The following is a 179,676-nucleotide window of genomic DNA, read 5'->3' as shown; positions in this document are numbered from 1 at the left end:
ACCGCGGCGGCGAACGGCGCGATCTTCGCCTCCGCCAGCGCCCGGACCGTCTCCCGGAGCATCTCGTGCTCCTCCGACGGGCGATACAGATCGAAATCGGTGGATCCGGCCACGCTCATTCACTCCCAGGCTTGCTAACTACCGTTAAGTAACCCAAATGGTAGGGCGTGACAGGGTCCCGATCCAGGCCCCGACTATGCTCGGGCAGGCATTCCGACCGACGCACAACGGAGCCCTGGAGTCCGCATGGCCCTCAAGATCACCGTGATCGGCACCGGCTACCTCGGCGCCACCCACGCCGCGGCCATGGCGGAGCTCGGCTTCGAGGTCCTCGGCCTCGACGTCGTACCCGAGAAGATCGAGCTGCTCGCGGCCGGCCGGGTCCCGATGTACGAGCCGGGCCTGGAGGAACTCCTCGCGCGGCACGTCGTCGGCATCGAGGGCTCCAGCGGGCGGCTGCGGTTCACGACCTCCTGGGAGGAGGTCGGCGCCTTCGGCGACGTCCACTTCGTCTGCGTGAACACCCCGCAGAAGCACGGCGAGTACGCCTGCGACATGAGCTACGTCGACGCCGCCTTCGCCTCGCTGGCCGGTGTGGTGCGCGAGGGCGCGCTCGTCGTCGGCAAGTCGACCGTGCCGGTCGGCTCGGCCGCGCGGCTCGCCGCCGTCCTGCCCGAGGGCGTCGAGCTGGCCTGGAACCCCGAGTTCCTGCGCGAGGGCTTCGCCGTGCAGGACACCCTGCACCCGGACCGGATCGTGGTCGGCGTGCCCACCGGCGCGAGCGGGGAGCGAGCCGAGAAGACGCTGCGCGAGGTGTACGCGGTGCCGGTGGGCGAGGGCTCGCCCTTCGTCGTCACCGACTACCCGACCGCCGAGCTGGTGAAGACCTCCGCCAACTCCTTCCTCGCCACCAAGATCTCCTTCATCAACGCGATGGCGGAGGTCTGCGAGGCGGCCGGCGGCGACGTCGCCAAGCTCGCGGAGGCGATCGGGCACGACGAGCGGATCGGGAGCAAGTTCCTGCGGGCCGGGATCGGCTTCGGCGGTGGCTGCCTGCCGAAGGACATCCGGGCGTTCATGGCCCGGGCCGGCGAGCTGGGCGCCGACCAGGCGCTCACCTTCCTGCGCGAGATCGACTCCATCAACATGCGGCGCCGCGCGTCCATGGTCGAAATGGCCCGCGAGGCGCTCGGCGGGGGCTTCCTCGGCAAGCGGGTGGCCGTGCTCGGCGCCACCTTCAAGCCGGACTCGGACGACGTCCGCGACTCGCCCGCGCTGAACGTGGCCGGCCAGATCCACCTCCAGGGGGGCCAGGTCACCGTCTACGACCCCAAGGGCATGGACAACGCCCGCCGTCTCTTCCCGACGCTCGGGTACGCGGACTCGGCGCTCAACGCGGTGCGGGGGGCGGACGTGGTGCTGCACCTCACCGAGTGGCGCGAGTTCCGCGAGGCGGTCGATCCGGCGGAGCTGGCGGGGGTGGCGGCGTCGCCGGTCATCCTCGACGGGCGCAACGCGCTGGATCCGGTGCGGTGGCGCGAGGCGGGCTGGACCTACCGCGCCATGGGCCGCCCCCGCGCCTGACTCCGCGCCCGCACCCGGTGCGGCCTACCGGGACTCGCACCTGGCCCGCCCCCCGGTGCGGCCTACCGGGCCTCGGCCCGGGCCCGTCCCCCGGTGCGGCCCTGCGGGCCGGTGGGCTGGGGCGACGCCCTCTCCCCGCACCTCCGCGTGGCCTGCGGCCCGCCCGTGTGGGCAATCGTCCCGCTGGGGCGGGACGGGTGGGCACACGGGACGGCGCCCATGCGGGCGCGTTCCGCACCTGCACCTGCCCGCACCACGACGGGGGCCGCGCTGGTGGTGCGGGTCAAAGCACCGGGAGCCTAGGCCCGGCAAAGGGCGCCGTTCCGTTGTGCCCACCCGTTCCGCCCCAGCGGAACGAATGCCCACAACGGAGGTGGCGGAAGGGCACCACCCCAGCAGGGCGCTAACCCGCGACGGAGGGGCGGGAGGGCACTGCCCCAGCAGGGCGCTGGCCCACAACGGAGCGGGGCGAAGGCCCAGCACGGGCGGGCACCGCGCCAGCGGGGCCAAAGCCCTGGCGCGCAGCGCCGGGAGACGGGCGGGCACCGGCCCAGCAGGGCGCTGGCCCACAACGGAGTTGCGGTAGGGCACCGGCACGGCGGGCGGGGCGGGGGGGTCAGGTGGGGCGGGAGGCGCGGGCGCGGAATTCGGTTTCTCGGAGGACCCGCGTCACGTTGCCCTGCGCCAGCGCCGCCAGTTGATCCGGCAGCCACCCCCGGCGCAGAAGCTCGCCGAAGAGCGGGGCGTAACCGGCGGACGGGGACTCCGCGTGGGAGAGGCCGAGGGACCACGGCCCCGCGAGGCCCCGCACCCGGTCCAGGTGGTCGGCCGTGGCGGCCTCGTCCGTGGTGACCGGCACCATGCAGACGCCGCCCTTCTCCCCGAGCAGACGCAGCACGTCGTCCGGCAGGCCGTCCGGGTCCGCGCGGGTCAGCAGGACCGGGGCGCGGCTCACCGCGAGGGCCTGGCGGACGGTGTCCGCGTCGGCGCCGGCGAGGTCCACGAGGAGACCGAGGCGGTTCATCTCCCGTACCGCCTCGCGCGCGAAGCCGTCGAAGCGGGTGAGGCCGACCGCACGGACCCCGAGCGCGTGGTACGCCCGGAGGGTCGCGGGCGAACCGGCGACCGCCGACCAGCTCACCGGACCGAGCAGCACGGCGACCCGGCCGCAGTTGCGCGCGTGCGCCATCTCCGAGGTGGTGTGCGCGAGGCGCAGTTCCTCGGGGAAGGCCGCCACGAGCGCGCGGACCGCGTCGATCCGGCGCAGGGTGCCCAGCACGACGTCGCCGGTGTCCACGCGGAGCGACCAGAACTGCGCTCCCGCCTCCGCGGCCCGTACCGGCGGAAGATCCTCCGGGTCGGGGTCGGGGTCGAGCGGCAGGTCGAGGTCGATCACGCCGGGCGGTTCCGTGTGCCCCTCGACGACCGGCCGCGCGGCGAGCAGGGCCCGCGCGCGGGCCGGCTCGTCGACGGGCCCGGGGCCTTCGGGGGGATCGAGGTCGCCCGCGGCGGCCGGTGCGTCGGCCGCTTCGCCGCCGAGGGCGGGGGCGGGGGCCGTGGTGGTGGGGTCGTCCAGCAGATCTGCCATGGGTGACTCACTCCGTACTCCTGAGGCAGTACGGTTCACCGTCCCACCGGGCCGGGGCGGGGGCGCGGCGGGCTGGGCCGTTCGGGCGACGGGCCGAGGACGGCCGTACGGGCCCCGCGATGCGGCCGACGCGGGGCCCTCGCCCCCCGATGTCCCGTCGGTCGGTTCCCTCGGCGGTCTTACGCGTCGAGGGACGCGATCGTCGCGACGGACGGGCCGCGCAGCGCCTGCTGCTCGCGGGCCACCGCCTCCGCGTCCCGCAGCACCCGCACCGCGTTGGACCAGGTCAGCTTCGCCAGGTCGGCGCGGGACCAGCCGCGGGTGAGGAGCTCCGCGATCAGGTGGGGGTAGCCGGCGACGTCGTCGAGGCCGGCCGGCGTGAACGCGGTGCCGTCGTAGTCGCCGCCGATGCCGATGTGGTCGATGCCGGCGACCTCGCGCATGTGGTCGAGGTGGTCGGCGACCGTGGCGGCCGTCGCGATCGGGCGCGGGTGCTCCGCCTCGAAGGCGCGGTGAAGCCGCATCGCCTCCGGGGTCGTGTCGAGGTGGTCGAAGCCGTGCGCGCGGAGGTTGTCGTCCGCCCGTGCGGTCCACTCGACGGCGGCGGGGAGGATGAACTTCGGCACGAAGGTCGCCATCGCGACGCCGCCGTTGGCGGGCAGCCGCTCCAGGACGTCGTCCGGGATGTTGCGCGGGTGGTCGCACACGGCGCGCGCCGAGGAGTGCGAGAAGATCACCGGCGCGGCCGTGGTGTCCAGCGCGTCCCGCATCGTCGAGGCGGCGACGTGCGACAGGTCGACGAGCATGCCGCAGCGGTTCATCTCGCGGACGACCTCGCGGCCGAAGGCGGTCAGACCGCCGGCCCGGGGCGCGTCGGTGGCCGAGTCCGCCCAGTCGTTGTTGTCGTTGTGGGTGAGCGTCATGTAGCGGACGCCCAGGGTGTGCAGCGCGCGGAGGGTGGCGAGGGAGTTGTTGATCGAGTGGCCGCCCTCGGCGCCCTTGAGGGACGCGATCCGGCCCTCCTCGCGGGCCCGCTCCATGTCGTCGGCGGTCAGCGCGGGCGCGAGGTCGGCGGCGTACCGCACGAGGAGCCGGTCGACGGCGTCGATCTGCTCCAGGGTGGCGCTGACGGCGTTGTCGCCGGTGAGCCGGCAGGGCACGTACACCGACCAGAACTGCGCGCCGACGCCGCCGGCGCGCAGCCGGGCGAGGTCGGTGTGGAGCGTGCCGCGCTGGTCGCGGGCGATGTCGAGCCGGTCGAGGTCGTAGCCGCAGTGCTCGCGCAGCGCCCAGGGCAGGTCGTTGTGACCGTCGGCCACGGGCGCGGAGGCGAGGAGCTCCCTGGCCTCGGCGAGCCGGTCGCCCGCCGCGGCGGGGACGGGAGAGCCCGAGGAGCCAGCCGGGCCGCCGGAGGCCACCTGGCCCACCGAGCCGCCGGAGCCCGCCGGCCCCGAGGAGCCGCCCGCGCCGCCGGAGCCAGCCCCGCCCGCCGAGCCGCCGGAGCCCGCCGGCCCCGAGGAGCCGGCCGGACCGCCGGAGCCCGCCGGACCGCCGGAGCCCGCCGAGCCGCCGGAGGCCACCTGGCCCGCAGGGCCCGCCGAGCCCGTCAGGCCCTCGGAGGCCACTCGGCCCGCCGAGCCCGCCGAGCCCGTCGAGCCCGCCGGGCCCGTCGGGCCCCCGGAGGCGGCTGCCCGGCCCGCCCCCGCCTCTTCCGAGCTCACCGCGCGAACCCGAAGGAGGACGAGCCCTCGACCTTCTGCCGCAGCCGCTTGCCCTTCTCGGTCGCCTGGTCGTTCAGCTCCTGCTGGAAGTCCCGCATGCGGCCGCGCAGTTCGGGGTCGTGCGCCGCGAGGATGCGGGCGGCGAGCAGGCCCGCGTTGCGGGCGCCGGCGACGGAGACCGTGGCGACCGGGACGCCCGCCGGCATCTGCACGATGGACAGCAGCGAGTCCATGCCGTCGAGGTACTTCAGCGGTACGGGGACGCCGATGACGGGCAGCGGGGTCACGGAGGCGAGCATGCCCGGGAGGTGGGCGGCGCCGCCCGCGCCCGCGATGATCGCCTTCAGGCCGCGGCCGTCGGCCTGCTCGCCGTACTCGATCATCTCGCGCGGCATGCGGTGCGCGGAGAGGACGTTGACCTCGTACCCGATCTCGAACTCGTCCAGGGCCTGCGCCGCGGCCTCCATCACGGACCAGTCCGAGTCGGATCCCATCGCGATGCCAATGAGCGGGTTACTCAACGATCGTCCCTCGCAGGTAGTCGGCGGCGTGACGGGCGCGCTCCAGCACGTCGTCGAGGTCGTCGCCGTAGGTGTTGACGTGGCCGACCTTGCGCCCGGGCTTCACGTCCTTGCCGTACATGTGGATCTTGAGCTGCGGGTCCCGGGCCATGCAGTGCAGGTACGCCGTGTACATGTCCGGGTAGTCGCCACCCAGCACATTGCACATCACGGTCCACTTCGCACGCGGGCGCGGGTCGCCGAGCGGAAGGTCGAGGACGGCCCGGACGTGGTTGGCGAACTGCGAGGTGACCGCGCCGTCCTGGGTCCAGTGGCCGGAGTTGTGCGGGCGCATGGCGAGCTCGTTGACGAGGATGCGGCCGTCGCGGGTCTGGAAGAGCTCGACGGCCAGGTGACCGACGACGTCCAGCTCCTTGGCGATGCGAAGCGCCAGCTCCTGCGCCTGGCCGGCGAGCTCGTCGTCGAGGTCGGGCGCGGGCGCGATCACGGTGTCGCAGACGCCGTCGACCTGGCGGGACTCGACCACCGGGTAGGCCACGGCCTGGCCGTGCGGCGAGCGGACGATGTTCGCGGCGAGCTCGCGCGCGAAGTCGACCTTCTCCTCGGCGAGGACCGGCACGCCCGCGCGGAACGGGTCGTGCGCGTCCGCCTCGGAGCGGACGAACCAGACGCCCTTGCCGTCGTAGCCGCCGCGGACCGTCTTCAGGATGATCGGGAAGCCGCCCACCTCGGCGGCGAAGGCCACCGCGTCGGCCGGGTCGGCCACGATGCGGTGGCGCGGGCTGGGCGCGCCGATCTCGTCGAGCCGCGCCCGCATCACCCCCTTGTCCTGGGCGTGCGCGAGGGCCGCGCGGCCGGGCCGGACGACGACGCCGTCCGCCTCCAGGGCCGCCAGGTGCTCCGCGGGCACGTGCTCGTGATCGAAGGTGATCACGTCGCAGCCGCGCGCGAAGTCACGCAGCGTGTCCAGGTCGCGATAGTCGCCGATGACGACATCGCTGACCACCTGGGCCGCCGAGTCCTGCGGGGTGTCACTGAGCAGCTTGAACTTGATGCCGAGGGGGATGCCCGCCTCGTGGGTCATACGGGCGAGCTGACCGCCACCGACCATGCCGACTACCGGAAACGTCACCCTCTTAGGGTATCCGCACAAGTGCCGAACCCTCGTCCGGCTGTGCGTTGTGACAGTGGGAGTGGGCTCGCACACGGATCGCACACGGATCGGGAGCATCTCGGGCGGTCCGGAGGAGCGCTGGTTAGCATGGCTGGGTTGACGCCATCCGGGCGTCGGCCGAACACATCCGGAACGGACGGGGCAGAGCCATCACGATGAGTGAACCCGGCGCGTTGCGCATGCGAGTGGAACGGCTCGTCCGCGAGGTCGCCAAGTTCGGCGTGGTCGGCGGACTGGGCGTCCTGGTGAACCTGGCCGTCTTCAACCTGGTCCGCCATGTCACCGAGCTCCCCGTGGTACGGGCGAGCCTGATCGCCACGGTCGTGGCGATCCTCTTCAACTACGTGGGGTTCCGTTACTTCACGTACCGCGACCGCGACAAGTCCGGCCGCACCAAGGAACTGGCGCTGTTCCTGCTGTTCAGCGTCATCGGCATGGTCATCGAGAACGGTGTGCTCTACACGGCGACGTACGGCTTCGGCTGGGACGGCCCGCTGCAGAGCAACTTCTTCAAGTTCTTCGGCATCGGCGTCGCGACCCTGTTCCGCTTCTGGTCGTACCGGACGTGGGTCTTCAAGGCGCTCCCGGCGAAGGAGGCGGTACAGACCGCCGAATCGTTCCTGGAGCAGACTCCCCGCCAGGCGACCCGTAAGCAGCCCGACCGGGTCTGACCCGGGGCGTCAGCGGACCGGGCGCTCCGCGTCCCGTTCCGTACGGCTCCTGACCTCGCGGCTCAGGAAGAGCGCGAAGACCGGCGGCTGCTGCTGGAGCAGCTCCAGACGGCCGCCGTCGGCCTCCGCGAGGTCCCGGGCGACCGCGAGGCCGATGCCGGTGGAGCTGCGGCCGCTGACCGCCCGCTCGAAGATCCGCGCCCCCAGGTCGGCGGGCACGCCGGGGCCCTCGTCGGTCACCTCGATCACGGACTGGTTGCCGGTCACGCGGGTGCGCAGCGCGACGGTGCCGCCGCCGTGCATGAGCGAGTTCTCGATCAGGGCGGCCAGGACCTGGGCGACCGCGCCGGGGGTGCCGACGGCCCGCATGCCCTGCTTGCCGGAGTGGACGATGGCCCGGCCGGCGCTGCGGTAGGCCGGCCGCCACTCCTCGATCTGCTGCTTGATCACCTCGTCCAGGTCGAAGGCGACGGCGGAGCCGGTGCGCGGGTCGCGCGCGTTGGTCAGGAGCCGCTGGACCACGTCGGTGAGCCGCTCGACCTGCGTGAGCGCGATCGTCGCCTCCTCCTTGACCGTGCGGAGGTCGTCGGCGACGGCGACCTCCTCCAGGCGCATGGACAGCGCGGTGAGGGGCGTACGGAGCTGGTGGGAGGCGTCGGCGGCGAGCCGGCGCTCGGCGGTGAGCATGCGCGCGATCCGCTCGGCGGAGGCGTCGAGCACGTCCGCGACCCGGTCCAGCTCGGGCACCCCGTACCGCTTGTGCCGGGGGCGCGGGTCGCCGGAGCCGAGCCGCTCGGCGGTCTCGGCGAGGTCGGTGAGCGGGGAGGCCAGCTTGTTGGCCTGCCGTACGGCGAGCAGGACGGCGGCCACGACGGCGAGCAGGGCCACGGCGCCGATGATCAGGAGCGTACGGCCGACCTCGGCGGTGACGACGGAGCGGGACTCCTCGACGATCACCGTCTCGCCGCGCTCGCCCTCCGCGATTCCCCGGATGACGTCTCCGGTGGGGCGGGTGCCGATCTCGATGGAGGGGCGGCCGGGGATGCGGATCTCCGCGAAGCGCTTGGCGCCGCTCTGGTCGGCCAGGATGTCCGGGTTCACCGGCTCGCCGCCGATCAGCCGGCTGTCCACGATGGAAACGATCCGCAGCGCCTCCGAGTCCACGCTCTCCTGGGCGCTGGTGGAGATCGTGCGGGTCTCGACGATCACGAGCGAGACGCCGAAGACGGCGATGACGACGAGGACCACGGCGAGCGTGGAGCTGATCAGACGGCGGCGCACGGATCCTCCGGGGCGGGGCGGCTGGGTGCTAGCTCTTCTCGAAGCGGAAGCCGACGCCGCGGACGGTGGCGATGTAGCGGGGGTTCGCCGCGTCGTCGCCGAGCTTCTTGCGCAGCCAGGAGATGTGCATGTCGAGGGTCTTGGTGGAGGACCACCAGGTGGTGTCCCAGACCTCGCGCATGAGCTGGTCGCGGGTGACGACCCGGCCCGCGTCGCGGACCAGCACGCGCAGCAGGTCGAACTCCTTGGCCGTGAGCTGGAGCTCCTCCTCGCCCATCCAGGCGCGGTGCGACTCGACGTCGATCCGCACGCCGTGGGTGGTGGGAGGGACGGCGGGCTCGGTCGCGCCGCGCCGCAGCAGGGCCCGGACGCGGGCGAGGAGCTCGGCGAGGCGGAAGGGCTTGGTGACGTAGTCGTCGGCGCCCGCGTCGAGGCCCACGACGGTGTCGACCTCGTCGGCGCGGGCGGTGAGCACCAGGATCGGCACCGTGTGGCCGTCGGCGCGCAGCCGCCGGGCGACCTCCAGGCCGTCCATGCCGGGCAGGCCGAGGTCGAGCACGACCAGGTCGATCCCGCCCTGCAGTCCGGCGTCGAGAGCGGTGGGACCGTCCTCCCGCACCTCGACCTCGTATCCCTCCCGCCGCAGGGCGCGGGCCAGCGGTTCCGAGATGGAGGCGTCGTCCTCGGCGAGCAGTACACGGGTCATGAGGCGATGGTAGTCCGCACGGCGGCGGCGCCGGGGCATGATCCACAGGGCCGGGCGCCCGGCGCGGACGCGGCGGTCGCGCGGCGGTCGACGGGCGGCCACCTCATGATCGCCGGACGGTGACCGGACGGTCGCCGGATGATCACAGCACGATCACCGGGCGCCCGCACCGCCTCCGGAAGGTGGCGCGTAACCTCGATACGACCTTCGAATGAAGGAAGTTGGTTCCGGCCCCGCCTGTGATCCATCTCTCAAGTCCTTCCATATCCGGCACTGTCGTGTCGTATGGTGTCGAGAGTTCTGTTGCGGTAATCGGGGACCTTTGGCCGTGTTCGACGCGCCAAGGGTCTCTTTTCTGCACGAGACCGCCCTCGGCAGTCTTGAGGACGGTGAATGACCTGTGGGCCGGGTCCTACGGCGCGAGACGCGTCAGGGCGTGGATCCCGGAGGAGCGCGACCGCTCTCCCCCGGTGCCGGCCTCCCCCACCGGGCGCAATCCGCTCACGAAGCGAGGCGTCCCGACAGAGCAAGGATCGACATGGCGTCCAGCCTGACGACGGCTTCCTCCGGAACCCCCGGTTCCGAGAAGACGTTCTTCGGCCACCCTCGGGGCCTGGCCACTCTCTTCATGACCGAGATGTGGGAGCGCTTCTCCTGGTACGGGATGCGCGCCATCCTGGTGCTCTACCTGGTCGCCGCCGTTCTCGACGGCCCCCTGGAGGAGCGCGAGGCGCTGGCCGCCTCCATCTACGGCGTGTACAACGCGGTCGTCTACATGGCCGCGATGCCGGGCGGCTGGGTCGCCGACCGCCTGTGGGGCGCGCGCAAGGCCGTCCTCGTCGGCGGCATCGTCATCGCCGCGGGCCACTTCACCCTCGCCATCCCCTCGGACGCGGCGTTCTTCGCGGGCCTCGCGCTCATCGCCGCCGGTACGGGTCTGCTGAAGCCGAACATCTCGGCCATGGTCGGCGGCCTGTACGAGGGGCAGCCGAGCGCCCGCCGCGACGCCGGCTTCACGCTCTTCTACATGTCGATCAACATCGGCGGCATGGTCGCGCCGCTGGTCGTCGGCTACCTCGGCGAGAACGTCAACTGGCACCTCGGCTTCGCCGTCGCCGGCATCGGCATGACGCTCGCCGTCGTCCAGTACGTCCTGGGCTCCCGCCACCTCGGTGACGTCGGCAAGGAGCCGGGCACCCCGGCGACGCCCGAGGAGAAGCGCAACGCGCTGCGCAAGGTCCTGCTGTGGGGCGGCCTGGCCGTCGCCGCACTCGCCGTCGACATCGTGCTCGGCACGTACGACATCGAGCACATCGTGAACGTCCTCGCGATCCTCGGCATCGTCGTGCCGGTCATCTACTTCGTCGCGATGTACCGCAACCCGGCGCTGACCGCCGACGACAAGCCCAAGATCAAGGCGTTCGCGTGGTTCTTCGCCACCGCCGTCCTGTTCTGGATGATCTACGACCAGTCGGGCTCGCTGCTCACGCTCTTCGCCGACGGCAAGACCGACCGCATGATCGGCGGCTGGGAGTTCCCGGCCTCCTGGTACCAGTCGGTGAACCCGATGATGGTCATCGTCCTGGCGCCGGTCTTCGCGGCCCTGTGGGTCAAGCTGGCCAAGCGGAACCGCGAGCCCAGCACCCCCATGAAGTTCGCCCTCGCGATGCTGCTCATCGGCGGCTCGTTCGCCATCATGGGCCTCGCGGGCGCCGCCGCGGCCAACAGCGAGACCGGCAAGGTCACCGTCTTCTGGCTGCTGAGCGTCTACCTCGTCCAGACCATCGGTGAGATGTGCCTGTCCCCGGTCGGTCTGTCCCTGTCGACGAAGCTCGCCCCCAAGCAGTTCGTCGGCCAGATCATGGGCCTGTGGTTCCTCGCCACCGCGACGGGCAACGCCCTGAACGGCTGGACCACCAAGCTCAACGAGCCGCTGGGCGACGCGCTGTACTACTCGCTGTGGGCCGTCGTGGCGGTCGCGGCGGGACTCACCTTCATGATGGCGGGCAAGAAGATCCGCGCGCTCATGGGCGACGTCCGCTGAGGTCCTGACGGACCGTCGGCGTCGACGACACCGTGTGAAGGGCCTGGCCCGGCACCCCTCTCGGGTGCCGGGCCAGGCCCTTCGTCATGCCCGCGCCTCACCGAGTACGGCGCCCCAGGCGGCCCCACGGGGTGAAGGTGAAGACGGCACCGCCGAGCAGGATCACCGTGCCCGCGACCAGGGCGAGGGCACGCAGGGCGCCGTCGTCGCCCGCTCCGGTGTCGGCGAGGCCGCCGCCGGAGCCGCCGCCTGCGCCGCTGCCGCCGGAGGTGGAGGAGCCGCCGGAGGTGCCTCCGGAGGCGCCGCCCTCCTGCTTGCCGGTGTCCAGGGTGAGGGAGGCCCGGACGGAGCCCTTGACCTCGCAGGGGATCACGATGGGCGAGCCGCCGAGCGACACCGTGATGGTCAGCTTCCCGGGGCTGAGCGTGGACTTCCCCGTCGCCCCCGGCTTGTACGTGCCCTTCATGTCGGGCAGGTCGACGGGCTTGCCCGCCTCCAGGGGAGCCGGATTGCCGGGCCCGGTGACCTTCACGCTGCCGGAGTCGGCGCCGCCGAGCTTCACGTCCATGGAGGGCTTCAGGGCTCCGGCGGGAAGCGCGGCCGGGCTGTTCATGACGCCCTTGGCGGTCTTGACGGTGAGGTCGTAGGAGCCGCCGTTCTTCTTGGCGTCGATGGTCACCTTGGAGTTGATGGAGGCGGGCCCGGGGGCCTGACAGGCGAAGGTGACGGCCACCTGCGTACCGCGGAAGTCGGTCTGTCCGCCGCCTCCGCCGGAGGTGGAGCCGCCGGACGCGGTGCTGCCGCCGGAGGTCGTGGTGCCTCCTGACGTACTCGTACCGCCGGAGGTCGTGGTGCCACCGGAGGTCGTCGTACCGCCCGACGTACTCGTACCGCCGCCGCTGCCGCCTCCGCCCTCCGTGACCTTGATCGTGGCGCCGACCGCGACCGTCTCCTTCGGGGAGCACTTCGTGTCCGTCGACATCGGCTTGGACACGTTGATGTTGTACTTGTCCGGCGTCAGCGTGATCTCGCCCGCCTTCTCCAGCTTCAGCTTGCCCTTCATGTCCGGCAGGACCATCGGGCTGTTCTTCGGGATCGGCGGGTTCTGCCGCGGGCCCTCCATCGCCAGCGTGCCGCTCGCCGCGCCGCCGAGCCTGATGACACCGGTGGGCTTCACCGTGTCCTTCTCCAGGTCGAGGACGTCCGGGTTCTTGGACGCGGCCTCGACCGTCTTCCAGACCACCTCGACCTCGTCGCCGACCTTGGCCTCCGTGGGCGCGGTGATCAGCACCTTGGTGGTGCCCTGCACCGGCGGCATGCCGGAGATGGCGGGCGGGATGCACTCGGTCCTGTACGCGACCTCGGCGGCCAGGGCGGGGCTCGCGGACAGCAGGATCCCCGCGCCGCCGAGCATCAGCGCGATCCCGGCCGCGCTCATCCTCCGTTGCGTGCTCACGACATTCCCTTCGTCGTCGGGCTGTTCTCTGACGGTGCGGAGTCGGTGGTGAACCACGGCAGGACCGCGGTCGGTTCGTCGGGTGCCGGCCCGGGCGTGGGTGTGGGTCCGGGTGTGGGGCCGGGTGTGGGCACGAGGGCCCGGCGCGGGCGGCGGCGACCGGCGGCGGTCCCGGGTGCGACCCGGTCGACGACCGCCATGCCGATACGGAAGAGGGCGGCCGGAACGACGACCGCGAGCAGCACCCAGAAGAGCGTCACGCCCCACGGCCTGCCGACGCCCCAGGGCTGCTCCACCAGGACCTTCCCGCCGTACCGCACGGACACCTGGTAGTCGCCGTGGGCGCCCGCCGCGAGCTCGACGGGGAGCCGCACCAGGGCCTTGCGGCCCGGCTCGATCGTGCCGCGCCACTGGCGTTCCTCGTACTGCGGCGCGAACACGCCGTGGCTGGTGCCCACCTCGAAGACGGGGTCCTTCACCGGGTTCTGGCCGAGGTTGCCGACGGTGACGACGATCTCGCGGCGGGCGGGCGCCCCGAACCAGACGAGGACGCCGCTGGAGCCTTCCAGTCGGGCCGAGGCGAGCACGGCGAGCCGGCCGGCCGCCGAGGACTCCGGCAGCGGGGCGGTCGGATGCCCGGCGACGGTGAACGCGACGTCGACGACGTCCTGTTGGCCGGTGACGCCGGCCACGTGGATCACGCAGGGGCAGGGTTCGGGCGGTTCGGCGACCGGCAGCTTCAGGCTGAAGGCGCCCTTGGCGTCGACGGTGGCGGCGCGGCCGTCGGTGTTGGCGCAGGAGTTGGTGCCGCCGATGACGCCCTTGCCGGGCGCGGCCTGCCCGCAGACCAGCAGCATGAGCAGGGCGCCGGGCTTCCAGCCGGAGCCGCTGACGGTGATCTCGCCGCCCTTGCCGCCCTCGCTCCGCGACAGCGCCACCGTGGGGCCCGTCTCGGCGGCGGCCGGGGCGGCGGGCAGCACCAGGAGGAGCGGTACGGCGAGGAGCGGTACGGCGAGGAGCAGGACGGTGAGCAGCGCGCCCGCCGCCGTACGCAGGTGCGTCATCGCTTCCTCCGGATCGCGTACGTGGCCGCGCCCGCCGCCGCGAGGAGGGCGGCCGCGGCGGCGCCGAGGCCCGCCGGCGAGGCGAAGGCGGCGTCGGCCCGGGCGGTCGCGGCCGTGGCGCCGGGGGCGCCGGCCGTGAGGTGGACGGTGACCGCGTCGAAGGCGGGCGGGTCGGGCCAGGGCTCCGTGCGGGTGGCGCGCTCGCCGGGGCGCAGCACGAGGGGCAGGGCGCGTTCGGGGCGGTCCAGGACCGTGCCGAGCACCCCCTCGGCGCGCACGGCGAGGCGGGGGGCGAGGACGGTGTTGCCGCGGTTGACGAGGGTGTAGCGCAGGGTGCCGGAGCGGTCGACGCGGACGTCCTCGACGGTGAGCGCGGCGAGCCGCGGCCCGCTGACCCTCAGGTGGAGCGCCACGTCCGTCTCGCGTCCGGCGGCGCCGACCCGTACGGAGCCGCGGTGATCGCCCGGCGGGGTGTCGGGGCCCACGGTGACGGCGAAGGGCACGTCGGCGCGGGTCCTGGCGGGCACGGTCACCGTCGGGGCGGCGAAGGCGACGGGCGCGCCGCCCCGGCCGCTGAGCCGTACGGTGAGGGGCCGCGTGCCGGGGTTGGTGACGGACAGGGTGTCCTGGAGGACGCTCCCCGGGGCGCCCTCCAGGTACACGTACGGGCGCCCGGCGGCGGGCGCGGCCGTCCAGGAGGGTGCGGGCGCGGCGGCGTACGCGGGGGCGGGCGTCCGGGCGTGGGTGTGGGCGTACGCGGCGGCGTACGCGGCGGCGCGGGTCTGGGCGTGCGCCGGGGACACGGTCGCCAAGGCCCCCGGCCCCACCAAGGCCGCCGCCAGGAGCGCGGCGCAGGCGGCGGTCCCGCGCCCGGACCGGGCCCCCCGCATCAGCGTGCCGTGGGCCGGGACGTGCGGCGGGTGAGCCAGAGCACTCCGGCCGCGCCGGTCAGCAGCACGGTGCCGCCGAGGGTGGCGAGCGCGGGGGCCGCGTCGAGGGGGCCGGTCTTCGGCAGTTCGCCGCCGCCCGATCCCGTACCGCCCGAGGAGCCGCCGGAGTCACCGGAGCCGCCGCCGGAACCGCCGGACGACGCCGCGGTCACGTCCAGTTCGAGCGAGGGCCTGGGGTTGTTGGTGGGTTTGCAGACGGCCGCGTCCATGCCGAGCGCGTGGACGGTGAGCGTGCCGGCCGTGAAGGTGACCTTGCCGGACTTCTCCGGGGTGTAGGTGCCGGTCAACCGCCCGATCTTGATGGGGGTGTTCGCGGGGATGAGCGCCGCGTTCGGCACGCCCTTGACCTGCAACCTGCCGCTCGCCGCGCCGCCGAGGACGAGTTCGGCGCGCGGGGTCATGACCCCTTTGGGCAGGTCGACGGGGCTGTCGGAGACGCCCTTCTCGAAGGACATCGTGATCGTGTACGAGCCCGAGCCGCCGTTCTCGACGGCCTTGATGTCGACGGGCGAGACGGCGCTCTTGGGGCCGATCTTGGTCTCGCAGGCGTAGTTCACGTCGACGACGGCGGCCTGGGCGACCGGGGCGGCGAACAGCAGGACGGCGGCCGAGCCCGTCACCACCGCCGTGGCCACCGCCGTCGCGGTCGCGGTCGCCGTCGCGGACGCGGACGCGGTCGCGGTCGCGGTCAGCGCATGGGCTGTTCTCCTCCGGTACGGCACGTCGAGCACCCCTCACCGCAAAGTCCTGACGGTCTTTCAGATTGGCCGTCAAGGTACGCCCGAGGCGTGATGGAGGGAAGAGAGAGGGTTGTGAAAGTCCTAGGCGGGTGCGGCGACTTCGGCCCAGACCGTCTTTCCGGCGGCGCCCGGCGACCGGTCGATGCCCCAGTCGCGGCAGAGCCGCTGCACGATGAACATGCCGTGTCCGCCCGGCCGTCCGGCCCGGTGCGGGGTGCGCGGGGCGGGCTGGCCCGCGCCGCGGTCCGCGACCTCCAGGCGCAGGCCCCCGTCGAGGCGCAGCACGCGCAGGCTCTCCGGGCCCTCGGCGTGCAGGCAGGCGTTGGTCACGAGTTCGGAGACGACGAGCAGGACGTCCTCGGCGGCGGCCCGGCGGTCGGCGGTCGCCGCGGGCAGCCAGCCCCAGTCGTAGAGCGCCTGCCGGGTGAAGTCGCGGGCGAGCGGAACGGTGCCGCTGGCCGCCCCGAGCGCGAGGGTGCGGACGTCGGCATCGCCGGAGGCAGTCTCCATCAGCGCTTCTTCACCTCACCGGTTCAACCGATTGACGGGTAACGGACGACAGGGGCGGACGAGCGGGGCGGGTCCGGGCGGGGCGGGTTCCGCGGCGGGCCCGGGGACGGGCCGCGGAGTGGACCACGGGGTGGAGCGTGGAGCGGGCGGGGGGTCGACTCACTCGGCTCGGCCGGGAAGCGCCGAGTCGAGCGAGTCGTGGACCGTGAAGACGGCGTCCGCCCCGGTGATCTCGAAGACTCTCGCCACCGGGGGCCGCATCGCCACCAGGTGGACCCCGCCGCCGGCGGCCTCGGCCCGCAGCCGGGCTCCGAGCAGGACGTTGAGCCCCGTCGAGTCGCAGAACTCGAGCTGTGAGCAGTCGAGTACGAGGCGTGTCCGACCCTCATCGAGCGCGCGGTCGAGTGGCGCACGCAACAGTTCGGCGGTGTGGTGATCGAGCTCACCCACCGGGGTGAGCACCTCGCTCGCTCCCACGGTGCGGACGTCGACCCGGAACCGCTCGGGTGCGCTGCCGATGTGCTGCCGGTACATGCCCTGAACCATACAAGCGCTCGGGTGTCCGCCGCACACAAGCTCCACCCCATATCTCACCAAACGGGACAATTGCCACTTGCAACCATCGGGGAAGAACCGATAGGGCTAGGAAGGACACATTCCCCATGCCGGCTTCGGAGGCGCCGCAAACCGCAGCGAGACATTCACGATGGAGGAGACCATGTCACCCCGGCTCGACGTACCGGATCTCGTGGAACTGCCGACGATCCCGCCCGTCGACGAGATCGCGCCGCAGGATGCGCGCGCCCTCTCGAAGACCCTCTTCGCCCGCCTGGGCGACCTCGAGGAGGGCACCCACGAGTACGCGTACGTCCGCAACACCCTGATCGAACTCAACCTGGCGCTCGTCAAGTTCGCCGCCTCCCGCTTCCGCACCCGAAGCGAGCCCATGGAGGACATCGTCCAGGTCGGCACCATCGGCCTCATCAAGGCGATCGACCGCTTCGAACTGGCCCGCGGCGTCGAGTTCCCCACCTTCGCGATGCCGACCATCATCGGCGAGATCAAGCGCTTCTTCCGCGACACCTCGTGGTCGGTGCACGTTCCGCGCAGGCTCCAGGAACTCCGCCTCGACCTCGCCAAGGCCGGCGACGAGCTCGCCCAGAAGCTCGACCGCGCCCCCACCGTCGAGGAGCTCGCCCGCGAACTGGGCATCGGCACCGACGAGGTCGTCGAGGGCATGGCCGCCGCCAACGCGTACACCGCGAGCTCGCTGGACGCGCCGCCCGAGGAGTCCGAGACCGACGGCGCCACCCTCGCCGACCGGCTGGGCTACGAGGACCACGGGCTGGAGGGCATCGAGTACATCGAGTCCCTCAAGCCGATGATCGCCTCGCTGCCGGCGCGCGAACGCCGCATCCTCTCGCTGCGCTTCACCGCTGGGCTCACCCAGTCGGAGATCGGTGAGGAGCTCGGCATCTCGCAGATGCACGTGTCCCGCCTGCTGTCCCGGACGCTGACGCGGCTGCGCAAGGGCCTCACGGTCGAGGAGTGACGTCCCTCACGGGCGCGCGCGTACAGTGGGCGCCCGTGAGCGAGGGAGAGCCGATCGGGCCGACACCGGTGGAGCTGATCGGGCGGGGGCGGTCCGCCGACGTGTACGCGCTGGCCGGCCCCGACGAGGGGCGGGTGCTGCGCCGGTACCGCGACGGCGGCGACGCCGGCCGGGAGGCCGCGCTCATGCGGGACCTCGCGGCGGCCGGCTATCCGGTCCCGCGCGTCGCCCGTGCCGAGGGCCCCGACCTGGTGATGGAGCGGCTGAGCGGACCGACCCTCCTGGACGCGGCCGTCGCCGGGACGGTCACCCCCGAGACGGCGGGCGTCCTGCTCGCCGACCTCCTGAGGCGGCTCCACACCACGCCCTGGATCCACCTGGACCTCCACCCCGGCAACGTCGTCCTCGCACCGGCCGGCCCCGTCGTCATCGACTGGCGCACGGCCCGCGAGGGCCCCGCGGGCCTCGACCGCGCGATGAGCGCGCTCCTGCTCGCCGAGGCGGCCCTCTCCCCCGCCCCCTACGCCCCGGGCGCCCACACCGCCCTCACCACCCTCCTCCACCACCTCCCCGCCCCCGTCACCCCCCACCTCCCCGAGGCCACCACCCTCCGCACCTCGGACCCCCACCCCTCGACCCCGGAACGCGCGGCGGTGACAACGGCCGCCGCGCTGGTGAAGGAGCTGGCGGCATAGCGGGGTGCCCTGCTCGGCCGCGCCTGGCAGCCCGCCTGCTCCTCGCCGAGGACGCGGCTCCCGTATCTCCCTGGACGGGACGCGTAGGCGCTCCGAGAATCACCCCATGAGCCATCGACGCGCGCGGGCGGCCGGGCCGCTCGGCTTTCGGTAGCGCGCCGGGAGAGTCCCGGCGGTCGCCGTCGACGGAGCCTTCATGTCACGCACCGCCCATCACGTCCCCCCGTCCCACGCCCGCGCCGCGGACGAGTCCCGTCGTCCCGGGGCTCCTTGGCATGCCGTGGTGCTCCGGGGGCTCCGCTATGACGCGGCCTGCCTCGACGCCGCGCGCCGGGAGGGCCGCAGGGCCGTGCCGCGGGCGGTACGGCGGCGGGTCGAGGTGTACGCGCCGGCACGGCACCACCGGGATCCCTCCGTCGCCCGGTGGGCGCGGGCGGGCGAGCGTCGGGCGCGCCGGGAGCTGCGGTGGCGGGTCGGTGGGCTCCGGCGCCTGGTGAACTCCCCCGCCGGGCCCCTCCACGCGTACGCGTCGGACACGGTGGACGTGCCGCCGGCGCGGCACCGGCGCGGGGCGCTGTGGCTGGCGTAGGGAGCGGCGGTTCAGACCGTGCGGACGCCCTTCCGCCAGACCTCCGCGACCAGCGGCACGCCCGGGCGGTAGGCCAGGTGGACGTGGGACGGGGCGTCGAGGACGGCGAGGTCCGCGCGGGCGCCGGGGACGAGGCGGCCGATGTCGGTGCGGCGCAGGGCCGCCGCGCCGCCGGCGGTGGCGGACCAGAGGGCCTCGTCGGGGGTCATCCGCATGTCGCGGACGGCGAGGGCGATACAGAAGGGGACGGAGGAGGTGAAGGAGGAGCCGGGGTTGCAGTCGGTGGACAGGGCGACCGTCACACCGGCGTCCAGCAGGCGGCGCGCGTCCGGCCACTCGGCGCGCGTGGAGAACTCGGCGCCCGGCAGCAGCGTCGCCACCGTGTTCCCCGAGGCCAGCGCGTCGACGTCGGCGTCCGTCAGGTGGGTGCAGTGGTCGGCGCTCGCCGCGTCCAGTTCGACCGCGAGCTGGACGCCGGGCCCGTACGAGAGCTGGTTGGCGTGGATCCTCGGGTGGAGGCCCCTGGCCTTGCCGGCGGTGAGGATCGCGCGGGCCTGGTCGCCGTCGAAGGCGCCCTTCTCGCAGAAGACGTCGATCCAACGGGCGTACGGCGCGCAGGCGTCCAGCATCTCGCCGGTGACCAGGGCGACGTACGCGGCCGGGTCGTCGGCGTAGTCCGGGGAGACGATGTGCGCGCCGAGGTACGTGACCTCGTCCGTGTGCTCGGCGGCGATGCGCAGGGCGCGGGCCTCGTCCTCGACGGTGAGGCCGTAGCCGGACTTGGTCTCGAAGGTCGTGGTGCCCTGGCGCAGGGCCTCGCGTAGATAGCGGACGACGTTCGCGGACAGTTCGGCGTCGGTCGCGGCGCGGGTCGCCGCGACCGTCGTGCGGATCCCGCCCGCCGCGTACGCCTGGCCGGACATCCGGGCGTTGAACTCGGCCGTGCGGTCGCCCGCGAAGACGAGGTGCGAGTGGGAGTCGACGAAGCCGGGGATCACCGCGCGGCCCGCCGCGTCGACCCGGTTGTCAGTGGCGGGTGCTTTGCTGGTCTCACCGATCCAGACGACCCGGTCGCCCTCGATGACGACGGCCGCGTCCTGGATCAGGCCCAGGGGGGTTCCATCACCGAGGGAGGGATCGTTGGTGACGAGGCTGGCGATGTTGACGATGGCGGTGGCGGTCTTCGCCACCGCGCTGTTCGCGCTCGTGGGGGCGGAGGTCGCCGCCGGGGTGTTCGTCGCCGCGGGACTGGTGTCCATGGTGAGGGGTGTCTCCTTCAGCCGCTTCAGCCGCGCAGGGCGGCGATCGAGTCCGCGAGGGCCCGGGCCACGTCCGGGACGGACCGGTGGGCCCCGTCCCGTACGACATGGCGTCCGCCCACGATCGTGTGCCGCACGTCCGCGGCCGACGCTGCGAATACCGCCGTCTCGGCTGCCAGACGCGGCACCGGTCCCGCTGTCCTGACCGAGTCCAGTGCGAGGGTGGTGAAGTCCGCCAGGGCGCCGGGCTCCAGGACGCCCGCGTCGGTCCAGCCGAGGGCCGCCTGACCGTCGGCCGTCGCCGCCCGCAGCAGGGCCGCGGCCGTCCAGTGGCCGCGGGTGCGGGTGCGCAGGCGCTCGTTCAGCTCCATGGCCCGCGCCTCCTCCAGGAGGTCGATGACGGCGTGGCTGTCGCTGCCGAGCGACAGCGGGGAGCCGGCCCGCTGGAGGGCGACGGCCGGGCCGATGCCGTCGGCGAGGTCGCGTTCGGTGGTGGGGCACATGCAGGTGCCGGTGGCCGTGGAGCCGATCAGCGCCACGTCCGCGTCCGTCATGTGGGTGTTGTGGACGCCCGTGGTGCGGGCGCCCAGCACGCCGTGGTCGGCGAGCAGTCGCGTCGGGGTCACGCCGTGCGCCGCGAGGCAGGCGTCGTTCTCCGCCGTCTGCTCGGAGAGGTGGACGTGCAGGGGCGCCTGCCGGTCCTCGGCCCAGCGGGCCACGGTGGACAACTGGTCGGCGGGCACGGCCCGTACGGAGTGGATCGCGGCCCCGATCCGGACGCCCTCGCGCTCCTTCAGGGCGCTCGCCCGCTCGGCCCAGGCGTCGGCCGTGCCGTCGCTGAAGCGGAGCTGGTGGGATTCGGGGGCGGCGCCGAAGCCGGAGGAGAGGTAGGCCGTGTCGAGCAGGGTGATCCGGATGCCGGCCTCGCCGGCGGCGGCGATCAGGGCCTCGCCCATGGCGTTGGGGTCGGCGTACGGGGTGCCGCCGGGCGCGTGGTGCAGGTAGTGGAACTCGCCGACGGAGGTGATGCCGGCCAGCGCCATCTCGGCGTACGTCGCACGCGCGAGCGAGTAGTAGGTGTCCGGAGTGAGCTTCTGGGCTACGGCATACATGACCTCGCGCCAGGTCCAGAATGAATCGGGCGCCCGCCCCCTGTCGTGTCCCCGCCCGCGCGGGGATGATCCGGCGTGCGAGTGTGCTTTCGCCAGTCCGGGGATCGTCACACCAGCCTGGACGGTGCCGCGCAAGGCTCGATGAAAAGCATGACTGTGGCTGTTGGCCAGGCCCGGAATCGTCAGCCCACGCAGCACCTCCGCGCCAGGGGGCGGCGGCTCCACGTCCTTCCGTACGTTCGCGATGCGTCCGTCCGTCACGTCCAGGGCGACGCCCGGCTCGGCGTGCGTGCCGAGCCAGGCGTGCTCCAGCCAGTACGTCGTCGTCACCTGCACGCCAGGCCCTCCAGTACGTCGGCGAGTGCGCGGACCCCGGCGAGGCAGTCGTCCTCGGCGGCGAACTCGGCCGGGGAGTGCGAGACGCCGGTGGGGTTGCGGACGAACAGCATGGCGGTCGGGATCGAGGCGGACAGGATACCGGCGTCGTGGCCCGCGCCGGTGCCGAGGACGGGCACCTTGTCGCCGGTGGCGGCGCCCAGGATCCGGCTCATCTCGTCCCGCAGCGCGTGCCCGAACTCGACCACGGGCGTGAAGGACTCCCGTACGACGGCGAGGTCGACGCCCTGCCGTACGGCGTGGTCGCGGGCGGCGGCCTCGATGCCGGCGACGACCGTGTCCAGGGCCTCCTGGTCGGCGGCGCGGGCGTCGAGCCAGCCGCGGACCAGCGAGGGGATGGCGTTGACGCCGTTCGGCTCGACGGCGATCTTGCCGAAGGTGGCGACGGCGCCCGCGAGTTCGGCCTCGCGGCGGGCGGCGAGGACGGTCTCGGCGTACGGCAGCATCGGGTCGCGCCGGTCGGCGAGCCGGGTGGTGCCGGCGTGGTTGGCCTCGCCGTGGAAGTCGTACCGCCAGCGGCCGTGCGGCCAGATGGCGGAGGCGATGCCGACGGCGTCCCCGGACAGGTCCAGGGCGCGGCCCTGCTCGACGTGGAGTTCGACGAAGGCGCCGATGCGGGCCAGCCGCTCGGGGTCCGGGCCGATGGCCTCGGGGTCGTATCCGGCGGCCTCCATGGCCTGCGGGAGGGAGATCCCGTCGGTGTCGCGCAGCTCGAACGCCTTCTCCTTGGTCAACTGCCCGGCCGTGAGGCGGGAGCCGACGCAGGCGAGGCCGAAGCGGGCGCCCTCCTCGTCGCCGAAGTTGACGATGGCGAGGGGCCGTTTGAACGAGACGCCGCGGGCGCGGAGTTCGTCGAGGGCGGCGAAGGCGGAGACGACGCCGAGGGGGCCGTCGAAGGCGCCGCCGTCGGGCACGGAGTCCAGGTGGGAGCCGGTGACGACGGCGTCGCCGGCGGCCGGGTCGCCGAGCCAGGCCCACTGGTTGCCGTTGCGGTCGGTCTCGACGTCGAGGCGCCGGGCCTCGGCCTGCATCCGGAACCAGAGCCGGCAGTCGGCGTCGGCGGCGGTCCAGGCGTAGCGGCGGTAGCCGCCGGAGGCGTCGCTGCGGCCGAGGGGCCGCAGCGACGTCCACAGGGCGTGGAAGGTGGCACTCACGCGGAGACGCCCTCGCCGTCGCCCTCGCGCATCGGGACGCGGACGCCGCGCTCGTCGGCGACCCGCTCCGCGATGTCGTAGCCCGCGTCGACGTGGCGGATGACGCCCATGCCGGGGTCGTTGGTGAGCACGCGGCGGATCTTCTCGCCGGCCAGCGGGGTGCCGTCGGCGACGGTGACCTGCCCGGCGTGGATGGAGCGGCCCATGCCGACGCCGCCGCCGTGGTGGATGGAGACCCAGGAGGCGCCGGAGGCCACGTTGACCATGGCGTTGAGCAGCGGCCAGTCGGCGATGGCGTCGGAGCCGTCGAGCATGGCCTCGGTCTCGCGGTACGGGGAGGCGACGGAGCCGCAGTCGAGGTGGTCGCGGCCGATGGCGAGCGGGGCGGCGAGGGTGCCGTCGGCGACCATGTCGTTGAACAGGGCGCCGGCCTTGTCGCGTTCGCCCTGGCCGAGCCAGCAGATGCGGGCGGGCAGGCCCTGGAAGTGGACGCGCTCGCCGGCCATCGTGATCCAGCGGCGCAGGGACTCGTTCTCCGGGAAGAGGTCGAGGATCGCCTTGTCGGTCTTGTGGATGTCGGACGCCTCGCCGGACAGGGCGGCCCAGCGGAACGGGCCCTTGCCCTCGCAGAACAGCGGGCGGATGTAGGCCGGGACGAAGCCGGGGAAGGCGAAGGCGCGGTCGTAGCCGGCGAGCCGGGCCTCGCCGCGGATCGAGTTGCCGTAGTCGAAGACCTCGGCGCCGGCGTCCATGAAGCCGACCATGGCCTCGACGTGCCGCGCCATCGACTCGCGGGCGCGGGTGGTGAATCCGGCCGGGTCCTTGGCGGCGGCGTCGGCCATGTCCTCGAAGGCGACGCCGACCGGCAGGTACGACAGCGGGTCGTGGGCCGAGGTCTGGTCGGTGACGATGTCGATCGGGGCGCCCTCGGCGAGCATCCGCGGCAGCAGCTCGGCGGCGTTGCCGAGGAGGCCGATGGACAGCGGGCGGCGGGCGTCGCGGGCCTCGGTGGCGAGCTGGAGGGCGTGGGCGAGGTTGTCGGCCTTGACGTCCAGGTAGCGGTGCTCGATGCGGCGCTCGATGGCGCGCGGGTCGCAGTCGACGCAGATCGCGACGCCGTCGTTCATGGTGACGGCGAGCGGCTGGGCGCCGCCCATGCCGCCGAGGCCGGCGGTGAGGGTGATGGTGCCGGCCAGGGTGCCGCCGAACTTCTTCGCGGCGACGGCGGCGAAGGTCTCGTAGGTGCCCTGGAGGATGCCCTGGGTGCCGATGTAGATCCAGGAGCCGGCCGTCATCTGGCCGTACATGGTGAGGCCGAGCTGCTCCAGGCGCCGGAACTCCTCCCAGTTGGCCCAGTCGCCGACCAGGTTGGAGTTGGCGATGAGGACGCGCGGGGCCCACTCGTGGGTCTGCATGACGCCGACCGGGCGGCCGGACTGGACCAGCATGGTCTCGTCCTGCTTGAGGGTCTTCAGCGTGCGGACCATGGCGTCGAAGGAGCGCCAGTCGCGGGCGGCCTTGCCGGTGCCGCCGTAGACGACGAGCTTGTCGGGGTGCTCGGCGACCTCGGGGTCGAGGTTGTTCTGGAGCATGCGGAGGGCGGCTTCCTGCTGCCATCCCAGGGCGCTCAGTTCCGTACCGCGCGGGGCCCGTACGGGGCGGGGTCCTGACATGGCGATGCCTCCTCGATCCTTCGGCTATTCATTCAGATATTCACATCCTGGCCCGCTGAATAGACTTAGTCAACCGCTGCGGCGGCATCCCCTCCGGTGGTGGGATGGCCCCATGGACGCACCCATGGCTTCCTCACTCGGATCCGACCGCCGGGAACGGGCCCGCGACCAGGCCGTCCGCGCCGCGGTCCGGCACGGGCTCCTCTCCCCCTCCGAACCCGTCGTCGCCCTCCTCGACACCGACGGCATCCGTGCCTCCGCCGCCGCCCTGACCAGCGCCTTCGCCTCCGTCACCGACGCCCCCGTGCTGCACGCCTTCGCCGTCAAGGCCGCCCCGCTCGTCCCCGTCCTGCGCCTGCTGTACGAGGCGGGGCTCGGCGTCGAGGTCGCGAGCCCCGGCGAGCTGGCGCTGGCCCGCGCGGCCGGGGTGCCCCCGACCCGTACGGTCCTCGACTCGCCCGCCAAGACCCCCGCCGAGCTGCGCCAGGCGCTCGCGCTCGGCATCGCGGTCAACGCCGACAACCTCCAGGAACTGACCCGCCTCGACGCGCTCGTCGCCTCCGCGCCCACCGCCTCACCCCTCGGACTCCGGGTGAACCCGCAGGTCGGAGCCGGTTCCATCGGCGCGCTGTCCACCGCGACCGCCACCTCCAAGTTCGGTGTGGCGCTGCGCGACGAGGGGGCGCGGGAGGCCGTCGTCCGGGCCTTTCTGGAACGCCCCTGGCTCACCCGGCTGCACGCCCACACCGGCTCCCAGGGCATCCCGCTCGCCCTGATGGCCGAGGGCGTGGGCGCCGCCTACGCGCTCGCCGAGGAGATCAACACCAAGGCCGGCCGGCAGCAGATCGACACCCTCGACATCGGCGGCGGCCTGCCGGTCAACTTCGCCTCCGACGAGGAGACCCCGACGTACGCGGAGTACGCGGAACTGCTCGCCGCGACCGTCCCCGGCCTGTTCGACGGGCGGTACGCGCTGGTCACCGAGTTCGGCCGCTCGCTGCTCGCCAAGCACGGCACGGTGCTGGCCCGCGTCGAATACACCAAGACCTCCGGCGGCCGGGCCATCGCCGTCACCCACGCGGGCGTCCAGCTCGCCACCCGGACGGTCTACGCCCCCGAGTCCTGGCCGCTGCGGATCCTCGCGTACGACGCCGAGGGGCGGCCCCGCGGGCGCGCGGAGGCGGCGGGGGCCCCCGAGCGGGACGCGGTCCAGGAGGTCGTCGTGGACGTGGTCCAGGACGTGGCCGGGCCGGCCTGTTTCGCCGGGGACCTGCTCGCCGTCGGCCGGTCCCTGCCGCTGCTGCGGCCCGGCGACCTGGTCGCGGTGCCGGACACCGGCGCGTACTACTTCGCCCACCACTACGCGTACAACAGCCTGCCCCGGCCCGCCGTCCACGGCTTCACCCGGGCGGACGACGGCGGCATCGTCTTCTCGACCGTCCGCAGGGCCCAGACCCTCGACGAGATCGTCGCGGAAGCGGGCGGCGACCGGCCGGACGCGCTGCTGCGCACCGCGCCGCCCGGTGGTCCCATGGGGGCATGACAGCACGCGCCTCCGTCGTGGTGGACCACCGGATCGCCGCCTCCCCCGGCCGGGTCTGGGAGTCGATCACCGACCTGCGGGACCTGCCGCGGGTGCTCTCCGGCGTCGAGAAGGTCGAGGTGCTCACCGAGGGCGGCTTCGCGGTGGGCACCCGCTGGCGGGAGACCCGGCGGATGCTGGGCAGGACGGCCACGGAGGAGATGACCGTGACGGTCTGCGAGCCGCCCGAGCGCTATGTGACCGTGGCCGACTCGCACGGCATGCACTACGTCTCCGAGATCGCCCTCCTGCCGCAGGGGCCGGCCGTCTCGGCCGAGGCGACGGTGCTGCGCATGACCTTCACCGCCCGGCCCGCCCACGACCGCGCCCCGGGACTCGTCATGCGGCTGCTCGGCCGGCTCGGCTCGCGGGCGGTGGCGCGGGCGCTCGCCAAGGACCTGGACGAGATCGCCCGGGCGGTCGAGAGCCGGAGCTGACGGCACGTCGGCGGGCCGGCCGACGCCATCCGCTTCTCCCGCTCCCCCCGCTTCTGACAAATTCCCTTGGAAAATGCCAGAAGCCCCTCCGGCGCTCACGACGTTGAGTAGCGTCACCGTTACTGCCGTTCGTCCGCACGCCGCATCGGGAGGGGATCTCGCGTGCCCGGAATCGACGAGTGCCTGCTGGAGGCCATGAGCCTGCCCGGGGCGCGCGGGGCCTGGCTGGTCGACTGGACCAGCGGACTGGCCCTCGGGGCGGCGGGCGAGTCCCCGGTCGGCGACCACGAGACGACCGCCGCCGAGAGCGCCGAACTGGCCCGCTCGGCGGCCGAGTTCGAGTCCGCCGAGTTCGGGTCCGCCGACGCCCCGCCCTCGCCGCCCTCCCCGCCCGGCTTACCGGGCGCCCCCGGCACCCCGGCCGCCCCGGGAGCCCCTGGAGCCACGGGAGCCCCGCCCGTGGAGGACCTGATCGTCACCACCCGCACCGGCTACCACGTGATCCGCTTCGTCGAGACCGCCTTCGACAGCAGCGTCTTCCTCCACCTCTGGCTCGACCGCACCAACGGCAACCTCGCCCTCGCCCGGATCCGGCTCGGCGACCTCGCCCAGAGGCTGGTCCTGGGATGACCGCCGGCGTGTCCCCGATGCTCACCCGCCTCGCCGCCGAGAAGGCCACCGGCGCCCTGCTGCGCGACCACGGCACCCTCTACCTCGTCGACGGCCGCGTCGTGCACGCCGAGAGCCCGAGCGCGCCCGGCGTCGACGTGCTCCTCACCGCCGCCGGGCGGCTGCCCCGCGAAGGCTGGGAGGAGGCCGTGGACCGGGCCGGGGCGCTCGGCGCCGTCGGCCGGTTCCTCGTCGACAGCGGCCGGCTGCACGGCGGCGAACTGGAGATCTGCCACCTCGGCGCCCTCTTCGACGCGGCCTTCTTCGCCCTCGCGCCCACCACGGGGCCCACCCGCTTCCGCTACGGCGTGGGCCACTGGTTCGGCACGGTGCGGCCGGTCGACGCCGAGGCCGTCGAGCGCGAGACCCTGCGCCGCCGCGAGCTCCTGGACGGCGTCTGGCCCTACCCCGCCGTCGACGCCGCGCCCGTGGTCCCCCGGCCGGCCGCGCCCGGGCAGCCGGTGGGCGCCCGGCACCGGGCGCTGCTCGCGGCGGCCGACGGGACCCGGACGCCCGCCGACCTCGCCCGGCTCCTCGGCCGGGCCGCCTTCCACACGCTGCTCGACATACGGCGGCTCGCCGCGGCCGGTCTCGTGGAGACCCCGCACGAGGCGCCGCCGCCCGCGCCCGCCGTCCCCGCGTGGGTCGGCGAGGTCGCCACCCCCGACCCCGACATCGCCCTGCTCCGCCGGCTCCGTGACGCCCTGGAGGCAGCGCTGTGATGAGGCGTGCCCTGCGCCTGCGCGCCGAGAGGAGACAACTGATGACCGCAGAAGCCGAGGTCCTCGTCGAGCTGAGACGGCTGCGGGCCCGGCTGCCGCAGCTCACCGGTGCCCTCGCGGCCAGCGCCGACGGCCTGGTGCTCGCGCAGGACGCCGTGGACGGCGAGGCGGAGAGCGTCGCCGCGCTCACGGCCGCCGCGCTGGGCGTCGGACAGCGCCTCACCGACACGACCGGACAGGGCGGCTTCCGGGAGCTCCTGGTCCGCGGCGAGCACGGCTACGTGGCGACGTACGCGGCGGGGAACGCGGCCGTCCTGACGCTGCTCGCCGAACCCCGCGTCAACGTCGGCCGGCTCCACCTGGAGGCCCGCCGGTCCAGCGCCCGGATAGGCGAGCTGGTGGACGGCGCCCTGGAACGCAGAGACCCGAACTGACCGACGCCCCCCTGCCCGAGAACCTCACCGAGACCCTGAACCGAGACCCTGAACCGAGACAAGGAAGAACCATGGCGAACACCGAGACCTCCCTCAAGGAAGCGGCCCAGATCGAAGGCGCGATCGGCGCCGCCCTCGTCGACTACACGAGCGGCATGGCCCTCGGCACCATCGGCGGCGGCCAGGAGCTCGACCTGAACGTGGCGGCGGCCGCCAACACGGACGTGGTCCGCGCCAAGGTCCGCGCGATGGAGGCGCTGGGGCTCAACGACGAGATCGAGGACATCCTGATCACCCTCGGCACCCAGTACCACCTGATCCGCCTGCTCAGGTCCCGTGGCGGGAGCGGCCTCTTCCTCTACCTGGCCCTGGACAAGACCCGGGCCAACCTGGCGATGGCCCGCCACCACCTGAAGAGGATCGAGGCGGAGCTGGAGGTCTGAGCGGGCCGGGTCCCGTCCGCGAGACGGGCCCGGGTCCCGGTCCGCGAGACGGGCCCGGGGCCTAGTCCACGAACAGGCCGCGCGCCGCCGCCTTCACGTCGAACTCCTCCAGGCGGGCCTGCGCGTCCGGCAGTTCGTCCGCCATCGCCTCGAGGAGCACCCGGCCGAGCAGCATCGGGGCGCACGCGGTGTCGAAGGCGAGGCCGGTGCCGACGGCGGCCGGGATGAGCAGGTCGCTGTGCGCGGCGACCGGTGCGAAGGCGGACTCGGCGACCGTCACCACCGTGAGGCCGGTGGCCTTGGCGTACGCCAGGGCGTCGACGACCTCGCGCGGGTGCCGGGGCAGCGCGAAGCACAGCAGTGCGGTGGCCCCGGCCCGTACGGCCGCGTCGATGCGGTCGTCGAGCATCGAGCCGCCCTCGTCGAGCAGCCGGACGTCCGGATGGACCTTGCCGGCGAAGTAGGCGAAGCCCCGGGCCTGCGAGGAGGCGGCCCGCAGCCCGAGGACGGGCAGCGGCCGGGAGGCGGCGAGCAGCCGGCCGGCGCGCTCGACGGGCGCGGGGTCGGCGAGCAGGTCGGCGAGGTGCCGGAGGTTCTCGATCTCGCCCAGGACGGCCTGCTGGTACGCGTTGTGCTCGGCGAGCTCCTCGGCGACGGCCGGCACGCTCTCGCGCAGGTGCTTGCGGAGCGCCGGGTAGCCGTCGAAGCCGAGGGCGACGGCGAAGCGGGTGACCGAGGGCTGGCTCACCCCGGCCAGCTCGGCCAGCTCCACGCTGGACAGGAACGGCACGTCGGCGGCGCGCCGCACCATGCAGTGCGCGATCCGCCGCTGGGTCGGCGTCAGCCGGTGCCCCTCGAAGAGCGTCTGCAGCCGTCCGGCCGGGCTGTCGCTCATGCCGTCCCCCTTCCACTTATTCATCCACCTGAACTCTGCATGAGAATATGCAGCCAGGCAAGGGAAGAGGACCCGGGGGGCCGACAGGGTCCAGCGGCGACCGGCGGCGACTGGGGAAGGATTGCGCGGGGACCGCCGCACCCCCGTGACCGGGGGGCGGGACGACGGCGGTCCCCGCGAGGGACACGGGCCCGGGTCAGGGCCGGTCCGCGTCCGTGGCGTCGGCGGAGTTCCGGGAGCCGCTCCGGAGTTCCGTGGCGCCGATGAGGAACACTCTGCCGGACCGTTGTTAAGCGGGTGCTGCGGGTACGTGTCGCGCTCGTACCGTTTGCGCGAACGTACCCGCCCGCACCCGACGGCCCGTCAGTCCCCCGTCACGCGGCGGACGTCAGTGCTGCTTCGTACCGCCGTTGGCGGCGAGGAAGGCCAGCAGGTCCTGACGGCTGACGACATCGGTCGGCTTGCCCTCGACCAGCACGATCGCCGCGTCCGCCTCGCCGAGGACGGACATCAGGTCGGCGACCGGCTCGCCCGAGCCGACCTGCGGCAGCGGGGCGGACATGTGGTCCTCCAGCGGGTCCTCCAGGGACGCCTTCTGCGTGAAGAGGGCGCTCAGGAGCTCGCGCTCGACGACGGAGCCGACGACCTCGGCGGCCATGACGTCGGGGTGGCCGGCGCCGGGCTTCACGATCGGCATCTGGGAGACGCCGTACTCGCGGAGCACCTCGATGGCCTGGCCCACGGTCTCGTCCGGGTGCATGTGGACGAGCGAGGGCATGCCGCCCGACTTGCGGCGCAGCACGTCGGCGACGGTCGCGGAGGAGGTGTCCTCCAGGAAGCCGTAGTCGGCCATCCACTCGTCGTTGAAGATCTTGGACAGGTAGCCGCGGCCGGAGTCCGGCAGCAGCACGACCACGACGTCGTCGGGGCCGAGCTCCTTGGCGACCTCCAGCGCGGCGACGACCGCCATGCCGCAGGAGCCGCCGACCAGCAGGCCCTCCTCCTTGGCGAGGCGGCGGGTCATCTGGAAGGAGTCCTTGTCGGAGACCGCGACGATCCGGTCGGCGACGTTCCGGTCGTAGGCGGTGGGCCAGAAGTCCTCACCGACGCCCTCGACCAGGTACGGGCGGCCGGAGCCGCCGGAGTAGACGGAACCCTCCGGGTCGGCGCCGATGACCTGGACCTTGCCGCCGGACACCTCCTTCAGGTAGTTGCCGGTGCCGGAGATGGTGCCGCCGGTGCCGACGCCCGCGACGAAGTGGGTGATCCTCCCGTCCGTCTGCTGCCACAGCTCGGGGCCCGTGGTCTCGTAGTGCGAACGGGGGTTGTTCGGGTTCGAGTACTGGTCCGGCTTCCAGGCGCCCGGGGTCTCGCGCACGAGGCGGTCCGAGACGTTGTAGTACGAGTCCGGGTGCTCGGGGTCGACGGCCGTGGGGCAGACCACGACCTCGGCGCCGTACGCGCGCAGCACGTTGATCTTGTCCAGGGACACCTTGTCCGGGCAGACGAAGATGCACTTGTAGCCCTTCTGCTGGGCCACGATCGCCAGGCCGACGCCGGTGTTGCCGGACGTGGGCTCGACGATGGTGCCGCCGGGCTTGAGCGCACCGCTCGCCTCGGCCGCCTCGATCATGCGCAGGGCGATGCGGTCCTTGACCGAGCCGCCCGGGTTGAAGTACTCGACCTTGGCCAGGACGGTCGCCTGAAGGCCCGCAGTGACGTTGTTGAGCTTCACCAGCGGGGTGTTGCCGACGAGGCTGATCATCGAGTCGTGGAATTGCACCGTAATCTCCGGGGTCTCCGTAATGGTGCAGCCAGCGTATTCCGTGGAATGCGTACGCGGTGCCGCTTACGGGGCAGTGAGTAACCACGAGGCGGCCCGAGACGGCGGCCCGAAGACGCGCGAGGACGCTCGAAGGAGGTGCGTGCACCGATGTCCAGGGCGAGGGTGGCACGGCGGATCGCCGCGGGCGCGGCGTACGGCGGCGGGAGCATCGGCCTGCTGGGCGTGGCGGCCGTGGGGGTGCTGCTGGCCGAGGTACAGCTTGCGAAGCGGACCGTGGGGGGCGGGGTGGCGCCGCTGCCGCCGGGGGCGGACGGCCGATACGGCGGCTCCTACGGCGGGGAGGTGCCGCTGCGGCTCGCCCTTCTGGGTGATTCCACGGCGGCCGGCCAGGGCGTGCGGCGGGTGGGCCAGACGCCGGGCGCGCTGCTGGCGTCCGGGCTCGCCGCGGTGGCCGAGCGGCCGGTGGACCTGCGGAACGTGGCCCTGCCCGGGGCGCGCTCGGACGACCTGGAGCGGCAGGTGTCGCTGCTGCTGGCGTCGCCGTCGGGGGCCCCGGACGTTGCCGTGATCATGATCGGGGCGAACGACGTCACGCACCGGATGCCGCCGACCCAGTCGGTGCGCTGTCTCGCGGCGGCGGTGCGGCGGCTGCGCACCGCGGGCGCGGAGGTGGTGGTCGGCACCTGCCCGGATCTGGGCACGATCGAGCCGGTCTACCAGCCGCTGCGCTGGCTGGCCCGGCGGGCCTCGCGGCAGCTCGCGGCGGCGCAGACGATCGTGGTCGTCGAGCAGGGCGGCCGGACGGTGTCGCTGGGCGATCTGCTGGGGCCGGAGTTCGCGGCCAATCCGCGCGAGATGTTCGGGGTGGACAACTTCCACCCGTCGGCGGAGGGCTACGCGACGGCGGCGATGGCGGTGCTGCCGACGGTCTGCGCGGCGCTCGGGGTGTGGCCGGAGGCCGACCGGCTCGACGCGGCCCGGCACGAGGACATACTGCCGGTGGCGAAGGCGGCGGCCGAGGCGGCGAAGCAGGCGGGCACGGAGGTCACCGGCGCCCGCGCCCCCTGGGCCCTGCTCAAGCACCGCAGGCGCCGCCGCCTGCCCGTGCCCGCCGCCCCGGAGCCCGGCGACGACGGCACGGACACCCCGGACCCGCGCCAGGCCGCCGACCCGGCCTGAGCACGGCCCGACGGGGCGGGCGCGGCGGGGCGGGCGCGTCCCGCCGCGGCAGCGGGCGGCCGCAGTCGACTGAGCGAGCGCTTAGAAAAGAGGTCCGCGTCACATGCCGCGCCCGGTGACCCCGTGCGGTACGTGCAGGTAACTTCCCTTTGAGTCCGTCCACCCAGCACCCTCCTGGAGCCGTGATGCCCGAAGCCGTCATCGTCTCGACCGCCCGTTCTCCGATCGGCCGGGCCTTCAAGGGCTCCCTGAAGGACCTTCGTCCCGACGACCTGACCGCCACGATCATCCAGGCCGCCCTCGCCAAGGTCCCCGAGCTGGACCCGCGCGACATCGACGACCTGATGCTCGGCTGCGGTCTGCCCGGTGGCGAGCAGGGCAACAACCTGGGCCGGATCGTGGCCGTACAGATGGGGATGGACCACCTCCCCGGCTGCACCGTCACCCGCTACTGCTCCTCCTCGCTGCAGACCTCCCGCATGGCGCTGCACGCCATCAAGGCCGGCGAGGGCGACGTCTTCATCTCGGCCGGCGTCGAGATGGTCTCCCGCTTCGTGAAGGGCAACTCCGACTCGCTGCCGGACACGCACAACCCGTTCTTCGCCGAGGCCGAGGCCCGCACCGCGGCCGTCGCCGAGTCCGAGGGCTCGACCTGGCACGACCCGCGCGAGGACGGCCTGGTCCCCGACGCGTACATCGCCATGGGCCAGACCGCCGAGAACCTGGCCCGCTGGAAGGGCGTCAGCCGCCAGGAGATGGACGAGTTCGGCGTGCGCTCGCAGAACCTCGCCGAAGAGGCCATCAAGAACGGCTTCTGGGAGCGCGAGATCACCCCGGTCACGCTGCCCGACGGCACGGTCGTCTCGAAGGACGACGGCCCGCGCGCCGGCGTCACCCTGGAGGGCGTCTCCGGCCTGAAGCCGGTCTTCCGCCCCGACGGCCTGGTGACCGCCGGCAACTGCTGCCCGCTCAACGACGGCGCCGCCGCGCTCGTGATCATGTCCGACACCAAGGCGCGGGAGCTGGGCCTGACCCCGCTGGCCCGGATCGTGTCCACCGGCGTCTCCGGCCTTTCCCCCGAGATCATGGGCCTCGGCCCGGTCGAGGCGTCCAAGCAGGCCCTGAAGCGGGCCGGTCTGACCACGGGCGACATCGACCTGGTCGAGATCAACGAGGCGTTCGCCGCCCAGGTCATCCCGTCCTACCAGGACCTGGGCTTCGACCTGGACAAGGTCAACGTCAACGGCGGCGCCATCGCCGTCGGCCACCCCTTCGGCATGACGGGCGCCCGCATCACCGGCACGCTCATCAACAGCCTCCAGTTCCACGACAAGCAGTTCGGCCTGGAGACCATGTGCGTCGGCGGCGGCCAGGGCATGGCCATGGTCATCGAGCGGCTGAGCTAACCGTCCCGCGTCCAAGCCGTGACCGAATCTCCCCCAGGATGTGACATACATCCCGGGGGAGAGTCGTTTTCCCAGGTCACGGCCGTTTCGGGCCCAAACGCCAGGCAGAAATACCTGTCCATTTCGTGACGTAATGCACTGACAGGCGATGCCACCCCACGACAAGCTGATGTAGGAAGTCGGGGGATCGACTCGGAATCGGGAGTACGTCAGTGAGCGCACTGTCTCTTGCCCTGCTGGTGACCACGGCCGCTGCCACGGCCGTGGGCGCCGCCGCCCTGCACGCCGCCCACGGTCTCCGCAAGCAGGTCACCGCGCTGCGTGGCGAGCTCGCCGCGACGCACGGCGTGACCGTCCCCCCGGCCCGGACGCCGGTCGACGAGATACGGGCCGCGGTGGCCGACGCCCTGGCCGAGGAGCGTGAGCGCGAGCTCGCCGAGGCGCGGGCCTTCTGGGCCGCGCAGGAGGCCCGGGACGCCGCCGACGCCCCGTCGCTGCTCGGCGGCCTGGCCGGACCGGCCGAGGAGGGCCCGTTCTTCGTGCCGCGCCAGGCCGACTTCGTGGGCCTGGAGGCGATGGCCCTGGAGGCCATGGAGGCGGAGGCCGCCGCGCTCGACGGCCGGGAGATCTTCGACGGCCGTGAGTCCTTCGAGGCGACGCGGGAGACCTTCGACGGCCGCGACCCGCTGGACACGTTCGACACCTTCGACAGCTTCGAGGCCCTGGAGGAGCTCCCCGAGCTCGCCGGGCCGACCGAGTACCCCGAGGACTCCCCCGAGCTGGCCGCGGCCCGCCGCCGCCACCCCTCGCACCCGGACTTCGTGCCGGTCCAGACCCCGGTGGTCACCGACCACGAGCGCACGGTGGCCCGCCTGGAGGAGCTCGCCGACACGCGCACGGCGCTGACCGACGTCCGCCCCGGCCCGCTGGGCACGCTGGACGTGTACGTCTTCGCCGACGGCACCACGCTCTGCATGACCCCCGGCCACCGGGAGACGGCCGAGCGCCTCGCCGAGGCCCTCCGGGCCGGCCGGGCCCCGGTGCTCCTGGGCGGCTCGGGCGTGTCCGGCGCCTACGCCCTGACCTTCTCGTGCGGGGAAGCGGCCGAGGACAACGTGTACATCCTCGCGGACCGCGTGATCGCCAGCCTGTAGCCCCTCGGGGCCCCGGGACACGGCCGCTACAGCCCCGAGCGGGCCTCCGCCTCCCGTACCAGCCTCACGGCCTCGCGCAGGTCCCCCTCCGGGGAACCGGCCGGGCCGTCCGGGACGCCCTGGGCGTCCGAGGCGTCCGAGGTGTCCGAGGCGTCCGGGACCGACCGCAAAGTTTCGGCCAGATCCGTGGCGGCGACCACCAGTTGGTCGGCGACCGCGAAGACACCCGCGTCCGGCATGATCACCGGCTCCCGGCCGGGGAATTCGAGGCGCTGCGCCCGGACGGCCAACTCCCTTGCCAGGGCGAGCCCTTCGGCGGCGGCACCGCGCTGGAGGCGGCTCTGCGGGGCGGCCCGCAGCCGGTCGGCGAACCGCTCTGCGGCGGCGGTCAGTTCACTCGTATCGCGCACCGTGCGACCCTATGCGCCGTCCGGGGGCCATTGCCAACAGGCGAACGGTCGGGCACGGTGGCGTGAAGGAGCACACGGCACAACGCGTCCGGAGGCGCCGATGTCCCACGCATTCTCCGAGGAAACCCACCGCAACCTGCTCGCCCGCATCCCCCATTGCACCGGTCGTGAGATCTCCGACTGGCTGAGGGCCGTCGAGGAGGGCCCCTCCCTGATCCGCTTCGAGGAGAAGGTCCGCTGGCTGCGCGGCGAGCACGGCCTCGCCTACGGCCACGCCAAGGCCATCATCCACGAGTACGACCTCCGTCGGGCGGCCCGCCGCATGCTCTGACGGCTCAGCCCTTCACGTGACGGCCGAGGAAGTCGCGGACCAGGTCCGCGATCTCCTCGCCGTGCGTCTCCAGGGCGAAGTGCCCCGCGTCGAGGAGATGGATCTCCGCGTCCGGCAGGTCCCGGGCGAACGCCTCGGCACCGGCCGGGCCGAAGATCTCGTCGCCGCGGCCCCAGGCGGCCAGCAGCGGCGGCCGGTGGGTGCGGAAGTACTCCTGGAAGGCCGGGTAGCCCTCCAGGTTGAACTGGTAGTCCCAGAACAACTGGAGCTGGATCTCCTGGTTGCCGGGCCGGTCGAGGCCCGCCTGGTCGAGGGTCCAGGTCTCGGGGCCGATCCGGTCGAGCCGGTCGGCCGGGACGCCGTGGGTGTACTGCCACCGGGTGGCCTCGGCGGTCAGCAGCGCGCGCACGCCGGCCTCGTGCGCCTCCCGGTCCTCGGCATGGGCGAAGAGGACGTCCCAGAAGGGCGTGAAGCCCTCCAGGTAGGCGTTGCCGCTCTGGGTGACGATCGCGCCGACCCGCTCGGGGTGGCGGGAGGCGATGCGCAGGCCGATGGGCGCTCCGTAGTCCTGGAGGTAGAGGGCGAAGCGATCGAGCCCGAGCCGGTCGAGCAGGGCCAGCGTGATCCCGGTGAGCCGCTCGAAGCTGTAGTCGAAGGCGTCCACGGCGGGCGCGGCGGAGGCGCCGAAGCCGATGTGGTCGGGGGCGATCAGGTGGTACGCGTCGGAGAGCTCGGCCATCAGTCCCCGGTACATGTGCGAGCTGCTCGGGAAGCCGTGCAGCAGCACCAGGGTGGGCCGGGCCGGGTCGCCGGCCTCTCGGTAGAAGACCTCCAGGCCGTCGATGGTCACGGTGCGGGAGCGCAGGGCGAAGCCGGACATGGGTATCCCCTCGAAGACAGGGAGAACGCTCGTTCTCCCGATGGCCTGTAGAGTAGGAGAACGATGGTTCTCGACGCAACGGGCTTTTCCGAGGGGTGACCGGTGATGGACGCGGAGACCGCGGAGCTGAAGCTCCTGGAGACGGCCGAGGCCCTGTTCGACGAGAAGGGCGTCCAGGCCGTCGGCATGGACGCCATCCGCGGCGCGTCCGGCGTCTCCCTCAAACGCCTCTATCAGCTCTTCCCGTCCAAGGACCATCTGGTCTGGGCGGTCCTCAAGCGGCGCGACGCGGCCGTGCGCGAGGCCATCGCCGCCCACGGCGCCACCCACGCCACCAGCCCCTATCAGCGGGCGCTCGCGGTCTTCGACTACCTGGGCGACTGGTTCGCCGCCCCCGACTTCCGGGGCTGCGCCTTCATCAACACCTTCGGGGAGATGGGCGGCATCTCCCCGGACATCGCCGAGATCGCCCGCAGCCACAAGCAGGCCCTGCGGGACTACTTCGCCGAGCAGACGGACGCCCTGAACGCCCCGCCCGCCCTCGCCGACCAACTGGCCCTGCTCGCCAACGGCGCCATGGCGGTCGCCGGCATCCGCGGCAGCTCCGAGCCCGCCGCCCAGGCCAAGGACGCGGCCAGGGTGCTGCTCGACGCGCACGTCGACTGACGGCCGTCCCGCCGCCCCGCCCCACGCGGAAGGGCCCGCCCGGCGGATGCCGGACGGGCCCTTCCCATGTCACGCGAGGTGTCACGCGATGCGTCAGTCGTCGCCCTGAAGGATCGAGAGCAGACGCAGGAACTCCATGTAGATCCACACCAGGGTCAGGGTGAGGCCGAAGGCCGCCATCCAGGACTCCTCGCGCGGAGCGCCGTAGGTGATGCCGTCCTCGACCTGCTTGAAGTCCAGGGCCAGGAAGCAGGCACCGAGGATGATGCCGATGACACCGAACAGGATGCCGAGGCCACCGCTGCGGAAGCCGAGGCCGTCACCGCCGCCGAAGACGGCGAACAGCAGGTTGACCGCCATCAGCAGCACGAAGCCCATGGCGGCCGCCATCACGAAGCCGTAGAAACGGCGGGTGACGCGGATCCAGCGCATCTTGTAGGCGATCAGCACACCGGCGAAGACCGACATCGTGCCGAGCACGGCCTGCGGGACCACGCCGTCGGCGATGTACGTCGAGACGGCGGCGGAGATCACGCCGAGGAAGACGCCCTCGAAGGCCGCGTAGGCCAGGATCAGCGCCGGCGACGGCTTGCGCTTGAACGACTGGACCAGCGACAGGACCAGGGCGATCAGACCGGCGCCGATGGCGATGCCGTACGACTTGCCCAGGTTCGCCGGGTCGACCGGCAGCAGCAGCCAGGCGAGGACGGCGGTGACCACGACCGTGCCGAGCGTCATCGCCGTACGGCTGACGACGTCGTCGATCGTCATGACGTTGCCGCGGACCTGCTGCGGCGCGCCGAGCGTGTCCTGCTGCGCGTACGGGTTGGTCGCGTACGGGTTCGCACCGCCCTCGGCCTGCGGGGCACCGGTGGCGTACGGGTTCGTTCCGACGGCGGGGCCCCCGGCCTGCGGCTGCTGCGCGTTGAAGCCGGCGTAGCCGTTGTCGCGGCTGAACCCCCGTCGCGAGAAGACCGGGTTGCTGCTCCTCATCTCACTCCTCCATGGCCGCACTGCGCGGCCTTGCGTCAAGAGTAATGCGAAGGCAAAAGAAACTCCCTCGTGCTGGGGGAGGATCTTTATACGATCGTGCCCGGAAAGCCCGAGGACACGCGGCCGGGAGGGGCGGGGACGGAGGGGGAGGAGTGTGCCCGGAACCGGATTCGAACCGGTACGGCCCGAAGGCCAGCGAGGTTTAAGCTCGCCGTGTCTGCATTCCACCATCCGGGCGTCACGCGATGGTCCGCGTTGGCACAGGAGCCTATCGGGGCGCGTCGCCCGTTCAGCGGAACGGCGGCCCGATGTTGTCTTATTTTATTGACACATGAGGGTGCGTCAGCGCAGGTGGGGGCTGCTGGGGCGAAGGGCGACGGGGGTCGCGGCAGCAAAGACCCGGCCGCCTGATTGACGAAAACTCGCCGCCGGATCCGACCCGACTTCGTCACCTCTGTGCCGCGCTCCGCGCCCCCTCCGCGGAGGCCGCCGGGCGGGCCGGACGCGGGCCTCTTCCGCGCCTCGTCTCTCGGGGTCGCCGTCATACCTCAGGATGACGGGACGTCCCGGCGGTCCGACTCCAGTCGCCCCCGGGAACGGGCACGTGGACGGACGCCGGGCGCCATAACGCTCGACACGATGGAGTGGTTCCCGAACATCCGCAGTGACAGGAGTCGCCGTCGTGACCACCAGCTTCACCGTGCCCCGCACCACCGCGGTGGCCGCCCGCGCCACCGACCTCTCGAAGGTCTACGGACAGGGCGAGACCCAGGTGGTCGCTCTGGACCGGGTCAGCGTGGACTTCCGGCAGGGCGAGTTCACCGCGATCATGGGCCCCTCCGGCTCCGGCAAGTCGACCCTGATGCACTGCGTCGCCGGCCTGGACTCCTTCAGCTCCGGCTCGGTCCGGATCGGCGAGACCGAGCTCGGCAGCCTGAAGGACAAGCAACTGACCCAGTTGCGCCGGGACAAGATCGGCTTCATCTTCCAGGCGTTCAACCTGCTGCCCACGCTGACCGCCCTGGAGAACATCACGCTCCCCATGGACATCGCGGGCCGCAAGCCCGACAAGCAGTGGGTGCAGCAGGTCATCGACATGATCGGCCTGTCCGGCCGGCTCAGCCACCGCCCCGCGCAGCTCTCCGGCGGCCAGCAGCAGCGCGTGGCCGTGGCCCGCGCGCTCGCCTCCAAGCCCGAGATCATCTTCGGTGACGAGCCGACCGGAAACCTCGACTCCCGCTCCGGCGCGGAGGTGCTGGGCTTCCTGCGCAACTCCGTGCGCGAGCTCGGCCAGACGGTGGTGATGGTGACCCACGACCCGGTCGCCGCCTCCTACGCGGACCGGGTCGTCTTCCTCGCGGACGGCCGGATCGTCGACGAGATGCTCCACCCGACGGCGGACGGCGTGCTCGACCGCATGAAGGCATTCGACGCCAAGGGCCGCACGAGCTGACCCCGGGGCCCCGCCCCCGGCCCCGGGCCGACGCCGCCCCACGAGGCGCGCCGGTCCGCGGGCCCCCGTGCCCCGATCCAGACCTCCTCCTCCAGGACTCACACCCATGTTCCGTACCGCCCTGCGCAATGTGCTCGCGCACAAGGCCAGGCTGCTGATGACCGTCCTCGCCGTCATGCTCGGCGTGGCCTTCGTCTCCGGCACCCTGGTCTTCACCGACACCCTTTCGAACGCCTTCCGCGCCCAGTCCTCCAAGAGCTACGACGACATCGCCGTCGCCGTCAGCGCCGCCCCGAACCAGCGGGACCCCAACGCGACCCCGGGCCTGTCCGAGCAGACCCGGCAGAAGATCGCCGCGCTCGACGGCGTCGCCGACGCCACCGGCCGGGTCAACGGCTTCGCCGGTGTGCCGGACAAGGACGGCAAGCTGATCGGCGTCGGCTGGTCCAACAAGGGCACCAACTTCGCCCCCGGCCGCGACGGCAAGGACACCGCGTACGCCTTCACCTCCGGCAACGGCCCGGTGAAGGACGACCAGATCGCGCTCGACAAGGACACCGCCGACAAGGGCGGCTACAAGGTCGGCGACCGCGTCCGCGTCGCGACCAACGGCCCGGTCGAGACCTACACCCTCTCCGGTGTCTTCACCACGGAGGACGGCGCCGTGAGCGCCGGCGGCAGCCTGGTCCTGTTCGACACCGACGTCGCCCAGAAGCTGTTCCTGCGGCCCGGGCACTTCATGGACATCAACGTGCGCGCCGAGGCCGGCGCGGACGCCGACAAGATCCTCGCCGCCGTGAAGCCGGTCGTCGGCGACACCGCCGACGCCCAGACCGGTCAGGCCCTCGCCGACCAGCAGGCCAAGGACATCGAGGCGGGCCTGAGCAGCCTCAACCAGATGCTGCTCGGCTTCGCCGGCATCGCCCTCTTCGTCGGCGTCTTCCTGATCTCCAACACCTTCACGATGCTGGTCGCCCAGCGCACCAAGGAACTCGCGCTGATGCGCGCCGTCGGCGCCTCCCGCAAGCAGATCACGCGCTCGGTGCTCGCGGAGGCCGGTGTGGTCGGCCTGGTCGCCTCGCTGGTCGGCTTCGGTCTCGGCATCGGTCTCGCCGCCGCCCTGCGCGCCGGCATGAACGCCTTCGGCCTGAAGATCCCGGCCGGTGACCTGGTCATCGGCACCACCCCGCTGCTCTCGGCGCTCGCCGTCGGCATCCTCGTCACCATGCTGGCCGCCTGGCTGCCCGGCCGCCGCGCCGCCAAGATCCCGCCGGTCGCCGCCATGAGCAGCGTCCACGCGGTCGCCACCACCAAGTCGCTGGTCGTGCGCAACACCATCGGCGCGCTCATCACCGCCGCGGGTCTGCTGGGCATCGTGCTCGGCGCCGGCACGGGCGGCGACGACGGCCGGATGCTGATCGCCGGCGGCGCGTTCCTCGCCCTCATCGGCGTGATCGTGCTGATCCCGCTGCTGTCCCGCCCGGTGATCGCGCTGGCCCGGCCGTTCCTGAAGCCCTTCGGCGTCGCCGGCTCCCTGGCCGGGCAGAACGCGGTCCGCAACCCGCGCCGCACGGGCGCCACGGCCTCCGCGCTCGCCATCGGCCTCACCCTGGTCACCGGTCTGTCGGTGCTGGGCGCAACGGTCGGCTCGGCCGTCGACCGGATGACGACCGACCAGATCAAGGCCGACTACATGATCACCATGGCGAGCGGCGAGGGCCTCAACCAGGCCGCGCTGGACGCCGTGCGCACGACCCCGGGCGCCACCGCGGTCTCGCCGCAGCAGGCCGGCTACCTCCAGGTGAAGGGCGACTTCAGGTCCGTCTCCGGTGTCACCCCCGGCGACGTCGAGAAGGTGCTCAACCTCCGTGTGATCGACGGTTCGCTCGGCTCGCTCGCCCAGGGGCAGGTCGCCGTCGCCGAGAAGACGGCGAAGAAGCAGGGCTGGAAGGTCGGCTCGGCGCTGCCGGTCGAGTTCTCCGACAAGAAGAAGGGCGAGCTGAAGGTCGGCGCGGTCTACGAGGACAGCGAGTTCGTCTCGCCGCTGCTCCTGGACGCGAAGATCCTCAACGTCCACGAGCCCAAGCCGTACATCCCGCAGATCTTCGTGAAGATGGACGGCGGCGCGTCGGCCGCGGCCGAGAAGGCCGTGACGAAGTCGCTCGGCGACAACCCGGCCGTCACGGTGATGGACCAGAAGGACATCCGCGACGAGTTCGGCGGCGTCATCAACATGATGCTGAACATCATGTACGGCCTGCTGGCGATGGCGCTGATCATCGCGGTGCTCGGGGTGGTCAACACCCTGGCGATGTCCGTCTTCGAGCGGCAGCAGGAGATCGGCATGCTGCGGGCGATCGGTCTGGACCGGCGCCGGGTGAAGCGGATGGTCCGCCTGGAGGCCGTGGTCATCTCGCTGTTCGGCGCGGTGGTCGGCATCGCCCTCGGCTCCTTCCTGGGCTGGGCGATCGGCGAGACGCTGCGCAGCAGCCTCCCCGGCTACGCGCTGGTCCTGCCGTGGGGCCGGATCGGGGTCTTCCTGCTCCTGGCCGGGCTGGTCGGCGTCCTGGCCGCCATGTGGCCGGCCCGCAGCGCGGCGAAGCTGAACATGCTGGCCGCGATCAAGGCCGAGTAGCCGCCCGCAAGTGACGAAGAGGGCCGGTCTCCCCGAGCGGGGGGACCGGCCCTCGGCATGCGGTACGGGTCAGTTGCCCGCGCAGTACGCCATCAGGTGCTCGTGGTTGGCCTTGTACTGGGCGAAGAGCGCCGGGTTGTCGATCTTCAGCAGGGTCTCGTCGTTGGCGCGCAGCGCCGGGTACGTGTAGTTGTGGCTGCCGGTCCACACCAGCTTCCTGCCCGCCACGCCGTCGTACGTGCCCTCCACGAGCAGGTACTTGGAGTGCAGGCCGGCCTTGGCGACGTCGGCGCCCCGGTCCTCGTAGCACTGGACGCGCTGGGTGAGCTTGCCGGAGATCACCGACTCGACGGCGGTGCCCATTGAGCCGGGGTAGCCGTCGTGGGCGAGGATCACCGAGCAGCCGGCGTTCTTCAGGGCGACGAGCTTGCTCGCGACCTCGTCACGGGTGAAGAGGTTGGCGGCCATCCGCACCTGCGTGCCGCCGGAGCAGCCGACGTTGTCGAGGATCAGCTTGACGGTGTCGGTGGAGGCGTCGGCGTCGTAGGAAGTGCCGGCGGACTCCTGGCGCGGGAAGAAGTACGTCTTGTACGGGCCGGTCGTGCTGCTCGGGGTCTTGTAGTAGTGGCTCAGTCCGGCGGTGGAGGTGCCGTGGTGCAGCAGGTCGGCGAAGTAGGACTGGTAGATGCCGTAGAGGCCGCTGTCGACGATGGTGACGGCGTTGTTGAACAGGTCGGTGCGCTGGACGCCGGTCATGTTGGCCGAGGTCTGCACGACGACGTCGCTCGCGCCGCCGGTGTTCGAGAACAGCCAGAACTTGTTGTGGTTGATGGCGCCGTCGGTGTCGCTCGGCAGCTTCCGGGAGCCGATGCAGCCGCGGCCCGCGGGGCAGGCGAAGACCCAGGAGGGCTGGGTGCGGTCGGTGCCCAGGCGGGTGACCAGGCGCTCGTACTCGCCTCCGGCCATGGTGGCGGAGGTGTGGTCGACGATCACCCGGACCTTCACGCCGCGGGTCTTGGCGGCGCCGAGCGCGTCGGTGACGGGGTCGTCGGTGAAGGTGTAGAGCCCGGCGGTGATGGTCGAGCCGGCCGGGGCCTGGCCGATGAGGTCGATGACGTGGTCGCGGACCCGGTTCTGGGCCGCGGTGTCGCCCGCCGGGTCGTTGAAGGTGGCGGTGGTGGTCACGGCGGCGGCGCCCGAAGGGGCCGGGGAGGCCGCCAGGAGGCCGGCGGCGGCGGCCAGGGCGAGCAGGAGACGGGTGGGACGGCGCAAAGGTTCCCCCTCGGTCGACAAGAGCGTCGGTTACATGACAAACAGGACGTCGAAACGGGGCGGGGTGCCGGTTCGACACCGGCACCCCGCCCCTCGCAACGTATCAACGCGCCTCGGACTCGCTCCACACCCGCGGCCGCAGCGGCAGCCCCGACGCGCCCGACACCGGCGTCTTCACCGCGAGGAACTGGTTCACCCCGATCCGGTTGCGCTCGAAGGACACCGCGGACGCCGCCATGTAGAGCCGCCAGATCCGCGCGCGGCCGGGCGAGACCAGCCGGACCGCCGTGTCCCACTCGCGCTCCAGGTTCGCCACCCACCGGCGCAGCGTCAGCGCGTAGTGCTCGCGGATCGCCTCCACGTCCCGCACCTCGAAGCCCGCGTCCTCCAGGGTCGTCAGGGTCCGGCCCATCGGGGCGAGTTCGCCGTCGGGGAAGACGTACGCGTCGATGAAGGGGTCCACCTCGTAGCGCGCCTCGTCGGGCTCGGGGCGGCGCGAGATCTGGTGGTTGAGCAGCCGTCCGCCGGGCTTCAGGAGCCGGTGGAGGATGTCGGCGTACTCCCGGTAGCGCACCGCGCCGACGTGCTCGGCCATGCCGATCGAGGAGATCGCGTCGTACGGCCCGTCCGCCACGTCCCGGTAGTCCTGCACCCGGATCTCGATCCGGTCGGTCAGGCCCTCCTCGGCGATCCGCTTGCGGGCGTAGGCGGCCTGCTCGCGCGAGAGGGTGATGCCGACGACCCGGGCTCCGTACTCCCGGGCGGCGTGGATGGCCATGGAGCCCCAGCCGCAGCCGACGTCGAGCAGCCGGTCGTCCTCCTTGAGGTTCAGCTTGCGGGCGATCAGGTCCAGCTTGTCCCGCTGGGCGTCCTCCAGGGTCCCGCCGTCCGTCCAGTACGCGCACGAGTAGACCATCGACGGGCCGAGGACCAGCTCGTAGAAGTCGTTGCCCACGTCGTAGTGGTGGCTGATCGCCTGCTTGTCGCGCCGCTTGCTGTGCCGGATGCCGCTGCGTCCGCGCATCTCCTCCACGGGCGGCTTCGGCGGCGGGAACGGGCCGGCCAGCTTCAGCAGGGCCTTGGCGGCCGCGCGCACCTTGGGGTCGCGGACGGTCTCCAGGGCGCCGCGCGACTCCTCGCCCCGCTCCCAGAGGAACCCGGCGAGCCGGTCCAGGACCTCGTACAGATCACCCTCGACGTCGATCTCGCCGGCGACCCAGGCCCGGGCCAGGCCCAGCTCCCCCGGCTTCCAGAGCAGCCGGCGCAGGGCACGGCGCTCGCGGACGATCAGTACGGGGCCGTCGGCGGGGCCGGCTTCGCTGCCGTCCCAGGCCCGCAGCCGCACCGGGAGCCTCGTTCCCAGCACGTCCTCGGCGAGGGCGGTCAGCCGCGACGCGGCGTCGGCCATGGTGCAACACCTCCGTGATCTCGTGCCCCAGAAATGCTCGTCACCAGGAGAACACCGTCCGTAGGCGAACCCATCCCCTCCCGCGCGTAAACGGCGTGAAAAACACGCGAAGGGCCGTCCGCACCACGGATGGCGGACGGCCCTTTTACGGCCTTGCGTGTACTGCTGGTACTGCGGGTACTGCTGGGTACTGCCGGTGCTGCTGGTACTGCCGGTGCTGCGGGAGGGGTCAGGAAGCCTTGGCCTTCTCCTGCGCCGGGGCGGCCGGCTGCGGGGCGGGCTTGGCGGCCTCGTAGAACTCCTCGCGCGGCGACTCGATGGCACCGAGGGAGACGACCTCGCGCTTGAGGAACATCGCCAGGGTCCAGTCGGCGAAGACGCGGATCTTGCGGTTCCAGGTCGGCATCGCCATGCCGTGGTAGCCACGGTGCATGTACCAGGCGAGACGGCCCTTGAGCTTGATCTTCATCTTGCCCATGACGATCATCGCGACGCCCTTGTGGAGGCCGAGACCCGCCACCGCGCCCTTGTTGGAGTGCGCGTACTCCTTCTGCGGGAAGCCGCGCATGCCGGCCACGACGTTGTCGCCGAGGACCTTGGCCTGACGCAGGGCGTGCTGGGCGTTCGGCGGGCACCAGGCGCGCTCGGCCGGGACGCCGGCCTTGATCGCGGCCAGGTCCGGGACCTGGGCGTTGTCGCCCGCGGCCCACACGTAGTCGAGGCCGTTGACCTGGAGCTTCTCGTTGCAGTCCACGTGGCCGCGGGGGCCGAGCGGCAGACCGAAGCGGGCGAGCGCCGGGTTCGGCTTCACACCGGCGGTCCACACGATCGTGTTGGAGTCGACCTCGAGGCCGTTCTTCAGCACGACGTGGCCGTCGACGCAGGAGTCCATCGAGGTCTGGAGGTAGATCTCGATGCCGCGGCTCTCGAGGTGCTCCTTGCCGTACTGGCCGAGCTTCGGGCCCACCTCGGGAAGGATCTTGTCGGCGGCGTCGACCAGGATGAAGCGCATGTCCTCGCGCTTCACGTTCTGGTAGTACTTCGCCGCGTCGCGGACCATGTCCTCGACCTCGCCGATGGTCTCCGCGCCGGCGAAGCCGCCGCCCACGAAGACGAAGGTCAGCGCCTTGCGGCGGACCTCCTCGTCCGTCGTCGAGTCGGCCTTGTCGAGCTGCTCGAGGACGTGGTTGCGCAGACCGATGGCCTCCTCGATGCCCTTCATGCCGATGCCCTGCTCGGCGAGGCCGGGGATCGGGAAGGTGCGGGAGACGGCACCCATCGCGATGACCAGGTAGTCGAACGGCAGCTCGTACGCCTCGCCGACGAGCGGCGCGATCGTGGCGACCTTGCGGTCCTGGTCGATGGTGGTGACCCGGCCGGTGAGCACCTCCGCTCCGCGCACGACGCGTCGCAGCGGGACGACGACGTGGCGCGGCGAGATGCTGCCGGCGGCGGCTTCGGGGAGGAAGGGCTGGTAGGTCATGTACGACCGCGGGTCGACGACCGTGACGGTCGCCTCCGCGTAGCGCATCTTCTTGAGGATGCGCCGAGCTGCGTACAGGCCTACGTACCCGCCGCCTACTACGAGGATCCTGGGACGCTCCGTGGTGCTCATGCCATCGAGTATCCACCCCTCCCAGGGGGGGTGCTCGTGCGCCCCTTCACAAGGTTCGGGGAGACCTCTGCTACACTCCGCCGCCCACGTGACCCATGTCATGGTCCAGCAAAGGAACCAGGGTGTAAGGGCGAACGTTGTTCACCCCTTGTGAACTGGCCCGGAGAGCCTTCCTTAACGCTGAACCGAGGGGGGCGTTCACACGATGGAAACATCGAGCGAAGTGGCCTCCCCGCCTGCGAAAGGGCCCCGAGGAGCCCCTCGGAGAGCCAAAAGACCCTCCTGGGGCACCCTCGGGGCCCATTTCCTTGTGAAGAACTTCACGAACGTTTTCCGACGGGGTGTCGCGAGCGTCCCGCGGAGCCCTCCATAGCCGCCCGCTATGCGAGGGATAGGGCGATCCCATCGAGGATGTCGTGCTCGCTGACGACGACCTCGCGGGCCCCGGTCCGCTCCATGATCTCCAGCAGCACCAGCGCGCCGGCGATGATCACGTCCACCCGTCCCGGGTGCATGACGGGGATCGCGGCGCGCTCGTCGTGGGTGGAGACGAGCAGCCGGCCGACCACCTCGGCGACCTGGTCGAAGGAGATCCGGGAGCGGTGGATCTTCTCGGAGTCATACTCCTGGAGGCCGAGGGCGATCGCGGCGACCGTCGTGACGGACCCGGCGAGGCCGACGAGGGTGTCCGCCTCACCGATCGGCACGGTCCGGGCGGCCAGGTCGAGGGCGGCGCGGATGTCGGTGACGATCGCCTCGACCTCCTCGGCGGTCGGCGGGTCGTGCCGCACATGCCGCTCGGTCAGCCGTACGCAGCCGATGTCGACCGAACGCGCGGCCTCCACGTGCCGGTTGCCGACCACGAACTCGGTCGAGCCGCCGCCGATGTCGACGACCAGGCGCCGGTCGTCGCCGTGCAGCTCGCCGGTGGCGCCGGTGAAGGAGAGCTCGGCCTCCTGGTCACCGGTGACGACCTCGGGCTCGACGCCCAGGATCTCCACGACCCCGTTCACGAAGTCGTCCCGGTTCTCGGCGTCGCGGGAGGCCGAGGTGGCGACGAAGCGGACCCGCTCGGCGCCGAGCTCCTCGATGACCTCGGCGTACGCGCGGCAGGCGGCGAAGGTCCGCTCCAGCGCCTCGGGCGCGAGCCGGCCGGTCCGGTCGACGCCCTGGCCGAGCCGGACGATCGTCATCCGCCGGTCGAGCTCGATCAGTTCGCCCGACCGCGGGTCCACGTCGGCGACGAGCAGGCGGATGGAGTTCGTACCGCAGTCGATTCCGGCGACCCGCGTCATTCCGAGGACTTCCCTTCGGCGGCGGTGTCGGTGCACGGCGTGACGCAGGGGCCCTTGGCCCACCACTCCGGCAGCATGGCGAGGGCCTCGTCGCCCAGCGGATTCACGCCGGGGCCGGCCGCCAGCGAGTGACCGACGAGCACGTGCAGGCACTTGACCCGGTCCGGCATGCCGCCGGCGCTCGGGAAGCCCTCCAGGACCTCGATGGCGTCCCGGCGGGCGATGTAGTCCTCGTGCGCGGCCCGGTAGGCGGCGGCGAGCTCGGGGTCGGTGCCGAGCCGGGCCTGCATCTCCTTCATGACCCCGTTGGCTTCCAGGGTGCCGATGGCGGAGGCGGCGCGCGGGCAGGTCAGGTAGTACGTGGTCGGGAACGGCGTGCCGTCGGGGAGCCGGGGCGCGGTCTCGACGACGTCCGGGTTGCCGCACGGGCAGCGGTGCGCGATGGCGCGCAGGCCGCGGGGCGGCCGGCCGAGCTGCTCCTGGAACGCGGCGACGTCCGCGTCGGTGGGCTCGGTGCGTTCGGTCTGCGGAGGGGGCGTTTCCATGTCTGCCTTGCTCGTCGGTCGGTGCGGGCGTCGGACGGGCGCCGGTCGGACGCCGTCGGGGTGCCGCTACGGGCGGTCGGCGCGGTCCACGCCGTCCCACAGGTTGTCGTACCACGGACGGTCCGTCGCGCCCTGCTCGGTGCGGGGCCGGGGCTCCGCGTCGGGGTCGTTCACGGTGAAGCCGGTCTCGCCCGGCATCACGTAGTGCAGGTGCTCGCGGGCCAGGCGGCGCACATAGGCCGGGTCCTGGAGGCGGGCCTTCTCGTCCCGCAGCTCCTCGACCCGCTCCGCCGCCTCGGCGGCCTTGCGCTCCTGCTCGGCGATCTCGCCCTGCTGGGAGACGTACTGCCGCATCGGGTAGGCGAGCGCCACCACGAGGGAGCAGACCACCAGGGCCAGGAAGGCCGCGCGGCCGGTGAGCCGGGAGCGGCGGGCCTGACGGCGGGTCTGGGAGCGGTAGACACGGGCGGCGGTCTGCTCGCCGAGCAGCCTGATCCGGGTCGCGGTCGAGAACCGGTCCCGGTCCTTCACGGCCATGTCGTGCGCCTCCCCGTGTCCCGCGCCGTGTCACGCGTCTTGTTCAAACGTACGTCCCCGCACACGGTACGGGACCGAGTGCGGGGACGTACGGAAGCCGCCGTGCGGCCGGTGTCAGACCGGAGGCCGGCCGTCGCCGGGATCGGTTCGCGGTGCTGATCGCTTCGCGGTGCCGATCAGTGCGCGGACTGATCAGTTCGCGGTGCGGAACCGCGGGAAGGCGCTGCGGCCGGCGTAGACCGCGGCGTCGTCGAGGATCTCCTCGATGCGCAGGAGCTGGTTGTACTTGGCGACGCGCTCGGAGCGGGCCGGGGCGCCGGTCTTGATCTGGCCGCAGTTGGTGGCGACGGCCAGGTCGGCGATGGTGACGTCCTCGGTCTCGCCGGAGCGGTGGGACATCATGCACTTGAAGCCGTTGCGCTGGGCGAGCTCGACGGCGTCCAGGGTCTCGGTCAGCGAGCCGATCTGGTTGACCTTGACCAGGAGGGCGTTCGCGGAGCCCTCCTCGATGCCGCGGGCGAGGCGCTCGGGGTTGGTGACGAACAGGTCGTCACCGACGAGCTGCACCTTGCTGCCGAGCTTCTCGGTGATGGCCTTCCAGCCGGCCCAGTCGTCCTCGAACAGCGGGTCCTCGATGGAGACCAGCGGGTACGCGGAGACGAGCTCCTCGTAGTACTCGGTCATCTCGGCGGCCGAGCGGGACTTGCCCTCGAACTCGTACGAGCCGTCCTTGTAGAACTCGGAGGCGGCGACGTCGAGCGCGAGCGCGATGTCCTTGCCGGGGACGTAGCCGGCCTGCTTGATGGCCTCGAGGATGAGGTCGAGGGCCTCGCGGTTGGAGCCGAGGTTCGGGGCGAAGCCGCCCTCGTCGCCGAGGCCGGTGGACAGACCCTTGTCCTTCAGGACCTTCTTGAGGGTGTGGTAGACCTCGGTGCCCCAGCGCAGGGCCTCGGAGAAGGACTCGGCGCCGATCGGCGCGATCATGAACTCCTGGATGTCCACGTTGGAGTCGGCGTGCGAGCCGCCGTTCAGGATGTTCATCATCGGAACGGGCAGCAGGTGCGCGTTCGGGCCGCCGAGGTAGCGGAAGAGCGGCAGGTCGGACGCCTCGGAGGCGGCGTGCGCGACGGCGAGGGAGACGCCGAGGATGGCGTTGGCGCCGAGCGAGGACTTGTCCGGGGTGGCGTCCAGGTCGAACATCGCCTGGTCGATCAGGCGCTGCTCGGTGGCGTCGTAACCGACCAGCTCCGGGCCGATCTGCTCGATGACGGCGAGAACGGCCTTCTCCACGCCCTTGCCCTGGTAACGGTTGGGGTCACCGTCGCGGAGCTCGAGGGCCTCGAACGCACCGGTGGAGGCACCGGACGGGACGGCAGCACGGCCGGTGCTGCCGTCGTCGAGGCCGACCTCGACCTCGACCGTGGGGTTGCCTCGGGAGTCCAGGATTTCCCGGGCTACGACGACGTCGATGGACGGCACGAGCATCTCCTTCTGGGATGTGACGCTGGTTGTGACGCATGCGGCAAGGTCTCGTTCGCCTTGCGACAAGAGCCTAACCGCCCGGGGGCCTCCGACCAGCCGGGCGCCCGCCCCCTGGGACGAAAAAGGACCCAAGGGCATGCATCCGGGGACGAAAGACCCTTACCTACTCACCGGTAGGCGGCGGAACGGGGAAACCCCGGCCCGGAGCGCACGGGGGAAGGGCGCTCCGGGCCGGGGTGGTCACCGCGGGGAGGGGCAGTCGCCCGGATTACTTCAGGTGGAGCTGCTGGCCCGGGTAGATCAGGTCGGCGTCCTGGACGATGTCCTTGTTCAGCTCGAAGAGCTTGGCCCAGCCGCCCTTGACGCCGTGCGCCTGGGCGATCTTGCTGAGCGTGTCGCCGGTGACGACCTTGTACTCGCCGTCGCCCTTCTGGACCTTCTTGCCGGTCGGGGTGGTGACGGTCTGCTTCGACTCGCTCTTCTTGGCCGTGCTCTTCGGCGCGGTCTTCGGAGCGGTGCGCTGCTCGCTGCGGGTGGTCGGCTGCTCGGCCTTCCGCTCCGGCTGCGCCTGCTCGGTGGAGCCGCCGCTGTAGGAGGCGTTGGAGAGGCCCACGCCGCAGCTCGGCCACGCGCCCTTGCCCTGGCCCGCGAGGACCTTCTCGGCGATGGCGATCTGCTGGGACTTGGATGCCTGGTCGGCGGTCGGGGCGTAGGCGGTGCCGCCGTACGCGGCCCAGGTGGAGGCCGAGAACTGCAGGCCGCCGTAGTAGCCGTTGCCGGTGTTGATGGACCAGTTGCCACCGGACTCGCACTGGGCGACGGCGTCCCACTCGGAGGCGGTGGCGGCCGAGGCGGTGGCGGCACCCATCAGCGGGGCCGCGACGGCGACACCGGCGGCACCGGCGAGCGCGATGGCGCGGGTGGCCTTGGAGGAACGACGGTGTTTGCCCTTGCCGGAAAGCAGCATGGAAATTCTCCCTCACCGACGCCTGCGAGGTGAGCTGTCGGGTTCGGGCTGTGAGTGCCCGGCCGCGTGACCAGCACGCGGCTTCACCCCAAGCCGGTCCTCGGCCGTCTGTCTCAACGGCCGGGGGCGGCACTTACCTTGGGTCCCCCGCTCCTGCCTTCGGCGCTTGCGCGACGACTGTTCCCTTCGACCGGCGGCAGGATTCGGCGTTCCGGTCGAGGGGGCCCGCGGTGGCGAGCGGTCACGACCGTAGACACAGAGCCGGGGGAAGTTCAAAGCCCATCAACCCGGAAAAATCGCCCCTACTTGCACACCGTCAGGCGGTGTTTGCGCAGGTGAGGGGCGACATGAGCAAAGTTTGCGGACGTGACACGCCCGTTCGACAAGAGAGACTCATGTCTCACTCGCACAGAACGGACATTAACCCCCGAACTACTCCGCCAGCGCGGCCGGTTCGGGCAGCAACTCCAGGCTCTGACCAGGGAGGATGAGATCCGGGTCGGACCCGACCGTCTCCTTGTTGGCGTCGTAGAGGGCGCTCCAGCCGCCGAGGAGACCGTTCTCCTGCGCAATGTCCGACAGGCTGTCACCCGGCTTGACGGTGTATTCGTCCGTCTTGTCCGACTCGGCGCCGCCCGCGCCGCCCTTCGCGCCGTCGGTCGGCGCGGCATGACGCCCGGATTCGACACCGGTGTCCGTCATGCCCGGTTCTTCTGTCGCGGCGTCACCCCGGTGCTTGCCGGTGCCGGGGGCGGTCGCGTCCGGCGCACCGGGCGCACCGGGCGCACCGGGCGTTCCCGGCAGTACGGATGTGTCCGGCGTTACGGGCGTACCGGGCGTCACGGGGGTGCCGGGGGTGCCGGGGGCGGTGGTGCCGGGGGCGGTGGGCGCGGTCGTGGAGCCGGTCGAGGGGGCCGTCGGGGGCACGGTGGGGGAGGCCGGGGCGGTGGGGCTCGTGGCCGTGGCCGAGGGGTCGGCGGTGCCGGTCCCGGCCTCGGTGCCGCTGCCCGTGGTGCCGGTGGCACCGGTGGTGCCGGTCGGCAGGCCGTCGGTGCGGTTGGACTCGGGGAGCGGCCCCGTGGGCTTCTTGGGCGTGACGCCGGGGCCCGGGTCGACGTCCGGCGCCTCGCCGTCGTTCGTCAGGCCGGCGATCGGGGCGCAGGTGGCCCACTGGGTGTCGCCGGCGGCGAGCGCCTTCTCGGCGATCGCGATCTGCTGCGCGCGGCTCGCGAGGTCCGCGCTCGGCGCGTAGGCGAGACCGCCGTGCCGCTCCCAGCTCTCCTGGGTGAACTGCAGCCCGCCGTAGAGTCCGTTGCCGAAGTTGGCGCTCCAGGCTCCGCCCGACTCGCATTCGGCGACCCGGTCCCAGGTCGCCGCGTCGGCGGCGGAGGCGGAACCGGTGGCGAGCAACGGCAGCGCCATGGCCGATCCGGTCACACCCGCGGCGACGACGAGAGCGGGGGCCTGGCGGGGTCTGCGGTGACGTCCGTTCCCGGAGCGCATACGGAGTGCCTTTCGCGTGACTGCTGAGACTGCGGGTGAACGTAGCGGCATTCGAACGGAAGTCACAAGCCGATGCAGCGCGGATCACGCGAAGATCACAGTTCTGGCGCGACGTCAGCTACGGGGCGGTGGAGACCTCCGGGGAGAATTCCACCGGAAGGGTGCGAAGGCCGCGCATGATGAGCCCGCCGCGCCAGCGCAGTTCCTCCGGCGCCACGCCAAGTCGCAGGTCCGGCAGGCGAGTCAGCAGGGTCGCGAGCGCCGTCTGCCCCTCCAGGCGGGCCAGCGGCGCCCCCAGGCAGTAGTGGATGCCGTGCCCGTACCCGAGGTGCTGGTTGTCGCGCCGCGCGAGGTCGAGCGTGTCCGGCCCGTCGAACCGCGCCGGGTCCCGGTCCGCGGCCGCCAGCACCACGAGCACCGGGTCACCGGCCGGGATCTCCTGCCCGCCGATGCTCAGCGGCTCCGTGGCGAACCGCCAGGTGGCCAGCTCCACCGGCCCGTCGTACCGCAGCAGCTCCTCCACCCCGGTCTCCAGGAGCCCGGTCTCGCCGGCCGCCAGCGAGACCTGGAGGCGCTCGCGCTGTTCGGGGTGGCACAGGAGGGTGTGGACGCCGTTGCCGATGAGGTTGACGGTGGTCTCGAACCCGGCGAAGAGAAGGATGAAGGCCATCGCCGCGGCCTCGTTCTCGGTGAGGTGCTCCCCGTGGTCGGAGGCCCTGATGAGCCCCGAGATGAGGTCGTCGCCCGGGGCGAGGCGCTTGCGGTGGATGAGCTCGGCGAGATAGCCGCGCATCTTCTTGACCGACCGCGCCACCCCGCCGCGCGGCCCGCCGCCGTGCCGGATCATCATCCCGGCCCAGTCCCGGAAGTCGTCCTGGTCCTCGCGCGGCACCCCGAGCAGGTCGCAGATCGCGTAGATCGGCAGCGGGAACGCGAACTCGTGGATGAGGTCCGCGCTCCCCCGCGCCGCGAAGCCGTCGATGAGCCGGTCCGTCAGCTCCTGCACCCGCGGCGCGAACTCCGCCACCCGCCGCGGGGTGAACGCCTTCGACACCAGCCGCCGCAGCCGGGTGTGGTCCGGCGGGTCGATGTTGAGCAGATGCGTCATCAGCTCGGCCTTGCGCTCCCCCGGGATCCCCGTCTTCCCCTTGGCGTGCGCCGGCTCGTCGTGATGTGCCGGATTCTTCGACAGCCGCTGGTCCGCCAGCGCCTGCCGCGCGTCCCCGTACCGCGTCACCAGCCACGCCTCCACCCCGCTGGGCAGGGTGGCCTTGTGCACGGGCGCGTGCTCACGCAGCCAGGCGTACGCGGGGTAGGGATCGGTGGCGAACTCCCAGGTGAAGAGCTCGGGTGCGGGGGGCGTGCTCATGCCCCGACCGTACAAGGACCGGCCACGGGGCGGCGTGGCGACCGGGGGTAGGGGCGGGGGTGACCGGGGGCGGCCGGGGGCGCGGCGGGGGAGGTTGCGGGCGCGGCGGGGGAGGTTGCGGGCGGCCGGCGCCGCCGGGGGGGACCGAGGGGCGGCCGGCTGGCGCGGCCGGCGGTGTCAGTGGCGACCGGTAGCGTCCCGTTCGCGCCGCGGACGGCTCCTTCACCCTGCGGGTCTTCCCCGGCCCGGGCAGGAGCGCGCGATCGCCGCGCGGGACCTCGCTCCCGCCCTGATCGACTTCTTCGGCGGCGCGGCGGTCTGACGAAGTACCGCTGTCCGGACGTGCCGTGACGGCCCGTGGCTTAGATTCACGGGCGTGGATGCCCAGTTGCTCAGAAGCACGTTCGCGGTCGTCGAGAGACGGGCGGAGCACGCCGTCACGTTCTTCTACTCCCATCTCTTCTGGCACAACCCGGGCGTCCGCGAGCTCTTCCCCGAGGACCTGGCGCCGCAGCGCGACCGGCTGTTCGCCGCGCTCACGCACGTGGTGACCCGCATCGAGGACCCGGGGCTGGCCGGCTATCTGGGGCGGCTGGGGCGGGACCACCGCCGGTTCCTGGCCACGCCCGCGCTCTACAGCGCGGTCGGGACCAGCCTGCTCGCCGCGTTCGCGCACACGGCGGGGGCCGCCTGGACGGTCGCGGCGGAGAAGGCGTGGACCGAGGCGTACGGGCGGGTCGCCGACCTGATGAAGGCCGGCGCCCAGGAGTCGGTGGCGGCCGGACAGCCCGCCTGGTGGGACGCCGACGTCGTCCGGCACGACCGGTACGGGGACGACCTGACCCTGCTGACGCTGCGGCCCCGGCAGCCCTACCCGTACCGGCCCGGCCAGTACGCGAGCGTCAGCACGCTCCACCTGCCGCGGGTGTGGCGCACCTACTCCCTCGCCAACGCGCCCCGCCCCGACGGCACCCTCGACCTCCACGTCAGCCGGGTCGAGGGCGGGCTGATGAGCACCGCGCTGACCTCGGCCCTTCGCGTGGGCGAGACCCTGCGGCTCAGCTCGCCGGGCGGCGCGCTGACCGCCCGTACCCCGCCGGGCAAACCCCGCACCTACATCGCGGCCGGCACCGGCTGGGCCCCGGTCCGCGCGCTCCTCGAAGAGGCGGCGGCGGACGAGCCGGAGCTGGAGGGACGGCTCTTCGTCGTGGCCCGCGCCAAGGAGTACCTGTACGGGCGGGCCGAGGCCGAGCGCCTGCGCGCCCTCCTGCCGGGGCTGCACGTCACCTACATCACCCCGGCCCCCTGCCGCCCCCGCGAGCAGGCCACCGAGCGCCTGGTCCAGGCCCTGCGGTCGACCCTCAACTGGCCGGCCCACGACGTCTACCTCGCGGGCCCGCCCGCCTTCCTCACCGAGGTCGCCGAGGAACTCGAGCACCTCGGCACCGACCCGACCCGCCTCTTCCACGACCGGCTGCCGGCCGTCGGCCCCTCCGCCCAGCGCCCCGCCAGCCGCGCGGAGTGGCTGATCCAGCCACCCCCACTCCACTGGCACGACCCGGCGGCCCGGGCACCGCGCGAGCCGTGGGCCGGGTGAGGGGACTCGGGGCCGGGGCCCCCGGTCGTCGTCGTCAGTCCTGGTCGGTCGGGGGTACGCCCTCCGCCGTGCGGATGGCGTCGCGGTAGAGCCGGCCGGCCGCTCGGAGGGCCGTCTCCGGGTCGATGCCGGCGGCCTCCGCGCGGACGGCGAGGGCGAGGAGCTCGTAACCGATGCCGTCGCCGGTGGGCGGCGGCACGTCGAGGCCGGCGGTGCGCACGCGGTTCGCGAGCTTGGCCGCGAGGGCGAGGCCGGGCTGGCCGAGCGGGATCCCGTCGGTCACGGACGCACGCTGCTTCTCGACGGCCTTGGTCCGCCGCCAGTGCTCCTTGACCTCCTCCGGCGTGGTCGCGGTCGCGTCACCGAAGACGTGCGGGTGCCGGTGGATCAGCTTCTCCACGATCGTGGCGGCCACGTCGTCGACGGAGAACGGCTCCTCGGTGTCCTCCTCGGCGATCCGCGCGTGGAAGACGACCTGGAGCAGAACGTCACCGAGCTCCTCGCGCAGCGCCTCCCGGTCGCCGTCCTCGATGGCCTCGACGAGCTCGTACGCCTCCTCGATGCCGTACTTGGCGAGCCCCTCGTGGGTCTGCCGCGAGGACCAGGGGCACTCGCGCCGGATCCGGTCCATGACCTGGACGAGATCGAGCAGCCGGGCCCCCGGCAGGTCGTACGAGCCGGGCAGCAGCTCCAGGTCGGGCATGGCGACCCGGCCGGAGCCGGCCAGCCGCGCGAGCCCGTCGGTCAGGGCCCGGTCGCCCTCGCCCGAGGGCAGCACGACGACCGTCCGGCCGCCGGCGCACGCCTCGACGAGCTCCTCGGCGGAGGGCCGCAGCAGCTCGACGGCGACCCCCGCCTCCCGCAGATACGGGAGCTGGGGGTGACCGGCGTCGGGGCACAGGACCCGGTCGGCGCCGTGCAGCGCCTGCCAGGCGGGCCAGGACAGCAGCCCGGGCGCCACCCGGTGGCTGGCGGTGAGCAGGACGATGCGGCCGGTCTCGACGGGGGCTTCGGTGTTCACCCCTCGACCTTACGTTCCTCGCGCTGACGTTCCTCGCGTCGGGCTCAGGCGACGGCCTCGGGAGCCTTGCTGATCTGCCGGACCCACGGCGCCGTGTACGAGGCGAGCTGGATCTTCTCGTCGTCCCAGGTGCCGTAGCGCGGGTTCACCTCGATCTTCAGCTCCTTGGAGGCCCGGCTGAACGCGTCCGTCAGCTTCTTCTGGCCCTCGGGGCTGTCGGTGACGCCCAGCTTCGCGGCGATCTTGTTCATGAGCACGGCCCGGCGGGCGACGTCGTCGACCCCGTCCGGCGCCACGCCCTGCTGCTGGAGCAGCACGGCCCTCATCTGCTCCTCGCCGCCGCTCTGCCGGGCGAAGTCGCCGCGGGTCCGCTGGATCTCGCCGCGGCTCGCGGTGATCCCGTTGTCCTTCGCGACCTCCTCGACCACCCGGTCGAAGATCATGCCGTGCAGCGTCCGCCGGCTGAGGTCACCGGTCTCCTCGATCAGCCGCTCCCCCTGCGGCGACGCCTTCTGGGCCGCCCGGACGTCCTTGACCTGGGCCTGGAGGCTCGAGACCTCGATCCGCTGCCCGCCGACGACGGCCGCCGCGCCCGGGTGGGCGTCACTGCCGCAGGCGGTGAGCAGCGGGGCCGCGGCGAGCAGCGTCGCGGCGGCGGAGACGGAGAGCGCAGTGCGGCGGTGCAAAGGAGCCTCCCGGCGTGGGTCGTGCGTCAGTGGGACGACCGTGCGGTGATCGATGTTAGGCAGTCGCGGTGGCGTGGACCACTACTTCGCGCGTTCTGTTTTGGACAACGACCCCGCCCCGACATGGGTGCGCCGACATCGATACCGGCACGGGCAGGGGCACGGGGCCGGGGGCAGGCGGCCCCACCCGAAGGGCGTCAGGAGGACGGGGCGTTGCGCATCTCCACGATCTTCTCCGCCTCCTCGACCCGGCCGGCGATTCGACCGCCCTGCCTGATCTCCTCGTCGCTCACCGACTGGGCCATGGCGAAAATCTCGTGGATCCCCTCGAAACGGTGAGCGACGAGCATGTCGAGGAACCACCTGACCGCCTGCGGCCGGTCCACCGCGACCCCGATCCCGTCCCGGTAGCGAGACGCCACCGCGAACATCGCATCGGTGTTCCCCGCTTCGGCGGCAGCCTCGTACCAGCGGTGGGCGGCGCTCGCGTCTCCGGCCGCGTCGAGTTCGTCGCCGAGCCGGACCGCGGCCTCGTCCACGCCTCCCCGGGCGGCGGATTCCAGGAGAGACAGGGATTCATCCCTCCGTTCGGGGCGGGCGAGCTCGTCGAGAAGAAGAATCGCGAGGTTGTACTGCGCGATGGAATCCCCTTCTCCTGCGGCCGCCCGGAATAGCCGCTCGGCCGCGGAAGCGTCCTTTTCCACACCGGCGCCCTCGACCAGGAGGTATCCCAGACTCCGCCGTGCCTCATTGTTTCCGCCCTCGGCCGCTTTCCGGAACCAGACCGCCGCACCGGCGGGATCCTCGTCCCACGCCAGCAACACCCCGCCCAAGACGTTCTGGCAGTCGACGTCCCCCGCGCGTGCCGCCGCCTCCAGCTCGGCCTTCGCGCCGGGAAGCAGCCCCAGCGCCTCGGCGCTCTCGGCCTGCGCCGCGTGCAGCAGCCATCGGGCCCGCTCGGCGACACCGGACACGGAGGCCAGCCGCAGCATCGCCCCTACGTCGCCCGCCTCAGCCCTCTCCAGCACATCGCCGCCCACGCCCACTCATGCCTCCCCGTAACCGTAATAATCGCAGCAACGTAGCACGCCCACCCGAATACTCGGCATTCACAATTCGGCCATAAATGCACCCGCCGGAATTTCCTGGTGCCCATACGATCGAGAATCCCGATATCCGCGTTGCTCGCGGAGGGATTGCCGGCCGGGGACCACTCCGCTAGCGGGCGGGCTCCTCGACGGAGGCTTCGGTGTCGGTCGACTCGGTCGACGACTTGCGTGTTCGGGTGGTGTCGGGTCTCAGCATGATCGTCTTCGAGACCAGGAAGGTGACCGGGATCGCGGCCGCGGCGGCGAGGAGGGGGGCGTGGTGGCGGTCGAAGGCGAGGAGGTCGACCAGGACGTAGACGCCGGCCGTCGTGATGACGAAGTTGGCCGCGTTGGTGAGCGGGAAGAGGAGGAACTTCCGCCAGGTCGGGCGGGTGCGGTAGGTGAAGTACGAGGTGAGGAAGAAGGAGCCGACCATGGAGAGCGCGAAGGCGGTGACGTGCGCGGCGAGGTACGGCAGCCAGCGGCCGAGCAGCAGGTAGAGCCCGTAGTAGGTGCCGGTGTTGACGGCGCCGACCAGGCCGAAGCGGATCACCTGCCAGGTCGTCGTCATCGACGCAGAAGCTCCTCTTCCCGGGGGGCCGGGACGCGCGTGTTGGACGCCTTGACCAGGTAGTGCGGGCGCCGCTTCACCTCGTAGTAGATGCGGCCGACGTACTCGCCGACCAGCCCCAGCATCACCATCTGGACGCCGGCGAGCGCCGTGACCGTCACCAGCAGGGTGACATAGCCGGGCGTGTCCACGCCGTTCACCAGGGCGACACCGACGATCCAGGCGGCGTACGCGAAGGCGACCGCGACCAGGACCATTCCGAGGTAGACGGCGGCCCGCAGCGGCTTGTTATTGAAGGAGAGAAGGCCGTCGAGGCCGTAGTTGAGAAGCTTTCCGAAGGTCCATTTCGAACGGCCCTGTTCACGCACCGCATTCTCGTACTCGAACGTCGTCGTCCGGAATCCGACCCAGGCGAACAGGCCCTTCGAGAATCGGTTGTATTCGGTCAGTTCGAGAATCGAGTCGACCGTGCGGCGGGAAAGGAGGCGGAAGTCGCCGACGCCGTCGACGAGCTCGACGTCCACCAGCCGGTTGATCGCCCAGTAGTAGGCGCGGGCGGTCAGGGTGCGGGTGACCCGGTCGCCGGTGCGGGTGCGGCGGGCGATGACCTGGTCGTACCCCTCGGCGTGCAGGGCCAGCATGCGGTGCACGAGCTCCGGCGGGTGCTGGAGGTCGGCGTCCATGATGACGACGGCGTCGCCGGCCGCGTGCTGGAGACCGGCCAGCATCGCGGCCTCCTTGCCGAAGTTGCGGCTGAAGGAGACATAGCGCGCCCGGGGGTCGTCGGCGGCGATCCCCTCCAGGAGCGGCAGCGTACGGTCACGGCTTCCGTCGTCCACGTAGACGATCTCGAATTCTCCCTCGAATCGGGAGAGTTCCTTCGTCACATGGTCGTGGAAGCGACCGATGATCTCTTCTTCGTTGAAGCACGGGACCACGATCGAGAGCAGCACGCACGCCACGACAGCCGGTGCGGATGTCGCCGCCGGATTCCATCGGTGACGACCAGGCGACCATTGAATGAACTGCCCTGCGCGCCGACCGATTTCGGCATTGTCACTGCCATATTCGTTCCACGATGAAGATCTGTACGAAGGTCGCCCGGATGCGCGTGACGGTCCGGGCGCCGGGGCTGGCCGCGCTGCTCACCGCCCTCTCCGTCTGTGCGGGCGACGCCGTCGCCCGCACCTCCCCCTTCGGCCCGCACCGGCGCAGCGTCAACGACCTGGGCAACCAGTTCCTGCCGTTCCACGCCCGCCTGTGGGACCTCCTGCACGGACGCGCGGACGGCGGGCTGCTCCTGAACTGGCAGTCCGGCTGGGGCACCAGCTTCCTTCCCGACCTCGGCACGTATCTGACCAGCCCGTTCGCCCCGCTCGTCGGTCTCTTCCCGCGCGCGGACCTCGCCTACGCGCTGTACGGGATCACCGTCCTGAAGATGGCGGCCGCCGCGGCGGCGATGGCCTTCACGCTGCTGCGGTCGCGGCCGGGCGTGTGGTGGGGCGCGGGGCTGCTCGGCGCGGCGTACGGCCTGTGCGGCTGGGCCTTGCTGGAGGCCGTCTACAACCCGATGTGGATGGACGGCCTGATCGCCTTCCCGCTGCTGTGCCTGGTGGGCGTGTGGGTACGGGAGGGGCGGCGGCCGCTCCTCGGACCGCTGGTCGTCGCCGTGTGCTGGTTCGCCAACTTCTACACCGCCTACATGGCGACGCTGGGCGCCGCGCTCGTCCTCCTGGTGACGCTGCCGCCCTGGCGGGTCCTGGTCCGGGGCTCGGTGACGGTGCTGCTCGGGATCGGGCTCGCGGCGCCCCTCCTGGTGCCGGTCTACCTCGGGACGCGCCACGCCTACCCGGGCGTGATGCGGGACTTCACGGCGGCGGGCGGGCCGGACCTCGCGGCGCGCCTGATGCCCGTCACGTACGGCTTCTCGACCCCGGCGCTGTTCGTCTTCACGGCGGTACCGGTGCTGGCGGCCTCGCTGCTCTTCCGCCGCGAGCGGCGAGGGTCCCGGGGCTTCCGGGACTTCCGGGGCTTCCGGCGCTCCCTGGACTTCCGGGGCTTCGGGGGCTTCGGGGGCTTCCGGGGCTCCAAGGAGCCCCGGGACCTTCGGCGGGCGGACTGGCGATGGCCGGGCCTGGTCGCCGGTGTTGCGCTGTCCCTCCAGTGGGGGCCCACGCACCTGGTGTGGCACGTCTTCGCCACGCCCAACGGCAGCCCGTACCGCCAGACCTTCGTCCTCGCCGGCGTGCTCGTCCTCGCCGCGTGGCGGGCGGTCGCCGACGGCCTGCCGGACCGGCGGTCGTTGCTGGGCGGGGCGGGCCTGGTCGGCGTCCTCGGTCTCGGGGCGCTGGGCAGCGGACAGGCGACGGTGTGGGGCGGGGCGCTGTTCGCGGCGGGGCTCGCGGTCGTCTTCGTACGGCCGGGGCGGCTCGCCGTACTGCTCCTGGCGGGCGTGCTAGTGGCGCAGGCGGCGGCGACGACGGCGTACGGCGACCGGGAACGGCTCCGCCGCCTCGACGACTACCCGGCGTGGAGCGCCGCCGACGGCCGCCTGGCCGAAGCCCTCGCCGACGCCGACGGCTGGCCCGCCCACCGCACCGACTCCGGCCGCCCCCACACCACGGCCAACGAGCCGATGACGCTGGGCGGCCAGGGCGGCGCCTACTACAGCAGCCTCACGCCCGACGTCCTCACCCGCACCATGGCCGCGCTCGGCGCCGGCTGGACCTCCCGGGGCCGCAACCTGCAGAGCCTGGACAACCCGGTGACCGACGCCCTCTTCGCGGTGGGCGCGCGCCGGCGGGACGGTGCCGTGGTCGCCACCGGCCCGGCCCTGCCGCTGGTGACCGTCCGCCCCGCCGGTCCGGGCCCCGTCTACGGGCCCTCTCCGTTCCGCAACCAGGAACTCCTCCTGGGCGCACGGGTCTACGAGCCTCCGGCGGCGTCCGGAGCCTGCCGCGTCGGCACCGAGGTGTTCCTCTGGGCGCCCGACGTCACGGGCCCGGCCCGCCTCGGCCCCCGCGTGGTCCGCCTCCGCGGCGAACTCCCCAAGTGGCGGGCCGCGCTGGTGTCCCTGGGCATCCAGCGAGTGCCGGGCCTGCGCCCGGAGCTCCCGCCGGGGGCCGAGGGTGAGGGGGGTACGCTCGCCTGCCTGGACCACGCGCGCCTGCGCGCCGCCGTCGCCGCGCTCCGGGCCACGGCACCCGCCGTCGACGCGGTCCGGGTGACGTCCACGGGTGTCCGCGCCACCCTGCGCCCCGGCACCACCGGCATGCTCGTCCTCTCCTCCCCCCGGATCGCCGGCTGGACCTGCGACGGCCGCCCGGCGTCCTCGTACGGCGGCCTGGTGGCGGCCCCGGTGCGCCCGGGAGCGCGGGAGGTGACCTGTGCCTTCCGGCCACCCGGCCTGCGGGCGGGCCTGGGTATCGGCGGCGTGGCCCTGGTGCTGCTCGCGGGGTGGGTGGGGCTCGCGGCCCGCCGCCGGAGCGGGAGAGGCCGTGGGGGGTATGGGGAGTAGCTGACGCGGGTCCGACCACTTCCTTCCGCGCTCCCGCTCCTTCCGCACTCCCGTTCCTTCCGCACCCCCGTCCTGCCGCACCCCCGTCCTTCCGCACTCCCGCCCGCCCACGCCGGAGGCACGGTGACGGCGTGGCGCAGGTCACATGTCCTCCCGCGGATTCCTGTCACACGCGCGCGGTCCGCTCCGTCATAGCGGTGTAGCCACCATCGAGCACGACAGAGGAGCCCCCATGGAAGCCCGTCTCAACGTCTTCGGCAGCCCCACCGGTGCCAAGGTCATCAAGCACTTCGGCGCCGCGGGCAAGGCCATCGCGGACAGCGGCCTGCCGTTCGCCGTCCAGGAGCTCGTGAAGATCCGTGCGAGCCAGATCAACGGCTGCGGATTCTGCCTCGACATGCACACCAAGGACGCGGAGGCGGCCGGGGAGTCCTTCCAGCGGCTGTACATGGTCGCCGCCTGGCGCGAGGCCAAGGTCTTCACGGACGCCGAGCGCGCCGCCCTGGAGCTGGCCGAGCAGGGCACCCGTATCGCCGACGGGTCCGGTGTCCCGGACGAGGTCTGGCGGAACGCCGCCAAGCACTACGACGAGGAGCAGCTCGCCGGCCTCGTCGCGCTGATCGCCCTGATCAACGCGTACAACCGTGTGAACGTCCTCCTCCAGCAGCCCGCGGGCGACTACCGGGTCGGCATGTTCGGCTGACCCGCCTAGTCTGGGCCGGTGGACGGAGCGGCGAGGGAGGACGCGCGGCGGTGGCTGGCCGAGGAGGGCGTCACCCGCGTCGGCGCGGACGAGTGGACCGACGGCGAGCACCCCGGGCGGCGGATCACGACCGTGGACGTCGCGGTCCGCTGGACCGACCAGGTGTTCGTCGACGAGCGGCTCGACCCGGCCGGCCGACTCCGCCTGGCCTTCGGGCTTCTCGACCTGCTGGACGTGTACTGGGTGACCGCCGAGATCGGCTTCGCACTGGCCGACCCGGAGGCCGGTCTGTCGGGCCAGGCGTTCTGGGACGGCTACCGGCAGCGGCTGGAGGCCCCGGAGGTGGGCGAGGCGGTGACGTACTCGCTCTGGGTCGACTGGTTCGAGGACGCGCGCACCTCGGCGGACGCCTTCGGCGAGGTGCTCGGCCGTGACGTCGGCGGGCTGCGGGCGGACGCGCCCGAGCCGCTGCTGCGCCGGGGGGGCCGGGTCCTGGAGGTCTCCGGCCCGGTGCCGTGGCCGGTGAAGGAACCGGCGCTCCGGGCCGCCGCCGGTGTCCCGGCGCTGCACCGGCAGGTCTTCCGCGGCCTGTTGAACGGCTACCACTCGGTCTACGGCGACCTGGAGCCGTCCGCCGCGCTCACCCTGCTCGCGGAGCTCGACCTACCGCCGGACACCGAACACCTCGCGCCGCTGCGCCGGGTCCTGACGGCCGGACACGCCCACCACCACCGCAGCCCGGACGCCTGGGCCGCGGCGACCGGGCACGGTCCGGCTGACCGGCCCGTCTGATCGGCCCATCTGATCGGACCGTCTGACGTGTCCGGCGTGACTGACGAGTCCGGCGTGACTGACGAGTCCGGCGTGACTGGCGGGACGCGCGCTCAAGCCGCCGGCTCGCCCCCACCCGGGAGTGAACCCCGCGCGCAGCAGCGGACGAAGTCCCGTACGACCGGGTCGGTGTCCGGCGATGGCGCCGAGCCGGCCCGGGCATGACGAAGGGGCCGGCCCGTCGGGCCGGCCCCTGGTGCGCGCGGGGGCGGGGGTCCGCCTTACTTCGCCGCGACCTCTTCGAGGCAGAAGACGAACTTGTCGGAGCCGAGCTGCTGGGCGAGCGCCGAGTACTTGTTCCGGTCGCACTTCTCGAGGTCGAAGGTGCCCTCGTGGACCTGGGCGACCTTGAACAGGGCGGCCTTGCCGGAGGAGCAGTCCTGGGTGTCGACGTTCGGGGCGTCGTCGGGGCCGGTGACGGTGACGCACTCGCCGACCTTGGCGTGGACCGGGGCGTCACCGGTGAGGTGCGGCAGGCCGAGCTTCACCGCGACGGCGACGATCACCAGAACGACCAGGCCGCAGATCTTCTTCAGCACGCCGCCCTTCTTCTTCTCCGGGGCGGGAGCCTGCTCGAGGGTGCCCGGGACGGGAGCGGCGAACGGGTCGGACGGCTGAGGCGTGGTCATGGAGGGATCCTTGGAAGGCATGGACATGATCGAACGCGCACATTACACAGCGCGAAACGACCAAAACGGACCTCTACCTTCCGTTTCCGAATCAGATGCGGAGTCGTGACTCTGCCGCCGCGTCAGAAACGGGCCCCGCCCATCTGGCGCTGACGGTCGAGCACGCGGCGCAGGTCGGCGGCCAGCGGGTGGTACGGCCCGTGGAAGCGCTCCACGTCGTACAGGAGGGCGCCGAGGCCGGAGACGGCGGCCGCCCGGTCGCCGATGGCGAGCTGCAGCAGGCCGATCCGGTGCCGGATGTCGAAGGCCCGGGACCGCTGCGCGGGATCCGTCTCCGTGCCGTGCTCGAGGTACGGCAGGAGCGCGCGGTACTCGGCGAGCGCGGCGGCCGGGTCGCCGAGTTGCTCCAGGCACAGGGCCGCGTCGTAGCGGAACTGCAGGGTCTGCGGATCGGCCGGGCCCGCCTCCGCCGCGCGGTCCTCGGCGAGGCGGCGCAGCTCCGGGAGCGCGCGGCGGTACTGGCCGTCGTCCATGAGCGTCGTCGCGTACTGCTTGCGCAGGATGCGGACGACCGGAGAGTGCTCGCCGTGCTCGGCGGCGGCCGCCGGGAGGATGCCGCCGAGGATGTCCACGGCCTGGGTGAGGGAACCCTCGCCGAGCAGGCGCTTCACCTCGTCCACGGCCGCCGCCACGTCCGGCTTCGCCGGAGCCGGGGACCCGGCCGGGACCGGGGGCGGGGGCGGGGTCGCCGCGGTCTGCACCGCGTGGTCGGGCCAGGGGGCGTGCGGGCGGCGGAAGGGGCGGGTCGGGTCGAGCGGGCCCGACGGCCCCGGCGCGCCGCGCGGCGGCAGGAGGGGCAGCAGGTGCTCGTACACCTCCTGCGCGCCCGACGGCCGGGCCTGCGGGTCCTTCGCGAGGAGGCGCAGGACGAGCGCTTCGAGAACCTCGGGCACCTCGGGCCGCAGCCGCCGCACCGGGACGGGCGGCTCGTAGAGGTGGCGGTGCAGCACGCCGAGGGCGGTCGAGCCGGCGAACGGCACGTTGCCGCTGAGGAGTTCGTGGAGCAGCACGCCGAGCGCGTACAGGTCCGTGTACGGGCCGACGACGCCGCCCATGGCTTGTTCGGGCGCCATGTAGGCGGGGCTGCCGATGGGCGAGCCGGTGTGGGTGAGGCGGGTGGTGTCGCTGTCGAGGACGGAGGCGACGCCGAGGTCGAGCACGATCACCGTGCCGTCGGGGCGGACCATCACGTTCCGCGGCTTGAGGTCCCGGTGCACGATCGGCACGGCGTGGACGGCCGCGAGCACCGCGCACAACTGGGCGGCGACGGAGACCGCCCACGGCCAGGGGTAGGGGTCGTGCTCGGCGAGGTGGTCGGCGAGGTCGGCGCCCTCCACGTACTGCATCACCAGATACAGGTCGTCGCCGTCGCTGCCCGCGTCGTGGACGGTGACGAGCCCGGGGTGGCCGACCTGTGCGGTGACCCGGCACTCGCGCACGAAGCGGCGCCGCAGCTCGTCGGCGGCCGTGGCCGGGCCGCTGATGGCGGCGGGGTTGAGCAGCTTGACCGCGACCCGCCGGTCGAGCCGTCCGTCGTACGCCGTCCAGACCTGGCCCATCCCGCCCTGGCCGATCATGGTGGACAGCTCGTAACGCCCGCCGACGACCCGGCCGTTCACTTCCCCTCGTCCTTACGGAGCAGGTGGCTCAGCTCGTCGAGCTCCGCGCGCACCTGGTCGATGCGGGGTCCGGTCACGGGAGGCGCCGGCGGCGGCACCACGGCCTGCGGCTGGGGGTGGGCCTGAGCCTGGGGCTGAGGGTGGGCCTGGGGCTGGGGCTGGGGCTGGGGCGGGACGGCGGGCTGCGCCTGCGGGTAGCCGTATCCGTGGTGGTGCTGCGGGACCGTCGCCGCGTACGGGTGGTACGGCGGCGGGGCCTGGCCGCCCGCGGCGGACGCGCCGGCCGCGAGGCGGACGCGGTCGTGGCGGATGTCCACCACCAGGAAGTACACCGTGAACGCCACGGCGTTGAGTATCACCATCCCCACGACCAGGTCGCCCTGGAGGGACGTGTCGTTCTCGTCCTCCGGCATGAGCACGAAGGCCGCGATGACGACGGCCACCGACACCGCGAGCAGGATCCAGTCCAGGACCCGGCGGGTCACCAGGCCGATCCGCAGCGCGGTCACCCAGGTGAGCATCCCGACGCTGAGGAGCGGCAGCAGCGTGAAGAGCACGCGCAGGACGATGACGGACGCCGGAACACCGCGCGGCGGTGGCGCGGGCTGCGGGTAGCCGGGGCCGTACATGGCTGCTCCTGGTCACCTGGAGGAGGTCGGTGTTGTCGGGGACGAGCGTATACACCGACTCCGACAGCCACCCACCGGTTGTCCACAACCGGTGCACCGCAACCTGTGGGCCCCAACCGGTCGCCCGGCGGTGTCCGGCGACGTCCGGGCGGTGTCCGGCGGCATCCGGGCGGTGTCCGGCGGTGTCCGGCGGCATCCGGGCGGTGTCCGGCGGTGTCCGGCGGCGCGGTCAGGGTGCGACCGAGCCGTCCGCGAGGCCGTCGTACATCCCCTGCACCAGCTTCTCGCCGAGTCGTCCCGCGAGCCGCAGCGCCTCCTCGAACTCCGCGAGGGCGCGGAACCGTTCGCCGTAGCGCCGCTGTTCGCCGAGCGGCAGGCGCGGCAGTTGCAGGCGGCGGACGTCGAGCCGGGTGGCGGTGGACGCGTAGGAGCTGGCCTGGCGGTTGTTGGCGGTGGCCCGCAGGAAGCCGGCCAGGAACCAGGGGTCGAGGGCCGCCGGGTCCGGGCGCAGGAGGTGGACGTTCCGGCCGAGGGCGGCGCCGGCGGTGGCGGCGTCGACGACCCGGGCGACCGAGCCGCCGCCGAGGACGGGGACGACCACGTCGCCCACGGCGAGCAGCACCGGTTCCTCGGCGGTGCCCTCGGCCGGGGTTTCGGGGAGCGTGCCGGAGGGCGCCTGGCCGGCGAGGACGTCGGTGTCGGTGAGCACGCGGGGCGCGGTCGCGGTGCCCGCCGGGGCCGTGCCGGTGCCGCCGGCGCGCAGCGTCAGGGCGCCCGCGCGGGCGAGCTCGCCGACCGTCGTGGCGGGCCAGCGCGGGATGGCGGCACCGGTGTCGGCGGCGGGCGGCGGGGTCAGCTCGCGGGTGCGGCGCAGGGTCTCGGTAAGCCGTTCGCGCACCCCGGCCAGCTCCGCCGCTCCCTCGGCGGCGGGGGGCGGCGGCAGATGGCGGGCGGGGGCCAGGTCGACGTCGTCGTCGAGGAGTTCGACGACCGGGACGGCGCGGCTGCCGCCGGGGGTCTCGGCGAGGACGCCGTCCTGGTCGAAGGGCCGCCAGGCGGCCAGGACGGCGCTCTCGACGGCCGCCCAGTCGAGCCGGTCACGGCCGCTGGTCCCAGTGCTGGTGCCGGTGCCGGTGACGGTCGCCGCTCCGGTGGCCGTCGTCTCGTGCGCGGTGTCGACGAGGAGCAGTTCGGCGGCGGGGCGCGCGCCGGGGACGGGCCTGCGCAGCACCCAGAGGTGGAGCGGGATGCCGTACGGGGGCGCGGCGCCGGCCGGGAGGGCGACGACGGCCCGCAGGGCGCCGCGGCGCAGCAGGTCGGCGCGGATGCGGCGGCCGGAGCGGCGGGAGGCGGCGGCGGGCGGCATGAGGAGGACGGCGGTGCCGCCGGGGCGCAACCGGGCCAGGGCGTGCTGGACCCAGGCCAGTTCGGACTCCGTACGGGCCGGGAAGCCGTACTCCCAGCGGGCGTCGTAGGCCAGTTCGTCGTGGCCCCAGTTGCGCTCGTTGAACGGCGGGTGGCACAGCACGGCGTCGGCGGCGAGGGCCGGGAACGCGTCGGCGCGCAGGGTGTCGCCGGACAGGACGCGGACGTCGACGGCGGCGTCGGTGGCGAGCGCGAGGCGGAGCGCGGTCAGCGCCGCCAGGTCGGGGTCGGCGTCCTGGCCGTACAGGGCGGTGGGGGCGGTGGGCGCGGTGGGGGTGGTGGAGGTCGTGGCGGTGCCGGCGGGCGCAACGGCGGAAGGCGCGGTGGCAGGGGCGGGGGCGGGCGCGGCGGCGGCCGTGAGCAGGGCGCCGGTGCCGCAGGCGGGGTCGAGGACGGTGGTCGCCGGGCCGGCGAGCGCCGCCATGAGGGCGGCGGGGCCGGGCGGGGTGAGCGTGTACTGGCGCGGGTTGGCGTCCAGGTGGCGGCCGAGGAGGAAGTCGAAGACCTCGCGGGGGCCCGTCGCCGCCGCCATGTCCGCCACTCCGCGCACGAGCGGGACGGAGGGGGCGAGCGCGCGGGCCGTGGGGGTGCGGACGCTTCGCTCGGCGCCGAAGCGCTCGGTCAGCGTCTCCTCCAGCGGCACCGGGAGCAGCTCCGCGAGCCGCTCGTCGGGCGCGGCGGCGAGCGCGGGCCAGGCCGCCGCCCGGTCCCGTACGAGAAGGAGGGCGCAGCCCGCGTGGACGAGGGCGGTCACGGCCCCGGCGGGGTGGCCGGCGATCTGCTGCCAGACCCGCTCGCCGAGCGGGACCTCGGCCAGCTTGCCCTGGGCGCGCAGCCATGCCTCCACGTCGGCGAGGGCGAAGGACGGGCTGGCCTCCGTGCCGCCGACCGGCCGGGGGAAGTCGGCGTGGCGGCGGCGCCAGTTGCTCACGGCGGCCCTGCCGACTCCCGCGAGGCGGGCGATGCCCGCGGCGGTCACCTCCGCTGCGCTCTCCGGCACGTGCCGCTCCTCTCGTCCCGCATGCGTGTGGCGCTGATCTTACTGACGAACGACAGAACACGACTTCACAGTGTGAGCCGAGCCATTTCTTGTGAACCGTGTTGACTCGGTTCACAAGCTCTGCTGTTATTGACCCGTCGCGCCAGACAAACCCGTTTCCCCCGTATCGCCCCCATCCCCTCGGAGAACCACCATGTCTGCCACCGCCCGCCCCCGCCGCGCCGCCCTCGCCGGTGCCCTGTGCGCCGCCGTCGTGCTCGGCGCGACCGCCTGCGGCCCCTTCTCCGGCGACGAAGCGAAGGCCACCGGGCCGTTCGGCGACCTGACCGGCCCGCAGATCGTCGACAAGGCGCTGAGCGAGACGAAGACCGCCACGTCGCTCACCCTCGACATCTCGCTGAAGACCGCCGACGGCCCGCTGAAGGCGTACGTGTCGACCGACCTCCCGGGGAAGTGCGCCGGGACCATGACCGCCGGCACGACGGGCACGGCCGAGCTCCTCCGGCCCGCCGACAAGGCCGTCTACCTCCGCTTCGACGAGGCGTTCCTCAAGGAGCAGGCCAAGGGCGAGCCGGAGGAGGTCCAGCAGGCGCTGCTCAAGGAGCTCAAGGGCCGCTGGGTGAAGACCGACGCCAAGGACCCCGACGCCAAGGACATGCTGGAGCTCTGCGACCTGAAGGCGCTGCTCGCGGACTTCGACCAGACCACCACCGGCACCGTCCGGGGCGAGGAGACCACCGTCGGCGGGCAGAAGGCGCTGACGCTCACGCAGAAGCTCGACGGCGAGCAGAACACGTTCTACGTGGCCACGGAGGGCAAGCCGCACCTGCTGAGGGTCGTGACGACCGGCGGCGAGGAGCCGGGCACGATCACGTTCTCGAACTACGACAAGCCGGTGACGGCGCAGACGCCGCCGAAGAAGGACGTGGTGGACGAGAAGAGCCTCGGCTGACGGTCCGCGAGGACCTCGCGAGACGCGAAAGGCGTGAAGGCCACCGGAGGGGGGTGGCCTTCACGCCTTTCGTACGTGCGGGGGCGCCGGGGTCACAGACGGTGGCGGACCCAGACGTTCGGCTCGACGTAGACCGCGTACCCCCGGGACGCCTCGCAGTGCACCGGCACCAGGGCCCCCTCGACGTCGACCTGGCCGTCGGTGTCGAAGGGCAGGCCCGTCCAGCGGCGCCACTGCTCCACGGACCCGCCGATCGTCATCGACGCGGGGGCCACCTTCTCGACGGTGCCGCCCGCCCGGACGTGGACGCGCAGCCAGGGGTCGTGCGGCAGACCGTCCGACTCGCGCGTGCGGAAGGCGTATTCGTGGATGGAGGACGCCGCCTCCAGGTGCTTGCCGTTGGGCCGCACCGGGGCGACGACGTCGGAGAAGCCGAGCCGGCGGGCGTTGTCGCGCATCGCCGCCAGCATGCGGTGCGAGACGCCCTGGCCGAGCGCGCCCGTGTCCACGGTGACCTCGATCGCGCTGACGGTGTCCGGCGTGCGGCCGTGCCGCAGGTCGGAGAACGCCCAGAGCAGGACCTGGTCCCAGCCGGTGTCGGGCAGTTCACCGCGCCCCTTCGCCCCGAGCTGGAAGGGCACGCTGAACGCCCGCGCGACGAAAGGCCCGTCGACGCCGTCGGTGGCCACGAGCACGTACTCGGGGAAGTCGGTCACGATCTTCCCCATGTGCGACCAGCCGACCGGGTCGTACATCATGAACTCCGGCCAGAGGTGCTTCATGTCCCACATGGGCCCCTGGAGTTCGGGGCGTTCGGCGAGAGTCGTGATGTGCAGGTCCATGGGGCGGAGGCTAACGGCGCCCCATGGACCAGGCGAAACGATTTTTCGCCAGCGCACGCCACCACACCGCCACGCCGCCTACGGCAGCCGCTGCTCCGGACAGCTCCGCAGCACCCGCTTCATCGCGTCCCGCTCGGCCCCGGTCACCCACACCCCGTACTTCTTCTTCACCGCGACCTGCCGGGCGACGTACGGGCAGCGGTACGCGCGGTTCGGCGGCAGCCAGGTCGCGGCGTCGCCGTCCGACTTGCGGCGGTTGGCCTCGGCGTCGACGGCGAGCAGATTGAGCGGGTCGTTGGCGAACCGCAGCCGGGTACCGGCGTCCCACTTGTGCGCGCCCTTCTGCCAGGCGTCGGACAGCGCGACGACATGGTCGATGTCCACCTTGCTGCGGCCGCGGACGTAGTCGACGGACCGGCCGGTGTAGGGGTCGTCGGTCAGGGTGCCGGAGGCCACCTTGCAGTGGCCGCCGCCCTTGAAGCGCACACCGGTCAGATCGCGCCGGAGTATGTCGTCCCGGGTGCCGCAGCCGTTGCGGTCGACGTCCGTCCACGCCCGCCCGAACTTCTCCCGCTCGTAACCGGTCTTGGGCGCCCTGCCCTTCACGGTCAGTGTGTCCACGGCGGCCAGCGCCGTCCCGGTGGCGCCCTTGGCGGAGGGGGCGTCGTCGCCGGGTGAGCAGGCGGCGCCGGCGAGCAGGGCGAGGACGGCGAAGGCCGGGGCTGCGAGGGATTTCTGATGCGTCGGCACTGGACGATCCTAGGGCGAGCGCCCTCTGGATCCTTCATGCCGGATATCGGATACGGGACGGGGCATTGGATACGGGATATCGGATCCAATATCCGAAAGCCCCTCCCCCGGCGGCCACCGGATCCTGGATATTGGATCCACCACCCGCACCCGCCCCACCCCACCCCGCCCTCACACCTTCCCGATCCCCAGCGTGTTCTCGGCCGGCAGCAGACCGGATCCGATGACCGCCAGCCAGGGCCCGCCCAGCAGGTCCGCCAGCCGCCCCGTCGCCTCCGGCCCCAGCGCGGCCCAGGGCGCGGCGGCGAGTTCGTCCGTGCGGCGTTCGACCTCGGCGCGCAGGGCGCGTCCGGCGTCGGTGGCGGTGCCGTCGGGGTGGACCAGACCGCGGGTGGCGAGCCGGTCGCGGGCGGCGCGCCACTGCTCCTCGCTCCAGCCCCGGCCGGCGAAGGTCTCCTCGGCGGCGGCACCGACGGCGGCGAAGGAGACGAGGGACTCGACGGGGTCGAGCCCGGCCGCCATCAGGGCGACGAGGTGGCCGTCGCCGCGGTGCTCGCGCAGGAGCGTGGCGGCCTGCCACAGGGCGAGGTGGGGGACGTGGGACCAGGGAAGTGCGGCGTGGGCGGCGGCCAGGGGGCGCCCGGCGGTGTCGGCCGCCTCGGCGGCGCGGCGGGCGAGCGCGGCGGCCTCGGCGAGGGCCGGGCTGGTGAGGACCTCGGGGCCGAGGAGGGCCCGGTAGGCCCGGTCGACGGCACGGAGCCGGGCGGCGAGGACGTCGGCGGGCGCGGCGATCTCCCAGGCGGCGGGGACGTGGCGGGCGACCTTGTCCGGGCTGAAGGAGTAGAAGGCGGAGGCGACCCGTTCGGCACCGACGGGACCGAGGGCGGCGGCGCGCCAGGCGAAGTAGGAGGGCCAGCGTTCGGTCACGTCGTAGCCGAGGGCGGCGGCCTCTTCGAACGCCTCGGGGGCGTAGTAGTGCAGGGCGTGCAGGGGTTCGAGCAGGTGCCACATCTGTCGCACCCGGCCCGGCTCGACGGTTCCGGCACCGGAGCCGGTGGTGGTCTCCACGGTCATGACGTCCACGTCCCCTCGGATCCTCATCTTGTCACTGTCTAGATTGCTCCCGCCCCCACAACTTGTCAATGACTAGATCCGGCGTACGCTGCTGCCATGACCAGTCGGCGCACCTACCACCACGGCGACCTGCGGCAGTCCGTCCTCACCGCCGCCCTCGACGTCATCGCCACCGAGGGCCCGGGCGCGCTGAGTCTGCGCGACCTCGCGCGCCGCGCGGGCGTCTCGCACGCCGCTCCCGCCCATCACTTCAAGGACCGCACGGGCCTGCTCACCGCGATCGCCGCGCAGGGCTACGACCTGCTCGCCGACGCCCTCGGCGAAGCGCCTGACCTGCGGGAGCGCGGGGTGCGGTACGTGCGGTTCGCCGCCGCCCACCCCGCGCACTTCCAGGTGATGTTCCAGCCCGACCTGTACCGGGCCGACGACCCCGACCTGCTCGCCGCCAAGGAACGCGCCTCCGCCGAACTCCGCGCCGGGGTCACCGGCCTGCCGGCCACCGGCTCCGGCACCACCGACGCCGGCACCGCCACCACCACCGCCCCCGACGCCCGTACCGCCGGCATCGCCGCCTGGTCCCTCGCCCACGGCTTCGCGACGCTGCTGCTCACCCACAACGTGGCCGGAGCGGTCGGCGACCGTGACCCCGGTGACTACTTCCGCTCGCTCGCCGACCTGATGTTCCGGACGGGCCCCGCATGACCGCCCCAGCCCCGGCCCCGGCCCCCGCCCCCGCCGCCCGCCGCGCCCTCCGCCGGACGGCCGCCGGTCCCCTCACCGCCGGCCCCCTCACCGTCGCCCTCCTCACCACCGCCCTGGTCGCCGCCTCGACCTCCTGCACCGGCCCGGCCCCCACCCGTACCGCCCCCGCCCGTACCGCCCCCACCCCCACCCCTAGTGACGACGGGGCGTGGCGCGGCGCCTGGGCCGCGTCGCCCCAGCCGCCGTCCGACGGGAACTGGTCCGAGCGGGGCTTCGCCGACCACACCCTGCGCCAGGTCGTCCGCCTCACCGCGGGCGGCACCGGGGTGCGGATCGAGCTGTCCAACCGTTACGGCACCATGCCGCTGCGGATCGCCGGGGCGACGGTCGCCCGGCCCGCCGAGGGCGCCGCGGTGCGGCCCGGATCGGTCCGCACCCTCACCTTCGGGAAGCGTCCCTCGGCCACGGTCCCGGTCGGCGGCACCCTGCTCAGCGACGGCCTGCCCCTGACCGTGCGGCCCTTCGAGTCGCTGACCGTGACGCTCCGCCCGGCCGGGCCGACCGGCCCCGCCACCGTCCACCGGATGGCCTCCGCCACCGGCTACCGGGCGGCGGGCGACCATCGCGGCGACGTGTCGGGCAGCGCGTTCACCGAGACCGGCACGTCCTGGTACTACCTGACCGGCGTCGAGGTCACCGGCGGCCCCGACGGGCACCGCCGCGACGGCGTGGTCGCCTTCGGCGACTCCCTCACCGACGGCCACGGCTCCACCCTCGACGCCGATCGCCGCTACCCCGACCGGCTCGCCGAACGGCTCGCCGCCCTCGGCCGCCCCCGGGCCGTCCTCAACCACGGCATCAGCGGCAACAAGGTCGTCCGCCACGGCGGCGGGGCGGGCGAGAAGGCCCTGGACCGCTTCGCGCCGGACGCGCTCGACGAACGCGGCGTCGGCACCGTCCTCGTCCTCGAAGGCATCAACGACATCGGCGGCCGTCTCCGCCCCGACGTCAGCGTCGACGAGCTGATCGCCGGCCACCGCGAACTCGTCCGCCAGGCCCATGCCCGCGGCCTGAAGGCGGTCGGCGCGACACTCGTCCCGTTCAAGGGCTCCGCCTACCACACCCCGGAGAACGAGGCCCAACGGGACGCCTTCAACCGCTGGATGCGCGCCTCGGGCACGTACGACGCCGTGATCGACCTCGACCGGGCCCTCGCGGACCCGGCCGACCCCGACCGCATGCGGCCCGCCTACGACTCCGGCGACCATCTCCACCCGAGCGACGCGGGCTACCGCGCGATGGCCGAGGCCGTCGACCCCGGCGCCCTCTGACCCGCGCCCACCCCCGCCCGGCGGACCGGGCGGGGGCGAGCGGGGGCGGGCGCCAGGCTCACGAGCCCAGGATCTCCGCCAGGAACTCGCCGGTCCACGCGAGCAGTTCGCGTCCCACCACCGGCTTCCCGCCGATCTTGCCGGTCGTCGGGCGCGGCACCAGGATCTGGTGCACGGCCGGCTTGATGACCGTACGCGGGTGGAGCCGCTTCAGGCGCAGCTCCTGCGACTCGCGCAACTCCACCGGCGCGAAGCGGATGTTGGGACCCTGCAGGACGATCTCGCCGACGCCGCAGGCGCGCGCCAGCATCCGCAGCCCGGCCACCAGGAGCAGGTTCTCCACCGGCTCCGGCAGCTTGCCGTAGCGGTCGGTGAGCTCCTCCCGTACGGCCTTGATGTCCTCCTCGGTGTTGGCGGAGGCGATGGCCCGGTATGCCTGGAGGCGCAGCCGCTCGCCCGGCGCGTAGTCGTGCGGGACGTGCGCGTCCACCGGCAGCTCGATCTTGACCTCCAGCGGCGGCTCCTCCTCCACACCGCCCTCCAGGGAGGCCCGGTAGTCCGCGACGGCCTCGCCGACCATCCGCACGTACAGGTCGAAGCCGACGCCCGCGATGTGACCGGACTGCTCGCCGCCGAGCAGGTTGCCCGCGCCGCGGATCTCCAGGTCCTTCATCGCCACGTACATGCCCGCGCCCATCTCGGTGTGCTGGGCGATGGTCGCGAGCCGCTCGTGCGCGGTCTCGGTCAGCGGCTTCTCCGGCGGGTAGAGGAAGTAGGCGTAGCCCCGCTCGCGGCCTCGGCCGACGCGGCCGCGCAACTGGTGGAGCTGCGACAGGCCGAAGTTGTCGCCGCGCTCGACGATGAGCGTGTTGGCGTTGGAGATGTCGATGCCGGACTCGACGATCGTCGTCGACACCAGCACGTCGAACTTCTTCTCCCAGAAGTCGACGACGACCTGCTCCAACTGGCTCTCGCCCATCTGTCCGTGGGCGGTGGCGATCCGCGCCTCGGGCACGATCTCCCGCAGCCTGGCCGCGGCCCGGTCGATGGACTCGACCCGGTTGTGGATGTAGAAGACCTGGCCCTCGCGCAGGAGTTCGCGACGGATCGCGGCGCCGATCTGCTTCTCCTCGTACGGGCCGACGAAGGTCAGGACCGGGTGCCGCTCCTCCGGCGGGGTGGTGATCGTCGACATCTCGCGGATGCCGGTGACCGCCATCTCCAGGGTACGCGGGATCGGGGTCGCGGACATGGTCAGGACGTCCACATTGGCGCGGAGCTTCTTGAGCTGCTCCTTGTGCTCCACGCCGAAGCGCTGCTCCTCGTCGACGATGACCAGGCCCAGGTCCTTGAACCTGGTCTCGGAGGAGAAGAGGCGGTGGGTGCCGATGACGACGTCCACGGAGCCGTCCTTCAGGCCCTCCAGCGTCGCCTTCGCCTCGGTGTCCGTCTGGAAGCGGGACAGGGCGCGCACGTTCACCGGGAACTGGCTGTACCGCTCGGAGAAGGTGCCGAAGTGCTGCTGCACGAGCAGCGTGGTGGGGACGAGGACGGCGACCTGCTTGCCGTCCTGGACGGCCTTGAAGGCGGCCCGCACGGCGATCTCCGTCTTGCCGTAGCCGACGTCGCCGCAGATCAGACGGTCCATGGGGACGGTCTTCTCCATGTCCTCCTTGACCTCGGCGATGGTGGAGAGCTGGTCGGGCGTCTCGGCGTACGGGAAGGCGTCCTCCAGCTCCCGCTGCCAGGGGGTGTCGGGGCCGAAGGCGTGGCCGGGGGCCGCCATCCGGGCGCTGTACAGCTTGATCAGGTCGGCGGCGATCTCCTTGACCGCCTTCTTCGCGCGCGCCTTGGTCTTCGTCCAGTCGGCGCCGCCGAGCCGGTGCAGGGTGGGGGCCTCGCCGCCGACGTACTTGGTGACCTGCTCCAACTGGTCGGTCGGGATGTAGAGGCGGTCGCCGGGCTGGCCGCGCTTGGCGGGGGCGTACTCGACGAGCAGGTACTCGCGGGTGGCGCCCTGGACGGTCCGCTGGACCATCTCGATGTAGCGGCCGACGCCGTGCTGCTCGTGGACGATGTAGTCGCCGGCCTCCAGGGTCAGCGGGTCGATCGTCTTGCGCCGCTTGGCGGGCATCCGCTGCCCGTCCTTGCCCGCCGCCTTCTGCCCGGACAGGTCGGTCTCGGTGAGGACGGCGAGCTTGAGGGCGGGGTCGACGAAGCCGTGGTCGATGGAGCCGCAGGCCACGTGGACGACGGACGGCGCGATGTCGCTCAGGTCGGCGGCGAGGCGGGCGGCGATGCCCTCGCCGCCGAGGACCTCCACGGTGCGGGAGGCCGGGCCGTGCGCCTCCGTCACGTACACCGTGCGCCAGCCGTCGGCGAGCCAGCCCTTGGTGTCGGCGAGCGCGCGGGCGGTGTCGCCGCGGTACGACTCCGGGGCGTGCATGCCGAGCTTGAGCGTGTCGCCGTCGCCGTCGCCGTCCGTGCCGAGGCCGGACTCGTCGGCGGCGAACGGCGACACCGTCCACCACATCATGCCGAGCTCGCGCGCCCGGTCCCGTACGTCCGCGATCCCCCACAGGGAGGCGGCGCCGACGTCGATGGGGGCCTCGCCGCCGCCGGCGGTGGCCGCCCAGGACGCCTGGAGGAACTCCTGCGAGGTGGCCACCAGGTCCGCGGCCCGGGTGCGGACCCGCTCGGGGTCGCAGACGACGGCCATGGAGCCGGCGGGCAGGACGTCGAGCAGCAGTTCCATCTCGTCGACGAGCACCGGCGCGAGGGACTCCATGCCCTCGACGGCGATGCCCTCGGCGATCTTGTCGAGGAGTTCGCCGAGCTCGGGGTGCCGCTCGGCGAGGGCCCGGGCGCGGGCCCGTACGTCGTCGGTGAGCAGCAGCTCGCGGCAGGGCGGGGCCCACAGGCCGTGCTCGGCGACCTCCAGGGAGCGCTGGTCGGCGACCTTGAAGTAGCGGATCTCCTCGACGTCGTCGCCCCAGAACTCGATCCGGAGCGGGTGCTCCTCGGTGGGCGGGAAGACGTCCAGGATGCCGCCGCGGACGGCGAACTCGCCGCGCTTCTCGACGAGCTCCACCCGGGAGTACGCGGCGGCCGCGAGGCCCGCGACGACCTCCTCCAGGTCCGCCGTCCGGCCGCTCCTGAGCGCGACCGGCTCCAGGTCGCCGAGGCCCTTGACCTGCGGCTGGAGCACGGAGCGGATGGGTGCGACGACCACGGAGACGGGGCCGGCGGCGGGGTCGTCGTCGCGCGGGTGCGCGAGGCGGCGCAGCACGGCGAGGCGGCGGCCGACGGTGTCGGAGCGGGGCGAGAGCCGCTCGTGCGGGAGGGTCTCCCAGGAGGGGTACTCGGCGACCGTGTCCGGGTCGAGGAGGGACCGCAGGGCCGCGGCGAGGTCCTCGGCCTCGCGGCCGGTGGCGGTGACCGCGAGCACCGGCCGGCCGGCCTCGCGGGCCAGCGCGGCGACGGCGAAGGGGCGGGCGGCGGGCGGGCCGACCAGGTCGACGTGCGTGCGGTTGCCGTCGCGGGCGGCCGCCACCGCTTCGGCGAGGGCCGCGTCTTCGACGACGACGTCAAGCAGACCGTGCAGGCTCATGGGTCTTCCATCCCGACAGTGGGCAACGCGAACCGCCCGACACGTCTCACGGGCCGGGGTCTCCACCCTACGACGCCCCGCCGACACCCGCCGCCGAACGCCACCCCGCCGCCCGCCACCACGACCGGGGCGCCCCGCGCGAGCGGGGCGCCCCGGAGGCCGGCCGGCCGGGTGTCCTAGTCCGTCGCGATCGCGTTCAGGACGTTCATCCGGCCCGCCCGGAAGGCCGGGATCAGGGCGGCGAACAGGCCCACGAAGGCCGAGCCCACGAAGACCCCGATGATCGTCGGCCACGGGATGTCCAGGACGCCCAGGCCCTCCAGGGCCAGGAGCCGCTGGGCGGCCGTGCCCCAGCCCATGCCGAGGGCGAGGCCGAGGAGGGCGCCGAAGAGGGCGATGACCACCGACTCCAGGCGGATCATGCGGCGGAGCTGGCGGCGCGAGAGGCCGATGGCCCGCATGAGGCCGATCTCCCGGGTCCGCTCGACGACCGACAGGGCCAGGGTGTTCACGACCCCGAGGACGGCGACGACGATCGCGAGGGCGAGCAGCCCGTACACGATGTTGAGCAACTGCCCGACCTGGTCCTGGAGGGTCTTCTTGTAGTCGGCCTGGTCGGCGACCTTGTACTGCGGGTAGGGCTTGAGGGCGTCCTTGAGGGCCTGGTAGGCGGCCGCCTCCTGGCCGTCCTTCGCCGTACCGAAGACGATCATGCTGCGGGGCATGCGCTCGTCCGGCAGGTGGCGGGCGGCCGTCGTGATGTTGGTGTACATCATGCCCTTGTCGATGTTGTTGTCGTCGGAGGTGATGGCGGCGACCCGCAGCACGGCCCGCGCGCCGCCGTGGAAGGCGACGGTGAGCCGGTCGCCGACCTCGACGCCGTGCTCGGCGGCGTAGGCGCTGCCGACGGACATGGCGCCCGGGCCGTAGGCGTCGGCGAGCTTCCCGGCGGTGGTGTCGCGGCGCACGTCCTCGGCGTACGTGGGGTCGGCGGCGACCAGGCCGGTCTTCTCGGCCCTGCCGCGCGGGTCGGTGACGGTGGCCTCGACCCACTTGTACTCGGTGACGTGGTCCAGGCCGGGCGCCTTCTCGAGGGCGGCCTGGGCCTGCGGCACGATCGGCTGGCCGTTGGTGGACTGGACGATGAAGTCGGCGCCGACGGACCGGTCGAGTTCCTCGGTGGCCGAGGCCACCATGGAGGAGCCGACCACCGACAGGCAGGCGACGAGGGCGAGGCCGATCATCAGGGCGGCGCCGGTGGCTCCGGTACGGCGCGGGTTGCGCAGCGCGTTGCGTTCGGCCATGCGGCCGACGGGGCCGAAGGCCCGCAGCACGACGGCGCCGAGGACGCGGACGACGCCGCCCGCGAGGAGCGGGCCGATGACGACGAAGCCGAGGAGGGACAGGACGACGCCGAGGCCGAGCCAGAGGGAGCCGGCGCCGGCCTCCTCGGCCCGGGTGGCGGTCCACAGCGCGGCGGCGCCGGCGGCGGTCAGGAGCAGGCCGACGAGGGCGCGCACCTTTCCGGCCCTGCCGTCGGCGGGCGTGCCGGCGTCGCGCAGGGCGGCCATCGGGGAGACCTTCGCGGCCCGGCGGGCGGGGACGAAGGCGGCGAGGACGGTGACGACGACGCCGAGGACGAGGCCGACGGCGGGGGTGGTCCAGCGGACGGTGAGGTCCTGCGTGGACAGCTCCATGCCCATCGACGTCATGATCTCCATCAGGCCGACGGCGAGGCCGACGCCCGCCGCGACGCCGGCGAGGGAGCCGACGACGCCGAGGAGCAGGGCCTCGACGAGCACCGAGCGGTTGATCTGTGTGCGGCTGGATCCGATGGCCCGCAGGAGGCCGATCTCGCGGGTGCGCTGGGCGACCAGCATGGAGAAGGTGTTGACGATGAGGAAGATGCCGACGAGGAAGGCGATGCCGGCGAAGCCGAGCATGGCGTACTTCATGACGTCGAGGAAGCCGGCGACGTCCTCGCGTCCGGCGTCGGTGGCCTCCGCGGCGGTCTGCAGCTTGTAGCCGGAGCCGAGCTTCGCGGCGATGTCCGCCTTCAGCGCCTCGTCGCTGACACCGGGTGCGGCGTCGACGCTGATCTGGGTGAACAGGCCCTCTTTGCCGAGCAGTTCGCGCTGCGCGGTGGCGGTGTCGTACCAGACGACGGTGGCGCCGGGGTTGGTCACCTTGAAGGCGGCGATGCCGGAGATCCGGGCGGTGAAGTCGCCGGTGACGGCGATGGTCCGCAGCTCGTCGCCGATCTTCAGGTGGTGCTTGTCGGCGGTGGCCTGGTCGACGAGGACGTCGGTGGGGCCGCGCGGCTCGTGGCCGGAGGCGATCTCGACCGAGCGCAGCTCGTTGGGCGACCAGTTCCCGGCGATGGTCGGGGCGCCGGAGGTCGGGCCGATGTTCTCGTCGCGGGAGTCGACGACGGTGACGGACATCGACACCACGCCGCCCTGGACGGCGCGGACGCCCGGGACGCTCCTGACCTGGTCGGCGACGGAGGCGGGCAGGCTCGCGGGGCGGCCGTTCTGCGGTATCTCGTCGTTCGCGGCGGCGTCCTTCGGACTGACGGTGACGTCGGACGCGGTGGTGGCGAAGAGCTTGTCGAAGGTGGTGTTCATGGTGTCGCTGAACACCAGGGTGCCGCTGACGAAGGCGACGGAGAGGAGGACGGCGACGGCGGAGAGCGCCATGCGGCCCTTGTGCGCGAGGAAGTTGCGCAGGGAGGTCTTGAGGACGGTCATGACGTACGCCCCCGGGCGTCGAAGTCGGGGGTCTGGGGGTGTCCCCCGGAAAAGAGGAGCATCCGGTCGAGGACCTGCTCGGCGGTCGGCGCGTACATCTCGTCGACGATCCGGCCGTCGGCGAGGTAGAGGACGCGGTCGGCGTAGGAGGCGGCGACGGGGTCGTGGGTGACCATGACGATGGTCTGACCGAGCTCGTCGACGGACTGCCGCAGGAAGCCGAGGACTTCGGCGCCGGCGCGCGAGTCGAGGTTTCCGGTCGGCTCGTCGCCGAAGATGATCTCGGGCCGGGCGGCGAGCGCGCGGGCCACGGCCACGCGCTGCTGCTGGCCACCGGAGAGCTGGGTGGGCCGGTGCTTCAGGCGCTCGCCGAGACCGACGGTGTCGACGACCCGGCGCAGCCACTCCTGGTCGGGCTTGCGGCCGGCGATGTCCATCGGCAGCGTGATGTTCTCCAGGGCGTTCAGGGTGGGCAGCAGGTTGAACGCCTGGAAGATGAAGCCGATGCGGTCGCGCCGCAGTCGGGTCAGCTTCTTGTCCTTCAGACCGGTGATCTCGGTGTCGCCGAGGAAGATCTGACCGCCGCTGACGGTGTCGAGCCCGGCGAGGCAGTGCATGAGGGTGGACTTGCCGGAGCCGGAGGGCCCCATGATCGCGGTGAACCGCCCGCGGGCGATGTCCACGTCGACGTGGTCCAGGGCGACGACCCGGGTCTCCCCGGTGCCGTACGCCTTGACGACCTGCCGCGCCCGCGCGGCGACGGCCGTCCGCTCTCCCGTGTCCCCCTGGGCGGGGACGCTCACAGCCGAAGTCACGGTATGTCTCCTATGGATGCGTAGAGGTGGGCGCGGTCGATGCCCGCGTTCGAGTCTGGCCGGGGGCGGGGGCCGGGGCACTGGTGCCTGGCGCAGTCTTCGCCCTGGGGTTGTCCGTAAGAACAAGCTAAGGACAGCGGGTGCCCCGCCTCGTCCTCCGCCGGGACGAAGAGCCCCTGGGCTGTATGGGGGAGGCACCCCTAGGGGTTTCTCCTCCCCCGGTCCGAGTGAGAGGCTGATCCGGGCGCACTTAGATGTACGAAGCATCCGATGGGGTCGGGGAGAGGGGCGGGGCCGGATGGCCGAGGCGACCACGAGGAGGGACGCGGCGAAGACGGGCGCCACACGGCGCGGGCCGGTCGTCGCCGCCCTGATGCTGGGCATGGCGCTCGCCGCGCTCGACGGCACGATCGTGGCCACGGCCGTGCCGCAGATCGTCGGTGATCTGGGCGGCCTGTCGGTCTTCTCCTGGCTGTTCTCCGGCTATCTCCTCGCCGTGACCGTGACGCTGCCGGTGTACGGGAAGCTCAGCGACACCTTCGGCCGCAAGCCGGTCCTGATCGCCGGCATCGTGCTCTTCCTCGTCGGCTCCCTGCTGTGCGCGTGCGCCTGGAACATGGGCTCGCTGATCGCCTTCCGGGTGGTCCAGGGCCTGGGCGGCGGCGCCCTCCAGGGCACGGTCCAGACCCTCGCCGCCGACCTCTACCCGCTGAAGGAACGTCCCCGCATCCAGGCCCGGCTCTCCTCCGTGTGGGCCACCTCCGCCGTGGCGGGCCCGGCGGCGGGCGGCCTGCTCGCGGGGTACGCGGACTGGCGCTGGATCTTCCTGATCAACCTGCCGGTGGGGGCGGCGGCCCTGTGGCTGATCGCCCGTCACCTGGTGGAACCGGGGCGGCCCGTGGGCGACGGGGCGGGTCCCGTACGGGAGGGGCCGGGTCCCGTACGGGAGGGGGCGAAGGCGCGGGCCGGGGCGCGGCCGCGGGTCTCCGTCGACTGGGCGGGCGCCCTCGCCATCTTCGCCACCGGCACCCTCCTGCTCACGGCGCTCGTCCAGGGCGGCGTCGCCTGGCCCTGGCTGTCCGCGCCCTCGCTCGGGCTGTTCGGCGGCGCGGCGGCGCTCGCCGCGCTGACCGTCCTCATCGAGCGGCGGGCCGCCGAACCGATCATCCCCGGCTGGGTCTGGCGCCGCCGCACCATCGCCGCCGTCAACCTCGCCCTGGGCGCGCTCGGCCTGCTCATGGTCGCGCCGACCGTCTTCCTGCCCACGTACGCGCAGGCCGTGCTCGGACTCGGCCCGATCGCGGCCGGGTTCGTGCTCTCCGCCATGACCCTGAGCTGGCCGGTGACGGCCGCCCTCTCCAACCGGGTCTACACCCGCATCGGCTTCCGCCAGACCGCCCTCCTCGGCATGGGCCTCGCCCTGCTGGTCCTGCTCGCGTTCCCGCTGCTGCCCTTCCCCGGCGAGCCGTGGCAGCCCGCGCTGCTGATGCTGCTGCTCGGCGGGGCGCTCGGCTTCTTCCAGTTGCCGCTGATCGTGGGCGTCCAGTCGACCGTCCCGTACGAGGAGCGGGGCACGACCACCGCCTCCGTCCTCTTCGTCCGCCAGGTCGGCCAGAGCGTCGGCGCGGCCCTGTTCGGCGCCGTCGCCAACGGCGTCCTGGCCGCGCGGCTCGGCGGAAGCGGAAACGGGGACGGCAGCGGAAGCGGAAGCGGAAACGGAAGCGGCGAAGCCGGCGGGGGCGCTGATCTGGACGGTCTGGTCCGCGCCCTGGAGACCCCCGGCGCGCTCACCGGCCCGGCCGCCGACCATCTGCGCCGGGCGGTCGACGCGGCCGTCGACTACGTCCACCTGGGCGCCGCGGCCGCCGCCGCCCTCGCCCTCCTCGTCCTCCTCACCCTCGCGCCGCGCCGCTTCCCCGTCCTCCCGGACGAGGAAACCCGCAGCCAGGAGACGGGACCCCCTCGGGCACGAAGAAGCTGAGGTTGATCCGGGCGCCGGGCGCGGCCACCGGTTCCGCGAGGCAGGTGGCGAGCCGGCCGGGCCCGTGCAGGGCGTGCCGTACGGGCAGCTCGGACCCGTCGGCGTGCGGAAGCGGGGCCGAGGCGCAGACCCGGTAGAGGGGGCCGGCCACCGGGTCGGCGAGGAGGTCGCGTTCGAGCCGGGCGAGGGCGGGGTTGCCCCTACGGGTCCGCACGGCGTGCCCGAGGTGCGGCATGACCGCCGGCGCCCACCGGGTCTCCCAGTCCACGAGCGCCTCGCCGCGGATCTCGGGGTCGAGGAACAGCGCCCGCATGATGTTCGCGGGAGCCCGGCCGCCGGGGAAGAAGAGCCGGAACTCCTCGTTGTGGGCGATGACGTTGAACTCCACGTCGCTCACGTACGCCAGCGCCCCTCCCACCTCGTCGAGCAGCCGCTGCCAGATCCCGGCGATGTCCATCCCCGAGCTGCTGTGCAGGGTGCAGGACGGGTTCTCCTTACGGGTCAGCTCCCACAGGAAGGTCCACTCCTGCTCGCTGAGCTCCAGGACCTGCGCGACCGCGGTCAGGAACTCGCCGCTGGGGCGGGCGAGCCGGCCGTTCTCGAAGCGGTTGTACGTGCCCCGGGCCCGCGTCAGCAGCTCGTCCATCTGCTCCTGGCCGAGGCCGGCGGCCCGTCTGCCCGGCCCCGGCAGACGTGGGGGAAACCCCTTGGTCACGGGGTCGATCGCGGCCCTGCGCGCGTGCAGGAGCTCCTTCAGGGCGCTTCGTTCGGCGGCCGAGAGTCGCATGGTCATCCCCCGTTGTGGCGCCGCTCGCGGCGGCGGAAGCAGGCACGGTCGGTCGGACGGTCGGTCCTATTGTCTGCACTTTCCTTCCGTGGAAAGGCGGATCGCGAACCGCGAGACTCCTGCCATCGGGCACACCCCCACGATGCGGCGGCACCGTCCACGGCGGCGAGCGAGGGCGGCTGCCCGGCCGGGACGCCACCCCGTGAGCCCCGCGACGGGACCGACGGCCGGACCGGAGCCCCTGTGAGCCGGGGCTCCGTGCCGGCCGTCGGTCCCGTCGCCCCCGCCGACACCTCCCCCGCCCAGGGGGCCCCGGCTAGTCGTCCCCGGCGTCGTCCCCGGCTGCGGCCCCGTGCCCCTCACCCTCGGGCCCGCCGTTCCCGGCCTCGGGCCCGGGCTTCTCCGCCTCGTGCCCGGGCTTCTCCGCCTGCGGTCCGCGCCGCTCGCCCTCCGGCTTCTCCCCCGCGGGCTCCTCGGTCGCGGCGGTGGGCGACGGGCCCGCCACGCGGCCCGTCAGGGCGGCCAGGGAGTTGCGGATGTGCTCCATGTGGGAGTGGATCTCGTCCCGGGCCTCCTCGTGCACCCGCAGCACCCGCTCCGTCTCGCGCTCGATCCGCTCCCGCTTCAGGCGCGCCTCCGCGAGCAGTTCGGCCGCCTTCGCCTCGGCGTCCTCCTGGCCGTGCCGGGCGGCCTCCTCCGTCCGGGCCAGGGCACGCCGCTCCTCCGCGAGCCGGGCCTCCGCCCCGGCGATCAGCTCGGCGAGCCGGGCGTCCAGCTCCGCCTCGGCCGCCTGCGCCGCCCGCTCCGCCTCGTCCCGTACGGTGCGCTGCTCGTCGCGCTGTGCCGCGAGCAGCTCCTCCGCGCGGCGGGCCTGCTCCTCCGCGTACGCGCGCGCCGCGTCCCTGGCGCCCTCCGCGTCCCGGCCGGCGACCGTGCGCAGCTCGCGGGCGCGCCCCTCGGCCCGCTCCAGGGTCGCGCGGGCCGCCTCATCGGCCGCCGTGCGCAGCCCCTCCGCGTAGGCGCGGGCCGCCTCCTCCGCCTCGCGGGCGGCGGTGTCGGCCGCCTCGGCGAGGGCCTGTGCCTCGGCCTCCGCGGCCCGTACCAGCCGCTCGTCCTCCTGCTCCGCGAGCTCCAGGATCCTCTGCGCGGCCTCGCCGAGGGACTCGTAGCGCTGCGGCTTCAGGCCCGCGACCACCTCGCGCAGCCGGGCGAGCTCCTCCTCCATCTCCTCGACGCGGACGGTGAGCCGCGCGGCCCGCTCCCGGGCGCCGTCGCGCTCCTCGGACAGCGCGGCGAGGAAACTGTCGACCTGCTGCGGGCGGTATCCCCGGCCCCGTCCGACCGCGAAACTCATCCGTGACGCCCCTTCCTACGAGCCCGCTCGCTGACCTGTACAGGATGCGTCATAAGAACGGACAAAAGGCGCCCGACGTGAACACACGCCGAGCGCCTTAGGTCACATTCCGTCGGGGGCGAGCTACAGCAGCCCGTCCCACATCTGCTCGAGCAGCACCGACCACCAGTTCTCCGGCGACGCCAGCGCCGCCGGGTCCAGCATCGCCAACTGCGCCTGGAAGTCGACGGTCCAGCGACCCGCCTGCTCCGGGTTGAGCCCGAACCGCAGCCGCCACATCCGGCCGAGCAGCGCCAGGCAGCGCACGAACTCTGGCAGCCCGGTGTTCACGAACTGCGGCGGCACCGGCTGCCCGCCGGGACCGGCCTCCACCGGTACGGCGACGATGTGCGCCGTCCCGTACTGGACGCAGATCGCCCGGCCGAAGTCCGAGCCGAGCACCAGGTACGAACCGGCGTCCGGGGCCGGCTGCACCTGGCGCTGCGCGGCGAGCTCCGCGAGCGTCGGCACCACCGGCATCGCCGGCTGCGCCCAGAAGAACGGCCCGAAGTCGGCCGGCAGACCCGCCCACACGAGCGTGACCGCCACCAGCTCCGGCACACCCTGCCGGGACACCGCCCGCTGGTCGAAGCGCAGGATGCCCGGGCCGAACGCCCCGGCCAGCTCCTGCGCCACCCCGTCCGGCGGCAGCGGCGGCACCGGCTGCACCTGCGGCAGCGGCGCCCGCACCGGCGCGGGCCGCGCCGGGCCGTCCGCGACCTGGTGCAACTCGCCCTGGTGCGTCAGGAGTTGCCGCATGCCCTGCTGACGGCCGGCGTGATCCCGGCCGTACGGCGCGATGTTGGTGATCCGCGCCTGCGGCCAGGTCTCCCGGATCATCCGCGCGCAGTAACCGCCCGGCAGCTCACAGGACTCCAGCTCCGTGTGCAGTTCGAGCACCTGCTGCGGCGGCACGTTCATGGCGCGCAGCTCGTGCAGGATCTGCCACTCGGGGTGCGGGGTGCCCGGCGCGGAGCGGCGGATGATCTGCTGCTCCGAACCGTCGGGCGCGCGGTAGCGCAGCACGGCCTGGTAGCCCGGGCCCACCGTCGGCATGCCCGTCGGCTGCGGCTGCGGATACCCGTACGCGGGCCCGGGGCCGGGAGCGGGCGCCGGCGCGGATACGGGCGCGGGCGCGGGCCCCGGCGGCGGAGGCGGCCCGGCGGGACCGCCCGGGCCCGGGTGGGCCAGCATCGTCGCCGCGTGCGCCACACCGCCCGGCGGCGTACCCCCGCCGGCACCGGGCACGCCCGGCGGCGGAGGCGGGGGCGGAGGCGCCATCGGGCCGCTCTGACCGCCCTGGCTCGGGTGGGCCAGCATCGTCGCGGCGTGCGCCACACCGCCCGCCGGCGTACCCCCACCGGCACCGGGCACGCCCGGCGGCGGAGGCGGAGGCGGCGGGGCCATGGGACCGCTGTGACCCGGCTGACCGGGCACACCCGGCGGGCCGGGCGGGGCGGGCTGACCGGCCTGGCTCGGGTGCGCCAGCATCGTCGCCGCCTGGTGCACGGCGGGCGCCGGCGGAGGCGGCGGCGCCGGCGGGCCGGGAGGCTGCGGGCCGTCGGGCCCGAGCTGCGACACCAACTGCGTCCGCACATAGCCACCGGGCGGCGGCGTCTGCGCCTTGCTGGTCGCCGCGTCGGCGATGTCGGCGGCCCCGGGCGCGGACGGCACGGAAGGAGCGGGAGGGGCGGGGGGAGCCGGCGGCGTCGCCGGAGGGGTCGAGGGGGCGGCGGGAGGGGACGACGGCGCGGGCGGAGCCTGCGGGCCGCCCTGGCCGAACATGCCGTCCGCGTCCAGCCGCGGCGCGATCGCGGTCGGCGGCAGCGCGCTGCCGCCCTTCATCAGCGCCGTGGGAGCGTCCGGCCCCACCGCCGGCGGCGGCGTGTCCTCGTCGTCCGCCCCCGAGAGCGGCGGCGCGAACACCGTCGCCGGCAGCGGCACGGCCCCGTCGGCCCCACCGGCACTGGCGTTGGCGTCCGCCCAGGGGCTCTGCGCGGGCACACCGTCCGAAGCGGTCGGCTCGTGACCGTCCTCAGCGGCACCGGCCGCCGGAGAGGCGGCGGGCGAAGCCGCCCAAGGCGCGGCCGACACCTCCGGCGCGGCCTCGGCGGCACCGTCTCCCACGGGGGCCGCCCCCGAAGACACCGCACCACCGGCGGGCGCACCGGAAGCGTCCTCCGGCTCGGCGACCCGCGCCGGCGCGTCGGCAGCGGAACCGGCCCCGGCCCCGGCCCCGGCGGAGCCGTCCACGGGCGCAGCCGCGCCCGAACCGGCCTCCCACGGCGGGGTCGACACCTCGGGCACGACGTCCCCGGCGGAGCCCGTAGCGACGGAGCCCGTACCGGCGGACGACCCGTCGGCGGCCGACGGCCCGTCGGAAGACGAGGTTCCGCCGGAAGACGAGGTTCCGCCGGAAGACGGGGTTCCGTCGGACGCTCCTGTGGTGGACGGCCCGCCGGAAGCGAGGTCCGCGGCCACCGCCCCGGCACCGGGCGCCCCGGCCGGCGAAGCCTCCGGCGCCGACACCGGCTCCGGGGCGGACGCCGGCTCCGCGGCCGGGGACGCGACCGCCGCCGATCCCGCCGGCACCGCCGACGGCACAGCCTCGGGCAGCGCACCCGCGGGAGCCCCACCCTCACCGGCCCCGCCCGCGCCCGGCATCGGCAGCGGCGGCGTGTGCGACGCCGACTCCGGCGACGCGTCCGCGGCCGCCTGGGACGCGTTCGAGCCCACCGGCGGAAGGCCGATCTTGTCCGCCGCCTCCTGGAGCCACTCCGGCGGGCTCAACAGGAACGACGTCTGATTCAGGTCCACCCGCGCCGCCTGCGCCGGAACCGGCGCCGCCGCCTCCGCGGCCGCCGCGCCGTACTCCTCCTCGTACCGGCGGATCACCTCACCCACCGGCAGCCCCGGCCACAGCGTCGCCTCACCGCTGTCCCGGGCGATGACCAGACGCTGCCGGCCCCCGTCCGGGGTCGGCGCCTCCTCACGGTCCTCCGCCCACACCACGAACCCGAGACCGAACTCCCGCACCCGCACCTCACGGTGCAGATACGCCGGCACATCGCCGTTGATCCACTCCTCGGCGCGCTCCTGCGCCTGCGCGAACGTCACCACTGCCAGCTCACTCCCCCACCGGGACCACGGGCACGGCACGCGCGAAGCCACCGTCCACCATCAGATTCGCCACCGTCTCCAGCTCCGGCGGACTGCCCGCCAACCGCTGCAGGAACGCGTCGAAGTCCTCACCACAGGGCAGCAGCAGCCGCTCCACCCGTTCGTTCACCGTCCAGCCGGCCGCCACCTCGCCGCCGTCCCGCGCGTCGTCGTACGCGCAGAACCACACCGAACCGACCGCCTCGCCCTTCACCTTCACCGCGAGCAGACCGCCCTGCACGAAGGCCACACCCAGGAAGTCCTTCGTCAGGTGATCACGGAGGCACTTGTTGACATAGACCAGGTCATTGACCCCCGCCTCCTCCCGCACCGTGAAGAACGGCTGGTCCACCAGCAGCCCCAGCTCCGCGTCCAGCGCCGTACCCACCGGCGCGCACCCGCCCGCCGCCTTCAGGAACGAGCGGTACGCGCCCGGCAGCCGGTAGCCCAGGTCCTCCTCCACGCCCTGCACCTGCAGCTCCGACACCGACGCCCCGCGCTTCGGCAGCCCGAAGTGCACCGGCCGGGTCTCCTGCAGCGGCCGCGTCCCCCGCTTCGACTGATCCACCGACGTCGCCGTCGCCACCCCGCCGTGGTGCCTCAGCAGCGCCTTCACCTCGACCGGAACCAGCTCCAGACGCCGCGTGTGCGCCACGTGGTGCCACGTCCAGCCGTGCGGCGTCGCCACCGCCGGAATCGTGTCCCACAGCTCGTGGCCCGTCGCGGCCAGCGCCGCGTTCGCCGACACGTAATCCGTCAGGCGCAGTTCGTCGACCCCGAAACCCTCCGGAGGATCGGCGATCTCCACCGCCGCCCGCGCGTACGGAGAGAAATCCGGGTAGCCGCGCTCGTCCACCCGCACCCCTCGGGGATGACGGGAGGCCCGGACCGGGTCCGGGAAGTGCACGACCTGCCCGGCGTACGCCGCGTTCGGCGGCACGGTGTCCTGGCCGAGCCGACCTGTCGTCATGGCGGTTGCCCCCTGAGTGGCTTTCTACTGGCTGGTCCGCACAGCCTAAGCGGTGCCACAAGGCCCCGACCCGGCACGATGCGCGCATCCCGCCCACGGTGACCAAGTGTCACGACGGCATGACAGCACCGCCATGGTTCCGACACACCGAACGCACGATTACGCGCCCCAGCTTCCCCATCCGGCACCGCGTTTGGCAGGCTGTTCACGCAACTCGGGGGATTGCAGGAGGGGAAGACACGCACCATGCACGCAAGCACGACACCGGCACCACCGCCCACACAGGGTGACCCACGCCTCATCTGGGGCAGCGACGCCGACACCCACCGCGCCCCCTTACTGCGACACCGCCGCGACGGAATCCTGCCCACCGTCGGCGCGGCCCTCTCCGTCCGCGGCGAGACGCTCACCTGCACCGCCGCCCGCGGCGACCTGCCGCCCGCCCTTCACCCGCTCGTCCAGGACTTCCTCGACACCCTCACGAGCGGCCAGCGCGAACGCTTCACCGGACGCTGTCCCGAGGCGATCCTGCTCTCCCGGCACCTCACCGCCGCCGAGAACGCCCGCTCCAAGCGAGCCCAGCGCAAACCGCTCACCCACAGCGAGGCCCGCCGCTCCCTCAAGCACGCCAAGCTCACCGCCCGCCGCATCCGCGAGGACGGCGACCCGCTGCACGGCAGCTACGCCGCACCCTGCCGCTCCTGTACGGCGATGCTCGCGCACTTCGGAGTGCGCACCGTCGACCCGACCACCGCCCAGAACGGCTGAACCCGACCCGCATGCCCGATCTCAACAGCACCCGCTTCCCCGTGAACGTCGACGCCGCCCTCCGCGAGGCCGGCTGGCAGCCCGGCCGCTGGGACATCAAGCTCGCCGAACAGTGGGCCGACACCCTCCGCGGGCACGTCTCGCCCGCGGGGCACCGCCACACGGTCTTCCCCGCCGTCGTCGAGGCGTGGGCCGAGTTCGGCGGCCTGCGGGTCGCCTCCCCCGGCCACGGCCGGCAGATAGCGCCCGCGACCGTCCGCTTCGACCCCCTCGCCGGGCTCCACCTCGCCCGCACCCTCGGCGACCTCGGCCGCGCCCTCGACACCGAGCTGGCCCCGCTCGGCGAGGAGACCGACGAGGGTGAGCAGCGAGCCGTCCTCGCCATGGACATGGAGGGACGGGTCTACAGCGTCGACCACACCGGCGACTGGTACCTCGGCCGCGACATCGACGCGGCCCTGTCCACCCTGATCACCGGCACCCAGCCCACCCGCCTCGTCCAGGGCCCGTAGGGATCCTGGAGGTCCCAGGGGCCCAGGCCGTCCCAGGGGCCCTGGTGCCTGGTGCCCTGGCGGGGTCCGTACGGTCCGTACGGGCGCTCAGGCCGTGCTCAGGACGTCGCCGGCTCCGCCGCCTCCGCCGACCGCGCCTCCACCGGCAGCACCGCACTCACCCGGAAACCACCCGCGTCCGTCGGCCCCGACACGAACACCCCACCGAGCCGGGACACCCGCTCCCGCATCCCCACCAGACCGTTCCCGCCGCTCGGCAGGTCCGCGTCCGCCACCCCCGCGGCCGACGGACCGTTCTCCACCTGCATCGCGACCTCCGCCTCACGATGCGCGAGCCGCACCACGACCTCCGCACCCGCCGCGTGCTTGTGGACGTTCGTCAGCGCCTCCTGGACCACCCGGTACGCGGTCTGCTCCACCTCCGCCCCGTACCGCCGCCGCTCCCCCGTCACCACGAGCTCCACCACCACACCGGCCTGCCGCGACTGCTCCACCAGCGCCTCCAGGGCGTCCAGACACGGACCGCCCTCCGCCGCGGCCGCCTCGGCGGCGGCCGCCGCCGCACGCCCCACGGCGGCCAGCGGCACGGCGGCGGACGGACCGGAGGGAGCGGACGGCGGGGGGGAACCGGGCGGCGCGGAGGTCGCGGAGGGGCTCGGCACCTCCTCCCGCAGCACCCCCAGCATCTCCCGCAGCTCCGTCAACGCCTGCCGCCCCATGTCCCCCACCAGCGCCGCGTTCCGCACCGCCTTCTGCGGATCCTTCAACGCCACCGCCTGCAAGGCCGCCGCGTGCACCACCATCAACGACACCCGGTGCGCCACCACGTCGTGCATCTCCCGCGCGATCCGCGTCCGCTCCTCCTGCCGCGCCCACTGCGCCCGCTGCTCCGCCCGGTCCGCCAGCAGCGACAGCTCCTGCTCCAGACTGTCCGCACGCTCCCGCAACGACTCCATCAACCGGCGCCGTGCGCCTATGTAGAGACCGAACAGCACCGGCGGGGCGTTCAGGCCCAGCGTCATGAAGATCGACACCACGGGCACGTACCAACCGCTGGGATCGAAATCCGGCTGCCCGGCGTCCGCCTGCGCCACGTCCTGGCGCATCCGCACCACCGTCACGACATAGACGGCGACCGTCGACATCCCCGCCAGCGCCGCCGTATAGCGCCGGGGAACCTCCGAGGCGGCCAGCGAATAGAGACCGACGATCCCCATCAGATAGCCCATCTCGGCCGGCGTCACCGCGATCGAGACGAGCACCACCGTGATCGGCCACCGCCGCCGCACCAGCAGCACCGATCCGACCACCAGCCCGAACAGCACCCCCACCGGCACCGGCAGCGACGCCTGCTCCGCGAACCCGACCCCCTCGAGCCCGCACTCCAGGGCGGACACGACGGCCAACGCCCCGTCCAGCACCACACTGCGCCGTCTCCCCCACCACCACCAGCTCCGACGGGCCACCTGCGTGCCCGCCGCGTCCTGGTCTGCCCCCGTTGCGGTCATGCCTTCCACCCTACGGTCGAGGGCCACCGATTTTCCCGCCTCCCACCGCCTCCGCGGCGCGACGCCGTCCCGCCCTCCGCATTCGCGGAAGTGCCGACCTGTACCGTCGCATCGAGGGTGTCTGGTGCGGCATAGTAGGGGCTGCCTCCGCAAGGGTCCGAGGAAATCGGACACAAGGGGCATGCGATCCCGGATCGTCTAAAGGTAGGACAAACGGTTTTGGTCCGTTGAATGAGGGTTCGATTCCTTCTCCGGGAGCCGCTCGGTTCGGGTCCCGACCTCTCAGGTCGGGACCCTTACTCATGTCCGGCCCGGTACCCCCCGGTATCCTTCGGAAGTCCACCACCCGAAAGCCGAAGGGCATTCCCGTGAGCGCCAACCGCCCGGCCGCCGTCGTCGTCCTCGCAGCGGGTGAGGGCACCCGCATGAAGTCGAAGACTCCCAAGGTTCTGCACGAGATCGCCGGGCGGTCGCTCGTCGGGCATGTCGTGTCCGCCGCTCGTGAGCTGGAGCCCGAGGACCTGGTCGTGGTCGTGGGGCACGCGCGGGAGCAGGTCACGGCGCATCTCGACGCGCACTACGCGGGGACCCGGACGGCCGTGCAGGAGCAGCAGAACGGCACGGGGCACGCGGTGCGGACGGCGCTGGGCGAGCTGGGGCGGGCTCCGGAGGGGACCGTCGTGGTGGTGTGCGGGGACACGCCGCTGCTGTCGGGCGAGACGCTGCGGGCGCTGGCCGCGACGCACGCCGCCGACGGCAACGCGGTGACCGTGCTGACCGCCGAGGTGCCGGACTCGACCGGCTACGGGCGGATCGTGCGGGACGCCGGGACCGGTGCGGTGACGGAGATCGTGGAGCACAAGGACGCCACGGACGAGCAGCGGGCGATCAAGGAGATCAACTCCGGGGTCTTCGCGTTCGACGGTGCGCTGCTCGCGGACGCGCTGGGGAAGGTGCGGACGGACAACAGCCAGGGTGAGGAGTACCTCACGGACGTGCTGTCGATCCTGCGGGAGGCCGGCCATCGGGTGGGTGCGTCGGTCGCGGCGGACCACCGGGAGATCCTGGGCATCAACAACCGCGTGCAGTTGGCGGAGGCCCGTGCGCTGCTGAACGCGCGGCTGCTCGAGCGGGCGATGCTGGCGGGCGTGACGGTGGTGGATCCGGCGTCGACGTTCGTGGACGTGACGGTGACGTTCGAGCCGGACGCGACGGTGCTGCCGAACACGCTGCTGCTCGGTGCGACGCATGTCGCCGAGGACGCCGTGGTGGGTCCGAACTCGCGGCTGAAGGACACCAGGGTCGGCCGGGGCGCGCGGGTGGACAACACCGTGGCGGACGGGGCCGTGGTGGGCGAGGGCGCCTCCGTGGGGCCGTACACGTATCTGCGTCCGGGGACGGATCTGGGCGCGCGCTCCAAGGCGGGTACGTATGTGGAGATGAAGAACGCCGTGATCGGTGAGGGGACGAAGGTCCCTCATCTGTCGTACGTCGGTGATGCGACGATCGGCGAATTCACGAACATCGGTGCGGCGAGTGTCTTCGTGAACTACGACGGTGAGGCGAAGCACCACACGACGATCGGCTCTCACTGCCGTACCGGTTCGGACAACATGTTTGTGGCACCCATCACGATCGGGGACGGCGCCTACACCGCTGCCGGGTCCGTCATCACGAAGGATGTGCCGCCCGGTTCGCTGGCCGTGGCCCGTGGCCAGCAGCGGAATATCGAGGGTTGGGTGGCTCGGAAGAGGCCGGGGAGCGCCGCGGCGCAGGCCGCTCAGGCCGCCAGTGAGAAGTCCGCCGGCGAAAGCTGACCGGAAACGAGTACGTCGAAGTCGGCGTACCGTGATACGTGCACACAAATTCGGCTGGCTCGCACGCGCGCACGGGAGCGCGGGGTTTTTGCGGCCAGAGAACCCGTCGAGGAGACAGTGCTGTGACCGGGATCAAGACGACCGGCGAGAAGAAGCTGATGCTCTTCTCCGGCCGCGCCCACCCCGAGCTGGCCGAGGAGGTCGCACACCAGCTTGGTGTCGGCATCGTGCCGACCAAGGCTTTCGACTTCGCCAACGGTGAGATCTATGTCCGCTTCCAGGAGTCGGCTCGCGGTGCGGACTGCTTCCTGATCCAGAGCCACACGGCTCCGATCAACAAGTGGATCATGGAGCAGTTGATCATGATCGATGCTCTGAAGCGGGCTTCGGCCCGGAGCATCACCGTGATCATTCCGTCGTACGGCTATGCCCGTCAGGACAAGAAGCACCGCGGGCGGGAGCCGATCTCGGCGCGCCTGGTGGCCGATCTGCTGAAGACGGCGGGTGCGCACCGCATCCTGACCGTGGACCTGCACACGGACCAGATCCAGGGCTTCTTCGACGGTCCGGTGGACCACCTGTCGGCGCTGCCGGTGCTCGCGGACTACGTGGGTGCGAAGGTGGACCGTACGAAGCTGACGATCGTGTCTCCGGACGCGGGTCGTGTGCGGGTGGCGGACCGCTGGTGCGACCGTCTGGACGCGCCGCTGGCGATCGTGCACAAGCGGCGTGACAAGGACGTCGCCAACCAGGTGACGGTGCACGAGGTCGTCGGTGACGTGGAGGGCCGTGTGTGCGTCCTGGTGGACGACATGGTCGACACGGCGGGCACGATCTGCGCGGCCGCGGACGCCCTGTTCGCGCACGGTGCGGAGGACGTCATCGTGACGGCGACGCACGGCATCCTGTCCGGCCCGGCCGCCGACCGGCTGAAGAACTCGAAGGTGAGCGAGTTCGTCTTCACGGACACGCTGCCGGACCCGAGCTCGCTGGAGCTGGACAAGATCACGGTGCTGTCGATCGCGCCGACGATCGCGCGCGCGGTGCGTGAGGTGTTCGAGGACGGTTCGGTGACGAGCCTCTTCGAGGAGCAGTGAGCTTCACCGGCTGACGGCTGAGGGCTGCCGACTCACGGCTGACGGCTGAGGGCTGAGGTAAGGGCCGCTTCCCCTGGGAGGCGGCCCTTACGCGTGCTCCGGGCGGCGGCCGGCCGCCGGCCGCCGCCCGTGATCCATTTGGGCGGTTCCGGCGCGGCCGCTAGACTGTCGTGGTTGCTCGGCGAGGGAGGCCGACCCGTCACGGGTCCGGCGGTCCGTTATCGACGCGCTCTTCGTAGCAGGCCATCGCCAGTCGTGGCCGGGTGACAGTCGCATCCGTCACCACCCATACGAGGAGTGCACATGTCCGAGGTCAAGCTCGCCGCTTCCGTCCGCACGGAGTTCGGCAAGGGCGCCGCCCGCAAGATCCGCCGTGACGCCAAGGTTCCCGGTGTCCTCTACGGCCACGGCACGGAGCCGGTCCACCTCACCCTCCCGGGTCACGACCTGACGCTGGCGCTGCGTACGCCGAACGTCCTGCTGTCCCTGGACATCGAGGGCCGCGGCACCGAGCTGGCCATCCCGAAGGCCGCCCAGCGCGACCCGCTGAAGGGCTTCCTCGAGCACGTCGACCTGCTCCTGGTCAAGCGTGGCGAGAAGGTCACCGTCGAGATCGTCGTCGAGACCGAGGGCGACCTGGCCCCGGGTGCCTTCCTGGTCGAGAACGTGCTGAACACGCTCTCCGTCGAGGCCGAGGCCACCCACATCCCGGAGTCCGTCACGGTCTCCATCGAGGGCCTGTCCGCCGGTGACTCGATCCACGCCAAGGACATCGCGCTGCCGAAGGGCACCACCCTGGTGACCGACCCCGACGCCGTCGTCATCCAGATCCTGGCCGCGCAGGCCGAGGAGCCGGCCGCCGACGCGGGCGAGGGCGAGGGCGCCGAGGCCTGAGCCGTAGGCTCTGCCTGACGTGACGGGGTGACGGGCCGGGAACGGTCCGCCACCCCGTTTCTTCTGTACTGAGGACGAGGAGACGAGACGCAGATGACGGACGACGCGAACGCCCCCTGGCTGATCGTCGGCCTCGGCAACCCGGGCCCGGAGTACGCGCGCAACCGGCACAACGTGGGCTTCATGGTGGTGGATCTGCTGGCCGAGCGGATCGGCGGCACGTTCAAGCGGGCGCAGAAGGCGCAGGCGCAGGTGGTGGAGGGGCGCATGGGTCCGCCCGGGCCCGCCAACCGCCGTGTGGTGCTCGCGAAGCCCATGTCGTACATGAACCTGTCGGGCGGCCCGGTGACGGCGCTGCGTGACTTCTACAAGGTGCCGACGGCGCACATCGTGGCGGTCCACGACGAGCTGGACATCGACTACGGGGTGCTGCGGCTGAAGATCGGCGGCGGCGACAACGGTCACAACGGCCTGAAGTCGATGACGAAGGCGATGGGCGCGGACTATCACCGGCTGCGGTTCGGCATCGGCCGGCCGCCGGGCCGGATGCAGGTCGCGGACTTCGTCCTGAAGGACTTCTCGTCGACCGAGCGCAAGGAGCTCGACTACTTCGTGGACCGGGCGGCGGACGCCGTGGAGTGCCTGGTGACGGAGGGTCTGGAGCGCGCGCAGTCCGCGTACAACTCCTGACCCGGCTCGGGTACGACTGTACGATCGCGGGTCATGACGCATGCCCGTAACGCCGCCATGGCCCTCGTCGTCCTGCTCCTCGTGGTCGCGGGGGCGTGGTCGTCCTGGAACACGGCCCGGCATGTGCTGCTGTCCAAGGGGCGCGAGCACGGCACGCTGACGGTGACCGGCTGCAACGAGGAGACGTGCAGCGGCCGTTACGTATCGGAGGATCCGGCCTCGCCGCATCACACGCTGCGGATCTCGCACTCGGTGGCGGCGCAGAAGGGCGAGACGCTGCCGGTGGTGGTGAAGCCGGGCACGGACGAGGCGGTCCGCACGGGCTGGGGCGGCGGGCTGCACGCGTGGCTGCCGCTGGGCGGGGCGCTGCTGTTGGCGGCGCCGCTGATCGGCGGCGGGATGCGGATGGTGCGGACGGCGTGGTCGGTGGCGGGGGTGGGTGCGGCGGTGCTGCTGGGGGCGTTCTTCGCGCTCTGACCGTTTTCGGACACGGTGGCGTGATCCCGCCGAATCGTTATGTCCCTTGGGTTAAGGGTGACTTAGAGCAACGGATAGGCTGCCCCCGCCACCTCCCACGGCATCCCTCATCCCACAGATGGACGACAATGCGACGTTCTCTCATCACCGCCGGCGCGCTCGTCGCGGCCGTGGCGGGCTCCCTCGCGCTGGCGCCGGCCGCGTCGGCCGCCGAGGTCCCCTTCCACCACGCGAAGGACCTTCCGATCAGCGCCGCCTCCTTCGAGAACACCGAGAAGGTGTGCGACGGCATCCCGTCCACGCAGGACGGCTGGCACTTCGTGCTCGCCGGCAGCAAGGGCAACGAGGCCAACTTCACCAAGCTGACCGTCACGTTCGACAACGGTGCCCCGATCGTCATCACGGACTTCAGCGTCTTCGGCGGCTCGGCGGGCAAGCACGCGTACGTGGGCTCGACCATCGGCGCGAAGCTGACCTCCGCCACCGCCGAGGTCGACGGTGAAGCGAAGAAGTTCAACCTCTCGCACACCTGCCCCGGCACCCCGGTCACCACCACCCCGTCCGGCACCCCCTCGGGTACCCCCTCGGGCACGCCGTCCGGCACGCCCAGCGGCACGCCGTCGGGCACCCCGTCCGGCACGCCGTCCAGCACCGCGTCCACCTCCCCGAGCACGTCGGTCTCCCCGACCGCGTCCGCCTCGGAGAGCTCCACCAACGCCCCCGGCACCGCCGGTGGCAACGGCACCGCCGGCACCGCCGGTGGTAACGGCGGTGGCGCCGAGGGCGACCTGGCCGAGACCGGTTCCAGCGCCCCCGTCGGCATTCTCGCCGCCGTCGCCGTCGCCCTCGCGGGTGCCGGTGCGTTCCTGGTGAGCCGCCGCCGCAAGGCGCAGCAGCACTGACGTACCCCGTCGTGACGGTGCCCCCGCGGGAGATCCCGCGGGGGCACCGTCACGTGGAGCGGAGGATCAGCCGGTGTTGCGCAGACCGGCGGCGACGCCGTTCACCGTGAGCAGCAGGGCCCGGGCGAGCAGCGGGTCGGGGTCCTCGCCGCGCTCGGCGGCGGTGCGCTGGCGGGCGAGCAGGGCGACCTGGAGGTAGGAGATGGGGTCCAGGTAGGCGTCGCGGATGGCGAAGGTCTGCTGGAGGACCGGGTTGGAGTCGAGCAGCTTCTCGCCGCCGGTCACCTTGAGGACCTCGGCGACGGTGAGCGCGTGCTCGGCCTCGATGGTGGCGAAGACGTGCTTGAGGTCGTCGGGGACGAGGGTGTCGACGTAGTGGCGGGCGATCCGCAGGTCCGTCTTGGCCAGCGTCATCTCGACGTTGGAGAGGAAGTTGCGGAAGAAGTGCCACTTCTCGTACATCTCGCCGAGGACGGCGTCCAGGCCGGCCTCGCGCAGGGCCTTGAGGCCCGAGCCGACGCCGTACCAGCCGGGGACGATCTGGCGGGACTGGGTCCAGCCGAAGACCCACGGGATGGCCCGCAGTCCGTCGAGGCCGGCGCCGGAGTCGGGCCTCCTCGACGGCCGGGAGCCGAGGTGGAGGTCGGCGAGCTGGTCGACGGGGGTGGAGGCGAAGAAGTACGCGGGCAGGTCGGGGTCCTCGACGAGCCTGCGGTACGCGGAGTGGGCGGCGTCGGAGACGGTGTCCATGGCCGCGTCCCAGCGGGCCAGGGCCTCGTCGGACTGGCGCGGCGCGGTGTGCAGGGCGGACGCCTGCAGGGTGGCGGCGACGGTCAGTTCGAGGTTCTCCCGGGCCAGCGACGGGATGAGGTACTTGTCGGAGATGACCTCGCCCTGCTCGGTGACCTTGATCTCGCCCTCCAGGGTGCCCCAGGGCTGGGCGAGGATCGCGTCGTGCGAGGGGCCGCCGCCGCGGCCGACGGTGCCGCCGCGGCCGTGGAAGAGGCGGAGGCGGACGCCGTAGCGGTGGGCGACGTCGCGCAGGCGCCGCTGGGCGCGGTGGATCTCCCACTGGCTGGTGGTGATGCCGCCGAACTTGGAGGAGTCGGAGTAGCCGAGCATGACCTCCTGGACGTCGCCGCGCAGCGAGACGAGCCGGCGGTACGACGGGTCGGCGAGCATGTCGTTGAGGATGACGTCGGCGGCGCGCAGCTCGTCGGTGGTCTCCAGGAGCGGCACGATGCCGATCTTGGCCCAGCCGGCGTGCAGGTCGATGAGGCCGGCCTCGCGGGCGAGGACGGTGGCGGCGAAGACGTCGTCGGCGCCCTGGCACATCGAGATGATGTAGGACTCGATGACCTCGGGCCCGAAGCGCTCGAACGCCTCCTTGACGGTGAAGAAGACGCCGAGGGTCTTCTGCCCGGCGGCGTCCAGCGGGGCCGGGGTGGGGGCCAGCGGGCGGCGGGAGCGGAGCTCCTTGGCGAGCAGCTTCTGCCGGTAGTCGCGCGGCATGTCGGCGTAGCGCCAGGACTCCTCGCCGAGCCGGTCGAAGAGCTGGCCGAGGGCGTGGTGGTGGGCCTCGGCGTGCTCGCGGACGTCCATGGTGGCGAGCTGGAGGCCGAAGGCGGAGAGGGTGCGGATGACCCGGTCCATGCGGCCGTCGGCGAACAGGCCGCCGCGGTGCTCGCGCAGCGAGGTCTGGATGAGGGTGAGGTCGCGCAGCAGCTCGGCGGTGCCGAGGTAGTCGCGGCCGTCCTGGTGCGGGGTGCCCTTGGCGAGCCGCTCGCGGGTGTTGAGGAGCTTCTGGCGGACGCAGGTGACCTTGAGCCGGTAGGGCTCCTCGGCGTTGAGCCGCTTGTAGCGGGGGCTGATCTCCGGCAGGCGCTCCAGGTCGGTCTGGAGGGAGTCCAGGAGTTCCTGGGTGGCGCCGGCGTAGCGGATGGAGTTGGACAGCAGTCCGCGCAGGAAGTCGACGAGTTCGAGGGCGTCGGTGATGCCGTGCTCGTGCTGGAGGATCAGCACGTCCCAGGTGACCTGGGGGGTGACGTTGGGGTTGCCGTCGCGGTCGCCGCCGATCCAGGTGCCGAAGGTGAGCGGGCGGGTGCCGGCGGGCAGCTCGAAGCCGACGCGCTCGAGTTCGGCGGCGAGGTCCTCGAGGACGTCGCCGACGGCGCCGGCGTGCAGCTCGTCGAGGTAGTAGATGGCGTTGCGGGCCTCGTCGGCGGGCTCGGGCCGCACCACGCGCAGTTCGTCGGTCTGCCAGATGAGGTCGATGTTCTCGGCGAGCCGCAGGTCGGTGCGGCGCCGGTCGGCCTCGATGACCGGGGTCTCCAGGAGGGCGGCGATCCGTCGCAGCTTGTTGAGGACGGAGCGCCGGGCGGCCTCGGTGGGGTGGGCCGTGAACACGGGCCGCACGTTGAGGTTCTTGATCGTCTCGCGTACGTGGGCGGGGTCGCCGTCCTTGAGCATGTCGGCCGTACGGGCGAGCAGGCCGCCCTCGGCGGCGCGCTTCTCGCGCATCTCCCGGCCGCGGTGGACCTGCTCGGTGACGTTGGCGAGGTGGAAGTAGGTGGAGAACGCGCGCACGAGCTTGGCGGCGGTCTCCAGTTCGACGCCCCGCAGCAGCTCGGCGGCGGCGTCGCCGTCCTCGCGGGTGAGGCGGCGGACCTTCTCGACGAGTTCCAGGAGCTCGTGGCCCTCCTGGCGCACGAGCGTCTCGCCGAGGAGATCGCCCAGTCGGCGGATGTCGGAGCGCAGCTCGGCGCTGGCGGTGGAGGTCTGGTCGGCACTGCTCACAGGTGCGGCTCCTTGCAGTGTTTGAGCACGTCTGGAGGGGTACTGGAGGCTTGCGGACCGCGCTGTCCGACGCTCCAAGGATAGGTGTCCGCATCGGCGGCGCGGAGCACGCCCCGCCTTTGGCGCTCTTGCCGCGCGCCGAGGCGCTGCCATACTTACGTCGCCGTAGGTTACGGAACCGTAGCCTAAGCGTCCTTTCCCTACCCTCACCCCCCAGGGGACACGTATGACCACAAGCCCCGAGGTGACCTCGGAGTCCGCGCAGTCCGAGGCACTCGACACCGCTCGAGACCTGCCCTCCGCCACGCTGGGCGGCGACAACAAGCGTTCGATCGAGCAGATCACGCTGCTGCTGTTCATCACGGTGCCCTTCCTGGCCCTGGTCGCGGCGGTGCCGCTGGCCTGGGGCTGGGGGGTGAGCTGGCTGGATCTGGGTCTCATGACGGCGATGTACTTCATCGGCTGCCACGGGATCACGATCGGCTTCCACCGTTACTTCACGCACGGTTCCTTCAAGGCGAAGCGTCCGCTGCGCATCGCGCTGGCGATCATGGGTTCGCTGGCCGTCGAGGGGCCGCTGGTCCGCTGGGTGGCGGATCACCGCAAGCACCACAAGTTCTCCGACGCCGAGGGTGACCCGCACTCGCCGTGGCGGTTCGGGGAGACGGTTCCGGCCCTGATGAAGGGGCTGTGGTGGGCTCACATCGGCTGGATGTTCGACGAGGAGCAGACGCCGCAGCACAAGTACGCACCCGATCTGATCAAGGACCCGGCGATCCGCGGGATCTCCCGCCAGTTCGTCCTGTGGACCGTGGTCAGCCTCGCCATCCCGCCCGTCGTCGGCGGCCTGGTGACGATGTCGTGGTGGGGCGCGTTCACCGCGTTCTTCTGGGGCTCGCTGGTGCGGGTGGCGCTGCTGCACCACGTCACGTGGTCGATCAACTCGATCTGTCACGCGGTCGGCAAGCGCCCCTTCAAGTCCCGGGACCGCTCCGGCAACGTCTGGTGGCTGGCGGTGCTGTCCTGCGGCGAGTCCTGGCACAACCTGCACCACGCGGACCCGACCTCGGCCCGGCACGGGGTGCTGCGCGGCCAGATCGACTCCAGTGCCCGGCTGATCCGCTGGTTCGAGCGCCTTGGCTGGGCCTACGACGTGCGCTGGCCGGCCAAGGAGCGGATCGACGCCCGGCGCCAGAGCCTGCCCGCAGACGCGGCATGATGGAGAACGTGGCGATCGACGGCAGTTCCAGCAGCGCGAGCGAGCAGCAGAAGTCCCGGCGTGGCCGCCGGGTGAGGATGACCGGCGCCGAGCGCCGGGAGCAGCTCCTCGACATCGGTCGCACGCTCTTCGCGGAGAAGGGCTTCGAGGGCACGTCGGTGGAGGAGATCGCCGCGAAGGCGGGGGTCTCCAAGCCGGTGGTCTACGAGCACTTCGGCGGCAAGGAGGGTCTGTACGCGGTCGTGGTGGACCGGGAGATGCGCCAGTTGCTCGACATGGTGACCGGCGCCCTGACCGCCGGGCACCCGCGTGAGCTCCTCGAACAGGCCGCGTTCGCCCTGCTCGACTACATCGAGCGTTATACGGACGGTTTCCGCATTCTGGTGCGGGACTCGCCGGTGGCCCAGTCGACGGGCACCTTCGCCTCGCTGATCAGCGACATCGCCACGCAGGTGGAGGACATCCTGGGTCTGGAGTTCAAGGCCCGCGGTTTTGACCCGAAGCTGGCGCCCCTCTACGCGCAGGCGCTGGTGGGCAGTGTGGCGCTGACCGGTCAGTGGTGGCTGGACGTGCGCAAGCCCAAGAAGGCGGAGGTGGCGGCGCATCTGGTCAACCTGGCCTGGCACGGTCTGGACGGTCTGGAGCAGAAGCCGCGCCTGATAGGGCACCGCAAGAGCTGATCGCCGCGACGGGGGCGCCGCACCACGGGTGGGGCGCCCCCGTCCGTAACATCAGGCGGCCTTCCGTGCGACGGCGAAGATCCGCCGGAACGGGAACGGGGTGCCGTGCGGTCCCCGCGGGTACGCCTCGCGCAGCCGGTCACGGTACTGGGCCAGGAACGCCTCCGTGGCGGCCCGGTCGTCCCTGAGGGCGGTGAGGACGGGCCTGAGGGCGGTGCCCTTGACCCAGTCGAGCACGGGGTCGTCCCCCGGCAGCATCTGGTGGTAGGTGGTCTCCCAGACGTCCGCCTCGCAGCCGAGGTCGGTGAGCCGCTGGAGGTAGTCCGCCGCGTCCAGGATGTGGACGAAGCGCCGGCCGAGGTCCCCCACCCGGTCGCGCCACTCCGGGGTCTCGCACAGTTCGCCGAGCAGGGCATGGCTCGGCGAGGTGAAGTTGCCCGGCACCTGGAACGCGAGCGTTCCGCCGGGGGTGAGTCCGTCGATCCAGCAGGCGAAGGACTCGGGGTGGTTGGGCACCCATTGCAGGGCGGCGTTGGAGACGATCAGGTCATAGGGCTCGTCGGGCGTCCAGTGGGCCGCGTCGGCGGGCCGGAAGTCGAGCCAGCCGCCGCCCGCCGTGGTCCCCGCCCAGTCCTTCTCGGCTCGCTCCAGCATCTCGGGCGAGAGGTCGAATCCGGTGATGTGCGCGTCGGGCCAGCGGTCGGCGAGCAGGACGGTGACGTTGCCGGGGCCGCAGCCGAGGTCCGCGATGCGGGCGGGACGGTCACGGTGCGGAAGTTCGGGTATTCGGGTGAGCAGGTCGAGGAACGGACGGGTGCGGTGTCCGGAGTGTCGGAGGTACTGCTGTGGGTCCCACGTTGGTGCCGCTGAGTCCACGGAATACATGTTCGAAGCCCCCTTGCTGGAACGAGTTGCCGAAGCGGAACGGAGTTCCGGCCCGGTCTCTTCCCCATAGTCAAGAAGACTATATCTGGACGTCAAGATTCTTGATGTCAACAATGACGACACCAAGAGACTTTATGTCAACAGACCCTCTACACTGATCGTCATGGAGGACGAGGTCGACCGACTGGTCGCTGCATGGCGCCGCGAGCGCCCCGACCTCGACGTGGAACCGCTCGAGGTGCTCAGCCGTGTCTCCCGGCTGGCCCGCCACCTCGACCGCGCCCGTCGCCTCGCCTTCTCCGAGCATCAGCTCGAGCCCTGGGAATTCGACGTCCTGACCTCGCTGCGCCGGGCCGGCGCGCCCTATCAGCTCTCCCCCGGCCAGTTGCTCACCCAGACCCTGGTCACCTCGGGCACCATGACCAACCGCATCGACCGGCTCGCCAAGAAGGGCCTGGTCGAACGGCTCCCGGACCCCAGCGACCGGCGCGGAGTCCTCGTCCGCCTCACCCCCGAGGGCCGTGACCGGGCCGACCAGGCGCTCGCCGGACTGCTCGCCCAGGAGCGTGCCATCCTGGCCCGCCTCTCGCGCACCCAGCGCGGCGAGCTGGCCGATCTGCTACGCCAGTTGACCGCCCCGTTCGACAACATCCCCGGCTAGCGCGTCCTCCGCGGGCCCGACACCGGCCCGCCGGGCCAGGGCGACCGCCGCGAGCGTCGAATGCACGCCCAGCTTGCCCAGCACGTTCTGCATGTGCGTCCGCACCGTATGGGGACTGAGGAAGAGCCGCTCCGCGACGGCCTTCCGCCCCAGCCCGGCCACCATGCAGCGCAGCACCTCGCGCTCCCGCGGCGTCAGCGACTCCACCAGCCGCTCGCTCTCCGTCCGGTGCCGGCGGTCCTCCGTCAGCTCCTTCAGCACGCCGGTCAGCAGGGCGGGCGGCAGATGCGTCTCGTCCCGCAGCACCCCCCGCACGACCGCGAGCAGCCGCTGCAGCGAGGAGTCCTTGGCCACCCATCCGCAGGCCCCGGCCTGCAGGGCGAGCGCCGCGCGCCGCGCCTCGTCCTTCTCGGCGAGCACCACCACCCGCACCCCCGGCCGCGCGTCCCGCACCTCCCCGACCCAGGCCACCCCGTCGGCATCGCCCAGATCGGCGTCGACGAGCATCACGTCGAACCGGCGCCCCTCCGCCGCCGCCCGGTCGAGACAGCGCAGGGCGGCCGGCCCGCTTCCCGCCGCGGCCACGTCGATGTCGGGCTCCGCCGCCAGCGCGGCGGCCAGCGATTCGGCGAAGACACGGTGGTCGTCCACCACCAGAACCCGGATACGGGCCACGGACACCCCCAGAGTGTGCGAGGACGGCCCGGCGCGGGCACGACGCCGGGAGCGGGTCCGCCGGTCGCACGGCCGCCGCCGTGTCCTGACAGTTACCCCCGCCCCGGGCGCCGTACCCGGCGGGTCTCGATACCCCTGATCAGCACCGGCCCCCACCGATGCTGCGCACAGACTACGGGCGCGCCGCACGCCTGGAGGCGAAAACGCGGATGTCCGGACCCGAACGGGCACCCTTCGGGCAAGCGGGGGACGCGCGGGGGGCCGCGTCAGCCCACCCGCCGCGCCCCCGCCGACGGCACGGCCGTGAAGACCCGCGGCGCCGCGTGACCGGCCTCGGCGAAAGCCTTCTCGACCCCCGCCGCCACGGTCTCGGCGGCATCGTCCTCCACCAGGACCACGGCGGACCCCCCGAACCCCCCGCCCGTCATCCGCGCCCCGAGCGCCCCGGCGGCGTTCGCGGCGGCGACCGCGAGGTCGAGCTCCTCGCAGGACACCCGCAGGTCGTCCCGCAGGGAGGCGTGCCCTTCGGTCAGCAGCCGGCCGACGCCGCGGACGTCGCCGGAGTCGAGGAGCCCGATCACCCGCTCCACGCGCCCGTTGTCGGTCACGACGTGCCGGACATACCGGCGAACCGTTTCGTCGCTCAAACGCCCGAGCGCGTCCGGCAGATGCGCGGCGCTCACGTCGCGCAGCGCGCGCACGCCGAGCGCCCGCGCACCGGCCTCGCACCCGGCGCGCCGCTCCGCGTACGCGCCGTCCCCGAGCGCGTGCCGCACGCGGGTGTCGACGACGAGGAGCCGCAGCCCCACCGCCGCGAGGTCGAACGGCACCTGCCGGTACGACAGGTCGCGGGTGTCCAGGTGCAGCGCGTGCCCCTCGGTGGCGCACGCGGAGGCCATCTGGTCCATCACCCCGCACGGGACCCCGACGAAGCCGTTCTCGGCGCGCTGGGCGACCACGGCGATCTCGGGCCGTGTAAGCCCGAGGCCGTACAGCTCGTCGAGGGCGACGGCGGTGACGACCTCCAGGGCGGCGGACGAGGAGAGCCCGGCCCCGGTCGGCACCGTGGAGGCGAGGTGGAGGTCGGCTCCGCCGACGGCGTGCCCGCTCTCCCGCAGCGCCCAGACGACCCCGGCCGGGTAGGCGGCCCATCCCTCGACGGAGCCGGGCGCGAGCGCGGCCACGTCGCTCTCGACGACCCCGCCCCCGACGTCCGCGGAGTGCAGCCGCAGCAGGCCGTCGTCCCGGCGGGAGACCGCGGCGACGGCGGTGTGCGGCAGGGCGAGCGGCAGCACGAAGCCCTCGTTGAAGTCGGTGTACTCACCGATCAGGTTGACCCGCCCGGGCGCGGCCCAGACCCCGTGGGGGGCCGCCCCGTACAAGGCGGCGAACCCGGCCGCCACGCCCGCCCCGACACCGCTCATCCCTTGTCCTGCTCCTTCTTCCGTGCGAACGCCCAGGCGTCCTCGACGATGGCCGCCAGATCCGGGCGGGACGGAGTCCAGCCGAGGCGCTCGCGCGCGGTCTCGGCGGAGGCGACGAGCACGGCCGGGTCTCCGACGCGGCGCTCGGCCATGACCTCGGGCACGGGGTGGCCGGTGACCTTGCGGACGGTCTCGACGACCTCCCGCACGGAGAAGCCGTTGCCGTTGCCGAGGTTGCAGACGAGGTGCTCGCCGGGGGTCATCGCGTCGAGGGCCAGCAGGTGGGCCTCGGCGAGGTCGGCGACGTGGATGTAGTCGCGTACGCAGGTGCCGTCGGGCGTCGGGTAGTCGTCGCCGTAGACGTTGATGGCCTCGCGCTGCCCGAGCGCGACCTGGAGCACGAGCGGGATGAGGTGCGACTCGGGGTCGTGCCGCTCACCGCACTCGCCGTAGGCGCCGGCGACGTTGAAGTAGCGCAGCGAGACGGCGGCGAGGCCGTGGGCGGCGCACTCGCCGCTGATCATGTGGTCGACGGCCAGCTTGGTGGCGCCGTAGGGGTTGGTCGGCGCGGTGGGGGCGGCCTCGGTGATCGGCACGGTGCGGGGCTCGCCGTAGGTGGCGGCGGTCGAGGAGAAGACGAGACGGCGCACGCCCGCCTCCCGCATGGCGGCGATGAGCGCCATGGTGCCGCCGACGTTGTTGTCCCAGTACTTCTCCGGCTTGGCGACGGACTCGCCGACCTGCGAGAAGGCGGCGAAGTGCAGGACTCCGTCGTACGAGGGGTCGAGCCAGCGGGCGGCGTCCTGGATGCGGCCCTCGATGAACGCGGCCCCGGCGGGCACGCCCTCGCGGAAGCCGGTGGACAGGTCGTCGAGGACGGTGACCTCGTGTCCCGCCTCCAGGAGGTGGGCGGCGACCGTGCTGCCCACATAGCCGGCTCCACCGGTCACCAGGTACTTGCTCAACTGCTTGCCACCTCTCGGAGTCTGTCGGCCGCGGACTCGGGCGACACGTCGTTCATGAACGCGCCCATGCCGGATTCGGTGCCCGCGAGGTACTTCAGCTTGCCAGAGGCCCGCCGGACGGTGAAAAGCTCCAGGTGCAGGGCGAAGGCGTCCCGCCCGGGGTGGGTGGCCGGCGCCTGGTGCCAGGCGGCGATGTAGGGCGTCGGCGGCTCGCCGGGACCGAAGAGCCGGTCGAAGCGGCGCAGGAGCTCCAGGTAGATCCCCGGGAACTCGTCGCGGGCGGCCCGGCCGAGCCCGCGGAGGTCGGTGACGCGCCGCTTGGGGTAGAGGTGCACCTCGTACGGCCAGCGGGCGGCGTACGGGACGAAGGCGACCCAGTGCGCGCCGTCGAGCACGACCCGCTCACCGGCCCGTTCCCTCTCCAGGACGTCGTCGAAGAGGTTGCGCCCGGTGCGGGCGCGGTGCTCGGCGGCGTTGCGCAGCATGGTGGCGGTGCGGGGGGTGGTGAAGGGGAAGGCGTAGATCTGCCCGTGGGGGTGGGCGAGGGTGACGCCGATCTCGGCGCCGCGGTTCTCGAAGCAGTAGACCTGTTCCACGCCGTCGCGGGCGGAGAGCTCGGCGGTGCGGTCGGTCCAGGCGGCGAGGACGAGGGCGGCCCGTTCCTCGCCCAGGTCGGCGAAGGACGCGTGGTGGTCGGAGGTGAAGCAGACGACCTCGCAGCGTCCGGCGGCGCCGGACAGCGAGGGGAAGCGGTTCTCGAAGACGACGACCTCGTAGCCGTCGGCCGGGATCTCGCTCTGCCAGTCGTCCGTGGAGGGGCACAGCGGGCAGGTGTCGGCGGGCGGGTGGAAGATGCGGCCCTGCCGGTGGGAGGCGATGGCGACGTTCTCGCCGAGGAGCGGGTCGTGCCGGATCTCGGAGGCGGAGACGACCGGGTCGAGGGGCCGGCGGTCGACGGCCTCGCGCACGGTGTCGTCGCGCGCGTCGAAGTAGAGGAGCTCCCGCCCGTCGGCGAGGCGGGTGACGGTCTTCTTCACGGCGGGTGGCCTCCATCAGCCTGCACCAAACAGAACCACCCACAAAAAACCACAATCAAACATCGAAGGTCAACAGCCACCCCGGGAACGTCCCCGGGTGTTTTTCACACGGACGAAGGACGGGCCGGAAGGCCCCGCGGCCTCACGAGCGCTGCACCGGCACCCGGTCGAGCAGCCCCGTCCGCGCCGCCAGCGCCGCCGCCTCGAGCCGCGAGCCCACGCCCAGCTTCATCAGCACCCGCTGCACATGCGTGCGCGCCGTGCTCGGCGCGATGGCCATGCCCGCCGCGATCAGCCGGGTGTCCTCGCCCTCCGCCACCCGGACCAGCACCTCCGCCTCGCGCGGGGTGAGCAGCCGCAGCAGCCGCTGCCCCTCGTCGTCCGGCTGCACCGCCGGGTTGAGCAGCTCCGCGAAGGCGCCCTGGACGAGCTGCGGCGCCACCGCCGCCTCCCCCGCCCGCGCCTTCATCAGGGCCCGCTCGACGCCCTCGATCCGCTCGTCGTGCCGGACGTAGCCGGAGGCCCCGGCGGCGAAGGCCGCGGCGATCCCGCGCGGCGAGGGGACGGGCCCGAGCACCACGACCGCGATCTGCGGCCGCTCCCTCTTGATCCGTACGACGGGGTCGAAGGTGCCCGGTTCGGCCGGCGCCGACGTCCCGAGCAGACAGACCTCCGGCGCGCGGCTCACCACCAGCTCGGCGGCGCCCGCCACCGGCGCCGCCGCGGCGAGCACCCGGTGCCCGCGCAGCTTGAGCGCCGAGGCCAGCGCCTCCGCGTGCAGTCGGTGGTCGTCGACCACCACGAGCCGAACGCCCATCGGTCCTCCCCCGTCTCCGGGCCGGCCTGCCCCCGGCCACCCTGCCCGGCAAGCTACACACTCCCCCGCCCCGCTTTGCCCCAATCGCAACGGGGGCCCCTCCGTGACGGAGGGGCCCCACGAGGCGGTGTCACGTCGACCGGGTCAGCCCGCGGTCGAGAAGGCGACGACCAGATACTTCTTGAACGTCGAGGAGGAGTCGGTCCTGCTCTTGCTCAGCAGCATCTCGGAGATGAACAGCCGCCCGTTCGCGTACCGGTACTCGGCACCCGACAGGCTGAAGCTGGTCTCCGCGTCCCGGTTCGGCTTGTCCGACGGGTTCTCCATCAGCAGCGTCGACTTCATGGTGCCGCCGTCGATGGAGACGACCTGCCCGCCCTTGTCGTAGGGCGGCCACTTGTAGGCGATGATGTTGCCGCCGTCCATGCGCAGCGGGACCAGGTTCCAGCGGTCCCCGGCGTCCGCCTTCTCCGGGACGGGGTTGCCGTTGGCCAGGTCGAAGGCGACGATCTCGTTGGTCTCGTCGCCGTACTCGCCGGTGCTGCCCTCGTGCTCCTCGGTCGGCAGGTACAGCCGGCCGTTGCCGACGAGGGCGCCGGTGCACGCCTCGACCTTGGTGCTGCGGCAGCGGGCCGCGTAACGGTCCGAGTCCGCCGTGATCTTCGCCTTGAGCCTGCCGGTCTTCTCGTCGATCGAGAAGAAGTCGGAGATGCCGCTGCCGTCGCCGGCGGCGTCGGCGACGTCGGCCGCGACGACCAGCGGCTTGGTGGAGACGACCGCCGCGTAGTCGACGCCCGGGGGCATCTTGTACTGCGAGATCGGCGCGCCGGTCGTCGGGTTGAGGTTCTGGATGGTGACCGTCGGGTCGTCGTACGAGCCGCACTTGCGGACCGCGACGAGACCGCCCTCGCCGCCGCCGTAGCCGAGGTCCTCGCAGTCGCCCGCGTTGGCCTGCGGCTTCCAGCGCGGGTTGCCGTTGGCCAGGTCGAAGGCGGCGCCGCCGTCCATGCCGCCGGCCGCCACGGTCTGGCCGTGCACCGTGATCTCGGCGAAGGCCACCTTCTTGTCACCGGCGGTGCCGCCGGTGACGGAGGTCGACCACACCAGCTTGCCGGCCGCGAGGTCGAGCAGGCCGACCTCGGTGCACTGCTGGAAGTAGCGCGGCGGGACCCGCTTGGCCGCCTCGAAGAGGATCGGCACCTTGTGGTCGGCGGTCATGTGGCGCGAGGCGCCGCAGACCTGACCGGTCAGCGGCAGCGTCCACAGGACCGTGCCCTTGTCCAGGTCGTAGGCGACGACCGAGTTGAGGCCGGCCTTGACGAATGCCTTGTCGGTGACCCAGGAGCCGGAGACGTCGGTGACGTCCGGGACGACCGGGGTCGGGAGCTGGAAGGCCATCCTGGCCTTCGTGTTCGCCGGGACCTTCTCCTTGCCGCCCCCGCCGAGGCCGCTCGCCCCGCCGTCCTTGCCGCCGACGGCGGCGCCGGAGCTGCCCTTGGCGTCGGTGCCCTCCTCACCGCCGCCGGAGTTCGCGTACCACAGGCCGCCGCCGATGAGCAGCGCGACGGCCACGACCGCGGCGATGACGATCTGGAGCTGCGCCGACAGCTTCTTCCCGCCGCCGGCGGCCGGCGGGGGCGTCTGCGGGTAGTGCGGCGCGTACGGCCCGGGCTGGGCCGGCTGCTGCGGGGGATACCCGTACGGCTGCTGCATGGGCTGCATCGGCTGCGTGGCCGGCTGCTGCGGATAGGCGTACGGCGGCTGCTGCCCGGGCGGCTGGACCGGCGGCTGCTGCGGGTAGCCGTACGGCGGCTGGGCCGGCGGGGGCGTCGGCGCGCCGAACCCGCCCGGCGGGGGGTCCTGCGGCGCGCCGAACCCGCCGGGGGGAGGCCCCGGGGGCTGGTTCGGCGGTGGCGGCGGCTGGGTCATGGCGTGGGTACCTCGGAGGAGTCGGTGAGCGGACGGGACGGGCGGGGCGTCACTTGCCGTAGGCCATCATCGTCTTGGTCTCCATCTCCGCCTTGTCGTTGGAGGCAGAGACCCGGCCGGCCGCGATCACGAACGTGCCGTCGGAGTAGGCGTAGCCGGCGTCGTAGAAGGAGCTCTCCAGCGAGGAGACCGCCGCCTGGTGCTGGAGCAGCACCTTGGGCGCGCCGCCCGTCGGGGCGAGGGTCGCGACCTGGCCGCCCGCGTCGTAGCGCGGCTCGACGTACAGCAGGACCTCGGAGCCCTCCATGCGCAGCGGCGTCATCTGCTGCTCACCGGGCGCCTTGGAGCGCCACTTGGCCTTGCCCGTGTCGAGATCGAAGGCGACGACCTCGTTCGGGGTGCCGTAGGCGGTCTCGGTCGCCATGTAGAAGGTGCTGGCGTCGGCGGCGACTCCGGTGCAGCCCTGGAGGTTCTTGCCGAAGATGACGAAGCTGCCGCCGCAGCGGGGGGCGAACTTGTCGTTGCCGCCCTGGATCTGCGAGCGCTCCTTGCCGTCGGCCGTGAGGGAGAAGATCGCCCACTTCTTCTGCTCGCGCTGGGTGGCGGAGACGACCAGCGGGTCGACGGAGTAGACCTTGTCGACCTCCCAGCCGGTCTGGAGCTTGAAGGACCACTTGGGCTTGCCGGTGTTGGGGTCGACCTCGCTGACCGCGTGCGACTCCTTGTTGACGTCGCCGGAGGGGCACTTGGAGGCGGCGATCAGCTTGCTGCCGCCCGCGTAGGCGTAGGGCTTGCAACCGGTGGTCGGGCCGGTGAAGAGCTGCCTGCCGTCGGCGAGGGAGAAGCCGTAGGCGGAGCTGGAGCCGGACGCGGTGACCGTGTTGCCGCTGATGGTGAGCGTGTTGTCGGAGAAGGCGAAGAGGCCGGTGGGCTTGGGGATCGCCTTCGTCCAGCCCTTCTTGCCGGTCTTGAGGTCGACCTGCTGCATCTGGAGGCACTTGGCGCGGTCGCCGGCGCTGTCCTTGTAGCCGAAGACCATCACGCCGGTGGCGGAGGGCTGCGGCGGGGCGGCGCACAGCTCGAAGGGCACGTCGATGTGCCACTTGGGGGAGCCGTCGGCGAGGCTGTAGCCGTCGATGCCCTTGTACATGGCCTTGACGACGGTGTCGCCGACGATCCACGGGCCGTAGACGTCGGCGCCGTTCTTGGGCAGGTCGACGCTGTTCTTGAGCAGCCAGTTGATCTTGGCTTCGCCGTCCTTGCGGCCGTCGTTCAGGCCCTGCTCGCCGTTGTCGCCGTCACCGCTGCCGTCTCCCTTGTCGACGGACTCGGTCGGCTTCGGCAGGGTGGACGCGGAGGTGGACGGGCCCGCGATCGGCTCCTTCTCGTCCCCGTCGCCGAAGGCGAGCCAGGAGACACCGCCGATGACGAGCAGCGCGGCCGCGGCCGCGGCGACGATGAGGCCGGGCTTGCCCTGGAAGGGGTTCTTGCCGCCGCCGGCGGGCGCGGCCTGCATCGGGGCGGTCGGGTAACCGCCGTACGGGTTCGGCTGCTGGCCGTACGGGCCGGGCTGCTGCCCGTAGGGCCCCGGCTGCTGGTACGGGCCGGGCTGCCCCTGCGGGGCCTGCTGCGGGTAGCCGTACGGCCCCGGCTGCTGCGGCGCCTGCTGCGGATAGCCGTACGGGCCGGGCTGGGCGGGCGGCGGCGTCTGCGGGGCACCGTGGGGCGCCTGCGGCGGTACGGGCGGAGCCGGCGGTGCCTGCGGAGGCACGGGCGGGACCGGCGGGACGTTCTGGCCCGGGTTCTGGTTCGGGTCCGGAGCGCCGAAGCCCCCCGGCACCGGCGGCTGGTTGCTGGGCGGCTGGGTCATCAGCGCTTCCCCCTTGATGTGAGCGGGTTTTCTTTCTACCACTCGGGGGATGGCGCAAAAGCGACCGGTCCGTCCCTTGTTCCCAAGGGAGGACCGGCCCGTGATGTCGTCGTTACGCGGCCTCTACGACTTCTCTACGCGTCCTCGGCCAGTTCCAGCCAGCGCATCTCCAACTCCTCGCGTTCACCTGCGAGTTCCCGGAGCTCCGCGTCCAGTTTGGCCACCTTCTCGAAGTCCGTGGCGTTTTCGGCGATCTGGGCGTGCAGCTTGGCCTCCTTGTCGGAGATCTTGTCGAGCTGCCGCTCGACCTTCTGCAGTTCCTTCTTCGCCGCGCGCGCGTCGGCGGCGGACAGGCCGGGCTTCTCCTTGGCCGGGGCGGCGGCCGGCGCGGGGACGGCGGCCTCGATCATCTTCTGGCGCCGCTCCAGGTACTCGTCGATGCCGCGCGGCAGCATCCGCAGCGTCCGGTCGCCGAGCAGCGCGAAGGTGCGGTCGGTGGTGCGCTCCAGGAAGAAGCGGTCGTGGGAGATGACGACCATCGAGCCGGGCCAGCCGTCGAGCAGGTCCTCCAACTGGGTCAGGGTCTCGATGTCGAGGTCGTTGGTCGGCTCGTCGAGGAAGAGCACGTTCGGCTCGTCCATGAGGAGGCGCAGCAACTGGAGCCGGCGCCGCTCACCACCGGACAGGTCGCCGACCGGCGTCCACTGCTTCTCCTTGCCGAAGCCGAACTGCTCGCAGAGCTGGCCCGCGGTCATCTCGCGGCCCTTGCCGAGGTCGACCCGGTCGCGGATCTGCTGCACGGCCTCCAGGACGCGCAGTTCGGCGGGGAGCTCGGTGACGTCCTGGGAGAGGTAGGCGAGCCGCACGGTCTTGCCGACGGTGATCCGGCCGGCGGCCGGCTGCGCCTCGCCGCCGGTGCGGGCGGCGTCGGCGAGGGCGCGCAGCAGCGAGGTCTTGCCGGCGCCGTTGACGCCGACCAGGCCGACGCGGTCGCCCGGGCCGAGCTGCCAGGTGAGGTGCTGGAGCAGCGTCTTGGGGCCGGCGGTGACGGTCACGTCCTCCAGGTCGAAGACCGTCTTGCCGAGCCGGGCGTTCGCGAACTTCATCAGTTCGGAGGTGTCGCGCGGCGGCGGCACGTCCGCGATGAGCGCGTTGGCGGCCTCGATGCGGAAGCGGGGCTTGGAGGTACGGGCGGGGGCGCCGCGGCGCAGCCAGGCGAGCTCCTTGCGGACGAGGTTCTGCCGCTTGACCTCCTCCGTGGCGGCGATCCGCTCGCGCTCGGCGCGGGCGAAGACGTAATCGGAGTAGCCGCCCTCGTACTCGTAGACGTCACCGCGCTGCACGTCCCACATGCGGGTGCAGACCTGGTCGAGGAACCAGCGGTCGTGGGTGACGCAGACGAGCGCGGAGCGCCGGTTCTGCAGGTGCCGGGCAAGCCAGGCGATGCCCTCGACGTCGAGGTGGTTGGTGGGCTCGTCCAGGACGAGCAGGTCCTGCTCCTCGATGAGCAGCTTGGCGAGCGCGATGCGGCGCCGCTCGCCGCCGGACAGCGGCCCGATGACCGTGTCGAGGCCCTTCTCGAACCCGGGCAGGTCGAGCCCGCCGAAGAGCCCGGTGAGCACGTCCCGGATCTTGGCGCTGCCCGCCCACTCGTGGTCGGCCATGACGCCGATGACCTCGTGCCGGATGGTGGCCTCGGGGTCGAGCGAGTCGTGCTGGGTGAGCACCCCGAGCCGCAGCCCGCCACTGTGGGTGACCCGCCCGGTGTCGGCGTCCTCCAGCCTGGCCAGCATCCGGATGAGGGTGGTCTTGCCGTCACCGTTGCGACCGACCACACCGATCCGGTCGCCCTCGGAGACGCCGAGAGACACCCCGTCGAGCAGGGCACGGGTGCCGTACACCTTGCTGACGGACTCGACATTGACCAGATTGACGGCCATTTCACTCCTGTGACGGGGCATGCGATCGACGTCCAAGGGTACGTCGACGGCCCCGGGCGCCGTCTCGTCACTCAGGGCGACGACGCGGCGGCCGACCGGTCGCCGTCACCGGGGCCGGCGACCGCCGGGCCGCTCCACCAGCAGCCAGCCCACCAGGATCATCGCCACCGCCGCCGGGGCCGTGACCCGCACGGCGATCAGGGTGGCGGTGTGGCCCTCCAGGAGGCCGCCGAAGCCCGTCGTCGACAGCCCGAGGACGCCCAGCAGGGCCAGGGTGATGCCCACGGCGGCCGGCCCGCCCGGGCCGTCGGACCGGGGGACGGCGGCCGGGGCCTCGAAGCGGCGGAAGGCGGCGACGAGCAGGGCGGTGAGGAGGGCCGCGGCGGCGAGGCGGAGCGGGAGCTGGGCCCACCAGCCGGCCGTCGCGGGCTCGGGCAGCCGGACGCCGAGGGCGAGCAGCGCCCCGTACACGCCGAGCATGGCCGTGAGGTGCCACAGGAACGCGGTCATGGCGATCCCGTTGGCGGCGACGACCCCGCGCCAGACCCGGGCCCGGGCCGTGAGGCGGGCGCCGGGGCCCTTGAGGAGTTCGACCGCGCCGACCAGCCACAGGCCGTGGCAGAGCAGGGCGAGCGTCGGCGGGGCCATGTTGGAGACCTTCTCGCCCGGCATGCCGACCATGGACAGCGGATACGGCCCGAGGGCGACCAGCAGGCCCGCGCCCGCGAGGCCCGCCGCGGCGAGGACGGCCGGGCGGCGGATCATGCCGTCGGCGCGCAGGAAGCCGAGCTGGTGGACGGCCGGCCAGACGAAGGCGAAGTTCAGGAACGCGACGTACGGCACCCCGGCCGCGAACCGCAGCAGGTCCACCAGGACCGCGCCCGCGACCAGCCCCGCGAAGGCTCCCCAGCCGTAGCGCCCGTGGAGCCTCAGGAGCGGCGGGGTGAGGGCGACCATGGCGAGGTAGACGCCGATGAACCACAGCGGCTGGGTGACGAGCCGCAGCGCGACCCCGGTCAGACCGCCGTCGGCGCCGAGCACCTGCACGGCGAGCGCGAGCACGCCCCACACGCCGATGAAGACCGCCGTGGGACGCAGCAGCCGCCGCAGCCGGGCCCGCAGGAAGTCCGCGTAGCCGGGGCGCGAGCGGTGCGCGAGGGCGTGCGAGAAGCCGCCGACGAAGAAGAACACCGGCATGACCTGAAGGACCCAGGTGAGGATCTGGAGGCCGGGGACGACGGCGAGCAGGTTGCCGACCCGCCCGTCGGCGGTGACCGCGGCCATCAGCCAGTGGCCGAGGACGACGACGCCGAGCGAGGCGACCCGGAGCAGGTCGACATAGCGGTCGCGGGTGGCGGGGGTGGCCTCGGCGAGTTCCCGTGCGCCGACACGGCTGCTGGTTCCCATGCCCGTACGGTCGCGCGGGGCGGCGGCCGGCCGTCAGGGCGCGGCTACTCAACCGGCGCATGAGTACGTGCCGACCGGCCCCAAGTCCTCGGTCACGTGGGCGATCCCCCGGCCCGGCTGCGACCGCCCCCTACTGACGGCCCGTCATGTTCTTCCCGTGTCCACCCGCCCCGAGGAGGAACCGAAGCGGCAGTCCCAGGCGTCGCGAGCCCGGCAAGATCCGAAAGACACGGCCTAGCGCAGGACGGTCGCCCCGGCCGCCGGGGAGGTTGCCACGCGGGCCGTCCGGCAGGTGCCGGAGGCGATCAGGGCTGCGGCGACCGTCTCGGCGGCCTCCGCGTCCTTCACCAGGAACGCGGTCGTGGGACCCGAGCCGGAGACCAGCGAGGCCAGCGCGCCCGCCTCCGTACCGGCCGACAGGGTCGCGGCGAGGGACGGGCGCAGGGACAGCGCGGCGGGCTGGAGGTCGTTGGCGAGGGCGCCCGCGAGGGCGGCGGCGTCGCCGGTGCGCAGGGCGTCGAGCAGCACCGGGGAGGCGACCGGTTCGGGCACGTCCACGCCCTCGGTGAGGCGGTCGAACGCGCCGTACACCGCGGGGGTGGACAGGCCGCCGTCGGCGACCGCGAACACCCAGTGGAAGGCGCCGCCGACCGGCAGTTCGGTGAGCTGCTCGCCGCGGCCGACGCCGAGGGCGGCGCCGCCGACCAGGCTGAACGGCACGTCGCTGCCGAGCTCGGCGCAGATGTCGAGGAGTTCGGCCCGCGAGGAGTTCAGGCCCCACAGCGCGTCGCAGGCGAGGAGGGCGCCCGCGCCGTCGGCGCTGCCGCCGGCCATGCCGCCGGCGACCGGGATGTCCTTGGCGATGTGCAGATGGACGTCGGGGGCGATGCCGTGGCGGGCGGCGAGGAGTTCGGCGGCCCGCGCGGCCAGGTTGGTCCGGTCGAGCGGCACCTTGTCGGCGTCGGGCCCCTCGCAGGTGACCGTCAGCGTCTCGGCGGGGGCGGCGGTGACCTCGTCGTACAGCGAGACGGCGAGGAAGACGTTGGCCAGGTCGTGGAAGCCGTCGGGGCGGGCGGCGCCGACGGCGAGCTGCACGTTGACCTTGGCGGGGACCCGTACGGTGACGCTCACGCGTCCGCCTCCTTCTTCTCCTGCTCCGGCTTGTTCTCCGCGATGCGGGCGAACTCCTCGACGGTGAGCGACTCTCCGCGCGCCTGCGGCGAGATCCCGGCCGCGACCAGGGCCGTCTCGGCGGCGGCGGGCGAGCCCGCCCAGCCCGCGAGGGCGGCGCGCAGGGTCTTGCGGCGCTGTGCGAAGGCGGCGTCGACGACGGCGAAGACCTCGGTCCTGGAGGCGGTCGTGGCGATCGGCTCGGTGCGCCGCACCAGGGAGACGAGGCCGGAGTCGACGTTGGGCGCGGGCCAGAACACGTTCCGGCCGATGGCGCCGGCCCGCTTGACCTCCGCGTACCAGTTGGCCTTCACCGAGGGCACGCCGTACACCTTGTTGCCCGGCCGGGCGGCGAGCCGGTCGGCCACCTCGGCCTGGACCATGACGAGGGTCCGCTCGATGCTCGGGAAGCGCTCCAGCATGTGCAGCAGGACCGGCACGGCGACGTTGTACGGCAGGTTGGCCACCAGGGCCGTCGGCGCCGGGCCCGGGAGCTCCTGGACGTGCATGGCGTCGGAGTGGACCAGCGCGAAGCGGTCCTTCTTCGCCGGCATGCGCGCGGCGATCGTGGCCGGCAGGGCGGCCGCGAGGACGTCGTCGATCTCGACGGCCGTCACCCGGTCCGCCGCCTCCAGGAGCGCGAGGGTCAGGGAGCCGAGGCCGGGGCCCACCTCCACGACCACGTCGTCGGGGCGCACCTCGGCCGTGCGGACGATCCGCCGCACGGTGTTGGCGTCGATGACGAAGTTCTGGCCCTTCTGCTTCGTGGGACGGACGCCGAGGGCGGCGGCCAGCTCACGGATGTCGGCGGGGCCGAGGAGGGCGTCGGGGCTGTCGGGGCCGGTGGTGGTGCTCACCGGTACAGCCTACGGGTCACCGGTGGGGCCGACCTACGCGTCGCCGCGCCCGGGCCCGCGTGCCCGGTCGGGGCCGCCTCACCGGTACAGCCGGCGGCCGCAGTGGGGCCACGGGCTCGCGCCGCGCTGCACGTAGAGCTTCTTGGCGCGGTAGGTCTGTTCCGCGGCGGGCGCGTTCTGGGCGACGCCGCTGCCGCCGAGGGAGCGCCAGGTGCCGGGGTCGAACTGGTAGAGGCCGCCGTAGGTGCCGGAGGGGTCGACGGCGTTGGGGCGGCCGCCGGACTCGCAGGCGGCGAGGGCGCCCCAGTTCAGGCCGTCGGCCCCGGCGACGGAGCTGGGCAGCGGGCGGGTGCCGACCCGGACCTTCTGGGCGACGGGCTCGCGGACGGTCTCCTCGCCGGTCCGGCGCGGCCGCTGCCGGACGCCGTTGACGGTGCGCAGGGTGTACGTGACCCGGCGGACGCCCGGCACGCCCTGCTGGTCGACGACCTCGGTGCCGGCGAACAGCTCCGGGTCGCGGGTCCGCTCGACGGGGAAGGGGACGGGCTCGTCGCGGACCTCGCGGGTGCCGGTGATCCGCAGGACCGTGATGGTCTGGCCGTCGCGCGGGAACGAGCCGAGCGGCACGGAGGTGGTGTCCTGGTTCGCGAGCGTGATCCCGGCCTCCTCGACGGCCTCGCGGACGGTGGCCGCGTTGGTGCGGACGGTCCGCTCGCGGCCGTCGGCCAGGAAGGTGACGGCCCGCTCGGTGCGGACGTCGAGGGTGAGGCCGCCGCGGGAGATGGGCGCGGAGCGGGAGACGGACAGATACGCGCCCTCGGCCCGCACCCCCAACTGGCGCAGGGCGCCGTCCACGGTGCGGGCGGTGGTCCACACCTGGCGGCGCCGCCCGTCGAGGGTGAGGGCGACGGGCCGGCCGTAGCGGACGACCACCTCGTCGCCTGCGGCGAGGGCGGCACCGGGGCCGGGGGCGACGATGTCGTGCTCGCCGACCGCGAGGCCCTCGTCGGCGAGGAGCTCGTCGACGTCGTCCGCGAAGGTGTGCAGGGTGCGCGGGACGCCGTCGACGGACAGCCGGATCGCCTTGTCGTCGGCGACGAAGGCGGTGGTGCCGCCGGCGAGGAAGGCGACGACGAGGGCCTGCGGGAGGATCCGTCGCAGGCCCTCCCCGGCGGGCGGGTTCGCCTTGCGCCGCCGGGCGGCCCGTCGGGCGCCGGCGCGATGACCGGCGTGGGGGGTGCTCACGAGGCCGGGACCCTAGCGGCATCTCCGGTCACGCTCCACGACGACCCGACTACGACACGTAACCGTTATGCATCGGTGATCACCGGCCGCGCGGGCCGGGGGGCCGCGGGCACGGGCTCAGAGGCTCAGAGGCTCAGGGGCTCAGTAGTCGAAGGCGCGGGCGGTGTTCGCGCCGATGGCCTCGGCGAGCTCCTCCTCCGTGATCCCGCGCACCGCGGCCATGGCCCGGACGGTGACCGGGATCAGGTACGGCGCGCCCGGGCGGCCCCGGTAGGGGGCGGGGGTCAGGAAGGGGGCGTCGGTCTCGACGAGGACGAGCTCCAGCGGGGCGACGGCGAGGGCGTCGCGCAGCGGCTGGGCGTTCTTGAAGGTGACGTTGCCGGCGAAGGACATGTAGTAGCCCTTGGCGGCGCAGATCTCGGCCATGTCGGCGTCGCCGGAGTAGCAGTGGAAGACCGTCCGCTCGGGCGCGCCCTCCTCGTCGAGGACGCGCAGCACGTCGGCGTGGGCCTCCCGGTCGTGGATGACCAGGGCCTTGCCGTGCCGCTTGGCGATCTCGATGTGGGCGCGGAAGGAACGCTCCTGCGCCGCCATGCCCTCGGGGCCCGTGCGGAAGTAGTCGAGGCCGGTCTCGCCGACGCCCCGCACGTGCGGCAGGGCGGCGAGCCGGTCGATCTCGGCGAGGGCGTCGTCGAGCGCCGCGTCCCCGCCGGCCTCGCGGGCCCCCTGCCGCGACCAGCCGTCCGGATCCCCGAGCACGATCCGGGGCGCCTCGTTGGGGTGCAGGGCCACCGCCGCGTGCACGTGCTCGTACTGCGCGGCGGTCTCCGCCGCCCACTGCGAGCCCTTGAGGTCGCAGCCCACCTGCACGACCGTCGTCACACCGACGGCGGCGGCCTTGGTGAGGGCCTCCTCGACGGTGCCGGACTGCATGTCGAGATGGGTGTGCGAGTCCGCGACGGGGACCAGCAGGGGCTCGGGCAGCGGCGGCGGGGCGTCCTTGGCACTCATGGCCCCGATCGTACGAGGGCCGGGGCCCCGAGCTCATCCGCGAAGCGTCACCGCCGGGAGCGGAAGGGGTGCAGCAGGTCGGAGAGATGCCAGTGGTGGGGTACGGGCGGCCGGTCCTCGTCGGCGAGGGTGGCGCCCGCGGGGCCGGCCGGGCCGGCGCCGTCGGCGGCGGCCGCGGGGACCTCCTGCGTCAGTTCCTGGCCGATCGGTCCCGCCGGACCCACCGGCCTGGTCGCCCTGGCCCCGCTGCTGTGCCGCTCGGCCGCGGCCATCAGGTCGAGCACCGAGGACACCTGGCCCGCCCGCATGATCCGTACGACATGGCTGCCGCAGTTCATGCAGGTCGGCCGGGACAACGGGGACGGGACCCGCGCTCCGTCGGCCTTGTAGACGACGTACTCGTGCCCGCGCGCGTCCACGTGGTGCTCGATGTCGTACGCCTGCTCCCAGCCGTATCCGCACCGCATGCAGGCGAAGGCGTACGCCTCGTGGGCGACGGGCGTTCCGGTGCCGGTGATCTCACTCATTCCAGCTCCTCTCCACTGAACCAGTGGACGCCTTTTCGGGCCGGAGCGCATCAGCGCCGGAAGAACCATGGACGGAGCATGGACGGTCTTTGGCGCTTCCTTGCCGAAAGGGCCTTCGCGCGGGCCCGCCGCCGGGTTCCGCTTTGCCTTTCAGATTAATCCTTTACCGTTTCCGGGGCCTTTCCGGAGCCCGTCGCGGCCGCGTTCTTCGCCGCGACGACGGCGTCGAACACCTCCCGCTTCGGCAGGCCGGCCTCGGCGGCGACCGCCGCGATGGCCTCCTTGCGCCGCTCGCCCGCCTCCTCGCGCACCCGCACCCTGCGCACCAGCTCCTCGGCGTCGAGCTCGGCGGGCCCGGTCTCCGGGGCGCCCTCGACGACCACGGTGATCTCGCCGCGTACGCCCTCCTTCGCCCACTCCACGAGCTCGCCGAGCGGGCCGCGCCTGACCTCCTCGTACGTCTTGGTCAGCTCGCGGCAGACCGCCGCCCGGCGCTCGTCGCCGAACACCTCGGCCATCGCGGCGAGCGTGTCGTCGAGCCGGTGCGGCGCCTCGAAGTAGACGAGGGTGCGCCGCTCGTCCGCGACCTCGCGGAGCCGGCCGAGCCGCTCGCCCGCCTTCCTCGGCAGGAAGCCCTCGAAGCAGAAGCGGTCCACCGGCAGGCCGGACAGGGCCAGCGCGGTGAGCACGGCCGACGGGCCGGGCACGGCGGTGACCTTGATGTCCTGCTCGACGGCGGCGGCGACCAGGCGGTAGCCGGGGTCGGAGACGGACGGCATGCCGGCGTCCGTGACGAGCAGCACCCGCGCGCCGCCCGCGAGCGCCTCGACCAGCTCGGGCGTACGGGCGGTTTCGTTGCCCTCGAAGTAGGACACCACCCGGCCCTTGGTGTGCACCCCGAGCGCGCGGGTCAGGCCGCGCAGCCTGCGGGTGTCCTCGGCGGCCACGATGTCCGCGTTCTCCAGTTCGGTGGCGAGCCGTGGCGGTGCGTCCGCGATGTCACCGATGGGGGTCCCTGCGAGTACCAGCGTTCCTGTCACACGGACCATCCTCCCAGCCCGGACAGGCGACGCGCACAGGCGCGTTCCCTACGATGGCGCGGTGACCAGTACCGCACCCGAGGCCCTGGAGGGTCAGCACCCCATGGACCCCCAGGACCCCATGGCACCGACCGGGGCAGAGCCCACCGCCTGGCAGCGGCGGCTGCGGCGCCACGGCTACCGGCCGGCCGCCACGGGCTCTTTGTCCATCGGCCTGCGGGAGCGGCTCGTACCGCCGTACACGCGGCCCTCGCCACGCCTCTGGTCGCTGCTCGGGATCGGGCCGAAGGCCGCCGAGCGGGTGTGGCGGTACGCCGCCTGGGGCGGGCCGCTGCTGGTGGCCCTGGTCGCGGGCGTGCTGCGGTTCTGGAAGCTGGACCGGCCGCACGCGGTGATATTCGACGAGACGTACTACGCCAAGGACGCCTGGGCCCTGATCAACCAGGGCTACGAGGGGGCGTGGCCGAAGGACATCGACAAGTCGATCCTGGCCGACCCGGGCGCGGTGCTCGTGCCGACCGAGCCGGGCTATGTCGTCCATCCGCCGGTCGGCAAGTGGGTCATCGGCCTCGGCGAGAAGCTCATCGGCTTCGAGCCGCTGGGCTGGCGCTTCATGGTGGCCCTGCTCGGCACCCTGTCGGTGCTGATGCTGTGCCGGATCGGGCGGCGGCTCTTCCGCTCCACCTTCCTGGGCTGCCTGGCGGGCGCGCTGCTCGCCGTGGACGGACTGCACTTCGTGATGAGCCGCACCGCGCTGCTCGACCAGGTGCTGATGTTCTTCGTGCTGGCCGCCTTCGGCTGCCTGGTCGTCGACCGGGACCGGGCCCGGCAGCGGCTCGCGGCGGCGCTGCCCGTGGACGCCGAGGGGGTGCTGCGCCCGGACGCGTCGATCGCGGAACGCCTCGGGCTCGGCCGGCGGCCCTGGCGGATCGCGGCGGGCGTGATGCTGGGCCTGGCCGCCGGCACCAAGTGGAACGGCCTCTACATCATGGCCGCGTTCGGTCTGATGGCCGTCCTGTGGGACCTCGGCGCCCGCCGCACGGCCGGCGCGATCAGCCCGGTCGCGGCCGTCGCCCGGCGCGACCTCGTCCCGGCCTTCGTGTCGGTGGTGCCGGTGGCGATCGTGACGTACCTGGTCTCCTGGACCGGCTGGATCGTCACCGACAAGGGCTACTTCCGCAACTGGGCCGCCGAGCAGGACAGGCTGCACGGCGCCGGGGCGTGGAGCTGGCTGCCGGACTGGCTGCGCAGCCTGTGGCACTACGAGACCGAGGTCTACAAGTTCCACGTCGGCCTGAACTCGCCGCACACCTACGAGTCCAACCCGTGGAGCTGGATCGTCCTCGGCCGCCCGGTCTCCTACTTCTACGAGTCGCCCTCCCCGGGCGAGCGCGGCTGCCCCGCCGACGCGCCCGAGAAGTGCGCCCAGGAGGTGCTGGCCCTCGGCACACCGCTGCTGTGGTGGGCGGCCTGCTTCGCGATCCTGTACATCCTGTGGCGGTGGGTCTTCCGCCGCGACTGGCGGGCGGGCGCGATCGCGTGCGGCATCGCGGCCGGCTGGGTGCCGTGGTTCCTCTACCAGGAACGCACCATCTTCCTTTTCTACGCGGTGGTGTTCGTGCCGTTCCTGTGTCTCGCGGTGGCGATGATGATCGGGGCGATCGTGGGCCCGCCGGGCTCGTCGGAAAGGCGGCGGACGTTCGGCGCGGTGGCCGCGGGTGTGCTCGTTCTTCTGATCGTCTGGAATTTCATCTATTTCTGGCCGCTGTACACCGGGCAGTCGATTCCGATGGACGCGTGGCGCAGCCGGATGTGGCTCGATACCTGGGTGTAGCGGCGCCGGGCGCCGGCGGATCGAGCGAAACAGACGGGTTGGTCGCTTTCCGGTAACGACCGTGGTAACGACCGTTACGGCTGTCACTCCTGCCCCTTAGGCTGCCGAAAGGCCACCTGGGGGAGGGAGGCGCAGCCATGCGCAGTGGTGCCAAGGTCGCGATCGTCGGAGGAGTCTTCGTCGTCGTGGCGAGCGGGGTGGGGTACGGGGGCTACAACCTCTGGAACGGGATCACGGGAGGGGCCGGCGGCACCGGCACGAAGTCCGGGTCCGAGGCGAAGAGGACGGGTCCGGTCACCTCGGAGGAGGTGACGGGGACGGCCGGGGACTTCCTGGCCGCCTGGGCCGGCGGGGAGCCCGAGCGCGCCGCCCAGCTCACCAACAACCCGGTGGACGCCGGACCGGCCCTGGCGGGCTTCCGGGAGGAGGCGAAGGTCTCGGCCGCGACGATCACGCCGGGGCCGGCGACCGGGGCGACGGTGCCGTTCACGGTGAAGGCGACCGTCACGTACAAGGGCGTCTCGAAGCCTTGGACGTACACCTCGCGGCTCACCGTGGTGCGAGGGCTCACCACCGGACGGCCGCTGGTCGACTGGCAGCCGGCCGTGCTGCACCCCCGGCTCACGAAGGGCGCGACGCTCCGCACGGGCGGCGCGAAGACGGGCGGGATCGAGGCCGTCGACCACAAGGGCCGGGTGCTGACGGCGGAGCAGTACCCGTCGCTCGGGCCGGTCCTGGACCAACTGCGCGAGCGGTACGGGGCGACGGTGGGCGGCAAGCCGGGCATCGAGGTCTTCGTCGACCCGGGCGTCGGGGGCGCCCCGGCCGCCACGCTCCTCACCCTCGACAAGGGCGAGACGGGGAAGCTGCGGACGACGATCGACGCGGACGCGCAGGCGGCGGCCGAGAAGGCGGTCGCCCGGTACGGGAAGGCGTCGGTGGTGGCGATCCAGCCGTCGACGGGAGCGGTGCGGGCGGTGGCGAACAGCCCGGCCGGCGGCTTCAACACGGCGTTCTCCGGCGCGAAGGCGCCCGGTTCCACGCTGAAGATCGTGACGGCCGCGCTGCTCCTGGAGAAGGGCCTGGTGAAGGCGGACCGGGTGGCCGAGTGCCCGCCGAACGCCATGTACCACGGCCGGACGATCGAGAACCTGAAGGGCTTCTCGCTGAACGGGAAGACCTTCGCGGAGAGCTTCTCCCGGTCCTGCAACACGGCCTTCATCAAGAAGATCGACGACGTCGGCGACGACTCCGCCCTGGCCAAGGAGGCCAAGGAGGTCTTCGGCATCGGCCTGGACTGGCAGACGGGCATCCCGTCGGTCGACGGCTCCGTCCCCGAGGCGACGGGCGGCGCGGCGGCGGAGCAGTACATCGGCCAGGGCACGGTCACGATGAACCCGCTGAACGTCGCGTCGATCACCGCGACGGCGAAGGACGGGCGTTTCCGGCAGCCGTACCTGGTCGCCAAGGACCTGGACGACCGCGAGTTCGCGCAGGCCGAGCGCCGGCTGCCGGACTCGGTGTCCCGGCAGCTCCGCGAGATGATGCGGCGCACGGCGACCAGCGGGACGGGGGCGGACGCGATGGCCTCGGTCGCCGGCGACAAGGGCGCGAAGACCGGCTCGGCGGAGGTGGACGGGCAGCGGGTGTCCGACTCCTGGTTCACCGGCTTCGCGGAGGACCTGGCGGCGGCGGCCTTCGTGGAGGGCGGCGGCCACGGCGGGGACGCGGCGGGGCCGGTGGTGGCGCAGGTGCTGAAGGCGGGGTAGGGCGGAGGGGCCCGGCGGGGCGGGGCCTCGTAGGGTGCCGCGGGACCTCGTAGGGGCCGGGGCCGGCGGGGTGGGGCGGGCCTCGTGAGGCGGGCCCGGCAGGGCGGGGCGGACCTCCTCGTAGGGCGGGCCCCGGCCGGGACGCGGGGGCCTTGGTAGGGCCGCGTCCCGCGCGACAATCCGCTCGCGTGCCCCGTACACGTACCGCTAGCGTGCGGGGGCATGACGACGTCTGGAACCCCCGAATCCCCCGCTCTGTCGCTCGCCCACCCCCGGTTCGCCGCCGCGCTGAAGGAGCTGGAGCTCGAGGTCGAGCTCCGCCGCTTCCCGGACGAGACCCGCACCGCCCAGCAGGCCGCCGAGGCCATCGGCTGCGAGGTGTCGGAGATCGTGAAGTCGCTGGTCTTCGCGGCGGACGGGGTGCCGGTTCTGGTCCTGATGGACGGGGCCTCGCGGGTGGACGTGGAGCGGGTGCGGGAGGAGCTGGGCGCGGCGAAGGTCACGCGGGCCGATGTCAGGGCCGTACGGGAGACCACCGGCTACGCGATCGGCGGCGTTCCGCCCTTCGGGCACCTGACGCGGACGCGGGTGCTCGCCGACCGGGGCCTGCTCGACCACGAGGTGGTGTGGGCGGCGGCCGGGAACCCGCACACGGTGTTCGCGCTCGACCCCGCGTCGCTGATCGCCCACGCGGGCGGCACGGTGGTGGACGTCCGCGAGCGTACGGCGTGACGCCGCTGGTCACGGCGGCGGTCCTGACGGCCGCCGTGACGCACGCGAGCTGGAACGCGATCGCCGCGCACATCCGGGACCAGTTGCTGTCCTTCACCCTGATATCGGGCGGCGGCGCGCTGATCGGGGCCGTCACGGCCTGTTTCGTGCCGTTGCCGGCGGCGGGCGCGTGGCCGTATCTGATCGCCTCGGCGATCCTCCACGTCGGGTACTACACGCTGCTGATGCGGTCGTTCTCGCTCGGCGACTTCGGCCAGATGTATCCGATCGCGCGCGGCACGGCCCCGCTGGTGGTGACGCTGCTCGCGGCGGTGTTCGTCGCCGAGGTCCCGGACGCCGGGCAGTTGGCCGGCGTCGCGGTGGCCAGCGCGGGCCTCACCGGCCTCGCCCTGTGGGGCATCCGCGGCAAGGGCGCGCGGCCGCACTGGCCGGCGTTGCTGGCGGCGGGTGCGACGGGCCTGTCGATCGCCGCGTACACGGTCGTCGACGGCGTCGGGGTGCGCGCGTCGGGCACGCCGCTCGGCTACGTCGCCTGGCTGATGGTCCTCCAGGGGCTCGTCGTGCCGCTCTACACCCTCGCCCGCCGCCGCTCGGCCCTGGGCGCGGAGCTCCGCCCGTACGTCCGCCGCGGCCTGCTCGCCGCCGCGCTGTCGGTCGCCGCCTACGGCCTCGTGCTGTGGGCCCAGACCAGGGCCCCGCTGGCCCCGATCGCCGCGCTCCGCGAGTCCTCCATCATCGTCGGCGCCGCCATCGGCGCGGTCTTCTTCAAGGAACGCTTCGGCGGCCCGCGGGTGGCGGCGGCGGGCCTGATGGTGGTGGGCATCGGACTGATGCTGTACGGGAGCTGATCCGCGGGCCCGGCGCCGAGCGGCTTGACCTCAACCTCGGTCGAGGATCCAGAGTCGGAGCCATGACCACTCACGACGACGACGCGATCCTCCTGTTCCGCAACACCATGCGCATCACCGAAGGCCACCTGGACGCCTTCCGGTCCGCCATCGAACGGGCCGTGTCCTTCGCCCGGCAGCACGGCCCCCAGCTCATGGTGCAGACCTTCCTGGACGAGGACCGCCTGCTGGCCCACAGCTTCCAGCTCTACCGCGACTCCGACGCCGTCCGCACCCACTGGCGGCTCGCCGACCCGTACATCCAGGAGGTGATGGCCCACTGCCGCGTGTCCCGCTTCGAGGTCTTCGGCGAACCGGACGCCGACGTCACCGAGGGCATCCGCTCCGCCCTCGGCGACCACTGCGAACTGACATTCCTGCCCCGCGTCGCGGGCTTCGCGCGCCTGGGCTAGGGGCCGTCACAGCGAGGCCCGGACCGCCTTGAGCAAGGACTGGGCGCGGGGGTCGGCGGTGACTGTTTTGCGCATGCCGTTGGTGACGTAGGCGAAGGCGATGCCCGAGTCGGGGTCGGCGAGGGCGAGGGAGCCGCCGCGGCCGGGGTGGCCGAAGGAGGTGGGGCCGAGGAGGGGGGAGGCGGGGCCGTGGAGCATGTGGCCGAGGCCGAAGCGGGTGCCCACGACGAGGACGCGGTCGGGGCCCGCGGACTCCTCGGTGCGGGCCAGGGTGAGGGTCGCCGGGGCGAAGAGGCGGGGGCCGCCGTCGACGGGGCCCAGGGTGGACGCGTAGAAGCGGGCCAGGGCGCGGGCGGTGGCGACGCCGGCGGAGCCGGGGAGTTCGGCGGCGCGGTAGACGGGGTCGTTCTCGTCGGGGCGGGGGTCGATCACCCCGAAGGCCCGGCGGGTGAGGGAGTCCGGGTCCTGGTAGGCCGCGGTCACCGACGGCTTGGGGCGGAGCTTCAGCGCGGGGCTGTCGGCCGGTTCGCGCTCCTCGATCGGACCGAGGCGGCCGACCCGGTGGGCCTCCTCGGCGGGCAGGCCGATCCACAGGTCGAGGCCGAGCGGGCGGGCGATCTCTTCGGCGACCCAGCGGCCTATGGTGCGGCCGGTGACCCGGTGGACGAGCCCGGAGAGCAGCCAGCTCAAGGTGTGGGCGTGGTAGCCGTGCGCGGTGCCGGGCTCCCAGACGGGGGCCTGGGCGGCGATCGCGGCGGTGGCGGTCTCCAGGTCGACCGCCTCGGCGAGGGTCAGCGGGCGGTCGAGGACCGGCACGCCCGCCCGGTGGGCGAGCAGTTGCCGTACCGTCACCCGGTCCTTCCCGGCCGCCTTGAAATCGGGCCAGTACGTGGCGACCGGCGTGTCCAGGTCCAACTGACCGCGCTGGTGCAGCAGCAGCGGGACGGCCGCGGCGACGCCCTTGGTGGCCGAGCGGACGACCTGGGCGGTGTCCACGGCCCACGGCTCGGCCCCGGCCCCTTCCCCGCCGTCGGCATCCCTCGTCCCCGCCCACAGGTCGACGACCTTCGTGCCGTCCCGGTACACCGCGACCGCCGCGCCCCGCTCGCCCCGCTGCTCGAAGTTGTTCAGGAACGCGTCCCTGACCGGCTCGAATCCCGCCGCCACCGTGCCCCGGACGTCCACCTGGTCCACTCTTCCTCTCGTACGACCGACTCCCCATGGTGCAACGGGGGACGAGCCGTGCCGATTCCGGGGCCCCGGCCGGCGGGCGGGTCGAGCGACCGGTGGGCGGGTCGAGCGACCGGTGGGGGCGGGTCAGGCCACCGAGCTCGGCACGAAGCCGTACGGCAGTTCCAGGCGGTGCCGGGCCATGAGCTCCTCGTCGGCCAGGACGTCGGCGGTCCGACCGTCCGCGGCGATCACGCCCTCGCTGAGGATCACCGAGCGCGGGCAGAGTTCCAGGGCGTACGGCAGGTCGTGGGTGACCATGAGGACGGTGACGTCCAGGGAGCGCAGGATGTCGGCGAGCTCGCGGCGCGAGGCCGGGTCCAGGTTCGAGGAGGGCTCGTCGAGGACGAGGATCTCCGGCTCCATCGCGAGGACCGTCGCCACCGCCACCCGGCGCCGCTGCCCGAAGGAGAGGTGGTGCGGGGGCCGGTCGGCGAACTCCGCCATGCCGACCCGGGTCAGCGCCTTGTGGACGACCGTCTCCAGCTCGGCGCCCCGCAGCCCCGCCGCCGCGGGCCCGAAGGCCACGTCCTCGCGGACGGTCGGCATGAAGAGCTGGTCGTCGGGGTCCTGGAAGACGATGCCGACCCGGCGCCGTATCTCGGCCATGTGCCGCTTGCCGACGGGCAGCCCGGCGACGGTGACGGAGCCCGCCCCGCCGGTGAGGATGCCGTTGAGGTGGAGGACGAGGGTGGTCTTGCCGGCGCCGTTGGGGCCGAGCAGGGCGACCCGCTCGCCACGGCCGACGGTCAGGTTCACGCCGAAGAGGGCCTGGTGGCCGTCGGGATAGGCGTACGCGAGGCCGCGGACGTCCAGCGAGGGAGCGGCGGCGAGGGCGGGGTCCACGGTCACAGGGTCCATCCCAGGAGGCAGATGAGGAGGGCCGCACCGGGCAGGGCGGCGGCCCGGGTCCACTCGGCGCGGCTGGCGGCGACCTCGTCGATGACCGGCATCGACCCGGTGTAGCCACGGCTGACCATGGCGAGGTGCACCCGTTCCCCGCGTTCGTACGAGCGGATGAAGAGCGCCCCGGCGGTCTTGGCGAGGACGCCCCAGTGCCGCACGCCCCGCGCCTCGAAGCCGCGCGAGCGGCGGGCGATCGACATGCGCCGCATCTCGTCGGTGATCACATCGCCGTAACGGATCATGAAGGAGGCGATCTGGACGAGCAGCGACGGCAGCCCGAGCCGCTGGAGGCCGAGCAGCAGGGCGCGCAGTTCGGTGGTCGCGGCGAGCAGGACGGAGGCGGCGACGCCGAGGGTGCCCTTGGCGAGGACGTTCCAGGCGCCCCACAGGCCGGGCACGCTCAACGGGACCCCGAGGACGGTCGTCTGCTCGCCCGGCACGACGAACGGCATGAGCAGCGCGAAGGCCACGAACGGGATCTCGATGAGCAGCCGCTTCAGCAGGAAGCCGGCCGGCACGCGGGCCCACGCGGCGACGGCGCCGAGCAGGACCGCGTAGAGGCCGAAGGCCCACATCGCCTCGCGGGGCGTGGCGACGACCACGACGACGAAGGCGAAGACGGCGGCGAGCTTGGTGTGCGGGGGCAGCGCGTGGACCGGCGAGTGGGCCCGCCGGTACAGCTTGTGCGCGTGTCCCGCCCCCACGTCAGACCTGTGCCTGCGCCTGGGCCCGGGCCTCCGCCTGTGCCTGCGCCCCGGAGTTCTGCCGGCGCCGGCGGACGGCCCAGAAGGCGCCCGTGCCGACGGCCAGGGTCGCGCCGACGCCGATGACGCCGGCGAGGCCGCCGGACAGGCGCGCGTTGTCGACGTCCTTCACGCCGTAGTCGGCGAGCGGCGAGTCGGCGGCGGCGTGCGGCTCGACCTTGGCGTCGATGCCCTTGTCGGCGGCGACCTTCTCGAGGCCGTCGGGGCTCGCGGAGGCGTAGAAGGAGACGAAGCCGGCGAGGACGAGGGCGGTGACGACACCGCCGATCCACAGCTTCTTCGGGGAGCGGGCGGCGGTCGGGGCGGGAGTGGCGGCAGCCGCGTCGGGGGTGGCGGGCGCCGCGTCGACGAGCTCGCCGTCCACGCGCAGCTTCAGCGGGGCGCTCAGGCCGCGGGCGCCGTAGACGAGGTCGGGGCGGACGGCGATCACCGCGCCGACGGTGAGCATGGTGATGACGGCCTCGCCGATGCCGATGAGGACGTGCACGCCGACCATGGCGGTGAGGACCTTCGGGAGCGGCACGTCGGTGGTGCCGCCGATCGCGTAGATCAGGGTGAAGGCGGCCGCCGCGGCCGGTACGGACACCAGCGCGGCGACGAAGGAGGCCACGGTCACCGAGCGGCGGGTCCGGGGCAGGAGGAGCACCAGTCCCCGGAAGAGGCCGTAGGCGACGAGGACGGTGACGCCGCCCATGACGGTGATGTTGACGCCGAGCGCGGTGAGGCCGCCGTCGGCGAAGAGGACGCCCTGCATGAGCAGGACGACGGCTATGCACAGCACGCCGGTGTAGGGCCCGACGAGGATCGCCGCGAGCGCACCGCCGAGGAGGTGCCCGCTTGTTCCGGCCGCGACGGGGAAGTTGAGCATCTGTACGGCGAAGACGAAGGCGGCGACCAGGCCGGCGAGGGGCGCGGTCCGCTCGTCGAGCTCGCGTCGGGCTCCGCGCAGGCTGACGGCGACGGCGCCGACGGCGACGACACCGGCCGCGGCCGAGATGGGGGCGTTGATGAATCCGTCAGGTACGTGCACGCCCGAATGATGAGCCCTCCTGCGAATGGTTTGCAAGAGCGCTCGGAGGTCAGGTGGAGGACACACCCCTGAGGCGCACGCCTGGAAAGAGTGGGACATTAGGGACGAATAGGTAAGGGATTCGCGGGTACGTCCTGGGAGTGCCGCCGAGTGTGAGGAGCCGACCGATGCCCCGCGCCGCCGATGACCAAGGAGCCGAGGGCCGAGGAGTCGAGGCCCACGGAGTCGAGGCCCGAGGAGTCGAGGACCACGCCAAGGGCCGCATCATCAGCGACGCGCCGCTCTCCCGACCGGTGCCGGTGGCCCTCCGCTACGACCCCGGCTTCCAGCCCGCGACCGTACGGTTCGTCTTCCCCGGCGACATCGAGTGGTCCTTCCCCCGCACCCTCCTGGAAACCGGGCTGCGCGCGCCCGCCCGGCGCGGGGACATCGGCGTGTGGCCCTGCGGACGGGTCCAGACGGTGGTGGAGTTCCACACGGACGACGGCGTCGCGGTCGTGCAGTTCGACACCACCGCGCTGCTGCGCTTCCTCAAGCACACGTACGCCGTCGGCGCGCCGATGTCGGCACGCTGACGGCGTACGCGCCGCGTCGTCCCCGTCCCCACAGGTCCGGCGCGGACCGGGACCCGCCACCCGCTCACGCGGCGGCCCCGGGGTCTCACGGCCTCGAGTCGTACGGCGTCGTAGTCGTACGGGCCGGGGCGCAGGGACGCGGCCTCCGGCCCGCACGGCGGGCTATGCCTTGACCAGCTCCTTCTCGGCCGGGGCCGCGGCGGCGGCGGTCGCCAGGCCCTCGCCCTCGACGTCCACGTTGGGCAGCACGCGGGCGAGCCACTTCGGCAGCCACCAGGCCCTGTGGCCCAGGAGCGCGAGGACCGCCGGGACGATCGCCATGCGGACCACGAAGGCGTCGAAGAGGACGGCGACGGCCAGGCCGAAGCCGATCATCTTGACCATCTGCTCGCTGGAGCCGATGAAGCCCGCGAAGACCGCGATCATGATCACGGCGGCGGCGGTGACCACCCGGGCGCCGTGCCGGAAGCCGGTCACGATCGCCTCGCCGGGGCGTGCCCCGTGGACGTACGCCTCGCGCATCCGCGTGACGAGGAACACCTCGTAGTCCATCGCGAGGCCGAAGACGACACCCACCATGAAGATCGGCATCATCGACATGATCGGGCCGGTCTGCTCGACCCCGAAGACGCTGCCCAGCCAGCCCCACTGGAAGACCGCGACGACCGCGCCGAGGGCGGCGACCACGGAGAGCAGGAAGCCGAGGGCCGCCTTCAGCGGGACCAGGATCGAGCGGAAGACCACCATGAGGAGCAGGAAGGCGAGTCCGACCACGAGCGCCAGGTAGGGCAGCAGCGCGTCGTTCATCTTCTGCGAGAAGTCGATGTTCATCGCGGTGGCGCCGGTGACCAGGACGTCGTCGCCGGTCGCGCCGCGGATGTCGTGGACGAGTTCCTCGGTCCGCACGGACGACGGGCGGTCCTTGGGGACGACGGTGATCATCGCGGTGTCGCCGGCCTTGTTCGGGGTCGGCGGGGTGACGTGCGCCCAGCCGTCCAGGCCCTTGATCGTGGACACGGTCTTGTCGGCCGCGGCCTTGTCGCCGTCGACGACTACGAGGAGCGGGCCGTTGAAGCCGGGGCCGAAGCCGTCCGAGAGCAGGTCGTAGGCGCGGCGCTCGGTCGTGGAGACCGGCTTCACGCCGTCGTCGGGCAGGCCCATCTCCAGGGAGGCGGCGGGCACGGCGATCGCGCCGAGGCCGAGGACGCCGACGAGCAGCACCATCAGCGGGCGGCGCAGGACGAAGCGGGCCCAGCGGGTGCCGGCGTTGGGCTTGTCCTGGGCGGCGCCCCGGCCCGCCGTGGCCGACTGGAGGTTCGTCTCCGGCTGCGGGTTCGTCTCCGGCTGCGGGTTCGTGTCCGACTGCGGGTTCGTGGCGGCGGGGGTGCGCTGCTTGCGGGCCACGACCTTGTTCCCGGCGAAGCCGAGCAGCGCGGGGATGAGGGTGAGCGCGATGAGGACGGCGATCACGACCGTGCCGGCCGCGGCGAAGCCCATCTTCGTCAGCATCGGGATGTTGACGACGGCCAGGCCGACGAGGGCGATGACCACGGTGAGACCGGCGAAGACGACGGCGGAACCGGCGGTGCCGACGGCGCGTCCGGCGGCCTCCTCCTTTTCGCGGCCCTCGGCGAGCTCCGCGCGGTAGCGGGAGACGATGAACAGGGCGTAGTCGATGCCGACCGCGAGGCCGATCATCATCGCGAGGGTGGAGGTGGTGGTGCCGAGGTCGAGGGCGCTGGCGAGCGCGGTGATCGTCGAGATGCCGATGCCGACGCCGATGATCGCGGTGAGCAGCGGCAGTCCGGCGGCCACGAGCGAACCGAAGGTGATGACGAGCACGATGCCCGCGACGACCACGCCGATGATCTCGCCCGCGCCCTGCTCGGGCATGCTCTGGAGCGCGTCGCCGCCGATCTCGACGGTCAGGCCCTGGCCCTGGGCGTGGCGCCCGGTCTCCTTGAGCGCGTCCCGGCTCGCGTCGGTCAGCTCCATCGCGTTGACCTTGTAGGCGACGGAGACATAGGCGGTCGAACCGTCGCGGGAGATGGTCTGCGCCGTGTACGGGTCGGTGACCTGGGCGATCTGGTCCGAGCCGTCCTTCAGCTCGGCGACGGTCTTGTCGACCTTGGCCTTGTTGGCGGGGTCCTTCATGCTCTGGCCGGCCGGGGCCTTGAAGACCACGCGGGCGGTGGCTCCGTCGGCGCTGCCGCCGGGGAAGCGCTGTTCGAGCAGGTCGAAGGCGCGCTGCGCCTCCGTGCCGGGTATGGAGAAGGAGCTGGAGGTCGCGGTGGGCGCGGTGGCGGCGCCGACGCCGGCGAGCGCGAGGAGCGCCACCCAGAGGAGGGCGACGAGCCGTCGGCGCCGGAAGGCGGAGCGGCCGAGCTTGTAGAGGAACGTGGCCACGGGGGCGTACTCCCGGTGTTGAGTGGGACAGGGCATGGGGAGCCGGCCCGACGGCGTGAGCGGTGCGACGTCAGGTGGTGCGGGGTGCTGGTGGTGCGGGTGTGGTGCGGGTGGTGCTGCTGCGGGGACCGCCCGGGTCAGGCGCCGAGTGAGGGGAGCACGACGGCGTCGACGTAGGCGTGGAGGAACGCGGTGTCCACCGGCTGGTCTTCGATCAGCGGGCGGGCGATGAACGCTCCGATCAGCATGTGCGGGACGAGTTTCAGCGCCGGGTTGCCGGCGTCGACCTCGCCCCTGCGAACGGCTCGGTTCAGCACTTCGTCGAGGCCGGTCATCTCGGGTTCGATGAGCAGCTCGCGCAGCGCCTGGAGCAGTTCGGGGTTGTCGTGGACGGCATGGGTCAGGCCCCGCATCAGCGCGGAGTCCTTCTCCATCTGGCAGTCGTCGGTCCGCTCCAGCATCGCCCGGAAGTCGCCGCGCAGGGTGCCGGTGTCGATCTCGGCGAGCGAGACCGGCTTGTTGTGGCGCAGGGCCGTGGCGACGAGTTCGGGCTTGCTCCCCCACTGGCGGTAGAGGGTGGCCTTGCTGGACCGGGTGCGTGCGGCGACGGCGTCCATGGTGAGGGCGTCGTAACCGACCTCGCGGAGCAGGTCGAGCACGGCTTCGTACAGCTCGGCCTCCCGTTCGGGGGTGAGCCTGCTGCGGGCCATGCCCTGCCTCCTCCTGGGGCGATCGTGGGTCGACGTCCGTCCATGTCCGCCGACGTACGAAACGGTTTCGTTTCGCACACTTCGACGATACCCGGGCGCTCTGCGAAACGAAACCGTTTCGTACGTGGGCTGGGACACACGCGGCACCGGCAGCGCCGGTCCGCCTCCGGACGTACGTACGAGTTGCCACGGGCCCTCCACGCGGAAAGCATGAGGAGGTGAGTGACGACCTCGCGTATCTGCGCTTCCCGCACCTGCACGACGAGCTGCTGTGCTTCGCGGCCGAGGACGACCTCTGGGTCTCCCCCCTCGCCGCCGAGGGCGAGCGGCCCGGCCGGGCCTGGCGGATCACCGCCGACCGCACCCGGGTCGGCCATCCACGCTTCTCCCCCGACGGCCGCCACATCGCCTACACGAGCTGGCGCAGCCTCGATCCGGAGATCCACCTCGCGCCCGTCGACGGCGGCCCCTCCCGGCGGCTCACCTACTGGGGGTCCACCGACACCCGGGTCTGCGGCTGGTCGCCGCCCGGCGAGGACGGGCGGTCCGACATCCTCGCCGTCTCCTCGCACGGCCAGCCCTTCTCGTACTTCTCCTGGGCCTACACCGTGCCCACCGACGGCTCCCCCGGCGGGCGGATGCCCTGGGGGCCGGTCCACGACATCGCCGTCGCCGACCTCGACGGACAGCGCCGCACCCTGCTGCTCACCGGCACGCCGCCGCACGAACCGGCTTCCTGGAAGCGCTACCGGGGCGGCGCCATGGGGCGCTTGTGGCTGCACGGCGAGCGGCTGCTCCCCGACATCGAGGGGCACCTCGACACCCCCATGTTCGTCGCCGCGCCCGCCGGCGAGGTCGGGCAGCGGATCGCCTTCCTCTCCGACCACGAGGGCATCGGCAACCTCTACTCCTGCCTGCCCGACGGCACCGACCTGCGCCGGCACACCGACCACGACGAGTTCTACGCCCGCAACGCCTCCAGCGACGGGCGGCGCGTGGTCTACCAGTGCGCGGGCGAGCTGTGGATCGTCGACGAGCTCAGCGCCCGCTCCCGGCCCCGCCGCCTCGACGTCCGGCTCGGCGGGCCGCGCACCGGCCGGCGCCCCTACCAGGTGCCCGCCGCCCACCACGTGGACGCCCTCTCCGTCGACGAGACGGGGCGGGCCAGCGCCGTCTCCGTACGCGGCAGCCTCTACTGGCTGACCCACCGCGACGGCCCGGCCCGCACCATCGCCGACACCCCCGGCGTACGGGTCCGGCTGCCCGAGATGCTGGGCAGCGGCGACCAGGTCGCCTACGTCACGGACGCCGACGGCGAGGACGCCATCGAGATCGCCTACCTCCCCCGCGCCAGCGGCGACCGCCCTCCCCGCCGCCTCGCCTCCGGCGAACTGGGCCGGGTCGAAGAGATGGTCTCCGACCCCGACGGCGACCGCCTCGCCATCGCCTCCAACGACGGCCGCCTGCTCCTCATCGACCTCCGCGAGGACCTGGAGGACCTGGACGCCCTCACGGCTCTCGGGGAGCTCGGGGAGCCGGTGGGGCCGGGACCCCTGGGAGAGACCGGGGCGCCCGGGGCGGCCACCGGAGCGACCGGCGTGCCGGCGCCTGGGGAGGCCCGCGTGCCGACGCCTGCGCCTGGGACGGCCGGGGCGTCGGCGTCCGGGGAGGCCACGGAGCCGGCGGAAGCCGGGGCGCCCCGGGAGGCGCCCGGGCGCCCCGATGACGGCCCCCGGGCCGCCGAAGGGGCCGGGAGCGGGATCCCTGCCGAAGGGACCAGGGACGGGTCCCCCGCCGAAGGAGGTGAGGGCGTCGCCCCTGCCGCCGGGTCCGGGCACGCCGCTCCCACCCAAGGCTCCCCCACCGGCGTCGTGACCGAGTTGATCCGGTCGCTCAACGGGCCAGTGCGGGACCTCGCGTTCTCGCCCGACGGGGCCTGGCTGACCTGGTCGCATCCGGGCATCGGGCGCTCGTTGCGCTCCATCAAGATGGCCCGCATCTCGGGGCCCGGCGCGCCCGTCATCGTGGATGTCACCAACGGCCGCTTCGAGGACGAGAGTCCGGTCTTCACCCGCGACGGCCGCTATCTCGCCTTCCTCTCCTGGCGCGGCTTCGACCCGGTGTACGACGTGCACACCGGCGACCTGTCCTTCCCGCTGGGCTGCCGCCCCTACCTCGTCCCGCTCTCCTCCGCGACCCCCTCCCCCTTCGCGCTCCTTCCGGACGGGCGGCCCGCGGCCGGCGGCATGGACCCCGTCGACGACGAGGCGGGCGCCGGGGACGGCACCGTGACCGTCGAGATCGAGGGGCTTCCCGAGCGGGTCACGCCCTTCCCCGTGACCGCCTCCAAGTACTCCTCCCTCCATCCGGTCGCCGGCGGCGGCCTCGTCTGGCTGCGCTGGCCGATCTCCGGCGCCCTGGGCGAGACCTTCGCCAACCCCTCCGATCCCTCGCCCCGGCCGACGCTGGAGCACTACAACATCACCAAGGCCCGCAAGACCGAACTCGTCGACCACCTCGACTGGTTCGCGGTCAGCGGCGACGGCTCCCGGCTCGTCGTCGTCGACGAGGGCGAGCTGCGGGCCGTCCCCGCCACCGAGTCCGGCGACGGTGACTCCACCGTCTACCTGGACCTGCGGCGCATCGTGCACGAGGTCGACCCGGCCGCCGAATGGCGGCAGGCATTCGACGAGGCGGGCCGGATCGTCGACGCCTACTTCTGGGAACCGGACATGGGCGGAGTCGACTGGACCGCCGTCCTCGACCAGTACCGGCCCCTGGTGGAACGGGTCGCCTCGCCCGACGAGTTCGCCGACCTGCTCCGGGAGGTCATGGGCGAACTGGGCACCTCCCACGCGTACGTCACCCCCGCCCGCCGCAACGAGGGGCCCCCGCACTACCAGCGCCCCCAGGGCCTGCTCGGCGCCAACCTCGTGCCCCGCGAGGGCCGCTGGGTGGTCAAGCGGATCCTGCCCGGCGACTCCTCCGACTCCAAGGCCCGCTCGCCGCTCGCCGGCACCGGCATCCGCGAGGGCGCCGTCCTCACCCATGTCGACGGCCGCCCCGTCGACCCCGTCGCCGGCCCCTATCCCCTCCTCGCCGGCACCGGCGGCACCACCGTCGAACTCACCTTCACCCCCGCCGAGGGCGAGGGCCGCGCCCGCCGGGTCGCCGTCGTCCCCCTCATCGACGAGCGGCCGCTGCGCTACCAGGACTGGGTGACCAAGCGCCGCGCCGTCGTGCACGAGGTCAGCGGAGGACGCTGCGGCTACCTCCACATCCCCGACATGGGCGGCTCCGGCTGGGCCCAGTTCAACCGCGACCTGCGTATGGAGGTCTCCCGGCCCGCCCTCATCGTCGACGTCCGCGGCAACGCCGGCGGCCACATCAGCGAGCTGGTCATAGAGAAGCTCACCCGCAAGATCCTCGGCTGGGACCTCACCCGCAACGCCCAGCCCGTCAGCTACACCTCCAACGCTCCGCGCGGCCCCGTCGTCGCCCTCGCCGACGAGGCCACCTCCTCCGACGGCGACATGATCACCGCCGCCTTCAAACTGCTCCGCCTCGGGCCCGTCGTCGGCCAGCGCACCTGGGGCGGGGTGGTCGGCATGACGGGCCGCCACCGGCTGGGCGACGGCACCCAGATCACCGTGCCGATGAACGCGGCCTGGTTCCCCGAATACGGCTGGTCCATCGAGAACCACGGCGTGGCACCGGACCTCGCGGTCCTGCGCACCCCGCTGGACTGGGCCGAGGGCCGGCACGCCCAGCTCGACGACGCCGTCCACGTGGCCCTCGCCCTCCTGGAGGAGAACCCGCCCGCGAGTCCTCCCGGCTACGAGGCCGTGCCGGACCGCTCCCGGCCGAAACTGCCGCCGAGGTCCAACTCGTAGGCCGTGCCCGGCTGATCGCCGTCCAGCGTCACGCTCCCGACCGCACCGAAGCCGATCCGGGCCAGCACGGCCCGGGACGGCCCGTTGTCGAGCGCGGCGAAGGCGGTCAGCCGGCGCAGCCCGTACTCCTCCACCGCCCGCCGGCACACCTCCCGGACGCCCTCGGTGGCGAGCCCGCGCCCGGTGGCCTTCTCGGCGAGCCGGTAGCCCAGCGCGGCGGTCCCGGCCTCGGTGTCGACGTCGACCAGGTTGACCCGGCCGAGTATCTCCCCGTCCTCCCCGACCAGGACGTGGAAATGGATCTCCCCCGCCTCCTGCGCCTCCAGCAGCTCGCGGAGGCGCACGTCGAACTCGGAGAAGTAGTCGTCTCCGCGGTCGGGCACGGAGGCGGCGAAAAAGGCCCGGTTCTCCCGCTCGAAGGCGAGCAGGGCGGGCGCGTGATCGGATCGCAGTCGCTCGAGGACGAGCTCGGTTACGGCCATGGGGATCACGGTACGTAACTTCTCGGTTCCGTGCGGGGGGTTATCCACAGATCACGATCCCGGGCATACGAAAGGCGCACCCGGCGTCCCGGGTGCGCCTTCCGCACAGAACAGGCGTCAGCCGTCAGACCTCGAAGTCCTGGTCCCGGCGGTCCTGGTCCTCCCGCTGAGCGCGGTCGCGCTTCTCCTGGAGGCGGTCCTTGGCCTGGGAGGCGCGCGAGGACGCCTCGTCCTTGGCGCTCTGCATCTTGCCCTTGGCCTGCTGCGCCTTGCCCTGCATCTCGTCCTTGATGCCCATGAAGATTCACTCCTAGAAGGGTGTGAGGGGATCGGGGCGTTGCTCGCCCCGGGGCCTTCATCAGACTGACATGTCAGGACACTCTGCGCATTTCGATCACATACGGACAGTCACCGCGGCCAGGGGGGCCGCCCCTCAGGTCCCGGCCCGCTTGCCGCGCGCCTGCTCGTCGGCCGCGCCTCCGGCGCCCACCAGCCCCTTCGAGACGGAGGCGAGGCGCGGTTCGAAGCGCCTCATCTCACGCTGGCCGACGGCGGCGATGATCCCGGGCAGATAGCCGCGGCTCGACTGCATTCCGCGCAGCCACCACTGGGCGTACACATGGGCCGAACGCCGCTCGATCCCCGCGACGATCCGGTCGACGGCCGGGCCGAGCGGATACGTGCGGTTCGACGGCCACGGCAACCGGGAGCGCAGCTCGCGCATCACGTCGTCCTGGTCGGCGCCCCGGACCATGTCGGTGTCGGTCCAGGAGAGGTAACCGACGCCGACCTTCACGCCCTTGTAGGCGACCTCGGCGCGCAGGCTGTGCGCGAATGCCTCCACACCGGACTTGGAGGCGCAGTACGCCGTCATCATCGGCGCCGGGGTCATCGCGGCCAGCGAGGCGATCTGCAGGAAGTAGCCCCGGGACTCCATGAGGACGGGCAGGAACGCCCGGGCCGTCACGGCGCCGCCGATCAGGTTGACCTCGATGACCCGCCGCCAGGCGACCGGGTCGGAGTCCACGAACGGACCGCCGGCCGCCACACCGGCGTTGGCGACCACGATGTCGACCTTGCCGAATCGCTCCTTCACCTCGGCCGCGACCTTGGCCATCGCCTCGTGGTCGGTGACGTCGGCGTGCCACCAGTCGGCCTCGGTGTGCAGCTTGCCGGCGACCTCCTTCAGGAGTTCCGGCTCCAGGCCGACGAGCGCGATCCGCGCGCCGCGCGCGGAGAGTTTGCGGGCGAGGAGTTCGCCGACACCGCGGGCTCCTCCGGTGACGACCGCCACCTGTCCTTCCAGGCTCACCCTGCTCATGCCCCTGCCTCCTCCTTCTGCCCCTCGGAGATCTCCTCCGGGGAGGTCCCGTCCCGGGAGCCATCCTTGGCGCCCAGGTAGGTGAGCGTCAGTTCGCGGATCTGCGCCGTGACGGCCTCCGGGGCCTCCACCGGCGTCATGTGCCCCATGCCGGCCAGTTCGACCAGGCCCGTGCAGTGCGGCAGCGCGGCCGCCAGCGCCCGGGAGTGCCGGGGCGGCGTGAGCCGGTCGGCGGTGCCGACCAGCACGGCCACGGGCACCCGCAGCTCCCGCACGTCCGCCTCCACGTCGAGCCCGGCGAGGACCCGCGACCAGCCGTAACGGACCCCGCGCGGGCAGGCGTGCACGATCCGGGCGCAGGCGTCGACCCGCTCGGGCGCCGAACCCGGCCCCATCGTCGCGTACTTGAGGATCCTCTTCGAGACCGGTGTGACCGGCCCCAGCGGCGCCTTCGCCCCCAGGATCGAGCGGGTCAGCCGGGTCCGCACCCGGCCCGGCCGCAGCGGTACGACGAGGGCCTCGGCCGTGAGCCGCGAGGGCCCGGTCGAGCAGAGCAGCGCCGCGGCCGCGTGCTGCCGGACGGCCGGCCGCCGGGCGGCGGCCATGATCGTCATGCCGCCCATGGAGTGGCCGGCGAGCACCGCCCGCTCGCCGGGGCGGAGGGTGGCCGCGAGCACGGCCTCCAGGTCGTCGGCGAGCGCCTCCGCCGAGTATCCGGTCACCCGGTCCACCGGCTCGGGCGAACGGCCGTGGCCGCGCTGGTCGTAGGCGATGACCCGGTGGTCGACGGCGAGGGCCCGGATCTGCGCGTCCCAGAAACGGATGGAGCAGGTCCACCCGTGGGCGAGGACGACGGCGGGGGCGCCTTCGGGGCCGTACACCTCGACGTGCAGCGACGAGCCGTCGGCGGAGGTCACGGTCAGCACGGTCGCGGCACCGGGGCCGGACACGACGGCGCCGGAACGGGACGCGGTCACTGGACGGCCTCCTTCGTGCGGGCGGCGGCGCCGCGGCGGCCGGCCGGCTCGGCCTCGTCCGCCCGCGGCTTCGCGGGGGCCCGCAGCACCTCGTACTCCGAGAGGTCGACGGTCCGCGTCTCGCGCCGGAACTCGGCGGTCGTGCCCGGCCACAGGGTGGTGTTGCGGCCGTTGGCGTCCAGGTACCAGCTCTCGCAGCCACCCGCCTTCCACACGGTCCGCTCCATCCGGGACTGCACCCGGCGGTTCCAGGTGCCGACGGCGGAGGGCCGGGCGGCGAGGGCGGCGCGGCCGCCGAGGACGTCGAGCTGGCGCAGGTAGTCGGCCATGTAGTTGAGCTGCGACTCGATCATCAGGATCATCGAAGAGTTCCCGAGACCGGTGTTGGGGCCGATGATCGTCATCCAGTTGGGGAAGCCGGCGGCGGTCGCGCCGCGCAGCGCCTCCATGCCGTCCTTCCAGTGCTCGGCGAGGGAGCGGCCGTCGGCCCCGATGACGCGCGGCGCGATCGGCATGTCCGTGACGTGGAAGCCCGTACCGAAGATGATCGTGTCGACCTCGGTCTCGGTGCCGTCGGCGGCCACCACGACATTCCCCCGGACCTCCTGCAGACCGGAGGCGATCACGTCGACGTTGGGCTGGGCGAGCGCCGGATAGTACGTGTTGGAGAGCAGGATCCGCTTGCAGCCGAGGCGGTACGAGGGGGTCAGCCGGGCCCGCAGCGCCGGGTCCTTGATCGAGCGGGCGATGTTGGCCTTGGCGAGCCGCTCGACCAGGCCCAGCTCGTTCGGCCGCTTGGTGAAGGCGCTGACCTGGAGCTCGCGGATGCCCCACAGGATGCCCCGGCGCGCGGTCGCCGTGAACGGCAGCCGCCGGTGCAGCCAGCGCTCCGGGCCGCTGATGGCCCGGTCGACGCGGGGCATGACCCACGGGGGCGTGCGCTGGAGGAGGGTGAGCCTCCCGACCTTCGGCTGGATGGACGGCACGATCTGGATGGCGGACGCGCCGGTGCCGACCATGGCGACCCGCTTGCCGGTGAGGTCGTAGTCGTGGTCCCAGCGGGCGGAGTGGAAGACCTTGCCGGGGAAGTCCGCGAGCCCGGGGATGTCGGGGATCTTGGGGTCGGAGAGCGGCCCGGTGGCGGAGACGACGACGTCGGCGGAGAAGGAGCCGGCGGTCGTCTCGATCTCCCAGCGCAGCTCTTCCCCGTTCCACGCCATCTTCGTGACCTCGTGGTTCAGCCGCAGGTGCGGCCTGATCCCGAAGGTGTCGGTGACGTGCTCCAGGTACGCGCGGATGTGGCGCTGGCCGGAGAAGGTGCGCGGCCAGTCGGGGTTGGGCGCGAAGGAGAAGGAGTAGAGGTGGGAGGGGACGTCGCAGGCACAGCCGGGGTAGCTGTTGTCCCGCCAGGTGCCGCCCACGGAGTCGGCCCGCTCCAGGACGACGAAGTCCGTGATCCCTTCGCGGCGCAGCCGGACGGCGGCTCCGAGGCCGCCGAATCCCGATCCGATCACCGCCACCCGTACGTGCTCGTGCTTCGCCATGCCGCCTCCCGTGCGCCCGGCCAAGATTACGCCAGCAATCACTGGCACAATCGGGACTGTAGAGCAGCGGCATACCGAGCGGTAGGGGTAAGCCAGGGAAAGTTACCGGCGGTACAACATAGGCTGGCGAGTGTGGCTGAACGATCAGGGGAACAGGCGGGGACGGCCGGAACGGCGGGATCCGGGGCCGATGTGACGCCCGGGGCGGACACCGCCGCGCCCGCCGGGGCCGCCGGCGCCGGGGGTGCCGGGGCCGCCGGTGCCGGGGCCGCCGGTGCCGGGGCCGCCGGGGCCGGGGCGCAGGGCGAAGGGGGCCAGGTCGAGGGGACGCAAGGCGAAGGAACGCCAGGCGAAGGGGCACAGGGCGGCGAAGGGTCCTCCCGCGAGTACCGGATGGCCGACCTGGCGGCCGCGGCCGGCATCACCGTCCGCACCCTGCGCTTCTACCGCGAGCGCGGGCTGATCCCGCCGCCCCGCCGCGAAGGCCGCATCGCCTGGTACGACGACCGTCACCTGGCCCGCCTGCGCACCATCGCCGCCCTGCTCGAACGCGGCCACACCCTCACCGGCATCGCCGACCTCACCAGCGCCTTCGAGTCGGGGCGGAACGTCGGCGAGGTCCTCGAACTCGGCACCCCCACCGAGGAGGAGCCGGTCCGCCTCACCCCCGAGGAGCTCGCCGACCACTTCGCCGGTGAGGTCACCCCGGAGAACCTCGCCGCCGCCCTCGACCTCGGCTACCTCGCCACCGACGGCGAGGACATCGTCCACGTCAGCCGCCGGCTCCTCGACGTCTCCTCCGCCCTCGTCCGCGAGGGCGTCCCGCTCGCCGCCGTCCTGGAGGCGGGGGGCCGGGTCCGCGAGCACGCGGAGGCGCTCGCCGGGCTCTTCACCGAACTCCTCGGCACGTACGCGGACACGAAGGACATCCAGCGCCTGCGCCCGCTGGCCAAGAGCGTGGTGGAGGCGGAGCTGTCCCTCGCCCTGGACCGGCGCCTGCGCGAGACCTCCTGAGCGCTCCCGTGCGCGCACATGGGTGCGCGGTCGCTACGCCCCCGGCGCGAGCCCGTAGACGGCCGTCACGGGCGCGTGGTCGCTCCAGCGCTCGCCGTGGGTGGCGGCCCGCTCGACGTACGCCTTGACGGCCCTGGCGGCGAGCCCGGGCGTGGCGATCTGGTAGTCGATGCGCCAGCCGCTGTCGTTGTCGAAGGCGCGGCCGCGGTAGGACCACCAGGAGTAGGGGCCGTCCTGGTCGGGGTGGAGGGCGCGGACGACGTCCACGTAACCGCCGTCGCCCTCGGCGAGGACGCGGCTCAGCCAGGCCCGCTCCTCGGGGAGGAAGCCGGCGTTCTTCTGGTTGGCCTTCCAGTTCTTGAGGTCGGCCTCGCGGTGCGCGATGTTCCAGTCGCCGCAGACGACGACCTCGCGGCCGTCGGCGGCGGCGCGCTCCCTGAGCTCCTTCAGGTACGGCAGGAAGGCGTCCATGAAACGGATCTTCTCGTCCTGCCGTTCGGTGCCGACCTCGCCCGAGGGCAGGTAGAGGCTGGCGACGGTGACGCCGGGCAGGTCGGCCTCGATGTACCGGCCGCTGCCGTCGAACTCCGTCGAGCCGAAGCCGACCCGCAAGGCGTCGGGCTCGCGCCGCGTGTAGAGCGAGACACCGGCGCGCCCCTTGGCGGCGGCGGGCGCGTGGGCGGTGAACCAGCCCTCAGGGGCGCGGACGGCGTCCGGCAACTGCGCCGCCTCGGCGCGTACCTCCTGGAGGCAGACCACGTCGGCGGCGGTCCCGGCCAGCCACTCGACGAAGCCCTTCTTGGCGGCGGCTCGGAGACCATTGACATTTACGGACGTCACAGTGAGCATCCCGGGAGAATACCGACACCGAGCGCCGCATAGATGTACGATACTTCGCATGGATATTCGCCCCACGCCTTTCGATCACCCCGACGCGGTCAAGCTCAACGACGCCGTCCAGCTCGAGTACGTCGAGCGCTACGGGGACGAGGACGGCGACGGTGAGGGCGATCTCACACCCCTGGACGCCTCGATGTTCGTGCCGCCGCGGGGGCTCTACCTCCTGGCGTACGACCCTCTGGGCCGCCCGGTCGCCACGGGCGGCTGGCGCACCCAGGACGCCAACGACGAGGGCTACGCGGACGGCGACGCCGAGCTGAAGCGCATGTACGTGGTCCCCGAGGCCCGCGGCCTGGGCCTGGCCCGCCGCATCCTGGCCGCCCTGGAGGCCGACGCCCGGGCCGCCGGCCGCGTCCGCATGGTCCTGGAGACGGGCACGGCCCAGCCGGAGGCCATCGGCCTGTACACCTCCTGCGGCTACGAGCCCTGCGCGAAGTTCGGTTACTACCGCGCGTACCCGAACAGCCGCTGCTACGCGAAGGCGCTCTGAAAGGGTGGGCCGACCGGCAGCCCCCGGCACTTCCCCGCCACGCGTCTCGTGACGCGCTCCTGACAAATCCGTCCCGCTCTGGCACGCTGCCTCACGCACGTCGATCCGCACCGTTCTCGTTCCCCCACCTGCCCCTGGCAGAAGGAGACCTGCGTGAGACGCCATCGCATCGCCACAGCCGTCCTGTTGTCCGTCGGCGCCCTGTTCGCCGGCGGACTGACGACCACCGGGGCCGCCCAGGCGGCCGGCCCCACGGGCCCCATCGGCCACTCGTTCACCGCCGCCGACCAGCGCGCGGCCGCGACCTTCTGGACCCCCGACCGGATGCGGTCGGCCACCTCCCTCGACCTGACGGCCGCACCCGGCGCCCTGCGCCAGGTCGCCCGCTCGGCCACCCCGACGACGATCGCCCCGACGGCCGCGAAGGCGGCGCCCTCGGCCGTCTCCCCCGCCGCCTTCCCGCAGGCGGGCGGCGCCTGGACGGGCGGCGGCGCGGTGGTGAAGACCTCCGGTCGCGTCTTCTTCACCTTCCAGGGCCGTACGGCCTCCTGCTCCGGCAACGCCGTCACCAGCCAGAACGCCAGCACCGTCATCACCGCCGGCCACTGCGTGAAGTACCAGGGCGCCTGGCACACCAACTGGGTCTTCGTCCCCGCGTACGACAACGGCCAGGCCCCGTACGGCCAGTGGACGGCGACGAAGACGCTCACCACCCCGCAGTGGGAGGCGAGCGAGGACATCAACTACGACATCGGCGCCGCGGTCGTCGCCCCGCTGAACGGCAAGACCCTCACCTCGGTCACCGGCGCCCAGGGGATCCAGTTCAACGGCGGCTACAACAAGGCGATGTACGCCTTCGGCTTCCCGGCGGCCTCCCCGTACGACGGCTCGAAGTTCATCTACTGCTCGGGGAACTCCTCCAAGGACTTCCTCTTCTCGCAGGACCACAGCCTCGCCTGCAACATGACCGGCGGCTCCAGCGGCGGCCCCTGGTTCACCTCCTTCAGCGAGGCGACGGGCACGGGCCTCCAGGTCTCGGTGAACAGCTTCGGCTACACCTTCCTGCCCAACCGCATGTTCGGCCCGTACTTCGGCACGGACGCGCAGAACCTCTACAACAAGGCTCAGGCGTCCTGACGCCCTGACGCCTCGACAGTCGGGCACCGCACCGCACCCACAGAGCCGTGCTCCGGCGGACGACCTCGCCGCCGGAGCACGGCTCGACTCATCGTCATCGTCCGTACACCGCAGGGGGATTGCAAAGGCCGGTGTTTGCGAACATATGATCGCAGCCTGTTGGAACAAGGCGCGACGGGGGTTGCACGATGACAACGAGTTCCGGGCCGGGAGCGGCGGACTTCGCCTCGACGCCGGCGCAGAAGAAGGCGGCGGCCGGCACCATCGAGAACGAACTCGAGCCGAACACGAAGAAGGCCGCCGAGCGGGCCGACACAGCGACCGAGAACGCCCGCAAGGGCTTCGACGGATGGGAGACGGCCGCCGGTCTGAAGACGGTCGCGGACACCTGGGACCGTCAGGTCAGGACCCTGATGGGACGTCTGGCCGCGGAGAAGAACGCGCTGCGTGGCGCCTCGGGCCTTTTCACCGGCAACGACACCGGCGTGGGCAACCAGCTGATCGCCCAGTCCAAGCTGAACCACCTGTAGGGGGCTGCGATGTCGACCACCTACCACGAGATCATGACCACCAACCTGGGCCTGCTGACGTCGGCCGCCTCCGCCTGGGAGACGATGGCGGGCGAGCTGGGCAAGGTCGAGACCCGCTACGGCGACAGCGTCCAGAAGATCTCCATGGGTCCCACGTGGACCGGTGTGAGCGCCGGTGTGGCGCAGACGAACTTCGCCGCGACCCGGTACGAGTACGCCGCCGCCCAGAGCCAGGCCAAGGCCATCGCGAGCCTGTTGCGGGACGCGCACGAGAAGTTCACGGACCTCAAGAAGAAGCTCGAGAGCGCCCGCGACGACGCGATCGCCGCCGGTATGACCGTGTCCGAGCAGGGACGCGTCGCCTTCGACTGGTCCAAGCTCACCCCGTCCGAGCGCAGCGCGTACCACCACGACCCCGACGGCGAGACGATGATCCGCGAGTCCGTCGCCTCGTGGCAGCGGCACATCGACGACCGGGTCAAGGCCGTCGGCGAGGCGGACCAGAACGTCCGCACGGCCCTGGCCGCCGCCGTCGTCGACAGCAACAAGGACGCCTTCGGCAAGGGCAACGACGCCACCTTCGGCGGGTTCAACGCCCACGCCGAGGGAGACCTCGCGAAGGCCACCGCGGCGGCGAAGGCGAAGGACGACCCGACGACGAAGACGGACGGCTGGAAGTCCGAGGGCAAGGCCGATGTGACCGGCCCCGGCGCCGAGTTCAAGGTCGTCGGCCCCAAGTACGGCAAGGAGGGCCAGGTCAAGGCCGCCGCCGACCTCTTCCACGCGACCGCCGAGGGATCGCTGACCAACGGCGACTGGAAGCTCTCCGGCATCGCCGACGCCTACGGAGGCGCCCGGGCCACCGCCAACCTCGGCGTCACCGACGCGGGGCTCGTCGCCAAGGCCGAGGCGTCGGTGGGACTCCGGGGACTCGCCGAGGGGCGCGCCGAGTACGGCCCGTACGCCGGTGTCTACGGGCGCGCCGAGGGCTTCGCCGGTGCCGAGGCGAGCGCCGGACTCAAGGCGGGCAAGGACGGCGTCGGCGTCAACGCGAAGGCCTTCGCCGGGGCGAAGGGCACCGTGGCCGGAGGCTTCGAGATCGCCGGCATCGGCATCGGCGGTACGGCCGAGGGCTGGGCGGGCCCCGGCGCCGAGGCCAAGTGGGGCTACGAGAAGAACGACGACGGCGTGTACAAGTTCGGCGGCAAGGTGGGTCTCTCCCCGGCCCTGGGCGGCGCCCTCGGCCTGGAGTTCACCGTCGATCCGGACAAGGTCGGCAAGAGCGTCGGTGACGCGGCCGACGCGGTGGGCGGCTTCGTCGGCGACGGGGTCGACGCGGTCGGTGACGCCGCCGGCTCCGTCAAGGACACCGTCGGAGGGTGGTTCTCCTGATGTACTTCGCTCGGGAAGGAGGGCCCACGATGCCCATGACACTGCCGGTGCCGATCGAGTTCCGCCTGCCGGAGGGCTGGCTTCCGGCCGCGCCTCCGGACGGCGTCGACGTCCCCGACGTGGCCTTCGCCGCGGTGCGTCCGCACCCGGACGCCGGCTTCAGCGCCAACATCACCATCTCCGGCGAGGTTCCGCCGCCGGAAGTGACCCTGCCGGAACTCGCCGACGCGTCGGCGCGGCGCCTCGGCGAGGCCGTCGGGCCGGTCGCCGTGGACTTCCGCCGCGAGGTGGGCTCCGCGGACGCTCCCGCGCTGACCCAGCGGCTGACGTTCTCCGGCATCGTCGGCGACACGCCGCACGACCTCGTGCAGTCCCAGGTGTTCCTCACCTTCGCGGACGTACGGGACCCGCACCGGCGGGCGGTGATCCGGCTGTCCCTGACCGCCACGGCGGCGCAGCACGACGAGGTCATCGGGGACTTCCAGGACTTCGTGCGTACGGTGCGCCCGGATCCGGACGCCGGAGCGGGGGCGTAGGCGTGGGGATCCTCGACGGCTACTTCGGCACCCGGCACCCCGACGCGGGTACGCCGCCCCGTACGGCCCAGGAGGTCCGCTCGGCGCTGCTCGCCCTCAACGGCCCGGACGTCCTCTTCGTCGTACGCAACGGCACCGGCAAGGAGGGCGACCTGGTCGCCGAATGCCGGCTCCCCCAGCTGCGCGTACGGCTCCGGACCCGCATGCGTCTGGACGCGGCGAAGCACGAGGTGCGGGCGCTCGACGAGCAGTGGGAGATCCTGCAGAGCGAACACACCCGCGGCCAGCACTCCCGCGGACCCGCGAACGCGGTCTACCGGGTGTGGGAGAAGCAGAAGGGCCCGGACGGCCGCGAGCACCGGGTCGAGACCTTCCGCTTCGAGACCCGCGAGATGAAGGACCCTCTGCGTCGGACCGTCCTCGAAGCGGGCTGGACCTGGCGCGGCGTCCTCTTCCGCCTCTGACACTCCGCCGGCCACCCACCCACCCGGCCGGAGGCCGGCGGGCCCCTGCCCGCCGGCCTCCGGTGCTCACCGGACGGCGCTCAGTCGACGCCGCTGACGTAGACCCGGCTGCGGCGGTCGTCGACCTGGACCACCGCGACCTTCAGCCAGTTGAGATCGCCCTCGCACGGAGCGCACACCTGACCTTCGCGGACCCTCGCCAGCAGATCGGGCTCCGGCACCCCCAGGTGCGAGAACGGCGTCGAGGGATTCGTTTTGCGGGCGAGTGGCTGTTCCCGCAGGCCGAGTGGTTCCTCCGGCCTCAGTTGTGCGACGAACGTGTCCACCTCTCCCGTGGGGAGAAGGAACGCCATGATCAGACCGTCGTCCTGCAGCCCCTGCCGGTGCGCCGCTCCCCGCCGCCCCCGCACACCCGGCCACCAGCCCGGTGAGCACGGCCACCCCACCGACCAGCACCGGACGCCACCGGCTTCCTGGCTCCGAACCGGCAACTCGCCAGATCCGCCACACCGCCACCCACCCCCGAACAAGCTCGAACGCCCATGAAACGACGAGATCCCGCCCGATCTTGCGATCGGACGGGATCTCGTGTGTCTGTGGACCTGTGGGGATTTGAACCCCAGACCCCCTCGATGCGAACGAGGTGCGCTACCAGACTGCGCCACAGGCCCTTGCGACGTGTGAAACATTAGCATCCCCACCGGCGAAGTTGGAAATCCGCTCCGCCGCAGGTCAGCCGGGGGCCGTCGCGGGCCAATGCAGTTGCCTTAGGGCTCGCCCAACGAGTCAGACGCGATCGTGCTGTCCCGGAAGGACTGGAAGGCGTTCCATCTGGCCTGGGCATCGTCCGCGAGCAGCTCACCGGTCGAGCAGTCGAAGGGGCGGCAGCCAAGGGCTCTGGAGATATGGAAGATCACGGGCAGCACGTCGTCCTCCCCGCCCCGGACATGGAGCATGACCGACTCGACGGGGTCGTGCTCGCCGATTCCGAGTTCGATCACCCAGGTCGGACCGAGCAACTCGCCCCACGTGGGATCGGTCAGGTCCACCTCACCCACAGCTGACCTGAGGGCCTTGTGGACGCTGGACCGGCTTCCGATGGGAGGCGGCTCGTGATCGGCTGGAAGGTCGTCGATCGACGTGACGTCCGCAGGCAGCGGCAGCAGAAGAATGTCCCAGCTCATAGCGCTCCCAACCCGAGATTCACGAGAAACGCTATCCGCTGAGTGCTGGCCTTCCGGCCCTGCGGGTGCTCTTCGGCTTCGAGGTCGGGTTGTGGGCCCAGCGGCCGGACTGGACCGTGCCGCGTCTGGCACGGGTCCTCAGCACAGGCCAACGGTTCGGTTTCTTGATCGCGCGTGGACAGTCCCGGTTGCGCCAGCGACAGATACGAGCCGTCCGAAAGCTCTCCCTGGACAGTGCCGAGGTGGTTGGACTGGAGCCTGACCAGTAGATCCGCGCCGGCCGCGGTGAAGACGTGGGCGAACTCGACCGACCAGAAGCCGCGGTCGGCGATGACCAGGTCGCCGGGGCCGGTGGAGCCGGCCAGTGGGTAGGCGAGGCTGCGTTCGCCGTCGCGGTAGCCGCCCAGGCGGGCATCGAGGACTCCGTGCGTTCCGATCTCGGCCAGCACCACCGCCCTGACCTGGGGGAAACCGAAAGGGACGCCGCCGGTGGTGGAGGGGCCGTCGAAGGTGTCGCCGTTGCTCGTCGAATCCGGAAGATCGAACTGGGTGCCGTCCAGGGCGAGGAGCCGCAGCCCCCGCCACCACGCTCCGGCGTGTCCGGGGTGGCGAGCGGCCCGGCCACCTGGCGGAACACGGTCTCCAGCACGTCCTCGCCGAGGCGGGCGCGGGCCCGGCACAGCGACGACCGGTTCACCCGAGCGAGGGCCCGGCTGCCCGGGATGCCGCTGGTCAGCACCCGCAGCACCTCCTCGTACGACTCCCGGGCGAACAGGCACAGGGCCAGGACGAAGTACACGACCAGCCGAGCCGACAGGAGTCGGCGCCGGCACGGTCGTGCTTGGCTATCGCCGCGTCGACCAGCTCGGCAGTGAACACCTTCGTCAGGATCCCGACCCGCACCCGCTGTCCCGCGCCCCACCCCGTCACACGCGGGGCAACGACTCCCGCAGCTCAAAGGCAACTGCATTGGCCGTCGCGGGCCCCCGGCCGGTCGTCACTCGTTGGCCGCGCGGGGGCGGTCGTCGTCTGCGTACTGGTCGAAGAGGGGGGTGCGGCCGTGGTCGCGGCGGGGGCGGGGTGGGGTGGTGCGCTGGCGGGGGGCCGGGGTGGGGGGTGGGGTCGGGTCGGCCGCCGTGGAGGAGCGGGCCGAGCTCCAGGTCTCCGGGTCCGTGATGTCGACGCCGCCCGAGGCGCGCGGGGCGACCGGGGCGGTGACGTACGTGGGGAGGGGCACCGGGACCGGGTCCCAACTGTCGCCGCGGGCGGGGCCGCGGTCGCGCTGCTGGTCCACCCACTCGGCGTGGTCGGTCTGCTCCACCAAGGCGCGCCGGTCCGCCTCCTGGGGGGAGAGCGTCGGGGCGGGCGTGGGGGCCGGGGCGGCGGGTTCCGGTTCGGCGGCCGGGGCGGGGCGGCGGCTCTCGCGCAGACGGGCCGCGGCGGCCTCGGCGTTGCGGCGGTCCATCACGTAGACGAAGCGCCGCCGCTCCTGGACGCGGAGGTAGACGATGTACGCGCTCAGGAGCACGGCCGGGACCGCCGGCGCCCACAGGAAGGCCAGCCCGCCGACGGCGGCGACGATCGCGCCGAGGGTGAAGGCGAGGAAGAGGATCACGGTGGTGCGCCGGCGCCGGGCGAGGACCTTGCCTCTGCGGGCCCGTTCGGCCGCCGCGCTGGACCCGCGCCGCGCGGGCGCGGGCGACGGGGCCGGGGCGGGGGCCACCGGGGCCGGTTCGGGGATCTCCAGCCGGGCTTCCGTCCTGGCCGCGGGCGCGCAGAAGTCCCGGACGTCGACCGAGCTCAGATGCTCGGTCTCCGCGTCCGGGTCCACGTCGGGCGCCGCGCCGTCCGCCGCCCGGTCCCGGTCCCTGAGCTCCTTGGCGTAACGGCGCTCCATGCCCGCCCGTCCGGACAGCAGCCGGATGGCGGTGCTGAAGCGTTCCGTCGGACGGGCCTCGTTCAGCTCGTCCTGCCTGCGGAGCCACATCGGCACCAAGTAGGCGGCCCAGGCCCCGACGATGACTGCGTAGATGAGGCCGCTGCTGCTCACGCCTCACACGGTAGAGGGGTTCGGGTGAGGGCATCGGCCAATTGGCCCGGTGTGTCGCACGATCTGGCTGATATCACTGAACTTTTTTGTGATTGTTCAGATCGATTGAGGGTCAACTGCCGATTAAATTCGAACACTTATTGGAATAGCTGATCAGGTGGCGGGATGCTGGCGACGTGCCTGGTGCCAGCGGCGCACCAACCCCTCCGGGCACTCCTCCGCCGTCAGCGCGAAGACCAGATGGTCACGCCAGGCACCGTCGATGTGGAGGTACCGGGGCCGCAGCCCCTCCTCCCGGAATCCCAATTTCTCCACGACCCGCCGCGAGGGCCCGTTCTCCGGGCGAATGCAGACTTCCATCCGGTGCAGTCCGACGTTCCGGAAACAGTGGTCCACCGCGAGCGCGACCGCCGTCGGCATGACGCCCCGCCCGGCCACCTCACTGTCCACCCAATAGCCCACATGGCCCGAGCACATCGAACCCCAGGTGATTCCCGCCACCGTCAACTGCCCGACCAGGCGTCCCTGGTACTCGATCACGAACGGCAGCATCCGGCCCGCGTTCGCCTCCGCCCGCAGATGGCGCACCATCTGACGGTACGTGGGGCGCTGCGCCACCGGGCCGCCGGGTGCGGGCGGCGGGACGGTCGCCTCCCACGGGCGCAGCCACTCGCGGTTGCGCCGGTTCACCTCGCGCCAGGCCCGGTGGTCGCGCATCTTTATCGGGCGGAGCAGCACATCGCCGTCCACCAGGACCACGGGCCAGGACGGGATCATGACGCCGGGCCCGCTTCCGACGCGGGTCTCGGGTGATCACCGCCGCGGATCTGGTCGACGGCGTGCCGCAGCAGCGGCTCCAGGACCGCGAGCCCGTCGCGGACCCCGCCCGTCGAACCGGGCAGGTTCACGATCAGTGTGCCCCGCGCGACGCCGGCGAGACCGCGCGAGAGCGCCGCCGTGGGCACCTTCTCGCGGCCGTACGCGCGGATCGCCTCCGGGATGCCGGGGATCTCCCGGTCCAGGACGCGCCGGGTGACCTCGGGGGTCTCGTCGGTGGGCGAGATGCCCGTACCGCCGGTGGTGATGATCACGTCGTACCCGGCCGCGACCCCGGCCCGCAGCGCCGCCTCGACCGGCGCCCCGTCCGGGACGACCTGCGGGCCCTCCACGGCGAAGCCCATGCCGCGCAGCGCCTCGGCGATCAGCGGGCCGCCCTTGTCCTCGTACACGCCGGCGGCCGCCCGGTTGGAGGCGGTCACGACGAGAGCACGGTACGGGGCGACAAGGGCACCGCCGACGTTGTTCCCCAGCGCCGCCGGCGCCTGCTCCTCGGGCCCGTGCGCCCCGGACACCTTGCCCGCCCGCGTCACGACGCGCTCCGCGTCCAGTGGCCGGACTTGCCTCCGGTCTTCTCCTCCACCCGTACGTCGGAGATGACCGCGCCCTTGTCGACCGCCTTCACCATGTCGACGACGGTCAGCGCCGCCACCGACACCGCCGTCAGGGCCTCCATCTCCACGCCCGTGCGGTCCGTGGTCTTCACCGTCGCGAGGATCTCCACCGCGTCGTCCGCGACCGTCAGGTCCAGCGTGACGCCGGAGACGGCCAGCGGGTGGCAGAGCGGGATCAGGTCCGGGGTCTTCTTGGCGCCCATGATCCCGGCGATACGGGCGGTGGCGAGCGCGTCGCCCTTCGGCACGCCCTCGCCGCGCAGCAGCTCGATCACGCGCGGCGAGACCAGGACGCGGCCGCTGGCGCGGGCGGTGCGGGCCGTGACGTCCTTCCCGGAGACGTCGACCATGCGGGCCGCCCCCGCCTCGTCGATGTGGGTGAGTCCTTGCTGCGTGCTCATGGCGGTGACACTCCCGGTCGCTGTGTGGGACGACACCGTACCCCCACCATGGCCCCCTCAGCCGAGGAGGACCACTTCCAGCTCCGTGCCGGGCTCGACCTCGGTCGCCTCCTCCGGTACGACGAGCAGCGCGTCCGCGTGGGCGAGCGCCGCGATCAGGTGGGAGCCGGAGCCGCCCACAGGGGTGACGGTGCCCGATTCGGCGTCGTACGTCCCCCGGAGGAACTGGCGCCGGCCGGCCGGCGAGGACAGCGCCCGGTCGGCCTTGAGCACGGCGCGGACCCGGGGCCGCTGGGTGTCGGGCCGGTCGGCGAGACCCATCAGGGCGCGGATGGCGGGGCGCACGAAGAGCTCGAAGGACACATAGGAGGAGACGGGGTTGCCCGGCAGGGCGAGCAGCGGGGTGTGATCGGGGCCGATCACGCCGAAGCCCTGCGGCTTGCCCGGCTGCATCGCCAGCTTGCGGAAGTCGACCTCGCCGTCCGCCGTCAGCGCCTCCTTCACCACGTCGTACGCCCCGACGCTGACGCCGCCCGTGGTGACGAGCAGGTCGGCGCGGATGAGCTGGTCCTCGATGGCGGCGCGCAGCGACTCGGCGTCGTCGGCGACCGCGCCCACCCGGTAGGCCAGGGCTCCGGCGTCGCGGGCGGCGGCGGCGAGCGCGAAGCTGTTGGAGTCGTAGATCCGGCCGTCGGTCAGGGGCTCGCCGGGCTGGGTGAGTTCGCTGCCGGTGGAGATCACGACCACGCGGGGGCGGGGACGGACGCGCACGGTGCCGCGGCCGATCGCCGCGAGCAGGCCGATCTGCGGCGGTCCGAGGACCGTGCCGGCCGCGAGGGCCAGCTCGCCCGCCTTGACGTCGCTGCCGCGCGCGCGGACGTGGGCGCGGGCCTCGGCGGGGCGGTGGACGCGGACCTCGCCGGCCGCGCCCTCGGGTGCGGCACTGGCCGGGCGCATGGCGCCGGCGGCGCCCTCCCCCGTACCGCCGTCGGTCCATTCGACGGGGACGACGGCCTCGGCGCCGGGCGGCAGCGGGGCGCCGGTCATGATGCGGGCGGCCTGGCCGGGGCCGACCTCGGGCAGCCCGCCGGCGCCCGCGGCCACGTCGCCGATCACGGTCAGGACGGCGGGGAACTCCTCGCTCGCCCCGGCCACGTCGGCGACCCGGACCGCGTATCCGTCCATGGAGCTGTTGTCGAAGGGCGGCAGCGCGACCGGCACCGTGACGTCCTCGACGAGGACGCAGCCCTGGGCGTCGAGCAGTTGGAGCTCGATGGGCTCCAGCGGGGCGACCGCGGCCAGGATGTCGTCGAGGTGCTCGTCGACGGACCACAGACCGCGGGCCGGACCCGCGCAGGGGTCGCCGGGCCCCTCGCCGGAGTGGCCGTCGTCCGACGGTCCGGAGTGGCCGTGGTCCGACGGTGCCGTACCGCTGCTGCTCAAGGTGCTACATCCCCTCGCTGACGAAACTGCGGAGCCAGGTCCGGAAGTCCGGCCCCAGGTCTTCACGTTCGCACGCCAGTCTGACAATGGCACGCAGATAGTCGCCACGGTCCCCGGTGTCATAGCGGCGCCCCTTGAAGACGACGCCGTGGATCGGGCCGCCGACCCGCTCGTCCTGGACGAGCTTCTGCAGGGCGTCGGTGAGCTGGATCTCGCCGCCGCGGCCCGGCTCGGTCTCCCGCAGTATGGCGAAGACGGCCGGGTCGAGGACATAGCGGCCGATGACGGCGAGGTTGCTGGGCGCCTCGGCCGGCTCGGGCTTCTCGACCAGGCCCGTCACCTTCACCACGTCCGACTCGGCGGTCGGGCCCACGGCCGCGCAGCCGTAGAGGTGGATCTGCGCCGGGTCGACCTCCATGAGCGCGATCACGCTGCCGCCGAACCGTTCACGCACCTCGACCATGCGCGCGAGCAGCGGGTCGCGCGGGTCGATCAGGTCGTCGCCCAGGAGGACGGCGAAGGGCTGGTCGCCCACGTGCGGGGCGGCGCACAGCACGGCGTGGCCGAGACCGCGCGGGGCGCCCTGGCGGACGTAGTGCATGGTGGCGAGGTCGTTGGACTCCCGGACCTTGGCCAGGCGCTCGTCGTCGCCCTTGCGGACCAGCGCCTCCTCCAGCTCGTAGTTCCGGTCGAAGTGGTCCTCGAGCGGGCGCTTGTTACGGCCGGTGATCATGAGGACGTCGGAGAGGCCGGCCGCGACGGCCTCCTCCACGACGTACTGGATCGCCGGCTTGTCGACGACCGGCAGCATCTCCTTGGGCGTCGCCTTGGTGGCCGGCAGGAACCGGGTGCCGAGGCCGGCTGCGGGGATGACAGCCTTGGTGAGGGACGGCGTCTGAGTCATGCGGAGCACCCTAGCCGTTCGGTATGGGAAGGAATACGGGGAAAGCGGAGGAATGGCCAGGGATGCCCACGGCTTCCCCCACCGCCTCCTCCGGCCTCTCTGGTCTCTCCGGCCTCTCCGGTCTTTCCGGTCTCGTACCGCTCCCGCCCGAGAGCAGAGGAATCCGAGCCGCTGTGACTGTCCATGAGCGTGCGGAATCGTCCGAGAAGGCGCTCCTGCGCCGTGCCCTGCTGACCGCCCGTGCCGCGCTGACGGGCGAGGACACCGCGCGGGCCGCCGGACTACTGGCGGAACACGCGCTGGAACTGGCCGAGCTGGCGGACGCGGGGACGGTGGCGGCGTACGTCTCGGTGGGGCGCGAGCCGGGCACGCGCGCGCTGCTCGACGCGCTGCGCGAGCGGGGCGTACGGGTCCTGCTGCCGGTGCTCCTGCCCGACAACGACCTCGACTGGGCGGAGTACGAGGGGGCCGGGTCCCTCGCCAGGGCGGGGCGCGGACTGCTCGAACCGGTCGGGACGCGGCTCGGGCCCGAGACCGTCGTGGGGGCGGACGCGGTGCTGCTGCCGGGGCTCGCGGTCGACGGGCGCGGGATGCGGCTCGGGCGGGGCGGCGGCTCGTACGACCGGGTCCTCGCCCGGCTCTCGCGGGCGGGCGCCGATCCGGCCCTGGTGGTGCTGCTGTACGCGAACGAGGTGGTCGCGCGGGTCCCGGAGGAACCGCACGACCACCCCGTGCACGCGGTGGTGACCCCGGAGGGGGTCCGACGCTTCGAGCGCTGAGCCGGCCCGGGCGGGCCGGTCCTGGACGGCTCCGGCCCTGGCGGGGGGCCGGCGCCGCCGAGGGGCCTTACGGCTGGAGCGTCAGGGTGTCGCGGGTGGTGGCCTCGACGGCCGCCTTCCCGTAGGGCCAGTCGAGCAGCTCGCCCTTCGCCCACATGTCGGTCTGGTCGGTGTAGTGGCTGTGGAAGGCGTGGCCGGAGGCGCCGCTGAGGTTGATCCAGCGGGACCTGTCCCAGTCGCCGACGTTCACGACCATCCGCATCGACGGCACCCAGATCACCTCGTAACCGCCGGCCGCGTTCCAGCCGGTCGCGTCGACCGCGGCCTCGCCGCCGCCCAGGTTCCACGGGCCGCGGTTGAGCAGGGACTGGACGACGCCGGGTCCGGCGGTGCCGAGGGTCTGGTTGGTCAGGGTCAACTGGTGCAGCCGGCCCCAGCTCCAGGTGGAGACGTCCTTGCCGAGCTTGGCGGTCAGCTCCCAGCGGGCGTCCTTCATGGCCTGGGCGAGGAGCTGGTCACGGGTCTCGGTGGGGGCGTTCAGCCGGTCGCCCGGGGTCTTCCACCACGCGTTCTTCTCCTGCTTGAGGAGCGGGCGGACCACCTCGTACCAGCGGTCGCCGCCGTCCGGCTGCGCGGAGTCGGGGTCGCGCTCGCCGCACTCGCGGACCGGCTTGTTCTGCTCGTCGACGGGGGCGGTGGTGTCGACGACGCGGACGGTGATGCACTCGCCGTCGACGCGCAGTTCCTTGGGCAGCTTGTCGCCGAAGGCGAGCTTGAGGACGTTGCGCCAGACGGCGTTGAAGTATGCGGCGGCGGCCGAGTCGGGCTCCTGGGTGTAGTCCCAGCCCTCCAGGAGCTTCTGCGCCTCGCGGACCTGCGGGTCGGCGATGTCGATCTTCAGCAGGAGGGGGTTGAGGAGGGTCGCGATCTCGCTGCGGTTGTCCATCTGCATGGTCCGCATGTCGTCCGGCGAGATCTTGCCGCCGTCCTTGGTCTTCGACTCGATGAGGTCGTTGATGCGCTGGCTGCGCGAGCCGTAGCCCCAGTCGCGGGTGAGCAGGTAGGGGTACTTCTTCTCGTCGACGACGGCCTGGTTGGCGGTGACGATGTAGCCGCGGTCGGGGTTGTACTCGTAGGGCAGCTCGTCGAAGGGGATGTAGCCCTTCCAGTCGTACGAGGAGTCCCAGCCCGGCGCGGGCAGGGTGCCGTCGTAGCCCTTGGCCTTGGTGCGGACCGGGATCTTGCCGGGCGCCTGGTAGCCGATGTTGCCCTCGGTGTCGGCGTAGATGAGGTTCTGCGAGGGGACCTCGAAGTCCTTGGCGGCGGCCCGGAAGCTCGTGAAGTCCTTGGCGCGGTTGAGGGCGAAGACGGCGTCCATCGACTTGCCGGGCTGGAGGGCGGTCCAGCGCAGGGAGACGCCGTAGCCGGTGCCGCGGTCGGGGGCGGCGTTGCCGACGGGGGCCTTCTGGCCGACCTTCTCCAGCTCGGAGGAACGGTCGGAGAGCAGCGGTCCGTGTTCGGTGGAGCGGATGGTGATGGGGCGGTTGGGGCCGCCGGTGACCTTGATGACCTCGTCGCGGGTCGTGAACGGCTTGACCTTGCCGTCGACGACGTAGCCCTGGGTGCCGATCTTCTCCAGGTAGAGGTCGGTGACGTCGGCGCCGAGGTTGGTGAGGCCCCAGGCGATGGAGTCGTTGTGGCCGATGATCACGCCGGGCGTGCCGGAGAAGGTGTAGCCGGCGACGTCGTAGCGGCAGGTGGCCGAGACGGAGCGGCAGTGCAGGCCCATCTGGTACCAGAGGGACGGCAGCATCGGGGCGAGGTGCGGGTCGTTGGCGAGCAGCGGCTTGCCGGAGGTCGTGTACTTCCCGGAGACGACCCAGGAGTTCGAGCCGATGCCGTTGCCGTTGGGGCCGAGGAGGGCCGGGATGTCGTCGAGGCTCTCGGAGAGGGCGGCGAGCTGGGACTGGATGCCCTGGGCGGCGTCGCCGCCGCCGGTGGTGCCGCCGTCGTCACCGTCCTTCGCGTCGGCCTTGGGGTCGAACTTTCCGGTGGTCTTGTCGACGGCGCCCTTGTCGACGATCGGCTGGTGCAGTTCGTACGGGTAGCCCGGGTAGAGGTCCTTGATCTGGGCGGGGGTGAGCCGGCTGGTCATGAGCGAGCGGTCGATCTCGTCCTGCATGTTGCCGCGCAGGTCCCAGGCCATGGCCTTGAGCCAGGCCACCGAGTCGACGGGGGTCCACGGCTCGATGGTGTAGTCGTTGCTGAAGGCCAGGGCCGCGTACTCGACGGAGATGTCGGACGGGTCCCGGCCCTTGAGATAGGCGTTGACGCCCTCGGCGTATGCCTGGAGATTCTTCTTGGTCTCCGCCGAGAGGACCTTGTCGTACTCCTGCTGCGCGACGCGGCGCCAGCCCAGCGTGCGCAGGAAGGCGTCGGTGTCGACCTGGCTCTTGCCGAACATCTCGGAGAGGCGGCCGGCCGTCATGTGGCGGCGGACGTCCATCTCGTAGAAGCGGTCCTGCGCCTGGACGTAGCCCTGCGCGCGGAAGAGGTCGGCCTCGGTGTCGGCGTAGATCTGCGGGACGCCGTGGGCGTCGCGTTTGACCTCGACCGGGGCCGAGAGCGCGTCGATCCGGATCGTCCCCGTGGTCTGCGGGAACGAGCCCCGGACGGTGCTGACGCCCCAGTACGCTCCGCATCCGACGCCCGCGACCAGAGCGAGGACCAGGGCGAGGACGATCAGGCGGGCACGCCGCCCCTTCTTCTTGGCGGGGGGCGCGGTCGTGTTGGAGGGCATCGCTGTCCTTCGAGGGGCAGGGTGGTCCTGGAGTACGGGAGCAACCTTAGGCGCAGCGCCCGGAGGGCCCGGACGCGGTGTCAGGAAGAGAACCGTACTTATACGCACTGGCGTGCGAAGGGACACCAAGGAGGCGTCAAGAAAGCGTTAAAGATTAGGTAAGGTAACGAAGTGTCGGGGCTGGAGGAACGATCCGGCCACCGATCCACGTCATATGCCGACACCATGTGCCGACGCATGTGCCGTCACCACGCGAGGGGAAGGAACGGCCACTGACTGTCCACCAGCTCAACGAACTCCTGCTCATCTGCTCCCTCGTGCTGCTCATCGCTGTCGCGGCGGTGCGGATCTCGTCCCGGAGCGGGCTCCCCAGCCTGCTGCTCTACCTGGGTATCGGGGTCGCCATAGGGCAGGACGGCATCGGCAACGTCGCCTTCGACAACGCCGAACTGACCCAGGTGATCGGCTATGCCGCACTGGTGGTGATCCTGGCCGAGGGCGGCCTGGGCACCAAGTGGAAGGAGATCAAGCCCGCGTTGCCCGCGGCGGCCGTGCTGTCGACCGTCGGCGTCGCGGTGAGCGTGGGCATCACGGCCACGGCCGCGCACTACCTCGTCGGCCTGCCGTGGCAGCAGGCCCTCATCATCGGCGCCGTCGTCTCCTCCACCGACGCCGCCGCCGTCTTCTCCGTGCTGCGCAAGGTGCCGCTGCCCTCCCGCGTCACCGGTGTCCTGGAGGCCGAATCCGGCTTCAACGACGCCCCCGTCGTCATCCTCGTCGTCGCCTTCTCCACCGTCGGCCACGTCGACGCCTGGTACGTGCTGGTCGGCGAGATCGCCCTGGAGCTCACCATCGGCGCCGCCATCGGCCTCGCCGTCGGCTTCCTCGGCGCCTACGGGCTGCGCCACGTCGCCCTGCCCGCCTCGGGCCTCTACCCCATCGCCGTCATGGCCATCGCCGTCGTCGCCTACGCCGCCGGTGCCATGGCCCACGGCTCGGGCTTCCTCGCCGTCTACCTGGCCTCGATGGTGCTCGGCAACGCCAAGCTGCCGCACGCTCCCGCCAACCGCGGCTTCGCCGAGGGACTCGGCTGGATCGCCCAGATCGGCATGTTCGTCCTGCTCGGCCTGCTGGTGACCCCCCACAAGCTCATCGGCGACTTCTGGCCGGCCGTCGTCATCGGCCTCGTCCTCACCATGGTCGCCCGGCCCATGGAGGTGTTCGTCAGCCTCCTTCCCTTCCGCATCCCCTGGCAGGAGCAGGCCCTGATGTCCTGGGCCGGCCTGCGCGGAGCGGTCCCCATCATCCTGGCCACGATCCCGATGGTGTCCGGCATCGCGGGCAGCGAGCGGATCTTCAACATCGTCTTCGTGCTGGTGGTCGTCTACACCCTGGTGCAGGGCCCGACCCTGCCCTGGCTGGCCAAGGCCCTCCGGCTCGGCGATCAGGCCGAGGCCGCCGACCTGGGCGTCGAGTCCGCGCCCCTGGAGCGGCTGCGCGGCCACCTGCTCTCGGTGGCGATCCCGGAAGGCTCCAAGATGCACGGCGTCGAGGTCGCCGAGCTCCGGCTGCCCGCCGGCGCCGCCGTCACCCTGGTCGTCCGGGACGAGAAGAGCTTCGTCCCGGGCCCCGCGACCGTGCTGCGGCGCGGCGACGAACTGCTCGTCGTCGCCACCGACCCGGTCAGGGACGCCGCCGAACGCCGGCTGCGGGCCGTCGGCCAGGGCGGCAAGCTGGCCGGCTGGCTCGGCACCGGCGGCGCCACCGCCGCTTCCGCCCCGGACCGGTCCCAGAACCTCCTCCGGCACCCGTTCCGGAGCCGGTCCAGGCGAACATCCGGTTAATCCGAGGCATTAATTCAGGTGCGAGGGCGTTTTCCCAGGCGGGAAGACGCTCTTTCCCTGTACCATGAAGGCACACCTGATCGAACCAACTCTGCCTGACGCAGAGCTGGCGCGACCGTATGGCGGCCGAGGCACCCTCCGCAGTGGAGCCCGGTATCTACCGCAGTTCCGCGCAAGAGGACAGCTCTCGGCGACGCCGGCACCACCGTGCCCGGGTCCGCTACCAGGCGGCAGAAAGGCATGGACCGTGGCGTCCACGGTCGTCTCCGAGAAGCGGCCCGGATACGGACAACTGTTCCGTACCCCCGGTGCACTCTCCTTCCTCCTCCCGGGCTTCGCCGCCCGGCAGCCGTTCGCGATGCTGACCATCGGCATCGTCCTGCTCGTCCAGCACACCACCGGCTCCTACGGCAGCGCCGGCGCCGTCGCCGCCGTGACCGGCGTCTCCATGGCGCTGTTCGCCCCGCAGAGCGGCAAGCTCGCCGACCGCTTCGGCCAGCGGGCCGTCCTCGTGCCCGGTGTGCTCATCCACACCGCGTCCGTCTCCCTCCTCGTCGCGCTGGCCCTGGCCGGCGCCCCGCTGTGGGTCCTGTTCCTCGCTGCCGTCCCCGCCGGCGCCTCGGTGCCCCAGGTCGGCCCGATGGTCCGGGCCCGCTGGGCCGCGAAGCTGGACGGCACGCCCCTGATGCCGACCGCCGCCGCCTTCGAGTCGGTGACGGACGAGTTCACCTTCGTCGTCGGCCCGGTCCTCGCCACCGCCCTGTGCACCGGCGTGCACCCGGCGGCCGGCCTGATCGCCGAGGCCGCGCTCACCCTGGTCGGCGGCCTGTTCTTCGCCGCCCAGCGCCGCACCCAGCCCGCCCACGGCCTGAGCGCCGAGGCCGGCCGCGCCGGCGGCGAGCCGCACCGCTCCGCCCTGTCCATTCCGGGCGTCCGGGTCCTCGCGATCGCCTTCCTCGGCATCGGCTCCGTCTTCGGCGGCATGCAGGTCTCGCTGACCGCCTTCTCCGAGGAGATCGGCAACCCCGGTGCCAACGGCCTGCTGTACGGCGTCTTCGCGGCCGGCAACATGCTCGCCGGCATCGCCATGGGCGCCATCGCCTGGAAGATCGGCCCGCGCCGCCGCCTGATCCTCGGCTACGCCGGTCTGACCGTCGCCGCCTCCCTCCTGTGGTCCGTGCACTCGGTCCTGCTGCTCGGCGCCCTCGGCCTGGTCGTGGGCCTGTGCATCGCCCCGGCGCTGATCACCGGCTACACGATCGTCGAGACCCTGGTCCCGGCCTCCGCCCGCACCGAGGCATTCACCTGGCTGACCGGTGCCGTGGCCCTGGGCCAGGCCGCGGCCGTCACGGTCGCCGGCCGGCTGGCCGACGCCCACGGCGCCAGCACCGGATTCCTGGTGCCGATGGCGGGCACGGTGCTCGCCCTCGTCACCCTGGTCGCCCTCCGTTCGCGGCTCCGGCCCCACACCGCGAGCCGGGTCGCGGCACGTGGTATCGGTCACCGAGTTCCCGTGGCGGTGGACTGAACCCGCGGAATACGTCACTATGGATCGTCGTTAGCACTCGATGAGTGTGAGTGCCAGGAGGAAGACTAGTGCCGACCTACCAGTACCAGTGCACCGAGTGCGGCGAGGGCCTCGAGGCGGTGCAGAAGTTCACGGATGACGCTCTGACCGAGTGCCCGAACTGCGAGGGACGCCTGAAGAAGGTGTTCTCCGCGGTCGGCATCGTGTTCAAGGGCTCCGGCTTCTACCGGAACGACAGCCGCGGCTCCTCGTCGAGCAGCTCGCCGGCCACGTCGAAGTCCTCCTCGTCGTCTTCGTCGTCGTCCTCTTCGTCGTCGACCTCCTCTTCGGCGTCCTCCACGTCGTCGACAGCCTCGACCTCGTCGAGCTCCACCTCGGCCGCCTGATCCACCGCTCTTCCCGCATGCCCCGCCGATCCGTTCGGCGGGGCATGCGGCGTTCCACCCCACGGCTAGGGTGACGGTCATGGCGACCCAGACGACCCACCTCACGACGGACCGGACGACCGACTCGTACGCGGACATCGGCGTGATCGGCGGCTCGGGCTTCTACTCCTTCCTGGACGATGTGACCGAGGTGCCGGTCGACACCCCGTACGGCCGCCCCAGCGACTCCCTCTTCGTCGGCGAGGTCGCCGGCCGGCGGGTGGCCTTCCTTCCCCGGCACGGCCGCGGCCACCATGTGCCGCCGCACCGGATCAACTACCGCGCCAACCTCTGGGCCCTGCGCTCGGTCGGCGTGCGCCAGGTCCTCGGACCGTGCGCGGTGGGCGGTCTGCGCGAGGAGTACGGCCCCGGCACCCTCGTCGTGCCCGACCAACTGGTCGACCGGACGAAGGCCCGCGCGCAGACCTACTTCGACGGAGAACCGCTTCCGGAGGCGTGGGGCGGCGCCATACCGAACGTGGTCCACGTGACCTTCGCCGACCCCTACTGCCCCGAGGGGCGCCGGGTCGCCCTGAAGGCCGCCCGGGGGCAGGGCTGGGAGCCGGTCGACGGCGGCACGCTGGTCGTCGTCGAGGGCCCCCGCTTCTCCACGCGCGCCGAATCGCGCTGGCACGCGGCCGCGGGCTGGTCGGTGGTCGGCATGACCGGCCACCCCGAGGCCGTCCTCGCCCGGGAACTGGGACTCTGCTACACCTCCCTCGCCTTGGTGACGGATCTGGACGCGGGCGCGGAGACCGGGGACGGCGTCTCGCACACCGAGGTCATGCGCGTGTTCGGCGAGAACGTGGGCCGACTGCGCGACGTGCTCTTCGACGCGGTGAACGCGCTGCCCGCGACGCTCGACCGGGACTGCCTGTGCACACGGGCCCACGACGGGTGGGACCTGGGGATCGAACTGCCCTGAGCGGCCGGGGTCGGCGACCGCCCGGGGCGCCCGGGCCCCGGCGGCCGGGGGTCGGGCCGCCGGCGAGGACCGGACTGGCTCAAGCGTCGCCGACCCCGCCCCGCGGCGGCAATCGCTCGCCCGGGTGAGGAAGTTGTCCACAACCGGCCGGTTGTCCACAGGCCCGAGCGGGATCGCGGCGGATGCGTCACGGTGAGCGCGGTTCGTCGGACGGTCCGGCGGACGACCCGTGCTCACGACAGGCGGTTGCGCTGATGACCCCACACTCCTGCCTCCCCCACACCCGTCCCTCCGTCCCCGCGCCGTGCGGCGTGCCGCACTTCGACCCGCTGCGCGTGCGCGGCGCGCGGCTCCGGCTGCGCAGGGCGCTGCGCCGCAGGCGACGGGCGCCCGCCGCGGTGCTGGCGATGACGGCCGCCGCGCTCGCGGCGACAGGCGTCGCCGGCGCCGACGACCCGGTCCCGCAGCCGCCTCCGCCACCGGTGCGCGAGCCGCACCGGGCGGCCGCCGCACCGCCGCTCGTGTCCGCGCCGGTGCGGATCGCGGACGCGGCGACCGTCCGGCTCCTGCGGCCCGGCGACCGTGTGGACGTGATCGCCGCTCCCCACTCGCCGACCGGCCCGGCCGGCGAGGCCCGCGTGGTGGCCTCCGGAGCCCGAGTGGCCGAAGTGCCGCCGGCGGGCGAGACTCGACCGGACGGCGGGGCCCTGCTCGTCCTGTCCGTGCCACGGGCGACGGCGACAGCGCTCGCCGGTGCGGGCCTCACGGCCCAACTGGCGGTGACGCTGTGCTGATTCGCACGGACGGCCTGTCAAGTAACCGTCCCGTGTGTACGGATTGGACGCCCCTGCGCCGCGCGCGGCGTAATGGCTCCGCACACTGCACACGCGACGAAAGGCACCTTGGTGACCGAGAAGAAGGAAAATCTGCTGGAAGGCTTCAAAGCCTTCCTGATGCGCGGGAACGTGATCGACCTGGCGGTCGCGGTCGTCATCGGTGCCGCGTTCACCAACATCGTGAACTCGGTGGTCAAGGGAATCATCAACCCCGTCGTGGGCGCCTTCGGGACGAAGGCCCTGGAGGGCTACGCGTCCTGTCTGAAGGCACCCTGCCGGGTCGTGGACGGCGAGATGCAGGGCATCCAGATCCAGTGGGGCCTGGTGCTCAGCGCCGTCCTCAGCTTCCTGATCACGGCCGCCGTCGTCTACTTCCTGATGGTCCTGCCGATGGCCAGGATCCTCGCCCGGCGCGCCGCGCAGGAGAAGGCGAAGGAGGGCGCCCAGGAGACGATCGAGGTCAGCGAGCTGGAGGTCCTCAAGGAGATCCGCGACCACCTGGTCTCCCAGCGCGGTCCGTCCGTGAACAACACGGGGGCGCACACGCCGGCCGGCGGGGGCACGGGGGCGCACTCCACCTCCTGACCGACGGCTCGCGTCGGCGTCAGAGGTGGTGCGGCGGCTTCTCGTCGAGGAAGCGCGCAAGGTCGGCGGCACTGTCACCGCCGGAAGGAGGCCGCTCACCCCAGCCGCGGTCCGTGTCGTCCGCGGACTGCTGGTCCAGTGGATCGTCGAAGATCAGTGCCGGCCTGGGTTGCGACTGGGATACAGAGTCGGCCTGCTTCGCTGTTCGCGGACCGTGGATGGGGGCGGTGCTCATGTCTTCAGGGTACGCCCGCATCACCGCCCTGCACCCCTGTGATCAGCGGTCCTTGGGATCGAGCAGCCACAGGCCGAGGACCACGAGGAACGACAGGACGAGGAAGCCCGCTCCCCACCACGCGGTGCCGGTGTCGCCGGCCATCCACGCGTCGACCACGATCGTCAGCCCCCAGAGCTGGCCGATGACCACGGTGAGGGCGAGGGCCAGGCGGGCGGAGAGTCTGGCGGAGCGTTCGGGCTCCTGCTCGGTCCCCGCACCCGGGCCGGGGCCGGTGTGGCGGATCCGGGGATCGCCGTAGCCGCTGGTGGGGCGGATCTGGGGGTAGCGCTCCCGGACGGGGCGGTTGAGGCGCGGCTGGGCGCTGCCGGGGGTGTAAGCGGACCGAGGCGGGAAGCCGTCCGGGGGTTCGGCCCGGTGTCCTGGGGCGGCCGGGTCCTTGGGGAACGGGGTGTCGGTCATGTCCGTCGGCTCCTCTCCGCGGGGCCGGGGCCGGGGGCGACGGCGTCCGGGCAGTCGAGGCGGTCGGCGAGGCCGGGTCGCTCCTCGACGAGCTGCCGGCACAGACCCTCCTGGACGCTCTCGCCGGAGCGGGTGGTGCCCACGGCCCAGACGCTGCCGTCGGCGTCCTCGACCAGAAGCACCTTGGGCAGGGCCCGGGGCGGCGGGCCGGCGGTGACCTCGCCGGTGCGGGCGTCGAAGACGCCCTCGTGGCAGGGGCAGTAGAGCTCGCCCTCGCTGCCCCGGTCCTTGCGCCAGAGCACGGCGCAGGCGAGGTGGGTGCAGACGGCGGAGTAGCCGGCGAGGGTGCCGTCCTGCAGGCGGACGGCGACGGCGCGGTCCTCCTCGTCGGGGTAGCGGAAGGCGACCGAGTCGCCCGGGAGGATCCGGTCGGCGATCTTCTTGGCTTCGGGAGCCCCGTCGCTGTCGCCGTGGCGGTGCAGGACGCCGGAGGCGACGGCGACGCCGCCGACGGCCAGGCCGCCGGAGACGGTGGCGACGATCCGCAGGTAGTCGCGGCGGGTGGTCAGGGAGTCGGCGGAGATCCGGTCGTGGAGCGCCGCCTGCGCGGCGTCGGGCGTCCGGGTCCGGTCGCTGCCGGGGTCCGGGGGCTGTTCGGTGAGGCTCATCGGACGTCCACTCCGTTCACTTCGACGATGGGCAGACCGCCGGGGACCGGCCACTGGACCTTGTCGGCGGGGACGACCATCGCCACTCCCGTGGAGACGGTGGTGGAGCCGAAGGTGAAGGAGTCGGCGACCTGGACGCCGGGGCGTTCGGCGCGGAGTTCGTCGAGGGTTCCGTAGAAGAGGGCGCCGGTGGGGCAGACCGTGGCGCACATGGGGGCGAGGCCGTAGGCGGTGCGGTCGTAGCAGAGGTTGCACTTCATCTGCAGCTTCGCCTTGAGGTCGATCTTCGGGACGCCGAAGGGGCAGGCGTTGACGCAGTTGGCGCAGCCGATGCAGCGGGTGGTGTCGGCCTGCTGCACGACGCCGTCGGCGGTGACCAGGATCGCGTCGGCGGGGCAGACCTCGGCGCAGGGGGCGACGGGGTCCTCGCAGTGCATGCAGACGGTGGGGAGGGAGGCGACGGAGGAGCCCTCGTCGGGGTAGTCGAGGTGGATCATCGACTTGCCGCGGTGCGAGTCGCATTCACGGCAGGCGGAGACGCATGCCTGGCAGCCGATGCAGCGGCCCGGGTCGATGAAGATCGTGCGGCCCATCATGTCGGCGTCAGCTCCTGTCGGAGGTGCCACGGCCCTGGGGGGACGTGGGGGGCAGCGGGTCGTCGCGCGAGACCTGGGTCTCCGGGTAGGCGGGCCGGCCGGGGGCGGTGGGCGGGGCGGGGACCTGGTCGATCCGTTCGGCGGCCTCGATGCGGGCGGCGCAGACCTTGTACTCGGGGATCTTGGAGCGCGGGTCGAGGGCGTCGATGGTCAGGGTGTTCGCGGCGGTGGGCACGGGCCAGTGGTAGGGGACGAAGACGGTGTCGGGGCGGATCGCCTCGGTGACCAGGGCGGGGAAGACCTCGCTGCCTCGGCGGGTGACCACGCGGACGGGGTCGCCGTTGCGGAAGCCGTGGGAGGGGTGGACCTCGACCCAGGGGCGGGGGGTCTGTTCGACGAGGGCGCCCAGGCGGCGGGTCTGGTTGCCGGAGAGGAAGTGGGCGACGGTGCGTCCGGTGGTGAGCGAGAGGGGGTATTCCTCGGTGTACGGGTCCATGGGCGGGTGCCACTCGACGGCCTGGAGGTGGATCTTGCCGTCGGGGTGGTAGGTCCGGCCGTCCTCGAAGAGGCGGGGGGTGCCGGGGTGGTCGGTGGTGGGGCAGGGCCAGGCGATGCCGCCGGTCTCCTTGAGCCGCTCGTAGGTGATGCCGTAGTAGTCGTTGACCGTGCCGGCGGACGCGACGCGCAGCTCCTCGAAGACGGAGCGGGAGTCGGGGAAGGCGAATTTGTCGCCGGCGCCGAGCCGCTTGGCGAGTTCGCAGATGACCCAGGTGTCGGTGCGGACGCCGGCGGGCGGTTCCTGGGCCTTGTTGTGCTTGACGACGCGGGCCTCGGCGTTGGCCATGACGCCCTCGTCCTCGGCCCAGACGGTGACGGGGAAGACGACGTGCGCGTTGGCGGCGGTCTCGGAGAGGAAGAAGTCGAACTGGGCGTGGAACTCGGTGGCGTCGTATCCCTCCTTGACCGTGGCGTAGTGGGGAAGGGAGACGAAGGGGTTGTTGCAGATGCCGATGAGGCCGCGGATCTCGCCGCGCTGCATCTGCCAGACCATCTCCATCATGGAGGTGCCGGCGGGTGGGAGTTCGGACTCCTCGATGCCCCAGATCGCGCAGATCTGGCGGCGGTGTTCGGGGTCGGAGATGGAGCGGCCGCCGGGCAGCAGGTCGGACTTCTGGCCGTGTTCGCGGCCGCCCTGACCGTTGCCCTGGCCGGTGATGGTGCCGTAGCCGGCGCCGGGGCGGCCGATGTTTCCCGTGGCGACGCACAGGTTGATGATCGTCAGGCAGTTCTCGACGCCCTGGGAGTGGTGTTCGACGCCGCGGGCGTGCCAGGCCATGGCCTTGCCGGCGCCGGCGAACATACGGGCGACCTGGACGATCTGTTCCTCGGGGACGCCGCAGATCTCGGCGGCTCGGGCGGGCGGACAGTCGCCGACGGTCTTCTTCACCTCCTCCCAGTTGGTGGCGTGGGCGGCGAGGTACGCCTCGTCGGTGAGGCCCTCGGCGACGACGACGTGGAGGACGGCGTTGAAGAAGGCCGCGTCGGTGCCGGGTCTGAGGGCGACGTGGAGGTCGGCGGTGCGGGCGATGGCGGTCTCGCGCGGGTCGACGACGATCAGGGTGGCACCGCGGTCCCGTGCCCCCCACAGGTACTGGGTCATCACGGGGAAGCATTCGCCGACGTTGGAGCCGGCGATGAGGAGGCAGTCGGTGAGGAGGATGTCGGAGAAGGGGTTGCCGGCCCGGTCGATCCCGAAGGCGAGCTTGTTGGCTCCGGCGGCGGAGACCATGCACAGCCGGCCGTTGTAGTCGACGTGCCGGGTCTTCAGGGCGACCCGGGCGAACTTGCCGACGAGATAGGTCTTCTCCGAGAAGAGGCTGGCACCGCCGAGCAGGCCGAAGGCGTCGTTGCCGTACGCGGCCTGGATGCGGCGGATCTCGGAGACGGTGAAGTCGAGCGCCTCCTCCCAGCTCGCCTCGCGGAAGGACTCGTCGCGGCGCAGGCGCATCAGCGGGGCGGTGAGCCGGTCGGGGTGGTTGACCTGCTGATAGGCGTTGATGCCCTTGGGGCAGAGCCGCATCCGGTTGATGTCGTGGTTGCGGGGTTCGACGCCGAAGACCTTGCCGTGGCGGTCGACCCGCAGATACATGCCGCACTGCACTCCGCAGAAGCAGCAATGGGTGGGGACGAGGGTCTCGCCGTGCTGGTCGGCGTGCCAGCGGTCGGCGGGGATGCCGCCGGCGTCGCGGAAGTCGCGGGTGCCGGGCGGGGCGACGGAGGGGTCGAGCGGCAGCGGCTGCCCAGCGTGCGCGTGCGCGTGCGTCACTTGAAGCCCTTCTTGACGTGGGTGAGGTAGGCGTGGCCGCGCAGGACGCGTTTGCAGCGGGGGCAGTAGGCGGCCCATTCGTCGAAGGCGAGGTTCAGATCGTGCATGGTGGCCCGGAGGTTCTCGACGGAGGGGACGGTGTCGATGGGCCGGGCGCAGCGCCGGCAGGCGAGGAGGCCGGAGCCGTCCGCGTCCGCCCCGGGCGTCGCGTCGTCCTTGCGGCGGGCGGTGTACTTGAACAACTGCATGCCGACGGCGGCGGGCCGCTGGACGATGTGGAAGAACTTCCCGAACGGGATGTAGATGAGGGTGAAGACCACCGACACCATGTGCAGGATCGCCAGGAACTCGTAGCCGCCGCCGTGCAGGAAGATCGAGGAGAAGGTGAGCAGCAGGCCGGTGACGGAGATGACGATGAGAGCGATCAGCGGGACCAGGTCGTAGGCGAAGCGCTGGCCGGTGATGGCTCCGCGGTCCTTCATCCGGCGCCACAGGAAGTAGGAGGCGCCGGGGATGACGAGGACGGCGGCGATGTCGAGACCGTGGAACATGAGCCAGCCGACGATGTTCAGCGAGTCGAAGCCGAGGACCTTGAAGCCCCAGATCCGCATCTCGTAGCCGGGGCCCGAGCCGGTGGACGAGGTGAAGGTGAACCAGCCCCAGGTCAGCGGGAAGGTGATGAGCGCGGCCAGGACACAGCCCCAGAAGATGAGCTGGTGGGCGGCCCAGCGGGCGTGGGAGCGGGCGCCGAGGAACTTCTGGAAGCCGAGGTAGGTGGCGATCATCCGGGGCAGCGCGGTGGGTGCCCGGCGGAAGTTCTCGGCGGAAAGGAGGGCGCGCAGGCCCTGGGTGAAGAGGCGCCGGGCGCCGGGGGCGGAGACCCACACGGTGTAGCGGTAGGCGACGCCGAAGGCGAGGAAGACGGTCGCCACCGCGTACGGGAGGAGGGCGGAGTCGAAGTCGCGCAGCAGCCGGCTGCCGAGGACGATGGCGAGGACCAGCAGCGCGGAGACGGCGATCCCGGCGAGGGCGGCGCGGCGGCGCACCTGGGCGGGTGTCCGAGGGGGCCGGTCGGTGGGGACGGGCGGGTGCGCGGCGGGGGCCTGCGGGGGCTCGATCACGCGGCCACCCTAGGGTGATTCATACATCTATGCCCGTTATGGCGGGCGGGTGGGTGAGTCTCGGCCGGTCACCCGGCGTACCGGCCGCGGGCCCGGACGCTCTCGCGGGCGGCGGCGACCTGCCCGGGGTCGGCTGTGGTGTCGCGGCGGGGCTCGCGGGGGTCGGCTGTGGTGTCGCGGCGGGGCTCGCGGGGGTCGGTCTGCTGTCCTGTGGGGCATGACGCAAGCCTTCCTGCCCCTCACCGCCCGGTCCCGTGACGAGGCGCACCGGGCCGCCACACCGCTCGAGCTGTTCTTCGACCTCTGCTTCGTCGTCGCCGTGGCCCAGGCCGGGGCGGAGCTGGTGCACGCCGTCGCGGAGGGCCACGCCGGGTCGGGGATCCTGAGCTACGCGATGGTTTTCTGGGCCATCTGGTGGGCGTGGATGAACTTCACCTGGTTCGCCTCCGCGTACGACAACGACGACGTGCTCTACCGGGTCGTCACCCTCGTCCAGATCGCCGGGGTGCTGATCCTCGCCGCCGGGGTGTCGCGGGCCTTCGAGGACCACGACTTCCTGGTGGTGTACATCGGCTACCTCGTCATGCGGCTCGCGCTGTCCTGCCAGTGGCTGCGGGCCGCGCGGCACGCCGCCGACGCGGGCGAACGGACGATGTGCCGGCGGTACGCGGGCGGGGTGCTGGCCTGCCAGGTGGGCTGGACGGCGCTGCTGTTCGTGCCCGAGGACGTGCGGCCGTGGGTGTTCCTGGTGATGGCGCTGGCCGAGATGGCCGTACCGGTGTACGCGGAGAAGGACGTCACGACGCACTGGCACCCGCACCACATCGCCGAGCGCTACGGCCTGTTCACGATCATCGTGCTGGGCGAGACCATCGCGGCGGCGACCGTGGCCGTGAAGTCCGGCGTGACGGAGAACGACGCGCTCGGCGAGGTGCTGCCGATCGCCGCCGGAGGGCTGCTGATCGTGTTCGCCGCCTGGTGGATCTACTTCGTCGTGCCCGCGCACGACCGGCTCACGTCCAACCGGCAGGGCTTCCTGTGGGGCTACGGCCACTATCTGATCTTCGCGTCGGCCGCGGCGATCGGCGCGGGCATCGAGATCGCCGTCGAGCAGGCGGTCGGCAAGGCGCACATCTCCACGCTCGCCGCGTCGTCCGCGGTGACCATCCCGACGGCCGTGTTCCTGCTGTGCGTGTGGCTGCTGCACGCCCGCTACTTCAAGGTCGGCATCGCCCAGCAGGCGGTGCTGCCGGTGTCGGCCCTGGCGGTCCTGATGTGCACCTTCGCCGGGCACTGGGCGGTCCTGGCGGCCGGGCTCGCGGCCGCCGCGACCGTGGCGGTCGGGGTGACCCTGACGGCCACCAACCCGGCGACGCGCCCCGGCGCTCCGCGCCACCCGTGAGCGTCCGCGCCTCGGGCCGGGCCGGCATCGGGGCCGGCATCGGCCGGTATCCGAGTGCGCATCCGGGTCTGTATCGGGGGCGCTCGGGGGTCGGCATCAGGGTCGCTTGCGGGCCGGCCGCATGCCGCATCCGGGTCGCCCGTGTGCCGACCGGCGCGGCCGTATCCGTGCTACGCAAGGAGCATGACGACCACACAGCAGAACGACGCCCTCACGGACGTGGCCGGCCTCCGGGTCGGTCACGCGCGGGTGCCGGGGGACCGGGCGCTCTCCGGTACGACCGTGGTCCTCGCTCCCGAGGGCGGGGCGGTGGCCGCGGTCGACGTGCGGGGCGGGGGGCCGGGGACGCGGGAGACCGACGCGCTGGACCCCCGTAACGTCGTCCAGCGGATCGACGCCGTGGTGCTCACCGGCGGCAGCGCGTACGGGCTCGACTCGGCGGGCGGGGTGATGGCCTGGCTGGAGGAGCAGGGACGCGGCGTGCGGGTGGGGCCGGATCCCGCGCACGTGGTGCCGGTGGTGCCCGCCGCCTGCGTCTTCGACCTGGGCAGAGGCGGCGACTTCGGCGCCCGGCCGGACGCCTCGACGGGCCGGGCGGCCGTGGCGGCGGCCGCCGCGAGCGGGCCGCACGCGCGCGTGGAGACCGGCGCGGTGGGCGCGGGCACGGGGGCGGTGGTCGGCGGGCTCAAGGGAGGGGTGGGAACGGCGAGCACGGTCCTGGAGTCCGGGATCACGGTCGGCGCGCTGGTCGTGGTCAACGCGGTCGGTTCGGCGGTCGATCCGGCGACGGGTGTGCCGTACGGCAGCTACTTCGCCGACGGGCGGCCCGCGTACCCCGATCCGGCCGTGCATGAGGCGGCGCTGCGGCGGCTCGCCGAAGCACAGGCGAAGTTCGCCCCGCCGCCCCTCAACACGACGCTCGCGGTGGTGGCGACGGATGCGTCGCTGACCCGCGCGCAGGCGCAGAAGCTCGCGGGGACGGCGCACGACGGCATCGCGCGCGCCGTGCGTCCGGTGCACCTCCTGAACGACGGTGACACCGTCTTCGCCCTCGCCACGGGGGCGCGCGAACTGCCCTCCGCGCCGGGGTCACCGCCGGGACCACTGGCCCTGAACGACCTGTTGGCGGCGGGTGCGGACACGGTCACCCGGGCCATCGTCCGGGCCGTCCTCGCACCCTCCGTGGGGGTGTCGGGGCCAGGTGGGGACTTCCCCGCGTACCGGGAGCTCTACGGCGGCACGTCGGGCGGCTAGCCCTCGCCATGGACTCCCGGTATACCAAAGGGAGTTGACGGATGAACGAAGGGGGCGCGGGAACTTCATACGCGCCCCCGGTCGTTTTCGCGAACGCCGGACACGATGTCAGACCCAGGGACTACGTTAAGCAAGCAGCAAGTGACATGTGGCGACGGCCTGGAGACCCTCTTGAACGATCCGCGGGATCCTTCTCACGATCCTTTCGAGACGACCGAGACCCACCTTGAGCGCCTCCTCGGCCGGGCGCTCAACTCCTTCGACCTGCCCGACTCCCTGATCGAGCGCCTCGAGTCGGCGCTCGCCCACTCCAGTGCGCTGTACTCCTCGCACCACAGTGCGTCGCTGCACCGCACCACGTACCGCCACACCTACCTGCTCCCCGACGGCACCGCGCTCAGCCTCTGGGAGCTGGTGCACAACTCCGGCCGGGACGGCGCGGAGCAGCACGAGCTCTACGCGGAGGAGTCGGAGGCCCGGCTCGCCGCCTCGCGGCTGCCGGCCGGGCCCACGCTCGGCTGGACCGCCGAGGGCGCCGACGGGACGCCGGCCGACGAGGACGGCGAGCTGGAGCTGCTGAGCGCGCTCCTCGCCCGCCCGATACCGGCCCAGCCCCGGATGTACGTGCAGGACAACTCCGCCGACCACGCCCGGCGGGTGCTGCGCCGCGCGGAGAACGCGGACCGGCCGGGCGAGGCGACCGCGCGGCGGCTGCGGCTCGCCTTCGCGCACCACATCACGCAGGCCCTCGGGCGCCAGTGCCCCGTGGAGGGCGGCCGGGACGCCGGCTTCACCCTCTACGAGCACCAGTTCCTGCTGCTCGACGGCAGCGAGGTCAGCCTCTGGGAGGTCGAGCACACGGCGACGCCGGACGGCCGCCACATGTGCGAGGTGTACGAGGACGAGCGCGCGGCCCGCGAGGCGATGGAGGCCCGCGGGCGGGTGCGCTGACCTGGGGCGGGTCGGGGCAGGTCCAGAGGGCCTGGCGGGCGGGCGCCTGCGGGGCCCCTCGGGGGCGGGCCGGCGGACGGCGCCCTTCCGGCGCGCCCGGGTCTGCCTGCCGTAGAGCGCGGGCAGGCCGGGCACGGCGGGGCGGCCGGGCACGGCGGGGCGGCCGGGCAGGACGGGGACGCCGAGGAGGCGGACTCCGGCGGCGGCGAGCGACGTCTCGGGGTCGTCGCGGGGTCACGAGGGCGTTCCGCCCCGCCGCCCGGTCACCCGATCGCCCGCCTCAGCGGTGAGGGCGCCCGCTTAGCGCAGAGAGCAGGAGACCACCCCGCCCGGGCCCGCGCCGCCCCCGTAGACGCAGAGGGGCGGCCGCACGGCAACACGAGTCCCCCGGGTCGGCTCGGGTGACCTCATGACCGGGCGGCCCTGCGGATTCCCCGCGGGCCACCCGAATGCGGCAGGCCGGACGGTACAGCGCGGTTCGCCCCCTCGAACGCACCCATTCGATGCCGTGCGTAGGCCGTGGAGTTGATTGATCGTCGAGGTCCTCAAGACGGCGCGTGCGCAATCCGATGACGGCAGAGAAGCGAACACGCTTCCGCTCATCCCCCCGATCGAGCTAATGAAGGAGCACATGCATGCGTCCTGATCTCAGGACCGGAACCTCCCTGGGTCCGATCGCCCGGCGCCGCGCCTGGGTCTCCGGTGGAGCCGTCGCCTCGCTCGCGCTCGTACTGACCGGCATCGCCGGTCCGGCCGCCCTGGCGCAGACGCCGGGCGCGCCCGGCGCCCTCGGTGCCGCCGCCCCGATCACCGAGGACTGCCCGGACGGTCCCCCGCCGGGCCACCCCGACGGTCCGCCCCCGGGCCACCCGGACGGCCCGCCGCCGCACCACCAGGACACCCCGCCGCCGTGGGAGACGGGCCGGATCCAGGAGTACATCGACGGGAAGGTCAACCAGGCCGTACAGCACGGGCCGGCCGCCCGGTTCGTGGGAGGCGGTGACGGTGGCGGCGGCGGCGGCGAGGAATGCAAGCCGCACGGCGGGAAGCCCGGCCCGGCGGGCCCGCCGGGACCGCAAGGCCCGCAGGGCCCCCAGGGACCGCAGGGGCCGGCCGGGCCGCAGGGGCCCCCGGGACCGGCAGGGCCGGCCACCTGCGTCGACATCGACGCCCACCGGCTCGAGGCCAGCCGCGAGGTCAAGGGCGTCGTCGACAACGGCGACGTGTACGCCGGCATCCGGGACCTGCAGGCCGACGACACGGACTTCATCTGGTACCCGCTCCCGGGTGCCCCGGACGACGCCTGCGCCGTGTCCATCGCCGAACAGGCCAACCAAGTCTCGGTCGAGGTGATCACCACCGACGGCGAGGTGTGGGAGTTCCGGTGCGTCACGGTGCCGGGCTCGGGCAACACGCTGAACTGCAGCACCGTCACCAACCTCCCCACCGACTCGGACTACCCGCGCGGCCGGTGGATCCAGTTGGACGGGCCGACCGACGCCAAGGCGAAGGCCAACAGCACCAACCGGTTCCTGGCCGGCCAGAAGAGCCACGCCAAGGCGGACCGCGTCCTGAAGGCGATGAAGTGACCTGATCCGGACATCGTCCGGTACGGAACACGCCTGAGGGGCGGTGCGCGGGTTTCCGCATCATCGGCCTCCCTCGCCATCTCCGTACGCATCGGCCGCGGGCTCGTCGTCGAACTCGTCAGCCTCCGCAACGGCGCTCTGGAGATCGCCCACCGTAAACT

At 72.8% G+C, this 179,676-nt stretch carries 159 protein-coding genes, 3 tRNA genes, 1 pseudogene and 1 riboswitch; of the genes and pseudogenes, 64 read left to right on the top strand and 99 right to left on the bottom strand.

Annotated elements, in window-relative coordinates; translation table 11 throughout:
* The first annotated feature begins 246 nt into the window (after positions 1-246).
* Positions 247-1,584 (top strand): UDP-glucose/GDP-mannose dehydrogenase family protein, encoded by a 1,338-nt coding sequence (locus ABZ135_RS11880; RefSeq protein ID WP_356694422.1) that lies wholly within the window; start codon positions 247-249, stop codon positions 1,582-1,584.
* A 616-nt stretch (positions 1,585-2,200) separates the two neighbouring features.
* On the opposite strand, the gene ABZ135_RS11875 is transcribed toward ABZ135_RS11880, so the two are convergent.
* The 4 genes from ABZ135_RS11875 to ABZ135_RS11860 form a co-directional block, all read right to left on the bottom strand.
* On the bottom strand, positions 2,201-3,172 hold the full coding sequence (locus ABZ135_RS11875) for a membrane dipeptidase (protein WP_356694420.1): 972 nt from the start codon (positions 3,170-3,172) through the stop codon (positions 2,201-2,203).
* Between the two features lie 179 nt (positions 3,173-3,351).
* On the bottom strand, positions 3,352-4,590 hold the full coding sequence (locus ABZ135_RS11870) for a dipeptidase (protein WP_356694450.1): 1,239 nt from the start codon (positions 4,588-4,590) through the stop codon (positions 3,352-3,354).
* Positions 4,591-4,889: 299 nt separating this feature from the next.
* Positions 4,890-5,387 carry a 5-(carboxyamino)imidazole ribonucleotide mutase gene (purE, locus tag ABZ135_RS11865; RefSeq protein ID WP_356694448.1) on the bottom strand — a complete coding sequence of 166 codons (498 nt, stop codon included), beginning with the start codon at positions 5,385-5,387 and terminating at the stop codon, positions 4,890-4,892.
* 19 nt (positions 5,388-5,406) lie between these two features.
* Positions 5,407-6,546 (bottom strand): 5-(carboxyamino)imidazole ribonucleotide synthase, encoded by a 1,140-nt coding sequence (locus ABZ135_RS11860; protein WP_356694418.1) that lies wholly within the window; start codon positions 6,544-6,546, stop codon positions 5,407-5,409.
* A gap of 197 nt (positions 6,547-6,743) precedes the next feature.
* On the opposite strand from ABZ135_RS11860, the gene ABZ135_RS11855 reads away from it, so the two are divergent.
* On the top strand, positions 6,744-7,259 hold the full coding sequence (locus tag ABZ135_RS11855) for a GtrA family protein (protein WP_356694416.1): 516 nt from the start codon (positions 6,744-6,746) through the stop codon (positions 7,257-7,259).
* Positions 7,260-7,268: 9 nt separating this feature from the next.
* On the opposite strand, the gene ABZ135_RS11850 is transcribed toward ABZ135_RS11855, so the two are convergent.
* Both ABZ135_RS11850 and ABZ135_RS11845 read right to left on the bottom strand, forming a co-directional pair.
* Positions 7,269-8,540, bottom strand: coding sequence for an ATP-binding protein (locus ABZ135_RS11850; RefSeq protein ID WP_356694414.1), 1,272 nt, complete (start codon positions 8,538-8,540; stop codon positions 7,269-7,271).
* 28 nt (positions 8,541-8,568) lie between these two features.
* Positions 8,569-9,246, bottom strand: a complete 678-nt coding sequence (locus tag ABZ135_RS11845; RefSeq protein ID WP_345487732.1) for a response regulator transcription factor — start codon at positions 9,244-9,246, stop codon at positions 8,569-8,571.
* Between the two features lie 538 nt (positions 9,247-9,784).
* On the opposite strand from ABZ135_RS11845, the gene ABZ135_RS11840 reads away from it, so the two are divergent.
* Positions 9,785-11,290, top strand: a complete 1,506-nt coding sequence (locus ABZ135_RS11840) for a peptide MFS transporter (protein WP_356694412.1) — start codon at positions 9,785-9,787, stop codon at positions 11,288-11,290.
* A gap of 97 nt (positions 11,291-11,387) precedes the next feature.
* Here ABZ135_RS11840 and ABZ135_RS11835 read toward each other — a convergent pair whose 3' ends face one another.
* From ABZ135_RS11835 to ABZ135_RS11810, 6 genes are all read right to left on the bottom strand, one after another.
* The gene (locus ABZ135_RS11835; RefSeq protein WP_356694446.1) at positions 11,388-12,728 is read right to left on the bottom strand and encodes a hypothetical protein; all 1,341 of its coding nucleotides are present in this window, start codon (positions 12,726-12,728) and stop codon (positions 11,388-11,390) included.
* A 14-nt stretch (positions 12,729-12,742) separates the two neighbouring features.
* Positions 12,743-13,810 carry a hypothetical protein gene (locus ABZ135_RS11830; protein WP_356694410.1) on the bottom strand — a complete coding sequence of 356 codons (1,068 nt, stop codon included), beginning with the start codon at positions 13,808-13,810 and terminating at the stop codon, positions 12,743-12,745.
* The gene (locus ABZ135_RS11825) at positions 13,807-14,613 is read right to left on the bottom strand and encodes a hypothetical protein (RefSeq protein ID WP_356694444.1); all 807 of its coding nucleotides are present in this window, start codon (positions 14,611-14,613) and stop codon (positions 13,807-13,809) included. The genes ABZ135_RS11830 and ABZ135_RS11825 overlap by 4 nt, the downstream gene beginning before the upstream one ends.
* Before the next feature lie 86 nt (positions 14,614-14,699).
* Positions 14,700-15,395 (bottom strand): peptidase, encoded by a 696-nt coding sequence (locus ABZ135_RS11820; RefSeq protein WP_356694442.1) that lies wholly within the window; start codon positions 15,393-15,395, stop codon positions 14,700-14,702.
* A 186-nt stretch (positions 15,396-15,581) separates the two neighbouring features.
* The gene (locus ABZ135_RS11815; RefSeq protein ID WP_356694408.1) at positions 15,582-16,010 is read right to left on the bottom strand and encodes an ATP-binding protein; all 429 of its coding nucleotides are present in this window, start codon (positions 16,008-16,010) and stop codon (positions 15,582-15,584) included.
* Positions 16,011-16,169: 159 nt separating this feature from the next.
* The gene (locus ABZ135_RS11810) at positions 16,170-16,544 is read right to left on the bottom strand and encodes an STAS domain-containing protein (protein WP_356694406.1); all 375 of its coding nucleotides are present in this window, start codon (positions 16,542-16,544) and stop codon (positions 16,170-16,172) included.
* A gap of 184 nt (positions 16,545-16,728) precedes the next feature.
* Between ABZ135_RS11810 and ABZ135_RS11805 the strand changes: the two genes are divergently transcribed.
* From ABZ135_RS11805 to ABZ135_RS11795, 3 genes are all read left to right on the top strand, one after another.
* Positions 16,729-17,562 carry an RNA polymerase sigma factor SigF gene (locus ABZ135_RS11805; RefSeq protein WP_356694404.1) on the top strand — a complete coding sequence of 278 codons (834 nt, stop codon included), beginning with the start codon at positions 16,729-16,731 and terminating at the stop codon, positions 17,560-17,562.
* A 35-nt stretch (positions 17,563-17,597) separates the two neighbouring features.
* Entirely contained in the window at positions 17,598-18,257 is a 660-nt protein-coding gene (locus ABZ135_RS11800; RefSeq protein WP_356694402.1) for a phosphotransferase, read from the top strand.
* 196 nt (positions 18,258-18,453) lie between these two features.
* Entirely contained in the window at positions 18,454-18,846 is a 393-nt protein-coding gene (locus ABZ135_RS11795) for a hypothetical protein (protein WP_356694400.1), read from the top strand.
* 11 nt (positions 18,847-18,857) lie between these two features.
* Here the strand turns inward: ABZ135_RS11795 and hutI are convergent, their stop codons facing one another.
* Genes hutI through hutU form a run of 4 tightly spaced genes read right to left on the bottom strand, consistent with a single transcriptional unit; the run spans position 18,858 to position 24,440 of the window.
* Complete coding sequence (gene hutI / locus ABZ135_RS11790) at positions 18,858-20,105, bottom strand: imidazolonepropionase (RefSeq protein ID WP_356694398.1); 1,248 nt, start codon at positions 20,103-20,105, stop codon at positions 18,858-18,860.
* 26 nt (positions 20,106-20,131) lie between these two features.
* Positions 20,132-21,553 carry a formimidoylglutamate deiminase gene (locus ABZ135_RS11785; RefSeq protein WP_356694396.1) on the bottom strand — a complete coding sequence of 474 codons (1,422 nt, stop codon included), beginning with the start codon at positions 21,551-21,553 and terminating at the stop codon, positions 20,132-20,134.
* Complete coding sequence (locus ABZ135_RS11780) at positions 21,544-22,767, bottom strand: allantoate amidohydrolase (protein WP_356694394.1); 1,224 nt, start codon at positions 22,765-22,767, stop codon at positions 21,544-21,546. The genes ABZ135_RS11785 and ABZ135_RS11780 overlap by 10 nt, the downstream gene beginning before the upstream one ends.
* Entirely contained in the window at positions 22,764-24,440 is a 1,677-nt protein-coding gene (hutU, locus tag ABZ135_RS11775) for a urocanate hydratase (RefSeq protein WP_356694392.1), read from the bottom strand. Before hutU ends, ABZ135_RS11780 begins: the two co-directional genes overlap by 4 nt.
* Positions 24,441-24,564: 124 nt before the next feature.
* On the opposite strand from hutU, the gene ABZ135_RS11770 reads away from it, so the two are divergent.
* From ABZ135_RS11770 to ABZ135_RS11745, 6 genes are all read left to right on the top strand, one after another.
* Entirely contained in the window at positions 24,565-25,983 is a 1,419-nt protein-coding gene (locus ABZ135_RS11770) for a diaminopimelate decarboxylase (protein ID WP_356694390.1), read from the top strand.
* The gene (locus tag ABZ135_RS11765; RefSeq protein ID WP_356694388.1) at positions 25,980-26,459 is read left to right on the top strand and encodes an SRPBCC family protein; all 480 of its coding nucleotides are present in this window, start codon (positions 25,980-25,982) and stop codon (positions 26,457-26,459) included. The genes ABZ135_RS11770 and ABZ135_RS11765 overlap by 4 nt, the downstream gene beginning before the upstream one ends.
* A 162-nt stretch (positions 26,460-26,621) precedes the next feature.
* Positions 26,622-27,089 (top strand): hypothetical protein, encoded by a 468-nt coding sequence (locus ABZ135_RS11760; protein ID WP_356694386.1) that lies wholly within the window; start codon positions 26,622-26,624, stop codon positions 27,087-27,089.
* Positions 27,086-27,850, top strand: a complete 765-nt coding sequence (locus ABZ135_RS11755; RefSeq protein ID WP_356694384.1) for a transcriptional regulator — start codon at positions 27,086-27,088, stop codon at positions 27,848-27,850. Before ABZ135_RS11760 ends, ABZ135_RS11755 begins: the two co-directional genes overlap by 4 nt.
* A gap of 41 nt (positions 27,851-27,891) precedes the next feature.
* The gene (locus tag ABZ135_RS11750; protein WP_356694382.1) at positions 27,892-28,284 is read left to right on the top strand and encodes a roadblock/LC7 domain-containing protein; all 393 of its coding nucleotides are present in this window, start codon (positions 27,892-27,894) and stop codon (positions 28,282-28,284) included.
* A gap of 71 nt (positions 28,285-28,355) precedes the next feature.
* The gene (locus tag ABZ135_RS11745; RefSeq protein WP_356694380.1) at positions 28,356-28,727 is read left to right on the top strand and encodes a hypothetical protein; all 372 of its coding nucleotides are present in this window, start codon (positions 28,356-28,358) and stop codon (positions 28,725-28,727) included.
* A gap of 61 nt (positions 28,728-28,788) precedes the next feature.
* Here ABZ135_RS11745 and ABZ135_RS11740 read toward each other — a convergent pair whose 3' ends face one another.
* Positions 28,789-29,622, bottom strand: a complete 834-nt coding sequence (locus tag ABZ135_RS11740) for a MurR/RpiR family transcriptional regulator (protein ID WP_356694378.1) — start codon at positions 29,620-29,622, stop codon at positions 28,789-28,791.
* A 388-nt stretch (positions 29,623-30,010) separates the two neighbouring features.
* Positions 30,011-31,405 carry a cystathionine beta-synthase gene (locus ABZ135_RS11735; RefSeq protein WP_356694376.1) on the bottom strand — a complete coding sequence of 465 codons (1,395 nt, stop codon included), beginning with the start codon at positions 31,403-31,405 and terminating at the stop codon, positions 30,011-30,013.
* Positions 31,406-31,555: 150 nt separating this feature from the next.
* On the opposite strand from ABZ135_RS11735, the gene ABZ135_RS11730 reads away from it, so the two are divergent.
* From ABZ135_RS11730 to ABZ135_RS11720, 3 genes are all read left to right on the top strand, one after another.
* Positions 31,556-32,587 (top strand): SGNH/GDSL hydrolase family protein, encoded by a 1,032-nt coding sequence (locus ABZ135_RS11730; protein ID WP_356694374.1) that lies wholly within the window; start codon positions 31,556-31,558, stop codon positions 32,585-32,587.
* A gap of 185 nt (positions 32,588-32,772) precedes the next feature.
* Complete coding sequence (locus tag ABZ135_RS11725; RefSeq protein ID WP_356694372.1) at positions 32,773-33,993, top strand: acetyl-CoA C-acetyltransferase; 1,221 nt, start codon at positions 32,773-32,775, stop codon at positions 33,991-33,993.
* 212 nt (positions 33,994-34,205) lie between these two features.
* Positions 34,206-35,147 carry a hypothetical protein gene (locus ABZ135_RS11720; protein WP_356694370.1) on the top strand — a complete coding sequence of 314 codons (942 nt, stop codon included), beginning with the start codon at positions 34,206-34,208 and terminating at the stop codon, positions 35,145-35,147.
* A 26-nt stretch (positions 35,148-35,173) separates the two neighbouring features.
* On the opposite strand, the gene ABZ135_RS11715 is transcribed toward ABZ135_RS11720, so the two are convergent.
* The gene (locus ABZ135_RS11715) at positions 35,174-35,557 is read right to left on the bottom strand and encodes a hypothetical protein (RefSeq protein WP_356694368.1); all 384 of its coding nucleotides are present in this window, start codon (positions 35,555-35,557) and stop codon (positions 35,174-35,176) included.
* 100 nt (positions 35,558-35,657) lie between these two features.
* Between ABZ135_RS11715 and ABZ135_RS11710 the strand changes: the two genes are divergently transcribed.
* Positions 35,658-35,888, top strand: coding sequence for a DUF4287 domain-containing protein (locus ABZ135_RS11710; RefSeq protein WP_356694366.1), 231 nt, complete (start codon positions 35,658-35,660; stop codon positions 35,886-35,888).
* Positions 35,889-35,892: 4 nt separating this feature from the next.
* Here the strand turns inward: ABZ135_RS11710 and ABZ135_RS11705 are convergent, their stop codons facing one another.
* On the bottom strand, positions 35,893-36,768 hold the full coding sequence (locus tag ABZ135_RS11705) for an alpha/beta fold hydrolase (RefSeq protein ID WP_356694364.1): 876 nt from the start codon (positions 36,766-36,768) through the stop codon (positions 35,893-35,895).
* A gap of 105 nt (positions 36,769-36,873) precedes the next feature.
* On the opposite strand from ABZ135_RS11705, the gene ABZ135_RS11700 reads away from it, so the two are divergent.
* Positions 36,874-37,434, top strand: coding sequence for a TetR/AcrR family transcriptional regulator (locus tag ABZ135_RS11700; protein WP_356694362.1), 561 nt, complete (start codon positions 36,874-36,876; stop codon positions 37,432-37,434).
* Positions 37,435-37,527: 93 nt separating this feature from the next.
* On the opposite strand, the gene ABZ135_RS11695 is transcribed toward ABZ135_RS11700, so the two are convergent.
* Both ABZ135_RS11695 and ABZ135_RS11690 read right to left on the bottom strand, forming a co-directional pair.
* The gene (locus tag ABZ135_RS11695; RefSeq protein WP_356694360.1) at positions 37,528-38,427 is read right to left on the bottom strand and encodes a Bax inhibitor-1/YccA family protein; all 900 of its coding nucleotides are present in this window, start codon (positions 38,425-38,427) and stop codon (positions 37,528-37,530) included.
* A 155-nt stretch (positions 38,428-38,582) separates the two neighbouring features.
* Positions 38,583-38,664, bottom strand: a tRNA-Leu gene (locus ABZ135_RS11690).
* A gap of 445 nt (positions 38,665-39,109) precedes the next feature.
* Here ABZ135_RS11690 and ABZ135_RS11685 point away from each other — a divergent pair.
* Together ABZ135_RS11685 and ABZ135_RS11680 are read left to right on the top strand one after the other, a co-directional pair.
* Positions 39,110-39,880 carry an ABC transporter ATP-binding protein gene (locus ABZ135_RS11685; protein WP_356694358.1) on the top strand — a complete coding sequence of 257 codons (771 nt, stop codon included), beginning with the start codon at positions 39,110-39,112 and terminating at the stop codon, positions 39,878-39,880.
* 106 nt (positions 39,881-39,986) lie between these two features.
* Entirely contained in the window at positions 39,987-42,515 is a 2,529-nt protein-coding gene (locus tag ABZ135_RS11680; protein WP_356694356.1) for an FtsX-like permease family protein, read from the top strand.
* Between the two features lie 69 nt (positions 42,516-42,584).
* Here ABZ135_RS11680 and ABZ135_RS11675 read toward each other — a convergent pair whose 3' ends face one another.
* From ABZ135_RS11675 to ABZ135_RS11630, 10 genes are all read right to left on the bottom strand, one after another.
* Positions 42,585-43,787, bottom strand: coding sequence for a phospholipase D-like domain-containing protein (locus ABZ135_RS11675; protein WP_356694354.1), 1,203 nt, complete (start codon positions 43,785-43,787; stop codon positions 42,585-42,587).
* A gap of 103 nt (positions 43,788-43,890) precedes the next feature.
* Complete coding sequence (locus ABZ135_RS11670) at positions 43,891-45,195, bottom strand: cyclopropane-fatty-acyl-phospholipid synthase family protein (RefSeq protein ID WP_356694352.1); 1,305 nt, start codon at positions 45,193-45,195, stop codon at positions 43,891-43,893.
* A 229-nt stretch (positions 45,196-45,424) separates the two neighbouring features.
* Positions 45,425-46,810 carry an NAD(P)/FAD-dependent oxidoreductase gene (locus tag ABZ135_RS11665; protein ID WP_356694350.1) on the bottom strand — a complete coding sequence of 462 codons (1,386 nt, stop codon included), beginning with the start codon at positions 46,808-46,810 and terminating at the stop codon, positions 45,425-45,427.
* A gap of 380 nt (positions 46,811-47,190) precedes the next feature.
* Positions 47,191-48,105: a Ppx/GppA phosphatase family protein gene (locus ABZ135_RS11660; RefSeq protein ID WP_356694348.1), complete on the bottom strand. Its 915-nt coding sequence runs from the start codon at positions 48,103-48,105 to the stop codon at positions 47,191-47,193.
* Positions 48,102-48,650 carry a DUF501 domain-containing protein gene (locus ABZ135_RS11655; protein WP_356694346.1) on the bottom strand — a complete coding sequence of 183 codons (549 nt, stop codon included), beginning with the start codon at positions 48,648-48,650 and terminating at the stop codon, positions 48,102-48,104. The genes ABZ135_RS11660 and ABZ135_RS11655 overlap by 4 nt, the downstream gene beginning before the upstream one ends.
* Before the next feature lie 66 nt (positions 48,651-48,716).
* The gene (locus tag ABZ135_RS11650) at positions 48,717-49,187 is read right to left on the bottom strand and encodes a septum formation initiator family protein (protein ID WP_356694344.1); all 471 of its coding nucleotides are present in this window, start codon (positions 49,185-49,187) and stop codon (positions 48,717-48,719) included.
* Positions 49,188-49,379: 192 nt separating this feature from the next.
* Positions 49,380-50,666, bottom strand: a complete 1,287-nt coding sequence (gene eno, locus ABZ135_RS11645; protein WP_356694342.1) for a phosphopyruvate hydratase — start codon at positions 50,664-50,666, stop codon at positions 49,380-49,382.
* 271 nt (positions 50,667-50,937) lie between these two features.
* The gene (locus ABZ135_RS11640; RefSeq protein WP_356694341.1) at positions 50,938-51,636 is read right to left on the bottom strand and encodes a transglycosylase family protein; all 699 of its coding nucleotides are present in this window, start codon (positions 51,634-51,636) and stop codon (positions 50,938-50,940) included.
* A 4-nt stretch (positions 51,637-51,640) separates the two neighbouring features.
* A riboswitch (cyclic di-AMP (ydaO/yuaA leader) is annotated at positions 51,641-51,811 on the bottom strand.
* Positions 51,812-52,068: 257 nt separating this feature from the next.
* On the bottom strand, positions 52,069-53,139 hold the full coding sequence (locus ABZ135_RS11635) for a transglycosylase family protein (RefSeq protein ID WP_356694339.1): 1,071 nt from the start codon (positions 53,137-53,139) through the stop codon (positions 52,069-52,071).
* A 118-nt stretch (positions 53,140-53,257) separates the two neighbouring features.
* On the bottom strand, positions 53,258-54,508 hold the full coding sequence (locus ABZ135_RS11630) for a cytochrome P450 (protein WP_356694337.1): 1,251 nt from the start codon (positions 54,506-54,508) through the stop codon (positions 53,258-53,260).
* A 376-nt stretch (positions 54,509-54,884) separates the two neighbouring features.
* On the opposite strand from ABZ135_RS11630, the gene ABZ135_RS11625 reads away from it, so the two are divergent.
* On the top strand, positions 54,885-56,105 hold the full coding sequence (locus tag ABZ135_RS11625) for a globin domain-containing protein (protein WP_356694335.1): 1,221 nt from the start codon (positions 54,885-54,887) through the stop codon (positions 56,103-56,105).
* 34 nt (positions 56,106-56,139) lie between these two features.
* On the opposite strand, the gene ABZ135_RS11620 is transcribed toward ABZ135_RS11625, so the two are convergent.
* From ABZ135_RS11620 to ABZ135_RS11600, 5 genes are all read right to left on the bottom strand, one after another.
* Positions 56,140-57,126 carry a nucleoside triphosphate pyrophosphohydrolase gene (locus ABZ135_RS11620; RefSeq protein WP_356694333.1) on the bottom strand — a complete coding sequence of 329 codons (987 nt, stop codon included), beginning with the start codon at positions 57,124-57,126 and terminating at the stop codon, positions 56,140-56,142.
* A 44-nt stretch (positions 57,127-57,170) separates the two neighbouring features.
* Positions 57,171-57,812 (bottom strand): SurA N-terminal domain-containing protein, encoded by a 642-nt coding sequence (locus tag ABZ135_RS11615; RefSeq protein WP_356694331.1) that lies wholly within the window; start codon positions 57,810-57,812, stop codon positions 57,171-57,173.
* A 197-nt stretch (positions 57,813-58,009) separates the two neighbouring features.
* The gene (locus ABZ135_RS11610; RefSeq protein WP_356694330.1) at positions 58,010-58,852 is read right to left on the bottom strand and encodes a tetratricopeptide repeat protein; all 843 of its coding nucleotides are present in this window, start codon (positions 58,850-58,852) and stop codon (positions 58,010-58,012) included.
* A gap of 178 nt (positions 58,853-59,030) precedes the next feature.
* Positions 59,031-59,471: a GtrA family protein gene (locus ABZ135_RS11605; RefSeq protein ID WP_356694328.1), complete on the bottom strand. Its 441-nt coding sequence runs from the start codon at positions 59,469-59,471 to the stop codon at positions 59,031-59,033.
* Positions 59,468-60,424 carry a glycosyltransferase gene (locus ABZ135_RS11600; RefSeq protein WP_356694326.1) on the bottom strand — a complete coding sequence of 319 codons (957 nt, stop codon included), beginning with the start codon at positions 60,422-60,424 and terminating at the stop codon, positions 59,468-59,470. Before ABZ135_RS11600 ends, ABZ135_RS11605 begins: the two co-directional genes overlap by 4 nt.
* A gap of 125 nt (positions 60,425-60,549) precedes the next feature.
* Between ABZ135_RS11600 and ABZ135_RS11595 the strand changes: the two genes are divergently transcribed.
* The 3 genes from ABZ135_RS11595 (at position 60,550) to ABZ135_RS11585 (ending at position 64,483) form a co-directional block, all read left to right on the top strand.
* Positions 60,550-62,988: a YfhO family protein gene (locus ABZ135_RS11595; protein WP_356694324.1), complete on the top strand. Its 2,439-nt coding sequence runs from the start codon at positions 60,550-60,552 to the stop codon at positions 62,986-62,988.
* Between the two features lie 232 nt (positions 62,989-63,220).
* The gene (locus ABZ135_RS11590) at positions 63,221-63,691 is read left to right on the top strand and encodes a carboxymuconolactone decarboxylase family protein (protein ID WP_356694322.1); all 471 of its coding nucleotides are present in this window, start codon (positions 63,221-63,223) and stop codon (positions 63,689-63,691) included.
* Positions 63,692-63,709: 18 nt separating this feature from the next.
* Entirely contained in the window at positions 63,710-64,483 is a 774-nt protein-coding gene (locus ABZ135_RS11585; RefSeq protein ID WP_356694320.1) for a hypothetical protein, read from the top strand.
* Positions 64,484-64,743: 260 nt separating this feature from the next.
* Here the strand turns inward: ABZ135_RS11585 and ABZ135_RS11580 are convergent, their stop codons facing one another.
* From ABZ135_RS11580 to ABZ135_RS11565, 4 genes are all read right to left on the bottom strand, one after another.
* Positions 64,744-65,151 (bottom strand): hypothetical protein, encoded by a 408-nt coding sequence (locus ABZ135_RS11580; RefSeq protein ID WP_356694318.1) that lies wholly within the window; start codon positions 65,149-65,151, stop codon positions 64,744-64,746.
* Between the two features lie 122 nt (positions 65,152-65,273).
* Positions 65,274-66,830 (bottom strand): protein kinase, encoded by a 1,557-nt coding sequence (locus tag ABZ135_RS11575; RefSeq protein ID WP_356694316.1) that lies wholly within the window; start codon positions 66,828-66,830, stop codon positions 65,274-65,276.
* A complete protein-coding gene (locus tag ABZ135_RS11570; protein ID WP_356694314.1) occupies positions 66,827-67,459 on the bottom strand; it encodes a hypothetical protein in 633 nt (210 codons plus the stop codon). Before ABZ135_RS11570 ends, ABZ135_RS11575 begins: the two co-directional genes overlap by 4 nt.
* Positions 67,460-67,688: 229 nt before the next feature.
* On the bottom strand, positions 67,689-69,884 hold the full coding sequence (locus ABZ135_RS11565; protein WP_356694312.1) for an N-6 DNA methylase: 2,196 nt from the start codon (positions 69,882-69,884) through the stop codon (positions 67,689-67,691).
* A 193-nt stretch (positions 69,885-70,077) separates the two neighbouring features.
* Here ABZ135_RS11565 and ABZ135_RS11560 point away from each other — a divergent pair, with 193 nt between their 5' ends.
* Positions 70,078-70,836: a hypothetical protein gene (locus ABZ135_RS11560; RefSeq protein ID WP_356694310.1), complete on the top strand. Its 759-nt coding sequence runs from the start codon at positions 70,078-70,080 to the stop codon at positions 70,834-70,836.
* A 92-nt stretch (positions 70,837-70,928) separates the two neighbouring features.
* Here ABZ135_RS11560 and ABZ135_RS11555 read toward each other — a convergent pair whose 3' ends face one another.
* The 3 genes from ABZ135_RS11555 to ABZ135_RS11545 form a co-directional block, all read right to left on the bottom strand.
* Entirely contained in the window at positions 70,929-71,678 is a 750-nt protein-coding gene (locus ABZ135_RS11555; protein ID WP_356694309.1) for an N-acetyltransferase, read from the bottom strand.
* A 78-nt stretch (positions 71,679-71,756) separates the two neighbouring features.
* Positions 71,757-72,377, bottom strand: coding sequence for an HNH endonuclease family protein (locus ABZ135_RS11550; RefSeq protein ID WP_356694440.1), 621 nt, complete (start codon positions 72,375-72,377; stop codon positions 71,757-71,759).
* 222 nt (positions 72,378-72,599) lie between these two features.
* Entirely contained in the window at positions 72,600-73,502 is a 903-nt protein-coding gene (locus tag ABZ135_RS11545; protein ID WP_356694438.1) for a hypothetical protein, read from the bottom strand.
* 96 nt (positions 73,503-73,598) lie between these two features.
* On the opposite strand from ABZ135_RS11545, the gene ABZ135_RS11540 reads away from it, so the two are divergent.
* Positions 73,599-74,204: a TetR/AcrR family transcriptional regulator gene (locus ABZ135_RS11540; protein WP_356694308.1), complete on the top strand. Its 606-nt coding sequence runs from the start codon at positions 73,599-73,601 to the stop codon at positions 74,202-74,204.
* Complete coding sequence (locus tag ABZ135_RS11535; protein ID WP_356694306.1) at positions 74,201-75,535, top strand: SGNH/GDSL hydrolase family protein; 1,335 nt, start codon at positions 74,201-74,203, stop codon at positions 75,533-75,535. The genes ABZ135_RS11540 and ABZ135_RS11535 overlap by 4 nt, the downstream gene beginning before the upstream one ends.
* 58 nt (positions 75,536-75,593) lie before the next feature.
* Here ABZ135_RS11535 and mfd read toward each other — a convergent pair whose 3' ends face one another.
* The 3 genes from mfd to ABZ135_RS11520 form a co-directional block, all read right to left on the bottom strand.
* The gene (gene mfd, locus ABZ135_RS11530; RefSeq protein ID WP_356694304.1) at positions 75,594-79,145 is read right to left on the bottom strand and encodes a transcription-repair coupling factor; all 3,552 of its coding nucleotides are present in this window, start codon (positions 79,143-79,145) and stop codon (positions 75,594-75,596) included.
* Between the two features lie 176 nt (positions 79,146-79,321).
* Positions 79,322-81,895: an FtsX-like permease family protein gene (locus ABZ135_RS11525; RefSeq protein ID WP_356694302.1), complete on the bottom strand. Its 2,574-nt coding sequence runs from the start codon at positions 81,893-81,895 to the stop codon at positions 79,322-79,324.
* Positions 81,892-82,710, bottom strand: coding sequence for an ABC transporter ATP-binding protein (locus ABZ135_RS11520; protein ID WP_356694300.1), 819 nt, complete (start codon positions 82,708-82,710; stop codon positions 81,892-81,894). Before ABZ135_RS11520 ends, ABZ135_RS11525 begins: the two co-directional genes overlap by 4 nt.
* A gap of 298 nt (positions 82,711-83,008) precedes the next feature.
* Here ABZ135_RS11520 and ABZ135_RS11515 point away from each other — a divergent pair, with 298 nt between their 5' ends.
* Complete coding sequence (locus ABZ135_RS11515; protein ID WP_356694298.1) at positions 83,009-84,691, top strand: MFS transporter; 1,683 nt, start codon at positions 83,009-83,011, stop codon at positions 84,689-84,691.
* Here ABZ135_RS11515 and ABZ135_RS11510 read toward each other — a convergent pair.
* The 4 genes from ABZ135_RS11510 to ABZ135_RS11495 all read right to left on the bottom strand — a co-directional run bounded on the left by ABZ135_RS11510 (position 84,603) and on the right by ABZ135_RS11495 (position 91,000).
* Positions 84,603-85,478, bottom strand: a complete 876-nt coding sequence (locus ABZ135_RS11510; RefSeq protein ID WP_356694296.1) for a helix-turn-helix domain-containing protein — start codon at positions 85,476-85,478, stop codon at positions 84,603-84,605. The genes ABZ135_RS11515 and ABZ135_RS11510 overlap by 89 nt on opposite strands.
* A 316-nt stretch (positions 85,479-85,794) precedes the next feature.
* Positions 85,795-86,832, bottom strand: a complete 1,038-nt coding sequence (locus ABZ135_RS11505; RefSeq protein WP_356694294.1) for a cellulose-binding protein — start codon at positions 86,830-86,832, stop codon at positions 85,795-85,797.
* 123 nt (positions 86,833-86,955) lie between these two features.
* The gene (locus ABZ135_RS11500; RefSeq protein ID WP_356694292.1) at positions 86,956-89,991 is read right to left on the bottom strand and encodes an SUKH-4 family immunity protein; all 3,036 of its coding nucleotides are present in this window, start codon (positions 89,989-89,991) and stop codon (positions 86,956-86,958) included.
* A gap of 7 nt (positions 89,992-89,998) precedes the next feature.
* Positions 89,999-91,000, bottom strand: coding sequence for an HNH endonuclease (locus ABZ135_RS11495; RefSeq protein ID WP_356694290.1), 1,002 nt, complete (start codon positions 90,998-91,000; stop codon positions 89,999-90,001).
* A gap of 246 nt (positions 91,001-91,246) precedes the next feature.
* Here ABZ135_RS11495 and ABZ135_RS11490 point away from each other — a divergent pair, with 246 nt between their 5' ends.
* Both ABZ135_RS11490 and ABZ135_RS11485 read left to right on the top strand, forming a co-directional pair.
* Positions 91,247-91,768: a YwqJ-related putative deaminase gene (locus ABZ135_RS11490; RefSeq protein WP_356694288.1), complete on the top strand. Its 522-nt coding sequence runs from the start codon at positions 91,247-91,249 to the stop codon at positions 91,766-91,768.
* Between the two features lie 11 nt (positions 91,769-91,779).
* Positions 91,780-92,280 carry an SUKH-3 domain-containing protein gene (locus ABZ135_RS11485; protein WP_356694286.1) on the top strand — a complete coding sequence of 167 codons (501 nt, stop codon included), beginning with the start codon at positions 91,780-91,782 and terminating at the stop codon, positions 92,278-92,280.
* 98 nt (positions 92,281-92,378) lie between these two features.
* Here ABZ135_RS11485 and ABZ135_RS11480 read toward each other — a convergent pair whose 3' ends face one another.
* Positions 92,379-93,788, bottom strand: a complete 1,410-nt coding sequence (locus tag ABZ135_RS11480; protein WP_356694284.1) for a histidine kinase — start codon at positions 93,786-93,788, stop codon at positions 92,379-92,381.
* 187 nt (positions 93,789-93,975) lie between these two features.
* Between ABZ135_RS11480 and ABZ135_RS11475 the strand changes: the two genes are divergently transcribed.
* The 7 genes from ABZ135_RS11475 (at position 93,976) to ABZ135_RS11445 (ending at position 99,665) form a co-directional block, all read left to right on the top strand.
* Positions 93,976-94,046: transfer RNA gene (locus tag ABZ135_RS11475), tRNA-Gln, on the top strand.
* Positions 94,047-94,156: 110 nt separating this feature from the next.
* Positions 94,157-95,605: a bifunctional UDP-N-acetylglucosamine diphosphorylase/glucosamine-1-phosphate N-acetyltransferase GlmU gene (glmU, locus tag ABZ135_RS11470; RefSeq protein ID WP_356694282.1), complete on the top strand. Its 1,449-nt coding sequence runs from the start codon at positions 94,157-94,159 to the stop codon at positions 95,603-95,605.
* 122 nt (positions 95,606-95,727) lie between these two features.
* On the top strand, positions 95,728-96,702 hold the full coding sequence (locus ABZ135_RS11465) for a ribose-phosphate diphosphokinase (protein ID WP_345487602.1): 975 nt from the start codon (positions 95,728-95,730) through the stop codon (positions 96,700-96,702).
* Between the two features lie 303 nt (positions 96,703-97,005).
* Positions 97,006-97,596, top strand: coding sequence for a 50S ribosomal protein L25/general stress protein Ctc (locus ABZ135_RS11460; RefSeq protein WP_356694280.1), 591 nt, complete (start codon positions 97,006-97,008; stop codon positions 97,594-97,596).
* 93 nt (positions 97,597-97,689) lie between these two features.
* A complete protein-coding gene (gene pth, locus ABZ135_RS11455; protein WP_356694278.1) occupies positions 97,690-98,286 on the top strand; it encodes an aminoacyl-tRNA hydrolase in 597 nt (198 codons plus the stop codon).
* Positions 98,287-98,319: 33 nt separating this feature from the next.
* A complete protein-coding gene (locus ABZ135_RS11450) occupies positions 98,320-98,763 on the top strand; it encodes a hypothetical protein (RefSeq protein ID WP_356694276.1) in 444 nt (147 codons plus the stop codon).
* Between the two features lie 128 nt (positions 98,764-98,891).
* Positions 98,892-99,665: an LPXTG cell wall anchor domain-containing protein gene (locus tag ABZ135_RS11445; protein ID WP_356694274.1), complete on the top strand. Its 774-nt coding sequence runs from the start codon at positions 98,892-98,894 to the stop codon at positions 99,663-99,665.
* Positions 99,666-99,731: 66 nt separating this feature from the next.
* Here ABZ135_RS11445 and ppc read toward each other — a convergent pair whose 3' ends face one another.
* Positions 99,732-102,461: a phosphoenolpyruvate carboxylase gene (gene ppc, locus ABZ135_RS11440; RefSeq protein WP_356694272.1), complete on the bottom strand. Its 2,730-nt coding sequence runs from the start codon at positions 102,459-102,461 to the stop codon at positions 99,732-99,734.
* A gap of 226 nt (positions 102,462-102,687) precedes the next feature.
* Between ppc and ABZ135_RS11435 the strand changes: the two genes are divergently transcribed.
* Positions 102,688-103,680 carry a fatty acid desaturase gene (locus ABZ135_RS11435; protein ID WP_356694270.1) on the top strand — a complete coding sequence of 331 codons (993 nt, stop codon included), beginning with the start codon at positions 102,688-102,690 and terminating at the stop codon, positions 103,678-103,680.
* Positions 103,680-104,360, top strand: coding sequence for a TetR/AcrR family transcriptional regulator (locus tag ABZ135_RS11430; RefSeq protein ID WP_356694436.1), 681 nt, complete (start codon positions 103,680-103,682; stop codon positions 104,358-104,360). The genes ABZ135_RS11435 and ABZ135_RS11430 overlap by 1 nt, the downstream gene beginning before the upstream one ends.
* 51 nt (positions 104,361-104,411) lie before the next feature.
* On the opposite strand, the gene ABZ135_RS11425 is transcribed toward ABZ135_RS11430, so the two are convergent.
* The gene (locus tag ABZ135_RS11425) at positions 104,412-105,245 is read right to left on the bottom strand and encodes a trans-aconitate 2-methyltransferase (RefSeq protein ID WP_356694268.1); all 834 of its coding nucleotides are present in this window, start codon (positions 105,243-105,245) and stop codon (positions 104,412-104,414) included.
* A gap of 163 nt (positions 105,246-105,408) precedes the next feature.
* Between ABZ135_RS11425 and ABZ135_RS11420 the strand changes: the two genes are divergently transcribed.
* Positions 105,409-105,906, top strand: a complete 498-nt coding sequence (locus tag ABZ135_RS11420) for a MarR family transcriptional regulator (RefSeq protein WP_356064338.1) — start codon at positions 105,409-105,411, stop codon at positions 105,904-105,906.
* Here the strand turns inward: ABZ135_RS11420 and ABZ135_RS11415 are convergent.
* The 15 genes from ABZ135_RS11415 to rsmI all read right to left on the bottom strand — a co-directional run bounded on the left by ABZ135_RS11415 (position 105,865) and on the right by rsmI (position 123,820).
* Positions 105,865-106,581, bottom strand: coding sequence for a response regulator transcription factor (locus ABZ135_RS11415; protein WP_356694434.1), 717 nt, complete (start codon positions 106,579-106,581; stop codon positions 105,865-105,867). The genes ABZ135_RS11420 and ABZ135_RS11415 overlap by 42 nt on opposite strands.
* A gap of 266 nt (positions 106,582-106,847) precedes the next feature.
* Positions 106,848-108,005 carry a galactokinase gene (gene galK, locus ABZ135_RS11410; protein WP_356694266.1) on the bottom strand — a complete coding sequence of 386 codons (1,158 nt, stop codon included), beginning with the start codon at positions 108,003-108,005 and terminating at the stop codon, positions 106,848-106,850.
* Positions 108,002-108,970, bottom strand: coding sequence for a UDP-glucose 4-epimerase GalE (gene galE, locus ABZ135_RS11405; protein WP_356694264.1), 969 nt, complete (start codon positions 108,968-108,970; stop codon positions 108,002-108,004). The genes galK and galE overlap by 4 nt, the downstream gene beginning before the upstream one ends.
* Entirely contained in the window at positions 108,967-110,007 is a 1,041-nt protein-coding gene (gene galT, locus ABZ135_RS11400) for a galactose-1-phosphate uridylyltransferase (protein ID WP_356694262.1), read from the bottom strand. The genes galE and galT overlap by 4 nt, the downstream gene beginning before the upstream one ends.
* A gap of 142 nt (positions 110,008-110,149) precedes the next feature.
* Complete coding sequence (locus tag ABZ135_RS11395) at positions 110,150-110,824, bottom strand: response regulator transcription factor (protein WP_356694260.1); 675 nt, start codon at positions 110,822-110,824, stop codon at positions 110,150-110,152.
* Positions 110,825-110,968: 144 nt separating this feature from the next.
* The gene (locus ABZ135_RS11390; RefSeq protein ID WP_356694258.1) at positions 110,969-112,753 is read right to left on the bottom strand and encodes a PQQ-binding-like beta-propeller repeat protein; all 1,785 of its coding nucleotides are present in this window, start codon (positions 112,751-112,753) and stop codon (positions 110,969-110,971) included.
* A gap of 49 nt (positions 112,754-112,802) precedes the next feature.
* The gene (locus ABZ135_RS11385; protein ID WP_356694256.1) at positions 112,803-114,623 is read right to left on the bottom strand and encodes a PQQ-binding-like beta-propeller repeat protein; all 1,821 of its coding nucleotides are present in this window, start codon (positions 114,621-114,623) and stop codon (positions 112,803-112,805) included.
* A 134-nt stretch (positions 114,624-114,757) separates the two neighbouring features.
* A complete protein-coding gene (locus tag ABZ135_RS11380; protein WP_356694254.1) occupies positions 114,758-116,563 on the bottom strand; it encodes an ABC-F family ATP-binding cassette domain-containing protein in 1,806 nt (601 codons plus the stop codon).
* Between the two features lie 105 nt (positions 116,564-116,668).
* Positions 116,669-117,970: an acyltransferase gene (locus tag ABZ135_RS11375; protein ID WP_356694252.1), complete on the bottom strand. Its 1,302-nt coding sequence runs from the start codon at positions 117,968-117,970 to the stop codon at positions 116,669-116,671.
* A gap of 234 nt (positions 117,971-118,204) precedes the next feature.
* Complete coding sequence (locus ABZ135_RS11370; protein WP_356694250.1) at positions 118,205-119,101, bottom strand: 4-(cytidine 5'-diphospho)-2-C-methyl-D-erythritol kinase; 897 nt, start codon at positions 119,099-119,101, stop codon at positions 118,205-118,207.
* Positions 119,098-119,997: a 16S rRNA (adenine(1518)-N(6)/adenine(1519)-N(6))-dimethyltransferase RsmA gene (gene rsmA / locus ABZ135_RS11365; protein WP_356694248.1), complete on the bottom strand. Its 900-nt coding sequence runs from the start codon at positions 119,995-119,997 to the stop codon at positions 119,098-119,100. The genes ABZ135_RS11370 and rsmA overlap by 4 nt, the downstream gene beginning before the upstream one ends.
* Before the next feature lie 78 nt (positions 119,998-120,075).
* A complete protein-coding gene (locus ABZ135_RS11360; protein ID WP_356694246.1) occupies positions 120,076-121,242 on the bottom strand; it encodes a ubiquitin-like domain-containing protein in 1,167 nt (388 codons plus the stop codon).
* A gap of 141 nt (positions 121,243-121,383) precedes the next feature.
* Complete coding sequence (locus ABZ135_RS11355) at positions 121,384-122,253, bottom strand: TatD family hydrolase (RefSeq protein ID WP_356694244.1); 870 nt, start codon at positions 122,251-122,253, stop codon at positions 121,384-121,386.
* 47 nt (positions 122,254-122,300) lie between these two features.
* Positions 122,301-122,780: a hypothetical protein gene (locus tag ABZ135_RS11350; protein ID WP_356694242.1), complete on the bottom strand. Its 480-nt coding sequence runs from the start codon at positions 122,778-122,780 to the stop codon at positions 122,301-122,303.
* A gap of 155 nt (positions 122,781-122,935) precedes the next feature.
* Positions 122,936-123,820 (bottom strand): 16S rRNA (cytidine(1402)-2'-O)-methyltransferase, encoded by an 885-nt coding sequence (gene rsmI, locus ABZ135_RS11345; RefSeq protein ID WP_356694240.1) that lies wholly within the window; start codon positions 123,818-123,820, stop codon positions 122,936-122,938.
* Between the two features lie 61 nt (positions 123,821-123,881).
* Here rsmI and ABZ135_RS11340 point away from each other — a divergent pair, with 61 nt between their 5' ends.
* From ABZ135_RS11340 to ABZ135_RS11320, 5 genes are all read left to right on the top strand, one after another.
* The gene (locus tag ABZ135_RS11340; protein WP_356694238.1) at positions 123,882-125,654 is read left to right on the top strand and encodes a phospholipid carrier-dependent glycosyltransferase; all 1,773 of its coding nucleotides are present in this window, start codon (positions 123,882-123,884) and stop codon (positions 125,652-125,654) included.
* 137 nt (positions 125,655-125,791) lie between these two features.
* A complete protein-coding gene (locus ABZ135_RS11335; RefSeq protein WP_356694236.1) occupies positions 125,792-127,423 on the top strand; it encodes a penicillin-binding transpeptidase domain-containing protein in 1,632 nt (543 codons plus the stop codon).
* Between the two features lie 222 nt (positions 127,424-127,645).
* Positions 127,646-128,155, top strand: coding sequence for a YbaK/EbsC family protein (locus ABZ135_RS11330; RefSeq protein WP_356694234.1), 510 nt, complete (start codon positions 127,646-127,648; stop codon positions 128,153-128,155).
* Positions 128,152-129,003, top strand: coding sequence for a DMT family transporter (locus tag ABZ135_RS11325; protein WP_356694232.1), 852 nt, complete (start codon positions 128,152-128,154; stop codon positions 129,001-129,003). The genes ABZ135_RS11330 and ABZ135_RS11325 overlap by 4 nt, the downstream gene beginning before the upstream one ends.
* Before the next feature lie 62 nt (positions 129,004-129,065).
* Positions 129,066-129,455 carry a hypothetical protein gene (locus ABZ135_RS11320; RefSeq protein WP_356694230.1) on the top strand — a complete coding sequence of 130 codons (390 nt, stop codon included), beginning with the start codon at positions 129,066-129,068 and terminating at the stop codon, positions 129,453-129,455.
* Between the two features lie 6 nt (positions 129,456-129,461).
* Here ABZ135_RS11320 and ABZ135_RS11315 read toward each other — a convergent pair whose 3' ends face one another.
* The 4 genes from ABZ135_RS11315 to ABZ135_RS11300 all read right to left on the bottom strand — a co-directional run bounded on the left by ABZ135_RS11315 (position 129,462) and on the right by ABZ135_RS11300 (position 133,385).
* On the bottom strand, positions 129,462-130,640 hold the full coding sequence (locus ABZ135_RS11315) for a serine hydrolase domain-containing protein (RefSeq protein ID WP_356694432.1): 1,179 nt from the start codon (positions 130,638-130,640) through the stop codon (positions 129,462-129,464).
* 132 nt (positions 130,641-130,772) lie between these two features.
* A complete protein-coding gene (locus ABZ135_RS11310) occupies positions 130,773-131,546 on the bottom strand; it encodes an ABC transporter ATP-binding protein (RefSeq protein ID WP_356694228.1) in 774 nt (257 codons plus the stop codon).
* The gene (cbiQ, locus tag ABZ135_RS11305) at positions 131,534-132,295 is read right to left on the bottom strand and encodes a cobalt ECF transporter T component CbiQ (RefSeq protein ID WP_356694226.1); all 762 of its coding nucleotides are present in this window, start codon (positions 132,293-132,295) and stop codon (positions 131,534-131,536) included. The genes ABZ135_RS11310 and cbiQ overlap by 13 nt, the downstream gene beginning before the upstream one ends.
* Before the next feature lies 1 nt (position 132,296).
* On the bottom strand, positions 132,297-133,385 hold the full coding sequence (locus ABZ135_RS11300; protein WP_356694224.1) for an energy-coupling factor ABC transporter permease: 1,089 nt from the start codon (positions 133,383-133,385) through the stop codon (positions 132,297-132,299).
* A 167-nt stretch (positions 133,386-133,552) separates the two neighbouring features.
* Between ABZ135_RS11300 and ABZ135_RS11295 the strand changes: the two genes are divergently transcribed.
* Positions 133,553-133,960 (top strand): SsgA family sporulation/cell division regulator, encoded by a 408-nt coding sequence (locus ABZ135_RS11295; protein WP_356694222.1) that lies wholly within the window; start codon positions 133,553-133,555, stop codon positions 133,958-133,960.
* A 162-nt stretch (positions 133,961-134,122) separates the two neighbouring features.
* Here the strand turns inward: ABZ135_RS11295 and ABZ135_RS11290 are convergent, their stop codons facing one another.
* Both ABZ135_RS11290 and ABZ135_RS11285 read right to left on the bottom strand, forming a co-directional pair.
* The gene (locus ABZ135_RS11290) at positions 134,123-136,366 is read right to left on the bottom strand and encodes an MMPL family transporter (RefSeq protein WP_356694220.1); all 2,244 of its coding nucleotides are present in this window, start codon (positions 136,364-136,366) and stop codon (positions 134,123-134,125) included.
* 137 nt (positions 136,367-136,503) lie between these two features.
* The gene (locus ABZ135_RS11285; RefSeq protein ID WP_356694218.1) at positions 136,504-137,076 is read right to left on the bottom strand and encodes a TetR/AcrR family transcriptional regulator; all 573 of its coding nucleotides are present in this window, start codon (positions 137,074-137,076) and stop codon (positions 136,504-136,506) included.
* Positions 137,077-137,294: 218 nt separating this feature from the next.
* Between ABZ135_RS11285 and ABZ135_RS11280 the strand changes: the two genes are divergently transcribed.
* Positions 137,295-140,969 carry a S41 family peptidase gene (locus ABZ135_RS11280; RefSeq protein WP_356694216.1) on the top strand — a complete coding sequence of 1,225 codons (3,675 nt, stop codon included), beginning with the start codon at positions 137,295-137,297 and terminating at the stop codon, positions 140,967-140,969.
* Here the strand turns inward: ABZ135_RS11280 and ABZ135_RS11275 are convergent.
* From ABZ135_RS11275 to ABZ135_RS11255, 5 genes are all read right to left on the bottom strand, one after another.
* Entirely contained in the window at positions 140,912-141,451 is a 540-nt protein-coding gene (locus ABZ135_RS11275; protein WP_356694214.1) for a GNAT family N-acetyltransferase, read from the bottom strand. The two genes, ABZ135_RS11280 and ABZ135_RS11275, sit on opposite strands and share 58 nt — an antisense overlap.
* Positions 141,452-141,575: 124 nt before the next feature.
* A complete protein-coding gene (locus ABZ135_RS11270; protein WP_356694212.1) occupies positions 141,576-141,749 on the bottom strand; it encodes a hypothetical protein in 174 nt (57 codons plus the stop codon).
* A 135-nt stretch (positions 141,750-141,884) separates the two neighbouring features.
* Complete coding sequence (locus tag ABZ135_RS11265) at positions 141,885-142,772, bottom strand: SDR family oxidoreductase (RefSeq protein ID WP_356694210.1); 888 nt, start codon at positions 142,770-142,772, stop codon at positions 141,885-141,887.
* Positions 142,769-143,722, bottom strand: a complete 954-nt coding sequence (locus ABZ135_RS11260; RefSeq protein WP_356694430.1) for an alpha/beta hydrolase — start codon at positions 143,720-143,722, stop codon at positions 142,769-142,771. Before ABZ135_RS11260 ends, ABZ135_RS11265 begins: the two co-directional genes overlap by 4 nt.
* A gap of 23 nt (positions 143,723-143,745) precedes the next feature.
* Positions 143,746-145,293: an NAD(P)/FAD-dependent oxidoreductase gene (locus ABZ135_RS11255; RefSeq protein WP_356694208.1), complete on the bottom strand. Its 1,548-nt coding sequence runs from the start codon at positions 145,291-145,293 to the stop codon at positions 143,746-143,748.
* Positions 145,294-145,686: 393 nt separating this feature from the next.
* On the opposite strand from ABZ135_RS11255, the gene ABZ135_RS11250 reads away from it, so the two are divergent.
* On the top strand, positions 145,687-146,307 hold the full coding sequence (locus ABZ135_RS11250; protein ID WP_356694206.1) for a MerR family transcriptional regulator: 621 nt from the start codon (positions 145,687-145,689) through the stop codon (positions 146,305-146,307).
* Positions 146,308-146,340: 33 nt separating this feature from the next.
* On the opposite strand, the gene ABZ135_RS11245 is transcribed toward ABZ135_RS11250, so the two are convergent.
* Entirely contained in the window at positions 146,341-147,156 is an 816-nt protein-coding gene (locus tag ABZ135_RS11245) for an exodeoxyribonuclease III (protein ID WP_356694204.1), read from the bottom strand.
* A gap of 49 nt (positions 147,157-147,205) precedes the next feature.
* Here ABZ135_RS11245 and ABZ135_RS11240 point away from each other — a divergent pair, with 49 nt between their 5' ends.
* From ABZ135_RS11240 to ABZ135_RS11215, 6 genes are all read left to right on the top strand, one after another.
* Positions 147,206-147,697, top strand: coding sequence for a GNAT family N-acetyltransferase (locus tag ABZ135_RS11240; protein ID WP_356694202.1), 492 nt, complete (start codon positions 147,206-147,208; stop codon positions 147,695-147,697).
* Positions 147,698-147,850: 153 nt separating this feature from the next.
* Positions 147,851-148,834 (top strand): peptidase, encoded by a 984-nt coding sequence (locus ABZ135_RS11235; protein ID WP_356694200.1) that lies wholly within the window; start codon positions 147,851-147,853, stop codon positions 148,832-148,834.
* A 188-nt stretch (positions 148,835-149,022) separates the two neighbouring features.
* Positions 149,023-149,364, top strand: coding sequence for a hypothetical protein (locus ABZ135_RS11230; RefSeq protein ID WP_356694198.1), 342 nt, complete (start codon positions 149,023-149,025; stop codon positions 149,362-149,364).
* 9 nt (positions 149,365-149,373) lie between these two features.
* Complete coding sequence (locus ABZ135_RS11225) at positions 149,374-150,756, top strand: hypothetical protein (RefSeq protein WP_356694196.1); 1,383 nt, start codon at positions 149,374-149,376, stop codon at positions 150,754-150,756.
* 29 nt (positions 150,757-150,785) lie between these two features.
* Positions 150,786-151,292 (top strand): hypothetical protein, encoded by a 507-nt coding sequence (locus tag ABZ135_RS11220; protein ID WP_356694194.1) that lies wholly within the window; start codon positions 150,786-150,788, stop codon positions 151,290-151,292.
* A 2-nt stretch (positions 151,293-151,294) separates the two neighbouring features.
* The gene (locus tag ABZ135_RS11215; RefSeq protein WP_356694192.1) at positions 151,295-151,756 is read left to right on the top strand and encodes a hypothetical protein; all 462 of its coding nucleotides are present in this window, start codon (positions 151,295-151,297) and stop codon (positions 151,754-151,756) included.
* Positions 151,757-151,836: 80 nt separating this feature from the next.
* On the opposite strand, the gene ABZ135_RS11210 is transcribed toward ABZ135_RS11215, so the two are convergent.
* The 11 genes and pseudogenes from ABZ135_RS11210 to galU form a co-directional block, all read right to left on the bottom strand.
* A complete protein-coding gene (locus ABZ135_RS11210) occupies positions 151,837-152,109 on the bottom strand; it encodes a hypothetical protein (RefSeq protein ID WP_356694190.1) in 273 nt (90 codons plus the stop codon).
* A 244-nt stretch (positions 152,110-152,353) separates the two neighbouring features.
* Positions 152,354-152,427 (bottom strand) — tRNA-Ala (locus ABZ135_RS11205).
* Positions 152,428-152,523: 96 nt separating this feature from the next.
* Complete coding sequence (locus ABZ135_RS11200) at positions 152,524-152,940, bottom strand: hypothetical protein (protein WP_356694188.1); 417 nt, start codon at positions 152,938-152,940, stop codon at positions 152,524-152,526.
* Positions 152,937-153,392 (bottom strand): hypothetical protein, encoded by a 456-nt coding sequence (locus ABZ135_RS11195; RefSeq protein ID WP_356694452.1) that lies wholly within the window; start codon positions 153,390-153,392, stop codon positions 152,937-152,939. Before ABZ135_RS11195 ends, ABZ135_RS11200 begins: the two co-directional genes overlap by 4 nt.
* 188 nt (positions 153,393-153,580) lie before the next feature.
* Positions 153,581-153,910 (bottom strand): annotated as a pseudogene (locus ABZ135_RS11190) (transposase domain-containing protein); the annotation flags it as partial.
* A 27-nt stretch (positions 153,911-153,937) separates the two neighbouring features.
* Entirely contained in the window at positions 153,938-154,990 is a 1,053-nt protein-coding gene (gene glpR / locus ABZ135_RS11185; protein WP_356694186.1) for a gephyrin-like molybdotransferase receptor GlpR, read from the bottom strand.
* Between the two features lie 153 nt (positions 154,991-155,143).
* Positions 155,144-155,767 (bottom strand): GNAT family protein, encoded by a 624-nt coding sequence (locus ABZ135_RS11180; RefSeq protein WP_356694184.1) that lies wholly within the window; start codon positions 155,765-155,767, stop codon positions 155,144-155,146.
* Positions 155,764-156,300, bottom strand: coding sequence for a MogA/MoaB family molybdenum cofactor biosynthesis protein (locus tag ABZ135_RS11175; RefSeq protein ID WP_356694428.1), 537 nt, complete (start codon positions 156,298-156,300; stop codon positions 155,764-155,766). Before ABZ135_RS11175 ends, ABZ135_RS11180 begins: the two co-directional genes overlap by 4 nt.
* A gap of 56 nt (positions 156,301-156,356) precedes the next feature.
* Positions 156,357-156,842: a cyclic pyranopterin monophosphate synthase MoaC gene (gene moaC, locus ABZ135_RS11170; RefSeq protein ID WP_345487503.1), complete on the bottom strand. Its 486-nt coding sequence runs from the start codon at positions 156,840-156,842 to the stop codon at positions 156,357-156,359.
* 57 nt (positions 156,843-156,899) lie between these two features.
* Positions 156,900-158,177 carry a gephyrin-like molybdotransferase Glp gene (glp, locus tag ABZ135_RS11165; RefSeq protein WP_356694426.1) on the bottom strand — a complete coding sequence of 426 codons (1,278 nt, stop codon included), beginning with the start codon at positions 158,175-158,177 and terminating at the stop codon, positions 156,900-156,902.
* Positions 158,178-158,289: 112 nt separating this feature from the next.
* Positions 158,290-159,189 (bottom strand): UTP--glucose-1-phosphate uridylyltransferase GalU, encoded by a 900-nt coding sequence (gene galU, locus ABZ135_RS11160; RefSeq protein WP_356694182.1) that lies wholly within the window; start codon positions 159,187-159,189, stop codon positions 158,290-158,292.
* A 173-nt stretch (positions 159,190-159,362) separates the two neighbouring features.
* Between galU and ABZ135_RS11155 the strand changes: the two genes are divergently transcribed.
* A complete protein-coding gene (locus ABZ135_RS11155; RefSeq protein WP_356694180.1) occupies positions 159,363-159,968 on the top strand; it encodes a 5-formyltetrahydrofolate cyclo-ligase in 606 nt (201 codons plus the stop codon).
* A 67-nt stretch (positions 159,969-160,035) separates the two neighbouring features.
* Here the strand turns inward: ABZ135_RS11155 and ABZ135_RS11150 are convergent, their stop codons facing one another.
* A complete protein-coding gene (locus ABZ135_RS11150) occupies positions 160,036-162,768 on the bottom strand; it encodes a penicillin acylase family protein (protein ID WP_356694178.1) in 2,733 nt (910 codons plus the stop codon).
* 239 nt (positions 162,769-163,007) lie between these two features.
* On the opposite strand from ABZ135_RS11150, the gene ABZ135_RS11145 reads away from it, so the two are divergent.
* From ABZ135_RS11145 to mscL, 6 genes are all read left to right on the top strand, one after another.
* Entirely contained in the window at positions 163,008-164,612 is a 1,605-nt protein-coding gene (locus ABZ135_RS11145; RefSeq protein WP_356694176.1) for a potassium/proton antiporter, read from the top strand.
* Positions 164,613-164,859: 247 nt separating this feature from the next.
* The gene (locus tag ABZ135_RS11140) at positions 164,860-166,140 is read left to right on the top strand and encodes an MFS transporter (RefSeq protein ID WP_356694174.1); all 1,281 of its coding nucleotides are present in this window, start codon (positions 164,860-164,862) and stop codon (positions 166,138-166,140) included.
* 68 nt (positions 166,141-166,208) lie between these two features.
* Positions 166,209-166,526: an FmdB family zinc ribbon protein gene (locus ABZ135_RS11135; RefSeq protein WP_356694172.1), complete on the top strand. Its 318-nt coding sequence runs from the start codon at positions 166,209-166,211 to the stop codon at positions 166,524-166,526.
* A 79-nt stretch (positions 166,527-166,605) separates the two neighbouring features.
* Positions 166,606-167,490: an S-methyl-5'-thioadenosine phosphorylase gene (locus ABZ135_RS11130; RefSeq protein ID WP_356694170.1), complete on the top strand. Its 885-nt coding sequence runs from the start codon at positions 166,606-166,608 to the stop codon at positions 167,488-167,490.
* Positions 167,491-167,744: 254 nt separating this feature from the next.
* Positions 167,745-168,284, top strand: coding sequence for a hypothetical protein (locus ABZ135_RS11125; protein ID WP_356694168.1), 540 nt, complete (start codon positions 167,745-167,747; stop codon positions 168,282-168,284).
* A gap of 111 nt (positions 168,285-168,395) precedes the next feature.
* Entirely contained in the window at positions 168,396-168,911 is a 516-nt protein-coding gene (gene mscL, locus ABZ135_RS11120; RefSeq protein ID WP_356694166.1) for a large conductance mechanosensitive channel protein MscL, read from the top strand.
* A 19-nt stretch (positions 168,912-168,930) separates the two neighbouring features.
* On the opposite strand, the gene ABZ135_RS11115 is transcribed toward mscL, so the two are convergent.
* From ABZ135_RS11115 to ABZ135_RS11090, 6 genes are read right to left on the bottom strand one after another with little or no spacing between them, the layout of a single operon-like run.
* Entirely contained in the window at positions 168,931-169,146 is a 216-nt protein-coding gene (locus ABZ135_RS11115; protein ID WP_356694164.1) for a hypothetical protein, read from the bottom strand.
* Between the two features lie 42 nt (positions 169,147-169,188).
* Positions 169,189-169,608, bottom strand: a complete 420-nt coding sequence (locus ABZ135_RS11110; RefSeq protein ID WP_356694162.1) for a hypothetical protein — start codon at positions 169,606-169,608, stop codon at positions 169,189-169,191.
* Complete coding sequence (locus tag ABZ135_RS11105) at positions 169,605-170,276, bottom strand: Rieske (2Fe-2S) protein (RefSeq protein WP_356694160.1); 672 nt, start codon at positions 170,274-170,276, stop codon at positions 169,605-169,607. The genes ABZ135_RS11110 and ABZ135_RS11105 overlap by 4 nt, the downstream gene beginning before the upstream one ends.
* On the bottom strand, positions 170,273-170,872 hold the full coding sequence (locus ABZ135_RS11100) for a 4Fe-4S dicluster domain-containing protein (RefSeq protein ID WP_356694158.1): 600 nt from the start codon (positions 170,870-170,872) through the stop codon (positions 170,273-170,275). Before ABZ135_RS11100 ends, ABZ135_RS11105 begins: the two co-directional genes overlap by 4 nt.
* Positions 170,873-170,879: 7 nt before the next feature.
* A complete protein-coding gene (locus ABZ135_RS11095) occupies positions 170,880-173,198 on the bottom strand; it encodes a molybdopterin oxidoreductase family protein (protein WP_356694156.1) in 2,319 nt (772 codons plus the stop codon).
* Positions 173,195-174,244: an MFS transporter gene (locus ABZ135_RS11090; protein ID WP_356694424.1), complete on the bottom strand. Its 1,050-nt coding sequence runs from the start codon at positions 174,242-174,244 to the stop codon at positions 173,195-173,197. Before ABZ135_RS11090 ends, ABZ135_RS11095 begins: the two co-directional genes overlap by 4 nt.
* 292 nt (positions 174,245-174,536) lie before the next feature.
* Between ABZ135_RS11090 and ABZ135_RS11085 the strand changes: the two genes are divergently transcribed.
* The 4 genes from ABZ135_RS11085 to ABZ135_RS11070 all read left to right on the top strand — a co-directional run bounded on the left by ABZ135_RS11085 (position 174,537) and on the right by ABZ135_RS11070 (position 179,515).
* Positions 174,537-175,721 (top strand): low temperature requirement protein A, encoded by a 1,185-nt coding sequence (locus ABZ135_RS11085; RefSeq protein ID WP_356694154.1) that lies wholly within the window; start codon positions 174,537-174,539, stop codon positions 175,719-175,721.
* Between the two features lie 183 nt (positions 175,722-175,904).
* The gene (locus ABZ135_RS11080; protein ID WP_356694152.1) at positions 175,905-176,975 is read left to right on the top strand and encodes a P1 family peptidase; all 1,071 of its coding nucleotides are present in this window, start codon (positions 175,905-175,907) and stop codon (positions 176,973-176,975) included.
* Positions 176,976-177,146: 171 nt separating this feature from the next.
* A complete protein-coding gene (locus ABZ135_RS11075) occupies positions 177,147-177,926 on the top strand; it encodes a DUF6227 family protein (RefSeq protein ID WP_356694150.1) in 780 nt (259 codons plus the stop codon).
* A gap of 635 nt (positions 177,927-178,561) precedes the next feature.
* Complete coding sequence (locus tag ABZ135_RS11070) at positions 178,562-179,515, top strand: hypothetical protein (protein ID WP_356694148.1); 954 nt, start codon at positions 178,562-178,564, stop codon at positions 179,513-179,515.
* The last annotated feature ends 161 nt before the right edge of the window (positions 179,516-179,676 follow it).

The organism is Streptomyces sp. NPDC006339 (genome assembly GCF_040612775.1).
GTDB lineage: Bacteria > Actinomycetota > Actinomycetes > Streptomycetales > Streptomycetaceae > Streptomyces.
Note: the sequence above shows the minus strand (reverse complement) of the source record. Positions and strands in the feature narration are given on the sequence as shown.

What these genes read in the sequence shown, in the direction of transcription:
- ABZ135_RS11880 (WP_356694422.1), top strand. Translation starts at nt 247, where the DNA reads ATGGCCCTCAAGATCACCGTGATCGGCACCGGCTACCTCGGCGCCACC.
- ABZ135_RS11875 (WP_356694420.1), bottom strand. Translation starts at nt 3,172, where the DNA reads ATGGCAGATCTGCTGGACGACCCCACCACCACGGCCCCCGCCCCCGCC.
- purE (WP_356694448.1), bottom strand. Translation starts at nt 5,387, where the DNA reads ATGGGATCCGACTCGGACTGGTCCGTGATGGAGGCCGCGGCGCAGGCC.
- ABZ135_RS11855 (WP_356694416.1), top strand. Translation starts at nt 6,744, where the DNA reads ATGAGTGAACCCGGCGCGTTGCGCATGCGAGTGGAACGGCTCGTCCGC.
- ABZ135_RS11845 (WP_345487732.1), bottom strand. Translation starts at nt 9,246, where the DNA reads ATGACCCGTGTACTGCTCGCCGAGGACGACGCCTCCATCTCGGAACCG.
- ABZ135_RS11840 (WP_356694412.1), top strand. Translation starts at nt 9,785, where the DNA reads ATGGCGTCCAGCCTGACGACGGCTTCCTCCGGAACCCCCGGTTCCGAG.
- ABZ135_RS11835 (WP_356694446.1), bottom strand. Translation starts at nt 12,728, where the DNA reads ATGAGCGCGGCCGGGATCGCGCTGATGCTCGGCGGCGCGGGGATCCTG.
- ABZ135_RS11830 (WP_356694410.1), bottom strand. Translation starts at nt 13,810, where the DNA reads ATGACGCACCTGCGTACGGCGGCGGGCGCGCTGCTCACCGTCCTGCTC.
- ABZ135_RS11815 (WP_356694408.1), bottom strand. Translation starts at nt 16,010, where the DNA reads ATGGAGACTGCCTCCGGCGATGCCGACGTCCGCACCCTCGCGCTCGGG.
- ABZ135_RS11810 (WP_356694406.1), bottom strand. Translation starts at nt 16,544, where the DNA reads ATGTACCGGCAGCACATCGGCAGCGCACCCGAGCGGTTCCGGGTCGAC.
- ABZ135_RS11805 (WP_356694404.1), top strand. Translation starts at nt 16,729, where the DNA reads ATGTCACCCCGGCTCGACGTACCGGATCTCGTGGAACTGCCGACGATC.
- ABZ135_RS11795 (WP_356694400.1), top strand. Translation starts at nt 18,454, where the DNA reads ATGTCACGCACCGCCCATCACGTCCCCCCGTCCCACGCCCGCGCCGCG.
- hutI (WP_356694398.1), bottom strand. Translation starts at nt 20,105, where the DNA reads ATGGACACCAGTCCCGCGGCGACGAACACCCCGGCGGCGACCTCCGCC.
- hutU (WP_356694392.1), bottom strand. Translation starts at nt 24,440, where the DNA reads ATGTCAGGACCCCGCCCCGTACGGGCCCCGCGCGGTACGGAACTGAGC.
- ABZ135_RS11770 (WP_356694390.1), top strand. Translation starts at nt 24,565, where the DNA reads ATGGCTTCCTCACTCGGATCCGACCGCCGGGAACGGGCCCGCGACCAG.
- ABZ135_RS11765 (WP_356694388.1), top strand. Translation starts at nt 25,980, where the DNA reads ATGACAGCACGCGCCTCCGTCGTGGTGGACCACCGGATCGCCGCCTCC.
- ABZ135_RS11755 (WP_356694384.1), top strand. Translation starts at nt 27,086, where the DNA reads ATGACCGCCGGCGTGTCCCCGATGCTCACCCGCCTCGCCGCCGAGAAG.
- ABZ135_RS11750 (WP_356694382.1), top strand. Translation starts at nt 27,892, where the DNA reads ATGACCGCAGAAGCCGAGGTCCTCGTCGAGCTGAGACGGCTGCGGGCC.
- ABZ135_RS11745 (WP_356694380.1), top strand. Translation starts at nt 28,356, where the DNA reads ATGGCGAACACCGAGACCTCCCTCAAGGAAGCGGCCCAGATCGAAGGC.
- ABZ135_RS11740 (WP_356694378.1), bottom strand. Translation starts at nt 29,622, where the DNA reads ATGAGCGACAGCCCGGCCGGACGGCTGCAGACGCTCTTCGAGGGGCAC.
- ABZ135_RS11730 (WP_356694374.1), top strand. Translation starts at nt 31,556, where the DNA reads ATGTCCAGGGCGAGGGTGGCACGGCGGATCGCCGCGGGCGCGGCGTAC.
- ABZ135_RS11725 (WP_356694372.1), top strand. Translation starts at nt 32,773, where the DNA reads ATGCCCGAAGCCGTCATCGTCTCGACCGCCCGTTCTCCGATCGGCCGG.
- ABZ135_RS11710 (WP_356694366.1), top strand. Translation starts at nt 35,658, where the DNA reads ATGTCCCACGCATTCTCCGAGGAAACCCACCGCAACCTGCTCGCCCGC.
- ABZ135_RS11705 (WP_356694364.1), bottom strand. Translation starts at nt 36,768, where the DNA reads ATGTCCGGCTTCGCCCTGCGCTCCCGCACCGTGACCATCGACGGCCTG.
- ABZ135_RS11700 (WP_356694362.1), top strand. Translation starts at nt 36,874, where the DNA reads ATGGACGCGGAGACCGCGGAGCTGAAGCTCCTGGAGACGGCCGAGGCC.
- ABZ135_RS11695 (WP_356694360.1), bottom strand. Translation starts at nt 38,427, where the DNA reads ATGAGGAGCAGCAACCCGGTCTTCTCGCGACGGGGGTTCAGCCGCGAC.
- ABZ135_RS11680 (WP_356694356.1), top strand. Translation starts at nt 39,987, where the DNA reads ATGTTCCGTACCGCCCTGCGCAATGTGCTCGCGCACAAGGCCAGGCTG.
- ABZ135_RS11670 (WP_356694352.1), bottom strand. Translation starts at nt 45,195, where the DNA reads ATGGCCGACGCCGCGTCGCGGCTGACCGCCCTCGCCGAGGACGTGCTG.
- ABZ135_RS11665 (WP_356694350.1), bottom strand. Translation starts at nt 46,810, where the DNA reads ATGAGCACCACGGAGCGTCCCAGGATCCTCGTAGTAGGCGGCGGGTAC.
- ABZ135_RS11660 (WP_356694348.1), bottom strand. Translation starts at nt 48,105, where the DNA reads ATGACGCGGGTCGCCGGAATCGACTGCGGTACGAACTCCATCCGCCTG.
- ABZ135_RS11655 (WP_356694346.1), bottom strand. Translation starts at nt 48,650, where the DNA reads ATGGAAACGCCCCCTCCGCAGACCGAACGCACCGAGCCCACCGACGCG.
- ABZ135_RS11650 (WP_356694344.1), bottom strand. Translation starts at nt 49,187, where the DNA reads ATGGCCGTGAAGGACCGGGACCGGTTCTCGACCGCGACCCGGATCAGG.
- ABZ135_RS11640 (WP_356694341.1), bottom strand. Translation starts at nt 51,636, where the DNA reads ATGCTGCTTTCCGGCAAGGGCAAACACCGTCGTTCCTCCAAGGCCACC.
- ABZ135_RS11635 (WP_356694339.1), bottom strand. Translation starts at nt 53,139, where the DNA reads ATGCGCTCCGGGAACGGACGTCACCGCAGACCCCGCCAGGCCCCCGCT.
- ABZ135_RS11630 (WP_356694337.1), bottom strand. Translation starts at nt 54,508, where the DNA reads ATGAGCACGCCCCCCGCACCCGAGCTCTTCACCTGGGAGTTCGCCACC.
- ABZ135_RS11605 (WP_356694328.1), bottom strand. Translation starts at nt 59,471, where the DNA reads ATGACGACGACCTGGCAGGTGATCCGCTTCGGCCTGGTCGGCGCCGTC.
- ABZ135_RS11595 (WP_356694324.1), top strand. Translation starts at nt 60,550, where the DNA reads ATGAAGATCTGTACGAAGGTCGCCCGGATGCGCGTGACGGTCCGGGCG.
- ABZ135_RS11590 (WP_356694322.1), top strand. Translation starts at nt 63,221, where the DNA reads ATGGAAGCCCGTCTCAACGTCTTCGGCAGCCCCACCGGTGCCAAGGTC.
- ABZ135_RS11580 (WP_356694318.1), bottom strand. Translation starts at nt 65,151, where the DNA reads ATGACCACGCCTCAGCCGTCCGACCCGTTCGCCGCTCCCGTCCCGGGC.
- ABZ135_RS11570 (WP_356694314.1), bottom strand. Translation starts at nt 67,459, where the DNA reads ATGTACGGCCCCGGCTACCCGCAGCCCGCGCCACCGCCGCGCGGTGTT.
- ABZ135_RS11560 (WP_356694310.1), top strand. Translation starts at nt 70,078, where the DNA reads ATGTCTGCCACCGCCCGCCCCCGCCGCGCCGCCCTCGCCGGTGCCCTG.
- ABZ135_RS11555 (WP_356694309.1), bottom strand. Translation starts at nt 71,678, where the DNA reads ATGGACCTGCACATCACGACTCTCGCCGAACGCCCCGAACTCCAGGGG.
- ABZ135_RS11545 (WP_356694438.1), bottom strand. Translation starts at nt 73,502, where the DNA reads ATGACCGTGGAGACCACCACCGGCTCCGGTGCCGGAACCGTCGAGCCG.
- ABZ135_RS11540 (WP_356694308.1), top strand. Translation starts at nt 73,599, where the DNA reads ATGACCAGTCGGCGCACCTACCACCACGGCGACCTGCGGCAGTCCGTC.
- ABZ135_RS11535 (WP_356694306.1), top strand. Translation starts at nt 74,201, where the DNA reads ATGACCGCCCCAGCCCCGGCCCCGGCCCCCGCCCCCGCCGCCCGCCGC.
- mfd (WP_356694304.1), bottom strand. Translation starts at nt 79,145, where the DNA reads ATGAGCCTGCACGGTCTGCTTGACGTCGTCGTCGAAGACGCGGCCCTC.
- ABZ135_RS11525 (WP_356694302.1), bottom strand. Translation starts at nt 81,895, where the DNA reads ATGACCGTCCTCAAGACCTCCCTGCGCAACTTCCTCGCGCACAAGGGC.
- ABZ135_RS11515 (WP_356694298.1), top strand. Translation starts at nt 83,009, where the DNA reads ATGGCCGAGGCGACCACGAGGAGGGACGCGGCGAAGACGGGCGCCACA.
- ABZ135_RS11510 (WP_356694296.1), bottom strand. Translation starts at nt 85,478, where the DNA reads ATGCGACTCTCGGCCGCCGAACGAAGCGCCCTGAAGGAGCTCCTGCAC.
- ABZ135_RS11505 (WP_356694294.1), bottom strand. Translation starts at nt 86,832, where the DNA reads ATGAGTTTCGCGGTCGGACGGGGCCGGGGATACCGCCCGCAGCAGGTC.
- ABZ135_RS11495 (WP_356694290.1), bottom strand. Translation starts at nt 91,000, where the DNA reads ATGACGACAGGTCGGCTCGGCCAGGACACCGTGCCGCCGAACGCGGCG.
- ABZ135_RS11490 (WP_356694288.1), top strand. Translation starts at nt 91,247, where the DNA reads ATGCACGCAAGCACGACACCGGCACCACCGCCCACACAGGGTGACCCA.
- ABZ135_RS11485 (WP_356694286.1), top strand. Translation starts at nt 91,780, where the DNA reads ATGCCCGATCTCAACAGCACCCGCTTCCCCGTGAACGTCGACGCCGCC.
- ABZ135_RS11480 (WP_356694284.1), bottom strand. Translation starts at nt 93,788, where the DNA reads ATGACCGCAACGGGGGCAGACCAGGACGCGGCGGGCACGCAGGTGGCC.
- ABZ135_RS11460 (WP_356694280.1), top strand. Translation starts at nt 97,006, where the DNA reads ATGTCCGAGGTCAAGCTCGCCGCTTCCGTCCGCACGGAGTTCGGCAAG.
- pth (WP_356694278.1), top strand. Translation starts at nt 97,690, where the DNA reads ATGACGGACGACGCGAACGCCCCCTGGCTGATCGTCGGCCTCGGCAAC.
- ABZ135_RS11450 (WP_356694276.1), top strand. Translation starts at nt 98,320, where the DNA reads ATGACGCATGCCCGTAACGCCGCCATGGCCCTCGTCGTCCTGCTCCTC.
- ABZ135_RS11445 (WP_356694274.1), top strand. Translation starts at nt 98,892, where the DNA reads ATGCGACGTTCTCTCATCACCGCCGGCGCGCTCGTCGCGGCCGTGGCG.
- ABZ135_RS11435 (WP_356694270.1), top strand. Translation starts at nt 102,688, where the DNA reads ATGACCACAAGCCCCGAGGTGACCTCGGAGTCCGCGCAGTCCGAGGCA.
- ABZ135_RS11430 (WP_356694436.1), top strand. Translation starts at nt 103,680, where the DNA reads ATGGAGAACGTGGCGATCGACGGCAGTTCCAGCAGCGCGAGCGAGCAG.
- ABZ135_RS11425 (WP_356694268.1), bottom strand. Translation starts at nt 105,245, where the DNA reads ATGTATTCCGTGGACTCAGCGGCACCAACGTGGGACCCACAGCAGTAC.
- ABZ135_RS11420 (WP_356064338.1), top strand. Translation starts at nt 105,409, where the DNA reads ATGGAGGACGAGGTCGACCGACTGGTCGCTGCATGGCGCCGCGAGCGC.
- galK (WP_356694266.1), bottom strand. Translation starts at nt 108,005, where the DNA reads ATGAGCGGTGTCGGGGCGGGCGTGGCGGCCGGGTTCGCCGCCTTGTAC.
- ABZ135_RS11395 (WP_356694260.1), bottom strand. Translation starts at nt 110,824, where the DNA reads ATGGGCGTTCGGCTCGTGGTGGTCGACGACCACCGACTGCACGCGGAG.
- ABZ135_RS11390 (WP_356694258.1), bottom strand. Translation starts at nt 112,753, where the DNA reads ATGACCCAGCCGCCGCCACCGCCGAACCAGCCCCCGGGGCCTCCCCCC.
- ABZ135_RS11385 (WP_356694256.1), bottom strand. Translation starts at nt 114,623, where the DNA reads ATGACCCAGCCGCCCAGCAACCAGCCGCCGGTGCCGGGGGGCTTCGGC.
- ABZ135_RS11380 (WP_356694254.1), bottom strand. Translation starts at nt 116,563, where the DNA reads ATGGCCGTCAATCTGGTCAATGTCGAGTCCGTCAGCAAGGTGTACGGC.
- ABZ135_RS11375 (WP_356694252.1), bottom strand. Translation starts at nt 117,970, where the DNA reads ATGGGAACCAGCAGCCGTGTCGGCGCACGGGAACTCGCCGAGGCCACC.
- ABZ135_RS11355 (WP_356694244.1), bottom strand. Translation starts at nt 122,253, where the DNA reads ATGAGTGCCAAGGACGCCCCGCCGCCGCTGCCCGAGCCCCTGCTGGTC.
- ABZ135_RS11350 (WP_356694242.1), bottom strand. Translation starts at nt 122,780, where the DNA reads ATGAGTGAGATCACCGGCACCGGAACGCCCGTCGCCCACGAGGCGTAC.
- ABZ135_RS11335 (WP_356694236.1), top strand. Translation starts at nt 125,792, where the DNA reads ATGCGCAGTGGTGCCAAGGTCGCGATCGTCGGAGGAGTCTTCGTCGTC.
- ABZ135_RS11330 (WP_356694234.1), top strand. Translation starts at nt 127,646, where the DNA reads ATGACGACGTCTGGAACCCCCGAATCCCCCGCTCTGTCGCTCGCCCAC.
- ABZ135_RS11320 (WP_356694230.1), top strand. Translation starts at nt 129,066, where the DNA reads ATGACCACTCACGACGACGACGCGATCCTCCTGTTCCGCAACACCATG.
- ABZ135_RS11310 (WP_356694228.1), bottom strand. Translation starts at nt 131,546, where the DNA reads ATGGACCCTGTGACCGTGGACCCCGCCCTCGCCGCCGCTCCCTCGCTG.
- ABZ135_RS11295 (WP_356694222.1), top strand. Translation starts at nt 133,553, where the DNA reads ATGCCCCGCGCCGCCGATGACCAAGGAGCCGAGGGCCGAGGAGTCGAG.
- ABZ135_RS11285 (WP_356694218.1), bottom strand. Translation starts at nt 137,076, where the DNA reads ATGGCCCGCAGCAGGCTCACCCCCGAACGGGAGGCCGAGCTGTACGAA.
- ABZ135_RS11275 (WP_356694214.1), bottom strand. Translation starts at nt 141,451, where the DNA reads ATGGCCGTAACCGAGCTCGTCCTCGAGCGACTGCGATCCGATCACGCG.
- ABZ135_RS11270 (WP_356694212.1), bottom strand. Translation starts at nt 141,749, where the DNA reads ATGGGCATCAAGGACGAGATGCAGGGCAAGGCGCAGCAGGCCAAGGGC.
- ABZ135_RS11265 (WP_356694210.1), bottom strand. Translation starts at nt 142,772, where the DNA reads ATGAGCAGGGTGAGCCTGGAAGGACAGGTGGCGGTCGTCACCGGAGGA.
- ABZ135_RS11255 (WP_356694208.1), bottom strand. Translation starts at nt 145,293, where the DNA reads ATGGCGAAGCACGAGCACGTACGGGTGGCGGTGATCGGATCGGGATTC.
- ABZ135_RS11250 (WP_356694206.1), top strand. Translation starts at nt 145,687, where the DNA reads ATGGCCGACCTGGCGGCCGCGGCCGGCATCACCGTCCGCACCCTGCGC.
- ABZ135_RS11245 (WP_356694204.1), bottom strand. Translation starts at nt 147,156, where the DNA reads ATGCTCACTGTGACGTCCGTAAATGTCAATGGTCTCCGAGCCGCCGCC.
- ABZ135_RS11240 (WP_356694202.1), top strand. Translation starts at nt 147,206, where the DNA reads ATGGATATTCGCCCCACGCCTTTCGATCACCCCGACGCGGTCAAGCTC.
- ABZ135_RS11230 (WP_356694198.1), top strand. Translation starts at nt 149,023, where the DNA reads ATGACAACGAGTTCCGGGCCGGGAGCGGCGGACTTCGCCTCGACGCCG.
- ABZ135_RS11225 (WP_356694196.1), top strand. Translation starts at nt 149,374, where the DNA reads ATGTCGACCACCTACCACGAGATCATGACCACCAACCTGGGCCTGCTG.
- ABZ135_RS11220 (WP_356694194.1), top strand. Translation starts at nt 150,786, where the DNA reads ATGCCCATGACACTGCCGGTGCCGATCGAGTTCCGCCTGCCGGAGGGC.
- ABZ135_RS11210 (WP_356694190.1), bottom strand. Translation starts at nt 152,109, where the DNA reads ATGGCGTTCCTTCTCCCCACGGGAGAGGTGGACACGTTCGTCGCACAA.
- ABZ135_RS11200 (WP_356694188.1), bottom strand. Translation starts at nt 152,940, where the DNA reads ATGAGCTGGGACATTCTTCTGCTGCCGCTGCCTGCGGACGTCACGTCG.
- ABZ135_RS11180 (WP_356694184.1), bottom strand. Translation starts at nt 155,767, where the DNA reads ATGATCCCGTCCTGGCCCGTGGTCCTGGTGGACGGCGATGTGCTGCTC.
- moaC (WP_345487503.1), bottom strand. Translation starts at nt 156,842, where the DNA reads ATGAGCACGCAGCAAGGACTCACCCACATCGACGAGGCGGGGGCGGCC.
- galU (WP_356694182.1), bottom strand. Translation starts at nt 159,189, where the DNA reads ATGACTCAGACGCCGTCCCTCACCAAGGCTGTCATCCCCGCAGCCGGC.
- ABZ135_RS11150 (WP_356694178.1), bottom strand. Translation starts at nt 162,768, where the DNA reads ATGCCCTCCAACACGACCGCGCCCCCCGCCAAGAAGAAGGGGCGGCGT.
- ABZ135_RS11130 (WP_356694170.1), top strand. Translation starts at nt 166,606, where the DNA reads ATGGCGACCCAGACGACCCACCTCACGACGGACCGGACGACCGACTCG.
- ABZ135_RS11125 (WP_356694168.1), top strand. Translation starts at nt 167,745, where the DNA reads ATGACCCCACACTCCTGCCTCCCCCACACCCGTCCCTCCGTCCCCGCG.
- ABZ135_RS11115 (WP_356694164.1), bottom strand. Translation starts at nt 169,146, where the DNA reads ATGAGCACCGCCCCCATCCACGGTCCGCGAACAGCGAAGCAGGCCGAC.
- ABZ135_RS11110 (WP_356694162.1), bottom strand. Translation starts at nt 169,608, where the DNA reads ATGACCGACACCCCGTTCCCCAAGGACCCGGCCGCCCCAGGACACCGG.
- ABZ135_RS11105 (WP_356694160.1), bottom strand. Translation starts at nt 170,276, where the DNA reads ATGAGCCTCACCGAACAGCCCCCGGACCCCGGCAGCGACCGGACCCGG.
- ABZ135_RS11100 (WP_356694158.1), bottom strand. Translation starts at nt 170,872, where the DNA reads ATGATGGGCCGCACGATCTTCATCGACCCGGGCCGCTGCATCGGCTGC.
- ABZ135_RS11085 (WP_356694154.1), top strand. Translation starts at nt 174,537, where the DNA reads ATGACGCAAGCCTTCCTGCCCCTCACCGCCCGGTCCCGTGACGAGGCG.
- ABZ135_RS11080 (WP_356694152.1), top strand. Translation starts at nt 175,905, where the DNA reads ATGACGACCACACAGCAGAACGACGCCCTCACGGACGTGGCCGGCCTC.
- ABZ135_RS11070 (WP_356694148.1), top strand. Translation starts at nt 178,562, where the DNA reads ATGCGTCCTGATCTCAGGACCGGAACCTCCCTGGGTCCGATCGCCCGG.